Consider the following 230,686-nt stretch of genomic DNA (forward strand, 5'->3'; position numbering starts at 1 on the left):
TGGCAAGCATCAGATCGTTATCAGAGCTTACGAGTAGCAATTATCTGTGGCATTACAGTCTTTTTTCTCTGGTGTTTTGGAACAGTTATTTATAGCTTAAATTATCCTGAAACTAACATAGTCGAAGCATTTTATGCTACTGCGATGTTGCTTTTGGGAGGATATGGTGATTTATTTGGTGGTATTAATTTTAAAACACCACCAGAGCTAGCTGAACGTATGCCAGGGTGGTTACGATTGTTTAGCCTAGGATTAACGGTAATTGGTATAGGTTTTGTTGGGGTTTTATATGCATTGCTGACGAATGCTTTGTTAAGTTCAAGATTCCAGTTTTTCAATAATTATCAGCCATTGATGCCCAAAAATAACTATGTTGTACTTATTGGGTTAAATAGAGTTGGTCAGCGAGTTGCAGCTTTGTTACAAGAACTCAAGCAACCTTTGGTAGGTATTAGTAGCACAGCAATCAATGCAGATTTTATAAATAAAATACCACTGATTATCGGTAATATTTCTGATGCTTTAGACAAGATCAATTTCGCCAATACTAAAAGTATTGTTGTAGTTACGGACGATGATATGGAGAATCTAGAAATAGCTTTGATGGCTCATGTTCATAGTCCTACTACTCATGTGGTTATTCGTACTTACGACCGATACTTTAGTGATAACGTAGCACGATTGTTTCCCTATGCTCAAGTTCTTTGCACTTCTGCTATTTCAGCAGAAGTCTTTGCTGCTGCTGCTTTTGGGGAAAATATTCTCAGCGTTTTTCACTTTGATACTAAAACTATTTTGGTAGTGGAGTACATGATTGAAGCTGGAGATACACTGAATGAATTACTCTTAGCTGAAGTCGCGTATGGTTATGGTGTTGTGCCGATTTTATACCAAAAATTTAAGCGATCGCCTGTTAAGTTAATGCCTACTGATAATATACGACTTGCTGTTGGCGATCGCCTGATTGTTCTGGCTAATAGTAATAGTCTCCAGCGGATTGAGCGTGGCGAAATGTTTCCTCGAACTTGGCAAGTACAAGTGGAGAAAGTTTTAGCTCAAGATGCTATTTTTGACGGCGCAAATGAAATAAGTTTAATTTCAGGATGTAACATGAGTACAGCTAGAAAGTTGATGAATAATTTGCCTGGACAGTTACCAATAGCACTATATAAACAACAAGCTTTGTATCTAGTGCGAAGGCTCAGTAAATTAAGAGTTACAGCCTACTTGAAACCATTTGCTCAAGATACAGAATAAATTCGGTTCTGTTGCAACAATCATCTAAGAACAATCAATTGACTTTATATTTTTTGCGACACAACCGTCTGAGGCTATTTTTGCTAGCGTAGTGATATGAGGTTTAATCGCTCCCTAATAAGTGGCTGAAAACTAGAGGATTAATATGGCTCATTTAAATCTGCGTCATAGCCAAAATGTCAACGGCGATTTTTATGTAGATACTACTTGTATTGATTGTGATACCTGTCGCTGGATGGCTTCTGAAGTATTTTCTCGTGTTGATCAACAGTCAGTAGTTTATCACCAACCAAAAAATGAAGCAGAAAGATTAGCGGCGCTAGAAGCACTGTTATCTTGTCCCACCAGTTCCATTGGTACAGTTGAAAAGCCGCAAGATATCAAAGTTGCTCAGCAGAGTTTTCCAATTTTAGTAGAGGAAAATGTTTACCACTGCGGCTATCATTCCGAAAAATCCTACGGTGCTGCTAGCTATTTAATTCAACTACCAGAAGGTAATATTTTGGTAGATTCTCCCCGGTTTACGCCGCCTTTGGTCAAGCATCTAGAAGAGATGGGAGGAATTCGTTATCTGTATCTAACTCATAGAGATGATGTAGCAGATCATCAAAAGTTTGCTGAGCATTTTCAGTGCGATCGCATTCTCCACACTGATGAAATATCGGCGGGTACTCGCAATGTAGAAATTCAGTTAACTGGTTCAGAAACATTTAACTTGACTCCAGATTTATTGATTATCCCAGTTCCCGGTCACACCAAAGGACATACTGTTTTACTCTACAAAAACAAGTTTCTCTTCACTGGCGACCATCTCGCTTGGTCAGAAAGCTATCACCAGTTGGCTGCATTTTACGATGTTTGTTGGTATTCTTGGTCAGAACAGATTAAATCAATGCGTCAATTGGCTAATTACTCTTTTGAGTGGGTACTACCGGGCCATGGACGAAGATTTCATGCTGATGCTGATACCATGCGCCAGCAGATGCACAAGTGTATTGAGTTGATGGAATCTTTAGAGTAAATTACTGCTATTGGAAATTGCTGAACTTAAATAGACTGTCAAAATCTGGATGAAACTTTGCGATGGCGTACCCGCTGTAGGCGATCGCATTTCATTCTTTAAGCTCAGAACTCGGAACTCCGAGATCAGAACTCCATCGTTCAAGCTCAGAACTCGAAACTCCGAGATCAGAACTCCATCGTCCAAGCTCAGAACTTGAAACTCCGAGTTCAGAACTCCATCGTTCAAGCTCAGAACTCAAAACTCCGAGTTCAGAACTCCATCGTCCAAGCTCAGAATTAAAATTGAGGTGCTTTTAAGTTAAATTACTATGATTATTTAATTTAGGGAGTGCTAATTAAGGAATTTTTTTTAGCACTGACCAGACAAATTGTTTTGGTATTGGCGATGTCTAACGACAACCCGCTTTGCGTGTACGCCACAGTAGACATACAATCTCTAAAATTGTATAGTCCATCCTATTTTCTCATCCTCTTGGCTTACGACAACATCTGTCGCTATCTAGCAGTCGAGTATCCAGACGCGTTTGTAAATTGGCTACTTGATGGCGATATCACGGCAATTCAGCCATTACCCACTGAACTTAACCTTGAACCTATTCGCTCAGATGCCCTTTACTTGCTGCCAGACCGTAACCAAATTCTCCACTTAGAATTTCAGACTGTACCTGCTTCCAAACCAACTCTACCCTTGCGGATGTTGGATTATTGGGTCAGGCTTTACCGTAAGTATAGTTGTTCCATTGAACAGGTGGTTATTTTCTTGAAGGAAACCACCTCTGAGGCAGTTTACATTAACCAGTTTGCTGTAGATAAAACTTTCCACTCTTACCATGTTGTGCGTATCTGGGAACAAGACTCATCTTTGTTATTGACAAATCCCGGACTGCTACCTTTAGCAGTTCTAGCTCAAACAGACTCTCCCGCAGGCTTGTTAGAGCAAGTAGCTGCAAAGGTCGATATGATCAAAGAATCAGACAAACAACGAAACATTTCTGCGTGTGTGGAAGTTTTGGCAAGACTAAAATTTGAAGAGGATTTAGTTCGACAATTTCTCAGGGAGGAGCTTATGCGGGAATCACCTCTATATCAAGAAATTCTGCAAGAAGGTATTCAACAAGGTATTCAACAAGGTATTCAACAAGGAGAGGTGACACTAGCTCTGCGCCTACTCACGCGCCGGCTGGGTACAGTTTCTCCAATGTTGCAAGCACAGATTCAACAGCTTTCTAGTGTCCAGCTGGAAGCTCTCAGTGAAGCTCTATTAGATTTCTCCACGACAGAGGATTTAATAGCTTGGTTACAAGTGCATCAATAACGAGAGTGAGAGCAGGGGAGATGAGGGATCTGGGGAGCAGAGGGGAAAATAAAAGAATTTCTTCCCAATCCCCAGTCCCCAGTCCCTTGACTCCTGACTCCCGTGCAATCAGTTCACAAGGTAATAGCTTAGCAATGAGATAATCAACTGATCATGACTTGCGATCGCTCGTCACGCCACAACTGATATAAGCGATTTGCTGGCATGGTCATATATAAAATATCTCCAGCACTGAGGTTAGTTTCTAGTAAATCCCACCCGTGAAGGGTTTGGTAATTAGTTTCTAAGTACAAAGGAACAAAGTCAGCAGACATTGCTACATCTTTTACACGCTGACCATACAAAGGATGCAACGGGGTAATCACCGTAGCAAAAGCCACCCAAAGACTATCGGCTGTGATGCCATTACCAAGGATTTGCCCCCCAAGTGCAGCCGCCGCAAAAGCTGGAGCAGCTAGTTCAGCCGGACTTAGTACGGCCTCGAAATCAAATACTTGTTGTGCCATACCAGCAAAATCAGGATCAGCATAATGGACAATCACCGGAATGCTAGGTGTTAGTCCTTTAGCCTTGAGGGCAATCTCTAGATTAGTGGCATCATTGCTGGTAACGGCAAGCACTGCGGCGGCAGAGTCTACATTGCTAGCTTTGAGTGTTGCGCGAAAGCTGGCATCACCCTGAATTACTGGAATACCCAGCCCCCGCGCAGTGTTGACATATTTGTTATTGGGGTCAGTTTCAATCACTACCACCTCATTGCCGCTAGCATGGAGTTGCTGGACAATCCTTAAACCGATGCCACTCAAGCCACAGACGATATAGTGATGTCGCTGGGGAATGCGAGCAGCATCCCAAAATTGCTTAAAGCGGCTTCCTAGGACAAAATCGGTGAGCATTGCGTACCAAATACCAATCACCACTGCCCCAACTAGCATCATGACAACGGTAAATAATTTAATACTGTCGGGAGCTTTTTCTACAACTTTGTCATTACCACCTGCTCCTGTGATCATGCCTACAGAAAAATATAAAGCATCTACAACAGACAAGCTTAGTTCAGCAGACATGTAGGTGAGTGTGGCAACCATAATAACGGCGAGCAAAACAACAGCGCCAACTACTACCGATCGCCCGTGTTGTTGAAACTGCCTAAAATTGCTCATGACTTTCAGCAGTTTTCTAATCATTGATCTACGCTTGGAACGGACGTAAGGTTGAGTACCAATGATTAAGCGATCGCCCACTTTGATTTCTTGTCCCGATAGCACCGCAGATACCAAATTCATCTCACCTTCCACTGGTAAGTAATAAATTAGCATCCGCGATCGGTCTTCCCACAATTCACTTAATTGTCGCCCCTTCCACGGATGGTTTTCATCAATGTGTTCTTCATGGATCGGCCAAGTTTGCTTAAATAATTTGATTTGTCCGATCGCTTGGTTGCCTAATGCTGCAAAAGTAAATACGGGTGCTGCCAAACCGACAACACTCATACTCAAATGATCCGGTAAAGTATGATCTAGGCGCTCCCCTAAATTGGTATTGTAAAAGCGGTTGATAATCCGAATTTGGGGATTCAACACCCGCGCCTGCATCATAATTGACAAATTTACAGCATCATCCGGCCCAGCGATCACTAAAGTCTGTGCCTGCTCAATTTCCGCTGCTTTCAGCGTAGCAGCTGCTTGTAAATCACCAATAATCACGTCTCTTGTGTCTTCGCCAAGAATGGGTTTGTTGTGAATGCCAACGACAAACGCTCCTTGCTGTCTCAGCAAACGAAAGATTTTATATCCAGTACGTCCTAAGCCACAAACAATAATTCGAGGTTTCATGAAACAGCAGCATTGTTTACAGAAAGGGCTGCCTTTCTAGTTATTTATCAATATTGTTGCCTACTTGGCTTGAATATAACTGTAGCTGAAAACACGATAATCTAAATGAAATAGTACTTTAACAAAATTCTTAAACCTAATGTTATGATTTAACACTAAATCTATAGCATAGCAGTAGTATATATTCTCGAAAAATTGGGCTATGGTGATTTGCAATACCTTTAATTAGGATATTGTTAGGGAAAATTTTGTTGATTGATTAAATTATCAATTTCCTGTTGAGTAATGGAATTAAATTCTGAACTTTTTCTATTCCCTAATGTATCTAATCTTTGAAAAAGTTTCTTTACCGCGCTCCAAATAGGATCTCTACTATCTTCAAAAGCTAACATAATTAACTTATTTTCCCGATGGTAATGAAGAAGTACCTCATCATCATGCAAAGCGCAATCATCTACTCTAATATCCCGGCTCAGCCTAGTTAAATTGTAGAAATAATCATCGCTAATCCAGTAAGATGGAATGTCTCTACCTGTCTTATCCCAAAATGCTTTCATAATATTGGGATTTGTTAGCTCTTGTTGTTCATCTTTATTAAGAATAATTATTCTTTTTTTCTCAATATGAGAATCAGAATTTCTTAAGGAAGAAAAGTAAAATTCTCCCTCATTATCAATAGGGTTGAAACCTAACTTGCTAATCTGTCCCTGGTGAATTGCACACCAGCTTTTAGATGACGCCCTAATACCCAAAGTTAGTATTTCGTAGAAGTCATCTTCAGAAGCTCTTGGTATATAGCAAGGATGTCCTACCGCTTTTTCAATGAAGCTTTCTACTAAATATCTGTGAGTTTTACTCGCAATCAGCAATCCCCTGACAGTAGCATAATGATTTAAGCTAGATTTTGCTGCATCAACAAAATCATAAATTTGTTCAAGATGTTTTTCATTCTTATCAAGAATTTTAGTTAATTCCCTAACCTCTTGTTTATATTCTATTAGCGTTTCCTGGTAAGTTTGAATGAAAGCAAAAAGTAATCCAGCAATTAAACCTGGGGGGATTGAGATAATAGCAGGTAAGATAATTTTGTGGAGTTGTTCTGTAGGTGCTATGGATGCTGTACTACTTAACGTTAAAATAAAGGAAAACAATGCACCAATAAAAGCAAAAGCAATGTTTCTTTTTAAGGAACTATCCATTCTTGTATCCTTTAAGAGTCTTTAGTTCAATTCTGATTAAGGGAATTTTCTCATATATTAAATTAGTATGTGTATGTTTCACAAGCAGCAGACTTTAAAAACATAATTACCGCCTGTTTTACCCAATTTAGATTCATCTTGAGGCCAAACACGCTTTTGTGTAACAATCTGAAGTCTAGCTTTAGCTAAATCTTTTAGTAACAATGACAGAGAAACCTTATATTCATAGTCTCCATCATAACCATACTGAGCCACTCTTTTGATTAGATTCGCTACATAATCAGGAAGGTGAGGATTTTGTTGTTTTGCAGTATTCAGAACTTCAGTGTAAAACTGTTTCACAGCATGAGCATATTCTTCTGTGTTACCTTCTTCATATTCCGGCAAAACATTTTCTGCAATGATTGCATAGCCAGAATTGTCAAGAAGGTAGTGTACACGATTTAAGAATTCAACTTTTCTTTCATGTTCGATATGATGATAAGCTGATGCCAACATGATCACATCCCATTGCTCACGTGGAAGTTTAACTGATACGGCATCGCCAAGGATAAAAGTTGGTTTCAATCTACATTGTTCGTATTTTCTTTTGGCAAAGTCTAGGTATGGTTGGCAGATATCCACGCCTACAGCACATGAAATATTTGGGTGATTAATAATACGTTCCAAAGAAAGCCCTGTACCACAACACAAATCAAGTACAACGGCATTATGAGTATTTTTAAGTGACTCTACCGCCATTTCGCCAGCAACCTCAAGCATGAGCATTTCGTCTGGACGAGAGTGTTCTTCAATTTCGTAAGCTTCAGGATCATTTTTGTAGTCAGGAAGAGATGTCATACAATACCTCCTACTTGTTAGTATACTTAAAGACTATTTTGAAGGTAAGCAAAAATACTAGAATTATTACAAAATAACTAATTTAGCGTAAATACTTTTACAAAGATAGTTTGAATATTTATGAGATGATTTTTTATTTAGTAAACATAATTTGACTGATGAGCAATCAGAATTTGAGAAGAAATTGAAGTTAATAATTGGCGTTTTAGCGAAGATAGCGCCAATTACAAGCTACAAAGCATTTTCTATTTCATAGGGAAACTAAATTTCTGGATCGACTAAGCGAGTAGTGGGACGGCTTTGATACAAATCTTGAACGACTTGCACAGCAGCAACTAGGGCTACAAGGGCAATGACTGTAACGGGTAACAAACCTTTGCCAAAGATGGCGATCGCAACTAGCAAAACTGCCCCCCCAAGTCTATACTGAGAACGGATTTTGCAATAGCGGATCACCCCAAATCTATGGAGAATGCTGAGAGCTAGCAAGCATAATGCAACTGCACCGCAGATAAGCCATCGCTGGGGATCGGGTAGTACTAATCCTGATTTACTCAACAAGATTTGTTCTACGCCGACTCCAGCAGCAGCAATCCCAATCACTAGCGGTAAATGCGTGTATAGCCAGAGATTGACAACACCAACTTGTCCATTTTCTCGCGCCCTCTGAATGGGTGTGCCACCTAAGTTATCAAAATAAACCCACCATAAGCTAAAAGCAATAATTAGACCAAACACAGCAGAAATTACAGTTAAAACATCCCATTTCTGCTCAGATACACCTTTAACTACCGCAATAATTGCTTCGCCCAAGACAATCATGGTAAACAGCCCGAAACGTTCTGGTAAGTGTGAGGCGTGGGGAAGTAACCCTAGTTGTAACTTACGTGCTGTCAGGGGTGTGGCAAAGTCAATGATGATTCCTAATGTCCAGAGTGCGAATCGCCAAGGAATGGGTAAAAATGCCGATACTAGCCAAAGGAAGGCTGCGATCGCAAAACCGATGGCGTAGCGAGTAGTTAAAGGACGCGCTGACGGGATGTGCATTCCCGCACGAACGTATTCGACAATCAGTACAACACGACCGAGAGCATAGGAAAGAGCAAAACCAGCGGAACTCTCGCCTAAACCGTGGTGAATGTTGATAGCCATCGCCGCAGCCGTCAGCATGTGCAAACCAACAAGCAATCGGCGTATTACATCATCGCTATCAAAGCGGTTGGCGTAAAATGTCGTGCCAATCCATGACCACCAAACGGGTATAAATAGAGCTACAAACCCAAAGAGTCCTGATAGAGAGATATCTTCTGTTAAATTGTGGGCAAGTTGAGAGACTGCAACCACAAATACCAAATCATAAAAAAGCTCTAGCCAAGTGGCGCGTCGTTCTTCTTCGCTTTCTTCACCAATGCGTAGGCGTGGTGGTTGCAGAAAATTGGTCATAGTGCTAATTGCCAATCACTAATTGTTTTTTACCATTAGCCGTAAGCAATTGGCTACATAGCATAAAATGTTCGGATTTTCGACTTTTTAGAGAAGTCGGCAATCTTGTTGTTTATTTTGCAGCAAGCGCGATCGCATAGCTCTTATTTCCAAAATTGGAAATGTAGTTTCCGCTGATGACGATGCCGGACTAGCTGACTTGGACTTATTCTTTGTAGTTGAGAGATAAACAAGAAATATCGCAGCCACAGAAATATGTGAAAAAGAAGCTTACACCTAACACATATAATTATCTTTCTGTCAATGCGTAAATTCTAGTAAAGTCATAACAGCTTATTGTAGAACAAGTGCTTGGTCAGCCAATCCCATTGGTGTCAACTTCAGCTCAAACACTCAATTTCCAGTAGTTTCAGATCCCCCAACCCCCTTTTTAAGGGGGCATTCGATTCTAATTCCCCCCTTCAAAAGGGGAGCCAGCGCGGTCTTCTCCCAACGCGAAGTAGCGTCTCCAAGAGTTGGGGAGACGCAATCATGCGATGGGGTCTCCCCAAGTGGAGCGACTGGCGTGGGTTAGGGGGGATCTCAAGTCTCGGTGGTACATCGAAAAACTTTGAAATGCTTATCAGACTAAGCTTTCACGTTAAGTTGACACCAATGAGCCAATCCAAATGACTCAAGTTTAAAGCAGGTGTCTTAGTAGCGATCGCATCGTAGGAGTCGCCACCCTAGGAGATAAAATGTTTTTTACCTTCACCTATTTAGAGCCGGATATTTTACTAGCAGAGGCCCTACAAATTCAGTGCGTAATGAAGCATCTCACAATTTAACGGAAAATCGGGATTTTTCTCTACGAGACGCTACGCGAACACTCCACTTCTCTGCGAGAGGCTCTGCCAACGTTACGTACCCTACGGTAACCAAGGCGAACAGAATGACCAACTAGACCTTTCATAGACTTTTCAAACATCCTCTAAGAACAAGCAATTGATTTGACTTTTTTTAAATTAAAAATTAACAAGAAAAACAATTTTTAATTAATTTTGGGTACAAGCCCCCCTGATTACAATTCTTAATTCTTAATTTTTAATTCTCGAAGGGGTTGACTATTGACTATTAACTATGTCCGTTTCTTCTGGGGGTACTAGAACAGCTACCGCTTTAGGTATAACCCGGAAATGAGCAGGAGTGTAGGTAGTAATTTCGCCATCGGTATTTATCGGACGGGGTTTACGTGTATAAACCTCTATTTCTTGTCCCTGAATAGCGCGAACACCCCGCCAATGTATATGTCGCCCTTGTCGCATTGCAGGTAATAATAGTATGATCTGCCACCAATGCTTAATCTCCAAGCTATAAAGATCTAGCCTTTGGTCGTCTATTGTGGCATCATGAACTACTGCCATCCCACCACCGTAATAACGACCATTACCCACGGCAATTTGTACAGTTTTGACACGAAGCGATTTCCCATTGAGCACAATCTCCGCACTAAAAGGTCGTGCTTCCCAAATTACTTGTAATGCAGTGGCGGCGTAAGCGAATATTCCCCAACGGCGTTTGACTTCTTTGGTAAGTCGCTGAGTAATTTTCACACTTAGCCCTAAACTGGCAACGTTGAAAAAGTGCTTGCCGTTTACCCATCCTAAATCGATGCGTCGCAAATCTCCATAGGCAATAATCTTGCAAGCTTCAGTTAGAGAATTAGGGATTCCCAAAGTCCTCGCTAGGTCGTTTGCAGTTCCCAAAGGCAAGATTCCCAAGGGTAATTGGGTATCAACTAAAGCATCTACTGCGGCATTAAGAGTACCATCCCCACCACCAATAATTACCAAGTCAACTTGCTGCTGATATCGAACTATCACTTCAGAAAGATGTTTTGGGTCTTCTATAGACTCCTCGATTACACTAAAACCGAGTGTCTTAAGATAATTGATCGCTTCTGACAGACTCTTTTGTCCTTGACGAGCGTGACGATTTACTAACAGCAGTGCGCGGGAACTCATGGGTAGTGCCCTTTGTAGTTTAAATGTCCAATTATCTGCATCCATATACTCTGCTTGGAGTTTACTATAAATATGCGAGTTAACAATAATTCAGTTCGTCAAGGCTTGTTATTTTGTGGCTACTTATTAGACCTCTTGCATAAATGCATAAATTGTCATGTTGAGCGGAGCGAAACATCTCGGAGATTCCTTCTTGCGGAACGCTACGGGAACCCTCCACTACGTTCTGGTCAGAATGACACTAATAATTTTCTGACTTTTGCAAGAGGTCAATTTTTAAGTTTTGTTTTCTCTAGTTTAGCTTTATTAGCTATCGGTGTGTTAATACCTAGAAAATGGGGTAATTACTCACAAAAACACTGTGATTTAAATATTTGTATTTATAATACGCTTATTCATTCTCATATTATAGTGCCAATCACAAATCATGTTTTTGATTTGTATCAGAATATTTTTATAGATGGAATAGGTTTAGATAAGATTGATACTTACAATTATCTAAGTTTTTGTTGGGGGAGATAGTGATTTTTATGTATCAAAATATTCCACAGCAGAGCTAACATTATCTATGACTTTGAAGGCGCTATTATCAACTCTTTCTGTGATGGATGTTAAAGGTTATCAATCAATACCTAATTATTTAGAAATAGAATTTATTAAAGTTAATTAAACAGATTATTCGCGATTCATGGAATTTATGCAAGCTACTTTTCAAGTAGATGTAAAAGGTAGCAAAATTCGCCTGTATGATGGTCACACTACCAATACAGGGTTTTATGCAATATTGAAAACTTATAATTCTTGGACAGCAGAAGGTTTGAGAAAAGCTAATGCTAATACTCTCTTATACGATGGACTGTCTTTCGCTATGAGCCTAGAACTTAAGTTCTAGGCGGGATGAGGGTTCAGCGTGAAAATTTTTGACTTATGTGTACACTGTAGCCGACTCGGAGAGGGAAAGTTTTGTGTAGCAAAACCTTTTAGAGGCATTTTTTTAGGGCTAATTAGATGGACACTACATAGACTCATAGAACTCCTAGGAAACTAGATTGTTTCTTTTAAGGCACAACGAATGCCGTTCGTTGGAAGCTCACGTTAAGTCTGATAACCGTAGGTGTCAGTATCATTTACTTGAGAGGGGTATTCGGTAGCGTTAGTAGTATTTGCGCTGACTGCATAAGGATTAACTAGAGCAACAGCTTGTTTGAGTGCCTCTACACGATTCATAAAGAAATGATGTTGGGGTACGAATTTTGAAATTCCAAACTTTTCTAAGCGTTGTTTGACCTTGCCAGCTGCACCGACTATCAATACCTGACGACCTTGATCATAAGCATCCTTGATGGCATTTTCGATCGCTAGCGAAGCAGTCACGCCCAACATGGGTACATCGCTCAGATCCAAAATTAGCACGTCGGAATCTGCCATTGCTGAATGTTCACGAGCGATCGCTTTGGAAACTCCAAAGATCATCGGCCCACTCAAGTAAAATAGCAGGATGCGTCCATTAGCTTGATCTAGCAATTGTTTCTCTTCATTGTTCAAGATAATTGCATCATCAGCATCGGTAATCGTCTTCACGTCATGAGACTGTAACTGGGAAAGACGTTCGATAGTCAGGATGTTCGCAATGAAAACTCCCACACCGACGGCAACAATCAAGTCAACAAATACGGTGAGGAACAATACACCGTACATAATAATTGCGCCCTTCAAGGATACTTTATGAGCGCGTTTCAAAAAGCTCCAGTCCAGAATGTCAATCCCGACTTTCAGGGCAATACCAGCCAAAACTGCCATGGGAATGCTTCGAGTTAGACCCGCAGCCCACAAAACTACAATTAGTAAGATTAAGGCACGAGTTAGTCCAGATAAAGCCGTTTTAGCACCAGTCTGGATATTAACCACCGTTCCCATTGTTGCACCAGCACCAGGTAGTCCACCACACAAACCAGATACTAAGTTACCGATACCTTGACCAATTAATTCTTTATCAGATTTATGTTCGGTGCGAGTCAAACTATCGGCAATCACTGCTGTTAGCAATGTATCAATACAACCCAACAGCCCCAACATCGCGCCATCAACGATCATCATAGTGATTTGGGATGCACTGAAGGTGGGCATTTGCAATTTTGGCAGTCCCATCGGGATTTCGCCAATTCGTCTAATTTCAATATTTCCGAAGAAAACAAGAGAAACTACAGTTACTACTATTAATGCTACTAATTGCGGTGGAGCGAAGCGTTTAATTTTCGATGGCATTAAGAAAATAATGGCCAAGGTCAGCAGTCCCAAAACTGTTTCAGCAGGATTTATATTTGCTAACAGATTTGGCAGATTTTGTACCATTCCAAGTACGCCACCTTTAGGATTTGGTTGTCCGACAAAAGGCGCAATTTGTAGAATGATTAGAATTACGCCAATCCCAGACATAAAGCCGGAAATCATGCTGTAGGGCATGAGGGTAATGTATTTCCCCAGCTTAAATATTCCAAAGAAGATTTGAAATATCCCGGCGAGCATGACTACGGTAAATGCCATTGCTAAGCCATTCTCTGGGTTATTTGCAGTCATTGAACTGACAATTGCAGTCATGACTACAGTCATCGGCCCAGTTGGCTCAGAAATTAGGGTTGGTGTTCCACCAAATAGTGCGGCAAAAAAGCCAACACAAACAGCACCGTAAAGACCTGCTACAGGCCCAGCACCAGAAGCAACACCGAACGCCAACGCCAGCGGTAAGGAAACGATCGCGGCAGTTAAACCACCAAATAAATCGCCTCGTAAGTTTCTAAAATGGATAGTGTTGGTCAATGACATATTGAGGTATTTCAAAACAAAAACGCAAACATATTGACTTATAAAAAATGCGGTCTACTTTGAGTAAATTTCATTTTTTATCTTCGTTAAAATTTCTGCAAAGAAAACATAAGTTTCTTGCAGTGCCAAAGGCGATCGCGCCTTTGTACATGGTGTGTTATGGTATAAATCTCAAATAAAGAAAGCTAGGGCAAAATAAAAATTTGGTTATAAATACTTATTTAAATTGCAAGCGTTATTTATAACCATTGTTCATTGGGATGTTTAAAATAGCTTACAGCTTTTCAAGCCAATATTGTTAATTATGCTTTTATCGTTATTGAATTGCAATTATAGAGAAAAGTTTATATATTTTTAGAGTTTCATCGTTTTATGATTGATACATGACAATAAATTTACAATAACCATTAGTTTTAATCTATGGTTAGTTTTACACTATTGCGATCGCTAACGATGCATTTTTCATTGTGGTAGGACATGAGGTCATCCCTGTCAAGATGGTGAAAAATCTGCTTTATCGGTAGATTAATAAATGATTTTACTTTGTGTCTTTGTATCTTTGTGGTTTATGAAATGAATTTTTGTCACCACAAAGGCACAAAGAACATCAAATGTTGATGCTACATCTTGACAGGGTTAGACATGAGGCTATAACCAACGTTGTTGTTTAACGTATAGAATACTACCAATCACAATTAATGCCATCACGATCATCACAGTAGGATAAGCCCAAGGTTGATCTAATTCTGGCATATATTTAAAGTTCATTCCATAGACGCCAGCAATAAAAGTGATTGGTAAAAACACAGTCGAGAGCATAGTTAGGCGATTAATTCGTTCGCTGGTTTTGCTAGCAATATTATCGCGTTGAATTTCCATTAATTCTGACATCCAAACTCTTAGAGATTGATATTCTTGCCAGAGATTATCAACGTTCTGAACCAATTCTTGATTAAATAGTAATTTTACTGGCTGGCTGATCCATTGGAAATCTTCGTAATCCATCATAGCTAGCAGTGACTTGATGTTTTGAAAATTACGACGTCCGAAACGAGTAGATTGCCTCATTGTGGCAATTTTTTGGTAAGTTGATTCATCACCAGAATTATCTAAAACTTCATCTTCTAAATCATCAAGTTGTATAGAAATATAGTCAAATACAGTATGGTAATTATTCAAAGTATCTTTAAAAATCAGATAAAAAAGATAATCAATTCCCCACTTTTGTATATCTATGGTTCGTTTTTGCAGATTATTAGTTAGTGTAGTTAAGATTTTTACTTCAGTGATTTCAAATGTGATGAGAAAATTGCTACCAAGCACAATACTGCCACGTGCTACCTCAAACTCCCGATTTTTTATTTGATGAGTTAGGATTTCATAGCTGTCAAATAAACAATCTTCTGTATCTTCATCAATTCCAATAGAGGAATGGTTGAAAATCATGTCAACACGAGATGGATTGAGTCCAAAGTGCTTGATAATTTTAGCTGTTCCAGTGCGATCGCGAAAGTGAATACAGCGCAACCAGATATTATGAGAACCATCAATCCTTTTCAACACCGTATCAACATCCCAACTGGTGAATAAATCCAGGTGATTCTGAGAAAAGGTGAGGAGAGTTAGCATATAGCAGCCCTAATTGAGTCGTGAGACACGGTATAATACGTTGCTCAACAGTAGGATACGACGAAAACCGCTATAAGTAGCTATACTTTCAAGCGATGAGCAATTGCAACCCATTCGTTTAATCGTTCACAACCGACTAACTCAAATCCAGCCTCCATTAATGCCTGAGCAACATTGTCCTCATTATCCGTAGTAAAACCGGCTGTAATCAGTAGTCCTGTGTGTGCATCAGTTTGACGCAGCGCCCGCTGAAAATCATTAGCAAGGGCAACATGCATCCGCGCTAGGATGTTGGCAACAATGAGGTCAAATTTTTCTCTAGCCTCGATTTTTGGGACATTGTCGATGGTGTCTCCACCCATCCAATGTCCTAAGTCGCTTCCACATCCCAGACTTCCTTTGCTCACTGTTACCTGTTGCTCTACGCCGTTAAGATGCACAGCCTCTTGAGTTGCTTCCACAGCAATACTGTCGTTGTCTAATGCTAAGACATTTGCTCCTAGCTTGGCGATCGCAACACTTAAAATACCTGAACCTGATCCTAAATCAAGAACATTCATCGTCGGTAAGACGTACCGCTCAAGCATTTGCAGGCTAACAATAGTTGCTGGGTGTAAACCACTGCCAAAGGACAGGGTTGTCTTCAATCTCAAAGTTATTTCGTCTGCTGCTTGAGATTGATAAAGTGCATCAGGAGCTAGCACAACGAACCGTTTTCCAATCCGATGCACAAGGGGGTTTTGTATATCTGCGTTTGTGAGCTTTTGATCAACCACAGTCGTTTGTACCGTCGTCGCTAATCCCGTACGGTGCAAGGGCGATAGTAAATTAACGATTTTTTCTACACGTGCCCGTGAATGGACATCATAAGCTAGATATAAGTGAATTGTAAACGTCCACTGGGCTTGGTTTAATTCAGCATATTCTGTGATCTGAACATCATCAATATTGATAGTTTCAGCAACTAGTGTACAGACCCAATCAACCGCCTCGTTTGTTGTATCGAGACTTAATTCTATCCACTGCATATTTTTTTCCTCTGGCGTAGCTGCATCGCTGTACAACAAACACTGACCGCAAGAGTGAAAAGTTTACCGATGACAGACAGCTTTTCAATCCTATGTCAAAGTGAACCCTAAAGTTGAAGAGCGATGCCTAACGGCAAGCCGCTTCTCTACGAGACGCTCCGCGAACGCGTCTACACACAGGCTGATCATCCGGGTTAAAGTCGGTAAACGTTGGACTCCAGCACTGCCAGGCGTTGCTCAAGACTAGATAGCCTTTCACCCATCAGCTTCTCGATATACTTACCCATAATGTCTACCTCAACATTGACCAGGTAGCCGACCTGTTCTTTACCCATTACCGTCCATTGCTGAGTGTGGGGAATAAGTGTGACGCTGAACCCTTGTGAATCTGCGTCAACGACCGTTAGGCTGGCACCGTCCACTGTCACGAATCCCTTTGGCACGATATAACGCAGTAGTTCCGAAGGAGTCTCGAAGTAGTAGTTTAATGCCTCACCCTCAGACTCTAGCCGCTCAATTCGGGCGGTGCCATCGATGTGTCCTTGCACGTAATGACCACCCATCGAGCGATTTAGGGTCAGCGATCGCTCCAGATTGACTGGGCTTCCCTTTTTGAGATTACCGAGATTAGTTCGATGCAAGGTTTCAGGTACGGCTTCAGTCGTAAAGCTGTGTTCACTCAGGGCAACTACGGTTAAGCAAACACCATTGACTGCAATACTGTCGCCAAGATGCGTTCCATTCAATGCTGTTTTGCACTGAATTACCAAACTAGTCGCACCTCTACGCAAATCCATTGACGCGATCGCTCCAATCTCTTCCACTATTCCAGTAAACATAATTCTCCTTATGGGTTTAATTTAGGATAAAGGCTTTTCTATTCGCCAAACCGACTGACTCCGTGGCTGAATTGAGAGCGATCGCCCAATTGTTGACACGATGCCATGAGTTGCCTACCGTAGGCAAGTTGAAGCGGTTCCCAGCTTTTCAGCGCTTTGCTTACATTATGGTTGTGCTTAACTAGAGCCTCTGCCAGGGCGATCGCATTTGCTGCCGCTTTGGCGGTACTAGCCGCAGTGTGCGGGCGAGGAATAAAGGCAGCATCACCAGTCAGTGCCACCCGTCCAAACGTCATTTGCGGCACTCCCAGATCTAAAATTGCCTGAACAAACGGCTCTTGTGTTGCCCTAACGAGCTTTTGAAATGGAGGAGCCAGGACGGTATCAGCGTACAATCGCATCTCTTGTTCTACATCGGCAGCTAACAGCCCCGGTGGAATCGAGTAGTCGCGCTGCCTGCCATTTTTATCAGTCAGAATGCGGTGCAGTTCTGTCGCCTCATCATAATTGACATACCAAACCCAGTTGAAACGGCGTTTTCCAAGCTCCAGAGATTCACCCTCACCAGGAATCACATATTGGAGAATGTGAGAATTGGGAAATTGATAGAACACAAATCGCTCGGTGAACAGAGTGGCAGCCTCCGCCTCCAGATCAGCTTCGTTGACCAGTCCTCGATAAGCGACATACCCGGCATATTGATAGTGAACATCCGATAGAAACTGATGTCGCACTGTCGAGTTCGGGCCATCGGCACCAATGAGTAAATCTGCCGTTTCACGAGTTCCATCGGTAAAGGTCGCTGTTACCTTTTCACTCGCCTGGTGGATGTCGCTCAATTGTTTTCCAGCATGGTAATGCTGGGCGGGAAAATGTCGCCGCATAGAGCCATATAACAAATTCCAAGAAGTGAGCATTTGGCGCATCGGCATCGGTTGGGCAATGCTGCCATTTGGGTTCAAGTAATAGCGTTCATGCGCTACGACGCCGAGGGCTTGAGTATCAATACCTGCTCGTTGAAACGCTTCCACCACATCAGGTTGAAGCACAACACCACCGCCTCGGCTGTCGAGATCATGAGCAGAGCGTTCGTAGATATCGACCTGCCAACCGATTGATCGCAGCATCATTCCCGCAAACAAGCCGCCGAGTGAGCCGCCGATCACGATGGCACGGTTGCCTGTAGGTTCCAGAGTCATTAAATTCTCCTTGAAGTCCTTTGACTCGTGAGGTTACGCTGCTTGTAGCTCATTTACTGCGGTTAGCAAGGCGCTTAAAAAGACATCCACACTTTGAGCACCAACAATCGTTTCTTTGCCAATTTTGATATTCGGTACACCGCGAATATTGCGGCTTGCTGCCTGCTGCTCCAGTGCTTTTACTTCCTTCACCCCTTGCGTTGAAGTTAAGAATGCTTTCACCCGATCAGCCTCTAGCCCAACTTCAGCCGCGAGTTGGACTAGGATTTCGACTTGGGTAATATCCTGTCCTTCACTAAAGTAAGCCCTGAGAATCCGCTCAACCATCTCGGTTGCTTTACCTTCTTGATCAGCCAACCAGGTCAGACGATGCGCCTTGAGGGTGTTTGGCGTGATCTGCATCAAGTCATAGCGAAACTCAATGCCGTCACTTGCAGTTGCCTGTATGGTTTGAGTGTCTAAAGATTGGGAGTATTCCCAACTACCAAATTTGTTGGAGCGATAGGTTTTGCGATCCATGCCTGCTTCGGGCATGGTTGGATTCAGCTCGAATGGATACCAGATGCGCTTAATCTCAACGGGAGTCTTGAGTTGTTCAATCGCTTGATTGAGTCGGGTATCGACAACTAGACACCACGGGCAGATGAAGTCTGAGGTGATTTCGATTGTTAAAGTCACGATTGCCTCCTGGTTCGTCCTGTAGATTGATTTCCTACATCTCAACTCTAACCTCACTCATTAGAAATGATAATATGGCTGTTATGCCAAACACCTTTGCGTTTTGTGCAAAAGTAGGAGTCTAGCCGATGGATCAGTTTGCAGCTATGCGTGCCTTCGTGAAAGTGGTGGAAACTGACGGATTTTCCGAAGCTGCGCGGCAGTTGCAGATGGCAGTATCTTCAGTAACCCGTCAGGTGAATGCTCTCGAAGATATGCTTAATACCCAGCTACTCAATCGCTCAACCCGCAGTATTAGTCTCACACCGCAGGGACGCAAATACTACGATAAAGCAGTTCGTATCCTGCAAGATGTAGAAGAAGCGAACCAATGCGTTGCGGAGCAGGAGGAAGTTCCACGTGGGCTGTTGAAGGTCAGTATGCCAGTTGCATTTGGGCGACTTCATATTGCACCTATAGTTAATGATTTTCTCACTCAATACCCAGAAGTCAGGCTGGATCTGAGATTGAGTGATGGATTATCTAATCTGGTGGAAGAGGAGCTAGACATTGTTATCCGCATTGGGAATCTTGATCGCTCGGGTGCTAATCTCATTGTCCGCAAGATTGCCTCACGGATACGTCTTGTCTGCGGCAGTGCGACGTATTTCACACAGCATGGTAAACCTAAACATCCAGACGAGTTAGCACACCACAACTGCTTGTTGTTTACCTATTCTATGGGGTATGACGTCTGGCGATTCAAGCGAGATACTGAGGTTTGCGAGGTAAAAGTAAGCGGCTCCGTAATATCGAGCAATTCTGAGCTACTCCGCCAGGTGTGTTTGGGTGGCACAGGTCTTATCCTGATGCCAACTTGGTTGATTGGTGAAGACATCCAAGCTGGAAGGTTGGAAGCGGTGCTGACGGATTTTCAGGTACATCCCCAAACCAACATGGATATGGGTATTTACGCGCTTTATCTGCCAAATCGCAGGCATTCTGTGCGAGTTAAAACGTTCATCGATTTCTTGATGAAACGATTGGGTGATCCGCCCTACTGGGAAGTCTTCTCTACGTTCCCTGCGGGATGCTACGCAAACGCGCAGCGTGTCACAGACAGACACTCCGCGTAGCTTGCTTCTCCGTTCGCAGAGCGTTCCGTAGGAAAGGGGTACGCTAACACGCACAGACACAGCGAAAAGTATGTAGCAACCCGCAGGGTGCGTCGGCTCCCGGCGTTGACGCAGCCCAACCTAGGCATCATAACTTTTCAAGACAGAGGCGCAGAGAGTAAGAGTTTAAGATATTAAGTTTTTAAATTTCATATTTCAATTCAGCAATACCATCCATTTCGTCATATAAGTGTGCAACTACATCTGATGGCATAAAGCTAAAGCAAGCTTGGGTGGACGGTGCAGAAGTCACCTTTGAGGGGTAAAAATTGTAGTGCTTTCGTTTCCTAAAAGTTTGCATTGAAGGAATATTATCGCCTAACTCAGGTGATTACGATCACACTATTTTTGTTCATACTGTTGACGTAGTTCTAGTTACAAGTTAGAGTCTGAAGAAATGTAAATCAGTCTGCCTAATCCGCTCTCTTCCCCAGTAAACATTTGTTTACGAGAGTCAGTTGGAACGGAGGAACCAAGTTTGGGGCATATCTGCAAAAAAGATAAGGACTAAAGTATGAAGCATAAACTTCAAACTTCAGACCTCATTCTTTACAAGAAGGACATCTCTCAGTCCTAGCCCGTCAGTTAACTTCGTCGGCATTGAGAGGAGATTGAACGAGCAGCATTCTAACAAGTAATGCTTTGTTCTCGTTAGTGTCCTTGGCTGGTAACTTTACTCTTCGTTATATCTGCGCTCGGTCTTAAAGAAAGGCTGATAATTAGCTTGATTTATGGCGTCAGAGACAGGATTAGTTGCCTTGAGGTAAAACTTGACTATGTTCCAGAAAAAACACCGCATTGCCTTCATTTCTGTTGATGGTGATCCTGCTGTTGAAATCGGCCAGGAAGAAGCTGGTGGACAAAATGTGTATGTGCGTCAAGTCGGTTATGCACTAGCCCAGCAAGGTTGGCAAGTAGATATGTTCACACGTCGCAGTAATCCTGAGCAAGCTGCGATCGTTCAACACAACCCTAACTGTCGTACTATTCGGTTGAAAGCTGGCCCAGTTGAATTCATTGGGCGAGATAACCTGTTTGACCATCTACCTGAATTCATCGAAGAATTTCAACAATTCCAGCAGCGCGAAGGATTTTGTTACTCTTTAATTCATACCAACTACTGGTTATCATCTTGGGTAGGTATGGAATTGAAAAAGCTACAACCGCTGATTCAGGTACATACTTACCACTCTCTAGGAGCGGTCAAATATAGAAGTATTAGTGATGTTCCCCTAATTGCTACTCAGCGATTAGCTGTAGAACAAGCCTGTTTGGAGACTGTAGACCGGGTGGTTGCGACTAGTCCACAAGAGCAGAAGGACATGCAAATACTCGTTTCCGCCAAGGGACAAATAGAAATGATTCCTTGTGGTACCGATATTGATAAATTTGGAGGAATTCAGCGGTCTGCTGCACGGGAAAAACTAGGAATTGCACAGGATGCCAAAATGGTTCTTTACGTTGGTCGTTTTGATCGGCGTAAAGGGATTGAAACCTTAGTAAGAGCCATAGCCAAATCTAGTTTAAGGGGTGAGGCTAACCTCCAATTAGTAATTGGTGGTGGTAGCCGTCCAGGTCAGAGTGATGGAATTGAACGCGATCGCATTGCCAGTATTGTCGCAGAACTTGGGCTAGAAGATTGCACAACCTTCGCTGGTCGCCTAGATGATGATATTCTTCCCTTTTACTACGCTGCTGCTGATGTCTGTGTAGTACCTAGCCATTATGAACCCTTTGGTTTAGTCACTATTGAAGCAATGGCTAGTCAGACACCAGTTGTAGCTAGTAATGTTGGCGGGTTACAGTTTACAGTCGTACCTGAAATCACGGGGTTACTTGCGCCTCCCAAAGATGAAGTAGCTTTTGCCGCCGCCATAGATCGTATTCTCATCAACCCAGCTTGGCGAGATCAGCTAGGTCAAGCTGCTCGGCAACGCACAGAAATTGCCTTTAGTTGGTATAGTGTGGCATCTAGACTGACTCAGCTATACACTCATCTGCTGGTTCAGACTGCACCTACATCCAAGAGCCGACCACGTATTGCAGCTTAAATAACAAGATAAGATCCCCCAGATCCCCGACTTCTTTGAGAAGTCGGGGATCTTGCGATCGTTCATGTTATACCAATTTAAAAAAAGAATGTGACAGATAGACCATGTAGAGACGTTGCAATGCAACGTCTCTACTAATTGAATCAGTATTAGTTCATGTTAAAAAAAGCAAATATTGACAAACAAATTTTTCCAGCTTCGATAAACTAAATAAAGGGTGAATAAAAGGGCTTTAATTAATCAATTATCTTCTACTAACTAGTTGCAAACTTTGACAAAGAATTGCGGTTAGTTAACAGTAAGCTTAAACATTATTCTGGGCATCTAACATATTAGCTAATTTGTTGGCAAAAAATTGCCGTAGCTAAATTATTAAAAAATTCGGTTTTGGCGGAATTGCCTTGATACTGATGAAAATCTTTATACTTTTTCCTTCAGGTTGGTTTGCCTTATTTTCATTGATTAAAAATTTCAAAGCTAGGTGAAGATCCGCCGAAGGTTTTGGCATTTATACAAATAAAAAACGGTGATCAAAAACCATATCACCAAAATTAACATTGCTAGAGGAGGCTGAGATGGAAATCTTCGATTATGTGATTCTAGGAGCTGGACTAGGTGGACTTTCGGCCGCAGCCTGTTTAACTCGACAAGGCTACCGAGTAGCAGTTTTAGAGCAACATTATTTACCTGGTGGATGCTGTCATACTTTTGATTATGGTGAATATAGCTTTTGTGCTGACGTACATTACATTTCTCAATGTGGTGAGCGTCATACTATAGGTCAATTTCTCAACTATATTCAGCAGGATGTCCCTTTTAATAGTCTTGATCCAGACTGCATTGATCGAGTCATCACACCAGAGGCAGATTTTAAAATTCCCTTGGGATGGGAAAGTCTGCGATCGCGCTTACTTTCCACATTTCCAGAAGAGACTGATGCCATCAATCGATACTGTAACGAAATTCAGCAACTTCATCAAGAAATTCGTAACCTAGTGCGAGAAGTACGCTGGTTTGATCAGAAGTTGTCTGACTGGTTGAAGTTGCCAAAATATTTAAATTTATTTTGGAAGCGGAATTGGACTTTACAAGATTTATATAACTATGTGGGATTGTCGCCCAAACTGCAAGCAGTGCTGGCGGGACAAAGTGGCGACTATGCATTACCACCGCAGCAAATTGCGCTACTCACCCACACTTCTCTTGTTTGGGACTACTCAGAAGGTGCTTACTATCCAAAATATCACTTCAAACATTTTGTTGACAGTATTGTTGAGGCAATTACATCAGGTGGAGGTGTCGTTAAGTACTCAACAGCAGTTAACCATATCCAAGTTAGCAACCACACCGTTCACAGCGTACTTACTGACAACGGGACAATCTACCGCGCCAGCAAAGCTTATATCAGCGACCTCGACCCCAAATTAACAGTAGAGTTGATGCATGATCCAGAAGCTTTGAGTTACAGGGAGCGTCAACGTCTCACCAGATACGAATACTCAACCAGTGCTTTCAATATATACCTGGGTTTAGATAGCCGCTTCGATCCCCAACGCTATGGCATCGGTAACTGGAATATCTGGTACTACCCGACAGGCGACTTGAACAGAGAATATCAACAACAATTGCAAGGAGATCTCAGCCACCCGTGGATTTTCCTCTCTTGTCCGACGATGAAATCCAGCGAACCAGGGATGGGGCCAGAGGGACATCATGTCCTAGAAATTGCCACCGTCTGCCCTTATGAACCTTTTGAACAGCTGCACAAAACTAATCCGAAAGGGTATAAAGCCAAAAAGCGGGAAGTTTATCAGCAGATAATGACTAGCGTGCGGGATTTGATTCCAGACGTAGACAACTACGCCCGGATGAAAGTTTATGGTACACCCACTACCAGCGAATTTTATTTAGGTCAACCGCGGGGTAATATTTATGGTGCAAAATTAGTACCCAAACAGGTTGGTTTAAATCGCCTAGGATATACAATGGAGTTACCTAACCTCTTCTTTGTGGGAGCGAGTGCTGGTTATCCTAGCGTACCTGGTGTAATAGGCAATGGTATGGATGTAGCGGAACTCCTAACAGGACAATCAGTGTGGCAGAAATCTGAAACATCTCAGATGGCAGCAGTTAGTTAAAAATCTTTGCAATTCAATAAGCATTCAAGCATATTGGTTTCTCAAAATGCTTGAATGCTTTCTTATTTGAGTAATTTACGCATTCATGATAGCGATCGCTGTTTAGCAAAAGCCATTAGGCTCCTCTGCCCAGATGCTAGCAGTAATGCTGTGATGCTTATTGATACTTATCGCATATCCCTCATGGGGGGAATAACATCTCATCCCTTAAGCAATTAATTGCACAGATGGCACTCCAACAGTACTATCTGTACTATTTAAATAGGATAATTTATTGAGATAACAGCTCATCTATTGCTGATTTAACAATAGAATTAGTTTGACCACTACAAAATTCCGTACTCTTTCCATCTGAGATATTAACTTGAGCTATAACTCTTGCACACAGCTTTGTAATATTGACATGGCATATTTATCAATAAATTTAATCAATACTCTCTTACAGCGTGATCAACACTCTTATTCTTCAGTTTTCTCACGATAGCTTTCACCGTATCGTTTTCATGTCAATAACATAACTAGAATTGACGAATTAACTATGCGATTAAAAGATCAGCTTATTGATTTGCCTACTTTATATCATGTTATTGATCGTTCTCCATTGACGATTAGCCCTAATAGATCTGTAGTCGAAGCCATTGCGTTGATGAGTCAGGAACGAAGTAGCAATTATGATCTGACTGATTTAAGTTCGCCATGCGCTTCAAGCATTTTGAGTCAGCAAGTAAGTGGCTGCGTCTTGGTCGTGGAGCGATCGCGGTTATTGGGAATCTTAACTGAAGAAGATGTAGTAAAAATCACAAATTCTTATAAAGATTTATCCACAGTGAAAATAGCTGAGGTGATGAGGCAGCAAGTTATTACCCTCACACAATCAGATTCTCAGGATATCTTCACAGCCTGGTCGTTATTGCGTCAGCATCGAATTCGCTATCTACCCATTTTGGACTTAGAGAAGCAATTAGTAGGAATAGTCACAGAAACTACCTTGCTGCAAGCATTTGATCTTGTGAAAATGGTTGAGGTCGTTGAAGGGTTACAGCAATTTTTACAAAAACCCACAGATGAATTAGAGAACACTAATCAGCAAATAGAGGAAGTATGCTGCCAAACTCACAATTATTTAAAACGATTGATTGAGGGACAATTACCCCAAGTCATGCAAGTCAACGAGGAACTTCAGCAAACCCTCGAAGAACTCAAGGTAGTAGAAGAGGAACTGCGCCAACAAAACGAAGAACTGTCTGCTGCTCGTGAGAAACTAGAATCGCAGCGTCAACGTTACCAGGATTTGTTTGAATTTGCTTCAGATGGTTACTTGGTAACTGATGCAACCGGGATCATCATAGAGGCTAACCATGCAGCAGCAACCTTACTCTGTATGCAGCAAAGATATCTGGTAGGTAAACCATTGATTTTGTTTATTGCTCAGCCAGACCATCCGACTTTTATCGCCCAACTGAATAATTTTCAACAGACACAGGACTGGGAAATTTATCTACAGCCGCGCAGAGGTACACCTTTTCCGGCAAGTATCAGGTTAGCTGCCGTGTGTGACTCACGAGGCCAGCGAGTTGGCTGGCGCTGGTTGCTCTGCGATATCACCGTACGCAAACAGGCGGAAGAAGTACTGTGCCGAGCCACTGAGGAGTTAGAAAGACGCGTGGCTGAACTTGTTGTATCTAACACGCTGGTGCAAGAAGAAATCACCGAGCGCCAACGCGCCGAGGAAGCATTGCGGCAAAGCGAAAAACTCTATCGTCAGCTAGTTGAAAGCCAAACCGATATGATTATCCGTATAGATTTGCAAGGAAAGATTACCTTTGCTAATACAGCGGCGTGTCAAATATTATGCTGGCAATTGGATGAATTGCGTGGTCAGTCGTTATCTCAGTTTTTCCACCCAGATGAATTGCCTCAAGGGATGCAATATGTGACAGCCATCCTATCGCCACCCCATTGCTTGAATATTAGAGAGCAACGTACATTCACAGTTAATGGTCTTCGCTGGTTTGAATGGAACCTGTCCGCAATTAAGGATGAAACAGAAGAGGTGTTTGAAATTCAAGGAGTTGGAAGAGATATTACTGAGCGCAAGCAGATGGAGGAAGCACTGCGGGAGAGCGAGGAAAAATTTCGTCATTTTGCCGAAAACACCCATGCACTCATCTGGATTGCTAACCCAGAAACCGGGGAAAACCTGTATGTTAATCCTTCTTATGAGAGAATTTGGGGTCGCTCTTGTCAAAGTCTGCGTGACCAGCCTAATTCTTGGGTAGACGGAGTTCATCTAGGGGATCGTGATCGCTTAATGGCAAAATTAGAGCGGCAAAAGCGTGGTGAAGCCACTAGTGAAGAATATCGCATTTTGCAACCTGATGGATCGATGCGTTGGATCTGGGATCGCGGCTTTGCCATGCAAGATGAACAAGGAAACGTTTATTCCTATGGTGGCGTCGCCGACGATATCACAGAACGCAAGCAAGCAGAAGAGTCACTGCGCCAGAGTGAGGCGCGATTGAGTTTAGCCCTGGAAGCTGCCCACATGGGTATATGGGACTGGAACTTGCTCACCAACCACACTCTTTGGTCTGATAATATGGGGCCACTATATGGTTTGCCGAGCGGTACTTTGTGTCCAAACCATAAGGATTATCTCAACTTAATCTATCCAGAAGACCGCAAATCTAGGGAAGAGGCTTTAGCTCACGCCCTTGAACAAGGAAGCGGATCTGTGGATTACCGGGTAGTCTGGCCCGACGGCAGCTTACACTGGTTAAATTGCAAAGGTCAGGTTTACCATGACGAAATTGGTCAGCCGATACGGATGATCGGTACAACTAGGGATATCACAGATCGCAAGCAGGCTGAGAAAGCTCTCATCAAAAGCGAAGAACGCTATCGTTCAGTCGTGACAGCCATGCAAGAAGGTGTTGTGCTACAGGAGGCTGATGATTGCAGAATAATTGCTTGTAATACAAGTGCTGAACGCATTCTGGGGCTTGCCACTGACGAAATTATCGGACGAACTCCTAAAGATTCATGTTGGCAAATTATTTGTGAAGACGGCTCGCCCTTCCCTTGTGAAAACTACCCACCAGTAGTCAGCTTACGTACAGGCAAACCTTGTTCAAATGTGGTTATGGGAATCTACAAGCCCAATGGACAACTAGCCTGGATTTTGATTAATTCTCAACCTCTGTTTCAAGATAATAACCCAATCCCCTATGCAGTAGTCGCTTCATTTTCTGACATTAGCGATCGCAAGCAAGCAGAACAGAAAATTTACGAACAAGCAGCTCTGCTTGACATCGCCACCGATGCAATTTTAGTTCGAGATTTCAAAAGCCAAATTTTATTTTGGAATAAAGGTGCAGAGCGTCTGTACGGTTGGCAAGCAACGGAGGCTGTGGGAAAGAATCCCCAAGAGCTTTTATACAAAAAAACTTCGCCGGAATTGGAAATAGCTTTAAGAAATGTGGTTGAATTTGGTTCGTGGCATGGTGAGTTAAATAAAGTTACAAAATCCGGTCAGGAAATTATCGTAGAAAGTCGCTGGACATTAATGCGCGATGCTGCTGGAGAACCTAAATCCATCCTCAGCGTTGACACTGATATCACGCAAAGGAAACAACACCAAGCCCAATCTTTTCGCACTCAGCGGTTGGAAAGCCTTGGCACTCTTGCAGGTGGCATTGCTCACGACTTGAACAATATACTGACACCAATTTTGGCAGCGGCTCAATTAGTACAAGGAAGATTTGCCCAGGATGAGGAGCGTTCAGGGCAACTCCTGGCACTTGTAGAAAGCAACGCCAAACGCGGTGCAGCTTTAGTGAAGCAAGTCTTATCTTTTGCGCGAGGATTTAAAGGAGAACACACAATTCTCCAACCAAAACACCTGATTTCGGAAATTACTCAGATTGCTCAGCAGACATTTCCTAAATCGATTGAATTTTCCACAGACATACCAGAAGACCTTTGGACTATCTCTGGAGACATTACACAACTGCATCAAGTGCTGATGAATCTGGTAGTAAATGCCCGTGATGCGATGCCAGATGGCGGTAATATCAAAATTTCTGCTCAGAACAAGTTCATTGATGATGCTTATGCCAAAATGAATATTGAAGCCATAGTTGGGCCTTATATTGTAATTACTGTTGCGGATAATGGAATTGGGATGCCGCCAGAAATATTAGATAGAATTTTTGAGCCATTTTTTACCACAAAAGATGTCAGCACAGGTACGGGACTAGGCCTTTCAACTACGCTCGGCATTATTAAAAGTCACGGCGGTTTTGTCAAGGTATCTAGCCAAGGAATTGGGCAGGGTAGCCAATTTAGGCTGTTTTTGCCAGCGGTGCAAGCAACCCAAAACTTGAGTACAGACAACCTAGATATGCCTCAAGGGCAGGGAGAATTGATTTTAGTTGTAGATGATGAAGCCCAAATTCGTGAAATTGCCACAATCATTCTGGACAACCACAACTACAAGAGTCTCACTGCCAGTAATGGAATCGAGGCGATCGCCCTCTATGCCCAGCACAAGCATAAAATCAATACTGTACTAATGGATATGATGATGCCAGAGATGGATGGCATCACCGCCATCCGCACCTTGCAAAAAATGAACCCACAAGTTCAAATCATTGCCTGTAGCGGACTACACTCAACTGAGTTCTTCACTCAAGCTACTGGGCCTGATATCCAAGCATTTTTATCAAAGCCCTACACAGCTAGAGAGTTATTGACAAGCTTACACCAGATACTTCGAGGCTAGAGTTAGAGGACTGGGGACACTTCTCTACGAGAGACTGCGCCAACGACAAGCTCAGTGCATTCCTGGGGACTGGGGACTGAAGTGACAAGGGAAATAAATAACCACTGTCTCTTGACCCTTGACTCCTAACTTTTGACGATGCATAAGTTCTTAATTGGATGATTCCCTCACAAGTTCCTCAAATTGTTTTCCTAAATTTAGACTGTAATACCATTTCACAAAAATCCGAATACAACTCCCCCCAGCTACCCTAGCTTAGCTAGGTAAATTTCAGCCTTTACCCTTTAACCCTTTCCCCCTTAACCAAAAGGTATTGCAGTGAGTAAACAAAGCTTTTCCTTTTCATTACTGGGAATTTGAGTCTGATGAATGTTGTTAGGAAGATTGATGATTTAGCGATCGCTGGACAAATTACTCTAGAGCAGTTACAACAAATAGCTGATGAGCGTTTTAAATCTCAAAAATTTCTCTTTTATACTTTATCAGGAGAATATCAGACCTTGATTTTAAAAAATATAACTATTGAAAATGCAAAATAGGTATTGAAAAATGTCTAAAACTATTGTTAATTTAACAATGCCGTTTGTTGTTCAAGAAATTGAGGATATTTTAGAACAATATCCTCATCATCCTTATCAAGAAGCTTTTGCAAACCCTGATTTTAGGCAAAATTTGATTGCTTATACTTTAAATAGAATTCCTAATCATTATCTAACAGTTGATGAACAAGAAAAAGAGAATTTGATGAGTTCAGATTCCATACGTTACTGTCTCGAACAAACTGTACATATAGAAGCCATTATTCATCAAGGAATTGAACAAATTTTATCTGAGAAAGCAGAGGAGATAACTCGGCATATTCCAGACGCAGTTGATCCGTCTCATGTTCCATCTGATTGGTTTGGCTAGGATCGTAATTCGTAATTTGCTCTGGGGCTACGCCCTGCTGTGTAAGCGTATGGGGAAGCAAGCTAAGCAAAGAGAATGCCTGTAAAAACGTGAATTTTTGATAATTGTAATTAAAACTGCCAAGAAAAAGAAGTACAAAGGTTTTGTAACTAGGACATCATGGCGGCAACTAAAAACACATAGTTATTTGAAATTTTGAATTCAGCGTATTTCTGCAAAGAGGTAAGGCATGCGTACGCCTCGTATACAAGCGGAACTAGTTGTGCTTGTGCAGTTTATGAAGTCTGAACGAAGATAATTCTGTAATCTTTGTGTCTGAATAAAGTGGTATATTACTATCTTGACGATCGCGCTGTTTTTTGTCTAAAGTTTCTAAATAATCTAGGTTATTATTACCTAAAACTTTAGATGAATCTTGTCTACCAGGATTACTTAAGGTAGAATTCATGGTTGCTTGTACTTGATGGCTAGATCTGCTTGGAGGCTGAACTTGGCTATTTTCTTTTATTAAACGACTGTAAGTTCGTTGGGGAATAAAGTGGAGTGGATTGTAACCAACGAAACGCAAAATTAGTACACAAGCCCAGGAATATCGACCATCGACAATAGCTTCGATGACCTGATTCAATTGTTCTGGACTAATGGCTTTATGGTAATTAGTCTGAGAAGAAGGAATGTGGTAATTCATAACTAACCCTGATATAACTTACCTAAATTGAGGTTGCTAAATTGAACCCACCCTCTCATAGTCACTAAATTGAAGCGAGCAAAATGTCTGCAATGCGGTAGTGACTATCTGAACAGCCTCAAATTTAATAGTTTGATGATTAGACATCTTGCAAACAAACGCGATGAAAATTCATTGCAGTTTAGCTTCAACCGCCAACATTTTGGTGTAAATTTGCAAAAAAATAGTCACTTGATATACAGAATACTATTTTTCTATAGTCACTTCAGCCAAGTTGGCACATTTTTTTTGAACCCACTACAGAACACTTACAAGCCGCTGGCTGTTCTGAGGTTGGGATAGGTTTTGATAAAGGCGATCGCGAAACAAATCTCGATTGGGTAATCCAGTCAGGTTGTCGTAGTTGGTGATGCAATAATGAAGGAATTTTGATTTTTGATTACAATAAAGCAGTGCAATTTGCCAAAGAACATAACCTGTGATATTGCAATCCAGGTGTTCATCGGTCAGCGTGCTGTCTACTCACATAAATTCAAAAAATACTCTATGAGTAATCAACTTCAGGATTACAATCCCAGCGGTATAGGTGAAATCAATGGCAACCTCTTGGGTTTACCGTTTGACTACGAGTCTGCAAATCTGATTGTCTTTGGCGTTCCGTGGGAAGTCACCGTTTCTTATGGTGCTGGCACTGCTAACGGCCCACAGCAAATTTTGGACGCTTCGACTCAACTGGATTTGTTTGATTTCGATCATCCTGATGGCTGGAAACAGGGAATTTTTATGCCGGAAATTTCCCAAGATATTTTAGAGAAAAATAAATACTATCGCGCCGAGGCTGCAAAAATTATCGAACGATTAGCGCAAGGTAAACAACTAGCAGATTCACCAGATTTAACACCTGTGCTAACAGAAATTAACCAAGCTGGCCAACAGGTAAATCAATGGCTATTTGCACAGTGTAAAGAAGCAATTAATAATGGGAAGCGAGTTGCAGTAATTGGGGGTGATCATAGTTCACCTTTAGGTTATTACCAAGCATTAGCAGCTAAATATTCCAACTTTGGGATTTTGCACATTGACGCACACGCAGATTTACGCGATGCATACGAGGGATTTGAGTTCTCCCATGCATCTATTATGTTTAATGCGATGAAAATACCGCAAATTTCTAAGTTAGTACAGGTAGGCTTGCGCGATATTTGTCATGATGAAGTGCAAATAATTGACGAATCGAATAGTCGCATCGTTGCTTATTACGACCCAGCCATTAAACAAAAGCTTTACTCTGGAACGACTTGGATTGATTTATGCCGCGAAATTATCAGTCATTTACCGGAATACATTCACATTAGCTTTGACGTGGATGGACTTGATCCAAAACTCTGTCCAAATACAGGTACTCCTGTTCCTGGTGGACTGGAATTAGAGCAAACATTTTGTCTGTTCCGGGAATTAGTAAATAGCGATCGCAAAATTATTGGCTTTGATATCTGCGAAGTTGGCGATGCTGAATGGGATGGTAATGTAGGTGCGCGGATAGTTTATAAGCTAGCGAATTTGATGGATTTATCTCAGTAAGGATAACAGAGCAAACGATCTCAATTTTTCAAAAATACATTGGCAAAAAGCCAAGCTTACCCATAAAAGAAAAATAATTGTTTTTATAGGGTTCACTTATTTCAAGTAACAAGAAAAATTTAGTATTTCAGTCGATAAACTGTGATTAATGCAATTATTTAGAAGTTTATTGATAATAAACTATTTATATTGCAAAAATGTGTTTGCCCTGATATAATTAAAAGTTTGCCAAGAAAAAAATAATCAGGAGTTTTTCCATGTCCTCCGAATCCAAGAGCGTCCAACCCGCTGTCTTAGTCACCATCATTGGTCAAACAGTATTGCAAGAGCGTATTCTCCAGATGCTAACAAGCCTAGGCGCAACTGGCTATACCCTGACCCCAACTAGGGGTGTAGGTAGCCACGGCAGACAGATGGGAGATATAGCAGGTTATAACACCAACATTGAAGTTAAAACGATTGTGTTACCGGAAGTATCAGATGCGATCTTTTCCTCAATTGCAGACTATCAAACCCCTCATGCTTTGATTGCCTTCCGCCAAAATGTCGAAGCTTTGATGGATTAACCGGCATCTATTCCCTCAGACAAATGTATCTTAAACTTTACAAAAATATATTGACAAAAAGCTTGGCTTGTAAAGCAAACAAACTAATCGGATTGATCGCGTTTGCTTATTTCTCATCTCAATATATTAAGAACAGAAACTTGATATTGAGTTGATAAGCTGCGCTTAGTACGATTATTTAGGAGTTTATTGATAATAGACTAATTTTGTTGACAAGATACATTTGCTCTGGTGGAAATAATTCTTAATTTAATCTGAGTATGATCGCTCTTACAGCACTTCCATTTATGAACATGACTTTCTAAATTGCTGTGGCTTTCTAGTAGTGATGATAGGCGATCGCAAATAACCTCTACAAAACAAGTACACAAGTAGCGGTAAAATTATCATCCATCCGTCATCTGCTACCCCTTGACACCCATGTATTGCGACTACCTGGTACAAATCCTGACCGCCCGTGTGTACGATGTTGCCCAGGAAACACCACTGGAATATGCCCCGAATCTCTCTGCACGACTGAATAATAAACTCCTACTCAAGCGAGAGGATATGCAGTCAGTATTTTCCTTTAAGCTGCGGGGCGCATATAACAAAATGGTGAATCTGTCAAATGATTTACTGGCACAGGGTGTAATTGCTGCGTCTGCTGGTAATCATGCTCAAGGGGTTGCTCTTGGTGCTCGTCAGTTGGGTACACGAGCGATGATTGTTATGCCAGTGACAACGCCCCAGGTCAAGGTAGATGCGGTTAAAGCACGTGGGGGAGAGGTAGTATTGCATGGGGATACCTACGATGATGCATACACTTACGCCCGTCAACTGGAAGCGGAAAAGGGTTTAACCTTCATTCACCCCTTTGATGATCCGTATGTGATTGCCGGACAGGGAACAATTGGCATGGAAATTCTGCGGCAATGTCAGCAACCCATCCATGCAATTTTTGTAGCAATTGGCGGTGGCGGATTGATTTCTGGGATTGCGGCGTATGTGAAACGGTTGCGTCCCGAAATCAAAATTATTGGCGTTGAGCCAGTGGATGCTAATGCCATGTATCAATCGCTAAAAGCTGGGCATCGGGTACGATTGCCTCAAGTAGGCTTATTTGCCGACGGGGTAGCGGTGCGGGAAGTGGGTGAAGAAACTTTTCGTTTGTGTCAGCAGTATGTAGATGACATCATTTTGGTGGATACAGATGACACCTGTGCTGCGATTAAAGATGTGTTTGAGGATACACGCTCAATTTTAGAACCAGCGGGTGCATTGGCGATCGCAGCTGCCAAAGCCTACACAGAACGGGAGCAAATTCAGGGACAAACATTAATTGCAGTAGCTTGCGGCGCTAACATGAACTTTGATCGCTTGCGTTTTGTCGCAGAACGAGCAGAATTTGGCGAACGCCGCGAAGCCATCTTTGCAGTTACAATTCCCGAAGAACGAGGCAGTATTCGCCAGTTTTGTGAATGTATTGGTAGACGTAATCTGACTGAGTTTAACTATCGCATTGCCGATAAAACAGAAGCCCATATTTTTGTGGGTGTACAGATTCAAAATCGTGCTGACGCGGTAAAAATGGCAGAAACTTTTGAAGCCTGCGGGTTTAAAACCATTGACTTAACTGATGACGAACTGACAAAATTACACCTGCGCCACATGGTTGGTGGGCATTCTCCTCTCGCCCACAACGAATTGCTCTATCGTTTTGAGTTTCCCGAACGTCCCGGCGCGTTGATGAAATTCGTCACTTCCATGAGTCCCAACTGGAATATCAGCATGTTCCACTACCGCAACAATGGGGCAGATTACGGGCGAATTGTCGTCGGTATCCAGGTTCCCCCCCAAGAAATGAAGGAGTGGCAAGCTTTTCTGGATACCCTTGGCTATCGCTATTGGGATGAAAACCAGAATCCTGCATACAAGCTGTTTTTAGGCTAGAGGACTGGGGATTGGGGACAAGGATGATAAGGAGGAAAATAACTAACTTCTGCTTGTGCGTCCTAATAAATGACAAATGACTCCTCATCCTCTCCGCGCCTTTGTCTTGAAAAGTTTCCTAGGTCGGGAAACCCTCCTTCTCCTGACGGAGACGCTACGCGAACAGAACTTTTCGCTGCGCCTCTGCGTGAGACAAATCATCCCGCTTTCTCCATAACGCAAAAAAATAAATATTTAGACCCACACGAATTTGAAAGCAAAAACCGGAGTGCCAGGCACAAACACCGCTGTTAGATTTATAGTCATAACGCGAATCGTTGAAAGGAACGCTATGAACATCTCAGCGAAAAACGCCCAGCTTGCAGCGGCAACGGAGAACGATATTCGCTGGGCATCAGTTGTCGCCCGCGATCCTAAAGCAGATAACAAATTCTACTACTCAGTCAAAACTACTGGCGTGTACTGCCGTCCCTCGTGCGCCGCGCGTCTGGCGCGACCGGAAAATGTGCGTTTCCATGCGACTTGCAAGGATGCCGAAGAAGCTGGGTTCCGCCCGTGCAAGCGCTGCAAGCCTGATCAAACCTCACTTCTCGAACAGCATACCGCGAAAATTGCGATCGCTTGCCGGCTCATTGAAAATTCCCAAGAAATACCTAGTCTCGAACAACTGTCGAAGCATGTAGGATTGAGCACCTATCACTTCCACCGTGTGTTTAAAGCGATCGCTGGACTGACGCCGAAAGAATACGCTGCGGCTCATCGCAACAAGCGGGTGCGGAATACGCTCAACAAGAGTGACACGGTGACGCAAGCAATTTACAACGCCGGGTACAACTCCAACGGACGGTTCTACGAAACATCAGATCAGGTATTGGGTATGACACCTTCAAATTATCGTGCCGGTGGCGTTCATACAGATATACACTTTGCTGTCGGCGAATGCTCTTTGGGATCGATTCTCGTTGCCAAAAGCAATCGCGGGATTTGCGCCATTTTTCTAGGCGACGATCCAGATGCACTGACACGCGATTTGCAAAACCGATTCCCACAGGCCAATCTAATCGGCGGGGACGCCGAGTTTGAGCAGATTGTCTCGAAAGTGGTGGGCTTTGTCGAAGCGCCGACATTAGGGCTAGATTTACCTCTCGATATCCGCGGCACTGCCTTCCAGCAGCGCGTATGGCAAGCGTTGCTGAAGATTCCAGTCGGCTCGACGGCGAGCTATACTGACATCGCCAAGTGCATCGGTTTGCCGAAATCGGTGCGAGCAGTTGCCCAGGCCTGCGGTGCAAATGCCTTAGCAGTAGCGATTCCTTGCCATCGTGTTGTACGTCATGACGGGGCATTGTCGGGCTATCGATGGGGCGTCGAACGCAAACGCACGCTTCTTGAACGAGAAGCACGAACATGAACATTGCACTCATTGAGATGCTACCGTTAGCATCTTGTGTTCACAACGAAGGAATGAAAATATCTCTTTCCCAGTGCCTATTATCAAAGCAGGTTAAATAATTACGCTTTTTCCACCCGCAAACCAAAGTAAGTGAGAACAAGCTCAGTTGAGCCAGTATTAACTATTTCGTGAACTTCCCCCAGTTCTACCGCTACACAGGTTCCTGGAAGCAAGAGGTTTTCTTTACCGTCAATGTGAATTACGCCTGAACCAGCTTCCACAAAGAAAACCTCACACATATCCTGATGCGCGTGTCCTGGTGCGCTTTGTCCGGGCGCAAAACGTGCTTGAGAAAAGTTAGTTAGGTGAGGTAAATCGCCTAACCTCAACATTACTTTTTTCTTGATTTCAGGATTGTGGGAAACAGACTCTTCTGGTAAGTCTTTTAGGGAAGTACTAATCATTCCGGTCTTAAATCGTTGGATAGTTCCACAATACCCCTAGAGCCATCAATCCGTACTCGTTGACCATCTTGCAGAAGCCATGTAGCACCGCGAACATCCATAACAGCGGGAATTCCATACTCACGTGCCACGATCGCCCCGTGAGAAAGTCGTCCTCCAGCTTCAGCAATTAAACCTCCAGCCCTTACTAAGAAGGGGGCCCAGCCGGAATCTGTGTAAGGAACTACTAAAATCGTCTCTCGATCTATCTGCGGTATATCTTGTAAATTTCGCAACACTTTCACCCGTCCTTCAGCTTGACCGTGACTGGCGGGAATACCTTGTAAAATTTGGTCAGAGTAGATAGCAGAAGGAGCTAAGGGATGAGGTGGCGCATTGCCATAGACTAAAAGCGGTATTTGATTAAACTCGCTATCTTGTACGAATTGCGATCGCCTTAATTCCACCAATTTAACTAACTGAGCAATCAACTTGGAATCAGAACCCGCAATTAGACGGCGGACTTCATCAAATTCGAGAAAAAAGATATCCCCAGTTTCCTTGAGCAAACCTGATTTTAACCAAATTTTCTCTAACGCTACAAAACTCCAACGCAATTCAGCTAATAGCCGCGAATAAACTTCGGTAACTCGCCCTTTAAGATCCACACGTCGCTGTACAAAAGAGCGCTTTGGCTTTTTTGGTAAGACGAGATTGATCTGGTCAACAGCGTCAGTTTGTGGTTCATTTCCCTGCATCAACTGCACAAACATCTGCTTGACTGGTTGAGGATTCTCTCGCCAAGTCGGAACGGAAATATCAGTTCCCACTTCACTTAAATAGCCATAATCTTGAAGCAACTCGTCAAACTGTTGTAGAATCTTCTCTCCCTCTGGGGTTTGCGCCAACTCCTCAAATACTTTACCTGGCTCAAACTTAATTAATACCTGTTTAGCATCTGCGGCTAAAGCACTGAGCGATCGCAATGCTCCCACTTCTGGGGAAACGCTGTTGTCAATTTTCCCATCTTTGACGCGAAAAATTGCCTGTCTTAATGCTGCACTTAAAGGGGCTAAAATGCTGTAGTACGTCCCACGATGCAGTAACTCCAAGATTCGGTCAATTCGTTCCAACAACTTCGATGCATCCAGATCATCTATATCTTCTTGCGCCAGTTGTGACAATTCTGGAATAAATCGATTGTGATAATCCTGCTTAAAGTCCTGGTCTAAATTTAATTCCCGCCTTAGCAACCTCATCAGTCCTGGTAAATTCTCCCAGGTTGACTCTAAGGACGGCTTGCTCATTTTGGCTCCTCTAGTCAAAAACTCTAGACTTTCCGGCGGCAATCCCATGCGGCGAAAAATCTCCCCTAAGAAAGATGCATTAAAGTAAGCTCTAGAATAGTGCAGAGTTGCTGTTTGGTTGAAATCTAAGCCAAGAGCGCGATCGCCTAAAACTAAAGTAAAAATTTCTCCCCAAACTCCACAAGTTAAGGGACGATTAATCGACCAAGTTAAAGGGTGAATCACGCCAGGAATCACTTCAGCGGCGATTTTGCGCGTCCAGATGGGCAGTAAAGTGGTAATCGGTCGAGCTTGCAACACCCACAGTGTTTGCCCGTCATAACTCCACTCGATATCTTGAGGAATGCCGTGATAACGCTTTTCCAGGCGGCGGGTTAAGTATGCTACTTGTTTGATTAATGCTTGGGGGATTCGTCCTTGTCCCTCTAATTGCACAGAGGAAAAATTTTCTGTCTCAACGACAAAAGCGCGATATTGTTCTGGTGTAACTTTACCAGAAACAACTTGTGTCGGACTACCCGGAAGGGCTTCGATGACGATCGCATCACCTTGCTGAGTAATGGGATCGCGGCTGAAAGCGACTCCCGAATATACGCTTTGGACTTGTTGTTGAATCAGCACTGCCATTGCTGTATCATTTGAACCGCGATCGCGTCGATATTGCACAGCAGATGGATGATTGTAAGAAGCTTGAACTTGAGCGATCGCTTCTTGTAACTCCTGCTGGCTAGTAACATGCAAAACTGTTTCATACTGACCAGCGGCGGAAGCTTGTTCTGAATCTTCTCCAATGGCGGAGGAACGCACCACCAAGGGTGATAATTCTGATGGCTGGAGAAATTCTGTTGACGCGGGATCATCACCTGGGCCAAGTACCCACCCTTTAGGTACTGGGTAGCCCCAGCGCTTAATTTGAGATAGCGTGGCTGCCTTTTCTCCAACTATGGCAGCATCTAACTCTTCGTCTAAAGAGAGAATAGCGCGATCGCCGCGCAAAAATTCCAACATCGGTTGCGACTCTGTTTGTGCCTCTTGGGCTGAGAGGTTCATGTCATCGGGAATTTTTGTGTAAATCCAGCCCAGTAACCCAGCAAGGGCAGTAGCAGCCATCATTCTGGGGATATCACCAACGTGCAAAAATGTCACAAATAGGGGCAATAAAATCAAAACCCCGAATTTCACTATCTGTCTTGAGCGCAGGATTAAAAAGCTGATGGCTGCAAAAAAAAGTGTAAATCCTGACACAAGTGGATCGTGTACCAGAAAGCCCCAAACAACATTTGTCGTGCCTGCCCCTCTGCCCATCCAGTACCTACCGATTACCAGGGCGATGAGGGCAATCAATTCCCAAGGCGATCCCGCTGGGAAGAAAGCACGACTAAGTAATACTGCTGCAACTCCTTTTAAAGCTTCTGACAAAACTGCCAGAATACCTACGAATGTGCCACCGTGGTAAAACGCAGCGGAGACACTAACGTTTCCTGTACCAATTTGCGATAATTGCTTCTGCTTCAGGGCGGAGGTGATCCACCCAATCAGTGGTAATCCGCCCAAGAGGGGACAGGCAATTAAAATAACTAAAGCGCCCCAAAGGTCAAACATTGTGGATTTTGGATTTTGCGAAAAGTCGTAAAGAGGGTTTCCCGACCTAGCAAACTTTTCAAGACGGATTTCAATTTTCCATCTAAAATCTCAAATCTCATATCTAAAGTTTTTATGAAATTTTGATGGTTGTCAGGGGCTTTTATTTGTTAGTTAGACGTTGGACACTTGGCTACGACGGAAACCGTTTTCACCAATGTCCTTTTTCTAAGCTACTGATGATTTTAGTTTAGCGCATAGGCGGCTTGCAGGGCCCAAATGATCAGAGCGGCGATCGACCCCAAAAGCAACACAGTAGAAATAGTGACTACTTTTGGTGAATCTGCACCCTCAAATTTCATAATTCCGCGATTTAAGTCGGACATAGCTTGATAATTCCTCCTTCGTCACAGCGTGAAGCATTTGTCCGTTTTGATTGTAGTCCTTCTATTTGCGGACAACGTTAAATTACTAATTCTATTTTGTTTAAAGTTTGCAACTTTTCCATCACCAAAATTACTTACTCCTATAGAGGTAGTTCGTTTATTTATACATAGGTTTAACTGATACGTTGATAGTTTAACGTAATTTCACTTAATAGTATTAACTGTTTGCCAGTCAAGCAAAAAATAAATTGTAGTATAATTTATTACTTTAAGTCTTAGCGAGATTTTAAAAATTCTGAGGTGAAAGTGGTGCTGAGTATAATTTTGGCAGTGATTGTGGGATTTTTTGTGGCGATAGAGATCGGATTGCGATCGCTCTTTGGCTTTGGTAATCCGCTAATTTACATTGGTGACGCAGAGATTGGTTATTTGTTAGCTCCTAACCAGCGTACCCGGCGCTTTGGTAATCGCATTGAGATTAATCAATATTCTATGCGAGGTGCGCCAATCCCAAAGACACCTGCACCCTCTACACTGCGAGTGCTACTCTTAGGGGACTCGATCGCTAATGGTGGCTGGTGGACAGACCAAGCTAATACAATATCTAGCTTGATGATGCGTTCTTTAACATCAGCAATCAATCAGAATTACCAGGAAGTAGAAGTGCTGAATGCTTCAGCCAACTCTTGGGGGCCAAGAAACGAACTAGCCTATTTAGAGAAGTTTAGCAATTTTAACGCGCAGGCGGTGGTGTTATTAATTAATACTGATGATTTGTTTGCTACTGCTCCTACTTCTTTGCCAGTGGGACGCGATCGCAACTATCCAGATAGTACACCTGCTCTGGCATTGGTGGAAGTATTACGGCGTTATGTCTTCACACAAAAGCCAATTCCCGAAATGAAAGCAGTGAATAATGAACCAGGCGATCGCGTTGGTTTTAATTTAGAGGCGATCGGCAAAATTCAAGCGTTGACTAGTCAAAGCAACAGTAAATTTCTTTTAGTGATGACTCCCTTACTTCGAGAACTTGGCGAAACAGGTTCCCGCGATTACGAAATTCAAGCACGTCAGCGTCTCAGTGATTTTACTCAAGCGCAACAAATTACTTATATAGATTTTCTACCGATATTTAACTCAACTACCAACCCACAAAGCTTGTATCACGATCATATTCACCTCAACTTGCAAGGCAATCAGCTTGTGAGTAAAGTTATGGAGCGATCGCTTTTAGAATTATTAGGGGATGCGCCGCAAAATAAGTCTGTAGTCAATAGTTTATAAGGATGGTTGGCTGAAAACCCAGAGAATTAGCTCATACTACTTATATGACTCTGGGTAGGATATGGCTAAAATCTCTATTTCACTGCCAGATGAATTACTGACCAAATAATTACTAATTCGCTCTGGGGCTACGCCCCGCTGCGCGTGCTAACGTAATTCGTAATTAAAAGGGTACAAGCCCCCACTGATTGCAATTACGAATTACGAATTATCAATTACGAATTATGCTGAAAGCGTAATTGCTCAGTCGAAAGATAGGTGCGTTCTCGTCCAGCTACTAGTGCCTCTGGCAGGTTAGGAACAGCATGAAAGGCAAAGTGCCAAACCATCGGGCTGGTGATCACTTCTTCCCAGGGTTCAACGCCAGGAATCGGTGCATCAATGACTACTAAACGCTTCACGTCATCGGGATGAGCGGCGGCATAGGCGTAGGCAACCATCAGCCCAATGTCATGTCCCACCAAATAAACCTGTTGAAACCCAAGCTGTTTGACTAACTGATAGATATCGTTTGCCAGCGATCGCTTGTCATAGCCCGTCAGAGGCTTGTCTGAATCACCCGCGCCCCGCAAGTCAGGAGCAATCACGGTGTAATGCTCTGCCAAAGCGGGCATGATTTTGCGCCACTCATACCAGGTTTGAGCATAGCCATGCAGGAGCACTACAAGATCGCCCTTGCCACCGACCACATAGTGCAGCCGCACACCGTTCACCTGAATCGTATGGTGAGTAAAACTTTGATCGAACTTCTCGGATGTAGAAGTCATTTGTTTTTCTCTAATTGATCAATGAGTGGTTGATTGCAGTTGCTAAATCATCATCCATGTTCGGGCGGTGGAGACACCACCTCAATTCCCTGCTTCGCTGAGACGGCGACAATGCTATCGATGTCCAAGGTGCCTGCGGCAGTGAGCTTCGACAGATCCTCGAAGAAGTTTTCGATGCCTGCTGGGACGAAGAGGGTAAGCATTCTTGCAGGTGTGGTACCAATATTCTTGTAAGAATGCGGAACGCCTTTGGGAGCGGTCATAAAACAACCTGTAGTTGCCGTCAGCGCGCGATCGCCAATCTGAAAGGCAAAGGTTCCCTCCAGAATATAAAACGCTTCGTCTTCGCGTCGATGCAGATGAAAGGGTGGTCCCGCTTGCGGCTCGTCGATGACTTCAATCAAGGTGTAAGCACCATCCGTGTCCGCGCTGACCGCTTTGAAAATTACCGTTTCTCCTGGCAGCACCTTGATCGATCTGCCTTCGCCAGATGGAACTGCAATGTTCTTCAAAATAGTTTCCATGAATCATCCTCCTTGGATAAATTAGTTTTGTTGTAAAAACTTTTTCAGTCGTTCTATCGAAATCTGTTCAGCGTTGCTCGCAGCAACAAAAATTTGTTTACTGCCGCGTCAACGTCGTGTGCGTTGATGGCCTCAGACATTCGTTGAAGCACTGTTGGCATCTCATATTGGGCTGGCGCGCTCATGTTTCCTGTTGTGCTAGGCATATTTCAATCAAGCATTTCGGTACACCCGTTGCCAGTTCTAGTGCTGTCACTTCATCTGGACTTAATCGATCGAGCATCACGATCATCGATTCTCCTAAAAACTGAGCGATCGCTCTTTTCATTGTGCGATTCTTCTCTCATTCTTAGGCTACGCGATCGCTAAAGGTCTTTGCCGTGAAACGCCACCTGGGACTTTCATTAAATCGGCTGCTTTTTCAGCGATCGCAATTATCGGCCCATTCGTATTTCCTGTGGTCAAAGTTGGCATAATTGATGCATCGACAACACGCAATCCCTCAACTCCATGTACCCGTAATTCGGGGTCTACAACCGCCATTGAGTCAGTGCCCATTTTGCAAGTGCCGACAGGATGAAACACCGTACCGCACGTTTCTCGGATGTACGCTTCGAGGGCTTCATCGCTGTTAACATCTGCACCAGGAGCGACTGCTCTGCCTCGAAACTCATCAAAGGCACTTGTCTGAAACAATTCGCGCATTAATTTAATCGCGGCAATTAGCTTTTGCACATCGGATTTACTTTGGAGATAGTTCATCCGAATAAGCGGTGCATCTTTTGGATCGGGCGATCGTAAACTGACACTACCAATATTTTGGGGATGAGTCAAACTGACCATACCAGTGAATCCCAAACCAGAGTTGGTATACCCAGGAAGTGCCCACAGAATGGGAGCGAAGAAAAATTGTAAATCTGGCGCAGTGTCTAGATTACCCTCACTATGCAAAAACAATCCGGCTTCACCGATCGAACTGCTGATTGCAGCGTGTAAATCCTGAGTTGCCTGATAGGTTATGGGAACGAGAACATGATCTTGGAGGTTTTGACCAACACCAGGCAAATCAACAACTACAGAGATACCAAATGCTTGCAGGTGTTCTGCATCACCAATGCCGGAAAGCATCAGCAGCTTAGGCGAATCGAATGCGCCAGCACTTAAAATCACTTCCCGGTTAACTCGGACTTGGTGCAGCGTTCCCTCGTGTACATACTCTACCCCAACGCTGCGGGTTCCCTCAAACAACAATCGAGTCACCAACGCTCCTGTAGTTGTTGTCAAATTAGGACGATCAAGAATTGGTACCAGGAATGCAGCAGCGGTACTGTGCCGCTTACCATCTTTAATCGTCATCTGATAGAGTCCTGCACCTTCTTGCTGTATCGCGTTGAAATCAGGATTGTTGTGATGTCCCAGTGCCACCGCTGCATCAACAAAGCGTTGGGATATTATCGCAGGGGAAATCAGATCCGTAACGCTCAACTCGCCATCGACACCGTGGTATGCGTCAGCTCCGCGTTGCTGGTTCTCGGATTTCTTGAAATATGGCAATACATCTTGGTAACTCCAACCGGGATTACCTAATTCTTGCCAGTGGTCATAATCCTGAGGATTACCTCGAATATAAATCATGACATTAATCGAACTGCTGCCACCCAAAACTTTGCCACGAGGACAATAGATTTTGCGATTATTTAGGTACGGTTCTGGTTCAGAGAAGTATCCCCAGTCCACCTCTGAGCCTAGTAAGCTCAGGCATTTCGACGGGATTTGAATCTCCGGTTTCGTATCCGGGTTGCCCGCTTCAAGTAATAACACTCTTGTTTTACTGTCTTCTGTCAGACGGTTGGCAACTACGCAGCCTGCCGAACCAGCTCCAATCACGATGTAGTCATAGTGAGTCATACGATTCTCCTTTTGATGAATAAGTTGTTTAATACAGCTAAATCAGCATCAACGTGCGGGACTAGCTTGCAATATAGCCACCGTCTACAACGAAGTCGGCACCCGTCATGTAGCTCGACTCTTCGGATGCCAGAAACAGCACTTGGAGAGATCTACGTTCGCCGGATGGAACGGCGATGTTCTTCAAAATAGTTTCCATGCATCATCCTCCTGGGATGAATTCGTTTTGTTGTAAAAACTTTTTCAGTGTTCAACTTTGTCTCGTGTTTCTATATGCCCCAGGGATCGGGTGTCTAGCATTGCTGTACGCCTTTCCTGGTTAGCTTCAAGTGATCGCGATAGAAACTGCAAAACTCGTCGATTGAACTTGTCTGGATTCTCGATGAATATGAAATGTCCTCCGCCTTCAGCCGCTTCAAAGATTTCCAACTCAGATTCAGGAATGTTTTGGCTAATCCTGTGAATTGTCATGAGCGTTTCTCCTGAGTATTTGTTGGCTGCGATTGAAGGATAAAACAGAACAATTAATCAATGTGCAATAAACGGTAACTATTTTAACGATGACATACAGATGATTAAGTTCATGTCTGTATAAATGTTTGAAATGTATGAGCTGTATAATTCAAGTTAAAAATGCAATAAATCTTTACTCAATAGACTTCTTGCAAAATTATTTTATGGTAGAGTTTAGGGTTTTGTAGTTTAAATCAATCTACCTATACTAATACTCCGGACAATTTTGAGTTGAGGAAATCGACAAGAAAGCTATCGAACCATTAAGGTGCTAATTAGAACAAACAGGCACCGGATCGATAGCTGTATGGAAATTGTACAAAGTTTACTGACAAAAATGGGGATTTTCCGCAAACCTCAGATAAAAGCATTGACGACACTGTTTGCCACTATTGTGATTGCCTGTGGCAAGATAAACAATACCCAACTTGAGTCGTTATAGCGAACAAACATAGAGAACTTATCGCCGACAATTTAACAAACAGATTGTTAGAACAATGGCGAAAGCAACAAGAAGATGCAGCATTAGCGACAGCTTGTTCTCTAGTAGATGAACTGGAATTAGGTTGGGAAAGTGAATGGCAGAACGCAGCGATTACCGATTGGGGAGTATCTTCAAGTTTCTCGAATCCAGAGTGCTAACCCTCCCCCACGACCACGAGCTGCAATGAAATCTTCTGTCACTAAAAAGAAGGCAAAGAAAGGTAGTTTAGCTATGGGCTGGTTATAGAAATCCTCAGACTGAACTTTACCAGAGCGAATTTGCTTGTTGTACACCACACGACCAAACAGACTGATAAGCATCTGGGTAAAGTCAAACGCTAATAAATTTTTCTTACTTAAATATTGGACTGGCCCCGTGAGCTTCAACAAAATTGAGCCTAATTGGACTTGATTAGCAATTTCGCCTTTACCTAAATCTTGTTCTATGGCACTAAAGAAAATATGGATTGCTACCAATTTAGGCACATACAAACCTTTACCTAATACAATTCCCCCTCGCTTTCTGACTTTCTTAGTACCAGTAGCAAAGCAAAGTCGCCATTTACCCAAAAGAGACTCAAACGAATAAGTCAACCGTTGTTGCTTAGCTGCTTTTTCTGCTTGTAATAACGCATTTACTAATATTTCAGCACTAGGACGTGTGCCTCTCTGTTCTCGATACGCAGCCGCAGCCTGGGATAGGGTGCTTATAAAATCAGGTGTAGCGGTAGATTTCAAATCAGCGGTCATGAGGGCACTCTGGATTTAACTCTTTTTTTGACTGTTCCGTACTTTTAATAAATTTTAACGTTTATGTCTATCCAAAGTCTGCTAACTTAACCAGGCTAAAAAACTTGACGCTAGATAGCGCTTGGTGTAGCGACTTCAATAGTAAACTCTTGTGCATCTAATACTACTGTTCCCCAATAGCTATTAAACGATGCTTCACCCATTCCAGTTACTACATTCCGCCCACTAAAAAGCGGCCACTTAAGAGCCTCTAAATCCTGGTCGTTAATTGCCAGCCACTCTGTTGAGCCTGTATCAAGTAATGCCGTTACAGGTAATATCTCTCCAGTGGCAGCAATCAACTCAATTTCAAAAAACAACTGACCAATTTCATCAAACTCACCTTGGATCATATCCGACCACAGACCTCAGTTTCATTTAGCCGAAAAGTGAAAAATCTTGACTGTGGGTGTTTTTCATGCGCTTTCTGTGCTGCTGCTAGGCTATCTTGATCAATAAAGTAGTCACCACTCTCTGGTTCAATAACGATAAACCAGTTATGGTACTTCTCCATTAACTGTGGGCGAAGTTTCTCAAAAATCGGGCGACAACGCTGTTGAAACGCTTCTAGTTCGGCTTGGCGCTTGGCTTGTTCTTCGGGAGAGATAGTAAGTTCTGGAAATAATCTTTTTCTACGGGGTTTACGATCAGAATTCAGTTGTGTCATTGCTTTTATTTGAGAAGATTCTTAATCAAAGATACCATTAAAAATGGTGGTATTTATTGAATTTTTATGAATAGTGATCGCAAGCCTAGAATGCAATTATAAGTTTAAATGACTAATGCAAATTCATTCAGTTTATTCTCATTAAAATATTAGCTGAATCTCAATTTCTACTGATTAATTTAACTGACTCAAAACAGTAAATATGTAACGCATTAGCAATTTAAACAGCTGCTTGAGGATTTTTATCTAAATCTTATCTTAATACTATTAATTGATTTACTAAATCATTTTTTAAATTAATATGCTGGTAGTAATTAAGTAATTATTCTCATTCAAGCAGAAATACAAAAAAGATACCAATTACTTATTAGCAGCGTATCAAGTATATTTCCATTAAGCAAATTTCCAAATAGTCAAAACATATAGCAAAATAAGATTACAAGTTTTAGCTCAAATTCCGATTGCTGGCAACTCAACAAATCGTCTTTGGTGTGTGGGTAGTGTTAATTCACTAGACTTATTTACCTATAGACATTACGAGGTGACAATATGGACGCTAATAGGCTCCTGAATCTATATGCAGCAGGAGAACGGAATTTCAATAAAGCAAATTTGCATCAAGTAAACTTAACTGAAACTGACTTGAGTGGTGCAAATTTGACTGAAGCAGACTTGAGTGGTGCTGACCTCTCTCAAGCCAACTTGAGTAGATGTAACTTTAGTCGGGCAAATCTGACTGATGCCGAACTTAGCGGAGCCAACTTAAGTGGTGCAAACTTGAGTGAAGTAAACTTGATTGGCGCAGACTTAATTAGGGGAAATCTGCAAGAAACTAACCTGAGTCGCGCAGATTTGCGGAGTGCAAATTTAGCTTTGGCAAACTTGTTTGGTGCAAACCTTAGTGAAGTGGAAATGAGTGGAGCGGATTTAAGTCATGCCAATCTCAAAAAGGCAAATTTAATTGGCAGCAATATTAATGAAGCAGACCTTTATGGTGCAGATTTAACAGGGGCAATCATCACTGAACAAGAGACGATTGGGGAAGTTTTGCATATAGGTTTATCTCATAAATGGGTAACTTGGGCTGGCGGTTGCTAATCTTCCTAGATAGTGGTTTTCGTTTGAATAGACACGCGTTAAGGGCACAACAGATGTTGTGCCCTCACGAATGTTTGTAATGTTGCTTTGTGGTCGCTAGTGCAATACTAATAAACCAAGGGTGTTGCGCCACGCATCTGACGTAAAGAATTTATACAAGCAGGACAGTCGCAGTTAAATAAAACGACCGCCATCTCGCTCTCTTCAACGTTAAACTCTAGCATGGGAACATCATTTTGAGAAAACTCTACTTCAGGCTGATAGTTAGGGATTTCAGCCAATACGGAAGCCCTGGCACATACAAAACCAACTTTATGGTAATTGCGTACGCAAGATAGGCGGTCTGTAGTTTTGGCTTCTGGCTCTGTAGCTTGTGCTTGATTAAGCATTACTCCCATAGAAAGAATGGAGCTAATTAGCACTGGAGACGAAAGCAAACTCAGTATAAATTTGTTCATTGGTTTCCTTAGAAAATAATCTTGATTGCTCAGAATATCTGATTAAAACTTACAATTCAAGTAGATGTCCATCAGGAATACTAACGAGTTGTAGCATCGAGTTGGTCAACTAACGAGATACCGGGTATTTGCAGTTTATTGTGAATGCGATCGCTTTCAACAAAATATTTAGTTTGATGCACCTCTTGTTGCTTCAGATGAAGGTGGAATTGCTTTTAAAGGAACAGAATTAAAAAAATAACTTTTTTTGTTCGTAGTGAGCGATTTATCGCTACATACAAATATTTAAAATCATGTAGAGACAGGAATCCCATCTCTACACCTACAGCACTCGCTAAATATGCATTTAACTCAACCGAGGCTATTTAACGAAAATTAGAATTGTGCCTTACCAAATTCATAAATTCCTCGCGAGTCTTGCCATCTTCTGCAAAAACACCGCGCATCGCACTAGTTACAGTCCAAGAACCGGGTTTTTGAACACCACGCATCACCATACACATGTGGGTTGCTTCTACTACAACTGCTACTCCTTGAGGTTTGAGTAATCCTTGCAATGCATCAGCAATTTGCACCGTCAGACGTTCTTGCACTTGTAAACGTCGTGCATACATTTCGCAAATGCGGGCAATTTTAGATAATCCGATCACTTTGCCATTGGGAATGTAGGCAACATGAGCGCGACCAATTATCGGTAGAATATGATGCTCGCAGGAACTAAAAATATCGATGTCCCGAACCAACACCATTTCATTGGCATCTTCTGTGAATACTGCTTCATTTAGCAATTCATTCAAAGATTCATGATATCCCTTGGTGAGAAACTGCAATGCTTTCATCACCCTTTTGGGAGTATCCTTTAGTCCTTCGCGGTCTGGATCTTCTCCTAATCCAATCAATAGAGTACGCACAGCTTGCATCATTTCTGCTTCTGTTACAGTTTGCTGCTGCTGAGTTGCTAAAGATGACAGTATTTGATCAGCAGAAGTTAGATCGGGACGAATCGATAGAGTCATTTTTTGAGTCTTGTAGAAATGTTTGACAAATTAGTCTGTAGTCAGATATCGGTTGCGATTGACCGCTAACTAGTGACCGAGTGTAACATATCTTTACACTTCTTAATCATACCAAACATTTATGAAGCTGATAGTGAATTTCACTCGTCTCCAAGTTCCGTCCAATGAAAACTAGCTGATTTTTAGGTAAAGAATGCCAGTCATCAGCGTGTAAGTTGTAACGAGGCCCACTGAGTTGAAAGATATGACGTAAGTCGCTATCACTAAACCAAAGAATACCTTTAGCGCGGAACACACCTTGTGGCATTTGTCCAGTCAGAAATTCCTCAAACTTGTGGATATCAAAAGGGCGATCGCTTTGAAAAGAAACCGAAACAAATCCATCATTATCTAAATGATGTGAGTGATGTTCATGATCGTGATGGTGATGATGCTCATGTTCATGATCATGGTGATGCTCGTGGTTATCTTCTTGAGCAAGAGAAGTATATTCATCTGTAGGAGTTAACTCCACATCCAAAATTAATGGTAACAAAACCTGTCCATATTGGGTATGTAGAATTTTTGCTCCCCCCTTTATTTCGTAGATGTAAGTTTCTAATTCTTTGAGTTTGTCTGAACTAACAAGGTCAACTTTATTTAGGAGAATAATATCTGCATAAGTTATCTGCTTTAAAGCTGCTTCGCTCTGGAAATGTTCTGCATTAAAAACCTCAGCATCTACTAAGGTAAGGATAGAATCGAGGTTAGTAAAATCTCTCAATTCTGTGCCTAAGAACGTTAAGATAATTGGCAAAGGGTCAGCAACACCTGTAGTTTCAATAACTAAATAGTCAATGCGGTCTTCTCTTTCTAAAACGCGATAAACAGCATCAACTAAACCATCGTTTATCGTACAACAAATACAGCCATTGCTGAGTTCTACCATATCTTGGTCTACAGAAACTAGTAATTGGCTATCAATGTTGATATCGCCAAACTCATTAACTAGCACTGCCACTTTGAAATCTTGTTTATTCTTAAGAATTTGATTGAGCAGAGTGGTTTTACCACTACCTAAAAAGCCAGTGATGATGGTAACAGGCATTCCCTTTTTAGGAATATCAAGAATAGTATTAGTAGCTGATTCTTTGAAAGTGTTCATGTGCTATCCTCTTGTGGAATTATTAAAGATAAAAACTTGTCAGAAAAGAAAAATCTCTTCAATGAGCCAAAAACTGCTCTAATTGGTCGTTGCGATCGCTATTAGGTTGAGTTCCCGCAAAGGACTTTTGCACAGCGATCGCCAAGATGTGAACGCAGGTGTGGCGAATTTGTACAAGTCAATGTTTACTGGGACTGGGTTAGAGAACTGACCATAGCTTGCAAATAATGAGAATCGTTATCATGATAACGCAAAAAACTCTGTGCAACATCATCTATGCAAAGGACAAGCAGAAAACTGCACATTCTTGAGATACGAACGTTATTTAAGTATTTCTACAGATGGTAAGCTCGACTTTATCCATTTTTGATGGAATCAAGCAGCGTAAACAGCAATGTCTCTCAAACGCTCAAATAAAAGATGAGGGACTTTTATCATTTGACGAGCGTGATTTAGCGCCGTTTTTTGTGAAACAATATAAAGTATCCAAATTTAGTATTATGAGCAAAATATTGAGTGATTTACGCAAGTAATGGTAATAGTTAAACTCATTGCTTTTTTTTATTTTGATAGAGATAATAAAAGACTCATAAGCAACCGTTCATAATATATATGTCAATAAGTTGGGTTTACTTAATTGCAGCAATCATCTTTGAAGTTTCAGGCACAACTTGCATGAAATTATCGCAAGGATTTACTAGAACAGTCCCTTCAGTATTAATATTTGTCTTTTATGGACTTTGTTTTACTTTTTTGACGTTTTCCCTCAAAAGACTAGAAGTAAGCGTAGCTTATTCTGTCTGGGCTGGATTGGGAACTATTCTAGTTGCTACCATTGGTATTGTTTGGTTCCGTGAATCTGCCACACTCATAAAACTTGTATCAATCGCCTTAATAATTATGGGTGTAATTGGCATAAATTCAGGCAAATAGAAAATACCTCGCCTTCTTCAACATAGGCGAGGTAAATAAACCAAAACTGATCATTCTACTTATTGCTGCTGTAATAAATACACCAGCACTTTACGTTGTTCCGTTAGCCTAGCAAAATGAGCAGACTTTGCTAAATGCTTTTGAAAATATAGTAAACCTCGGTATATATAGCCCACAAGTAATTGACTTTTAATACTTTAACAGAGACAGTCAAAGACATGTAGCCAATTTGGCTAGTTTCTTTATACACTGAACGAGGAAAAATACTGGTAGGGGTTAAGGGATTGGGGACTGGGGAGAAATCCTTTTATTTTCCCCCTCTAAATTTGTAGCAACCCCTCTGGATTCACTGATAAAAGCGATCGCCTCTGCAAACCTTCACGGGATAAAATTTCATTGGCTGCTAATAAGCCACTGCTAACAGCCCGTTCCATCAAGCCGCAAGGGAAAGGCATTTTCACCCAATCTCCTGCAAACAATAAGTTAGAAACACTAGTACTAGTTTCTGGACGTTCTGCATAACTATTTGGCGGATAACCCGAAAAGTTATTTTGATTCACCAATTCCCGATGTAGTACATTTGCTTGCTGTAACTCTGGAACAATTTCATAGAGTTCCTGCTCAAATTTCGTTAACAAAGCTTCTTGGGTGGGGAATTCTTTTGCTTTGTAACAGTAAGCGTGTAACTCAACCACGCTACCGCCAGTACGTTTTGCCCAATCGATGAATTGTTCTTGAATGCGGTGATAAAGGGTGATACTGTCTGTGAGTTGATAACCAGATAAAGAAGTAAAATTACTCTGTTCCCACTCAAAATCGCGGTCAAACCAGAAACGACAAACAGCAAACGGATCAGCAATACTCAAATTTTCTACTTGCGATCGCACTTTTTGATCTATATCTCCACTCACACGCTTCCATAATTGTTGCACTCCAGGGACATCGGTAGCTAAGACATAATAATCTGCTTGAATTGTCTCTGGTGATGACGATTTAGGATTCGTTGCTACTAGTTGCAAGTTATCATCCTGCTGTTGTACTACTTTAAACTTAGCTAAATCTCGTTGTGCAGGGCCTTTTACAACTTTACCATCAGTAGTAAAAACTGCTCCATGACAAGGGCAATGAAACTTGCCATCTGCTGCTATTTGCACAGTACAACCTTGATGAGTACAGGTAAGAGAAATCGCTTCTTTACTTCCAGATTTCATAGCAAATACTTCATCAGCTGCGCCAAAATATTCTATCTGTTTGTCAGCAACAACTGAATTGCGTTTTACCCAAAAAGGTACATTATTTTGATTACTATCAAGGTAATATTTGATTGCATCAATCTTGCCTTGTACAGTAGGAATTTCGCTTACAGTTGCATCTGTGATAATTTTGCCACCATGATGCTGAATTGCCTGAGCGATGGGTTGTACTAAACTTGTTCCCATATCGTCTACAGTGCCATTAAAAGCTAGCCCTTCAGGATTACCAAAAAAATAAAAATGGAAGAACTGCATGAGTTCTCCGACACTCATCACATCTGGTGAATTCAAGCTAGATTTAGCAAAAGGTAGAAAATACAAGTCGTATAAACCTTGAGGAAATTCTGTTTTTACCCAATCAGCAACAGATATGTTATCGAACCGTTGATAGTTCTTTTCTCTCTGGAAACCAGTAATTGCTTGAAAGACTTGTAAATGTTTGAATTTGGTCAGATTAATCCCCCATCGGAAGCGGTTAGGAGAAGCGATCGCTAAATCTATAATATTCCAAGGAAATGCAGAACTACTGGGGCGAAATACCTCTGGTTTATATTTGGAATCGCGGTAAACAACAGAATAAAAGTTTAATGATTGAAAATTATCAACAATCTCCAACTCGCTCACTATACTATTCAGATTATAGTATTGCGGAAAAAAGCCATGAAAGCCATGTTCCATCTTGAAGGTTTCACCAGCTGCTTCTATTTGCCAACTTGCAATTTTCCCGCCGAGTTGAGGAGATTTTTCTAGAAGTGTTACAACAAATCCCCGTTGACTCAATTCATAAGCACAAGCTAAACCTGCTAAACCACCCCCAATTACTACAACACTTTTATCTTGATTTAACATCCGTGGTAAGTTGAGGATATCTTTTTGAAAAACTGTTGGCTTAGGCTTAGTAAACCGGGAGTATCCTGTTAATCCGGCAATCGCACCAATGCCGAATAATTTGAGTAATGTCCGACGAGAGATAGATGATTCCAGTGAATTAAATAGTTGGCTCATTGGTGATAAAATTAACTATTCACGATGAATTAATGGCTATTAGTTAGCAGATTATTTGCAGGTTTTTTTCTAACTTATGTCTTAATCCTAAACTGATTCATTTTGACCAAATGAGAGAAAGCATTGTAACTTTTGAGAATACTCCACTATCAACTTTAGTAGCTTACATTTTTAATCGACAGAACATAAAGCTGTAAATAGGTTAACAATTTGACAGTGTAATATAATATCTAATAATTGACTACTAAGCGTTAGGTAGGTTTGAGGATGTCAGGCGATCGCTCCTCTCCTAAACAAGAGTCCTCTAGTGGACACAATCGCGTTCTTGATGAGGCTGAACGACTTTTCCGCACACGAGGCTACAATGCAGTGACAATGAGGGATATAGCTTGTGGGGTAGGAATTCGTCAGGCATCATTGTACTATCACTTTGCCAGCAAAGAGCAACTTTTTGTCGCTGTCACCGAGCGGATGTTTGAGCGTCACCGCATTGGATTACAACAAGCAATAAGCGAAAATAGTCATGACTTGCGATCGCAACTTCACGCAGCAGCAGGGTGGTTTCTCTCTCAACCTCCCGTCCATTTTTTGAGCATGGTACACACAGATATGCCCTTGTTGGCTGAGGAGAATATCAAAAAGCTTTCGGCTTGTTCCTACCAATCTATGTTTGAGCCACTTCGACAGATATTTATCCAAGCGCAAGAACGAGGCGAGATTCGAGATATTCGTCCCAATCTGCTAGCTGGATTTTTTTTATCTGTGATGGAAAGTATACCTTATGCCACAACCTTTGCCGGTGCTGCACCCAAAGAAGTAATGGTAAATGAAATGATTAGCGTTTTGTTGGATGGGTTGAAACCGCAATAATTAAGAGGAGACAGGAGATAGAATGATGTCCCTGAAAAGCTTTCTTAATTACGAATTACGAATTAGTATAAGTTGGTGCTTACATATATCTATAGCGTAAACTTGGTAACACTAACGGATTACCGATATGCGTATTCAAGTAGTTGCAGTTTTGATAGTGGCGATGTTGGTGGGTGGGGAAAATCCAGAGGCGCTTGCAGACTCCCAATCTTCTACTCAGGATGGGGTTGGTGGCATTCTCACGGAACCTCAACGGGGATATGCTAAATACGGTGATTATGTAGGCTCAACTTCAGTAAAAAACCCAAAAGCGGAAACTGCTCAAAATATTGAGTTTTCTCAGAAAGTTGTCAAAGATATCCAGATACGTTTTGTTAATGACAAAGGCCAGTTGGTTGATGACAAGGGTCAACCTATTCAGGGGCGTACCCAAAGAGATTTTATCATTGGTCTCTTGAGGCTCAAACCTGGTCAGGTATTCCGCGAGGATGTACTTCAAGCAGACTTACAAAGACTCAGGAGATTAGAGTCATTTGCTCAAGTCGATGTTTTTCAACAAGAAGATAGCTCAGGCGTTAACATTATCTATAACATCAAAGAGCGTCGTTATCCTGCTCTAAAATTCGGAGGCGGCGAAAGCGATGATATTGGATTTTTCGGTCAGGTAGGTTATGAAGATGCAAACATCAGCGGTCTTAATGATGAACTAGATACAACTCTTCAGATAAGTAGTAAAGATGTCCAGTTTTATGGTCAGTTCACTAGCCCTTATCGTCCTGGAGAACCAAACCGCTTAGGCTATAGCATCAGAGGTTTTCGCACTAGAGATTTATCTTCAACCTTCAACGAAGATATCAGGCTATCTAACGGTGACAAAGTGCGCGAGGGACGATTTGGCGGTTCTGTAGCACTTTTAAAATCTTTCGATGATTGGGATACATCTGTAGCTCTTAACTACACCAGAATTAGCCTGCGCGATCGCGATTACAATGTGACACGAGTTGATAGATTAGGGAGTCCCCTTTCTTTAAGCGGTACTGGTATTGATGATCTGTTTACAGTATCATTCGCTGTATCCAGAGATCAACGCGATCGCCGTGAAAATCCAACTCAAGGATCAATCCTCACCCTCAGCACTGAACAAGCGATTCCCATTGGACTGGGCAATATTTTCAGCAACCGACTACGGGGAGACTATATCCAATACTTACCAGTCAGTTGGATAGGTAACAATCAGTCAACTGACAATCCAGAAATGTTGGCGATTAATCTACAAATTGGCACAATCATCGGAGATTTTCCACCAGCCAACGCCTTTGATATCGGCGGACTAGATTCTGTACGGGGTTACGGTTATGGTAAAGTTGCCAGTGGTCGAACTTATGGCTTGGCTTCTGTGGAGTATCGTTTCCCAATTATTCAGTCAATCGGAGGCGTTGTATTTACTGACTTTGGCTCAGATTTTGGGTCTGGTAAAACAGTGCTAGGAGAACCCGGCGTACTACGAGGTAAACCAGGGAGTGGCTTTGGTTACGGCTTAGGATTGCGAGTCAAGTCACCCTTTGGACTAATTCGAGGCGACTTAGGAATTAGCGACCAAGGAGAAGTTAGATTTGAAGTCACCACAGGTCAGCGATTTTAATAATTAGTTTTTACTCCGCGCCCCTCCGCGCTAACCTCAGCGTACCTCTGCGTTTAAATATTCTCTTCCAACCCCTTCCAAAATGAAATACTGGCGTGAAACTATAGCTGTAACTCAGCGCATCTTAATTGAACTATTGCGCCGCAGACGCAGCCTAATTTTCTGGAGTATTTTTCCCGTTTCATTGTTAATCCTCAGCGGATTTATTTTAGCAGAACGGGCAAAACTATCACTAGCTGTGGCTTTTGAATATGCTGCACCCTCAACTTTGGTAGGTGCTGCACTATTTTTTAGCTGTTTAGGCGGAAGCGTCACAACCGTGGTTGCAGAAAGAGAACAGCAAACCCTCAAACGCCTATTTATTTCTCCTTTGAGTGGTACATCTTATTTTTTAGGAATTTTTCTAGCTCATACCTGCATTGGAATTGGGCAAACAATCTTGGTTTATACTATCGCCGCCTTTTGGGGTGCTACCTTCAAGGGTTCGATTTTATTGGGACTCGTAATTATTTTATTAAGTATCGTTGCTTACGTTGGCTTAGGCTTTATTTTGGGTACACAATTGGCGCGTCGTATCGAAGATGTCAATGCATTGGTAGCAACTTTTGGAGTGCCTTTATTAATATTAGGTGGGGCATTTTTACCGAGTTCATTGTTTCCCAAAACACTAATTAATATTGCCAAATATGACCCTATTTATCACATGAATGAGGCTTTGGTAGGTGTTTCAGCTAGAGGTGATGAGATTGATAAAATTACATCACACTTTATATTTTTACTAGTATTTGCTGCGGTGATGGTTTTAGGTGGATGGTTATCTTATCGGCGGATGTTGATAGTTGAAAGGCGACTGTAGATAGGATAAAAAACTTATTTTACGAACCGCAAAGGATTTAAGGATTCGTGGAGGTATTCCAAAAATGACTACTTACAAAATTGCCTTTGAAGACGAGATGTTAAAAGTTGGATTTGCCGAACCTGCACAAAACGACCAAATTGTCAAAGATGCTGCGGCGCGTCTAGATGAAATGAGCAAAACAGGGGAACTAGCAGGGGGTGCATTGCTCAAAATTAATGGCCCGGTGTCTGTGCCTATAGCCTTTGTTTTGGCACATAAAGTAGGACATCTTTACGGTGCAATCGCATTTTTTGACCCCAAGCTAGGTAAGTACGTTGTCTGTATTACCCATAATCCAACATACAGCCTGGGTGACTTAATTGATTAAATTAAGGTCTTAATATGCAACACTCATCAATCAAATAAATTTACTTGAAAATTTGCTCAACAAAAAGTAATACAAATGCAAAATACGTGATTGCCTCCCAATATGATTGATTTAGGTGGCAAAGCTGATGAAAAAAAATAAATTAATTGCATCTTATACTACTCATGCGGTAATTTTATTTAGGGATATTACGCAGATTATTCCTTGACAGGAGTTTTGTTTGGAACTCAATTTACAAATCATTGCGTGTATCTACAGCGATTATCGCGGTGTTGCAGAGCAAATTGAATCAGAGTCACCCATCCTCACGGGTAGTGTTTATCGTTTGCACAGAGGGGAGGATGTTTTAGGGCGTGAGATGGTGCAAGCGTTGATGGAGTTGAGTAGTGAGTAGGAGTATCTACAAATGAAAACAAGTAATATTGAAAATCCAAGTTCTGTTATGATTGCGATCGCTTGGTGTCTGGCTTGGGGAGATGAGCGAAAACCTAAGCATAAGCCGGAAGTAATGCGGCTTATGCAACAGGCTTTAAATGAGGGAAAAGAAGTACCAGAAGAAGTTCAAAAGTTAGTTGAGCAAGTTCGCCAACTTCAAGGCATTGATAAAGATTACTTTCCAGCAACTTTAGATGAATTAAGAAGTAGGTATTCTGAATTATGGCATCAGACTACTCGCATTGGTTTAGTTTATGGCGGAGCAACTAAGATTAAACAGTATGTATTTGAATCGTCAAAAATTCAAAATATTCGTGGTGCATCTGCCTTATTAGATCGCATAAATCTGATTGATTTACCTGCCTTTTTTAATAAAAATCCTAAGTTAATTCAGTATACAATTCAGTGTAATGAAGTTAGGAAATGGCTGAACAAAACTATTTGCGGCCAAGACCAACTCTCGGAAGCTCTAATTCCAGAACTAATCATTTACTCGACAGGTGGTAATATCCTGGCATTTTGCCCAGCGGCATTTGTTGATGATTTAGCGAATGCGATTGAAAAACGCTATACCGAAGAAACTTTAACAGCTAATTCCTGTGCAGTAGGCGACACATTCAGACTTCTAGAAATTCGCTTTGGCTTGCTACGAGAGCCTATTGAAAACACATTATGGCTAGATTGGTATCGTCAAGAATATAAAAAACCGTTGGTGCAGGCTTATTTTGGCAATCTAGATAAGAATTTAGAAAAGTCTCAAACAGAAAGATGTACTAATTTAGCTGTATCTATTGAAGATGCTTTTGCAGACCGAAAGAGTTTTAATGAACTGACAACAAAATTAGCAATTTTATTTAATCAACGTCGCAGTGGTCATGACTTTTCTACTCGCGCCAGCCGTCGCTATCCTCCCATGTTTGAAACCCATCCTTACTTAATACGTGATGGAAGCGATCGCAGGTCGGCAGTGATGATTGTCCAGCCACCAAAACTACCTAGAGAATCTCATTTTTCGGAAGCTTTAGCTCGCAAACATCTGGTTGGTAACAGAGCCAAAAAAGGTTCGCCTCAAATTCCCGAATGGTATAAAGAATCTCAATTAGAATGGGAACGAGGCATAATTGAAAGCTGGGTAGATAGATACAATCACTTTCTCGGAAAAAACCCTAGTTTACAACAAAAATATTACGCTACTTTGAAAGCTGATGACATTGAAATCGCTCAAAACCTCAGCCATATTGCTAATGCTAGTAAAGGTTTTATTGCTTATATCTACGCCGATGGCAACAATATGGGTGGTTATATCCAAAAAATTAGGACTCCACAAAAGTATCAGGAGTTTAGTCGAGATGTAGAATTAGCGACGGAGTATGCAGTTTATTATGCATTAGCAGAGAATCTACATCCTCACAAATTGCAAAATTTGAATGATGAAGAAAGTTTTTTAGAGAATGGTGATTTAGTTCATCCCTTTGAGATTATTACCATTGGTGGTGATGACATTATTTTGATTGTACCAGCTAACAAAGCACTGGCGATCGCTAAAACTATCGGAGAGCGGTTTGAAGAAATTCTCCTCAAACAAGTGTCATTGGCAGAAAGCGCAGAGAGTGAAAATATCACCGGTTGCTATAAAATTAAGCAGGAAAATAAGCCGATAGATTTAAAAAAATGCCATCGCTATAAACCTACTGAGGCTGCACCTTCCCAATGTCAACTCAGTACCTCAATTGGTGTGCTAATTACGGCATATAATACCCCCATTTACTATGCCAAAGACTTAACTGAACAGTTGCTAAAATCAGCTAAAGAGCGTGCCAAAAAGTTGAAGAAAGCTGGATACTGCGGCGGGACGGTGGATTTTTTAACTATGAAATCCGTCACCATGATTTCATCGGATATTAAAGAATTCCGTCAACAGGCATTAATAAAAAATCTTAAACCAAAGTTAAAGCTTTATGCTGCTCCCTATACCTTACACGAATTAGGAGGTTTAATCGGAGTAGTAGAAGCTTTGCAAAATGCCAAATTTCCTAAATCTCAACTTTACCAAATTCGGAATTTATTAGAAAGAGGTAAGCAGACTGCTATTCTTAATTATCGTTATTTTCGAGTGCGGCTCAAGCAAAAAAAACAAGATTTGCAAGAACAGTTTGAAGAGGCTTGGTGTCAACCTAAAGATTCAAATAATAAGGGTAATTTAGCACCGTGGATATATGACGATGGGGCGCTTGAGCATGATAAATCAGACTATCCACTTTTTGAGACTATTTGGCGAGACGTTGTAGACCTGTATGATTTCATTGCTTCACCAGATGATGATAGTGATGCAATTGAAACACAAATGGCAACTACCGAGGCTGAATTATGATCTATCTTCAACAATTATCAAACCCTGTCACCTCATATCCAATTACAGCTGTAATTGACACCGCTTTGTGCGTTGGTGCAGGCGGTTCTTCTGGTTCACTTGCAGATAAACCAATTGTCCGTAACTCCGAAGGAAACTTGCTCATTCCTGCTTCTCAACTCAAAGGTCGCCTGCGCCACGAATGTGAAAAAATTGCTAGAGGGTTGCATTGGTCGGTCTGTGCTTCTCCCAACCCACAAACCATGTGTCCCCAAAGGGCTGGATTAACAGAAAATTTTGAGCGGAAAGAATATCAAGTATTAGGTTACGAAGGGCAGCACCATTGCCTAATTTGTCAAATTTTCGGGAATCCAGTTTTGCCATCCCGTGTAATATTTGATGACATAATCTGCACAGAAGACCCAGATAACTTACCAGAGGTACTGCGTCCCGGTGTCACAATTAATCGCCGCCGCCACACCGCTGAGGAACAAAAACTTTACTTTCTAGAAACCTCCCCAGCAAACGCCAAAATCAAGTTTACAGGACATATTCACCTATCTGGTGCGCCCATCTATGCAGAGGCATTAATTTTAGCTGGACTACGACACATTCATGCTTTGGGTGGTAGTAAATCAGCGGGTTTGGGCTGGCTGCATTGGGAATTACCAAACTTTCCGTTAGAACAAGCAGCATGGGATTTTCTGGCAAAAGGAGGTAAGCAATGAAACGGATTAATTTGGAAATTAAAGTGCTGTCTCCTTTAGCAATTGGGCGACAAAAGCCAGGTGGTTCTGTGAGTGAAGCCGAAAGCTACATTCCCGGTTCTGTAATTCGAGGTGCGATCGCTGCTGTAATTTTAAAATGGGCTAATACATCTATCAGTGATGGTGACAATTTTCACGAGCTATTTTTAGGTGAAAATCCGGCCATCTTCCAAAACGCCTATCCTGCAAATATTAAAGTTCAGTCAGAAGTAAGAGTTTTACCCGCTACTGCTTTAAGTTCCAAAAACAAACCAGGTTTTAAGTCCAAACCGACTGACCCTAAGCATAATGGCGTTTTTGATACTTTGATTGATCGTTTCTGTGCTGAAGGCTATGGACATCTTTATGATCCCAATTGCCCCGCTGACGGAGGTAGAGTGGATGCTTTCACTGGCTTTTACCAAATTCAGGGCAAATATTACAGCAATTCTACAACTACTCGTCTGTTAACGCGAGTAGGCATCAATCGACGCAGAGCAACTTCAGAAGAACGGGTTCTTTACAGCCTTGAAGTCTTAAATGAATCCCAAGATCACAAAGAAAAACCCGTCATATATACAGGGGGAATCTTTGTACCTGATGATTTGGCAGAATCTCTACAAAATTTTATTGATAATCATCAGGAAGACTTACGTTTAGGTGGTGCAACATCACGCGGATTAGGAAGAGTCAAGATTAAAGCAAAGCTACCTGTAGAAATCAAACCAAGAGTCACTAATCAAATAAAACAGTTCAATGAGAAATTGCATAAACGCTGGCATGAATGGAAGAATATCTTTGGTAATTCCATCAAAGATTTGCCAAAAAATCGGGTATATTTCACCCTTGATTTACAAGCCGATACTATTCTTTCTGAAAACTGGCGACGCACTACTGTAATTTCACCAGAAATGCTTCAAGAATTAACAGGCGTTACTGATTCTTCCCTAGAACTTCATGCCGCATATAGCAGCTATGACTATCGTTCTGGCTGGAATTCTGCTTGGGGATTAATGAAAGATGTAGAGTTAGTTACCAATAAAGGGTCTGTATATTTATTCAGTACATTTGACGAAGATTTATGGATAAAAACCTTGGAAGATTTAGAAGTCAAAGGAGTAGGCGATCGCACTTATGAAGGCTTTGGACAAGTAGAGGTTTGTAATGAGTTTCATGGTGTATTTCGGGAAAATGCTAAATGACTGAACAATTAGATCCACAAAAACAACTCCAAGTTAAAAAGGGTATTGATCAGGTTGAAGATGATATAGTCACCTGGATTCAGGATGCTTTAGATAAAACAAAATATGGGGATTTAGAAGAATCTCAATTTCGTAACTTAGTGCGTGTATCTGATACTACTGAAAGTGCAGAAGTGATTAAAAATTTTATCCGTTATCAAGTCGGACGAGATAAAAAGTGGGGAAGAGGTAAAGAATCTCTAGCTGAGAAAATTATTGAAGATATTGATGGCAGTATCAAGAAAAATGCTCAAATGATTGCCGAGTGTTGTCAAACAGACTTTAAACCTATTTGGCTAGAACTGATTCGTCGTTATTTAGGTTATGGCGCACGTCATTTGAAGTATAAGCGCGATGGTGCAGCATAATTTCCAAATAATACTTTTAGGGCAAGAGCAAAAATATTTGATTACTTTTCAGGTATAAAATTATGAGAAACACACTTATTTGCACTAAATTTTCTGAAAAATAATTAACTAAGTTATGTTTGACATTTTCAAAAATCGCCTAGAAATCACAGGTAAACTCACCACAATTACAGCATTACGCATCAGTGCAGGACGCTCTAGTGAACCGATAGGATCAGATTTACCTGTAATTAAGGATGCTTTGGGTAATCCATTAATACCAGGTTCGAGCTTCAAAGGAGCATTGCGATCGCGCCTAGAAAGTTTCCTCAGAGGTATTGTGGGAAATAATCGCAAACTGGTTGCAAATCCAGCAATTGAAAATGAATGGTCAATCACATCCCAGGAAATGAAGCTGTTAAAAGAAAATTATGATAATGACGAAGCTTTGACAAGAGAAATTATTAAGCAGACTGATCTAGTTTCTTTTCTCTTCGGTTCACCCTGGATTGCTAGCAAATTCCAAGTCAGGGATTTAACTGTAGTATCTGATACTTGGTTTGGACAATACCAAGAAAGAGACGGTGTAGCCATCGACCGAGATACCGAAACAGCAGCAGATAATAAACTATACGATTTTCAAGTAGTTCCGGCTAGTACACAATTTGACTTTAAGGCTGTAGTGGAAAATGCAGAACCTTGGGAATTGGGACTGTTGATGATTGGGTTACACCAGTTTGAAACCGAACAAATACCTCTGGGTGGGGGGCGATCGCGTGGCTTGGGTGTCGTTAAACTAGAAATTGAGAAAATGTATTGGCTGGATGTCAACAACGACCCAAACAAATTACTAACTTACCTACAAGAATTGGTAAATAGCAATCCAGGTGATAAACTCCCTAGCTATCAAGATGTTAAACAGTTAAGTTTGAAGCAAGATTGGACGAACTCGCTGATCAATCATTTAAGAGATAATATACCTACGAGTTCCACCACCAAAGCAACACAAAATTCTTGAAGAGGTCAACATGGCTTTCAGTAGTTTCAAAACCATTGGTGAAGTTCTCAAAGCATTTCAAGTCACCTATACAGAATCAAATTTCATCGGTGAAGTTAAGTTCAATATTCCTGATTACTTCCGCGAAGATTTAGAACTGATGATGCGGGATGCTGTCGTTGATAACTCGGAGTTTGCTATTTGTGAAAATCTGATTTATCCCGTACTCAAAGAAGTTTGGAAAACCTACCGTGCTTATTTTATTTTATGGAGTCACCAATCCTTAAATTATGATGAAAAACTATCTGGTTTTCCTGAATATATTTTAGCTAAACGTTCGCCATTAGGTAAAGTTGTCTTTGACAAGCCATACTTTATCTTAATTGAAGCAAAACAAGATAACTTTGAAACAGCTTGGGCGCAATGTTTAGCCGAAATGATTGCTTCTCAAAGACTAAACGGTGAATATAAAATCGTTATTTTTGGCATTGTTTCTAATGGTGCAACATGGCAATTTGGCAAATTAGAAGGAGAAATATTTACTAGAAATGTCACTCCTTGCACCATTTACGAACTAGATAAGCTATTTGCTGCTGTTAATTTTATCTTCCAACAGTGTGAAATACAGCTAAATACTTTAATAGTAGCTTAATATGTATATTTGCCCAAATAAATCCAGTCATGCATAAAAAATTTGTTAATCACTGCACCATTAATTTAACCATCATTCCCGATGGGCCAATTCTAATTAAATCAGGTAAAGAAGGAGCCGATCCAACTAAGCCTGATATGGAATTTGTAGAAACTTATCATGCTGGCGGACGTTCTATATATTTACCAGGAAGCAGTTTAAAGGGAGCAATCCGCGCCCATGCAGAACGGATTGTGAGAACGGTGGGTAGTGAAGAACGTCCTTCAGAAAATACTCAGGAGCTTTGGGCTAATAACCCTTTAAAGAATGATAGCTATCTAGAAAATTTGAAGAAACAAAATTCAAATAATCCTAGTATTGGAGCAAATTTATATAAACTCTCTAGTTTTACAGACCAAATGTTTGGCAATACTTCCATTGCTAGCCGAGTCAGAATTGAAGATGCATATCCTGATAAATCTCAGCCTCTCAAAATTGAAGAACGTAATGGTGTGGCAATTGATAGAGTGTTTGGTTCTGTAGCAGTTGGCCCATTCAATTATCAAGTTTGTACTGCTGGTGAATTCCACACTAAAATTCATTTGAAAAACTTCACATTGGCACAATTAGGTTTAATTGGTTTAGTGTTGCGAGATTTAGATGATGGCTGGTTTGGTTTAGGTTTTGCCAAATCTCGCGGATTAGGTACTGTGCAGGTGAAATTAAACTCAGCCATCGTGCAATATCCAGGTTGTGAATTGATAGATAAACAAATTCACGCCTTTGGTAGTCAAAAGCAATGGAATCATACTTTTCTCTTAGGTGCTGGAGAATTTTTAGAACCAGAAGAAGCAAAATTATATAGTTTCCCCAAACCAGATAGCCAAGATACCCCTGTTGCTGCACAAGAAATGGATTTGGGTTTTGGAGTGCAACTCACTTGGCGAGAAGGTACAGTTAATGATTTGTTTGAGCGAGGTGTTAGGTCTTGGAGTGGTCTACTTGTGGTGTCAAGATGAATCCTTTTGTTGGTGTTAGCACAGAACTTTTATCAGTACCTAGATTGCTAGATTTAATTGCAAAATTGGCCCCTGAACCTAGCTATTACTTCTTACGCTGGACTCATAAAGTTAGTAACGATTGGGAACTAAAACCCACAGAAAATAACTTTCCCATGATTGAGGGTCAGATGTTTAATCAAAAGTGTGAACTTAGGTGGAAGCAAAAACGCAAGGATAGTTATGAAGTGCTGCTTTTGAGTATAGTCGGTGAAGATTCTGATTTCACAAAGGTAGGTGAAGATTGGCAGACTCAAGACCGAGATGCTCATTTATATTCTTCTACTGAAACCCGTTTTCCTAAAGGTTTTCCCTCTAAAAAATTGGATATTGCCCAGCGGTATTTTATCGATAAAAAAACGGCAACGGTACACTTTGTTGCTCTCACAATTGAAAAATAAATATGACTGGTAATCGTCCTCAAAGACCTCAGCCACCTAGTAGACCTAACCGTTCTAGCGGTGGAGATTCATTGCCTGAACTTGCACCGAAACCTTACGAATTCGTCTCTTTTCCCAAAGAACGCCCTAACTTACAGCGTCCTCCTGGACATCACAAATATTTTAGCGATCGCCTGCATGGCGCTTTGTATCTTACCCTAAAAGTGCAGACATCCCTCCACGTCTCCACTGGAGTAGTTGTCATGGGTAGCGATATTGGCAACAACCGCATTCCCCTAATCAAAATAATGGTACAGGGTGTTGACCAAAAGCTCTCAATTCAAGGTAGTTCCCTCAAAGGCTGCATCAGGTCTGTATATGAAGCTATTACTAACAGCAGTTTAGCAGTAATTACTAATAAGTATAGAAATCAAATTCCTACTGAGCGGCTACCTTGTCGCAACAAAGAACAACTTTGTCCAGCGAGTCGCGTATTCGGTGCATTAGATTGGCAGGGATTGCTAGATTTCAACGATGCTAAATGTGAAAGTATGGGCTTTTCCACAGGATTTATGCCTTCGTTGTATCGTCCCCGTCCAGATGAAAGTAGTGCATATTTTATTCAAGGTATAGTTGCAGGACGTAAATTTTACTACCACACTATCAGAGCAATTGATAAAGGCCAAAACTCTGGTATTCCTGTGCAGCAAGCGGGAAGAGAATACATCTTCAAAACTAAATTAAATTTCAAGAATTTGCTACCAGAAGAGTTAGGAACTTTGTTGATTGTCTTAGGACAAGATTCTAAGTGTCCCATTGCTTTAAAAGTAGGTGGCGGTAAGCCGGTTGGGATGGGAACGATGACAGTAACTATAGACAAAATTGCCCGATCGCAAAGTCTGCAAGAACGATATTCTGCCTATCAACTCAATGAATCTGATGAATTAATTGGGGATGCTTTGCAACAGTTTATGCAAACACAAATCAAAGCAGCTTACTCGCGCCTGATTCAGCAACCCCAACTAGACGAACTTACGGCTGTGCTGCGCTACCCAAGCGATCGCGAACCTCCATCTGGAATGTACTAATCATGACTATGGTTGAAATTTCTTCGGAATCTTTGACAGATGCACAATGGAAAATTGCTCATGCGATCGCCCAAATTTTGGTCAAAGAAAATACAGATGTCAACGAGTTAGAAAAAGCAGTCGCTTATCTCCGTGCATCCATTCATCAACCAGATGCTACCTCTAAGTTTTTCAAATATCTAAAAGCTCTAGTGAATAGTGGTAGGCAAATTGGTCACAGTGGTAGAACCACAGATTATTACCGCAGCATTGATAAAGCTTGTAGTGATTATCTTAAAGGTATTCAAGATGCTTATACGATATTGCAAATATTAGGCTGGGTATCTCGCTTGATGCGTTACTACAAAGACGCAGGCCCAATTGGAGAAATTCAATTTCCGTCTGTGAAGTCAGTTCGACAAGTAGAGATTACAAAGGCTATTACCACTCATAACTTTGTTATTGGTCAAATCCTGGAAGCTAAAATTACTGCTATTAAAGGGAATAAAGTGACTTATGAAATTCTAAAAACTCTCCAAAAACTGACCGAAAGAGAGCCAAAAAAAGCACAGTTTTTCATTAAGGGACAAATAGTTAAGGTTGAAATTATAGACCTTAAAGAAGATAAAACTCTTAAAAAGGTTAAAAGTACTGACTGAAACCTCTAGAACAACCAATGCCAATTTCAGTTTTGTTTCCCTTACCAGCTTTCATCGCAAAGATCATCATTTGCCTCTTACTGTGCCCAGTTAATCTCTTTCATACCTACTTACACCACCGTGAAAACTTATGTAAAGTTAGCCCGTCAGATGCTCAAGCAGGATAATATGTATTAATTTTAATCCTAATTAATTTAAATATTAGGTTAATTGCAACTATGTTAAAAATCCAAAACTTAAATAAATCTTATAAGCTCAGAAAAGTTCTGCAAAATTTGTCTTTGCATATTAATTTAGGAGAGATTTACGGCTTAATTGGTGCAAATGGAGCCGGAAAAACAACGACAATTAATATTATTTGTAATTTGCTCAAGGCTGACAGTGGTAATATTACAATCAATAATCAGCCTATTTCCGAAGCAACAAAAAAAATAATTGGCATTGCACCTCAAGAAAACTTACTATATAAAACTCTAACTTGCGAGGAAAATCTCAAATTCTTTGCTAATATTTACGGTTTAGACCGGGAAACACGCCAGAAACAGATAAAAGAAACTCTAGCGGCTGTCAACTTATTAGATAGAGCAAAAAGTCCGGTAGAAACTCTCAGCGGTGGAATGCAGCGGCGATTGAATATTGCAGTAGCTTTGGTACATCAGCCGAAGTTAGTGATTCTTGATGAACCAACTACTGGGTTAGATATTGAGGCGCGATACGAAATTTGGGAGTTGATTCGGCAACTAAAAAATCAGGGAATTACGATTTTGCTGACGACTCATTTATTGGATGAAACGGAGCGTTTATGTGACAGAATCGGTATTTTGAAAAGTGGTCGAATTGTGGCTGAAGGTAGTTTAGCCCAGTTACGCACCTTGATTCCGGCAGCAGAAATTGTAGTGGTGCAAACTGCACAGGAAGAAGAAGCGATCGCCCGCGCCAAAGAGTATGGTTTCACACCGCGACGTTATGGTAATGAGTTAGCTTTTTGGTTATCAGAATCTCTGGAATTAAAAGAAATTATTTCCCGGTTTGATGGGATAGCAATTGATTCAATTGCACGTCAGCCTGTGCGATTAGAGCATATTTATGTGGAAGTAACACAACAAGATTAGAACAATTCCAACTTCTTGCTACAAGGGATGGCTCGTTATAGGCTTCGCCTACAACGGGTGGAGAATTGCCGCCGAGTAGAATTATACCGATTTAGTTGGTACTTTTTTGGTATTATTTGGTAGGATTCTACCAAGGGTCAATTTTATGAAAAAAATCTCTTTCAGCGCGGTTTTTCTATGAATAGAAGACAAATTTTTGCCTTTGTTGCTGTAACAGTTGCTAGCTTGCTGTTAGCAATTGGCTTACCATTGGTTACTCCTTCGCCTTTGTTAGCACAGTCAAATACCAGCTTACTCGTGTCTGCTGCCGCCAGCATGAAAGATGCTCTGGAAGAAATTAAGCCTATTTACCAACAAGGTAAAGCAAATGTCAATATTAGTTACAATTTTGGCGCTTCTGGAGCCTTGCAGCAACAGATTGAACAGGGTGCGCCAGCAGATATCTTTATCTCTGCTGGCAAAAAGCAAGTGGATGCTTTAGAGCAAAAAGGACTACTGGTTCCGGGTACTCGTGCCAACCTCGCAAATAACCGTCTGGTATTGATTGTACCGAAAGATGTTGTTGGCATTACTAGCTTTTACAATCTGACAGATACCAAAATTAACAAAATTGCGATCGGAGAACCTAGAAGTGTGCCCGCTGGGCAATATGCAGAGCAGGTGTTAAAGAAGTTGGGTATTTTTGATAAAGTCAAGTCCAAATTTGTCTTTGTTAACAATGTGCGTCAAGCCTTGGCAGCAGTAGAAAGTGGTAATGCCCAAGCGGGTCTAGTTTACGTTACTGATGCTAAAATTTCTAACAAAATAAAAGTCGTAGTCGCTGCTGACGACAAATTTCACTCCCCAATTGTCTATCCAATGGCAGTGCTCAAAAGCAGTAAAAATGTTGATGCTGCCAAGGAGTTTGTTCAGTTTTTATCTAACAGTCAAGCTAAGGTTGTACTCAAAAAATACGGATTTATTGTGAGTTAATAATCAGTAATAAGCTTTGTTTGAGATATTTCCCCCGCAGGGGGAAATATCAGGTGTATAATCTGCTTAAATTAACTTAATAATTACCCTTATTAAATCCAATACAGAATTTTACTGAATCTGGTAAATCGGACTGTTGGCTACTGAATATTAACTGCAAGCCAGCCAATTAATTGATAAGAAAATATTTTCTTAAAAGGAAAATACGAGAATAAATAGTCGTTCCTGATCTCTGACAGCGAATTGATTCAAGAAGGCGTAACCTTACTTAATATACTAATTTTCATCACCTGATTGATTCTGAAAATATTGCATCTCTTGAAGTAGGAATAAAAATCAGTATATTTTTGGAAAAAAGCACAAAAATCTAGCGAAAAAATGTGTGCAGTTATACAATAAATCCAAATTAACTGTTATATGCTAGCAAAGCCCTTTACTTTTACACTTTTGGCAATTTACCGCCAAAAAAGCACCAGAGCGATAGGGAATTACCCGTGAGCAAGTGCGATTGACGTCCATCAAACGCAATGCTTGTAAAACAGCATAGGTGACTTCCTACGCCCTGCTTATTTAATTATCATTTATTCAATAACGTTGGTACTACTGGGGCTTGAGTTGATAGCTTTGGAGCCTCTACATTTCAACCTGTCTCGGATGATTCTTAGCTAGTACACATCCTTGATCAATGGGGTTGTGCGTAGACATGTAAGCAGTAACTTACCGTTATTAAATAATATAAATAGATATTACAGTATTTTTCAGTTGAGTAGACTACAAAAACTAGACTTAAAATGTCCGATCGCTCCATCCACTATTAAAATCAATTTGCTGGGGTACTCAGCTAAATTAAAATCTTGGAGTTTTGCTACTCTGTGCTTACTACTTCTGTGTCACCGACTATCAACGCCCTGAAACAAGCTACCAGTCCTGCTTGGATCGAACAAGCGATCGCAAACTTAGATATCATCCTACTCGACCACTCCCACTGTGAACGCAAGGCAGCTGGCGTAGCTTTAAACTTCATGTTTCGTTACCCTTCCAATACTAAAATGGTACGGGAGTTAACAGCGATCGCTCGCGAAGAACTAGAACACTTTGAGCTAGTCAATCAATGGCTAGAACGTCGGAATATTCCCCTGGCTCCTCTACAACCACCTCCCTACGGTGCGGGTTTAAGAGCTACTGTGCGTCCCAAAGAACCCGATAGATTTTTGGATTCCTTACTAATAACTGGCTTAATAGAAGCTCGCAGCCACGAACGCTTGGGATTACTAGCTAATCACTGTCCTGAGCCAGAATTAGCAAAATTTTATCGTGGCTTAATGGCATCTGAGGCGCGACACTACGGTATATACTGGGTTTTAGCTGCTACTTACTTTAACCGTGAGATTGTCATGCAACGGCTTGATGAATTGGCAATTATCGAAAGTGAGTTGCTAGCAACTTTGCACCCAGAACCTAGAATTCATAGTTAGTAGACTAACGCAACAGATATGAAGCTTCAGTTATCACACCTGAGACTGCTTGTCGCCAACTACAAAGATTCTTTTCTGTTTTACCGCGATTTGCTGAGATTTGATGTCGATTGGGGCGATGAAAATAGTGAGTACGCTGAGTTTAATACCGGATATGTCAAGCTGGGTTTATTCAAAAAAGAATTAATGGCTCAAGTCGTCCCCAGTGTTGAACAGCCTTCGTATGTAGCCAATCGAGACAAAATTGCTTTGATTTTCGCAGTAGATAACGTCGATGAAGTTTATCAACAAGTAAAAGATCATCATGCGATCGTTGTGACTCCACCTCAAGATCGCCCAGATTGGGGAATCCGCACAGCTCATTTTCGCGATCCTGATGGCAATCTGATCGAAATTTACAACAATTTGGGCATCGTAAATTAGAAGTTTGCTACTAGCAATTATCTAATGTTTAAACTACACTTTGCTGACTAAGTGGTGTTTGTGTAAGGATAAAATTTTCTAAAGATGACTAAACTATTGGGTCATTGGGTTAGATTCCCGAATTCTTAAAGAATTCGGGAATCTTGCTGTTCGTACAAACTTAACCAAGTTAATAAAATTAAGATGATGATTACTGGGATTAATCACATTAATCTATCTGTCAAAGATCTGGAAGAATCTTTCCAGTTTTACAAAGAAGTTTTAGGATTTAAGCCTATAGCAAAGTGGAAAAAAGGCGCTTATCTTCTAGCAGGTGATTTGTGGTTTTGCATTTTTTAAGATGACAACACCAGAGAATCTCAGTTAAAAGAGTATACTCACATCGCTTTTAGCGTTTCTGAACAAGACTTTGAAAAATCAGTGAATGTATTAGAACATCAGCCAAAATTTGGCAAGAAAATACCAGTTAAGGTGCATCTCTCTACTTTACAGATCCAAACCATCACAAACTAGAGATTCATACCTCAGATTTAGCTACACGAATTAAGATAACAAAAGAACATCCTTATGAAGGGATGGTATTTTTTGTTTAGCGCTTCCGAAGCTATAGTAATTAAAATGAGAAATCATTATCGCGATTTTTTAATTCGTAATTGGGAAGAGAGCGATCGCACCAGAGCCGCCGAAGTCATCAGTTATGTACTATCAGAATATGGTCTGGGTTGGGAACCCAACGGCGCAGACCGAGATGTAGTGCAAGTGGAGGAATATTACTTAGCAACTGGCGGCGAATTTTGGGTAATTGAACACCAAAGCCAGTTAGTAGGTACTGGGGCATACTACCCTATACATCGTGGCGAAAAAGCTGTAGAAATCCGCAAAATGTATCTTTTGTCCAGCGTTAGGGGTTTGGGATTGGGGAAATATTTGTTACAACAGCTAGAAGCAGCGATCGCAGATCGTGGTTTTCAGCAAATTTGGATTGAAACTGCCAGTGTGATGGTAGAAGCAGTCAAACTGTATGAAAGCAATGGATACAACCTGACAACAGGTGTAGAAACAACACGGTGCGATCGCGTCTATGTTAAGTCACTACGCTAAGGTCATTAGTCATTAATTTTCGACAAATGACAAATGACAAAGCGCAAAGTCTGAGCGGTTCGCGGAGCGTCTCGTAGAGAGGCTTCCTCCGATCAGAACTTTGTAAGAGAGGACAAATGACAAATGCACACTTGGACTAAAAATCTTACAGGCTTACTCAATCTTTTCCTTCAATCCCATTGCCCTCTGTGCCAACGCGCAACTTCCCAGGAATTTTGTCAAAACTGTACCAGACAACTGCAAAACTTTCACCATAAAAACCCTAGTTCTTTGTGGCGAGAGCCATTACCAGTATTTGGCTGGGGAGCGTACGGCGGTTCTCTAAAAAGAGCGATCACCGTGATGAAATACGAAAACCAGCCCCAAATTGCTCGTCCTTTGGGTCAATGGTTAGCACAAGCATGGTTATTAAATTTACCAAAAGGTTATCAACGACCTGTGGTAGTTCCTATCCCACTGCACGCCACTAAGCAAAAGCAACGTAAATACAATCAGGCTGCATTAATAGCACAAAGTTTCTGCCAAACAACTGGGTTAAAATTGAAACTAAATTATTTAGTAAGGGTGCGAGAGACTGAAGCGCAGTTTGGCTTATCGGCGGGTGAGCGAGAAAAAAACTTGGTTGAAGCTTTTGCTGTTGGGCAAGAATTTCGTCACCTTTCAGATGTGCCAGTGCTGTTAGTGGATGACATTTACACAACTGGTGCTACTGCCAGATCTGCTGTGCAAACACTTCGTCAGCGTGGAATTGTAGTCTTAGGTTTGGCAGCTGTAGCCACTGCCGTAAAAGACAGATAAATCAAGAATTCCTAGGCAAACTAGGCCCAGTAACTCTATAATCGACCAAATTACTTGTTTGTGTGTCAATATTGCTTGAAATTTATGAATAAAGGTTTTGCGGCGGGTTTGAGAAAAGTCATCATCGTTCCTGCCACATTATTGGCAATAAGTATAAGTACAAGAGCAGCTGTTGCTCAAAATAAGTTGTATAGTCCAATCCCATTAATTAATACTACTGAACTTTCCGATACACTCTCTGACAAGGATATACCCACAGGTCAAGGTGGGTTTGCCCGTGATTACACTGTGAAGTTGGAAAAGGGCGATAATCTAGCGGTCGATCTTTCATCTGAGAGCTTTGACAGCATCATCACACTGTTAGCACCTGATGGCTCAACACTAGCAGAAAATGATGATGGCCCCGATGGTAGCAGCAATTCCCTACTGTTTACCCGCATCAACGAAACAGGGACGTATATCGTTCGCGTTCGGTCTTTTGGGGAAACTGGGGTTGGGATTTTTAAACTTAAAGTGACAAAGTTGCAACCGATTAAGTAGGGTCAAGGGTCAGGAGATAATATTTATTCTCCCCCATTCCCCATTGCTTAAAAAGTGGTCATTACGCAGAGAAATAAGGCTTCAGTCCACTCAACGACTGCGCCGTAGGTATCTCCAGTCTGTCCACCTAATTTGTGATTGAACCATGCACCAGTGAGAGTGGCGATCGCACTCCCTGCAATAATCATGCCTAGCGCCAAAAATAGGCGCTTTTTATCTGTCAGCAAAAGTAAACTACTCAAACCTATTAGTAACAACAGTCCTGGTAACACATCTTTGTAAGAACGAATGGCTTGTTTGTGAAACGCACCTTTACCCGTTGGTTTTAGATAAGGATAGCGGGCGATCGCCAATTGTTGTCCCCAACGCCCCCACCCGCAAGCAGCCATCAATACTAGCCAACGGTTTTCTGGCATATCCGTTAAAGCTGTTGTTTTTAGTAGTAGTATGGCGATCGCTGCCATTGCCCCAAACGCACCTGTGGCACTATCTGCCATCACCTCCAGTCGCCTGTTTGGATCGCCCACTGCTAACCCATCGGCAGTATCCATTGCCCCGTCTAAGTGCAGTCCTCCAGTAATGGCAACCCAAACACACACTACCAAGGCACTACGAGTTAATACTGGCATACCCAGATAATTCATCCCCGTATCCAATAACCCTAAAATTCCCCCAATCAGCAGCCCTACAAACGGAGCAAAACGCGCCACCCCTCGAAAGTCCAATTCATCCAAATTTGGTAGTGGAATAGAAGTATAAAATATAACGCTAGCTGCCAGCTTTAACAGTAGTTTTTTCCGCCACTGTTGCTGTTTAATCATAATTGGCATCCCTGTAATACTGAGTTGCACAGATGTTAAATAAGGGTTAAAAAAGAAATATAAAATAGAAAATTAGACCTCTTGCAAAAGTCCGAAAATTATTAGTGTCATTCTAACTAGAACGTAGTGGAGGGTAACCCTATGGGGAAGCAAGCTACGCATAGCGTTCCGCAGGAAAGAATCTCCGAGATGTTTCGCTCCGCTCAACATGACAATTTAAGCATTTATGCAAGAGGTATATTCTATACCTTTCCCCTTTCCCCCAAAGATATTGGGTAATTACCACACACTTCAGTTAAAGCTTTAAATAAGATTTACTTGTATTAGAGATTCTTTCTCAAAATTTTGTTATGCTGTTCTCAGTGATATCCAAAAAAATTTGGGTATAATTTTTTACAAAATGTAAATAACTCAAAAAACCACAATTCCATCAGTGATCTTTTTGTTTTATATTCTTTAACTAAGAACTTGCTCCAGGCTGTTAGACGATCGCCCTACAAAATTGATATTTTTTTAGATGTAGGGATTCAACAAGCTGTTCAATTGACTGTTTAGCTGTGTTGTCGCGCTCCTTTGCTCAATTGCTATTTCCTTATGAGTCACCATCTACCCGACACCAGGATACCAGCTCCGTGCATCGTTAACACGGGCATCATTGTGAATAAGCTCGACATGCGGCGGTTGCTAGCTGATTTAGGTCGAGTCCACTACATCTACACCCACGGAGATCAGCTATTGAGCGAGGGTGAAGGGGATGTGATGGAAGTTTTTGCTAATCCACAAAGGTCTACCCTAGTCGCTAACAAGGCACTTTATCTGAATGTTTTGAGTTTTGATTACCTGGAACTCAAACAATCCCCGCAACAAGAAACTTACCTTGATTTGATGCAAGAAGGCGTGTGTCTGCGGCTGGTTCCTCACTCTACCCCTTTGCAAGAGCGACGAGACAGGAGCTTGAATGTCAGCGCTATAGAGGCGATGATGGAGCAAGTACTCTCAGCCCGATGGGATGCAGAAATTGACGACGATAGTTCTGATTCTTTCTAAATAGCGACTGATAGAGCATATACTTTAAAAGTTGGTAATAGGTTAGTAGTGATCACTGTAATGGCGTGGCACAGCTAAAATAGTGCATTAGCTTTCCTCTTGTGGGATGGGCGTCTCGCCCGTCCGGTGCGGGCTAGAAGCCCACACTACAAGAAAATTTATTGCAACATTTTACCTCTCCCACGCCAGTAATGTGTACTAAAAGTCAATTACCAATTTTTATGTTTGTCCGTAATTTAGCGAAATAGCGTTAATTTTGCCTTGAGTGCCAATTTTTCTTTTCAACGTCTTGCTCAATGTAGCCAAACAAAAGCTAGAGCCGGGGTATTTTTCACTCCTCACGGTCTTGTAGAAACCCCCAGATTTATGCCAGTTGGGACGCTGGCAAATGTCAAAACTATCACCCCGTCTCAGCTACGGGAAACTGGGGCGCAGATGATATTGTCCAATACCTATCATCTCCACTTACAACCAGGAGAAGCAATTGTAGCTGGGGGTGGCGGACTGCACAAATTTATGGGTTGGAATGGGCCGATGCTCACCGATTCTGGTGGGTTTCAGGTCTTCAGTTTGAGCGAAATGCGAAAAATTTCTGAAGAAGGTGTAACGTTTCGCTCACCCCATGATGGACAAATTATTAACTTGACACCAGAGCGCTCCATCGAGATTCAGAATACTTTGGGGGCTGATGTCATTATGGCATTTGATGAGTGTCCGCCCTATCCAGCTAGTCGTCAAGAGGTAGAAACCGCAACTGAGCGCACTTACCGCTGGCTAGAACGCTGTATAGTGGCTCATCAAAGTAGTGAGCAGGCATTGTTTGGGATTGTGCAGGGAGGCGTTTATTTAGATTTGCGCTGCCGTGCGGCTGAGGCTTTAGCTAAGTTAGATCTGCCTGGATATGCCATTGGTGGCGTGAGCGTGGGAGAACCACCAGAATTGATGGCTCAGATTGTGCAAGTCACAGCGCCGCTTCTACCACCCGAAAAGCCGCGTTATTTGATGGGCGTGGGTACTTATCGGGAAATGGCGATCGCGATCGCATCTGGTATAGATTTATTTGATTGCGTCATTCCTACCCGGTGGGCCAGACATGGCACAGCAATAGTCCAAGGCGATCGCTGGAATTTAAAAAATGCTAAGTTTCGTGAAGATTTTACGCCTTTAGATGAAACTTGTCCCTGCTACACTTGTCAAAATTTCAGCCGCGCTTACATATCTCATTTAGTGCGATCGCAAGAAATCTTAGCTTACACATTGTTGAGCATTCACAACATCACCGAACTAATTTGTTTCACCCAAAAGATCCGAGAAGCAATCTTAAGCGATCGGTTTGTTGCAGAATTTGGACACTGGCTGAGTGAAGCAGACGGAGTAGAGGAGTGGGAGAGTGGGGGAATAAATATTGACTCTTGACCCTTGACTTTTGACTCTTGACAAATGCCCAATACCCAAACCGTGTTAAGATACATCTCAATTATGAAAGCTGTGTTGGATAGGTGGATTTAAACGAACATGGAAGCAGCACTTTTATTGGCAAAATTGCCTGAAGCTTACCAAATCTTCGACCCCTTGGTGGACGTTCTCCCAGTCATTCCCGTATTCTTTTTGTTGCTTGCATTCGTTTGGCAAGCAGCCGTAGGTTTTAGGTAAGTTAATCTCTTACCAACTTTTGGGACAGGTATATTACCTGTCCTATTTTTTTGTGGCATCATTTTTTTCGTAAGTTTATATTTCTTAATATTTTGCAATGAATTAACATAGTTAAGTAAGATGTGAATCAAATCATCTTAATACAAAGCTTTGAAAGTTAAGCTTACATAACAGTCAAGAGGAATCAGGTATGGGTAATATCAAATTTGTTAAAGAAAATAAAGAAGTAATAGCGGCGGATAGTGCTAATCTGCGGCTCAAAGCAATGCAAAATGACATTGATATTTATACCTTGATTGGCAAGATGACAAATTGCGGTGGCTACGGTCAGTGTGGCACTTGCATTGTTGAGATAGTCGAAGGATTAGAAAATCTTTCTCCCCGTACAGATGTAGAAAACCGGAAATTCAAGAAAAAGCCAGAAAATTACCGCCTTGCCTGTCAAACTTTAGTTAATGGTTCCGTCAGTGTAGTCACGAAGCCTTAAGTTTTGCAGAGCATCTGTAGTTAGTGTTTGAGGAAGTAGAAAATTTGGGCTAACTCTGTCATCGATGATGCTATCCTAAAGTTGTTGACTGGAAATCTAAGAGAGGCTTTCTTGCCATGCAAGTTAATGACCTAGGGTTCGTAGCGAGCATTTTGTTCGTACTAGTTCCCGCTGTGTTTTTACTAATTCTGTACATCCAAACTGCTAGCCGCGAAGGTGGAAAAGATAATTAATAGTTTGTGTATAAAATAAAAAACCTCTACACCATTGGTGCAGGGGTTTTTGTTTATTAAGGATGTTTAAAAAGCTAGATAATAGTAGATAGAGACTCAAAAAAGTTTTCATAGACAAGTGTCTGGCTTAACCAATATCCTGCTCGTCCTTAAATTTAATCATTGTTTGTATGATTTCACTGTCTCATAATCTAAAAAATAAACTATCCCAACCCTTAAAAATTGGCTCATTCGAGGTAAAAAGTCGAGTTCTCCAATCGCCTTTATCTGGGGTTACAGATATGGTATTCCGTCGCCTTGTGCGTCGCTATGCCCCAGATTCGATGATGTATACAGAAATGGTGAACGCTACAGGGTTGCACTATGTCAAGCAGTTACCCAAAATTATGGAGGTAGACCCCAACGAACGCCCAATTAGTATTCAGTTGTTTGATTGTCGTCCAGATTTCCTAGCTGAAGCAGCGATAAAAGCAGTTGCGGAAGGCGCTAATACTGTTGATATCAACATGGGATGTCCGGTAAATAAAATTACCAAAAATGGTGGTGGTTCTTCGTTATTGCGACAACCAGAAGTAGCTGAGGCTATTGTGCGGGAAGTGGTAAAAGCTGTTGATGTACCAGTGACAGTGAAAACCCGTATTGGCTGGAATGACAAGGAAATCACGATTCTCGATTTTGCCAAACGCATGGAGGATGCAGGAGCAAAAATGATTACGGTGCATGGACGCACCCGCGCCCAAGGGTACAATGGCAATGCCCGTTGGGAATGGATTACCCGCGTTAAGGAAGTGCTTTCTATCCCAGTGATTGGGAATGGGGATATTTTCACTGTTGAAGCGGCGGTAAAATGTTTAGAGCAAACTGGCGCTGATGGCGTAATGTGTTCCCGTGGGACTTTAGGTTATCCGTTTTTGGTGGGAGAAATTGATCATTTCCTCAAAACTGCGGAAATGTTACCACCGCCAACCCCAATTCAGCGCTTGGAATGTGCTAGAGAACATTTGCAAGCTTTATGGGAATATAAAGGCGATCGCGGTGTACGTCAAGCCCGCAAGCACATGACATGGTATGCTAAAGGCTTCGTCGGTGCTGCTGATTTACGCGGACAGTTAAGTTTGGTGGAAACGGTCGATCAGGGTTTGCAGTTGATTGATCGAGCTATTGAAAAACTGGCTAATGGTTATGAGCTAGAGGAAGAGATAGAATCTAACTTAGCGTTGGTATAACAAAGATTTTAGGGTTTTACGCCAAGACTTTGCATCTTGGCGCTAAATAATTCAATCTAAAAAAGACCGAGCAAACCTATATATAAATTGCCAATTCTGCGTCAAATCTTTTTTAGGGACGACGACGCAAATATCCTTCCGCTTCTAACTTTTGCAAAGCTCTTTTAGCCGCTGCTATTCCATACTTTTGACCAATTTCTGCTGATTCCTGCGAAATTTGAGGAAGAACACTAATTGTTTTTTTGCCTAAAGGTGTTTCATAAAACGCAATCATTTGTTTTATCTCTTCATTAGTGAAATATTTCGCATATACAGGAATTAATTCATTCATCAGCTCATTTGGCTTGAGTTCTGCCAGAAAAGTATCCCAAGCTTTTTGAGGCACTTGCGGATATTGAGGCTTTAAGGTATCTACTAATTGAAGCATTATTTGCCGAGAAAGATTTTCTGAACCAGTTATCTTGAGTAATTGTCTGATGTTATTAGTTTTTTCTATTTCTTGAGTATTAGTCGTAGGTGCGGTTGGATTCTTTGGAATCTGAGAAAAAGCAACTCCATTAAAAATAGTAACTATTGAAAGTACTACTGCTGAAACTAAAAGTTTTATCTTCATGTACTTTAAACCTATTAGTATTAAGTAGAAGGGCTTAATTAAAGCAAAGCTTGTAGTAAGCGGCTCTAGCCCTTAAGAACCTTGTATAGAGCGATAAATCGCTCACTACGAACAAAAGTTTTATCTTACATTTAATTACGTCTACCTACTTACTCATTATTTCACTACCTTTAATGTATTTAGGCTAGGGTCTGCACAACCGCTGATAAATCCTCCCATCACCTGGATTTGTTGCAGGTAGTCAAGAACCGATTTGGTAATCATTTCTCCTGGCATTAAAACAGGAATTCCTGGAGGATAGGGACAGACAGTTTCAGTACAGATGCGATCGCTTGTCTTTGCCAAAGGTAGTGTTTCACTAACAGCAAAAAAAGCTTCACGGGGAGAAAAATGCCAAGAATATCCCATCGTACTTACAAGATTTTGACAAATGGGAGTTCTTAAAGTCAAGTTGTGGCGATATTCTTGGGCAAGACTAGTGAAACCTTGCACTAATTGCTCAATATCGGCATGGGTGTTGCCCAAACTAATGATAAAAGTAAGATGTTGCATTGATGAGAATTCGGCAGTAACACCCAATTTTTCATCCAGAATTTCATCTGCCTCAAATCCAGTTAAACCCAAATTAGAAACTGTGACAGTTAGCCGCGTTTGATCTAAAGCTACAAAACCAGATAAACTTATCTCCTCTCTACAGACAAGAGGAGTAGATAATCCAGGAATTTGGTTAATTCTGGTTCTAGCTTCTTGTGCAAGTTGCAAAGTGCGAGACATCAGCATGTTTCCCTGCAATGCCATTTGCTGACGTGCTGCATCCAGAGAAGCTAAAAGTAAATAACTAGGACTAGTAGACTGTATGAGCTGCAAAGCTTTACTGATGCGATCGCTATCTATCCTATGACCTTGGATATGCAACATCGATGCTTGTGTTAAAGCACCAAGTACCTTGTGAATGGATTGTACAGTTAAATCAGCGCCACAGGCTAAAGCTGGGGTGGGTAATTCTGGATGAAAAGCGAAGTGTGCGCCGTGGGCCTCGTCTACGAGTAAAGGGATATTGTATTGGTGCGTAATGTGAGCGATCGCGCTCAAATCGCCACAAACACCGTAATATGTTGGGTAAACTACCAAGACAGCTTTGGCATCAGGATGTTGTTGGAGTGCAGATTGTACAGCACTAGGCGTAATGCTGTGGGCAATATCTAAAACTGGATCATATTCAGGATTAACAAAAATTGGGATAGCACCAGAGAGAATTAAACCCGCGATCGCAGAAGAATGCACATTTCGAGGCAGAATGATTTTATCGCCCGTGCCACAGGTAGCGAGAATTGCCGCCTCCACTCCACAGGTAGAACCATTGACTAAAAACCATGTTTGTGAAGCGCCAAAAGCCTCAGCCGCCAGTTGTTGTGATTCTTGGATAACGCCTTGGGGTGCAAACAGATTATCTAAATCAGCTAATTCGGTTAAATCAGCGCAAAACACAGCTTTACCTAGTAAATCAACTAATGATTGAGAAATGCCTTTACCTTGCTTATGTCCTGGGGTGTAAAAAGGAGCGTGGGGACGTGCTGCATTAGCTTTTAAGGCGTTTAATAAGGGTGTTTGGTTTTGATTTAGCATTAGTCTCTAGCAAAAGCCAACGTTTTAGAGATTAACCTGTTTTGCACTTTTATATCCTTATACCAATTTAAAAAAACAATGTAACAGATAGACCATGTAGAGACGTTGCAATGCAACGTCTCTACCAAAGGATTTGTTACAATCATTAATTGAATCGGTATTATTTAACAGTTTTAGCCCTTAAATTTTCACCCATTTCAAAACCTTTGGGTCTTTGTCGTATTGGTAGGTTCCGCCATCCTTAGTAGTGATGGATCTTCCTTGGCTTGCCCTACTTCTGATCGTAGTAAGAGAATAGTCTGTTAATGTTTTCATCTCTTGATGAGAAAGCCTGACAATTGTTGCTGTTGCTGCTGAGATTTCTGGTTCTATTTGAAGTTCATTGTTAGAGAAAATATCTATTGTTATTTGAGCTTTTTCAGGTGGATTAATGACAATTGCTTTTTGCAGTTGATAATCCTGTATAGAAATAAGTTGCCAATTAGAATCTTCTGAAAGCTCTAAAACCCATTGATGGTAATTAAACAAACTTTCCCTATGTCCAACGCTAATAAAAGTTGTTTGCGTTTCTTGTAATTGTTTGTATAAATTTCCTTCGTTATTCAAATCCAAAGCACTCGTTGCTTCATCTAATATGGTGAAGCTAGGACGTGTAATTAATAGTCGTGCGAAAGCGAGGCGTTGTTGTTCTCCTAACGATAATATATTTTCCCAAGGAACCTCTGTGTCAAAGCCATCCACGCGGGTAAGCAAGTTTTGCAGATTTACTTGTTGTAAAACTTCTTCGAGTTCGCGATCGCTTATTTTTCGGTCTGTATGCGAATAGAGTAACTGTTCGCGCAAAGTTCCCAAAATTATATAAGGACGTTGGGGTAAAAATAAGACTTCTTCTAGGGGAGGTCGCACCAGACGGCCAGTTCCCGCATTCCACAAACCAGCGATCGCTCGCAATAAAGAACTTTTACCTCGACCACTAGGCCCAACAATCAATAAACCTTTTCCTAGCTGAACAGACAATGATAAGTCTTCGACGATTACCTGTTCATAGTTGGGCGTTTGTAAAGTGACATCCTCAAAAGCCAGACGTTTTTCTTCTATTGTTTTAATAGTACTTACATTCTCTGGTTCTTTGGTAACAGCTTCTAACGCATCTGAAAACTCAGTTAAACGCTCAACGTAACTCGAAAATCGTCCTGAAGTTCCAAATTCATTGATTAATGTTGCCAGCGCACTAGCAAATAGATTGGCAGCCATATTAGCTTGGCTAACTTGGCCAAAATCAATTTCATCCTTCATATATAAAGGTGCAAGTACTAAAAAAGGAAATATTTGGATAAGGGCCTGATACCCTCGGTTAAAAATTTCCTCATTTCTTTCCCAATTAATCTTGCGTTGAACATTTTTAATAACCTGATCAAATCTCCGCCCAATTATATTTGATTCTTGATTTTCTCCTCGAAAAAAAGCTATTGATTCAGCATGATTACGAACATGAGTTAGAGAATAATTATAATCGGCTTCAACTTCAAGTTTTTCTTGATTAATCTTATTTAATTCTTGAGTTAAGTAAAGAGCAATTAAATTTCCTATGATTGTATAAACAAGTAAAACAGATGCAACGAATTGAGAAATTGACCAAAGAATTGTTAAAAAAATCATCATTTCCAACACTTTTTCTAAAAAAGTAGTTGAAAAACTAAAAAAAGTTCTGGTAACAGGTTCGATTTCTTGAGCTAGACGTTGGTCTGGGTTATCGATATCAGATTTAAAATTGATTTTATAATAGGCGCGATTACGCAAATATTTTTCTAAAATGTGATTATTTAACCATTGATACCAATCAAGAGCAATTTTCTTTCTAACAAATTTAGAAAATCCTACCAAGAGTGTTACGCAGAAAAGACCAACGGCGTAAAGTGATATCGTTTGAAGAAAGCTAGAATAATCTTTCTCTTCAATAATATCGATTAGATCGCGAGTAATGAAGGTATTAAAGGCGGTTACGCCCACAAGCGCCATTACTAATAATATCAGGAGAGCTAGCATCCCCCAAGCACGAATCACGTCTGAAAATGCTCTGCTCCCTGCCTTTGTTGGATACCAGTAAGGCCCTGCGATCGCTTTTACGTTTTCCCAAAATTGAGTAAAAGCCGAAATAAAAGAAGGATTTTTTGAAGGTTGATTAGGAAAAACTTGAATTTGCATATAGATTAAATTGTTTCACACAAAGCCGTTTTAGAGTTAATAGTCGATGAATTAAATTGCTGAGGTAATTTTATTTTTTCTGTGAGTAAAATAGAACTAGATGTAGCTGTTTCTAATAGCTGAGAAAAGTTTTGAGCAATAGTAGTTAAAGGATCAATCGCTTTTATAGAATCAATTTTATTGAGTTTGAGAGATTTTGTGAATAAATGAAATTCTGTACAACCAGAAATATAGGAACGAGTATTATATTTATGTAATAATGCTTGGATATCTACAAGAATTGTGAGTGGGTCTTGTCCGCGTTTAAGAACTCGATAAATCAGCTCATGAATTGAGTATTGGTCTTTTTCAGATAGAGAAATAATCCGATTTGTAGCAGCACAGCCTTCGTGAAACAATTTTTTATGGTAAGTGCCTGTGCTTGCCAGCAAAAGGGCAGGTTCATCATGTTCTTGAAGTTGTTGATCTGCGATTTTAATTAAGGAAATTACTTTATTAGTAAGATGTTCTGGGATATGAGGCAGAGCATAATGAGATGTACAACAGCCAATCACTATGCGGTCAACCAATTTATTGAGATTTTCTAGATGCAGTTGAATAAAATCAATAAATTCTCTTTCATTTCCATTATTAATTGAACTTGTGCGATCGGGTGCAGAAGGAAGTGAGAACACAATGACGTTGGGTGCTTCTTGTTCCTTGTCAATAAACTGGTTATATTCATAAATAGATTTGAGAAATTCGGCAGTAACTACAGGCCCCATACCACCTAAAACTCCAAGCATTGGTAGTTTTTTATTCATAAATATTCTTTAAATCAGTGATTGCAACGATTTAGCGGCGAATGGCTTATACCAATTCGTAATTACAAAACTTGGACAGAATCAGGCTTTATGGGTTTGAATTTATTGCCGAATTTTGGAGAAGCTTGTGCTTGCTGGATGAAGACTTTCAACCGTTCGGCTAACACCTGGACGTGGGGTTCAGCCATCATTGTCACATGATTGCCTGGCAGAAAATCGACATTCACTGGTTCGCCAGAAAATTCATTCCAGCCCAAGGTTGAATCTTGTAACATCTCATCAGGTAATTTTCTAACGTAATTTTCTCCAAGAGGTTCGCTGGCACGTAAAAGCGTAATTTGGTCAGGATAAATATGTTGTGGTACGTAATCAATGAGAGAAAGAGAGTTAGCTTTATAGGCTTGCATCATATTTTTTAGCTGCGTAGTTTCAGCGTTAGGAGGTAGCATATTAACCATTTTCAAAAGCTGTAAAACATATTTTAGTTGCTCGTCCACGGGCAGCGATCGCAGAGTATTGTAAGAAATGTCCATCTTCGTTGCCAGCGTCACTTCTACTATTTTGATCAAGTCAATCAGCCACCTAGCATGATCCCAATCAAGACAATCAAGACGTGTTTGCCTTTCATTAGAGGTTGGTGCGGTAGTATCAATAATCACAAGCAGTTCTACCTGATGTCCCTGAACCTGCAACTGTTGCGCCATTTCAAAAGCTACTTTGCCTCCAAAAGAATGCCCTCCCAAAAAGTATGGCCCTTGCGGCTGAACAGCTTGGATTGCTTGAATATAATTACAAGCCATATCCCGAATTTGGGTGGCTGGCGCTAATTCTCCATCTCGATTGTTTAGTTGAAAACTATACAACGGTTGATCTGCTCCTAAATAACGCCCTAAGTGATACAAGTAGAAAGGCTCGCCACCAGCGCCGGGCACGCAGAAGAAAGGTAAATTTGCACCGTTTGGCTGAATTGGTACTAAGCAAGACGAATTTGAGCAATCTGAGTCTATTTGCACAATTGTCGCCAACTGTTCAATAGTGGGATTTTGGAATAGGCTTGCCAAGGGTAACTCTTTGCCAAACTGTTGCTTAATTTGAGCCATTAAGAAGGGAACTAAAAGAGAATGACCGCCAAAGTCAAAAAAGTTATCTTGTACTCCCACTTTGTCAATTTTGAGAATCTTTGACCAAATTTGCACCAATTGCAGTTCTAATTGGTTACGGGGTTCGACAAATGTGCCTGAGTTATTAATGTGAGAAGGTGCGGGCAAAGCGCGGCGGTCTACCTTGCCGTTGGGTGTGAGTGGCAAGCTATCTAGGAAGACAAAACTAGAAGGAACCATATACTGTGGCAACTTCGTGGAGAGGAAGTTGCGGATTTCATTAATAGTGGGTGCTGAATGCTGATTTGGGATGATGTAAGCCACTAAGCTTTGCTCACCAAAAGCATCTTCACGGGCAGTCACTACAGTCTGATGTACAGATGGGTGTTGTGCTAATGCTGTCTCAATTTCCCCAAGCTCAATACGTATGCCGCGAATCTTGACTTGATGGTCTTGGCGACCAATAATTTCTAGGGAACCATCTGGAAGATAGCGTCCGCGATCGCCTGTATAGTACAGTAAATCCTGGTCGTCATTGCGAAAATGGTTTTTGACGAATCGAGAGCGCATTTCTGCTGGGGCATTAATGTAGCCCAAGCTGCGGAATGGTGTTCGCAAAATAATCTCTCCCAGTTCTCCAATGCCACACAATTGCTGATTTACACCCAAAACTAGTGCTTGAGTTTCAGGTATTGCCCATCCTGCTGGCTGTATTCCTGGTGTCGGTTCGCTAGGTACTTGGTAGTAACACTTAACTAAAGTTGTCTCTGTCGCCCCATAAAGATTGATGATTTCTCCTGCTTGGGGAAAAGCATCTCGCCACCGCCTTATCAGTGTTTCCTTAAGCGGTTCTCCAGAAAAGAATAACCAGCGTAAGTGACGCAGAGAAACTTCTTTTGGTACATTAGCTAACCATGATTGCGCTAAGCAAGGAACTGTATGTACAACAGAAATCTGCTCGCGTTCCAAGTAACGCAGGATTTTCGTCGGTTCTAAGTTATCTCCTTGGGCTGGCAGACATAAGGTTGCACCACTAGTTAAAGGTAAGAAGATATCTCTAAGGATGGCATCAAAGGAAAGTTTTGTTAATTGGGCAATGCGGTCTTGCTGACCAATTCCGAAGATCTGACGCTGCCAGCTGATAAAATGCGCTATCCCTTTGTGACACCCTAACACTCCTTTCGGAACGCCAGTACTACCAGAAGTAAAGAAAATATAGGCTGCATCATCACTAGATATTTCCGGCAGGGGTATTGTCTGACTGCTTTCCTGGCGATAATTTATCGGTTCTGCCGTGTCTTTATTTATACGTATGACAGTTAGAGACTGCCATATCTCCTCGCCTTGTGGGTACTGACCATCAATATCCAATATGTATTTAGCTTTAGCTTCTTTGAGTATCAGCTGTTGGCGAACGCTTGGAAGTTGGGGGTCGAGAATCAGTAGTACTCCTCCACTTAAAAGAACGGCAAGTATACTGGTAATCAATCCAAAACTAGATGTCCCATACAAGGCGACGACATCTCCCCGTTGGATTCCGTGACTCAGCATCACCCTGGCTAAGGTTTGGGAGCTTTTGCCTAATTCCCCATAGTTCCAAGTGCGAGAGCCTTGACGCACTGCTGAGAGTTCTGGGGTGCTATTTACCCAAGAGGTAAACGTGGTTGTGACTAATTCGTATTCTGGTTCTGGTATGGCTTTTGTGGGATCTGGCAGCAAAAATCGGGCTTGTGGTGTGACAAGAGAATAAGAGGCGATACCTTCTCTACGAGAGGCTCCGCCAACGGTAAGCTGCGCTAACGCACTATCAGGCTCGACAACAATTTGATTCAGCAAATGATGGAACTGTTGCAACATTTCCACCATTCGTTGTGAAGTAAATAGGTCAGAATTGTAGACTACTTGCAGAGTTATTCCTTGTTCGTGTTCTGCAACATACAAGCTTAAGTCAAACTTGGAAGCTGCTTCTGGTATCGATATCGGTTCTAAAGACAACCCAAAAAGTTCCGGTTGAGTGTCTGCCAAGTTCATTAAATTAAACCATACTTGAAACATTGGGTTATGGCTGAGATTTCGTTCTGGCTGCAATGCTTCCACCAACATTTCAAAAGGCAAATCTTGATGAGAGTATGCTCCCAAAGCCACTTCTCGCACCCGTGATAATAGCTGCCTAAAACTAGGATTACCATCCAAGCGGGTACGCAACACAAGGGTATTGACAAAAAAGCCAATTAATGGTTCTACTTCTGCACGATTACGGTTAGCGATCGGTGTTCCTATGCAGATATCATCCTGCCCACTATAGCGCCATAGCAATATTTGGAATGCTGCTAACAACGTCATAAATAAAGTCACACTTTCTGTTTGGCTCAACTGTTTGAGTGCAACAGTCAGTTCTTTTGAGAGTGCAAACTTTTGATATGCCCCGTGGTAAGTTTGCATAGCTCCTCTAGGTCGGTCTGTCGGTAGAGAAGATAAAGCTGGTGCGTTGGCTAATTGTTGTTGCCAGTAACTCAGTTGCCTTTGCAGTACATCCCCTTGCAACCAGTTTCGCTGCCAAATTGCAAAATCTGCGTACTGAATCGGCAATGGCGCTAAGGGTGACAGCTCACCTTGAGAATAAGCATTGTACAGCGATGCTAACTCTTGGATAAACACACCCATTGACCAGCCATCCGAGACAATGTGATGTATGTACACTAACAAAGCGTGTTCTGTTTGAGACAGCACGACTAAAGTTGCCTTGATTAACGGTTCATCTGCCAGGCTAAAAGGTTGAATGGCTTGTTTCTGCACTAATTGCTGTATGGCAATTTCTTTTTCACTTGTTGGTAGATCTTCGCAGTTAATAATTGATAGTGTCCAATTCGTTTTTGTTTGGATAACTTGAGTTGGTTGTCCATCAACTGTAAGGAAATTGGTGCGTAAAGCTTCATGGCGACCAATGATTGCTTGTAAACTTTGTTCTAAGGCAGGTTGATTGAGATTTCCTACTAGACGCACAGTTAAGGGCATATTGTAGGAACCACTGCCCGGTTGCAGTTGGTCTAAAAACCACAAACGCTGCTGAGCAAATGACAATGGTAATTGAGCATCCCTTGCCCGCCTTAAGATTGGTTGAGAAGTTAGTTCTAATTTCTGTTGCTGCAACTGCCCAATCAGATACCCTAATTCGGCAACTGTGGCTGCGGCAAACAGGCTACGCAAAGGTAATTCTACTTGGAAAATGTTGCCAATACGTGATAGCAATTGTGTTGCTAGTAACGAATGTCCCCCCAGTTCAAAGAAGTTATCATAAATACCCACTTGCTCCACTTTCAGCACTTGCGCCCAAATTTGTGCCAGCATTTCTTCAATCGGTGTGCTTGGGGCAATATATTTGTTTTTGGGTTCGCTGTGTAAATCTGGTGCAGGTAAAGCGCGGCGGTCTACTTTGCCGTTGGGAGTGAGTGGCAGATACTCCAGAATAACTATTGCATTTGGCACCATGTACTCTGGGAGTTTTGCCTTTAGGAAGTGCCGTAGTTGATTGATTGTGGGTGTACAGTGCTGATGCAACACCACGTAGGCGACTAAGCGTTTATCACCTGGGATATCTTCACGGGCAATGACACAAGATGCCTGTACATCTCCATGTTGACTCAGTGCTGTTTCGATTTCGCCCAACTCAATGCGGAAGCCGCGAATCTTAACTTGATTATCTATACGTCCTATATATTCAATGTTGCCATCGGGTAAATAGCGTGCTAAATCCCCGGTTTTATATAATTTTGAATTTTGAATTTTGAATTTTGAATTGTCAAAGGGGTTGGAAATGAACTTCTCTTGTTTTAATTTCGGGCGGTTGAGATAGCCTCGTGCTAATCCTGCGCCACCAATGTGCAGTTCTCCTGGTACACCTACGGGAACTGGTTGTAAGTTCGAGTCGAGAATGTAGATTTGTGTGTTGGGAAGGGGGCGACCAATGGGAACCGAGGACAAGGCATCACACATCTGGGCAGATAAGGGACAGCCACTAGCTTGAATTGTTGTTTCTGTAGGTCCGTAACCGTTAATTAGCTGGGGGGAAGTTGCAAACTTATATAAATCTGCATTTTGTTGTATGTATTCGTACCACAGTTTGATTTTTTCTGGTAATAATCTTTCTCCACCAATAGTTATTAGTCGTATCGGTGACAAACTCTTGTTTGTTCGAGCCAGTTCTGTAACTAACTCATGCCAGTAAGCTGCTGGTAGATTGAGTACGGTTATTTGCCAACGCTCAATTCCTTCCATCAAAGCGAGCCAGGAATTCAACATTTGTTCTGTCCGCAACACCAGTGTGCCGCCAACACTTAAGCAGGGATAAACATCTTTAGCGAAGACATCAAAACTAAAAGAACTAAACTGGAGGATGCAATCTTTTTGGTTAATCCCCCATTGTGTTACCTCAGCTTTTGTAAAGTTGACCAAAGACTGATGCTCAATCATCACTCCTTTTGGTGTTCCTGTAGAACCAGAGGTATAAATCACATAAGCCAGATTAGTTGCTTGTAAATTACTAATGAGATTATCTTGACTTGACTGAGTTATGCTCTCCCACTGTGTATCTAAACAGATGAGTTTCGCTTGATGCTCAGGTAGTCTGTCAACTAGATGCTGTTGAGTAAGCAACACTGAAACTTGAGCATCTTTAAGCATAAAGTGCAAACGTTCAGTTGGATACTCTGGGTCAAGTGGCACATAAGCACCACCCGCCTTGAGAACCCCCAACAGCCCCACGACCATTTCTATAGAACGCTCTATACAAATGCCCACTAACACATCAGCTTTTACACCCAAAGTTCTTAGATAGTGCGCCAACTGGTTAGCGCGGCAGTTCAATTCATGGTAGGTTAGTTGTCGATCGCTAAACACAACTGCCACTGCATCGGGTGTGCTATCAACCTGCTCCTCAAACAACTGATGGATACACTTATCACGGGGGTACTCAACTTGAGTATCATTCCACTCGACAAGTAACTTTCGTTGTTCTGCTTCTGTCAGCAGAGGCAATTGAGAAATCAATTGCTGTGGGTTAGTAACAATGGCTTCCAGCAACGTCACAAAATGCCCTGCCATCCGTTCGATAGTGCCTGCATCAAACAAGTCAGTGTTGTACTCCCACATACCCACTAGTCCAGTGGCAGTGTTCTGCATGACTAAGGTAAGGTCAAACTTTGCCGTTGCGCTTTCTGTTGGCAAAGAACTTACAGTTAAACCAGTAAGTTCTACTCCAGACGCAGGTACATTCTGGAAGCCAAACAACACTTGGAAAAGTGGTGTATGACTGAGGTCGCGTTGTGGCTGCAATGCTTTGACCAACTCCTCAAAGGGTAGGTCTGGATGAGCGTAAGCTTCCAGTGTCACTTGCCGCACTCGACTTAGTAACTGCTGAAAACTGGGGTTGCCTGACAAATCTGTGCGTAATACTAAAGTGTTGACAAAAAAGCCAATTAACCCTTCTATTTCTAGGCGATCGCGGTTAGCAATGGGTGTACCTACTACAATATCATCGGAGCCTGTATAGCGATAAAGCAAGGTCACAAATGCTGTGAACAGCGTCATGAACAGGGTGGCTCTCTCTTGCCTACTGAAATTGGCAAGTGCTTCACTCAATTCAATTGGCAGTTCTATATATTGACGCGCCCCCCGGAAACTTTGAACGGCTGGTCTGGGACGGTCTGTGGGTAATTCTAGTAAAGTGGGAGCGTTTTTAAGTTTTTGCTTCCAGTAATTAAGTTGTGTTTGCAGTATCTCTGTTTGCCACAATTGCCGTTGCCAAATCGCAAAGTCGGCATACTGAATTGGTAACTTAGGTAACTGTGGGGACGAATTATTGCACACAGCCGAGTAAATGCTGGCTAACTCCCGCATCAATACGCCTGTTGACCAACCATCAAAAACAATATGGTGTATTGTCAGTAGCAAGACGTGTTCTACTTCTGTGATTTTAACTACAGAAGCTCGAATTAAAGGAGAGCTAGCGAGGTCAAATGGTCGAGTAGCTTCTGCTGTGGCTAATTGCCCAAGAGTGATTTCTCTTTCAGGTAATTCTGTTAAGTCTACTACTGGCACAGTTAAGGTTAAGCTTTCAGTAATTACCTGGACTGGCTGCTCGTTGATGGTGCGGAAGTTGGTACGTAAGGTTTCGTGGCGAGCGATAATTTTGTTGAGGCTTTGCTCTAGTGCCACGATGTTCAAGTAACCATGAAGTCGTAGAGCTATTAGTTCATTGTAGAAGGGGTTATCTGGTTCTAACTGATTCAAGAGCCAGATTTGTTCTTGGGCAAAAGATAGAGGTAATTTCTGAGTGCGATCGCTTTTGATTATAGGTAAATTAGTGTTGGTGGCAATTACGTTTTTCTGTTCAAGCAACAAGATAAGTTCTGCTTTATTCTTAGCTAGTAAGTCACGAGTTTCTGCTGTCAATACTCCTTTTGGAGCATTAACACGCAACTGCTCACCGTCAACCCACAACTTTACACCTTGCTGAGAAAGTTCAGATACAAATTGCTTGATATTCACAGAAATTACCTCCATACCTGGTTAGTAGATGGGAGCATCCCAAATGTTTTGTTTTTAAACGCAGAGGAGCGCAGAGTTTTACGCAGAGGGGCGCGGAGGGTTTTTGAACTTATTCATATTGCGATTTCTTCTCTATCAATTTTTTGTTGCTCTAGCTTTAGTGAGATGTCAGCTATTGTGGGGGATTCAAATAAGCTTGTTACAGATAATTGAATAAAAAAAGTATTTCTTAATCGGGTTATAAATTGAACACCTATTAACGAATCTCCTCCTAATTCAAAAAAGTTGTCATGGATTCCTACTTGTTTAATTCCTAATAATTTTTGCCAGATATCGGCAATTTTTTCTTCAAGTTCATTGCGGGGAGCTATATATGAATTTGGCAAATTGGGTCTGGAGTGAGGTGCGGATAAGTTTTCTGGCTGAAGATTATCTAACTTTGGTGAAGGTGTAGTTTTGAGCAGCTCATCGCTATATTTTTTTGGTGGTTCAATCCAGTAACGTTGGCGTTCAAAGGGATAAGTTGGTAAGGGAAGACGATAATATCCATCCTGACTATAAAATCCCAACCAATCTACTTTGACACCCGCTAGCCAGAGTTGACCTAATGTGGCGAATAAAACATGATTATCGGATTTTTTTTCTTGAGGATGGCGTACCGAAGTCAACACCGTTTGTGTGGCTGTTTTGTTTGGATGTATTTTGATTAATGTAGTTAGTGTATGTCCTGGCCCTACTTCTAGTAAGACTTGCTCTGGTGTTGCTAATAATTTCTCTACACCAGAGGCAAACAGCACTGTAGAACGCAGATGTTGAGCGTAATAGTCAGGATTTGTGGCTTGGGTGACTGTAATCCAAGTACCAGTTAGGTTGGAGATATAAGGAAGTTTGGGGGGATTTAAAGTAACTTTTTTAACTCGCTCTGCAAATGCCTCTAAGATTGGTTCCATCATTTGGGAATGGAAGGCATGGGAAGTATGCAAACGACGAGATTCAATCCCTTGAGTCGCAAGTTGATTTTGTAGTGCATCTACGGCAGATGTTGAACCGGAAATTACACACTGCGAAGGTTGATTAATCGCGGCAACAAAAAGGTCTTGCCCCAGTAAGGATTTTACCTTGTCTACGGGTAGAGGAACTGAAAGCATTGCCCCAGTGGGAAGTTGCTGCATCATCTCCCCGCGTGCTGCTATCAAAAATAAGGCATCTTCTAGGGAAAAAACTCCTGCTAGAGTTGCTGCTACATATTCGCCAATACTATGACCGATCGCAGCTTGTGGTTCTACTCCATAAGACTGCCATAATTGAGCTAGGGCGTATTCAATGACAAAAATAGCGCTTTGGGCAATGGCTGTTTGTTGAAGTTGCTTTAATGCTTCATCAATCTGTTCGTCACTGGGGTAAAGGATATGACGTAAATCTAGCCCTAGTAGAGGTTTAAGGATTTCCGAGCAATAATCAACTTGTTCTTGAAATACTGTCTCGGTTTGATAAATTTCCCGCGCCATGTTGACGTATTGAGAACCCTGACCAGGAAACATAAACACAACAGGTCGTTCTGTAATCTCTGTATAATTGGTAAAAACTTGTTGGGCTGCTAAGTTACTGAGAGCTTTAACAGCATCTTCTAAGTCTTGACAAATCAGCATCCGTCTGTGATTAAAACCCCGACGACCACTATTGAGGGTATAAGCTACATCACCTAAGTTAAGTTCTGGATGCTCTTTTAAATGCGTGACTAAATTAGCTGTTGCTTTCTCAAGAGCCGTAGCAGTCTTAGCCGACAGACACAACAATTGATAATTTCTCTCCTGCTCCCTGCTCCCTGCTCCCTGCCCCCTGCCCCCTGCCCCCTGCTCAAAAACAGGTGCTTCTTCTAAAATTACATGAGCATTAGTACCCCCCATCCCAAAAGAACTAACCCCAGCACGGCGAGTGGTGTTATTTGTTTTCCATTCCGTCAGGGTTGTATTGACATAAAAAGGACTGTTAGCAAAATCAATTTTGGGATTAGGTGTATCGAAATGTAAACTAGGAGGTAGCATTTGATGTTGCAGTGCTAATACCGTTTTAATCAAACCTGCGACACCTGCTGCTGTATCCAAATGTCCTAAGTTGGTTTTTAGCGAACCAATAGCGCAGAAACCTTTTTTATCGGTAGTTTGATTAAAAGCTTGAGTTAAAGCGGCGATTTCAATCGGATCTCCTAAAGGTGTGGCTGTGCCGTGTGCTTCGATGTAGGAAATTGTTTCGGCATCTACACCAGCTATCGCTTGAGCTTCGCCAATGACTGCGGCTTGACCGCTAACACTGGGAGCAGTGTAGCCGACTTTCATTGCGCCATCGTTATTAATCGCCGAGCCTTTAATGATTGCATGGATGTGGTCGCGATTTGCGATCGCATCCTTTAATCTTTTCAATACCACAATCCCAGCACCGCTACCACCAACAGTTCCTTGTGCTTTTGCATCAAAACTACGGCAGTGTCCATCAGGAGAAAGGATCATTTCCGGTTGATACAAATAACCTGTTTTTTGTGGAACGCCCAGAGACACTCCACCAGCCAACGCCATGTCACATTCACCATTTAAAAGACTTTGACAAGCTTGGTGAACTGCCACCAAAGACGTAGAACAGGCAGTTTGCACATTTACTGCTGGCCCAGTCAAGTTGAGTTTATAGGCAACCCGTGTTGGTAAAAAATCTTTTTCGTTGGAAACTATTAATTGAAGAGGGTCAATTTTTTCTAATAATTGATGATTAGAATATATATTTTTTATCAAATAATGATTCATCCCCACACCAGCATAAACCCCTATCAAACCATTGTAAGTTTGTGGGTCATAACCAGCCTTTTCTATTGCCTCCCAAGCTAATTCTAAAAATAGGCGTTGTTGTGGATCTATTAACTCAGCTTCTTTAGCATTATAAGCAAAGAAATTTGCATCAAACAATTCAATGTCTGATATAACAGGACTAGCTTTTACATAATTAGAATTACTCAGCAAATCTGGAGAAACACCAGATTCTAATAACTCTTCATCGGTAAAACTGGAGATAGATTCTACGCCATCATGTATATTTTGCCAAAAAGACTCAATATCTTTTGCTCCAGGAAACCGACCAGCAACAGCAATTATTGCTATTTCTGAATTGTTATCGTTATAGACTAAAATCATTGTCATTTTTACCTTTTTCTCTGGGAGCGATATTGTTGTCTGGATTGTAATTGTTGGGTTCTTAAAGATTTAATTTCACTATGAGATTGAGTACGATAATTATTGTGCTTGTTTGGATCTTCTTTTTGAATAGAAGTACTCAAATATTGACTTAAAGTATGTATAGTTGGGTAATTAAACATATCAACTATTGAAATTTCCAAAGCAAATTGTTCTTGCAATTGCTGATTAATTATTACTAGTAGTAACGAATGACCTCCCAGTTCAAAGAAATTATTGTAAATTCCCACTTTTTCTACTTTTAAGGCTTTTTGCCAAATGTCAGCAATGATTTTTTCTGCTTGCGTATTTGGCATGACATAATCTGATAGTTCTTGATGTAAATCTGGGTCAGGTAGAGCGCGACGGTTTACTTTGCCGTTGGGTGTCAGAGGTAGGGACTCCAATATCACAAAAGCAGATGGCACCATATACCCAGGCAGTTTATCGACAAGGAACTGTCGTAGTTCGCTAGTTGTAAGTGTCTGCTGTTGATGTGGCACTACATAAGCGACTAAACACTTACTACCTGAACTGTCTTCCTTGGCAATGACGCAAGATATTTGTACATCACCGTGTTGGCTCAGTACGGCTTCGATTTCGCCTAATTCGATACGGAAGCCTCGAATTTTTACCTGATTGTCAATGCGTCTTATATATTCAATGTTGCCATCACTTAAATAGCGTACTAAATCCCCAGTTTTGTAGAGGCGCGAATGTGGGTCAGTGCAAAATGGATTAGGGATGAAGTTCTCTTGTGTTAATTCTGGGCGATTGAGGTAGCCGCGTGCTAATCCTACTCCACCAAGGTACAATTCTCCTGGTATACCAATCGCTACAGGTTGTAAGTTTTGGTCTAATAAATAGATTTGTGTATTGGAAATTGCCCGACCAATGGGGATAGTTACGGCTTTTGTTGGTAATTTCTCTACTAAATACCAAGTAGAAAAAGTAGTATTTTCTGTTGGGCCATAGACATGGAGTAATTGCTGTGGAGCGCCTTTGTCTAGGGCTTCTTCCACCCATCTGGGGTCAACCGCTTCACCACCAAATAGTAAATATCGTAGAGAACTAAATGCTTGCGGTACAAAACTGGCTAACTGATTGAATAAAGCTGTAGTTAAAAATAAGATGCTAATCTCATAGGAGCACATATTTACAGCAAACTCTTTCGGGATGAGCAGTACAGATTGATGGAAAATAACTAGTTTTGCTCCGTGAAGCAATGCTCCCCAAATTTCAAAGGTTGCAGCATCAAAAGCAATATTTGCAGCTTGAGCAACGCGGTCATCGGGTGTTAATTGTATGTAGTTGGTGTTGAAAACCAATCGATTTACAGCTTGATGTGTGACGATTACTCCCTTGGGTGTGCCTGTAGAACCGGAGGTGTAAATCACATAAGCTAGGTTTTGGGAACTGACTGTACTGTTGAGATTATCGTGATTTACTTCCTTAATGCTTTGCCAGTCTATGTCTAAGCAGACGACACGGGTCTGATCTAGAGACGTTGTATGCAACGTCTCTACAAATTTCTCTTGAGTCAACAGCACTTTTAAGCGAGTATCTGCCAGCATAAATTGTAAGCGTTCTTGGGGATACTCTGGATCAAGTGGCAGGTATGCACCACCAGCTTTGAGAATGCCTAGTAGTCCCACAACCATTTCTAAAGAACGCTCGACGCAAATACCTATTAGCATATCTGCTCCCACTCCCAAAGACTTGAGGTAGTGCGCCAACTGATTAGCCTGACAGTTCAATTCATGGTAGGTGAGTTGTTGATCGCCATACACTACCGCCACAGCATCAGGGGTACGTTCAACTTGTTCCTCAAACAACTGATGAATACACTTATCTTCGGGATAATCCGTCTGAGTATTGTTCCATTCAACTAATAATTGATGCTGCTCAACTTGTGTTAGCATTGGCAAATGCGAAATTTTTCCCTCTGGGTTAGCAACAATACTTTCAAGCAATGTTTGAAAATGCCCAGCCATGCGCTCAATTGTGCTGGCATTAAATAAGTCAGTGTTATACTCCCATACACTTACCAGCCCGGTACTTGTGTTTTCTATTAATAAAGTCAAATCAAATTTGGTAGTTGTAGTTTCTGTAGGTAATGAAGTGACAGTTAACCCAGTCAAGTTTACTGGAGACGTGGAAGCATTCTGGAGGGCAAACGTTACTTGGAATAGGGGTGTATGACTGAGGTCTCTTTGCGGTTGCAATGCCTCAACCAGCATTTCAAAGGGGAAATCTTGATGAGTGTATGCATCCATTGCGATTTCACGAACACGACTCAGTAATTCGTTAAAGCTGGGGTTGCCTGTCAAGTTGGTACGCAAAACTAAAGTATTGGCAAAAAAGCCGATGAGTGATTCAAGTTCTTGGCGATCGCGGTTAGCGAAAGGCGAACCGATACAAATATCATCTTGACCACTGTAACGATGTAGTAAGACGACATAAGCTGTCAGCAGGGTCATAAACAAAGTTACACCTGACTTTTGACTGAGGGTTACTAGTTGAGAAGTTAAATCCTTTTCGAGTTGAAATCTTTGAGTAGCACCAGAAAAAGTCTGGACTGGTGGACGCGGATAATCTGTTGGTAACTCCAATAATGGCGGTGCGTCAGCTAACTGTTGTTTCCAATACTCAAGTTGCTTTTGTTGAACTTCTTTAGTTAAACATTGGCGTTGCCAGAGGGCAAAATCAGCGTATTGTATCGTTAACTCTGGTAAGGAACTTAGTTGTCCTTTAGTAAAAGCATCATAAAAAACTTCTAACTCTTTAAAGAATATTTCCATTGACCAGCCATCAGTAATGATGTGGTGCATAGTCAATACTAATAGGTAAGATTCTACTTCTTGGCGCAGTAGAGTAACTCGCAATAAAGGAGCGATACTTAAATCAAAAGGTTGCTGAATTTCTTTAGTAACTAGTTGTTGGATTTCACCTTTTTCTAATCCTTCTACATCTACTACGGATATATTGATAGTCAAAGTAGGGATAATCTTCTGTACCGCTAATCCATCTACTGTTAGGAAAATAGTCCGTAAAGCTTCGTGGCGACGGATAATTTCGTTGAGGCTATGCTCTAATGCTGCTATGTTTAGCGCCTCAGTAATCCGAAGTTGTACACTGCCATTATAAAAGGAGTTTTGTTTATCTAACTGATTGAGAAACCACAACCTTTGTTGACTAAAAGATAAAGGTAAATCGCTATCTCGGTCAACAGATAAAATAGGTTCAAAAGCTAATTTATTATCTGTTTTTGCTTCTTTAAGACAGTTAAATATTTCTTCTTTTCGCTTTATCAACTCCTGCTTGAAGGCTGATGTCATTACTCCCTTGGGAGCGCGATAGCGAAGTTGGTCGTTTTCAACCCAAACTTTTATATCTAAACTGTTCAGTAAAGATAAAAATTCAAATACGGTTGTTTTATTAATATCATTATTCATATTTATTTTGCTTTATTACTAGTCAAACCAATCATTGGCAAAGTTGTATTTAAGTAGGTAATTGCAATTATTTAGAACTCAGTAGCCTGACTAGAAGAGGGTTGAGCGCAGTCGAAACCCGGCAATTCCAAGTTAGGTTTAATTTGGCTTTTCTACTTACTACCTTTTTGATGTTGTAACAGAACTATTTATATTAGAATTCAACACATAGTTAGAAAAAAGATTCTTATAAAATAATGTTTGTTTAAATGCCATTTTGTAATGATACGAATAGTATTTAAATTCAATTTTTTGTCCTGTTTTTTTAATCACATAACCTTCTATCTTATAGTCTGGGTTCAGATTGTTCTCACAAAGCGAGCCACTACAAATGGCTTCTATCTTGTCTCCTTGAGAAACTTGAATTCCTGGCGAGAAGACTGGGAAATATACAGGTAGCCAGCAATATTCATGCTCTAGTACATCGATAACTTCTCCCTCTATTGTGTGTAGGTTGAGCCAAACGATAAAGCCATCCAATCTCGAATCTTTTAGAATGCTGAGATTGACTTTGTGACTATATTCTGGCTCGATAGTAGCTGCGAAATTCAGGTCTTCAAAAATCGAGCTAGTGGAGATAATACTAGACTTGGAAAAATGTCTCAGACATAACCTTAAATCAAAGGGGTATCCAACTTGTTCAAATATTTTACGGGTATAATAAGCTGGGATTTCTGTAAACTCTGGATTTTGCAAAAACTCATCAAGTAGGCAAACACCAGCAATTTTAGTAACGCTTCTTGCCGGAATCATCACTCCATCTTCTTTCAAAAATCTGCGGGCGTTATTCAAAATTAATGCCGCGCCTTCAACTCCTCCAATGGAGCCAACTATTTCTGACACACAAACGTCAGCCAATTCAGGTAAACTAACTTTGGTTGCATCCCCTAAAATTAAGGTTATCTTGTCCGATAAACCAAGTTTGTTAATGCAAGCTTTGGCTGAGTTGTAATATTTTTCGCTCATTTCAATTGCATAGACTTTCCGCGCATTGGCTTCTACACAAAATCTAGCTAAAATTGCATCTTTGCCTGTTCCTATATCGACAACTACTTTATCTTTGACTAACTGATTAATAGCCACTTTATAGCTGTGATTTCTGCGGCGATCATTAGTTAAAAGGTAGTACAAAAAATCATCATACACGAAGAATTCTGCTAATGATGGCCATAGTTCAATTTGACTAGGCTTTTCATACTCTTCCTGAGATATTGACTTGACATTTTTTTGAGAAACTACATCAGTTACTAAGCGTTTGTCGCCCATCACATCTTTTGCTTGTTTGAGAGACGTAAGTATTTCTGTTTTTCGTTCCACCAATTCCTGTTTGATATCTAATGTCATTACTCCTTTGGGAGCGCGATAGCGTAGCTGATTATCTTCAATCCAGATTGTGATGCCTAAATCTTTGAGTGAAGCAAAAAATTCAACTGTTGTCATTTTATAAACACCCTTCTTCGTATTCTTCTTCTGTATTAGTCATCCAAGTATCTTCGTCTTTTGTTGCAATTCGTAGTATCTCAATGTTATTAGCTAACTCAGCTACAGTAGGAGATATAAATAAACGGTGTAAAGACAAATCAATAGAGAAAGCAACGCGCAATCGAGAAATTACTTGCGCCCCCAAGAGGGAATTTCCTCCCAGTTCAAAGAAGTTATCGTGAATACCTACTGGCTCTACTTTGAGGATGTCAGCCCAAATTTTTACCAATATTTCTTCTTGTGGGGTGCGCGGGGCTACAAAATTTACCTCTAGTCCCTCACGCGACTCTGGGGCAGGTAAGGCGCGGCGGTCTATTTTACCGTTAGATGTTAAGGGTAAAGATTCTAGCATGACAAAAGCACTGGGAACCATGTAGCTTGGCAGTTGGTCGTTGAGGAAGCGACGTAGTTCTGCGACGGTGAGAGATTGCTCTGTCTTCGGCACTACGTAAGCAACTAAACGCTTGTCGTTGAGTTCATCCTCTCGTACCACCACCACGTTTTCCCAAACGGCTAAGTGTTGCGCTAGTAATCCCTCAATTTCTCCCAACTCTATGCGGAAGCCGCGAATTTTGACTTGATTGTCAATTCGTCCTAAATACTCCAACTCGCCATTGGGCAAATACCGTGCTAAGTCCCCTGTTTTATATAGTCGCGCTTGAGGGTTGTTGCTAAAAGGATGACAAATAAAACGTTCTGCTGTCAGTTCGGGACGATTCAGATAACCATGCGTTACCCCTGCACCACCGACATACATTTCACCTGGAACACCGATTGGTACTGGTTGTTTATATTCATCCAGCACATACACTTGTAAGTCAGGTATCGGAAGACCAATGACACTGGCGCTATGATTTAAATCGGCTTTGCTCAAGGGACGATAGGTGACGTGTACAGTGGTTTCGGTAATCCCGTACATATTCACTAATTGGGGCATCTGATCGCCATGTCGCTTAAACCAAGGCTGTAAACTCTTGATTTCTAAGGCTTCTCCACCGAAAATTACTAGGCGTAAGTTCAACTCATCAGCAGTTGTCATTGACTGTTCGGCTTGAATTAATTGGCGAAAGGCGGAGGGTGTTTGATTGAGAACTGTGACTTGTTCTTGAGCTAATAACTGGTAGAATGATTCGGGCGATCGCGTCACTAAGTAAGGAACTATTACCAGTCGTCCACCATACAGCAAAGCTCCCCAAATTTCCCACACGGAAAAGTCAAAGGCGTAGGAGTGGAACATTGTCCACACATCTTGGGCATTGAAGCGATACCATGCTGCTGTAGCTGCAAACAGACGCACTATATGAGCGTGGTTGACTAAAACGCCTTTAGGTTTACCTGTGGAACCTGAAGTATAGATGACATAAGCTAGGTTATTGGGTGTTGCGGTGTTTTCCGGGTTTGACTCACTATTTTGAGCTATTTTTTCCCAATTGGTATCTAAGCAGAAAACTCTGGCAGCATGCTCAGGTAGCTGGTTGACTAATTGCTGTTGGGTGAGCAGTACTTGAACTTGAGCATCTTCCAGCATAAAGCTCAGACGCTCAATCGGATACTCAGGGTCAAGGGGTAAATAAGCACCACCCGCTTTGAGAATGCCTAGTATACCGACAATCATTTCTAGCGATCGTTCTACACACAACCCAACCAATGTATCTGGTTTGACACCCAAGGACTGCAAGTAACGAGCTAACTGATTAGCACGACAATTTAACTGCTCATAGGTTAATTGTTGATTGTCATACACCACCGCTACAGCATCAGGAGTATGCTCAACCTGCGACTCAAACAACTGATGGATGCACTGATCGGCAGGATATTTCGCCTGAGTATCGTTCCATTCAACTAATAACTGTTGTTGCTCAGGTTGTGTCAGCAGTGGTAATTGCGAAATTCTTTCCTCTGGGTTAGCAACAATACCTTCTAGCAAGGTGACAAAATGCCCTGCCATTTGGGTAATTGTAGATCGATCAAATAGGTCAGAGTTGTACTCTAAACTTCCACTCAGTCCTTGTTCAGTTTCCGTCATCAACAAGGTTAAATCAAACTTAGCTGTCGGGTTTTCTATTTCTAAGGCAGTTACAGATAAACCAGGCAATTCCAATTTTCCCGGTGGCGTATTCAACAAAACGAACATTACCTGGAACAATGGAGAGTAGTTGAGATTTCTTTGTGGCTGTAAGGCTTCTACTACTTGCTCAAACGGCACATCTTGATGAGCGTAAGCATCGAGCGCGACTTGGCGTACTCTTTGCAATAACTCCCAAAAACTGGGATTCCTGGAAACGTCAGTACGCAACACCAAAATGTTGACAAAAAAGCCGATAAGTGAATCTATTTCACTACGGTTACGGTTGGCTATTGGAGAACCGACGAGAATGTCTTGTTGATTGCTGTAGCGCGATAGTAGGATGACGAAGCCACTCAGCAAAGTCATAAATAAGGTTGCGCCTGAATGTTCGTTAAGGCTTTTGAGTTTTTGCGTCAGACGCTTGTCTAAGCTAAAGCGCTCGATACCGCCACGGTTTGTCTGGATTGGTGGGCGCACTCTATCGGTGGGAAGTTCTAGCAGGGGAGGCGAATTTGCTAGCTGTTGCTTCCAGTAGTTCAGTTGAATTTCGATGACTTGAGCTTCTTGCAACCATTGTTTTTGCCAAATTGCAAAGTCTGCGTACTGAATGGACAATTCAGGCAATGGAGAAGGCTTACCAACAGAAAAAGCCGTGTACAAGGCTGTCAGTTCTTGCCAAAAAATACCTTCCGACCAACTATCAAAAACAATGTGGTGGACACTTAAGAGTAGTACATATTCATTTTCATCTAGTTGCACTAGGGAAGACCGCAACAGCGAGTCTTGCTCTAAATTAAAGGGTTGTTGAGCTTCGTTTTTGACTATTTGTAAAAGTTGAGTTTCTCTTTCGCTTTGAGGAAGTTCTTGAAGATAGACTACAGGTAAAGTTAATTTTAGGCTCGGAGTAATTACTTGAACTGGCTTATTTTCTGAAGCGAAAAATGTAGTTCGTAATGCTTCGTGGCGTTGGATTATCTCATTGAGACTATACTCTAATGCACAAATGTTGAGTAAACCCTGGAGGCGAAAAGCAAAGGAGACGTTGTAGGTGGAGCTATTTTGCTGCAATTGGTAGAGGAACCATAACCTTTCTTGGGAGAAGGACAAAGGTAGGTGTTGATGGCGAGATACAGGTATCAAGGCTGGAGCTTGATTCTGTAAATCGAGAATACTTGCGATCGCCTGCCAGATATTCTCTCCTGTTTTTACTGTCTTGTTTGGTTCTAATGGATTTATTTCAGCAGAATAGCTCATTTTAGTCTTTTTGCTTCAGGTTTTTCAGGATTTACTGGAGTCTTTTGTTTTGCTGAAAAAGCTTGGTTATAAAAATTATCAGCCTTGCTTTTCATTAATTAGTTTCACAATAGTTTCTACGCTTTGAAAATTTCCTGCATTAATATCACTAACTGTAAACTTAATCCCAAAATTATTCTGTAGTTTCAAGACAAGGGTCATGGCATTAACAGAATCTAAACCCATACTAAAAAGATTGCTAGATTCTGAGAAATCTTCGATATTAATATTTGGTAAAACGTTTAAGACAATATTTTTAGTTTCTTGCTTAATTAAATCAAGACTTTTCATGAATTTACTGGTTTTGATAAATTATCAATTAAAATTTTTCTTAATACTTTGCCTAATGGACTTTTGGGTATCTCGCTACGAAATTCGATAATTTTTGGTATTTTAAAATCAGCTAACCTGTCTTTACAGTAAGATAAAATATCTTTTTCATCACAAATATCTCGGTTTTGAGGTACAATAACCGCTTTAATGATTTCTCCTGCATACAAGCCTTTGATACCAACAACAACTGCTTCTTTAACTTGATGGTGAGTTATCAGGATATTTTCTATTTCTAGTGGATCAACTTTGTGACCTCCTGTATCAATAAAAATTTGCTTTCTACCAGTAATATAAATACGCCCGGCTTCATCTTTCTTACCTAAATCACCAGTGAAAAACGACCCATCTTTAAATACTTGTTGATTTAGTTGTGGCTGATTACAATATCCTTTAGTCAATGCTTGACTTTTGATGACTAACTCTCCAATGCTTCCAGTTGGGAGTTCCTTTCCTGCATCATCAATAATTTTAATCTCAATATTTTTTAAAGGAAGACCTACAGAATCGAAGGTATTTTTTATGTCTTCGTCTAGATTAATTGCAATAGAACCTGCTTCTGTAGAACCATAAAGTTGTCTCACTGTAATGCCAAATCTCTGAAGAAATTTATCAAAAATCTCTTTTGATAAAAAGTTACCGGCGGAAAAGCATAATTTCAGTGTAGAAATATCAGATTCAGTTTCATCTGATGCTTCTGCTAGAGTATTAAATATATAAGGAACACCAGGTAAAATAGTAATTTTCTCTTTTTCTATAAGTTCTAACACTCTCGAACGTCTAAAAACAAATGGCACTTCAATAGCTTTTCCTTGATGTAAAACTGGTTCTAAAATCACCAGAGTCGCACCGTTGTGTATGGCAGCTAATAGGCAATTTCCTAATCCATGTGCGTGATACAGTGGCACTACACATAAAATATGATCTACTGAAGATATATGAGTGGTTTCAGAAAAGTTTGTAACTTCGTGATATAGATTATTTTGAGTTCTACATACTCTTTTAGGTCTACCTGTAGAACCAGAGGAATATTGATAAAGCACATCCCCTATAAAGGTAGAGGAGCTTTCTGTAATTATTGAGTTATTTAATTCTTTAGTAGGTGAATAAATATCATCAAGGATAATTAATTCTATTTTATTGTTTATTTTTGAGATAATTTTACGACTGATATCCGCGCCAGCACTACTGGTAATAATTGCCCTAGCATTGCTATCGATAATGTAGTAGTTGATTTCTTCTTCTTTAAGAAGGGGATTTATTGGCAAAGCTATAGCGTTCAGTTTGGCAGTAGCGTAAAAGGCGATCGCAAATTCTGGACTATTAGGTAAAATCAAAGCTATGCAGTCACCTTGGACTATACCAATTTTGCTTAAATTGTTACTTAATTCTTTGATATTAGTGTATAGTTGCTGATAGCTAATTCTTGAATTATTATAGGCGATCACAGTTTTTTTAGGATATTTTCTTACGATTTCAACAAGTCTTTTTTTTAACATTTTTCCTCAACGATTAAAAATATACAGGCTTAAGCAAATCTGTTCTTATTTAGATATTTAACTATTCAATTTCTTTAATGTTCTTTAATGAAGTAGCTTTTCGGGAATTTTTCAGTAATCATTATTATCGGCTTTCTGTTAGAAAAAACTCGATAAGTCCGAGAAAGCATTTTGTCTTCTCTTGCTATATTAAAATAATCAGATAAGTCTTCAGCTGTTTCTATAGCTGAATCAATTATTTCTTTAAATATCTCAAGTTTATGCTCTAACCAGAGCCTACCCATTGGTTCCTGGGATTCGATTAGTCTGGACTTCAATCTGTTATCTAGTCTTTCAGGTACAATTATAGATTCAGCGTAAATAAAGTTTTTTAGACTAATCTGGCCTTGTAACAATATTTTTCTCTTAATTACTTGAGTGCCAATATCTAAATCTAAAGCTGAAATAGATTTTGTAATTATGACTAATTCTTCTGATAACTTGACTAACTGAACTTTTTCCAATAAATAAGCTTCTAATATTTCCGTCAACGTGCCATCAGTTGTTAGTAAAATTCTTTGGAAAAGACTTAATTTAAACAAATCAATATGCTTAGTTGTCAATGATATTTGCATCTTTTATCTGATATTGTGTATGCTTTTTACTGTTTTTTGTTGTGAGGAATTTATATCCTATATTTGATTAAGTATTTTTTCAAAAAATAATGGTTAGTAAAATATCTTCGCCTCATACTCAAGAAATATTTGCAAGAGATATTCAACAGTGTGTAACAGTTTTTGTCCCAAAGATTACTGTTAGTTAATACACTAATTGTAGATAAAAACTTTATGAAATACTCAGTCATTTTTAAGCAAAAAACTTAATTAATATAGTCTAAAGCATAAATTATCAATTAAATGAATACGAACTTTTATTTTGATTTTCCTACTTAATATTAGTTACTTATGAAGGAAGCATTTTTTATTGTTTTAATTTATTATATAGAATTCCAATCTGATTTTTTCGTTTGTTTTTAACCTTATTTGCGATCAGGAGTAATTTAGATGTGATCGCACTGGGAGTTTGATCAATATGGTTTAGATAACTACTTTTCACTTTCTTTGTGGTCTGGAGAAAGAGGAAAATAATGTATTCAAAATACTTTTTCTTACCTTTTAACCAAACTGCATTGCGAGTCTGATAGACAATTTTGAGTAAATTAGAATGTATTTATTAAAGTCAAAGATTAATCTCATTACATAAACTATCTATTATTTCGTAGTATTTTTTAAAAATTAAATCTGATTCTTATCATCTCAGCTTTATCAAGAAAATGCAATAGCAGATTAAGACAGTTAAGTAAACAATTAATCGGACAGTTAAGACAGTTAAGACAGTTAAGATAGCTAAGTCAAAAATTAATTGGACAGTTAAGACAGTTAAGACAGTTAAGGAGATAATTAAAATATTTAAAACAGTTAATCAAGCAGAATTGCCAACTGTAACTTATTTGCAGCTAGAGAAACATGTACAATTAGGATAACGATTTTTTCGGAGGAGATGGATGACGATTAAGCAAGGGTTTTAAACATTAATTATCCCAAAAATCATCCCAAAGCCTCTGAAAGTTGGTAGATACAAGTTTGGCTCTGACTTCTGACTTCGTTAAAAAACAACTTCACGCACTTTAACCAGACAATTCAAAGCATTGACTAAAGCAGGAGTGCTGTGACGAGTTGGCGATGGCTACGTCCGCCGCAGGCATCGCCGTAACTGGTTGAGTGGGGTGTACCAAGTTTTCTCATCAGGATCTACCAGTTAAACTTAACATTACCTTAATCCTTACTTGATCCTAGGTTGGTAGGTTCCTTTTGTTTAGTTGAGCAAGCTGGAGACGAGTCAAAACAAGCTACTAAATTTCTTTGCGCTACTCGTAACTGACGCTCCTGAATGCCAACAGTATCGACATCAAAAGTAGGGGTGAATATGGAACTTAAAAATTGCGGCCTGTTATCCAATCAGTGCAGACGGCGGAGTTTTTTGCTGGGTGCAGCGTTCTTAACCGGGTTAGCGGTGACTAGCCAAGGGCTTCCAGTATTGGCAAAAACGAGGTTTTCTGACTATCCATTCAGTCTTGGTGTTGCCTCTGGTGATCCTTTGCCAGATGGTGTTGTATTATGGACACGACTGGCTCCCGCTCCACTCTTCGGCGGTGGAATGCCACTCAGAAACGTTGTAGTGCAGTGGCAAATTGCACTTGATGAGAATATGAAGAAAGTCGTACAACGTGGGAAAACGCTGGCGACTCCAGAATTAGCCCACTCGGTACACGTTGATGTGCGTGGGCTAGAGCCTGACCGATGGTATTGGTATCAGTTTAAAGTAGGTAATGAAGTTAGCCCCATCGGGCGAACTCGTACAGCTAGCGGATTCCATAGTTACATCAAACAACTCAACTTTGCCTTTGTTTCTTGCCAAGATTGGCAAAACGGCTACTACACAGCCTATCGGCATTTGGTTGATGAGGAACTTGATTTAGTTGTTCATCTTGGAGACTACATTTACGAGTATGGGCCGCAATCGGGTGGCCCACGCCAACATAACAGCCCAGAAATAGTCACTCTTGCCGATTATCGTAACCGTCACGCCTTGTACAAGACTGACCCGAATCTACAAGCGGCTCACGCAGCCTTTCCCTGGATAGTCACTTGGGACGATCACGAAGTTGACAACAACTATGCAAACTTAATATCTGAAGATGACCAAAGCCAGCAAGCATTTGTGGCGCGGCGAGCCAATGCTTACCAAGCTTACTACGAACACATGCCACTGCGTCAATCTTCGCTGCCTCAAGGAGCAAACATGCAGCTGTATCGACGGTTTACTTATGGTGATTTAGCTGAGTTCAGTGTGCTAGACACCCGCCAGTATCGCACTGATCAACCTTGTGATGACGGACTCAAGCCCCGTTGTGACCAAGCCTCTGATGTAAATGCCACTATGACAGGCTCAGAGCAAGAGCAGTGGCTATTTAAAGGGTTAGATAAGTCGCGATCGCGTTGGAATGTGATTGCTCAACAGACTATGTTAGCTGAATACGATTTTAACGCCAGCCCAGACGCAGAAGTGTTCAACGTGGATCAGTGGGACGGTTACGTAGCTGCACGTAATCGCCTTCTGAGTTTCCTAAACCAACGACAACCATCAAACCCTGTGGTTATTACTGGAGATATCCACTCTAGTTGGGTACACGACCTCAAGATTGATTTTAGTAAACCGACTTCCGCGACAGTCGGCACAGAGTTCGTGGGAACCTCAATTTCCTCTGACTTTCCGTCCCAGTTCATCCCCCTAGTTGAAGTTGCTCTGAGAGACAATCCCCACACCAAGTTTTTCGATGGTGCATTCCGGGGTTATGTCCGCTGTCACCTCACCTCAGAACGCTGGCAAAGCGACTACCGTGTTGTATCCAGCATTACTGACTCGAATGCTTCTATCAGTACTTTAGCTTCGTTTGCAGTCCAAAACGGACAACCGGGCGCACATCGGATGTAACCAAATCTCTAAAGGAATGAAAAAACCACGCTCACAAGGGGTATAGAGTAAGGGCATAGGGCATGAGGAAGAAGTAGGAGAGCAGGGGAGAAGAGTTTTCCTTCAGCTTCTTGTCAATACCCACTGCCCATTACCTACTGATTGAGAATGATAAAATTTTTCAGCGTCCGGCTATTATTGCCATATATGCATTGTGTAATTTTGCAAATGATTAGGTTCAATTAAGATTACTATTGGTGGCATTGCAGGGATGGCATCGCAACATCAATATGAATTAGCATGTTTAAGTATGCAGTCAATAATTGCATAATTGCTTGCAGGTTTGATCACTGATTGTATTGCTGGAGTATTGATGTAAAAAATAGCAAACAAGCTCAATACAAATAAAGGTAGAAACCAGCATAAATCAGGCTAATCACAAGCACTCCTTCTAGATGAAAGAGCGATTAGAATATTTCGCATGTCGTAACCTCAAAGAGTATATGCAAATCAATACCTTGGATAATAAATTTGTCCAAATTGAGTTGAAATACATTGATGTTGGTTTTATGCCATTCAGATTGAAAATGGCTTTAACGGCTGCTCTCTAAAGACTATAACCCTCACAAAACAAAGCTGTCTATCTTTTGATATGGCGGACTGCTGATTACTAGTTATCAATGTAAGCATTAATTTAAAAAATATGCAAGACCTCACCTGTACCTCAAACACTGCCTACATTTTAAGAAAAATCTGGAGCTGAATTAATCACAAAGGTTGCTTTGATGGTTCTGCTTCCTCGACAACATCTTCCTATTTCATTAATTTTTCTTATTTCATTGTTTCATCGTTATATGCAGAAGTATTGGCACTCACCATTATGGATATGTGTAATGGAATTTGGGACTGCTGACTTTTCCCGCTAAGTCTTGAAATATCAAAAAAACCATAATTTTAAAATGGTTTATTCTCAATTATTTTTATTTAATGACAATAAATCTACGGGATAGCAGTACTTTGAGGCTATGTTTAAGAAAGTGATCCCAGCCTTGAAAAAAATAACGGAAAAAGTCATGTATGATGATTAAGTTGATTTTGACTCTCCTAAATGAAAAATAGCTCAACTGACAATTAAGACTCAAATAGATGAGAAGCAAGTATTCAGAAGGGCAAAAAACTCACTGGCAAAGAACTTTCAAGCGTCTAACCAGACAAGTCTGATTTTCATGGGGACTCTAATTACCAGATTTCACCTCGAAATGGTTTGAATCTTTCTTCCCCTCCAGCACACAGGTAAGTTAATTCTGTGCGATGCCTGAGTAGCAAGAAATAGTTAACCAAGCATAATTTAGAGGAATTCTTGAATGCCTACTATCATCGTCCAAAACGCCAACGATAAGGGTGCAGGTTCGTTGAGAAATGCACTCGCCCAAGCTAAAGATGGGGATGTGATTGCATTTGCATCTGGGCTGGCGAATAAAACGATTAAGCTCACCAGTGGTGAATTGTCAGTTAAAAGTGATGTCACAATTAATGGTGCTGCGGCTAAGAACTTAACCATCAGTGGCAATGACAAAAGCCGAATTTTCTTCACCGCATACGGAACTGATGTCACTCTGAAAAATTTGACCATTACCGATGGATACGACAGAGGAAGAGGCGGTGCAGTTAGAGTTAGTTCCAACAGTGAACTAACGGTGGAAAATGTTCAGTTCAAAAATAATGTTGGTGGTCAAGGTGGGGCAATTCACGTTGGTTTTCGTAGTGATGCCACAGTGATTAACAGCACCTTCGACAACAACGATGGTACTATTACCAAAAATGGTTTTAGTGCAGGTGCGATCGCTAACGACAATAATGGCTCACTAACTGTCAAAGGTAGTCGATTTACTAATAACAGTGGTCAAACGGGTGGTGCGATTTACACCCAACTAGGCCCCCTGACTGTAGAAAATTCAGTTTTCCTCAACAACCGCTCAAAAGATGGAGCCGCGGGGATTTTCGCAGATGGCGCAAGTATTGGCGGCCCAAGGGCGAGCGCATCATCTCCGGGTGGCACAATTAAGGTTAGTGGCAGCCATTTTGAGGGAAATGAGGGTTTTGGTGCAGGCGGAGCACTTTTTCTGTATGGTTACGGCAAAGATAAGACAATTGTTGAAAACACCAAGATTATCAACAATAAGTCCAAGTCTAACTACAAAGGCATTGCCCAGGGAGGGGGGGCACGACTTAATGGTAATGTGACAGTTCGCAATGTTACCTTTGCAAACAACACTTCCGAAGGCCAAGGCGGTGGGTTGTGGTTAGATGGAGATACAACCTCAAAAAATGCGGTTATCAACCTCGAAAACGTTACCTTTTCTGGAAACAGAGCAACTACCGATAAAGGACTGGGTGGTGCAATAGCCATTAATCCCAGTGCAGATGCCAAACTCAACGTCAAAAACTCGACTTTTTTCAAAAACTACGCCCAAAAGAACGGCGGAGCGTTTTGGGTTGTTGGTGGGCAACCTGTAACACTCACCAATTCAATTGTTGCCAACAATACAGCAAATAATCTTAGTGGAACAGGTCAGCAGACCGCGTTCCGGTTACGTGATGGTGGTGGGAATATTGAGTTTCCAGCACCACCAAATAGCAGAAACTCCAGAGTAACTGCTAATTCCCGAATTGCCGACCCCAAACTGGGTTCTCTGCAAAACGTCAACGGTGATCTAGTTCATCCGCTGCTGGCTGGTAGTTCTGCCATTGGTGCGGCTGTTGCAGGCGCAACAGGAACCGACCAACGCGGTTTTAAACGTGATGGCGACGCTGACAGTGGGGCGTATGAATTTAGCGGTGCGAATAAAGCTACATCTGCACTGGCTGGTACTTCCGCTGAAAGTACATCTGCACTGACTGGTACTTCCGCTAATGATACCTTAACTGGCACTTCCAGTGGCGATCGCTTCCTCAGCTCGCAAGGTGCCGATAAACTCACGGGTGGTGGCGGCAATGACCAATTTGTCTACACTGATATTAATCATCGCGGTGATACAATCACTGACTTCCGAATCGGCGCAGACAAAATTGTTCTGACTGAGTTACTCGACGACCTATTGAATAAAAATTACACTGGCAACGCAATAAGCGATGGTTATGTGAAAGTTGTGCAAGGTAGTAGTAACAAAAATTTCACAGTGCAAATAGATCCTGATGGCCGCAATGGTGATAGCAGTTTCAGATCTTTCCTCACGGTGAACACAGCAAATACAGGCAGCTTAAATAGTGACAGCTTCGTGTTTTAGGGCTTGACCCCCTTTAACTAGTGATCAGTTTTTCGTCGGGAATTATAGCCTCCCGCGAACAAACTGATTTAACAGATTGTGGCGATTTCTCCTCGAACTACTGCGTTGAGTATGGGGAGGAATCGTTTTTCCCATGCATTGATCTGCAAAAATTAATGCATCCTTTGTTTAACTTTGCTTTATCTAAAAACCTCGCTCTAATGCCTTTTTCTACTTTGGAGGGCAGTTCCTACTTTAAAATATGGTATCGTTAGGCGATCGCTTTACATCTTGGTATTCGTTGTCATTACTATTAAGTGAGTGAAATAACGAGGAAAGGCAACTGAGCTTCGCACTATCGACCAACTTTGGGTAAGATACACCAAGGGGCGCTCTAGATTTAATGTGCAAAAACGTATCTAGGATGTTGTCAGTCCTCAACAAGTAATTTTGGCTCATCTGCATATATTCAGTTTTGCTTTGAGGAACTAAATTATGACTCAGGCTTTACATAAAATAGTTACATTTGAAGAATTTATTGCTTGGTATCCAGATATACAACGCCGATATGAACTACATGACGGAGTAATTGTTGAAATACCCCCACCTACAGGCGACCATGAAGAGGTAATTGGATTTTTAGCGACAAAGTTGACTTTAGAGTATAGTCGTTTAGATTTTCCTTATTTCATACCAAAAACAGCATTTGTCAAACCATTGGAGGGCGAGTCAGCTTACTCACCAGATGTGCTGTTGTTGAATCGTCACAATTTAGTAAATGAACCTCTGTGGAAAAAAGCATCTACAGTTAGCCAAGCAGCATCGATTGCCTTGGTTGTTGAGGTGGTAAGTACCAACTGGAGAGATGACTATTTAAAAAAAGCCGCTGACTATGAGGCAGTAGGCATTCCAGAATACTGGATTATAGATTATGCAGCTTTAGGTGGTAGACGATTCATTGGCAACCCCAAACAACCGACTATATCGATTTACAGTTTGGTAGAAGGTGAATATCAAGTCAGCCAGTTCCGAGGCGACGATTACATTAAATCACCCATTTTTGCAGAATTGAACTTAACCGCAGAACAGATTTTTCAAGCTGGTATCTCAACTTAGGACGATTGATTCTATAGTTGGTAGAAATAGCAAAGCTTTAATAGTGAAAGTTTACAGGATATTTCAGCAGCGATCGCCTCATGTTGCTAGATTATCATTGGAAATCAAAATTAAGGGCAGCTAGCTGCAATCGACAATGGTATCTACTTCTACTTCTTTCTCGGATATTCAAAACCATTGGACACGCCGATTCATTGAAGCCTTAGCAGGGCGTCGCATTGTTAATGGGTATCCTGATGGGACTTTTCGTCCGAATAACTCACTCACCCGCGCTGAGTTTGCTGCCATCATCACCAAAGCATTTACACAAGTTGCAAAACAGCGACAGTACATCCCCTTTGTCGATGTACCTACCAATCATTGGGCCGCAGCTGCAATTCAAACAGCTTACGAAAAAGGATTTATTAGTGGATTCCCTGATAAAAGCTTTCGTCCGAATAACCGAATTACAAGGGTAGAAGTTCTAGTTTCTCTAGTATCAGGATTAGAAATTGCCGCAAAGATAAAACCTGACCCCTTGTCAGCACTACCACAAATTTATCAAGATGCCGCTCAGATTCCAGAGTATGGCAGAAATCAGATAGCTATTGCAACTAGTGCTGGGCTAGTACCTAATTTCCCAAATATTAAATTACTTAATCCTAATCTTGCAGCCACTCGTAGCGATGTGGCAGTGATTATTTATCAAGCTTTAGTTTATCTGGGTCAGGCAGAAAAGATTGTCTCTGTTTACCTTGTAGTACCGCCAACATCTACAACACCGATACCAACACCTCCTGGTAGCCTGAAGCTAAATCACAGCCGGGAGTTTCGTGGGGCGTGGGTAGCAGCTGTGTGGAATGGTGATTGGCCTTCTAAAGCGGGACTAACTGCTGTTCAACAACAAGCTGAACTTACCGAGATTATCAATAAATTACAAGCACTAAACTTCAATGCCCTGATCTTCCAGGTACGACCGGAGGGAGATGCCTTATATGCTTCTCAATTAGAACCTTGGAGTGCTTGGATAACGGGGACTCAAGGTAAAGCACCAGAACCATTTTACGATCCATTGGAGTTTGCGATCGCCGAATGTCACAAGCGCAATATTGAACTTCATGCTTGGTTTAACCCCTACCGTGCCAAAACTAGCATTAAAGGCTCGCCCAATGTCCGCCCTCACCTAGCTGTAACTAATCCAGAAGTTGTCTACCAATGGGGTAATCAGTTGTGGATGGAACCAGGAGCAAAAATCGTTCAAGACAGAGCATACAACGTAATTCTAGACGTAGTGAAGCGCTACGATATTGATGGCATTCACTTAGATGACTATTTTTATCCATATCCCATCGAGGGACAATCTTTCCCCGATGATAAAACCTACGCTGCATATAAGGCAGCAGGTGGTACACTCAACATCGGCGACTGGCGACGAGACAATGTTAACAAAATGGTACAGCGTCTCTGGCAAGGAATTAAAGCAACCAAACCCCACGTTAAATTTGGTATTAGTCCCTTTGGTATTTATCGCCCTGGACAACCACCTGGAATTACTGGTTTAGATGCTTACAATGTGCTGTATGCCGACGCCAAAAAATGGCTAGAACAAGGCTGGATTGATTACATCGCCCCTCAACTTTACTGGCGTACTGACCAAACACAACAAAGTTACTCTGCGTTGCTTAAGTGGTGGACACAGGTAAATACAAAGCAAAGGCACGTTTATGCTGGTAACAACCTGACAGAACCAAGCAACAAGAGTCGGGAGAGTGATGAGATTGAAAAGCAAGTGAAAATCAGTCGTAGCCAGGCTGGACAGTTCTCACTGGGAAATATCTTCTTTAATCTCGGTGTTTTGACAGAAAATAGTCAGGGCATTGCTGATAAATTCCAAAGTTTGCTTTATAACAAACCTGCGCTACCTCCAACTTTGTCTTGGCAGAACACAACACCACCCCCCCCTCCCACAGAACTGCAAGTCAACAACCGCAAACTCAGTTGGCAATCTGGTGATACTCAGCCAGTTCGTTCTTGGACACTCTATCGGCAAAGTGGAGATACTTGGATACTTCAACGGATTTTATCTGCTGGCACAACCTTTGCCACTGTCCAACCGGGAACTTATGCTGTGTGTGCGGTGGATAGGTTGGCGAATGAAAGTGTGGGTGTGGTGATTTCAGTGAGTTGAGAGAATATATTTTGTACGTACTGCTATTTACTGGGTGATTTATAATCTTGACTGCAAAAACCCGAATAGTCAGCAAGGTTTTGAGTATTTATCACCTAAACAGTTAGTGGTTGATATCTTAGAGAAAGATAGACAAGTAGCTGAAATTATGGCAGAGATTAAAGCCTTTTTAGGAAGTTAAATCAGGAGAAAGTTAGATGAATATCGAGCAAGCAGTGTTAGCAAGATTACGCCATTTACCTATTGATAAACAGCAGCAACTATTAGATTTTGCAGAATTTTTGTATCAGAAAACGACTCCTAAGAATTCTTTGCGGACTGTTAGAGGATTATGTGCTGATTTAAAAGTAGATATTACTGAAGAAGATATTGCTCAAGCACGTCAAGAAATGTGGGGGAATTTTCCTAGGGATGTCGTTTGATGACATCAGTGATAGCAGATACACACACTTTAATTTGGTATGTTTTTGACTTGCAGAGATTGTCAGAAGCCGCATTAACAGCATTGGAACAAGCAATTAATACAAGTAATCCTATTTATGTATCAGCTATCACAGTCATAGAAATTGCTTATTTAGTTGAGAAGGGACGCTTTGCTAAAGAGGTATTAACACGAATTTTAAACGCTTTGGATGACCCCAATGTAGGCATTGTACTTGCACCTCTGGATCGGAATGTTTCAGGAGCGATTCGGCGAATTGACCGGGTAACTGTTCCTGATATGCCTGATCGGATTATTGCGGCTACAGCTTTTTGTTTGGGTATTCCTTTAGTTACTCGTGATTTGCGAATTCAAGCTTTAACGACTATAAAAACTATTTGGTGAAAAAAATTGCCAAACATAATTGCTTGATGGTTATGATTTGCCTGAAGGCTCAGCAGCATGAATAGCTTCTGGTTCCAGCATTGGTTTTACTGGCATAGCCTTCGTAAATGATCAAATTTCTAGTTTTGAGATGCGCTAGATTGGTTAGCGAACGCTTTAAACTCGATAGCATCGTGACTACAGAAGAGGCGCACGTCCTGACTGCGATCAAGCGATAACGCGCGTAGCCGATTTTGATTGAGCAACCGAGCCTTGCGGTCTACTTCCATCATCCATTGATAAGCACGTAAACCAGGTGTACGGTGGGGTTTGGCAGATCCCATCTCGTCTCGGTAAAAGTAAGCATCGCCTGCATGTAAAAGCCAGCCTGCTGGCGTCTCAATGGCAATACCTGCATGCCCCCGCGTGTGACCGGCAAGTGGGATGAGGAGAATCTCTGGCGGTAGTCCTTCGAGGTCACGTACTGCCTCAAAGCCGAACCAAGGTTCACCTCCTGGCGAATAGTGCTTCCAGTGCTTAACCTCGTCCCACTGTTCTGGACGATAGCGCCCTCTGGCGATGAAGCCGTGTCGGTCTTGTGCAGTTTCAATCTCAGTCTGCATTACATGCACAGTTGCTTCAGGAAAATCCTCTAAACCACCAGCATGATCAAAATCGAGATGAGTAAGCACAATATGACGCACGTCTTGCGCGGAAAATCCGAGCAGCTGAATTTGAGCGAGTGCCGTGTATTTCTGATCAAACTGGATGCGATTGAAATGAATGAAGAACGGGCTGAGCCGGGAGTAAGGCGAGTTGATATCGCGCAGTCCAAAACCAGTATCTATCAGAACAAGTCCCTGGTTTGTCTCAACGAGCAGACAGTGGCAGACAAGGTGAGCCGTTGGGCCGCGACTGAAGCCATCGAAGAGTGCCCCGCCAATCGGGCACATGCAACCACAATTGAGATGATGAATTTGCATAAATCCTCCGTTACGACTCTGAACCAAATAATTCCCGTAGACTGTGCGCTTCCAATCCTTAAAATCTTAGGGAAGCAAAAGTGTGATTGCGTCTTTCCAAGGAAATATGGCTGTTATGTCTTTAAAGTTACTTTTTTAGATTTACGTATATCTATCTCAAAATAAACGTGCAGGCTTGTTTTGTAACTGAGAAGCAATTAATTTTACTCGCTCAACCACAGTAATCATGTACCGATAATCTGGGACTTTACCATTAGGTATATATCCTATTTCTTCAGCCAGAACTGAGGGAAACTCGCTCATAACTTGGCGGATGTACTCTTGGCGGTTGCGTTCGATATTAGGCCCAATCAAAACCACACCAGATGGAACATAGTGAGGGTCTGTATGGAGTGTGCGTAAATCAGTCTGGCGGCCTGCTTGATTAAATTCTGCGATCGAAACAGCCCCAGCAGTTGCCTTTCCTTGAGTTACAAATTCTAAAACTGTTTTGGGTGTGGGTGCAAACAGTACTTCAGCTAATGTCAAACCATAAAGATTATAAAGAGGTAGATAATATCCTGTTGCTGAACCTGGTTGACCTAAAGCAACTATTTGACTCTGTAATTGTTTTAAATCTTGAATCGGATTGTCTTTACGAACAACCAAGATTGAGCGTAAATTACTCACACCTAGTAAAGGAAAAAGCGGAACATATTGATATCGAGCGATCGCAATAGCCGCTAACCCTGGTGGTGCAAATACCAATGACCAAGCACGAGCCTGAAGACGCTCAATCGCATTATTTTCGTTGAAAACAGGCTCTAACTGAATGTATGCTTTTGTTTTTTCGCCTAAATAACGATTAAACTTAGCATATTGGTTAATAATCTCTTCGCTCCCACTATAGTTGATAACACCAATTGTTAACGTGCCCTCAAAGGTTGGTGTTGATTGGCATCCAGCTAATGTCAAACCTAACAGTTGTAAAAGAAATAAACGACGTGAAAATCGCAAAGGCATCACTAAATTATAGTTAAGTAAATAATTGTACTCTTAGGAATAACCTAAATCAGCTTAGCTAGTGCCTATATTGGTTATATTGCAAAAAAAAATTAATATTTGTTTAACTGTTAATTAGCTGTTTTCCTACAGATATAAATGATATTGCACAAGCTTAGATACCAGCTTTATTTGTAAAGTGGCATTACACAACAATATGTTAAAAAACTTAAAAAATAAACATTAAGTTTAATTTGCCAAAATAGTACTCTCTATAAAGATGCCACTAAATTTGACCCTGCTGTAGTCCTTCTTGAAAAAATCGCTGGGAACTGGTTAAAGCATTGACCGTCTAAAGTGAAGGTAAAAGTTAAGAGCTAGAGTAATGGATTACTAATTTCAAACTCTCACGCTTCTAGTGAAAAGCTTTCCCTGCTCCCGTATGCTTACCCTTTTCATTCGGGGGTTACGTGGTTAACAATGGGTTGGATGTTTTTCAAATGATTCAACCTTATGCCTAGAACTCCTAATGAATATGCTGTACACCTCCTACTGGAAAGCGGTCACAGGGAAGAAGTACGTTTTTCGACTATTCAAGAATTTCAGAAGTGGTATAGTAGCGAACTTGTGCCAAAGTCTGCTTCTCATGATTTTATCAGCGTGCCGATCAAGAATATTCAAGGGGAGTATATGGTAGTACGCCCATCTCGGATTGTGGCAATCCGAGTAGAACCCGTTTTTAGTTCTAGTGTTGAAAGATTCAACTAAATGATGAGAAAAACCCTTGCTTTGCTTTCCCTGATGGGAATTGCCCTTGTAAATCCACTCTGGTCAGCTGTTGCTCAGGTTCCTAACTTACTACCTTTGCCAGTACCGACTACTCCTGAGATCCTGCTACCGCCAGTCCAAACAAATCCGCAAATACCGCCACTAGAACCAGTCGCTCTGGGAAGTTGTGCGCCCCGGTACGCTTGTTTGGGATGGGATGAGCAAATTTTGGGTCAAAGAGGTAAAGCAGGCGATCGCAAAGCGCTATTGGCTTCAATTGACAACAGTTTGCGTTATTTGGCAAAAAAAGAGGCGATCGCAGCGTATCAAAATTATCCCATTCATGAGATTACCCTTGATCGCGTTCGTCGGAGTTTGCTGCGTTTTCGCCAACTAGTTGTTAGTTCTAAGTCAACAGCGCAACTACAAGCCGCTGTCCGTCGAGAGTTTGTCTTTTACAAATCCGTGGGCAACGATGGCAAGGGTACTGTTAAATTCACTGCTTATTATGAGCCTGTTTATACTGCTAGTCGAGTCAAAACCTCAGTATACAAGTATCCTCTTTATCGACTACCATCAGACTTCAATCAATGGGCTAAACCCCATCCCAAACGCATTGATTTGGAAGGAAAGGATGGTTTGCTAGGAAATAAAAGCCAATTGCGTGGTTTAGAAATGCTTTGGTTTCGCGATCGCCTTGATGCATACATGGTACACATCCAAGGTTCTGCTCAAATTAAGTTAACTAATGGTACAAAAACATCAATTGGTTATGCAGGTGGAACAGATTACCCCTGGACTAGTATCGGCAAAGAACTGGCAAAAGATGGCAAACTTCCTCTGGAAGGAATGACGCTACCACGCATGATCAGTTACTTCCAAAGACAGCCGCAGGAGTTGAATAATTATCTGCCACGCTGGGAACGGTTTGTCTTTTTCCAAGAAACAGCCGGCAGACCAGCTACGGGCAGTATCCATGTACCAGTGACAGCAGAGCGTTCTATTGCTACAGATAAGTCTCTCATGCCTCCGGGAGCACTAGCGCTGATTTACAACTCATTTCCCTATCCTACCAGGGTTGGCAAACTAGAGCGTCGTGCTGTGAGCCGTTTTGTACTCGATCAAGATACAGGAAGCGCTATCAAAGGGCCAGGACGGGTAGATTACTTTATGGGATCTGGTAAACTAGCAGGCGATCGCGCTGGTGTTACAGGCGGTAATGGTTCACTATATTATTTGCTGTTGAGGGAATAGGGCATTGGGCATGGGAAAGGGGGAATGGGGAAACGGAAAAACCATCCCCTTACCCTTTAACCTTTAACCTTTTCCCCCTCTTAAAAGTTCCCAGTCCCCAGTCCCTAATACGGCGGATAAGCAAAATCATCTTCATCAGCATAAACGTAAGAATTGGAAACCCCAGCCATTGCCATCTTGGGTGTTTCTAGTTTTACAGTTTCCTTACCAAAATCTTTGTGTTCTTCAAAAGTCTTGCAAATCATTGCAGACTCAAGCGAATCTGAAGCAATCAGATATTGTGTTAACGTCCCAACTGTGGGATGTTTGTAATCTACAGTTGAAGCAACTAGAACCGTATTTGGTTCAATGCCTCTTTCTTCACACTCAATTATGGGGGAAAAAATCCCGTGAGCGTGGAATAGGGGGCCTTTTGGCGTTAAAGGTTGCTTGCGGTATACAGCATAAGCCTTTTCTAGTTCAGCGACGAACCCACTGACTACTTTGCCTTGTTGAAATTCGCAGTAGGTTTTGCTGAAACTCGCTCCAGCTGCGCCATTAAGAGTTAATTGTAGTGGTGATTCATGTAAAAACTTTTTATTTTCACCCACTAAAAAAATTAGATAGCGAGTAAAGGTTTTAAATTTAAGTTTATCTGCTAGAAAAGCATCATAATTCTCTTTGAGCGTACCTAGTTTTAAGCCAGTTTCGCGGTCTTTGACGGACAATGGCCCCCGACGCACTATGACTAATTGGGGAGTGCTAGTAATAAAGACAGTTTCGACTCCAGAGCTAAATTCATGCTCCACCTGCTGCCAATTGTCATCTGGTTGAAAGCCAACAGCCTGGGCATTATCTAGCTTAATTGCCAAACCGTGAGGCTGAATGCCATCTGTGCCATATCGAGGATTAATCATCTGACACCAGGGGATGACTTGAGAAGGCGGTGCATTAAATTTTTCGTCTTCAAAGTCGAAATTAGCAGATGCTTTCATCGTTTTAGGCTATACAAGGAGTGTTTTGTTGATACAAGTTTATCGGCAGAGCGCTGATGCTGGGGAGCCACCATCAAAACTTTGGCAGTTTCCTATTGTAGCAAGTGGCGTCAAACTGGTGTAGTAGTTTTTCCAGAGTAAGTCAGAATTAATCTTTGTTGCAATCCCTGTTTCGTTTTTTAACAACAGATGTATTTTCCTTGGTGTCTTAGTGGTGAAAAATTTGACTTTTGAAACCCAAAGGCACTAAGACACTAAGGTGAAAAGCCCGCAATTGGGCAAAATTTTTTAAGATTTTTTCCTACTTTGAAAGGGCTAGTCCTAATAGCAGACAAGTTTCTGGGTTATGAATTTACAGTACAGTCTGACTCTTGATGCCAAATCTGATAAAACTCTAGATAAGTCATGTTTTCTGCACAGTGCCAGAGAAGTTTGTAAGACTCGCGGAATTTTTCTAACTCTTGTTCGCAGACTTGTTCAGAAAAACAATTCTTTAAAGATGCAATCACTTCTGGCAATTGTTCATCTACAAGGATTTCTTTTAAGTTATCTGCGGTGCGTTTACGAATTAATTCACTTTGGGCTGATTTCATCAATTTTAATAAGGTAGTAAATGCCACTTGATTCCCTGGAACAAGCTTTGCCAATTTGTAAGCCCTGCGTCTTTGGGTATCATCATTTGCCGCTGAGGCGATACCTCGGAGTAAAGAGGAGAGCAGAAGAGGAGGGGAGGATTGGGAGAGGGGAGGAAGGGGAGAGGGGGATTTTATTGGTTGGGGAATATTGCGGAGTGCTGCTAGATTTTCTGTAGCTTGTCGTTGTTGGCATGCATCGGCTGCTGATGCGGCAATTTTTTGTAGTGTGGAAATAGCTAATGTATTGCCGGAATCAATTTTACCTAAACTATAAGCAGCTTTGCGACGAGTTGATTCATTATTGGTGGAGTCGATAATTTGAATTAAAGCCGCGATCGCAACTTGATTACCCGGATCAACTCTTCCTAGATTATATGCCGCCTGCCAACGAATAGATTCATGGCGGATTGTTGTGATCAGTTTAACTAATGCTGCGATTGCAATTTGATTACCCGGATCAAAAATTTTTCCTAAGCTATAAGCTGCATTCCAACTATCGAATTCATTATTGGTGGATGTGATAAATTGCTCTAAAGCTGCGATCGCTTTTAGGCGATCGGTTTTCAGTAATGCTACCCGCGCACCCTCAATAATTGGCGGTGGATATCTCCACCACTTTTGTTTTTTTGGATTGAAATATCCAAAACGCCACTCGATTAATTGCCTGACTATTGCATCAGCTTTTTGGCAATCTGTAAATTCGGCAATTCCTTGGGCTGCCAAAAAATAAGCTTGATAGCGATAGTACCCCCCGCATTTGTCGGGAAACTCGATTAATGAGCAGATAAATTCTTCCTTGTCTTCCTGTGGTATGTCTTCCCTACCTAACCACAGTAAAATTACCTCCCGCCACTGCGCCTCAAAGATGCGGTAACTGGAAATAGAGTCCCCAGTTTCTAATGTGTGATTTAAGAAAAAGTGCCAATCAGTAACAGCTTGTGCAGCAAAGTATTCTTGAAAGGTGGGATGGTAAAAGGCATAAACTTTTTCACCTGGAGTTTCTGAAATACCAACCTGATTCAACCAACCTAACTGTAGTGCTAATTGAAATAGACCATCATCAGGAGCGCCTAAAACTTGACAGACAAAGCGGTGTCTGAGGCGAAACTTAGTTTTTTCTTGAGCAATAGCTAACAGCGCCAGTTCGCCCAGCGCTTGATTTAACTGTTGTCGTTGGGCTGAAGTCGTAGGAAAACGATCCTGCTTCCATTCATAAATTGCTTCAACAAACTGCTCATACAACATTGCTTTAGTGTTGGGTAATCCTCCTTGCCACAATCCCCAAGTGCGACATAATAGCGCTAACCGCAAGGGATTTTTCACCGCATCCTTAATCCGTCGTCGTTCTGGTTGGTTTAACTCTACCCGCAGACTTTCTCCTAAAACGGGATTCTCTTGAAACCATCGCTGAATGAATTGCCCTACTTGGTCGGAGAGGAGGGTAGGGGGAGCAGGGGAAGCAGGGGAAGCAGGGGGAGCAGGGGGAGCAGGGGAAGCAGGGTGAGCAGGGGGGGTGATTGAGAAATTACTTTGGTCGCTCTTTGGGATGGACTGCAATAGGTGTTCGTTGCTGTAAGTAAAATTGAGGTTGCAATAGGTGTGAAAAGACTCCAAAGCATTTTTGCCTGCATCCCAAACGTTTAGCCGACAAGTTAGTACTACTGTGGCATCTGCTATCCAGCCTGTGAGGAAACTGGCAATTTTTGCTAGGGCATGACTAGATTCAATTGCCATTTCATCCACTGCATCTAGAAGTAGCCAAACCCGTCTTTGGTTGAACTGTTCACAAAACGCATTCTCTATTTCTGGCAGTACGCGCAGCTTGCGAGTAGCTGAGGGTAGCCAATCTTGAATGAGGTACTGCTCTAAAGTTTTACCCTGCAAATCTGCTAAAGAAATCCAGATGGGCAAATCTGCGGTGTTATTTAACACCCATGCGGCAATTTTCTGAAGCAAAGTAGTCTTTCCCGCTCCCGGTTCTCCAACAATAGCGATGCGCTGGATTTGTCTTTGCTGTAGCACCTGTTGGATAAATTCATTATGGTCAAAAACCTGGGTTACTTCAGTGTCTTCTGGTTCGTATAACCGCGAACCCTCTTGAGGAGTCACATCACCGCGATGGCGAAGACGCTGTTTTCGTTGTACTAATCCCAAGGGTACATAAACTTGATCCAGCTCAAAGGTGACACCATCAGCACTAGTAAGGGGATTGGTGGTTAGTCGTCCGTGATTTTGCGCTTCTAGATTGAGGCGACATAGTTCTTGCCAGTTGGGGAGAGTTGGAGATGAGGGGGACAAGGGAGAAAATTCTACGTTGTCTCCCCCTGCTCCGGTTGTTGAGCGTAGTCGAAACACTGCTCCCTGCTTCGACTTCTCCGGGCGACGGCGTTCCCACTCTAGGTCAAATTGCCGCAAGTTGGCTGCTATGTCTAGGCGTTTGTGCCATAGTTTTAGGGTGAAATGCCAAGTTTCCGAACCACCGCGAGATGGGCGATTGTCTTCGAGAATTTCGAGGAAATCTGCAAATCGCTTCAGGGCTTCTTTGATTTGCTCGGTGTTTAATTGACTCTCGCCTGGTGTCAAATCTATCAACGCCTGGATATATCTAACTTTCGTCCTGACAACTAGCTGATTTTCGCTTTGCCAACGCGTTTGAATTTGGGGACGCAGGATATCCAAAGCTGCTTCATCAGCACAGTCTATTTCGTCATTAGCATAAACTAACAGCGTCTCTAACAAGCGCCGCGATCGCTTTTTTGCTTCTGGGCCATAACTCGGTCTTGCCATCGCTGTGATTACAGGACTGAACAAAGTTCGGGGATTCCCCTAAGTTTAACAACTTCCCTTGGCTTCTAAGCCAGATTTTACAAGCTTTTCCGGTTGCAATTACTCTGCTAGCTGAGGGGAAATTCCCCAAGTTACTCTGTATTTATAGATAAGCAAACTAAAGCATACAAATTAGAATCTCAACCGATAGATAAGTACAGAACTTACGCACTCAGATCCCCCAACCCCCTTAGAAAGGGGGCTTTAGACGTTCCCCCCCTTTTTAAGGGGAGCCAGCGCGGTCTTCTGCCTTCGCGTAGCGTCTCCAAGAGTTGGGGAGACGCAATCATGCGATGGGGTCTCCCCAAGTGGAGCGACTGGCGTGGGTTAGGGGGGGATCAGGGTTTCAGGCTTCAGTGCGTAAGTCCTAAAGTAAACAACTAAAAATTTAGATATAAATTAGCCCAGATGTTGAAACTAACTTACACAGAGAATAGCTTTAGCCTAGAGATGCTCAACGAATCTTTAGAAGATTGGGTGAATACAAGAGTAATCCTGGCTCTGCGATCGCATACAAAGATTTATATTGAACCAAGCACAGCTGCTTTTCTACTTCCAGGGAACTTGCCCCATCTGGCTGATGTAGCTCAAGAAAATATCGTAGAACTCTGCTCTTGTGATGCCGATTTGGTAGAAGTTATTCTTAAAGGTACTTGGCTGACATCTGATACAGATAATGAAGTAGGTATTTTTGTGACTGCACTGAGCAAATCTGCTGAGTTATTGCTCAACCAACTCTCACAAAGCGAGCAATTCTGCCACGCTTAAGTAGAGACGTTACATATAGAGACCGTAGATGTAACGTCTCTACAGGATTTCGGGTTTTATTTATGTACTTCATTTACCTGAAATCTGCTGTAAGAAATTTTCAGTCTTGCTGTTCGCGGGACTATGGTACAACTTCCGAACCCGATCTGTTAAATCGTCCTAGCTGGTTGTGCCGCCTTTCCCCGAACAGCACCCTCTTCAAAGTGCTGAGTTATCGATATGGTTACTAACTATACCAACCGTGTAGAACAGGTAACGCGGGAAGATTTGGTGATGTTCATCAATGCCTGCCTCGCCTGCACAGGACAGCGTGAATTTTATGATGATGCTTATGGTCAGCGGGTATCAATTGACTTCTTACATGATTACATTCTGGGTAATTACCGCTTGCTGTATGCTCGTTCTTTAGCAGCGGGTATCAACCATTTCAACCAAGCACAAATTATTCTCAAGCTACTAGCGACGGGACGGGACACGCTCCCAGAAAATCGCCAAGAAGAAGGTGCATTGATTGCCCATGCACTCAACACTTTGCCACCGCAACGAGCTTGGGGAGTTTTGCAACAGTTGCGTCAACGAAAAATTAACAATCGTCGTAGCAGAGCGATCGCCCGCGATTATTTAAGTATGCGGAATGATATGAGTTTCCATGCTGTGAAGTATCGCGCTAAAGTGCGGGCGATCGCAACCCATGCCCACCTCAAACTTCACGGCGAATTAAGTACTTTTCTCTTCCGCAACTGGAAACAAAATATCTACTCAACTGAATTATTCGAGCAGTTTCGCCAAGCGCATTACAGCGCCGAAGCGATTTATCAGCTTCCTTTCACCATTGCAGAAGGATTTGCTGTTAAACACAAAGTTCCCCGTGATATCTTTTTGTCCCGCATTCAACAGCAAATGACTTTGGGCGAAAAGTTGCGTTTCCAAGGTGCAGCAGAACGTACCGAGATTGAAATTGACTTAAATTTAGGTCGTCTTCCCTTGACTAAATTGGCATTGTATATCTTGTCATTGCCATTGGAAACTAGACAACAGCAATGGGATACTTTAAACCAAGCCTTGGAGCGATCAGCGCGATCAACGTTAAAAAAAGCACCTTTAAAGTTAGGAAGAGTCGCGGCTGTCTTAGATTGCAGCTACTCCAGTTTTGGATCTGGTGAAAAGCGCCGTCGTCCTTTGGGTGTGGCTTTAGCTACTCACTATTTATTGCAAGCTGCATCAAAAGAATACCGAGCTTTTTGGACAGTACCCGTGGAAGATGCGCTGCAAGTGCGTCCCCGTGGACAAACTGACTTGGCGACACCACTGTTAGCCGCTTTAGGATCTGGTGCGGAGTTGGTAGTAATTGTATCTGACGGTTGCGATAATTCTCCACCCAACGGTGCAGCAGAAGTGTTGCGAATATACCGCACCAAGTTAGATCCGATGCGGCGAACTTCAATTGTTCACTGCAATCCTGTCTATAATTCTGAAGATTTTTCGCTGCGTAATCTTAGCTCTACTATCCCCACTGTAGGACTGAGAGACGCGGAAGATTTACCAACAATGCTAGGCTTTGCCCGTTTTGCTGAAGGTTCTGCTCCTTTGTCGGAATTAGAAGCATATTTGGCGGAACGAGTACAGCAGATGTTAGGGGGAGATGGTGAGCAGGGGGAGCAAGGGGGTTTCAAATATGACGGCTGAACCTCTGAGCATGACGGCTGAACCTCTGAGCATGGCGGCTGAACCTTTGAGCATGACGGTTGAACCTCTGAACATAACGGCTGAACCTCTGAGCATGACGGTTGAACCTTTGAGCATGACGGTTGAACCTTTGAGCATGACGGTTGAACCTCTGAGCATGACGGTTGAACCTCTGAGCATGACGGCTGAACCTCTGAACATGGCGGTTGAACCTCTGAGCCTAAAACTTATATTTTGACTATTAAATATGGCACTCAAAAGCAAATTATTAACAGACATATCCCTGAAAGGATTAGATATTGCACCTTCCCAAGTCCGGGGAGCAGTCCGTATTGTGCCACTACTGCGGCGTCAAGTGCATGGTGACTTGCGTTTGCTGCATCGTTCTTACAACGAAGATATTACAGTTGTTTCCCTAGAAGGTGAGATTACAAAGCCAGGTATGAAGTACTTTTCCTATGTACCTCACGGGCTGGTAATGTCTTGGAGTGATGATGGTAGCCCAGTTGCAAGTTTTGGCGGACAGATAGTTAAGCCTGATGGTAAGCGTTTGGACTGCGGTTGTGCAAGTGTGCGGTTGATGCATCGCATGGCTAAGCGAGAATCAGCTAATCAACTCAGGTTTTTGCCACTACACTTGGCAATGGAAGGTTTTTTGTCGCTGTTTTTCTCTGGCCCCGATATTGCTTGGAATGAGTATTCTCGGTACGCCCTATCTCACGGACTGGGTTCGCGCTATGAAACTGCTGTTAGTGGGCGTTATATTGCGGGATTAGAAGATGCTTTGCGGGTGTTTGAAATTCATAGTAGACAAGTTGGAGTATTAGTATTTGTTGCTGAAGCTTTAGCCTCTGCTTTTGTGGTTCCTACGCCAGAGGATTATCGGGCTTTGCACACCAGCTTGCTAGAGGATTTCTACAGTGACTTGATTTACCAGTACGGCTTGCTTTACGATACGACCTTGCCAATGGATGTATCTGTAGATGAGTCTAAGATTAATAGTTTGGCAGATTTGAGGGGAGCGATCGCCAAAATGCGATCGGATTGGGCATCATTTCAGGGGTTCATGGCTGAAGGACTACTGCAACGCCAACTGCATTCCCAGAGAGTTTATACAGCGGGGCCCTTTGTTCTGCAACGGTTTATGACTAACCTGCAACTCAAGCACGAAAATTATATCGGGGAAGCGATCGCGCGGGAAAATGGAGAAATAGAGTACCTCAAAATCTATCGTCTCTCAGAAGCCCAGACTCGCCGTGCTTATTTACTCAGCAAGCTAGCTCACTATAACTGGAATCTAGATGCGACTGCCAAAGCACTCTCCCATACCCGCGAAGAGTTTGTGTGTCGTATGGAAGCAGCCGGCTTTGGCTATTTGCTAAATCAACAAGTACGCGACGCCGCACGCAAAAAAGCTAAAAAGTCTTGACTCGAAATGAGGTCAATTTTATGAAAATTAAACCACAGATGAACACTGATAAACACAGCGAAAAGTATGAGCGTTGGCTTCCGGCAAACATAACTTTTCAAGACAGATAATTTATCGGTTTTCATCTGTGGTTATAGTAAAAAACTAGGATTTTTGCAAAATGTCTAAGAAGTTGTTTGAAAAGTGGTCGGCTGTGATACTAGGCACTTATTAATCCCCCCTAGCCCACGCCAATCGCTCCACTTGGGGAGACCCCATCGCATGATTGCGTCTCCCCAACTCTTGGAGACGCTACTTCGCGTTGGGAGAAGACCGCGCTGGCTCCCCTAAAAAAGGCTACGGTGTACACACAAGTCTTTGAGAGTTGCCCCACAGGCTTTTGATCCCCCCAACCCCCCTTCAAAAGGGGGGCAAAAACCTCTCAAAGTCCCCCTTAAAAAGGGAAATTTAGGAGGATTTACAACGATTTTGGTTTTGTACAGAGATGTGTGTACACCGTAGCCTAAAAAAGGGGGGAAACGGAATCAGGACTTACGCACTCAGATCCCCCAACCCCCTTAAAAAGGGTGCTTTAGAAGTTCCCCCCTTTTTAAGGGGGGCTAGGGGGGATCTAGGCTTCAGTGCGTAAGTCCTAGGAATCAAAGTCCCCCTTTTTAAGGGGGGAAACGGAATCAAAGTCCCCCTTAAAAAGGGGGATTTAGGGGGATCTAAAAGTATTTGATACATCACCAAGGACTTTTCAAACATCCTCTAATGACGAATGACAAATGACAAATTCTACCGATACAACCAAACCCGCAATAATGAAAGCAGTTGCTCGGTATCCACAGGTTTGGTAATGTAATCAGAGGCTCCAGCTTCGATGCACTTTTCGCGATCGCCTGGCATAGCTTTGGCTGTTAAAGCAATAATTGGCAGTGAGCGGAACTTTTGTTGCTGGCGGATGGCGCGAGTTGTTTCGTAACCATCCACTTCTGGCATCATCACATCCATTAAAACTATACTAATGTCGGGATTAGCTTGCAGCATCTCAATGCCATCTCTGCCATTTTCAGCAAATAGCACTTGCATTTGATAACTTTCTAAGAAACTAGTAAGAGCAAAAATATTACGCAGATCATCATCCACAATCAGAATTTTCCGATTAGCTAGAACTGGATCGGTCTGGCGCAGTTGCTCTAATATTTGACGTTTAGGCGGTGGTAAATTTGCTTGTACTCGATGCAAGAATAGGGCAGTTTCATCTAATAATCGTTCTGGCGATCGCACATTCTTAATGATAATTGTCTCTGCCAGTCCCCTGAGTTGACTTTCTTCTTGCCGATTTAGTTCTTTGCCAGTGTAAATAATAATTGGCAGTTTCAAAAGGCTCGATTCTTGCTTAATCTGCTCAATTAGTTCAAACCCGCTCATATCGGGCAAACCTAAATCTAGGACGATACAATCAAAGCGATTTGATCGCAAAATTGAGAGTGCTTCTGCTCCTGTACCCACTGCTGTACTGTGGACATCGCTATTACCGATGAGTTCGATAATACTTTGGGCTTGTACGGGGTCATCTTCGATTACTAAAAGATTTTTTACCTTACGCTCAATAAAGCCTTTAATTTCAGTTAAGATTTGAGTTAAATCTTCTGGAGAAACGGGTTTTTGCAGGTAGGTAATCGCTCCTAGCTGTAACCCCCGTTGCTGTCTATCATCGCCAGAAAGGATGTGTACTGGTATGTGCCTGGTATCTGGATCGCGTTTTAAACGATCTAGTAGTGACCAACCGTCCATCTCTGGCATGTGAATATCTAGCGTAATCGCATCGGGCTTAAATTGTTGAGCTAGCATTAAGCCTTGTTTACTATTTAAAGCAACAAGCACTTTAAAGCCCTGTTCACGTGCCATTTCTAGTAAGATGCGGGCAAATTTATCGTCATCCTCGATTACGAGTAAAATGCGATCGCCACTTTGAATTGTATCTCGATCATCTGCGACTTCATTAGGCAAATTGGGGAGTTGCTTCACTGATAGAGATGAGTCTGAGGATAGGCTTGCTGTATTTGAGATTTCGGAGATTGTAGGCTGATGTACAGAAGTCTGAGGCTTAGCTTCCTGTATTTTGGATTTCGGAGGTAGTAAGGACAGAACTTCCTCTCTTTTCCATTGTTCCTGAGTAGCTCTTTCTCCACTTTCTGAATAAGTCTGCGGTAGGTAAAGAGTAAATGTGCTTCCCTCTCCTGGCTGGCTAACTAGTTCAATTCTCCCCCCCAAGAGCTGAGCAAGCTCCCGGCTAATCGACAAACCTAAGCCAGTTCCCCCAAACTTGCGGCTAGTTGTGCCGTCTGCTTGCTGAAATGCCTCAAAAATGATCTTCTGCTTCTCGATTGGAATACCAATACCCGTATCGCTGACCGCAAAAGTAATCATCGGACTGCTGTGTCTGCTACCATCGAGTTGTGCAGCCTCCGCAGCCATGCTAATTTGTAACTTCACGCCTCCCTGTTCAGTGAATTTCAAAGCGTTAGACAGCAGGTTTTTCAGCACTTGTTGCAGGCGTTTAGGGTCGTTAGAGATTGCTTCTGGTAAATTATCGTCTAATTCAATAGCAAAACTAAGTCCTTTATGCTGAGCAACTTGACGGAAAGTCTGCTCTAAAGAACTCTGTAAATCTGTCAAGTGTATTCGTGAAATCTCTACCGATAGAGTGCCTGACTCGATTTTTGCCAAATCTAAAATATCATTAATCAATTCCAGCAGATCCGTGCCAGCGGAGTAGATTGTCCGACTATATTCCACCTGCTTATCTGATAAATTGCCCCCAGAGTTATCTGACAAAAGTCGTGCTAAAATCAGCAAGCTATTAAGCGGTGTCCGTAACTCGTGAGACATATTCGCTAGAAATTCTGATTTATATTTAGAAGACAATGCTAGTTGCTCGGCTTTATCTTCCAAAGACTTTCTTGACTGTTCAACTTCCTGATTCTTGCGAGCAACTTCTCGGTTTTGCACCTCTAACAATTCTGCCTTTTCTTCTAGCTCCTCATTCAACTGCTGTAATTCTTCGTTAGATTGCTTCAGAAGAAATCTTGATTCTTCTAAATCCTGTGCCTGTTCTTCTAAGCGTTGATTGCTTTGCTGTAGTTCTTCTTGCTGGGTTTGCAATTCTTGTGTTAAAGTCACTGACTCTTGAAGTAATTGCTGAGTTTGCTGGTTGGCAGCGATATTATTCAAAAATACACCCAGAATTTCAATCAATTGCTCCAAGAATATCAAATGTAACTCACTAAAAGGCTGAAAAGATGCAAGTTCAATAACAGCCTTAACTTGCGTCTCAAACAGTATAGGTAACACAATAACATTGAGCGGTAAAGCTTCTCCCAACCCAGAACTGATGCGAATATAATCACTAGGAACTTGAGTTAGGAGAATTCTTTGTTTTTCTAGGGCGCACTGTCCTACCAGTCCTTCACCCAAGCGAAACTCGTTTGCTAGGTGTTTGCGTTCTTTGTAAGCATAGCTACTCAATAACTTCAGCACAGGCTGATTATCTACCGAGTCCATTATGTAAAAAACGCCCTGTGGTGCTTCAACCAGTGGTGCAAGATTCGACAATATCAAGCGAGACACACTTTCTAAATTTCGCTGGCCCTGAAGCATTTGGGTAAATTCAGCCAAATTAGATTTGAGCCACCTTTGCTCCTCATTTTTTTTAGTTGTGTTTTGCAGATTAATAATCATCTGGTTGAAAATTCGCGTTAATACGCCAATTTCATCCTGGCGATCGCTGTTTGGTAAACTTACCGATAAATCCCCATCTGCAATATTTTCCGCCAAATCAGAAACTTGTTTCAGCGGTTTTGAGATATGCCGACTTAGTAAGAAACCTATCAAAGCTAAGATTAAAAAAGATAAGGGAATACCATAGACAATGCTGGCGAGAGTTTGCTGGATAGCTGCTTGTGCTTTTTCAGAACGCTGCTTCAGCAGTACATTTTCCTCATTTTCCATCGCCTGCAACAGTTTCCGAATCTCATCCATCAACTGCTTGCCACTATCTGTCAGAATAGCTTTCTGAGCAGGTTCCAAGCCTTGGATTTGCCGTAACTCAATCACATTTTTCATTACAGCCATCCTCTGGTTTATCAATGGCTGTAATCTATAAAGCCGATTTTGTTGATTAGGATTATCTTCTGTTAATTTCTGAAGCTCTTTAATTTGTTGATTCAATCTTTCCATAGCAGCGCTGTAAGGTTGCAGATAGCGCTGTTCGCCAGTAATGATGTAACCGCGTTGTCCAGTTTCAGCATTTATTAGCTGAGAACTGAGCTGATTTAATTGATTTAAAACCTGGTAGGTATGTTTTTCCCGGCGCGAAGATTCAATTAGTTCACTAGTGCTTTGGTAAGAGATTAGACCAATTGTGGTCAGAATTGCCAGACTCAAGGCAAAACCTACTCCAATTTTGGTTCCAATCTTCAAACTGTTTAACATTATCTAAGGTAATTATTTACGCCATCTCTTTATAGTATTTCTTAGATTGCCAACTTCTTAGAGAAGTCGGCAATCTAAGAAGTCGGAAAGTATAAGCCAGCGGAAACTCCGCAAATCTACTATCAACCTACCCGAAGAATAAAAAAATAATTATAACAAACTACTAGGATTAAAAAGGTTTTAAGTCTGAATAAATTATTATAAGTACTAGTTACCAATAGTTATTAGTTGAAGATAAAAGATAAACGGTAGAGGGAAAAGAAAAAACCTTTAACCCTGTTACCTTAAAATTTTATGAGTAAGTTTTGTTATTAAGAACCTGATAATCGCTTCTATTTGCATTAACTACGGGTTGGCTATAGATGCGAAAATGTTGAACTCTATGACTCTCTAAAATGGTTTTTGCAGCTGCTATGTGAATATCAGTACCATTGAGCAACACTAGATAATCACCCTTGGTTACTTGATTTTTATAGTATTTGACTGAATCATCAGGAATTTGTAATCCAACAAAGTTATCTTTGGCACTGCTGATATATACTTCAGCAAGTCCAACTAGAGTGCTGGTATCTTTAGCAATCACTGTTATGTGACTCATCGGAAAGCCGACTGTCCTCAGTTCAGTAAGTGCTTTTTCGACGTCTTGTCTCGTAGAAAAAGCACCAATTCCGTACTTGTATCGACTACTTGGGGGTAAAACCATATTATAAACGTCCCATTTTTGAATGCCACGATAATGGAACATATTTCTGGCGATACGAATCTCTGTTTCTGTAGCTGTTACTATCACTAAATAGTAACCTTTGGACACTAGGTCGCTGTAAGCCTGGGCTTGGGCTTCAGGAATCCCTAAACCTAGTAGCGCACCAGTTAAACTACCTGCGGTTGCACCGATCGCACCACCAGCTAAAGCCGTAGCGATCGCTGTTGCTTCGGCTCCAGCTAGCATGATTGGCCCTATTCCTGGAATTGCCAAAAGGCCTAAACCAAGTAATAAACCAGTCAGACCACCTAATGCACCCCCCGTAATTGCTCCAGCAGCAGCACCCTCATCTGCTATATTGCCAGTATTTTCTTTTACTTCAATACCAGCAATATCACTCTGCTTTTGTGCGTTTCGCGCAATTACAGAAACCTTATGCATTGGAAAATTAGCAGCTTTTAGTTCCCGAAGTGCTAGTTCTGTATCTGAACGTTTAGCAAAAACGCCAACAGATCTTCGCTCTTTTTCTAATGTCATTTTATCTGTTTCTGGCGACTAGCAATGTTTTACAATGATATTAGCTGAAGCTGATAGAATTACACAGCTCTACGAGTCACTAAACCCCAAAGGAAGATCAATAGCATTGCACCAAGAACAGCAAATAAAATACTTCCGAGTGATAAAGCGCCTACGGATGCTGCTGCTGCTGAACCACTTCCTAACAATAGTTGTCCTAGATAACCCCCAACTACCGCTCCGAGAATTCCCAATACAATAGTGGACAAAATACCGCCACCTTGTTGTCCTGGATAAAAGAATTTAGCTAACGCGCCTGCAATTAACCCTAAAACCAACCAAGCGATTATGTTACCCATAACAAATGTCTCCTATTTTTTACGAAAATGCGGTTTTGCTCGCTTTTGACTATTTCATCTTAAAATTAAGTTACAAAATTCATGATCTATCTAGCGAACTAATATCAAAAATCTTTAGATATTATTTGAATCCCTATCAGGTCATCTCTAAGATCGACTTTATGCAAATCCCAGAACGTAACCCTTGAAATCTGGCAGAAACTCTGGTTTTGTAGCAAAAACTTTCCACTACGAGATTAATTTGGATCAAATCTGAAGAGACACAACTTAACTTCCAGAAAGGTCTTAGAGGATGCGATCGCCTACGCCTAGCTAAAGATGGCAACACCTAATTAATGATATTGCGATCGCATATTTAATATTTATCTGTATAGCATCTAAATTTATTACTTAGATAAAAAATTAGTTAGTAAATGAGTTTATTTACACTATCAAGCTGATAGCTCATTACTCTAATTTCACAGAAATAGTCTTTTACAAAGTTAATTTACTATATTCTCACCAATTATAAACTTAGATTTTATTTATTATCAACGTTAATAATTAAAGCCTATACTATGTAATTTTTTCTTTAGATATACACTAAAAGATTCAACTAATCTGTATATTATTTAACGACTTCTGGCAATAGTAGGTAATTTATCAGTATATTATTTTTACAGAGTCTACCTGTGGGCATAAAGGTATTCATCAAAAGATATAGCTATGGAACCATTGGCTTATATCTTTTGGCTACTTTGTTAGATTCTCCAAGATGAATTAATATTTGAAAAAGCTATGTACAACGGACAAAAAACTTGTTAATAAAAATAACTCCAGATAGAAGATTTAAAAATTGCACAAATACTAATATATAAACATTGCATAGCTTACTAAGCAATACTAACCAAATAAATCAATAAACCTAGGAGTTAGAGATGAGTATTGAAGATAGAGCAAAAGCTGTTGCTAAAAATATTGAAGGCAAGGTACAAGAGATAGTAGGCGAAGTTACTGGCAACCCTAATGACAAAGCTGAAGGTCAAGCTAAGCAAGCTGAATCCCAAGTTCGCCATACTGTTGAAAATATCAAAGATGAAGTTAAAAAGTCTTTAGAATAGGCTAGATGGCTAGAGTTCAGATTCCCGACTTCTAATAAAAGTCGGGAATCTAAAAGACGCGAGTTAATTAGCGCAATGTACTAGCCGGCATACCCAAAATATCCTCAAGCCTTGGCATGTCTTCCAACGGAATCACGCGCCCTTCATCCTCAAAACCAACGATTTGATCAAAGTTCAAATACCGATACAAATCATCGGCAAAAGGATGAATTCTATTTGCCACAATATCCATATATTCCTGTACTGTGGGAATGCGTCCCAACAGCGCACAAACAGCGGCTAATTCTGCTGAACCAAGATACACTCGGGCATCTTTACCCATGCGATTATTGAAGTTGCGGGTAGAGGTAGAAAATACCGTTGTCCCATCAGCAACTCGCGCCTGATTACCCATACATAAACTGCATCCTGGCATTTCTGTCCGCGCATTTGCGGCATTAAAAATACCATATACACCTTCTTCTTTAAGTTGGTGTTCATCCATGCGGGTTGGTGGACAAATCCACAAGCGAGTTTTTACTTCACCTGCACCTTCCAAAACTTTAGCTGTTGCCCGATAATGACCAATATTCGTCATACAAGAACCAACAAATACTTCTTGTACAGGATCATTAGCAACTTCCGATAATAATTTCACATTATCAGGGTCATTAGGGGCAGCTACAATTGGTTCTTTGATTTCGTTCAAATCAATTTCAATAATTTCGGCATACTCCGCGTCTGCATCAGCTTCCATCAGCACGGGATTGGCTAACCATTCTTCCATTTTGGCGACGCGGCGCAAAATAGTACGCGCATCGTTGTAACCCCTCGCTGCCATGTTTTTTAGCAGCACTATATTAGAACGCAGATATTCGGCAACTGTCTCTACACTCAGTTTAATTGTACAACCTGCACAGGAACGTTCGGCGCTAGCATCGGTAAGTTCAAATGCTTGTTCAACTTTCAAATTTGGCAAGCCTTCCATCTCTAGAATCTTTCCAGAGAAGATGTTTTTCTTATTTTGCTTTTCTACCGTCAGCAAACCTTTTTGAATTGCTACGTAAGGAATTGCATTTACAACATCTCGTAAGGTGATACCGGGTTGCAATTCACCTTTAAATCTTACCAATACCGATTCTGGCATATCCAAAGGCATCACACCCAAAGCACCTGCAAAGGCTACTAACCCGGAACCTGCGGGAAAGGAAATACCCAAGGGGAAGCGAGTGTGAGAGTCTCCGCCTGTTCCGACAGTATCGGGTAGCAGCATTCGGTTGAGCCAAGAGTGAATTATCCCATCGCCGGGACGTAAGGCGACACCGCCACGGGAGGCGAAGAAGTCGGGTAGTTCTTGTTGAGTTTGGATGTCTACTGGTTTGGGATAAGCAGCTGTGTGACAGAAACTCTGCATCACCAAATCTGCACTGAAGCCAAGACAGGCGAGTTCTTTTAATTCGTCGCGGGTCATGGGGCCTGTGGTATCTTGAGAACCAACTGTAGTCATCATGGATTCGCAGGATGTGCCTGGATGCACGCCGGGTAATCCGCAAGCTTTACCAACCATTTTCTGTGCTTGGGTATAACCTTTACCTGTATCGGAAGGCTGCTGAGGACGGATGAAAACGGTGCTGGGTTCTAAACCAAGTGCTTGGCGGGTTTTATCGGTGAGGGTACGTCCGATAAGTAGGGGGATGCGTCCACCTGCACGGACTTCATCAAAAATGGTATCGGGTTTGAGAGTGAAGGTAGAAATGACTTCGCAAGACGTTCCATGCAACGTCTCTACATTAGTGGTGATTTCGCCTTTGTAAGGATGAATGGTAATCACCATACCAGTTTCTAGTTTGGTGACATCGCATTGGATAGGCAAAGCACCGGCATCTTCAGCAGTGTTAAAGAAGATAGGCGCGATCGCACCACCTAAAATATACCCCCCAGCGCGTTTGTTCGGCACAAAAGGTATATCATTTCCCATGTGCCACAACACAGAGTTAATAGCAGATTTGCGCGAGGAACCTGTACCAACTACATCTCCCACGTAAGCAACAGGATGACCTTTTTTCTTCAACTCGGCAATTGTTGCTAAGCTTCCCGGTTGCCGTGACTCTAGCATCACTAAGGCGTGTAAGGGAATATCCGGGCGCGTGGTGGCACTTTGGGCGGGGGATAAGTCGTCGGTATTAGTTTCGCCAGGAACTTTGAAGACGGTGACAGTGATAGCTTCTGGTAGTGTGGGACGCAGGGTAAACCACTCGGCTTCTGCCCAAGAGTCAATTACCCGCTTGGCGAAGGGATTAGTTTTGGATAATTCTAAAACATCGTGGTAAGCGTCGTACACCAGCAAAATTTTGCTTAAAGCGTTGGCGGCATAAGCGGCGATGGGTTCTTTTCCTTGTCCCCCCATCACCAGCGGTGTTTCCGAAGAGTCGGAAACGGATACAGTGGGGAATTGCAGCAAATCGATTAAAGATTGCACATTATAGCCACCCACCATTGTCCCTAACAATTCCACCGCTTCTATGCGCGAAATCAGGGGGCTGGTGATTTCTTTTTTAGCAATGGCGCTGAGAAACCCAGCTTTGACGTAAGCTGCTGCATCAACACCAGGGGGAATGCGATCGCGCAATAGATGTAATAATATCTCTTCTTGACCCTTTGGCGGATTTTTCAGTAATTCACATAATTCTGAGGTTTGTTTAGCATCCAAAGGTAAGGGGGGAATTCCCAGTGCTGCTCTTTCGGCAACGTGTTTACAGTATGATTCCAGCATTCTGAACTCCAAATATTCAGCCAAACATTTTTTAAGTGTTTCTAATCACTTCCTAAGTTTCAGGAGCATTCAACCTTACAAATCTTTACAGGTAGAATTCACAGGAAGTGAGCCTCCTTACTTTAAGTTTTTTGTCTAGCGAGGACTTATAATTATAACTGTATAGCTATTTTTGTCGATAAAGCTATTTAAAAATAATTCTTTTTTCGTCTTTTTTAACTTGGTTGTGTGCTTATTTATCAGATAATATAATTCGTTTGTCCACCGAACTTATAATCTAAGGAAGCCTTAGCTGAAAGTTCCCGTTGCATCATACTTCTATTATATATGCCCCAAACTTACACCGTGGAAATCCGCCATCAAGGCAAAATTCATACCTTGCAAGTTCCTGAAGATGAAACCATCTTATCAGTTGCCGATGCCGCTGGTTTAGATTTGCCAAGTTCATGCCATGCAGGTGTTTGCACAACTTGCGCTGGTCAAATAACCGAGGGAACTGTAGATCAAACTGATGGTATGGGCGTTAGTTCAGATTTGCAAAAACAAGGTTATGTACTGCTTTGTATTGCCAAACCTCTTTCTGATTTGAAAATTGAGACAGAAAAAGAAGAAATAGTTTATCAGTTGCAATTTGGTAAAGACCAATAATCAGTCAAGAGTTATCAGTACACGGTTAGATGGATAACTTACTATTACTAAGACTGATAAACAACATAAGTATTTCTTAGCACTTGATATCAGTTATTGTAGAAACTACAAATCAACAGGATTTAAGGCGATGACGACTCATTTTATTACCGCAGAAATTGACCTTCAAGAAACTCCGACAGAATTACAAAAAGTAATTGAAGCAGAGTTACAAAAACAAGGTGAACCCCTACGCTGGGCAATCACCTCTGTGAATGTTGCACGGCAAAAGGCTACTGTTGAAGCCGTTATCACCAGAGTCAGCGCTGAGTAGTGAGTCTATCCCTGTCAAGGTGGATTAAAAAGCTACTTTCATCCCTATGATTGGTAGAACACCTTACTTAGTGTCTTCTCTGCAAGACGCTTTGCGAATGTGCCTCTGTGGTTAATAAATTAATTGTCACCACAAAGGCACAGAGAGTCCGAAGTTCTGAGTAGTTAGAAGTGTCACGGAATTCAAGCACTTGGTGAAAAATACCTGGTTGTAACCACTTAACACTCATAACTTAAATATGCAACGTCCATACACTGCTATCTTAATTGTACCAACCGGCGTTGGGGCTGCGATTGGTGGTTATGCTGGTGATGCTTTGCCTGTTGCCAGAGTTATAGCACAGGTTTGCGATCGCCTGATCACTCACCCCAATGTCCTCAACGGTGCAAGTTTGTACTGGAATCTCCCCAACGCTTTCTATGTTGAAGGTTATGGACTTGACAAATTTGCTGCTGGATGCTGGGGATTAAGACCTGTACATACCAATAAAGTAGGTTTGCTTTTAGACCAAGGTATTGAGCCAGAATTGCGGCTACGACACCTGCAAGCAGCCGATGCAACTAGAGCAACTCTGGGATTGTCAGTAACAGATTATGTAATCACCGATGCCCCGCTCAATGTAGAATTACGGACAGCACCATCGGGAGCTAGTTGGGGGACAATTGGCAACCCAGATAGCTTGTTAAGGGCAGCTGAAATTTTAATTAAGAAAGTGGGGGCAGAAGCGATCGCAGTTGTTGCCCGTTTCCCCGATGATATAGATGAAGAGGCAGTACAAAACTACCGCCACGGTAAAGGTGTTGATCCCCTAGCGGGTGCAGAAGCCGTAATTAGTCATTTATTAGTGCGAAACTTTCAAATTCCTTGCGCCCATTCTCCTGCTCTTGCAAGCGTACCCCCAGATCCAGATTTATCTCCCCGTTCTGCCGCCGAAGAATTGGGCTATACTTTCTTACCGAGTGTCCTTGTAGGCTTGAGTCGCGCCCCACAATTTATAGTAGAAAAGGGGTTAGTCGCACCACTACAAGAAGATATTTGGGCAGATCAAGTCGATGCTGCGATCGCACCTGCAACTGCTTGTGGTGGTAGTGCCTTACTAAGTTTAAGCCAGAGGCGATGCCAAATAATTACAGTGGAAGAAAATAAAACTCATATACAAGTTCCTCCCCAGCCGTTGGGGATCAAATCCATACAGGTAAACTCATATTTAGAGGCAGTGGGTGTATTGGTTGCACACAAAGCAGGCATTAATCCATCTGCTCTCAGTTCAAGTGGCTTCGTCTAATTCGTAATTCAAGAGTTAAAAGTCAAAAGTTATTTTCTCGCCTCTGCCCCATTTCCTAAAAAACCGTGGTTGAACAACAAAAGCAAGAGCCAGAAATTCCATACCTGACGCGCTTCCAAGTACTTGGGGCGATGGGAGCGACTGCAATCATTTTGTTGATAGTCGCCAAGCTATCGTTATACTTTGGTAACTTTTCTTTATTTTCCTGGAAATGGGATGAAAGAGAATTGCTGCTAGGTGTGGGGTTAGGAATCATCATCACCGCGTTAAGTGGCTTAGCTTACCGCTTTTCCCCACCGTATCGTAAAAGTGCAGATTATTATTTAGAACTAGTACTTAAACCCTTAGCTTTACCAGACTTAATTTGGTTAGGGTTACTACCTGGTTTGAGTGAAGAATTGTTATTTCGGGGTGTGATACTGCCAGCTTTAGGTTCAGATAATACGGCTGTTATTGTATCGAGTCTTTGCTTTGGCGTCTTACACCTTAGTGGTTCCCAACAATGGCCTTATGTGATTTGGGCATCCATTGTTGGGATACTACTAGGATATAGTGCCTTGATTACTGGTAACTTATTAGTGCCGATTGTTGCTCATATTGTGACAAATTTGATTTCCAGCTATCTGTGGAAAATGTGGCAATTGTCAAAAATTAAAAGTTAAATGTTTGAGTCTGTAAGAATTAATGCGTAGGCGTAGCCCAACCCAGACATCGCACACTATCAACCATAAAAGAATTATGTGGTTTGAGCGCTTTGACTAGATGCTTTCTGTGCAATAGTTTTTAAGCGAGTCGCCCTGCTTTTACGGATACGTTCACTTTTGCGAACTCCACCAGCCATCTCATACTCGCGGCTGTCTTTGCCATATTTAAAGCCAATTCCCATGAGCATCTTTTCAGAGAAAGTACTCAAGGTTTTTTATGAAAGCAATCCAAGCCACAGGGAAGATTTATCGTCAGCTGCATGATTTAGTTGAGATGCTTGGGGATGACAATCTCAATCTTAAGATGCCCTCAACTGCTATACAAAGCAAAATAGCGATCACCTGTTGCAATCAAGCTCTATTTGCAAAGCATATTTGTGCGATCGCATTTCAGTTGCCATAGCAACAACCACGCCCATTTTGATATAAATAGCTTAAAGCAGTGGGGAATCTGAAACTATAACGGGCAAGAGGAAAAACTATGTATTTTTACCTTATGCTAAGTGTTACTTCTGACAAGTAAGCTGCTAATGCGATCGCCTGTGGTAAAATTCGATGTTCTTGAACTTGAATCCTGGCGTGGAGTGTTTCTGATGTGTCATCTGGTAATACTGGCACTGCTGCTTGCATTAATATTGGGCCACTATCCACCTCTAAACAAGCTATATGCGCTGTACAGCCAGTAATTTTTACCTCAGATGCCAAAGCTTGTTCAACAGCATGGACTCCCTTAAAACTGGGCAACAAACTAGGGTGGATATTAATAATCTTATTGGGAAAGGCATCAATTAATACTTCTGTCACCAGTCGCATCCAGCCTGCCATAATCACCCATTCAACATCATATTTCTGCAACGTCTGGACAATTTGCGCGTCAAACTCTTCCCGGCTTTTGTAGTTGCGGTGATTCAATAAAATAGCCTCTACACCTCTATTTGCTGCCCTGAGCGCTGCCTTAGCTGAAGGATTATTATAAATCAAAACTTGAATTTTAGCGTTTAACTGTCCGTCTTGGATAGCTTGAGCAACTACCTCAAAATTGCTGCCGTTTCCAGAAGCCATAATCCCCAATTTTAAGGGAGCGCTTTGTGTAAATTGGTTACTAGAGATGTTGGGAGAAATTAGACAAGCTGCATCAGCATTTATTCTGGAATTATTACTCATAAAACTTCTATCTTACTAATAAATGCGAGCCTACTGGACATTTAACTTGCTGAAAATTGTTGGAAGGAAGCGTTGGCGGAAGTGGCGGTTTAGTTGAAGGTTTATCAGTTTCACAAATAGCCGTACTTGTGAGAGTTTCACCTTTTGTTTTTCTGACAAATGTAATGCCCGTATAGCTTCTTAATTCAGGTTTTTTGGCAACGGCTGTGCTGATTACGCTTTGGGTTTGTTTGTCTTGGGATACTATTCGATAACGATAATTCTCCGTTTCTGGCTTAATATTAAGACCTAGTTGCTCAATAGTTGTACTAAACTTTTGGTATTCCAGATAGTAAGCCTGTTGTCCGCGGTTAATGGTACCAATAATTTGTTTACCTTCAACTTCTGACTGATTGGTTGCTTGATTTCCTGCTTTTGGGTCGATAAGTTGAATATTATCAGGCAATGTGGTGGCATTGGAAACTTTTTTGAATAGCGATGCCTTTGGAGAAAAAGCTGTGGGTCTAGGTTTTCCCGGATTGGTTTCATCTAATTGCAGTCGCATCTGACCATCAGCAGTAAATTCAAAAATTGTCAATACTGGTTGCTGATTACTAGGAATTGTGACATCTAGATGCATGGGTTGTGGCGTCGGGTTGATGCGATATTTAACTTCTGCGGCAACAGGAGTATTAGAATTGGGCAATAAAATAAATAATTTACCTTCTGGTGTGAAAATGAAGGTTAGTCTTTGAAGCGATGAAGACTCTTGAGTTTGCCATTGCCCCGACAATTTTTGGATAATCGGGTTTGTCTGCTTAGCGGGTTGAGATGGCGTTGGCGTTGGTGCTGTGGAAGGCTGAGCCAGCACAGTTGGTTCGAGTTTCATCAGTAGTATCATAAATACGCTAAAGCTAAGCAATTTGCTAGCGATTTGGAGTTTGCCAAAGTGGGCGAATTTAAGCATTTGCGTAAGAGTAATTAGATTGACAGGATCTTAACAGTACTTTTACGAATAACAACCCTACACTAGCCACCATTGCCATGAAAACAACCCGATCGCCTATGCAACTGCTGGATAATGATACTGTGGCTGCCTGGATTTTTCTCACACCAGCACTAATTTTACTAGGCGTCTTTATTATTTGGCCGATCGCTTATTTGTTTTACCTTAGTTTCACAGCTGGTAGTTTCACCTCATCAGGTACTCATTGGATAGGCATAAAGAACTACTGGCGCTTGCTACTCAACCCTGATTTCTGGCAAGTTCTTGGTAACACCTTTTATTTTACCGTTGCCACCGTCATTCCCAGCTTAGTTATTCCCTTGGGACTAGCAGTACTACTAAATCGCTCCCTAGCCTTGCGGGGAATATTGCGAAGTGCTTATTTTTTACCTTCAATTATCTCGCTTGTGGCGGCTGGTTTAGGATTTCGCTGGCTGTTTCAAACATCGGGGCCGGTTAATGGACTTTTAGGTTTTTTTGGCATTCCGGCAATACCCTGGCTTGGAGACACATTTTGGGCTATGCCAGTACTGATATTGTTAAGCATTTGGAAACAACTGGGTTTCAATATGGTGGTGTTTTTAGCGGGGTTGCAAGCAATTCCCCCTAGTCGTTACGAAGCAGCAGATTTAGATGGAGCAAACGCTTGGCAACAATTCTGGTATATTACCCTGCCCGGATTGCGATCAACTATCATATTTGCAATTGTCACCACTGCGATTTTTACATTGCGGAGTTTTGAGCAAGTTTATGTGATTACTGGCGGCGGCCCGCTGAATTCGACTAATTTACTGGTTTACTACATTTATCAAGAAGCTTTTGGTCAATTTGATTTTGGCTATGCAGCCGCAGGGGCGACAGTGCTGTTAGCAGTGACGACGGTACTAGTGTATTTGCAGTTGCGAACTTGGAGTGAGGAGTAGGGGTTTGGTGTTGCTGAATCTGGGTATGAATTTATCGGGCTACGCCCCGCTACGCTAACACGCAGAGACGCAGCGGAAAGTCTGAGCGCCGGCTTCCGGCGAACAGACGCCACTTGCTTCAAGCCGGGGAACCCGTCCAACGCAGTGGCTCAACTTTTCAAGACAGAGGCGCGGAGAGTAGGAGTTTGAGATATTAGACTTCTTGCAAAAGTCGATTTTGTGAAAATTAAACCACAGATGAACACAGCGAAAAGTTCTGTAGGCAGTGAAACAGACCATCGCCGGAAGCCGCCGTTCAGACTTCTCTCTGCGTCTTTGCGCCTCTGCGTGAAATAAATCATCCCGCAATTATGCAACGCCCAATTAAGCAACGTCAGAGGTTTTATCTGAGCAAATGACAATTTCCCGTATCTAACTCAACTGTGCTACAAGTTGATTTTCTAATAGTGTGTTATTTGTCAATAAGTCCTCAACGGTAATTCGCAAAAAGCGTTGTTCATCAACTTGAAAGAGGATTTTAATCCGATCGCTTCCTGGATGTCCAGTTGGTGTAAGTTGGGCTATTGTTCTAGCACCTTCTTGATCGTTGAGGGGTCTGACGGTGGTTTCGCCATTGTCAGAACGGCGAGTAATTAGGCGATCGCCATCAAAATAAACTTCGGTGTTACCTGTATCTGCTCCCAATTCTCCCATAATTAGCTCAATACTGGGTTGATTCTCTAAAGACGCGCCTAAAACTAACTCCATTGGCTGACTCATTGGGTACGCTTGTCCAGCTTTAATAATTGGATGCCATTTGTGGTGTCCTTTGCGACGATCCCAGTAGCGGACACCGTAACTATGGTAGAGAAAGTCTTTAATTTCTATGCCTTGAGCTAACTGTAATGCACCTTGAGCGATCGCTTCAAAAGGACGTTCGCAACGAATTTTCTCTGGCTGAAAATACTGTTTTACCCATGTCTGCACTGCTGGTAATTGCACAGTACCACCAACTAACAACACTGCATTAATATCTGCAAGTTCTATTCCCTGGCGTCTTGCTTGCTGCAATAGTGTCGTCATCGACTCATCAAGTAAATCAAAAAATGCATGTTCTTTGAGGATATTTTCTAGGGTGTCGCGGTTTAGTTCCAGTTCATAGCTTTCAAATGTTTCATCGTCAAAATAAACTTCACTGGCTTGGTTTTGAGTTGATAATTGAATTTTTACTTTTTCTGCGAGTCGCATTGTCAGGGGACTTACCGCCAGTCCTTGAGTTTTGGCAAAGTAATCTACTAACCAATTATCAATATCAGTACCGCCTAAATTTTGTCCGGCTTTTGCTAACACGCGAGCAGTTTTTACCTTTTGCTTGGAGTCGAAAGCCTTGGATTTATTACCCCACTTGAGAATAAAGCCTAGGGGTTTTGTGTTTGCTTGCATACCTTGAGCCAACTGTACAAGGGACAAATCCAAAGTACCGCCACCAAAGTCAATTACCAAAAGAATTTCTTGATCTGCTAAGCCATAACCCAAAGCTGCGGCTGTGGGTTCATCTAGCATTCGCACTTGTTCGACGGGGAGAGATTGACAAACTTTTCCCAACCAATGACGATAAGCTTCAAAGCTGTCTACGGGGACTGTTAAAACTATAGAATCTAACCCACCTTGCAGGGGTACTAGTTGCTCAATTATCTTGGTGAGAAACCATTGTCCTACTTGTTCAAAGGTGATGATTTGTCCATCCAGTTCGGGTAAGAATCCTTGGATATCTGCACCAATACCCCGCTTGAAGCTGCGAAAAAATCGTGTTTCGCCTTTGAGGTCAAAACCGCGATCGCGTACTTGTTGCCCTACTAAGACTTTACCCTGTGTTGCTTCTTCAACATAAACTAGGCTGGGAATCAATGGCGGATTTAAACTTTGTTGAATTGATAACCCAGGTAGATTTAGGGTTTCTGGCTGCTGGGTTACGGGATTCCAGCGAGTAATGACTGTGTTGCTAGTACCAAAATCGATTGCGATCGCCATATTTTATTGATGATTTCGCGCCAAAATACAAACACTAGGGTAGAGAGTGCCAATTGTGATTATTCTATATAAGCCACCAAGAACGCAAATGGGCGATCGCTTCTTCTTTGTGTTTGGCTTCGACTTCTATCCACGGTGCTTCATGGTAGACATTGGGCATAGCAGTAATCAAATCACTATGTTTTCTGTCATTGAAAGCGACTTCGCCATTAGAAATATGTACTAACTGCCAATCTGGATTCGTCCAAGTTTCTCGCGCTGCGTAAAACATTTCTGCTACACTCGGATGATCGTAGCTATCTAGGTTTTCGTGGCAAATATGGTGATGGGCATCGAATACCATCGGTATGCCAGCTTGCTGACAGACTGCTAAAATTTCACTGGCACTGTAAGCGTATTCATCATTTTCTAAAGTCAAGCGGCTTTTAATTGCTTCTGGTAGTTCTGAAATTATCCGTACCAGTTGTTCGGTGCGTTGAGATTTGCCACCATGAATATTCATCAATGACCAAGGCGATCGCGGTAAACTCAATAAGTCAAATGTACGCGCATGTCGTTCGAGAATTTTGATACTTGCTTGCACCACTTCGGCAGAATCAGAACTCAACACTACATATTGGTCTGGGTGCAGCACCATTCTAATGCCCAATGCTTGAGCTTGCTGACCAATTTCGCCTAAGTTAGCGCTCATTTCCTCTAAGATATTTGCGCCGATTTCGTCTTCCATGTCACTCAGAGGAAACAAACCAGAGGACATGCGATACAGCCGAATTCCGTTCTCCTGACAAAAAAAGAGAGCATCATACAAACGCTGTAAGTTATGGCTATATAGTTCTCTTAAAGCACTTTCACGATCACTGAGGGAGAGTTTTAAGTAGCGCGTACGCGTCATTGTCCGAAAGCGCACCTGCTTGTCGAAGGTGATGCAAACTAGCCCTAAGTGAGGCGAACTGCTTTCTTCGCTTTCTTCGCACTGCTGTGCATTAAGTAGATTTTGGAGATGGATTGCGGTCATTAACTAAGTTTATCAACTGTTGCCCTAGTTTAAATTTAAGTAAATTGTGCAACTGAGTCATGAGTATCTAAAGAATGAAGTCCGAAATTTGCAGGATATAAATACCTAATACGCATCTTTTTTATCCAATAGCCATAGGCGCGTTCTTTTTACTCTTGGGCTGCCATTGAAATACATCTGCCTTATGGAGTATTTTTTGTAATTTATCTATCAATGTTTATATAGTTTTTTAATGATTTAGTAATTAAATTATTCAACTTCCAGTCTAAGAGATAAAGAAATCAAGCCATTGCAGTGCATCCAAGGTGACTTAACCAAAGGAGGAATGTCAAGATTAGGAGATGTGCCTCTAGGCAGTGAAGTCAAGTACCTGAAATATTTATTAATATAAAGTAAATTCAGCGTCAGGAGTCAGAAAAAGTTTTTACCAGTCAATCACCAGATTCTTCACAAACGGAGCAGAAGATTATGAACAATCAAGAACCATCAGACTCTAAAGAATTTGTCGGAAATCTCAAGAATGGGATTTGGCTGTTTGGCCTCTCATCTTGGGTGTTTGGCATTACCGATCGCAGTATTGCTTCATTTGCCGATGGCTATCTATCTGCTTTGGATCTGACGCAACTATTTACTGCGGCGACATTCTTTATGGCGTGGCTATTTTTGAAACCGACATCCAAGGCTTAAGCAATTCAAAATTCTGGCTAATGTAGAACAGGGTTACATCAGTCTTGTAGAAAATTCGGAAAGATATCTATAAGGAGAACACTTTTTATTGTAATGAGGGGTGTGCCAAAAAGTGCATCTTTATTTTTTGTATACCAAAAAATCGGAGTTATTTTGAAGGTTCCTAGAATGACGCCGATTTTTGATTTGTGATTAATCAATAATAACTCAGAATAGCGATCGCATTTTACAAAAAATATAGTCAAGAGCCAAAATGGCAAGTGTACGACTGGCTTCTGGCGCTGTTTATGGTGATAATCCTGCTGTGCGATCGTGCGCTTTACTACCACAGTCAAGATAATAATTTAAAACCAACAACAAGCAAGCTTCACTTAACTATTTTAAACTCAGCCGCTCACAATTAATTAAATGTAGTCTATTTTACTTAACAAAGCTTTTTTGAGCCAAATTAATCACTCTTTAGACAGACGAGTTCAAAATTTCAACAAGTTAAATTCTTGAGCTAAGTGATATCTTTTCAACCTTTTAAAATTTCTACTGAAGTTAGAATGTTAGATGTTTTGGTACAACCAATAATTGATCATCAACACACTCCAGCTACTATTACACTGCAAAATATTATCTTACCGAATTCAGATATTTATAGTAGTATCGAAAAACTATTTTTAAGATTAAACTACAATTCTGTGCTGAATTATGAACAAAATATTGTTGAATTAAAAAAAGGTGGAAGCATTAGATTCGATACTTATTTTAATGCTTTCTCAATCCAGAAGTGGAAGAATTACATTGACATAAAACATATAAATATAAGGTTATATTTAAAAGGAGCATTTCAAATTAGACTTTTGACGATAGATGAACTATCAAAATTTGCACATTTAGTCAGCCAAAAGTTTATCAACGTGAATACTTTAAGTGAAATAACTGTATTTGACAATATAAATATAAATCTATGTAAACGGTTATTGTATCTTGAAATTATAGCTATCGGAAATAATTGTTTATTCAAAGATGGTTACTTTTACATAATAAATATTCGTCAAAATTTAGATAAAAAATTGCAGTGATAATATAATGCTTTTTTCTCTTCCTTGGCTTGTTTTAAGTAGAAGGGCTTAATTAAATCAGAGCTAGAGTAAGAGATTTATCCCTTAGAAACCTTATATAGAGCGATAAATCGCTCACTACGAACAAAAGCTTTATCTTATATTTAATTACGTCTAGCTACTTACTGTAAGACACTCCACGTCTACGTTAAAAAAAGTAGTTTTGAGTTTTTGATATGCATCTGGGTTTGATTTTGCCCGGAAATATACAGGATTTTGGCATATCGCACAACAGAATTAAGTTTTAAATTTTAATTTAAATTCTTTATTCAACCTAAAAGGCTTCCTTATACATATCTGATTTTAGTCCTATCGGACTAACTAAACAAACAATACGTAGTCTCATAGATAATTTAAATTACTCCGCTCGCATGAGGACAGGATTCTGAGATTTGTAGAGAATAGGTACTGTAGAAGTTAGTGATTCAACAACTTCTAGAAGTTTCTAGAAGTGATGGAGGTACATAAAATGAAAGCGATATTTCTCACAGCAGCAGCTTTACTCAGCACAGTAGCTCTAACTGCTCCCATTCCCGTAAAAGCTGAAAACACCACCCCCCTCCGGCGCTTACTAGAAACTAGAGAATGTTTAGGATGTGATTTAACAGGTGTGAACCTCAAAGGCGCTCACCTAATAGGCGTTGATTTGAGAAGGGCAAATTTACAAGGTGCTAATCTTGAAGGCGCTAACTTAGAAGGCGCAGATTTAACTGGTGCAAATTTGAAGTCTGCTAATCTCACAGAAACTTTTGCCAGTGGTACTACCTTTGAAAATGCTAACCTGACTAACGCTAACTTAAGTGATGCTAATCTGCATAACGCTCAAGTAGATGGCGCTGTGATGATTGGTACTAATCTAGATGGTGCTGATGGCTTTGACATTAATCTTGGTATCGGAGGAGAAGAATGAGAGTTAAGAGTTATCAGTTTAAAAATGAAAACTCCTAACTCCGAGGTTTTACTCTCCAGTAATGGATAGTTCATCCACCCAGATTTTTGGACAAACGCCTCCTGGAGTTAACTCCGCCTCTTTCTCGATAAAAATAATTGACTTCAAGAGTTCCAAGAAATCGCCCGCAACTGTTGCTGACTCAATACTTGTCCTAACACCCTTGTTGACTAGCCAACCATCAAACGGCAAAGAAAATGAGCCTTGTAAAGACTTAACTCCAGCATGGAGCGCTTGTAAATCATCGATAAAAATCACATTCTCAGAAGTTTCTAGACTAAATTCCTGCTCAGGAGTTGCTGCTGAAAAAACGTGATAAAAATTCGGACTAACATTGACTTTTGCGCCAATACTTGCATTACCCGTTGGCTTAGCATTCATCCTTTTAGCAGTTCCAGCACTGTGAAGAAAACCTGTTAAAACGCCATTTTCAATTAGTGAAATCTGACGAGTGGGAGTTCCTTCACCATCAAAAGTTTCTGCGCCTACATTTGCTGGATGTAGTGCATCATCATAAACCGAAAGCAGAGGGGAAGCAATCTGCTTACCTAAATCATCAGGAGTAGATAGGCTCTGATTGTCCAGGATACTTTGAGCATTGAACAAGTTAGAAAAACCACCCAACAGACTTAAGAAAGCTTCAGCTGAGAAGACGACTCTATATTTACCAGTCTTGATTTTTTCATAGTTCAAGTGACTGATAGTTTTATCAGCAGTTTCTTTTATACAACCATTGATATCTAAATTATTTAAACTCCGGTTGATTCTAAAAGCGCCTGCACTACGCGGTTTTTTTCCTTCTTCTTCAGTTTTGCTATAAAGATAAACCGATGCTAGGGAATGAGATTCAATTCTGGCTGCGCCGTCGCTGTTGAGATAGAATCTATCAATATCTCTTTGCGCCAAACCATTATAAGGTACGCCTTTAATTGCCGGATGAACTGACAGTAATTCTTTTTCAGCAACCAGTAGTTTTTCAATCAGTTCAGCAACAGGTGCTTGAGGTGCTTTATCTTCAGCTTTATTTGCAATAGGGATAGTAGCTTCTGGACTAAAATCAGGGACATTTTCCTTAACCCCAAAGAAACTGGCTTCGTAAGCAGTTTTTAAGGCTAATTCCAGTCCATTGGGATCTACATCTGTGGTACTGGTGACACCCATTGTATTGTCTTCATTCCAGACACGGACAGTAACACCAGAGCGATTTGAGGCTTTGACTTGTTTTGGCTCACCTTGATCTACTTGTACACTAGTTTCGTCTACTGTTGAGCCATAAATGTCGAATTTTTTGATGCCAAGCTTATTAGCATTGTCTTTTGCATAACTGGCAATATCATTGATATTTGGCATAGTCAATCTTAGATTTTGGATTTTGCAGCACAAAAAGTTTTATTTACTTTGTGCCTTTGTGTTTTTATGAACCACGAAGACACTAAGACACAAAGAAGTTTACCGTTAAGTAGAATTTTTGGCATTGCTGAATTGAAGTATGAAATTTAAAAACTTAACATCTTAAACTCTTACTCTCTGCGCCTCTGTCTTGAAAAGTTCTGTTCGCCGGAAGCCGGCGCTCAGACTTTCCGCTGCGTCTCTGCGTGTTAGCGTAGCGGGGCGTAGCCCGATAAATTCATACCTGGATTCAGCAACGCCGAATTTTTTATCGTCCACCTACGGTAATCGAATCAACTTTGATGTGGGGTTGTCCTACTGTGGTGTAAATACTGCCGCTAATAGAGCCACAAAAACCTGGTGCGATTTCCAAATCTTGAGAACACATGGAAATTTTGTTCATAATTTCCTTGGCTTCACCGATAAGGATGGCTCCCTTTAGTGGTTTGGTGATTTTGCCATTTTCAATTAAATAAGCTTCATCGACACTAAAGTTAAATTGGCCTGTTGCACCAACACTACCGCCGCCCATCTTTTTGCAGTAAATGCCTTTATCAATAGAGGCAAATAAATCTTCAATGCTATATTCACCAGAATCAATATAGGTATTACGCATTCGGCTAGCAGCGGCATAGGTGTAATTCTGGCGGCGTCCACTTCCAGTCCTGGGGTGTCCGGTGCGTGAGGAACCGGCTCTATCTGCTAAAAAGTTTTTGAGAACGCCTTTTTCAATTAATAGGGTTCTTTGAGCAGGCATACCTTCGTCATCCATGTCAATTGTCCCAAAGGCATTTTCAGCACGCCCTTCATCCCAGGCTGTCAAACTTTCGTGGGCAATTTTTTCGCCTTTTTTGTCGGCAAAGGGGGTAGTATTGCGTTCAATTTGAGTGGTTTCCAGTAAGTGTCCACAGGCTTCGTGGAAGATGACGCCACCAAAGTGATTCGCCATAATGATGGGGTAAGTGCCTGATTCTACGTAATCTGCATAGAGCATTTTCCCAGCGGATTCGGCTATTTGCTCGGCGGCTTTTTGATAATCCCAAGTTCTCAAGAAGTTAGCATCGCTAGTGTTACCAGCACGTTCACCGATTGAGGAGCGATTAGCACCATCAGCAGACAGGAGGTTAAATCCTACTGACTGGGTAAGGCGAATATCACGAGCAAAGGTACCATCGCTGGCGGCGACTAAAACTTCTTGCCAATCCCGGAAATAGGTAGCGCGGCGTGATTGGACGTGGCTAGCTTTTCGCTTTAGCTGGGCGGTACCATCAAGGAGAACTTCTCCCATTTCCCGGATGGAACTACACAACGTCAGCCATCCATCTTTGCCTCTTTTTGTGGCGTAGTCTCTCAATAATTCCAGGTTGATTTCTGGGATGAAAGCGTTAGGAGCGGGTAGTTGTAATCCCAGGATAGAAAGACCTTTTTCTAAGGCTGCTTTCAAACCGGAAAATGAAAGGTCATTGGTGCTAACGTAGCAGTCGGCTTTGCCACGAAACACTCTGACGCCTGCACCTGTAGCTAGACTTGGTGAAATACTGGTGATGGCGTCGTCTTCTGCAAGACAACTGATGTAGTTGCGACGTTCTAAGAATAATTCGATGAAGTCAGCGCCAGCGGCGCGTCCTAGTCCCAGGAGGGTAGCCAGAGGGGCTTCCCAGGTTTCATCGAAACGCTCTGGGGTGGAGGAATATTGTAGGGTGGGAAGTTGATTTGAGAGAATTAGCGTACTTGTAAGCATGGGTAGCCTCGTCTGCTGGCGTAATCAGAGATTTGACTGAAAAATCCTGGTGTGTTCACTCTAGCAAATTTACCCAGATGACATCTGGCGTGGCTTTTTGAAAAGCAACTTGGTTTTAGCTACTTTGCTTGATTTCCTTTGTTCATCTCACGCCTACGCAGTTTTACCAAAATTCGGACTCGCCGTTTAAATGCTTCAAAGTCTTCAGCGCTCAATTTGGTTTTCTGCCACACTGGGCGTTGCATCAAGCGCTCAGACCATTGATTCAGCTTGGGGTAATTACTGAGATGGAAACCTAAAGGAGGTAATGAATGGATGGCTATTCCAGCAACGATATCAGCCAAGGTTAACTGCTGACTGCCAAAAAAAGAGCGATCGCCTAGCAATTGTGTAAAAAACTGCAATACTTTATCTATATTCTGCTTTGCCTGTGCAAATTGTGGTGAATCTTCACTTTCATAAATTAGTGCAATCACTTGCGGAAATAATTCATTTGCAGTTACCATTTGCACCATCCGCACTATTGCTAATGCTTGAGGTTCGGTAGGTAGCATTGCAGGTATGGGATATTTACTTTCTAAATAGTCCATAATTGCCAGAGATTCTACAATTTGAAAACCGTCATCCACCACAACCGGAATGTGATGAAAAGGGTTGATTGTCAAAAACTCTGGTTGTAGCTGATCACCATCTAAGTTAAGTATGATTGATTCAAAGGGAATTTCCTTTTCTAGTAAGGTAATCCACACACGGCGAGCATTAGGCGAGAGAGGATTGTAGTAGAATTTGAGCATATAAAATTCCTGAAAAAGTTGATATTTTAATTTGTGCCATAGATTTAAAGATGGCTTTCTATATATTGATTTAGATGATTCACTGCTCTTTGCATGTGAATCGCATTTCCGTATAGTTTGCTCATCATAATTGCTCCTTCTAAAGTTGCAGTTATGATGGTTGCGATTTCATCAGCATTCACTTCCGGGCGAATTTCACCCTTTTCAATGCCTGTTTGAATAATTCGACAAATTAGATTCAGCCAAGAGTTCATCACTTGTTGAGTGCGATCGCGCAATGCAGGATGAGCATCATCACTCTCAACAGCAGTGTTTAGCAGTGGACAGCCTCCTTGAACTGGTGGGTTGTCTACAAAACCACTAAATACGCTAACAATTGCTTGAAGACGCTCAATCGCATGATGCTTGCTTCGCAGTACAGATCTATAGTGTCTACTAACACAAGCGATCGCAAAATCAAAAGCCTGTAATGCTAGCTCATCTTTGCTTTGGAAGTGATTGTAAATTCCTCCTTTCTGCAATCCGGTGACACGCATAATATCTGACATAGACGAGCCTGCATAACCTTGTTGGTTAAACAATTCCGCTGCTTGTTGGAGAATTCTGGTTTTTGTTTCTTCGCCTTTAGACATGAAAGTTTTTCCGACCGATTGGTCTGATTGAGGTTAGCATGACATTTACTTGAGAGTCAAGTATTGGGTATTGAGAATTAGAGGTTGAGAATTAGGGATCAGGTATAAGAACCACCACAATATTTTGCGGTTAAGCACTAGCAGCTATCAAATTTAGGGCTGAACATCACAAAATAGTCGTAATAGCCTAAACATATATTTTTTTGTCAAAATCAATACATTTTCCTTATTGATTTTAAGATTGAAGTATATAAGCTTAGCTAAAAGCTTCTCCAGTGGATTTGGTAAAACCACAGGAGTCAAATTACGACATTCAAATCTATTGTTTAAAACAGGAGATGGACTGTCATGACACAGCAAAATGCTGCCCAACTTTTTAAAGCTGTAAAACAAGACCAAGCATTAAAGGAAAGACTTAAAGCTACAGATGACCCGGAAGCTTTCGTCAAAATTGCTAAAGACCGTGGCTATGATTTTACTGTCGAAGAACTGCACACTGAGATTAGTAAATTGTCTGAGGAGGATTTAGCAGCTATTGTCAATCCAGGCTTAGCACCTAGACGGCACATTCATCCCAGGTAGTTCTTGAAGAGAGATACTAAAGTGTAGAAAAAACTAAGCAACTTAAATACACTTTTTACTTTTACTAAGAAGTATTGACAAGAATCCACCGTTATAGTCGAAAGCTTGGCGGTGGGTATTTTATTTTATCTAAACAAACAATCTTCCCACTAAACAAACAAAACCAGGTAACAAAGGTAAGTTAAGTTGATCACTAGCAAATACAGTTGGGTGGGCAGTACCCACCCAAAGTTAGATTTAAAACCTACCTAGCCGCAAAGTAGGCTTCTAACGCCTCAGAACCCCCAATTAATTTTCCATCGATAAATACTTGAGGAACTGTTGTTGCACCTGTAACTGCTCGTAAAGAGCGTGTGGTAATATCCTTACCCAAGGTGATTTCTTCGTAGTCTATGCCATTTTCTTTGAGCATTCCCTTGGCACGCGCACAGAAGGGACAACCCACTTTTGCAAACAAAGAAACGACTTCGGGCTTCACTGCTTTGGGGTTGATATATCTGAGCATCGTCTCGGCATCGGACACTTTAAAGGGATCTCCTGGCTCGTCTGGCTCAATAAACATGTTGTCAATTACACCATCTTTCACCAGCATAGAATAACGCCACGATCGCTTACCAAAGCCCAAGTCTGATTTATCTACTAGCATTCCCATGCCTTCGGTAAATTCACCATTGCCATCGGGTATTAGTTTGATGTTTTCTGCCTCTTGATCTTTTGCCCACTCGTTCATTACAAAGGCATCATTGACAGAAATACAAACAATGTCATCTACACCGTTTTCTTTGAAAACCCTAGCCAACTCGTTGTAACCAGGGAGATGAGTTGATGAACAAGTCGGAGTAAAAGCACCTGGTAAGGAGAAAACCGCGACTGTCTTACCCGCAAACAGGTCATCAGTTGTTACATCTACCCATTGGTTATTTTGACGAGTACGAAAGGTAACTTTGGGAATTCTTTGTCCTCGGCGATTGGAAAACATAATTTTGCCTCTTGAAGTAATCAATCCACTAATAACCCATGATGGGGGGATTGGTCTAATCTAACTGTCAATCAGTTAGCATTCATTGATAAATGGGGCGATCGCTGCGACAAATTCAGCTGTAGATTCGTATGGTAGGACATTGCGCCCGTTCATTTTAATCCCACGACCTTGAGGCAAACAGGCGAGGTAATCAGCTAAACGTTCATCTGGTGTTTCTTTTTTACCTTCTTGGCTGATACTCGATGCTGTTTCTCCGACAACTACCAGTGTTGGTTGCCCAATTGAGGCGATCGCGCTACTATAATTCTGCCGCCAAAATCCTGCTAAAAAAGAAAATACTGCATGGCGATTCTCAGGATTTTCTGCACCTGCGACTAAAGCATTCAACCACTCTGCATCGACAGCATCCTCTGAAGCGAAGAGTTGGCGAGTCGAGAAAGAAGTTAAAAACTTTGGCGTGCGTGCATAGCGATAAAAAGCATTCCCAAAAGGTGAATCTAAAAGATTCCAAAGCAGTTTTTGCTGCCATTCTGCTGATTGTTTGGTAATCACAGCCCAAGCTGGCGGCCCAGCAAGTATAAGTCCAGAGATTAAATTTGGTTCTTTTTTGACTAATTCGATTGCAACTGGTAATAAAGCACCTTGCACTACCATAATTACAGGTTTTTGCACTACTGTCTGTAAAAAGTATTGCAGTTGTCTTGCCCAATCACTAGGAGTGTAAGCCACATGAGGCATCTCACTTTCACCGCATCCCAATAAATCAGGATTGTAAATTGGATTTTGATGACCTGTGTTATACCATTCGTGGCAAAATCGCCGCCAAAATTGCCGAGATAATCCAACGCCAATCGGATGAATTAACAGCAAAGGAATACCTTCAGGCGTTGAATTAGTTGGTTGATGAACTTCGTAAGTACAGCGATAATTCTGCCAAGTGTAAAACTGCGTGGGAGATGCTGTCATCAATGTGTTAGTTACAGCAGATGGTTGCATAATTCTAAGCTCTTGATATCTGCTAAAAAATTATTTGTGGATGGATAAATTGGTATCCGGCATCTTTAATCTTTTGATTAGATACCCAGACATTATATGGACGATCGCTTTTAACAGAAGCATCCCATATAACTTTAGGTAAATTGTGTTTATCAAACAGAGTATCTAGGAATTCTCTGCTAGTGAGATGTGCATCATCCACTAAATTATAAACTCCTTGCAAGCGGTTGCGACGAGCAAATTCTATTGCACCAACAATATCATCTAGATGAATCCAATTCGTGACATCCTCGCCGTTACCAGGACGGGTTGCACCAGGATATCTACTAAATATTTTTACCAATTCTCTACCAGGTCCATAAATTCCTCCTAAGCGCAAGATACAAACGCGAAGATTTTCATTAGATGCTGATAGCAAAACTTCTTCGGTTTTTCGCAGAATTTGGGCATTAATATTAGCAGGTGCAAGCGGTGTTTCTTCATCTACCCACACACCATTTCTATCACCGTAAACTGCATAACTACCTGTATATATTAACTGTCTAACACTGGGAGCCTGCTGCAATACTGAAACTAAAGTTTTGGCAGTTTGCAAATAAGTTTCTTCATACGCATCTGCACCTTTTGCACCAATACTCAAAAGGACAACATCTTGATTCTGCAATAATGATTTTAGACCATCTCGACCATTACCTTGGGTAACTATAACTCGTTGGGCAATTGGTTGTAGTGCTGGGACACGCTCAGGGGAAGTTGTTGTGGCACTAACCACAAAATCCATAGTTTGCTGCCAATATTGAGCAACCACATAACCAACATAACCACAACCAATAATTGCAATGTTCATGACAATTTAGACACAAATAAATTAAACTGCTTTCTGGAATCAATATTTTCACCCAATCAGTTAACAGTCTTTCAGTTGAGAGTTAGATTACCCACTTCTAAAAGCAGGAAATTTCAGATGGGGATTTAGATTCTAACTCAAACTTTGATAACTGTTTTAATTAAGTAGCTGAGTAGAGTTAAACTTAATAATCCAACAACTAATAGTCAATATTATAAAACTTTTTAAATATTGACTATTGACTATTATCTATTTTGCTAATTCTTGCTCAATTATGGCAATTACTTCTGGTGAATATGGCTGAACACTACTTTTAAATCGAGCTACTACTTCACCTTGCTTATTGACTAAAAACTTTTCAAAATTCCAAGCAACAGGTTCCGTGGGTTCAACTGCGTTGGTAAGTCGAGCATAAAGTGGATGTAGCTGTGAGCCTTTAGCATGAACTTTATCAAACAGTTCAAAAGTAACGCTATAGTTACTCGTGCAGAATTTTACAATCTCTTGATTGCTTCCTGGTTCCTGCGCTCCAAAATCGTTGCAAGGAAACCCTAAAATACGTAACCCTGCTTCTTTATACTCTTGGTTCAACTTTTCTAGCCCATGATATTGGGAAGTATAACCGCAGTAGGAAGCCACATTCACAATTAAGAGAACTTTTCCGGTGTACTCGTTTAGTTGTTTATCCCCGCCGTTGATGGTTTTGACTGCAATGTCAGAAATTGTGCTAATCATCTTGAATCTGATTTCTAGGGAATATTGCCAAGTTTCGCATATTGCAGGTACTACAAACTTGGTTTTTTTGAGGAAATCAGGTTAGTTAATCTTGTTTTCAACTACTGATGAATCGAGCCATCAGGCATGATAGCTCCAGTTAAATTAGCACCAATCAGTTTAACTAGCAAGCGATCGCCTGAGCGAATCCGCGCACCTGTAAAGTCAGCTCCTCGCAAGTCGGCCCCACTTAGATCTGCTCCAATTAAATTAGCAGCACGCAAATTTGCTTCCCTGAGATCGGCTAAAAGTAGGTTTGCTCGAAACAAATTTGCTTCAGACAAGTCCGCTCCTCTGAGATTGACTTTGTGCATAAAAGTATCACTGAGATTAGCACCACTCAAGTTGGCATAACTCAGATTTCTGCCAGATAAATCTTTGTTGCTCAAATTTGCTCGACTGTAGTCTTTGCCACTCAAGTCTGGGTTTCGCTTCGCTGGTTGCTCAGTTTTTGGCTCGGTTTTTGGCTCTGCTTTTTTCTGCTTTTGCGGTGGCGGTGAGCTAGGCGCGATGTGATGTTTGACTTTTTGCGATCGCAATTTATCACGAGCTTCATTAATTGCTTTGAGCTTATCTTGTGCTTTCTGATGTAAGCGCAGATTTTCTCTGGGAATGCGATCGGGATGCCAAACAAAAACCAAATCCTTATAAGCCTGGTTCACTTCTTCAAGTGTTGCCCCAGGCTCCAATTCCAAGACTCTATAGTACCGCTCCAGCTCGCTCATACAACGTTTTGGTGGACAATCAACTTAATTATGAGTGATACAAACGTATATCGGCTGCATCTTTTCTCAAATCTCTTTGATGAACCAGCTTTTTGGCGGTAGCTAATCCAATTTTGCTCTCATCTCCAAGTACAACAATTATTGAGCCACTGCATAGCAACTAATCTATGGAGAAGTTGTATGGAGGAGAACGCCCAAAAAAATATTGTACAAGCTTATGGCGGCAAATGACAAATAATCAGGATTTATGCAATTGGAGGGTCAAGGGGAGCCAGCGCCGTGGTGAGACAGTCCGGTCTTCTCCCAAGGGGAGACGCCCGCCGTAGGATGCCCAAAGGGCTGTAGGGCGATAGCGTTCGCGCAGCGTCTCGTAGAGAAGCGGTAGCGAGTCATCGAGCGTCTGGGGGTTCTCCCCCAATCCCCACTCCGTGGGGGCCCCGAGTCCCCCAGGAGGAACTGCCGTTAGCGCAGTGGTAGCGACGTAGGAGCGTCAAGGGTTTCCCGCGCCACTTGCCACAACGGGGGGAACCCCCGCAAGGCAGTGGCTTGACTTGAGGCGACTGGCGTTCAAGGGTCAAGGTTTTTTCTGGATTGTTGACTTTTGAATGCCTATTTTGTGTGCAATACCACAGTTCTGGCTCATTTAGACAACTTTTGCAAAAAATATAGCCGATTACGAATTACGAATTACACTAGAATCCAGTTTTCACTAGGGTTAGAATTATCCCCACTAAAGAACCTATAAGCAGTATTATGATCATCAGCGCACTAATCGCAAAACCAACAGTCCGTTTTTCAGGAGCTTGATAGTAACCAAAAGCGTATACAATGCGACTTATGATCCAAACTATGCCAAGTACGTTTGCCCAGACTGGGGATACAAATGAAGAGAATAACCAGAGGCTAGGCAAAAATAGGATTAGTTGCTCTACAGTATTTTGCTGGATACGCAGCGATCGCTCGAAGTAAGGGTTGCCTGATATCTGAGGAGCCAGAATCTTAAATTTTACTCTAGTTCTAGATACATTGACTGTAATACCAAAGTAAACAATTAAAGCTAATACAGTTATCAAACTAGTCCCAGGTGACATGCCGTAAACTCCTAATTGAAAAAACGTCAGATGCTTTAATAGTCGTTTTTAGACGACTTGAGCTATTAGCCATAGGTTATAAACCTATGGCGGTTATTATGAGGAGTGCAAAATCCCAGATTCATTAAACAATAAGTTTTTGCAACACAACACATAATATTACAACTATGGTGTAGTCAAAAAACCACTACATTTAAAGTAGGAAAGATAGGTATTCAGCAAATTACTCTCTACGGGAGGACATACAATGTCAGTGTTTGCAAGTGCAGCCAGTGTTTCTTGGCAGCTAATCTGCATTCTTCTAGATTGCTGATATATTTCAGTAATGGTGAGTTGTTTTTCAGTCCATCTTTTAACAAAGAAAGGCAAGAGAGGATATAAAGGATTTTCAGCAAAGCGACCTTGTAAGTATGCTGATAGAAGTGTGGTGGTGAGGGCTACTTTTGCTTGACTATCGGTAACGATCGCCTGAAGTCTAGAAAGCGATTGATTAGGCCGGGGTGGATAAGCCGGAATCGCGATCGCCACAACCACATAAAACTACCAAAAACTACCAAGCCTGGGATCATTGTCGGCTCAGGAACCGGTTTGATAGATTTGTAGTTTTTGATTGAGAAGGATTTTTCTGGCTCAAGCTTAAAATCCCACTGGAAAGCATAACTATTTTCACCAATCAATGGCCCAGGAAAATTATTTAAGGTAGTGGGAACATCGTCTTCCAATGCCTCTAGGATTTGAGAAAAAGGAGACACCTGATAATAACTTGCTACGGGGTCAATAACTTCGGTTGCCCAGGTAAATGTATCAGACTGTAGAGCTTTATTACTACCTATTTTGATTGTGTCCTGCTGACCGCTTTCATTCAGATCAAAGTCAGTGTAGTTAAAGAGGTGGAAATCTAACTGCTCAGAACCAGTATTTTTAATCCTGATATTTTCAAATAAGTTAGAGCTACCACTACCCATAGCACCACCATCCAACGTCAAATCAAGCGCCACTTCAAAGCCAGTACCAGCGTATGCCACAGAGAGTTGCTTATCAGCTGGTTGAGATTGTTCGAGGCGAATCAAATTGAGCGTATTGAGCGAATTTTCTCTACTTTGAGAGCCAATACGATACCAGAATTGGTTCTGGAACAATTGATTTACATCATCAACAGTCCACAAAATTAGACCATTATTTGCTGGATTATCTGATTTATCGGGGTCAAATGCAACTATCGAATTGTCATCACTGAGAGCTACAACAGCAGACTTAGCTGGTCTGGCTGTAATTGCTATGGTTAAAGAGATGGCGACTGTCGTCACCAGCATATATTGTCTTTTGAAAAACTGATTGCAGCGTTTTCTTAACATTTTTGTAGCTTCTTGCTAAATAAGTTTAGTTAAAGGCAATCCCAAAAGCAGAATATTTCAAACTAGGTTTGTAGTGAGCGCTTCAGCGCTCAGACCAAGAAATAAAGTCCTCACTACGAACTTATTCATCCATCAAAGTTGATGTGGTGGACTACTAGTTATTTAAGAATATCTTCTGCCAAAATCCGTTCTAAGCAGCGCTCTGCTAAGGCTGCAATGGTAAAAGAGGGGTTTGTGCAACCTGTTGAGCCGGGGATGAGTGCGCTATCAACTACATACAGTCTTTGATAGCCAGAAACTCGACCGTATAAATCGCAGGCTTTTCCTAAAACGGCTCCACCTAGAGGATGAGCAGTCAGAGTGAAAATAGCTCCACTTTTAACTGGATTTTTTTGATAACTGTGACTACCCAGTGCTACATCTGTTTGTGGCTGGAAACTCGAAATTGCATTTTTTCGATCTAATAATTTGAATGCAAATTTCGTTAGTTGTAGGACTTTCGGATCTCCTGTGCCATTACCACTATCTGGCCAGTTAAGTTTGACTGAACCTGTTGTGTAATCGTAGTTAAATTTGCCTTTAACAGAAGGGATTGCAAAGCTAACGGTTCGCAAGAATCCATCAGGAGCGTTCCATGTGGGGGCTAATTGGATAGCGATGGGGCCGAAGGGGTTGTCGAAGTACTCAATAACTGAAGTTCCCGGCCCTCCTTGTCCTGGGTTGGTCGGTTTTGGTAGACCTGAACGACCAGCTAAAGCATCTCCGTTAGTTCCCCACTCTAGACCAATGTAGTTATTTAAACGGGGTAGGGTTCCTGTAGCCTTGGCTTTAACTAGAAGCGCGGAGGTTCCCATAGAACCAGCTGCTAAAAATAGATATCGACAAGTGATAGTTTTACTAGCAATAATTTCTCCATACTCATTAATTTGGTTGCAAGAGACTCGATAACCATGTCCAGGAACTTCCGAGATTGTTGTTGCTAGATGTAAAGGCAGAATCTCTACATTTCCAGTTTGCTCAGCCTGAGCTAGATAATTACGATCTAGACTATTTTTTGCTCCACTATTGATGCCGTACCAGTGTTCGCCAATAATAGCGCCAGGAACTTTAGTTCCTTGGATTTCTTGCCGAATCACATCCCAATCTATAGCTACATCTAACAAACGACTGGGTAATCCGGCATCTGCTCCTTGTTTAAGAAACAATCGCGTTGACAAGTAGTAGCTACTAGCCAAAATATCTTGAGGAACTATTGCTGGCTTGAGAACAGAACGGACACGAGGATAATAAACTCGATCCATCTGGTCGTAGTCAATCTCTTTAGGAAAGACACGGTAGAAGAGTTCGCGGGGAGGTTGGTAAGTATAGCCGTTATAGACTAAGGAGCCACCGCCAACGCCAGCCCCACACAGTACAGCAATGCCGTTTTCGATTTTAGTCTCTAGAACGCCTGTGTAGATAGGTACGCGATCGCCAAAAAAAGTTACCGGACTCAGCCACGCAGCCCGACCATCAGGTTGACGAAATGTCGCAAAGGTGTTTTGTTGAGGTGTAATCGGCCAACGACGACCACGTTCTATAAGTAGTGTTTTGATACCAGCTTGCCCTAAACGCAAAGCTGCAACAGCACCACCAAAACCACTCCCAATCACTAAAGCATCCACAGACTCATCACTAGCTCTAGCTAAATTAGCTGTGCCTAATGAAGTCATTAACCCAGCAGAAAACAGGGCGGCATTTTGCAAAAAATTGCGCCGTCCGTATGGCTTTTTATCAAGCATGAATTTCACACACACCTGGTAATTATTCTCTTGTTTATACCAGATAAAATTGTTATTAATTAGAACTTAATGACAATTTTATCTGTTCGTAAATATTTTGGTATCAAAAGATTGCAGACTTAGCGAGACAACTCAGTAGCACTATCAGTTGCTTCAATCCAACAACGCTGGCGCTGGAATGGATAAGTCGGCAATTGGAGACGGCGATATGGATAGTCTCGGTCAAAGTTCGACCAGTCTACCGATGCACCAAGTAAGTATAATTCCCGTAAACTTTCGAGCGTTTGTTGCCAATCTGACTGTCCTTGACACAGACCGGGAAGTTGCAGTTCTAAGTCATCTGACGAGCCGTATTGACCATTTTCTTCAATCTCTGGCTCAGAGCCGATTTCCAATCCAGATGCAAATCTCTCTGACTGTTGCAAATGATTTAACCAATAATCGGGGGTAGCAATCTCATCTGTAACCAACTTGCCAGTAAGACTGGAAACTAAGTCTATGCTGGGGGTTGAGTAAGTTACTGCTTGGGCAATTTGCTCAAATGTATATCGCGTTTCGCTTGTTAAAGTTGGCAAAGTGGCAGTTGCACTTTTGCAACCATTAACGGCAGATTCAATTGTTGCTGCTACCTGCGCCAAAGGTATGTGCATCAAACCAGCTCTTGCGGTAATTAACTTTAGTCCATCTTCCAAGCTGAAAACCCCAGCAATGCAAGCAGCGACATATTCCCCAACAGCGTAACCCATGACAGATGAAGGTTTTATACCCCACGACTGCCATAATTTCGCTAATGCATACTCTAAGGCAAATAAAGCTGGTTGGTTATAAATATTTTCACTTAGAGAAGAAGTTTGACCAGATACAGGATAAAGAACTTCCAGGAGAGACTTTTCTAAATAAGGACGCAGAATTTCATCGCAACGATCTAGGGTTCGACGGAAGACAAGCTGAGTCCTGTATAACTGTCGTCCTATATTGACATACTCTGAATTCTGACCGCTGAATAAAAATGCTATCTTTCGACTCTTGGGGGTTTGTCCCTGACTGCTGGCTAATCCTACAGCCTCCCTTCCTGCAATAAAAGCACTTAGTTGCTCACGCAGTTGCGTGGTAGACTGTGTTACCACAGCGAGACGATAGGGAAAATGCGATCGCCCTGCATTAGCAGTAAAACAAACATCTTCTAAAGCTGCTTCAGTGTGAGACTGCAAATAGGTTTCATAACGGGTTGCGAGTTCCCGCAGTGCCTTTTCACTTTTTGCAGACAGAGTTAACAAGTGTACGGGGCGTTTGTTATCACTAATTGCCGTAGGCAAAACGGGCGCTTCTTCCAGAATCAAATGGCTATTAGTACCACCAAAACCAAAAGCGCTAATTCCGGCTCGACGGGGTGCTGTATCAACAGGCCAGGGTTGACACTCGGTGGGGATAGAAATCGGAGTCCCTGTCAAAGAAATGCGGGGATTTAGATTTTTCAGGTGTAGGTGCGCTGGAATCTCTTGATGTTTGAGTGAGAGAACCACTTTAATCAAGCTAGCCATTGCGGAAGCCGATTCCAGATAGCCGATATTCGTCTTAACTGAGCCAATCCAACAAGGCTGATCTGGTGAACGATCTCGCATCAGCACTGTTTTTAAAGCATTAGCCTCGATGGGATCTCCTAAAGGAGTGCCAGTACCGTGAACCTCAACATAGCTGATTTCGGCAGGTGCGACTTCAGCATTTTCCAAAGCTTGAGAAATTACTGCTTGCTGAGCCGGGCCATTGAATGCTGTCAGTCCATTACCAAGACCATTTTGGTTAACTGCTGAGCCTTTAATCACAGCCAGAACATTATCTTTGTCCCTAACAGCATCAGCAAGGCGCTTGAGAACAACTACACCACAACCCTCACCCCTAACATAACCGTTAGTACTAGCGTCAAAAGTCTTGCAGCGACCATCTGGAGCCATAACACGCGCATGAGAGGAAGCGATCGTTTCCTCCGGGGATAGAATCAAACTCACGCCACCAACTAGCGCCATCTGAGACTCTCCAGTCCGTAAGCTCTGGCAGGCCAAATGTACTGCGACCAGTGACGAAGAACAAGCAGTATCTACAGCCATACTTGGGCCTCGTAGGTCTAACACATGAGACAGGCGATTGGCAGCAATGCAATGATAAGTGCTGGGGCCGTGGTGAGCGTTAACGCGGGAGATATCCTTGCATATAATCCTGTCGTAATCATTATGGCTGATAGCGATAAATACTCCTGTCTTGCTACCAGCCAGCTTTGCTGGTACTACTCCAGCATCTTCTAGAGCTTCCCAAGCAACTTCTAATACCAATCTATGCTGGGGGTCTATTAACTTGGCTCTGCGTGGCAAAATTCCAAAGAAACCTGGATCGAATTGATCTACTTGATTTAGAAAACCACCCCAGCGGGTGCTCATTTTGCCTGGTATACCTGGATTTGGATCATAGAAAGCATCGATATCCCATCTGTCTGAAGGCACCTCAGTGATGGCGTCCCCACCAGACCGCAGAAGATTCCAGAATGACTCTGGGTTCTCAGCACCGGGAAACCGACAGCCAATACCAATAATAGCTATGGGTTCCATTTCAATATCTCTACTTATTTAATTGCTCGTATTTCTAGTAGTAGTGCGTCAAGTTTAAATTGATGGATAAACAAGTTCGTAGTGAGTTAGCGCGGTGAGTCCAGTGCTGCGGGAGGGTTTCCCTCCGCAGGCAACTGGCGAACCCGAAGGGTCTTGGGGGTTTCCCCCATGAGCGACTAACGAACCCGAAGGGTAAGGACTTTAGTCCTTCTTGAACGCTGAAGCGCTCACTATGAACCTATCAAATCAAATTTGACAAATTGACTAATTAATCACGAGGGTTATCTATGCGTCGCAGTGTAACTCGTAATAGTCCCATTGTCCCCACATGGAAACCGATGATCGAAAATTTCAGGTATTTTTCATAGCGGCTGACTACTTCTTCACCAACCAGATTGACCGCTGCTACGCGGTTTGCTTTCAGTCCCTTTTGCCAAGCTCTCAGTGTACGTGCGTAGTGTTCGCGGTCATTTCTCAGCGCCACAACCTCAAAAAGTCTCTCACTTGCTGTGGCAATGTCTGCTAAACGAGGTAAGTCTGATTCTGGGAAAATCTCAGTAGCATAAAACTGACTGAAGTCTTCACGGCGGGAATTTTCATAAGAAATGCTTTGGAGCGATATACAACCCCCTGGTTGCAGCCACTCATGACATCGCTGGAAGAATGCCCGATAACCTGCTATTTTCTCATCTTGAGAAAGATTCAACTGGGCAAAGTGTTCAAATGCACCAATGGAAATAATTGCATCGTAAGGTGCTGTGGGAACATGGTCTGACCAGCTTTCAACTCTGGCATCAATTTGTGGCTGATTGAATGACGAAATCCACTCTGCTTGGCTATTGCTTAAAGTTAAACCTACAGCTTGCTGAACACCATGTACTTCCACTAAGCGCTTGAGTGTAGAACCCCAGCCGCAGCCCACATCTAAAACTCGTTTAGCATTGCTAGCTCTAGCTTGATTGATATGATAGTCAAGTTTTCTAATTTGCGCTAACTCTAATGTGTCATTATCTTCCCAAAGCGCAGCTGAATAAGTGTTGGTAGAATCGAGCCAAAGTCTGTAAAACTCATTACTTACGTCGTAGTGATGCTGAATTGCCTCTGCTGATGCACCGGGATTCTGAGTTGTTAAAGTGGTCACAGTGTTACCTCAATTGATGACAAAATATTGCGAATTAATCTGATTGTGGGAAAAGCGGGATGATTTATCGGGCTACGCCCCGCTACGCTAACACGCAGAGGCGCGGAGGCGCAGAGAGTATGATTTATGAGTTAGTTCGATCTGCCACTAACTGCTCAGATAAAACTTCAATAGTTGGGTAATCGTACAAGATGGTTGGTTCTAATTCGTATCCCAGTAAGTTTTCTAAGTCACCGGTCAAACCAATGGCGGCTGAGGAGTCCAAACCGTAGCGCTCAAAGGGAACGTTGACATCAATTTCAGATTGGTCGATTTCTAGTAGTTCAGATAGATAAGAAATCAACCATGTTTGAATCTCTGCGTTGGTTAGGGGTTGTTTACCTGCATCTGGTGTAGCGTTGTCAGGTAGTGAAGTTGTAGAGGGGGTGGTTAGAGTGGTCATAGTGTTACCTTAATTGATGACAAAATAATTACTAATGAATCTGATTGTTGGGATTGATTTATAAGTTAGTTCAGGCTGCCACTAACTGCTTAGATAAAACTTCAATAGTTGGGTAATCGTACAAGATGGTTGGTTCTAATTCGTATCCCAGTAAGTTTTCTAAGTCACCGGTCAAACCAATGGCGGCTGAGGAGTCCAAACCGTAGCGCTCAAAGGGAACGTTGACATCAATTTCAGATTGGTCGATTTCTAGTAGTTCAGATAGATAAGAAATCAACCATGTTTGAATCTCTGCGTTGGTTAGGGGTTGTTTACCTGCATCTGGTGTAGCGTTGTCAGGTAGTGAAGTTGTAGATACGTGTTGGATAGCCATTATGAAAATCTCCTTTGGGGTGTTATTGCACTAAATCTGCATTCAGGATTTGAATTGCTTTCTTTAGTTATTAATCAGTTAATCTTGTAACTTTTATGCATTTAGAGATATGCATTTAGAGAGATTTGTTAAGCGATCGCGCATTTAATTTCTATGCTTTCTACTTGGGATAGATATGCGATCGCTTAGCTGTTGAGTTAGGCAGTTCTGGTTTTTGCTTCCATCATGCGTGCTGTCGGCGTCTTGACATCCCAGACTAAGCCCAGTTTTTCCAGTGCGCGAATTACCCAGCCACTTGGATCAATTTGCCACCACTTCAACCCTGCCATTGCTGAGTTGGGGAAAGCGTGGTGATTGTTGTGCCAGGATTCGCCTAATGTGGGGATAGCTAACAGAAAGTTGTTTGTACTCATGTCATGGCTTTCGAGGGGACGACTACCAAAGACGTGTGCAACTGAGGTAATACACCAAACCATGTTGTGCCAGAAGAAAAGTCTTACCAGTCCACCCCAAAGAAAACCGTAGAAAGCACCTGTCCAAGAACCTCTAAGGAAACCCCCCGCAACTGTGGGAATCAAAAAACCCAGGAATACCCAGAGAAAGTACATCTGGCTGACTTTTGAGAGGACTTTATCTCGTAATAAATCGTTGGCGTAGTAAGTTGCATTGGGGGCATCATAATCGATTGTCCAGGCGAAATGTGCGTGCCATAGTCCTCGCAGCATCCCAAAAAAACCTTTTCCATGAAAATGGGGTGAATGAGGGTCGCCAGGGCGATCGCTATGTTCATGATGCAATCGATGCAATGCTACCCAAAAAATTAACGGCCCCTGTGCAGCCATCGATCCCAAGACGGCAAGGACAACCCGCACGGGCATTGCTGCTTGAAAGCTTTTATGGGTAAAGTGTCGATGAAATCCGGCTGTAGTACCGATGCCAATGACAACTGTCAGCGCCAAATAAGTTCCAATCTCGATGGGGCTGAGGGTATTTCCTGCCAGCAATAGCGCTACTGCAATCACAAATCCTAGACAAGATACCAAGCCAACTGTCAGAGCATGAATCTGCTGTAAAGTTTTTAGGTAGCTACTCGTTACAGTTTTTTTCTGTCTCTTAACCTTGGTTGGAGCTTGTGTATCCGTTTCTGCATAAGAATTGTCAGCACTTGCAACCATAGACATTTCAGGTATTTGCGAATTCAAAACTTCCATTTTTCACCTTTTTGGTTTTTACTTGTTGTATTTGTGGAAAGGGCGGGCGAGACGCCCTTTAAATTGCTGCAAGCTGTGAGGTTACAAGTCTACTGAAGATTCAGACGGGTTCTTCTTTCTGGCATTAATCAAACGTTGTGTAGGTCTTTTGACATCCCAGGCTAAGCCCAGCTTTTCTAGCGCCTGAATTGTCCAGCCAGTTGGATCAATTTGCCACCATTCCAAACCAGCGATCGCAGAGTTAGGAAAGGCATGATGGTTGTTGTGCCATCCTCCGCCCAAGGTAGGTATGGTCAGTAAGAAGTTGTTTCTGCTATGTTCGCGGGTATCAAAGGCACGGTTACCCCAAATGTGGGCGATTGAGCCAATACTCCAAGTGGCGTGCTGTCCTACAAACATCCGCACGAAGCCCCCCCACAATAACCCTTTCAAGGCTCCTAACCATGTCCAGGTGATAATTCCTCCTAAAACAGCGGGGATAGCAAGACCGATGATGATCCACACTAAATACAACTGACTAATCTTGACAATTAGAGGATCTTGAATTAAGTCTTTGGCAAAGAACACGGCATTTGTCATCTTGCTGCTGAAGAACCAGCCAATGTGAGAATGCCATAAACCATGCCACCAACCTAATTGCTTACCTTCGTGAATATAAGGTGAATGAGGATCTTCAGGCAGGTCGCTGTGCTGGTGATGGTGGCGATGGGTAGCTGCCCAATAAATGACTGGCCCTTGACCCGCCATCGACCCCAGGATTGCCAGGATTGCTCGGACTGCTGATTTAGCCTCAAAGGATCTATGGGCAAAGTGTCGATGAAAACCCACTTCAGTCGCACCAACAGTTATGATGTACATGCCCAAAAACAAACCGATTTCTACTGAACTAATACCTGTAAACCAAAGTAGGGCAATAGCAGCGACAAATCCGATGGTGGGGACTAAGACAGTACCTAGAGCAAAACGTCTTTGGAGATTTTGTAGGCTTTGATTCTCTATAGTTTTGCTTTTCTTGCGCCAGACTTTTACTGTTTGAGTGGTCATGATTTGTTGTTAACTCCATTCAGAAAGATGAGAACGATCTAGTTACTAATTGTTTTTAGCCTTGAGTTTAGACTCAATCATCTGAGCTGTAGGCTTCTTGACATCCCAAACCAAGCCAACTTTTTCTAATACCCAAATCACGTAGAAACCAAAATCTATTTGCCACCATTTCAATCCAAAAAGTGCTGAGTTAGAAAAAGCGTGGTGGTTGTTGTGCCAGGCTTCTCCACCTGTGGGGATAGCTAGCCAAATGTTGTTTCTACTATGTTCTTTGGTATCAAAAGGACGGCTACCGCATAGATGAGTGATGGAGTTAATACTGCTGGTAAAGTGAAATATGAGGAATAGCCGAACACAACCACCCCAGAGAAATCCCAATATTGCACCCATAATCGTCCCTGTGAGAATTCCTCCCAAAATGGTGGGTATAGCCAGACCCAGCAAGGCCCAAACGTAGTAAAGCTGGTTGACCTTAGAAATAACAGGGTCACGAAGCAAGTCTTTAGTAAATAGGAAAGTATTGGTGATTTCGTGCTTAAACATCCAACCAATATGTGAATGCCATAGCCCTCGCAACCCGCCTAGAGATTCACTTTCTTGGAAAAATGGGGAATGAGGATCTCCAGGGCGATCGCTATATTGGTGGTGTCGTCTATGGTTGCTCACCCAATAAGTTATTGGCCCCTCACAAGCCATAGATCCCAAAATAGCTAAGATAACTCGGACAGCAGTACTAGTCTGAAAAGCAGTGTGTGCAAAGTGTCGATGAAAACCTACGGTAATTCCTACCAAGGTCAAGATATACATGCTCACTAACAATCCTATTTCCACTGCACCTATCCCTGAGTAAAAGGCGATCGCTAATGCGGCTACTGAACCCACTAAAGGAATCCACAAAAGAGCTAAAGCATGAAGCCGTTGCGGTGTTCTTAGGTAATCACTCTTAATGGTGATACTCTTTTTGGCACTAGGATTTACCAGCAGTTCGGCTGGTATGGCACGATCAAGCTGCATTGACATTTTGTCTTTCCTGATTATTTTTGACTTATAAATCTCTTGAGGGACTGAAGATACTCTGGGTAAAGCTGTTGTGAAGTACCATGCGAGAATTCAAACTCTCATTCTCTGCGTTTCTGTCTTGAAAAGTTTCCTAGGTCGGGCTAACCCTCCTTCTCCTGACGGAGACGCTACGCGAACAGAACTTTTCGCTGCGTCTGTGCGTGAGACAAATTCATATTTTCACTCAACAATGCCCTTTATCAGTCTACTTTGATAGACTTTGTGTCACCTTGAACCTTAGAAGTCTGCAATTGCTGCAACAGAGAATCAACTTCAGCATTCAAATGCACAAACTTTGTTTTGCTCTGAGGATTCTCGCTCCAATCTTCCACTACATCCAAGCTTCCAGTTAAGAAAGCAGCTCGACAAGCGTGGCGCTGAATCTTACCACTCGAAGTTTTGGGAATACTTCCAGTCTTCACTAATACCGCAGCATAGACTTGCTGTTCATGTTCTGTCGCCACCGCTTGACGAATATCTCCAACTACTTTGTTCACATCCAGTTTTCGGAGATAATTTCGCTCTACTTCCTGAACAATAACTAATCGCTCTTTACCTTCTACTTCCACAGTAAACACCGCACCAGAACTTGGTTTTAGTACTGGGTTACTTTGTTCTACTGTTAGTTCAATATCGTGAGGATAATGGTTGCGACCCCGGATAATAATCACATCTTTGATTCGTCCGGTAACAAATAACTCACCATTCCGTAAAAACCCTAAGTCTCCTGTACGCAGAAACGGGCCCTCTCCAGTGTCAGCGAGGAAAGTGTTGAAAGCTTTTTGTGTTTCCACTGGTCGATTCCAATAGCCTTGAGCAACACTCAAACCTGATACCCAAATTTCCCCAACTTGATCAGACGCACAGCGAGTTAAGGATTCAGGGTCAACAATCAAAACTTGGTTAGACAATTCTTGTCCGCAGCCGACAATTTGTCTGACCTCTTCTTTTTCAGGAGTCGCTACTACCACTTGGTTTTGCTCAATATCTTCCTTTTTAACAGAGCAGATAACAGGAGCGGCTTTTTTTAAACCCCCGGTAACAATGAGTGTTGTCTCAGCCATCCCATAGCAGGGGTAAAATGCTTCTCGGCGGAAACCACAAGGCTCAAAAGTTGCTGTAAACCGATCTAGTGTATCTGGACGAATCGGCTCAGCACCATTGAAAGCTACTTGCCAACTGCTCAAATCAAGATTTTCTCGTTGTTCTGGCGTAATCTTTTGAACACATAATTCGTAAGCAAAGTTGGGGCCGCCGCTGGTAGTCGCTTTATAGCGGGTAATCGCATTTAGCCAACGAATCGGTTTTTGAAGAAAGGCTGCGGGTGACATAAATGTTACTGGGAAACCCCCGTAGAGTGGCTGTAACACTCCGCCAATCAATCCCATGTCGTGGTAAGGTGGCAACCAAATTAATCCCCAACTCTTGGATGTATGCTCAAAAGAGTTATAGATTAATTCTGAATTATGCAGCAGGTTGCCATGAGTAACCATTACACCCTTGGGTATTCCTGTTGAACCTGAAGTGTATTGCAGAAATGCCAGCGTATCGCTGCTAACTTTTGGTTCTTGCCAGTCTAACGTTTGTTCGCTGGGATTATCGGTTGACAACCAACGCAGTGAAGCCAATTCTGGAGTTTCAGAAAATCTGTCTTTTAAGTTGGTCAACACAGGTGTGGTAGTCAGTGCTACTGTAGCCTGAGCATCTCTAACGATCGCCATCAGCCTAGACATTTTCTGATTGCGCCGGGGTGGATAAGCCGGAACAGCCACTACATTGGCATACAAACATCCGAAAAAGGCGGCTATGTAATCCAGTCCTGGTGGATACAGCAGTAAGGCGCGTTCACCACTTGCTTTAATTGATTGTAATTGGACAGCGATCGCCTGAGCCTGTTGATCTAACTCTCGATAAGTTAGGCGAGCTGATTCTGTCTCTTCGTCTTGCAAAAAAATAAAAGCAATTTGATCTGGCTGGTGTAGTGCTCTGTGACGTAAAAGAGCAGTTAACGTAGGAAATCTATGCAGATGTTGCCGGGAGATACTTGGTATAAGGTTCTCTAGCATTAACTCAAATAGAAAAACTGTGTGTTACTTACACTTCAATTTGAAAAGCAAAAGTTATGCAGTCAATAACAAAACTTCACAAAAGGATGAGTTAGGCAATTTACAAACCAACCCTAGTGAAACTACGTAATTTGGTCATCTTGTGGTTAGTAGAACCTTAATTTACTGCGTAAGGTACTATCATTTGTGATCCTCACGAAATATTTATTATTTTGTCAATAGAAATAATGCTGAATATGTATATTAATTATGTATAGAAAACGTATAATTTTGGTAAACTTGTAACGTAATCTTAAGTGAATTCTCTCTCGTACCCTAAAAAGTTACAGCAGTTGGCATTTTCATAGATCATACGTAGAGACCGTAGATGTAACGTCTCTACAGGGTTTCGCGTTTTATTTATGTACTTCATGTACCTGACTGAAATCTGCTGTATTTTCATAGCTGTCGCCAGGTAGTTTAGGACAGAAACTACTCATAAAAACCTGACAAAAAGAGACTTTCAAGCCTGTTAATAGTTACCTGCCATAGGTTATCGTTGCTTCGCAAAAGCCAATTCACTTTCAAAAAACTTAGCACCTGTCAGATTAGCGCCAGTCAAGTCACAAAAGTGAAAATTTACCCCTCTTAAATCTGCTAGCGCTAAATTGGCTCCTCTCAGGTCTGCATCAGTTAGGTTAACTCCACTTAAGTTAGCCATACTGAGGTTAGCCCCCTTCAGGTCTGCTAGTTGTAGGTTTGCCTTAGTTAGGTTTGCTCTTACTAAAAATGCCTTACTTAGGTCGGCTCCACTTAAATTAGCTTCATTGAGGTCTGCTGCGGTTAAATCAGCTTGAGTCAGGTTGACTTGATTTAGGTTAGCCGAACTCAACTTGGTATAACTTAGGTTAATCTTACTCAGGTTCATTGATGCAAGCACTGTACATCTCAAATTAGCATTAATAAAATTTCTTTCTCCCATTGCATAGCGGCGCAAAAGTTCATCGTTTGTCAATCTCTCTAAAACTGCTTTTGAATCACCTTGGTAACACCATGCTGCTTCTAATAGTTGGGCAGCAGTATTAATAGCTACCTCATCACACTTGGTCATGATTACACCATTGCAGCCATCCCACTGACCGTTAAGCATCAAGGCAATTTCATCCGCAGCAGTAATTGAATCAAATAACAATACTGATTGTTTCTGCTCTTTGAACCAGCTATTTAAAGCAATCGATATAAAATTTTTCATTTCTATAGTTTCTAGGGTGTTCAGGGACTATTGAGGCTCTAAGTCTAAGGTATTAATAAACTCTGTTTACTTGCCTCTATCTTATGGGGAATGGAGAATTGGAATATTACCTAATAGCTCTAATAGCTCGCAGTGTTAATATAAAGTGATTCTCCGAACTTGATATAACTGGTAAAAAAAGCAAGGCATAGCCTATTACAAATGACAAATGACCAATACTTCTCTACGAGACGCTACGCGTAGCTTGCTTAAGCGTAGGGGTACGCTCAGTACAAATGACAAATAACCAATCCCTTTTACGCTATCTGCCCAGAACTTCATTTCTCCATCGACTTATAGCTCTCAAATAAGCTGCAACTGGAACTTGATAGACCTCAATAAAAATCCAAACAATAATTGATAAATGCGACAAGAAAGTTAATACCGTCCAAATATATGGCATCCAGCTAATGGGCGCTTGTGGAGTAGGCGGAAAATAGTAAGCAACTGTGCCAATTATAGTTGTAGGAAGAATTACAAAAGCAGCAGAGGCTAATCCATAGCCCCAGCCTAACTCCACACCTTCCAACTGCGCTTCTGTCCAACCGAAACCATTCCAACGCCAAATTAAGGGAGGTTGCCGAGAAGGCATCTTGATTTGCTCTAGTTCTAGGTTGACAGTAAAAATTTCTTGGCAAAAGTCACAAGCCATAGCCTCCATCAACGGCATATGAGAAATCTTACCTATCCGACAGACTGGGCAGGGGTAAACTCCGTGATAGTCGAAAGACGTGGCTAAGATTTTGGAACTGGGCATAATCAACTGGTGATCCTAAAAACTTGATCGGGTCAATGAGGACTTGAGTAAGAATGATGAATTTTTAGCATTCATTTTGGATCATTCAATTACGCATTAGCCATGACCTAACAATTTTGGTAAAGTTATGTAACTTTAGCAAGATCTAATGACAAGCGGCCTTCTTAGTCTATACAAACAAGCAACTAGTCTTGATTTCCACAGTCAGTTGTACTGAGTCTATCGCTTTTTTTGAGCGTTGTGGGGGTCTTGACACCGCCGACTCTTTCTGCTAATTTTCTGGATAAAGGTGTAAATTAGATTTTTGTCAGCAAACGTCCCGCAAATGTTCAGCAATAATTCTTACTTTTATTTTTGGTTTAGGGTGGTTCACTGGGAGTGAATTGAGTTTCCTAATGGGAACCGCCCAGTGAACCGCAGAGCAAACTCTGCGGTTTTTGTTTTTTAAGGAGCATAATCTCATCGTGATTACCTATCTAAGTAACTATTTTTATAGCTTTTACTTTTGGCCCAGAATAAGTTCCGGGTAGATAGCGTCATGTCGATGAATCAGAACGCGCCCGGAACTTCTCAAAGGTTTCGGGCTTTTTTACTGTCTTTTTTACTGTAAGGAGAATGGAACCATGATTAACGCTAAACTTGCTGCACAATCTCATACTAACCACCAAACAATCGTTAAACTTTCAGAAAAAGTTGTTTTCGGTGGTAATGAACTGGTAATTATCGGTGGTCCCTGCACTGTTGAAAGCTTGGAGCAAATGGAGACAGTCGCCCAAAAGCTAACTACTGCATCTGTGCAGGCGTTGCGTGGCGGTGTCTACAAACCCCGTACATCTCCTTACGCCTTCCAAGGTATGGGAGAGGAAGGACTGAAAATTTTGGCTAGAGTGCGATCGCATCACCAAATCCCAGTCGTCACCGAGGTGATGTCAATTTCTCAAATTGAAGTAGTTGCTGCCCATGCTGATATGCTTCAGGTTGGTAGTCGTAATATGCAAAACTTCGACTTGCTCAAAGCTTTAGGGCAAGCTGGTAAGCCGATACTGCTCAAGCGTGGTTTAGCAGCAACAATTGAAGAATTCGTGATGGCCGCTGAATACATCCTCAGTCATGGAAATCCTGATGTGGTTTTGTGTGAAAGGGGTATCCGTAGCTTCGATGATTACACACGCAATGTGCTGGATTTAGGAGCAGTAGCAGCACTCAAGCAAATAACTCACCTGCCTGTAATTGTAGATCCTTCCCACGCCGTAGGTAAACGGGAACTGGTAGCACCGATGGCTAAAGCTGCGGTGGCTTGCGGAGCAGACGGATTAATTATTGAGTGTCATCCAGAGCCAGAAAAATCTGTTTCTGATGCACGTCAAGCACTTTCCTTAGAAGATATGGTGCATCTAGTTGATAGTTTAAAGCCAATAGCGGTAGCTGTTGGGCGGAGTGTATCACAAGCGATCGGGGCAGGTTCCAAACCCACCCCGATTTTTTGTGCTGCTTAAATATCGGTGGCGATCGCTTCTTTGATAATATTTGAGTCACTCAACTACGAAAGAGCGATCGCTTTTATTTATGAAGCCTGCTTGTTAAAGTTCTGCCTGATCATGAATCGCAAATCTAAAATCTGTTGACCTTTTTTGAATTAAAAATTAAAAATTATGTTTAATGAGGCAATTATTCAATCTGAATTATTGGAACACAAAGCTGATAACAAGCAAAACCTCTGTCAGATTCTCACTGTACAGGAATTAAGTCTTCTAAACGATCGCTCCAATACCAAAGGGCTGGTTCAACTAGCTTTGCATCTTACAGTTATGAGTTGCAGTGGCTATCTGTGGGCAACGAATTTTGGCAATTGGTCGGTGGCTATACCAGCACTGGTAATCTACGGCTTCAGTCTGGCTTCGATGTTTGCACCAATGCATGAATCTGTTCATAGAACGGCTTTCGCTAACAATCGTTTGAATGAAGCTGTGGCTTGGTTTTCCGGCTTGCTCTCATTTTACAACAGCACGTTTTTTCGCCGTTATCATAAGTGGCATCACCGTTACACTCGCGTTCCTAACAAAGATCCAGAACTGACCGATCCCAAGCCGAGCAACCTGGGCAAATACTTGTTGATAATTAGCGGTTTACCGTGGTGGTGGGGTAAAGTACATGGGCATTTTCAGGTTGCAACTAGTCAATTTGACGATTTTCCATTTGTACCAGAAGCAGCACGAGCCGAAGTTATTCGCTCCACACGTTGGCAATTAAGTATTTATGCTGCTGCGATCGCCATTTCAATTGCAGTTAGTCAGCCTTGGTTTTTCCTCTATTGGCTGCTACCACTCCTTGTAGGTCAACCGATTCTCCGTTTTATTCTGCTGGCAGAACATACAGGTTGTACTCTTGATGCTAATCTGCTCACGAATACGCGCACAACTCTAACCCTTTGGCCTGTGCGATTTTTTATGTGGAATATGCCATTTCATGCAGAGCATCATTTGTATGCATCAATTCCGTTCCACACCCTACCAAAAGCACATCAGCTGTTGAGTCAACGCTTTAGCCATATAGAACCTGGCTATATAAAAGTAAACTGGGATATCATAACTAATTCGTAATTCGTAACACTCGCCAAGGCGCGAGAAGCAAGCTACGTAATTCGTAATTAGGATACACATAAAATTGCTGGCGTTGGTAATAAAGAAACTTTACTATCCTTCTCTACTCCCCGTTCGTCTATCCCCTGTCATCTGTTTACTATTTTCTTTGATTTTTGTTTGCCATAGACTCGACCTTAATGCACCTTTATAAGATTATGAAGAATGATTAAGAAAAATCGGTTTAGACAAACGTCATGAAGATACTAGCTGAATTGATTGAGATTGAAGCAAAATTACAGATTGATTGGGTTTTAGTAAATACCTGCTTGCAGTTTGCTAGTTGGGGATTATTTTCACTTTTGCTCGCTGAAGTCTTAAGAGACAGTTATCATGCTTTGTGTCATCAAGTCAGTTGGCTGGCTAAATGGCATAATAAGCACCACATGGCGTATCGCCGGGATTTATCGATAGTTTCCCTAAAAGCGTACCAAGATTCTCAGCTCTATCACGACATTTTAGAGTCAAGTCTATTGGTAGTGGTATTGATAGTAATTGCCTTAGTTGTGCAGCAAATGGGGTTATGGTTGGGAGTAGCTTATGCTTGCACTTTCTTGTTTGGTGCATCCCAACGATATATCCTAGGAACAATTGATACAGATTACAACCATTTACCTGGCCCTTTAGAAACAACTCCATCCGTTTGGTGGGTGAATCGTTCTTACCATTGGCGACATCATTTTGATGATGTCAACGCTTATTACAGTGGAGTCTTTCCCCTAGTGGATAAAATTCTGGGAACTGGATTATCACTTAAGGGTAAAACAATCGCTTTAACCGGAGCATCAGGTGCTTTAGGGCAAGCTTTGGCTACTGAACTTTTAAAGAATAATGCTAAAGTCGTCGCTTTAACCACTAATCCAGAAAAATTGGTAGAGCAAGTTGGGGTGAAGGTGATTCCTTGGCAGTTAGGTAATGAAGCCGAACTGAGGGATAGTTTAGAGAAAATTGATATTTTGATTATCAATCACGGAGTAAATGTCTACGCTAGTCGCACACCGCAAGCAATTAACTCTTCTTATGAGGTGAATACTTTTTCAGCATTGCGGTTGATGGATTTATTTTTGACAACTGTAACAGGGCCACAGGCAAAGGCAACTAAGGAAATCTGGGTTAACACTTCTGAGGCTGAGGTGTCCCCAGCACTTAGTCCGCTTTATGAACTCAGCAAACGAGCGCTTGGGGAGATTGTCACCTTAAAACGGTTGGATGGAAATTGTGTAATTCGTAAGTTAATCCTCGGCCCGTTTAAGAGCCAACTCAATCCTTATGGAGTAATGTCAGCACAGCAAGTAGCTCGTGCCATCCTGTTTTTAGCACGACGAGACTACCGCAATATTATTGTGACAATTAATCCTCTTACCTATATACTTTTTCCTTTAAAGGAAACTAGTACGTGGTTATATTATCGAATTTTTAGCAAGACAGCGAAGAGTCAATAAACTTCTTGCAAAAATGCGAATATGCGAAAAAGGAACCATAGATAAACACAGATAATTAATCGGTGTTCATCAGTGTTTATTTGTGGTTTAATTTCCCAAAAATTGACTTTTGCAAGAGACTCCATGAGTAGCATTCACAAAAAATAATGTAAATAGGCTTTCAAGGCGAGTCTACTCAATGAGTAGGGGATAAAATACTTGTATCAAGTCTAATTCAATAAGCATTTAGGCATTTGACTTTCTCAATTTGCCTGTAGAGTATTTACAACCGCATAACGCCAAGTTGCCTTAGAATTTAAGCAGTTATTGTATTGTTAACTTTTAATCTCACAATGTCTGAAAATTTCTCTGCTGAAATTAGTTCGCGCATCTGCAACCACATGAATGAAGATCATGCTGATGCCATAGTTCTTTATGCTAAAGCTTTTGGTGGTGCAACGGATGCGTAGGCGTAACCCGTCGAAGACATCGCAGCACAAATGCTGGCAATTGATTCTGAAGGCATGGATTTAACAGCAGATGTAAATGGGGAAGCTGTGCCAATTCGTATTCAGTTTGATCACGTCTTAGCAGACGCGGAAGATGCTCATCAAACGCTAATTGCGATGGTAAAGCAGGCGCGGGTTAAGGCTAAGTAAAAATCGCTTTAGCTTAGTTTTAACTTTGTTTTGTGTATTGATACTTTAAAAACCCTAATTGATGGGAGTATTAAAAGTTACCTATTTATGGCATGATTGGGTAACTATGCTGAATTACGCTCAGCTGCAATAATATGGAAAGTGAATGTGTTTTAAGCAGCGAAATTAATACAGACGCTCAATTAGTTTACGAAAAAACTTTGATCATTTATTTTGGTGATACCTGTAAGCGATCGCTCAATTTGTGGGATACCATACAAACTGTCCCACTTTGTTGATGTAGCCAGCTTTGCCACCAACATAGACTAATGCCAACCCAGAAGTGAAATTAAGAGCTAAATCAAATTGAGGCGGAATGACTATTTTACCATTGGTATTAATATAACCATACTTATCGCCAACTTTGACAGCAGCTATCCCTTGAGAGAAACTTGTTGTTCTATCAAAGCGTGGCTTAATTGCTATCTGCCCGTTGTTGGCGATATAACCCCATTTATCGCCAATTTGCACTACTGCTAATCCTTCGGTAAATTCCCAAGCTTGTTCAAATTGCGGTTCAATTGCCATTGCGCCTGTTTTGTCAATATAGCCCCATTTATTGCCAATTTGAACTGCTGCTAACCCTTCAGAAAATCTCAAAGTTTCATCAAACTGTGGTTTAATAACTAACTTACCATTGAAGTTAATATAGCCCCATTTGTTGCCAATTTGAACTGCTGATAGTCCTTCATAAAAATGCCTTGCACTATCAAATTGTGGTTTAATAACTATCTTTCCAGATGGATTTATATAACCGTATTTTTCATCAATTTGAACTGCTGCTAGTCCTTGATTAAAAGCTAAAGCTTGATCATACTGCGGTTTAATAACTATCTTCCCTTTGGTGTCGATGTAACCATGTTTATAATCAATTAATACCAATGCTAATCCATTGGAGAAGGCATAAGCTAAACGAAATTGCGGCGGAATCACTTTTTTTCCCATTTCGTCGATATAGCCGTATTTGTCATCAAGCTTGATCTGCGATCGTCCATCGATAAAATTCCAAGCCAAATCAAACTGCGGTTCAATAACTATCTTTCCAGTTTGGTCGATAAAACCATATTTGCCATTCTTGATAATCCGAAAAAGTGGATTTGACATAGGCTTATTCTCCGATGAAGGATTTGATATTTGCTTATGTTTTTCAGGGATATTTATTGCCTGCATTTGCTGCTGATAAATTCCAGTTATTCCACTTAAAATAGCCAAAAAAATCAAAGATAAAATAGTTCGGTTCATCTTTAGCGCTTTAGAGTCTTGCGAATTCACATTTTTATAAAAATCAAACGGTTTGCGAATCAAATAACAAAGCTGAAAAAGCAGCAGTTGCAAATTCAGCTTCCATTTGTAAGACTTGTGTGTGATACTCAGGGTCTTTAAGCATTTCTGCTAATTCTGCATCAATTTCTGGGCGTTTCATCGCTGCTAATTCTCGACGTAAAGCCCTGGCAATTAACTCACTGCGACTAATAACTTTTCCTTCTTTTACAGCTTTGTCAGCTGCTTCTAAAAGCTCAGATGGTAATACCAAATCTTTGACAAAAACCATGTTTTCCATAATATATAATTTCCTTAATTGTTAATTGAGATGAGTGCATCCCATTTTGAAAAAGGTTAGGCAGGCTTTTTAGTGTTTTAGCGTAGCGGCACGTTAGCGAAGCTCAACAAAGACAACTTACTTAGTTTAAGCATACCCCAACCATTGCAAAAACTTATTCACTGTACACTTGCTTAATCTTCTGCTCGTAGCAACCAAAAGCCACTGTATGTCATGCCCGAATCATCAGGTTGCACTAACAAAAAGTGTAATCCTCGACTTAATTGTTTTCGCTGTTCATACATTTTGGCTGCGGCTGTAACTTCTGGATCTTCAAACGTGGCAACTATCCATCTATCCACTAAACCAGCTTCTAATACTAAGCCATCTGGGGCACCAGAAATGTAATTTAACGCCACGGGACGAGCTTGATGCAACCATCGTGCTAAAGGCATCGATTGCCGTCCACCATAAATGACGACGCCGGGGATGGGTACTGTTGACGCCAAACCCATATTCATGGGTTTAAGAAATTCTGGCATGTGTAAATGAGGAATGGGGCGATCGCTAAATCTTGTTTCTACATCACTAGCCGCTAAAGTTGCAAACCGCCATTGTTCTCCCCAGAGATTTTCTGGTAATGGTGCTGGTGGTGGTTTCTCTAGCGCGAAAGGATATTGCTTTTCCTGCAACCACTGCTTCAATGCGAAAGTACGGCGGGTTGGTTCGATATTAATACCCAAATTGCGCCCAGCCCATTCAATTAAACTCAAAGACTGAGGACGAAACACCTGAATTATATCTGGGAGTGTTTCACCAGCTGCTAGCTCAAGTTGAGCTGCAACCCAACTCGAATTTGCTGCTGATTGCGGACAAGTCGCTGCATACTCAAAGCTGCGAGTCGGATCACAAATCAACAACTCCCATAATGTCTGCCCTGCTGCATCCTGCAACGGACTACGATAAAAATCAGCTTGCCAAATTTTCATGAGTTAAAACCACAGATAAACACAGCGAAAAGTTTGCGCGTCCGGGTAACAGGAGCGCAAAACTTTTTAAGACAGCGAAGCGAAAAGTTCTGTAGGAGGGTTTCCCAACCTAGGAAACTTTTCAAGACACATAGGCTGATTTTATCTATCTGTGTACATCAACGGAAAGTCTGAGCGCCAGTTTTCAGTACTCAGACTTTTTAAGACAGTATTGATCTGTGTTCTATCTTCTCATCATCTGCCAGTACAAGTAAGCGACGAGAGCTTCCAATTTGGGCAAAAATGTAGAGAAATAAGCTGTTGTTTAATCTTGAATCGGTATTTTAAGGATGCAAGAGGTATACAAACTTGATGTTACCAGTTACCCCGGCCCCAGCCTTTGTAATTTCTCCTCCAAGGCCCCCAGATTGCGAAAGTAGTACCAGGACTTTGAACATTTACGAACAAAGTCTGACCATCAGGCGAGAAGCAGGCCCCTGCAAATTCGCTTGTATTAAAGGCGTTACGCGCGAATTGATAGAGTTCACCTTTGGGAGTCACACCAACTAAGAATTGTTGGTCATCTCCATCTTCACAGAGGATGAGATCGCCGTAGGGTGAGATAACTATGTTATCAGGGCTATCGAGTTCGTTTACATCTGTAGACTCTACAAATAGTTCGATTGTCTCTTTTTTGGGAATGTAGCGCCAGACTTGACCTAGCTCTTTAGCACCACCACTTGTACAGCAAAAGTAAATTTCGCCATCGCCGTACCAAATACCTTCTCCACGCACAAACTGAGCAGCACCTAACTCAAAACCTTGAAATCTAACATTATCTTCGTCAAGTGGGTTTGGCTGAGGAATTTTTACCCAGTCTACTTTCATTGGCTTCCGCAATTCAAAACCTGTAGCGGTGTTTGCTTGAGGTTTACCAACAATTCTTAGAGCTTCAAGGACGCCTCCTTCTTTCAATCTACCAGGTACTTTTGGGATGAAACGGTAGAATAGGCTATCTCCCCGGTCTTCCGTCTCATAAACAATTCCGGTTTTGGGGTCTACGGCAACAGCTTCATGATTAAATCGTCCCATAGCGACTAAAGGCTCAGGCTTTACAGGACTAGTAGCGCTAGCTGGAACTTCAAAGTTATAGCCGTGGAACTGCGAGACATAGTTTGGATCACCCAGCGGTGCTGAAGTTGGAGTAGAGGTATTCTCTTCACAGCTAATCCATGAACCCCAAGGAGTTGGCCCACCTGCACAGTTGCGATAAGTTCCACTTAGGGAAGTGTAATGTTTAATTAGCTGGCGATCGCGTCCAACAACCAGAGTTGTTGTGCCACCTTTGCAAAAAGGGTCGTAGGGATTTGGCCCTTTAAGTTGTGTACTTGAATTAGGACTAAGTTCGTGATTGCGAACTAAGATAACTGTATTTCCGCGGCCCCGGAAAGCTGCCATCCCATCATGACCACCCGGCACTAGAGTACCATCGTTCATCAGGTCGTTTCTTTGAGAGAAAACACGATACTGAAATCCGGGTGGTAAATCCAACAAGCCATTGGGATCTTTTACAAGTTCTCCGTAACCTTTACCAAATACACGTTTGCCTTTAGCATTGCTGGCATAAAGACCTTCTAAAGGAGACATTAGCACAGTGCCAGCAGCACTCGTACCTGCTAATACAAAAAATTTACGTCGTGATAATTTCATTAGGGTGTTTTGGCTACATAAAATGCTTAGAAGAAATTATTTGATTTCGATTAAGTTTGGGTAATGCTTGATTTAACTTAGGATTATTAAATAAAAGATTAATTTTTTAAAATTTTTCGCTAAACAAGGCAGATTTATACTATGACGATTCAGATTATCCTACAAAATAAAGCTTGGTGATAGATAAAAAAGGCTTGCAAAGGTAGGTTTAGATAGTTATTTAGTAACTAGAAAAACAATATTTATTTAATACAAGTTAAAAATCAATTTAACTAAAGAAGAACTATATTTATTTGCTAAAGAAATATAGTTCTTTGGTTTTTTACATTTAGAATATAGGTTTTTTGTTTTTTACATCACCCTTGGCTCTCATCGAATTTGCAGTTCTGAGCACGAAGTTCCGAGTTCCGAGCACGAAGTTCCGAGTTCTGAGCACGAAGTTCCGAGTTCCGAACACGAAGTTCCGAGTTCCGAACACGAAGTTCCGAGTTCCGAGCACGAAGTTCCGAGTTCCGAACACGAAGTTCCGAGTTCTGAGCACGAAGTTCCGAGTTCCGAACACGAAGTTCCGAGTTCTGAGCACGAAGTTCCGAGATTTTGTAGGTTGGGTTTTATGCTTCGACTCAACACCCCAATTAATGTTGGGTTTCGTTCTTCAACGCAACCTACATTTAATGCACTAATTTAGCTGTGCCACGCCAGTAGGATGCGTTATACCAATTTAAAGAAAGAATGTGACAGATAGACCATGTAGAGACGTTGCATTGCAACGTCTCTACTAAAGGATTTGTTGCAATCATTAATTGAATCGGTATTACGCGATCGCTAACATACTAGACTTCTTGTAAATATTTTTAAGAGCAAAGCCGGAGTCTCCAGCTTTGCTCTTGAGAGGCATAAAGCAAATTATGCAAATTAAATGAGTAAGATGCTCTAGAGCAGAACTTTGGCTAAAATCGGTTCTACACTCTTAGAAATCTCCGGGACATACACCTGTGAAACATAGTCAGCAATCATCCTGTCTGTGTTGAACAACGGTGCATTTGTCTTAATCGACGCCTTCATCATTTGCACCCAGCGGTGGGGAACGCCTTGAGCATCTTGGTCATAGTATAGGGGAACAATTTCTTCTTCCAACAGCTGATATAGCGATCGCGAATCAATCCGATCCTGCAATTCTTGGTCACTGGTGTGAGCATCTTCGCCAATAGCCCAGCCGTTAATTCCTTTACCATCTTGTCCAGCTTGGTAGCCTTCACACCACCAGCCATCTAAAACGCTGCAATTAATCCCACCGTTGAAGCAGACTTTTTGCCCACTTGTACCAGACGCTTCCAAAGGACGACGAGGATTATTCAGCCAAACATCTACACCTTGCACCAGTTTTTGACCAGTGTAAATATCATAGTCTTCAATAAACGCGACTCGGTTGATAATCCCGGAGTTGTGACACCACTCCATCAAGCGCTGGATAATCCGCTTACCTTCTTCATCGGCTGGGTGGGCTTTACCTGCAAAGATAATCTGTACTGGACGTTGACCATTACCAAAAATCTTCAGCGCCCGTTGTGCATCACGCAAAATTAAATCCCCACGTTTGTAAGGGCTAAAGCGTCTGGCAAATCCAATAGTCAATACATTGGGATTGAGTAGGGTTTCAGTTGCTTTAATTAGTTCGTAACTTTCGCCACGCAACTCCCGTGATTTCTTGATTTTATAGCGGGTGTAGGCAATGAGTCGTTCTTTGAGGATGAGATGGCGCGACCACAGTTCCTCATCGGGAATCTCGTCAATTTTCGCCCACATCTTGGGATCAACGGCGCGAGTTTTCCAGTCTTCTCCCAAATACTGGTTATATAAGTCACCGAGCAGGGGTGCAGTCCAAGTGGGAGCATGAACGCCATTGGTGATGTAACCAATTGGTACTTTATCTTCCGATCGCTGCGGATAGAGAATTGTCCACATTTTACGGGAAACCTGACCGTGCAATTCACTCACGCCGTTACAAGCACGAGACATCCGCAATGCTAAAACAGTCATCCCAAAGGGTTCCCAAGGATCGCCTAGTCGCCTTGCACCCAATGCCAAAAATTGCTCGCGGGAAAGTCGCAATTGTGGCCAGTAACTAGCAAAGAAGGAGTCGATTAAATCGGGAGAGAAGACATCATGACCGGCGGGAACGGGGGTATGGGTAGTGAATACACAACTGTTCCGTACTTTGGCTTCAATGTCGTAGAAAGATTTGCCAGTCCGCTCAATTTCTAAACGGGCAATTTCTAAAGTGCAGAAAGCGGCGTGTCCTTCGTTGAGGTGATAGACAGAGGGTTGAATTCCCAAAGCATCCAAAGCACGCACACCACCAATTCCTAAGACGACTTCTTGGGCGATGCGGGTTTCTAAGTTACCACCGTATAGGTGTCCAGTTAGCCAACGGTCGATGGGATCATTGTCGTGGCGATCGCTATCTAATAAATATAGACTGACTCGCCCAACTTGCACGCGCCAGATTTGCACTTTCACCGACCGCTGACGAACTTGTAGCTGGATTGTCAGCGGTTCCCCTTGCTCATTTTTAATTAACTCCAGGGGCATCTGCTGGAAGGGGTTGTCAATGTAGTAATCTTCTTGCCAGCCTTGACGGTTCAAGCGTTGGCGAAAGTAACCTTGACGATACAATAAACCGACACCAACCATCGGTACACCCAAATCTGAAGATGATTTGAGATGATCCCCAGCCAGAATACCTAAGCCACCAGAGTAAACGGGTAGGGATTCATGAATGCCAAATTCAGCGCAAAAGTAAGCAATGGGACGGGATGCAGATACTTGCGGTGCAACTCGACTTACCCAAGTATCTTTCTGGGTAATGTATTGATCAAACTCACGCGCTAACGCAGAAATCTGCTTTAGGTAATATGGATCTTCCGCTAATTGGGTGAGGCGCTCATAGCTTGCAGACTCTAATATTGCTACTGGGTTGTGTCCACAGCGTTGCCATTCTTGGGGATCAATCGTTTGGAATAAGGAGATGCGATCGCCACTCCAACTCCACCAATAGTTATAAGCCAAATCTGCTAAGCGCTTGAGCGGCAAAGGTAACTTTTCACTCAAGCGCTGTGCTGGGGTGATTGCACTGGTATTAGCCATACTAAATCTACGTCCTCTCTCTTAACTTGCTCTCTATTCTGCTCCCAATCAATTTCTTTTCAGGTTTACAACGCCGGAGTTTTCATTTATGAATTCTCCCCTGAAGTCGAGCAGTTTAGCGACATCAAACCTTATTCAAGATAATGGCTCTTATCGTTTTTGTCTTCTAATTATCCCTGCTTTCTAGACAAGTTTGAGATTGTTTTATATCAAATTCGTTGACATTAATTTAAATTATTTATTTTGTTGTTAATATTTATTTAATAGTTAGCACCAAGCAAACAAAATTATGCATAGGTCTTGCTAGAGGTCAGTTCTGACTTGGTAAAAGATTACCCTCTCCTCTCTTCCTCTGTGTCCTCTGTCTTGAAAAGTTCAGTTCGCCGGCGCTCCGACTTTTTGCTGGGCCTCTGCGGTATGCCTCCGGCACGCTAAGCGAACGTTAAAGAAATTAGGTATTCTTATGCCGGGATAGGAGTATACGTCAATGACAACAATTTTCGACGTTGCTGAATTGCGTTATGAATCCAGATGTAGAGACGTTGCAATGCAACGTCTCTACAAGGATTTTGATGTCATGCACAATCGTTTTTATACATGAAATCAGCAACGCCAATTTTTCTATTATTTTTACAAACCCCATATTTATTAACAAAGAATTACAGTAACTCCTAAAGCGATCGCATGATGGCGGATATGATCTTCAATAAAACTAGCGATGAAATAATAACTGTGGTCGTAGCCTTCTTGGTAACGCAAGTTAAGCGGTTGATTAACATCTGCACAAGCTTGTTCAAATACCTCTGGCATTAATTGCTCAGTTAAAAATTTATCAGCAGTTCCTTGATCAATGAGAATTAGACTGTGATAACCTAGTTGCTTAACCAATTCACTAGCATCATAAGCTCTCCAACTTTCTTGATCACTGCCAAGATAACCACTGAATGCTTTTTGTCCCCAAGGACAACGCATAGGTGCAGTGATAGGAGAAAAGGCTGATACTGATTTGTATAACTTGGGGTTTCTCATTGCACAAACTAACGCCCCATGTCCCCCCATTGAGTGACCGAAAATACCTTGTTTGTCCGGTTGCACTGGGAAGTTTGCAGCAATTAAAGCAGGTAATTCGTGGACAATATAACTATACATTTGGTAGTGCGATCGCCACGGTTCTTCTGTAGCATCAACATAAAAGCCCGCACCTGTACCAAAGTCCCAATCATCATCTTCACCAGTAATCCCCCTGTTACGAGGACTAGTATCTGGCGCAACCAGCATTAAGCCGTACTCAGCCGCAAAGCGTTGCGCCCCCGCCTTTGCCATAAAATTCTCTTCAGTGCAAGTTAAACCAGAAAGAAAATATAGAACTGGTACTGGCTGTTGAATTGCTTGCGGTGGTTGATAGACAGCAAAGCGCATTTCACAGTTACAAATTGAGGAGAGATGACTGTAAAAGCCAACTTTGCCACCAAAGCTTTTATATTCAGAGATGAGGCTAAGATTAGTCATTTATTTAGCGATTAGTAAAATTCAGTAGCGTGGCTATTTTAACTTGATCAGCAAAAGTCTCACGCTTACCTGAAAAAAAGCGTTGATGATCTTAAAGCTCAGTCAATGTCTTCATTGAAGAGTCACTGAGAAACCTACACTTACTCCCTAAAGAAGTAGTAGGTATTAGGTATATCACTGCAATCAATTTTTAGCTAGTAGGTTGGGAAGCCAGCGCTGTGGACATAGAGAAGTAGCAGCAAGTCTGAAACACTGAACACGGTGCTATGCGCTTGTTTTTCGGACTTTTTAGCTAACTTTCCTTAATTTGTTTAAACTTTACTTACTTTTATTAAGTAAAGCTAGTATAACTTTCAACATCGACTAAAATAAGATTTTGTTCTTATTTAAACCTATCATCTTCAAAATCTCATGGTAAATACTGTTAGGGAAAACACGGAAATTAATGGTCAAGCTAGCGAAAACAAAGAGTATAATGGTCAAGCTAGCAAAGCAAGTTTGAAATTTAAAGAGAAAATCAATGATAAAAAAGGATTTAATGTTGAGGATGCTATTGATGCTATCAAAATAGCCATAGTTGATGTTATTGAGTTAGAAATTACTACTTGGGTTCCAGAGCCATCTAATCAGTTAGACAACGAACCACAAAATGAGCAAGAAATAGCCAAACCAGGTAATCGTATGTATACCGTAATTAATCTAATTGATGGCACCATAACAAATGAAGTTGGTAATCAATTTATTGGTACTGGCCCCTATGCAGAACTTCGTGAATTTCATTTAAGTCAAGTTAAAGAAAGTCGAGAGATCATTAAAAAGAATATAGAAAGTGTGCAGAAGTTGTATGAAATTCTTATAGAAGTTCTTAAATCTCGTAAAAATTCACAACAATCTACAATTAATAAACCTTAAGCCTTAGTTAATTAGATTCCAACTAAACCACCTACAGCAAAAGTAGCCTAGCTAGAGGTTACTTGGGATATGTTTTGAAATCGAACACGATACTACAACCAGATTAGTCAGAACTTAAAGGCGTATCACTATGGTTAATAAGGTTAATAAAGTTAATAAGACTCAAGCTCAAGCTCAAGAATTATTAGATAACTTAGTAAAATCTGTAAAGACACTACTCGATGACATCACAGCCTTAGAAGTAAATACAATGGTTGTAGATCAGATTACAGGTGCAAAGTTTAATGCTTGGAAAGCATATCAAGAAATTTATTCCATAAATGATAAAGACTACTTTGATATAAAAAATATTCCCGAAGAAGGCCTTCAAGGTCAAAACTTACGTAAACGTTATAAAAGTCTTTTTGAACAACTTGAAAGAGAATATTTTTACATTCTCCTCGATAACTATCTCGATCAAGATTCAGAGTTTTATAATCCACAGGATGATAGAGTAAGAAGATATCAGGAACGCCTTGAATATTTGAAGGCAACGAAAGGAAAGATAGTTGAAAGTGATGAAAAATACGTGCAGTTAGCTGAGCCGATACTTCCGCCTCCATCTCCTGTTTTGGATAAAAAAGATAAGAACAATCAATTTTCAGATGGAACCGATAAAAATCATCAAGAAAATTGGTTCAAAAATTGTAAAGAGATTCGCAAACTATTTAGTCATGATGAATTTCTCCGCAGCCTTCGGAAAATTTCGGAACTGAAAGCTGCACTTGATAGTGGTGATATTCAAAGTACCAAAATTGATATTATTTATGCCCAAACAGTTATGCAATTAGATGGAGATATTATTAGTCGTTATCATAAACAACTATTTGAGGAAGATGAAGAAACAAAAGATTTGATCATTCAAATACATAAAGAAGGAGTAATTGCTGGAGAAAAACAGTGGCGTGGAACATTGGATTTTCTGATTAATTTGGTAAAGGGTATTGCTAATATAGCTCGATGATAAACGCCAACAGTACACAGCTAGATAATCAAGCTGATGTTATAGTTTCTTCTTTTTTAGAAATCGCTCAAGGTACTTCTTTTGAGCTAAAAATTGAGCAAGCACAGTATAGTTTTTACTTAAATGAGACAGTTATACAACAGATTCAGCTAGCACAAAAAACGGGTTCTTCTCTGTATATTCCGCCAAGCTTGCTAGTTCCTCTTTGGTATTGCGCTAGCTTCAGCAATTATCTTGATATGCAAGGTAGAGAACCAGAAATTGTCATAAAAAAGATTATAACTTTTGATGTTATTTTTATAGTCAATCTTCTAAGATTATTTCTGAGGAAATCATTACAAGATAAAACAACCTTACAGTGTGGACTTACCTTTAACTCTTACTATAGACAGGATACATCAGCTTCAGTCGATTATGAAGACCAAGACATTGTTCTGCAAAGCACGATTATTCTTAATGGTGATATCTTTCACAAAGTGAAGAGGGACTTTCTCCAAAATTCAAACTGTTCGACAATTGTTTCTGCACATTATTGGCTAACTGATCAATTATTAAGTTATCTTAGAACTAACTTAAACGTGCTAGCTTGGGAATTAGCTTCGCTGTTTCCTGCTGGGTTTTTAGCCTGGAAATTATATTTAGTAAAGTCAGTTGGAGTTTTTTTATCAATACTCGCCTGGTTAGGAATATTTATAGTATTTGCTACTATCCGTTACTTACTTGTTAATCAACTTCAAAGACGGACTTCTATTAACTCTGAATATCTAAATTGGCTTGTATGGGTAGTAACTTGTCTCACTCCTAGTATTTTTCTTAATTCTACTAATTTTGATTTATTCTTGTTGCTGTTTTTGTCACTTCTTGGGCCGCTATTAGAACATGCTTTCAGTTTTATACTGTCGCAAGTTGCTAAACGTCTTATGCGTTGGTTACTGTCTTCATAAGTATTTAAATTTTATCTTGTAGATAATTGAAAATCGCTTGCTCATTCCATATTTGAGCTTCGATAAATATATCGTATTTTCTCGTTTCTTCAAACTTCCATTTTTCCATCGGCATCCCAAACTTTTTTATAATCTGAAGAATTTCATCTAACCGAAATACTTGACCATGATAGTCAGGTTGGTAAAAAGATTCTTGTTTTTTGTCTCTGAGCCAATAACTTACCATGCTGTCTGGATAGGTGAAGCTAATTTCTTTTGAATCAAATTCAGATACAGAAATCTGTACTTTCTTACTCTGACCGTTGTATCCTTCTTCTATCCAAGTTGAATTTTCAATCACCATGTAGAGAGGAAAAGAAGTTTTTGGCTCTCCACCCTTATTGATGAATTCTTCTTTTAGCCATTTCTCAGTTGCAATTCTTGCTTCAAGATATTTTATCGGCTCTTTAAATCTGCGATATACTTTTCCTTCTTTGGCTTGCAATTGTGTTGCTATTGTCAGAGCTTTTTCTATATTCAAAACTGATAAACTTCTAAATGGTGGCTCCTCTTTATGATAAGAGTGGGTTAAAATCATAGCGGCAAAACTTTTAGCATTTGCTCCCTTTAAAAAAGTTTGTGAACTACTGATTTTTACTTTTTCAATAGTTGCCAACATTGTTGAGCAATTGCCCAATCTTCTTGAGTATGAATCACTAATACCCTTACTGCTGAGTCAGAGGTAGCAATATCCTCATCTACAGGCTGCTGCTGGTTTTTCTCAGGGTCAAGTTTTAGTCCCAAAAATCCGAAGGCTTCACAGGCGGCTTGGCGAATTCCCGCAGAGTGTTCACCCACACCAGCAGTGAATACCAACGCATCTAATCCCCCTAAGCTAGCGAGCATTGCACCGATCCCAGCCCGCAGACGATGTACGTAGATATCCCAAGCCAGTTGGGCGCGGTAGTTACCTTGAGCGATCGCTTCAATCACTTGAGGTAAATCACTGGATACACCCGAAATTCCTCGTAGTCCTGAAGCTTTATTTAGCACATAGTCTAGTCTTTCGGCTGAGTAATTGGATTGCCGCAATAGGTAAATTAGAATCCCCGGATCAAGAGAACCAGAACGACTACCCATCATTAATCCATCCAGGGGTGTGAACCCCATAGTAGTATCTATACTGCGACCGTTTTTAATCGCTGCCAAAGAGCAGCCGTTACCCAGATGACAGGTGATTATCCGCAGAGATGCTAAATCTCGACCGAGAATATGGGCAGCACGTTGAGAACAGTATTGGTGGCTAATACCGTGAAACCCGTAGCGACGGATACCTTGCTCGATCCACTCATAAGGACCGGGATAGATTGCTGCTGCCTCTGGTAAAGTAGCATGAAATCCGGTATCAAATACTGCAACTTGTGTGACATTCACCAAGCTTTTCTCAATTGCTTCTATGCCTTCTAAAGCGGCTGGATTATGTGCTGGAGCTAGATTAGACAGACGAGCGATCGCCTTTTTAACATCCTCAGTAATTACCACACTATTTCGGTAATCTTGTCCGCCATGCACTACACGATGCCCGACTACATCGATTTCTGACAACTGACCGATAACTTTGGTAGCGCCGCGACTGAGGGTATAAAGCATATAGGCAACGTGTGCCTGTCGGGAATCGCCATAGATTGATTCTTGCAGCGTTTCACCCGTCGCTGTTTTTACTTCAATTTCTGCCACACCCCGGTCTTGAGTCCAGTTGACTTTTCCTTGCCAAAGAGGCTGGAGTGCTTGGTTGGGGAGAGCCTCATCTGTGATTTCATACAGACAGCTTTTTTGACTGCTTGATCCGGCATTCAATATGAGTACTTTCATACTTTTGCATCACTTACGTTTGTGAACTCTGAACTACATAATTACTAATTTCAAGTAATTAATAAACTTATTACCAATAGTCTAGGAAAAGCAAAAACGTGAAAGGTTTCAAAAAGCTATCCTCAATCGTGTTGCTATTATTAGCCTTTATCTATCCGCCTGCTTTAGCTCAAGCCAAGGATAGTAGTCTGAATGATGTTCCTAATGAGCATCATGAGTCAGGAACAAATTTAGTTGAGGGTACAAGTGGCGAGCTTTTACTAACTCAACGACGGAATCGACGACATTACAATAGACGGCGGAATCGACAACATTACTATGGAAGGCAGCGGAATCGACGACATTATTATCGAAGATATCGTTCTGGACGTTATTCTGGACAATACTACCGTCGTGGACAATGGGAAATTGTGCGCGATCGTCATGGAAGATTAATGTATGAGTGGCAGCGGTTTTAATGATTGATGCTTCAAGATAGACCATGTAGAGACGTTGCAATGCAACGTTTCTACCCAAGAATTTGTTGCAATCATTAATTGCATCGGTATTATTTCATAAAGTCAATGTATGTGGAGTTTGTTTGTGTAGTAGCAATTTATTATCGCCCAGTTATTTCTAAAGATAGTGCCACTATGCATTAAAACTATGCTTTATGGCAGTTGTCAATTGTCTGCAATATACTCTGGCTATTTTGATCATCATTTACCTTTTATGTGTCAATTGATATAAGAATTTTTAATTTTTTTAGTCAATCAAGTTACTGTGCTACCGATCAAAAAATACAAACTATAATATTGAAGCTAATGCACTAAACATAAACGATCTGTGAAAATTGCTTAGTTTCACAATGCAGAAATTATGCAAGTTTTTATACAAAATTTTATTAACACTAACTGATAATTACACAGAGATTTGGATGATTCATAACACCTCAATTAATGTAAAAAAAAAGTGTCTACTCTGTAATTCTTTGATTTAAAGGTGTTTAATAAACTTATTACCTAAATTTAGTAGAAGCAAAAACATGAAAGGTTTCAGAAAGCTGTCCTCAATTGTGATCTTGCTATTTGCTTTCGTGTATCCGGCTTCATTTGCTGAAGCGAAAGATACTTCTCTAAGTAATGATCTCAATGAACAGAGTAATGTGGCAGAAACTAACTTAGTTGGAGGTAACACTGAAGAACTTTTAATTGCTCAAAGGCGTTATGGACGACGAGGCTATAGACGCTCAGAGTATAGACGCCGAGTTTATAGACGACCAGTTTATAGACGTTCACGGTATAGACGATCGCAATATAGACGATCACAATATAGACGCCCACAGTATAGGCGATCGCAGTACAGGCGATCGCAATATAGACGACCAATTTACATCAGGCTAAATTGATGACATTTAAGGCAAGCACAAATAGCTAGTAGTTAGTGGTCGTTCCACTAACCACTAACAGCAATACGCCATCCAGTCTTAATGGCTGACTACTACCTCTCCTTCAAGGCGGGCCAATCTCTCTGCAAGAAGTTTTTCTAGGTCTTCCAGCGCCTTGGTAAACCCTTTAATACCCTCATCTAGTTTGTCATATGCCATGCGATCGGCAGTGTGCATCTTATCAAAAGTAGCCTTGTCAATGGATATTTTTTCAATTGACAAATTTGCTACTTTGGCAGGGTCGAGTTTGCGTGGTAGTTCGCCAATCGTTGCCTGCAATTCAGCTAAAAGGGATGGAGAAATGGTTAGCAAGTCACAACCTGCCAGTTCGGTAATTTCGCCAACGTTACGGAAACTAGCTCCCATAACTTCGGTTTTATAACCGAATTTCTTGTAGTAGTTGTAGATTTTGGTGACAGACAACACACCTGGATCTTCGGCTGCTGGGTAGCTATCGCGTCCGGTGTCTTTCTTGTACCAGTCGAGAATCCGTCCGACAAAAGGAGAAATCAGCGTGATACCAGCTTCGGCGCAGGCGATCGCTTGGTGCAAGCCAAACAACAAAGTCAGGTTACAGTGAATACCTTCTTTCTCCAGAACTTCCGCAGCGCGAATACCTTCCCAGGTGGAGGCGATTTTAATGAGTACGCGATCGCGGGAAACTCCAGCCGCTTTGTATTGAGCAATTAAATCCCTTGCCTTAGCGATGGTAGCTTCTGTATCGTAAGACAAGCGTGCATCCACTTCTGTAGACACCCGACCAGGGATAATTTGCAAAATCTTCAGTCCAAAGGCAACAGCTAGACGGTCAAAAGCCAGAGAAACCACCTGTGCTTGGCAGGCGCCGGCTCCTGCATCTTTCTTTGCTTGGAGTAAAGTTTGATCAACAATTTCCTGATATTCCGGCATCTGTGCCGCAGCAGTAATCAGAGAGGGATTGGTGGTAGCATCTTGGGGTTTGAATTTCTCAATAGCCTGAATATCTCCCGTATCTGCGACCACAACAGTCATTGTCCGCAATTGTTCTAGTAAACTCTTAGACATAAAATCCTCCGTGATGTTTGTTTAGGACTTACTAACTTCCCTCATGTTCACACTCTCTGCTGTTCCTTCAATTCTGATTCTGGCAATTTTTCTTAAACATTGCCCAAGTTTTCTGGCTATCTTGAGCCACAGCCTTATTTTAGGTGTGTTATGCCGAAATTGGCTGTCCAATGGAATGCACTTTGATTAAGCTAGTTGTTCCTGCTTTACCAATTGGGACGCCGGAGGTAATCACCACCTTATCGCCCTTATTCGCTAAACCCATGTCTACAACGGTGTTCACCACATTTGTAAACATTTCTTCTGCATTGTGGACTGGTGGGATCAGCAAAGGTTCCACACCCCAAGAAAGTGCTAGCTGGCGGTAAGCAGTAGCGTCCGGGGTCAGGGCAATGATGGGTGTACTTGGACGATATTTGGATACGAGTCTCGCTGTACTTCCTGATGAAGTATTACAAAGAATTGCTCGTGAGCCTGTTTCGTAAGCGATGCGACATACTGCTTCTGCCACAGATTCGGTGACGCTAAGACTACCTGCTTCATGACACCAGGAATGTTTACCACCTTCATCTAAGGCCTGTTCTGTCCGCATGGCGATATTATGCATTGTCTGGACAGCGGCGATGGGATATTCTCCCACAGCAGTTTCACCAGAGAGCATTACTGCATCAGTACCATCCAAGATAGAGTTAGCAACATCCGTTGCTTCGGCACGAGTTGGATCAGGGGCGCTAATCATCGACTCTAGCATTTGCGTGGCTGTAATCACCGGCTTGCCAGCCCGATTGCAACGGTGAATTATGTCTTTTTGAATCAGGGGTACTTCATGAATTGGCATTTCTACCCCTAAATCGCCACGAGCAATCATAATCCCGTCGGCAACATCTATGATCGCATCTAGCTGTTCTACTGCCTCTGCTCTTTCAATTTTGGCGATGACGCGAATATTTGCACCAGCTGCTTCAATCATTCGCTGGGCAGGTTCTAAGTCTTGTGGCGATCGCACAAAGGATACTGCCACCCAGTCTACGCCCAACTGAATCCCAAAGCGCAAATCTAGTAAGTCTTTTTCGGTGATCGAACTAACAGGTAAACGAGTTTCTGGCAGGTTTACCCCCTTGCGCGTGGAAATTAACCCACCAATTTTTACCTGTGCGCGAATTCGATCAGCATCGCGATCGGTGACAATCAACTTGACACGACCATCATTAATCAAAATTTGTTCACCTGGTCGCACCATTGCAAACAAAGTTGGCAACGGTAGGGGTAGTTCGTCAATACTCTCGCCTTTCTCTTGCAAAACAAAAGTAACTTCACTGCCAGCTTCCACAGTTAGCCCATCTGGTGGCAAGGTTCCCAAACGAATTTTGGGGCCACACAGGTCTTGCATGATGGCGATCGGTTTTTGTTGCTCATTACTAATCTTTCTGAGGTGCTGAGCAGTTTGAGCGTGGAATTCATAGGCTCCGTGAGAAAAGTTCAGCCGTGCCATATTCATGCCAGCTTCTACTAATGCTTGTAGCCTTTCAGGTGCAGATGTAGCAGGCCCAACAGTACAAATAATTTTGGTTCGACGCATAAGGATTTAGGAATTTTAGGAATAACTTACGACGTGGACGCTTGAAGCGATCGCTTAGGGTGTCCAAAAGCGTATGTGCTTGATATTGCTTATTGACTAAGTAAACGTGAGTTTGACAAACCTCTCCTTGCCTTGAACTAAAGTTTAAGCTTGTCCCTCTCCAGCTCAAGGAAGGACAGATTTTACCGCGTAAAACCTCTTAAAGGTCTTTGTCTTAAGTTGTTTGAGGATGACGCAATCAGCAATTGTCTAGGCGTAGCCAGCCGTAGGCATCGCCGAAATAACAAATGCGGCCACCGAAATAACAATGGCAGTCTTAATTGCCTATACCTATTTGCCTACAAAACCCTCACTTGATATATACCTCAAACACTTACCTGCTGTTTTTTAGCTTGTCGAACTCACTTTAAGTAAAGTTACTTTATTCTGTTTTCAGGGTATCTACCATTTGATTCAAATCAGGACTTACGCACTCAGATCCCCCAACCCCCTTAAAAAGGGGGCTTTAGAAGTTCCCCCCTTTTTAAGCTACGGTGTACACACAAGTCTTTTAGAGTTGCCCCACAGGCTTTTGATCCCCCCAACCCCCCTTCAAAAGGGGGGCAAAAACCTCTCAAAGTCCCCCTTTTTAAGGGGGATTTAGGAGGATCTACAACGATTTTGGTTTTGTACAGAGATGTGTGTACACCGTAGCCTTTTTAAGGGGAGCCAGCGCGGTCTTGGGGTCTCCCCAAGTGGAGCGACTGGCGTGGGCTAGGGGGGATCTAGGTTTCAGGCTTCAGTGCGTAAGTCCTACAAATCCCAAACCGGGGACTGCGGATTAAAGACTGGGAAAAAGGTAAGGGGTAAGGGGAAGAACATCTCTTTGCCCTTTACCCTTTAACCTTTTCCCCTATTTCCTAATACCCAATCTCTAATCTCTAATTTCTATTCCCCAATTCTCAATCAAACCACAGCAACCGCGTCGGCGAGTCGTTCTTTCTGTGACATTGACAACATTAGGTCAACTACGCGATTTGAGTAGCCCCATTCGTTATCGTACCAAGCAACCACCTTAAAGAAGTTGGAGTTGAGTTCAATACCAGCACCCGCATCAAAGATACTGGAGTGGGTATCACCTTGAAAATCTGTGGATACCACTTTTTCATCTGTATATCCCAGGATACCTGCCAGTGAACCTGTGGCAGCCTCTTGCATAGCCGCGCAGATTTCCTGATAACTAGTAGCTTTGGCAGTCTTAAAAGTTAAATCAACTACAGAAACATCAGGAGTCGGGACTCGAAATGCCATACCTGTCAACTTACCCTTCAATTCTGGTAAAACCAATGCTACGGCTTTAGCTGCACCTGTAGAAGAGGGGATAATATTCTGAGCTGCACCTCGACCACCCCGCCAGTCCTTTTTGCTAGGGCCGTCAACGGTTGGCTGAGTAGCAGTCATGGCGTGAACTGTAGTCATTAAACCTTCAGTCAATCCGAAGTTATCATTAATGACTTTAGCTATGGGAGCCAAACAGTTTGTAGTACAGCTAGCATTGGAAACAATGATATCTTTACTAGGGTCAAATAGGTGATGATTGACACCCATCAGTAAAGTAGGAACTTTGTCGGGATCTTTGGTAGGAGCAGAAATCACAACTCGCTTTGCACCAGCTTTGAGGTGATTTGTTGCTCCTTCCTGACCAGTGAAAAGACCCGTAGATTCCACAACATAATCTACACCCAATTGTCCCCAAGGCAATTCTGCCGGATTCCTTACCGACATACAAGGGATAAAGTGTCCATCAATAACAATACCGTCATCCTTTGCCTCAACCTTGCTTTTCAACTTACCGTGAGTTGAATCATATTTAAATAAATAAGCCAGGTTATCTGGTGGTACTAGGTCGTTAATCCCCACAAACTCAATGTTGGGGTTATCGATGCCAGCCCGAAGCACAAGTCGCCCAATACGACCAAATCCATTGATACCAACTTTCAATTTAGTCAAGATAAAACCTCCTATTGTGGGAAGTTGGACAAAAGGAGAAAGGTAAAAATCAAATTACTTTCTACTTTCTGATCGTGACAGTCTCAGTCGGCTAAAGCATATTTGCTTGGCATCTTTTAAGGTTTGAGTCGTAACTTATGGTTGACTGGCTTTTCCAATGTTCATCTGTGACAAAAACCCGAATACTTTACTTTTCAGGCTTCTCGGATTTGGTTGATTACAAGTACTCACACTACATTAAGTACTTAACAGTAAGTAGCTTTAGGTTTCCAGTAAATTTTCGCAACTACTGGCACTCTTACTATTAAGCTATACCTGTTTAGACTTCAATTTAAACATTAGTAACAGATGTGTAACTAATTCTGTAGCGAAATTATCAATTGGTAAAAAAATATAACGATTTTCATACTAAATTGCCTTGAGGATGAAGACGGCATTGGATTTAATGAATTTCTAATTGTTTTTTAGCACTTTTCAACTGTTTCCAGAGAACATGAATTTGTTTGTAAGCCTGTTCTGGGGAAAGTTTACTACCAGTTTGTAGGCTACAAATGTAATTCACGCGCTGAGAAAAATCTTGGAGATGAGCATTAAACACCAAGTACTCTGTTTTAAACTGTCCATAGTATGGACTACGAGGATATAGAAAATCACATATTTCGGATAGCAAATCAGAATGCTGGTACATAAATATTTATACTTATTTGTTGCCAGTAACGAATTGTTTAATTACAGAAGTTTAACAAGGCTTCCGCCGACCTTTTTGGCAGGCATTACATGCAGCAGTTTTAAGCTCAAAGTCAATACAACCAATCGCCTGTTCTGAGCAAGCTTTTTTTGGATGTACTGTACATTTGAGACGGTAATCATTAGTGAAATATTCGCAAGCATGGCAGGGAATTTCATGCAGCTCTTTTAAGAAAATTATCCCTTTTTTTAAAGTTGACCAAATATTCCAAATAAATAGAATCATCATTACCCAAGCACAGAAGGCAGCAAAAATTATAGCCATTATTATTTATCCTCACCAAACTTAAAAAAATGCCCGCAGTCCAATGCTGTTAACCGCAGGCATAGGACATTATTTAGCTAGATTGAGCGAAACTAAATTATCTAGATTTGGTGTCACGTAAACTCGCTTTTTGGTGTTTCACAGTACAGGGTACGATTTCGTGACAGTTTTAAGAAAGGGATGGTGTGAAGAAAGGTGATCGCAGAGATAATTGGAATAGTGCGATCGCCTAATCATCCAACTTTTGGAGCAGTACTAATGACTAAATCGAGTTAATAGCGATCGCAGTAAATATAGCAACACTATTCAACAACAGATAAGCAAAGATTACTCCACCAATTCCACCAATTAGAAAGCCATCAGTAAACTGACTCCATCTTTCTGTAGAGTTGAGAGTTTGTGAAACACGGGGAACTGTTGCAACCGCTGCTACTCGTGGATAGATTTCTTGCTGTCTTTCAAAGCTAGTAGTGCCATAAATTGAAAAAGCAATTGTCAGGATAAGAATCAAACTGCCTGCGGCTAGTAAACCAAATAAGTTAGCCGCATTAGAATTGCGTAATAAACCTAATGAACCTAATGTGGCAAAGGGGCCAACTAGCCAATAACCATGAGCCATACCAATTTCCAATCCCCGCGCCAGAGGAGATATACCAGGGCGGTAAATTGGCAAGTATCTGAGAAACTTCAACGTCAAATCAGAAGAGTTGAACGCGTTTGCTTGATTATTCGTCTGGCGTTCTACCCGTGGCGGCTGAACCATGTCACCATTTTTAAAATCAAATCCGGCTGCAATGTAAATATCTTCTTGTTTACGATATGCAGGTCGGTATTGCTCAACAATTGCCCAATGGTGCTGCTTTCATTCAGCAAGTGAAAACAGTTTAGCTTTGCGTGATGCCCGCATTGGAGTAGTTGCGATCACTGGGGTAGTTCTAGAGTTCGGCACCGAACCGACTGTGCGTCATGCAGCCGATTTAAGTTACGTTCTAGTATTGATTCAATATGCGTGCTATTCTTTTTCTAAGCAAAATCGAGAGCGATCGCTAAAAAATCAAAAATCTTCGCTCGGTTGATTTAACTACAAAAATTAATCCGTTTAGTAAAATGCTGAACAGAGGGCGTTAAGTCGTTTTTCTTAACCTCATAAAATTTAGGATTTTAGGAACTGCTGGAAGTCAGTGCAGATACTTCCAGTGATCGCAGATGGTGGCGTTGCCAAAAACTCACAATTTGTTCGCCAACCTGTTGAGGATAGAAGTAGTGAAAAAAGTGATAACCTTTTGGGTATTCCCAAATATTATCTTCTGGCTTAAACCAATTTAGCCAGTCATTTAATGCATTTGGGTCAACTACCGGATCATTCTGGCTACCACATACCATCATTGGCATGGAAACCCCACCTTTGGGTAAATGAACCAACTTAAAGAGAGAGTGCTGCGAGGGAGATTGCTCTAAATCTTTATCTAAGGCAGCCACTAACTTCTTAGTAGTATGAGGCGGTTGATTGCCAAACAGATTACGAACGCTGTTTGTTAAAACTTGCTCACGGCTGATGCTAAACAATTGTCGTTGAAAGTAGTAGTGAGCATGCCATGTGTTTGCAGGTTGCGCTGCTACAGCCAGCAGAGTTAGCGATCGCACTTTTTTGGGAAATCGACGGGCAAAAGTTAAAGCGATCGCACCACTCATCCCATGACCTGCTAAATGCACCGAGTCAGGATAAGATTCTAAAAATTCATCTAGCAGCGCCACAGCTTTATCTATGGAACTAGCTTCATCTTTAGTTTGATGATATTCCCATTGAGCAACTCTCGTATACTCAGATAAGTATTGAAGCAATGGTTTATCAAAGCGCTTCAAAATCGGACTAGCATTTAACCAAAGAACATCAAATGAGTCACACATAAACACCTACCATACCCATAAGTTATGAATTATTAATAGGACTTACGCACTCAAAACCTGAAACCTCGATTCCCTCTAGCCACCTTACAAAGGGGAAAATTTGAGAAGCCACCTTTTTAAGGAATGTTGGAGAATCTCTTCTGCGTAAATCCTAATAAATTTTGAGTCAATTTAGTAGGAGCAATGCGTTACTCCTACAAACTCTTTACAACCTAAATTCCAAATTCTTTCTTCAACTGAGCAACCCACGCCTTAACTCGCCCATCCGTTAAGTCAGATTGATTATCATCATCAATTGCCAGTCCACAAAACTTACCATTTCTAACGGCTTTAGACTCATTAAAGTCATAACCTTCTGTTGACCAATAGCCAACAGTTTTTCCACCCTGCTGGGAAATTTTTTCTTCCAGAATACCAATTGCATCTTGGAAGTTGTCAGTATAGCCAGCCTGATCTCCAGCACCAAAATAAGCTACTGCTTTACCATTAAAATTAATTTCATCAAGGTCAGGAAAAAAGCCTTCCCAATCACTTTGAAGTTCACCGATATTCCAAGTGGGACAACCAATAATGATACATTCATAGTCATCAAAATCAGTAGTTTCCGCTTGAGAAATGTCGTGCAATGTCACGACGTTATCACCAAACTCATCCCGAATCATTTCGGCTACAGATTCGGTTCTGCCAGTTTGAGTACCATAGAACAAACCAATGTTTTTCGGCATTTTGACACCTGCTAAATAGTTTTAAGATTGAGCAACGTGAGCGCTCAAAAGTCGCCCTGAAAAGTTAATTAATCGGGTGTTCCCTGACCACTAGGGAATCGACTACGGAGTTTGAACAGCCATGCTTGTCATGGCGTTACCTCCTGAGAAAGTTTAGAAATAGCTGAGATATATAGCTAGCTTAATGAATATATATCTCAATAAGTCTTGCAATATCCTATCAGACTTCTTGAAATTATTTAGCACTTATTTTATATAAACTTTTATAAAGCTGTAAATGCTGTAAGCTGGAAAATGCTCTGAAAAACTAGCGCATGGTCGTGTTAGCTCTGGACAAAGCTTGTATTAATGGAGAACTTTCAGGCTAAAAGTTGCTATTTAATTGCAATAAGCTTGTGCTAGACTTAAAGCTACTTACAGAATGGTATAAACCTTTCCACGCCAATGAGGCTGAATCCTGGTTTTGGATTCTAAGATCACAAAGTCAGAAATTTAGCCTTTTTTTCTGAGAATAGTAATAGGAATAGCTCGTAGAAGACTTGATATAGAAGGTGTTTGGTACTAAATTACTACGTTTCAGGATGATGGCTGATGGAAAGCGATCGCCCATCAAATCAGTTTGAAAAGCAAAATCTCCAATCGTATTGATAAGACTTATTATTAAGTCTAAGCAATCTATTTAACACTAGTTATAAATATTACTATCGTTTCTCAAGTAAGCATATTTTATACTGGTTTGGCAAAAGAAGCGATCGCAGGATGCAAAGCAACACCATAGCATCAGCAGCAATTTTAGCTCTAATATTTTTCGGACTTTTGCAAGAGGTCTAGTTCTGAAAGTTGATAATAATAGAAATTGAGGAGATGCGGGGAAAATGTTTCTTCAAATCTCTCCGCATCCCTCTATTTTAGTGTCTTCTTTAGTACGGCCACTTCCAGTTACGAATTTCCGGCATATCTTCCCCGTACTTCTCAATGTAGTGCTGATGTTCGATCAACTTATCTTGTAATTGCTGCTTGATATAAGCTGCCTTATATCCTAGTTTGGGCACGCGATCAATTACGTCCATCACCAGGTGAAAGCGATCAAGATCGTTAAGGACAACCATATCAAAGGGGGTAGTGGTGGTTCCTTCCTCCTTATAGCCGCGCACATGCAAGTTGTTGTGGTTGGTATGGCGATAGGTCAAGCGATGAATCAACCAGGGATAGCCATGAAAGGCGAAAATGATGGGTTTGTCGGTGGTAAAAATCGTGTCGAAGTCTTTCGGGCTTAAACCGTGGGGATGCTCACTTTTTGGCTGTAGTGTCATCAAATCGACAACGTTTACCACCCGTACTTTTAAGTCAAGAAAGTGCTGACGCAGGATGTCTACAGCAGCTAAAGTTTCTAAAGTGGGAATATCCCCAGCGCAAGCCAGCACAACATCTGGTTCACTGCCTTGGTCGTTGCTTGCCCATTCCCAGATACCAATGCCTTTGGTACAGTGCTTAATGGCAGCATCCATGTTGAGATATTGCAATGCTGGTTGCTTGCCAGCGACGATGACGTTGACATAGTTGCGACTTCTGAGGCAGTGGTTAGTTACCGATAGCAGAGTGTTGGCATCGGGGGGGAGATATACACGAACTATCTCTGCTTTCTTATTAACCACATGATCGATAAATCCAGGATCTTGGTGAGAGAAACCGTTGTGGTCTTGTCGCCAAACGTGGGATGTGAGTAGGTAGTTGAGGGACGCAATTGGTCTACGCCAAGGAATATCAAGGGTAGTTTTCAGCCACTTAGCATGTTGGTTAAACATGGAGTCAATGATGTGGATGAACGCCTCATAGCAGGAGAAAAACCCGTGGCGTCCTGTGAGGAGATAACCCTCTAACCAACCTTGACAGCTAGTTTCGCTGAGGATTTCCATCACCCGACCATTGGGAGACAAGTGTTCGTCTTCCGGGAGGATTTGGCTCACCCAAGTCCGGTCTGTGACTTCAAACACAGCATCTAGACGATTTGATTGGGTTTCATCGGGGCCGAAGATACGGAAATTACGGCTTTCTTGGTTAAGTCGCATGACATCCCGCAAGAATTTTGCTGTCACCTTGGTAGCTTCAGCTTCAACTTTGCCCGGTTGGGGAACATCGACGGCATAGTCTTGAAAGTCAGGCATCTTCAGGTCGCGTAGTAAGATACCACCATTAGCATGAGGATTGTCACCCATGCGTCGATGTCCTTGGGGAGCTAGTTCTGCCACTTCGGAAATCAGTTTGCCGTTATTGTCAAAGAGTTCTTCTGGTTTGTAACTCTTCATCCACTCTTCTAAGAGTTTTAGATGTTCTGGCTTTTTAGCTATTTCACCAAAAGGAACTTGGTGCGATCGCCAATAATCTTCGGTTTTTTTGCCATCAACTTCCTTCGGGCCTGTCCAACCTTTAGGGGTTCTGAGAACAATCATCGGCCACTGAGGACGTTCTGTAAAGCCATGCACACGGGCTTCTCTTTGGATGCTTTGAATTTGAGCGATCGCTATGTCTAAAGTCGTCGCCATCTGCTGATGCACATCTGCGGGATCGGAGCCTTCTACAAAGTACGGTTTGTAACCATAGCCGACAAATAGACTCTCTAATTCTTCATGGCTCAACCGTGCTAATAACGTTGGGTTAGCAATCTTATAACCATTCAGGTGTAGGATGGGCAATACAGCGCCATCACGCACAGGATTGAGAAACTTGTTGGAATGCCAGCTAGTGGCTAAAGCGCCTGTTTCAGCTTCGCCGTCACCAACAACAGTAGCAACAATCAAGTCCGGGTTATCGAAAGCAGCACCGTAGGCGTGGACGAGTGCGTAACCTAATTCACCACCTTCGTGGATGGAACCGGGAGTTTCTGGTGCAGCGTGGCTGGGAATACCACCTGGGAAAGAAAACTGTTTGAAGAGTTTCTTGATTCCTTCAGCATCCTGGGAAATATTGGGGTAGTACTCGCTATAGGTTCCCTCTAGATAGGTGTTGGCTACCAATCCAGGGCCTCCATGACCTGGCCCAGCAATGTAGATTGTATTCAGGTCGTATTTTTTGATTACCCGATTCAGGTGAACATAAATGAAGTTTAACCCTGGTGTTGTTCCCCAGTGGCCAAGGAGTCTGGGTTTGACGTGTTCTAGCTTGAGTGGTTCTCTTAGCAGTGGGTTGTCGAGTAGATATATTTGCCCAACTGAAAGATAGTTTGCTGCACGCCAGTAGGCGTTTATTTTACGCAATTCCTCATCTGTTAAAAGCTTTGTCTGTGGAGGACTGGCTAAAGTCATATCAATTCTCCATTACAAAAGAAATTTGACGAGTTCATCCGTATGCAAGTTTAGTAAGCTTTGGGATGAAAGTCATCTTACCTATGACAAATTTTTCCAGTATTCACCTGGAAAATTTGGAATTCGTAGTTGTTTAAGAAAATTCCTGATCTCTTAGTTTACTCAGAGCTAAAATAAATCTGAAAAAATATCGATTGTAAGTCTCACATCAACTCCTCTGGATTAACCCCCATCACCCGTAACCGTTCTGCTAAAAGCTGCGATCGCTTTCTTTGTGCTTCTAAAGCTGCTTCTGCCTGTTCGGCGCGTTGTCGTTCCTGTTCTAGAAGTTGACAAATCTCAACGTAAGAGGAAAACCTCGTTCCATCTGGACGATAAATCTGCAACTCATCTCCAGACAAAAGGAAGCAATATCTAGCGCTGCCTGGATTCTAGCACTAAGGTAGGTGAAGAAACTTTTCATGTCTTAGTAAGTGTTATCTAACCATTTATCTCCAATAATCCAGGCGGTGGCGTGATTTCAATGCGACCAGCTTGCAAATCTACCACAGGTGCGATCGCTTTCACAAATGGAATTAGAATAGTCTTTTGTTTTTTGTCCTTCGTCGTTTGTCCATTGTTATCAGCAAATGATGGGTGCAACTCCACTTCTAATAAATCATTGCCTGCGGGGATGATATCTACTACCGTGCCTACGAGTTCGCCAGATGTTTGCATGAAGACTTCCAAGCCAATCAAATCGATAACATGATATTCATCTTCACCTAATTGTGGGCGATCGCTGGCTGGTACCATTAACTTACAACCGCGCAACGCCTCTGCCTGGTCACAATTTTGCACACCAGCTAACTTGAGAACATACAAGTTTTTACCATTGATGTAACGTCCTGCCAATAATCCGATAGGTTGTGGTTTTGTCTCACCAGGACGCAACAACCAACGTTTCCCCGGCACTTCAAACCGTTCGGGAAAGTCGGATTCAGGATAAACTCGCACCTCCCCAGACAATCCTTGAGGTGCAACAATCTTCCCAATTTCTAACCATTCATCAGATTTTTCATTTGTCATTTGTCATTTGTCATTTGTTATTTGTTAAGAGTCAAGAGTCTTAATTATTTTCTCCCCCTGCTCCCCAAATCAAGCACTCACAGCCGCACGCTGATAGGTTTCCTCTGCTACTTTTGCCAAGCGTTGCATACCAGTGACGAGTTCTTCATCGCTGCCGGTAAGGCTGATGCGGAAACATTGGTGTTTGTGTTGCCACTCTTCTTCTAAACCGGGGAAGAAGGAACTACCAGGTACAATAATTACACCCACTTGCTTGAGTCGCTGGTAAAATTCCCAGTCAGTGATGGGTAAATCCTCTAGCCACAACCAAGCAAAAATTGCCCCTTCTCCGCGATGGAGAAACCAAGGTAAATTTTTGGGCATTGCTTGTTCTAAACTGGTTTCTAAAACGGTAAACTTATTTTGGTAGAAGGGACGGATGACTGTTTGAGATATTTCTATTAAAGCACCGGAGTTGATTGCAAGGGCTGCGATCGCTTGTCCATAACGCGAAGAATGCAGACTTGCATTAGCCTGGAAACACTCCAGTGCCTCAATCCACTTTTGCTCACCGATGGCAATCCCAATCCTTTCTCCTGGTAATCCTGCTTTGGATAAACTCATGCAGTGCAGGATATTATGACCAAACACTGGTGTCATTTCGGTAAAGTTTAACGCCGGGAAGGGAGGCGCATAAGCCGAGTCAATCAACACTGGCAAATTGTAAGGTGCAGCAAAGGCGGCAATTTTTTTTACCTCATCATCGGTGAGGACGTTACCAGTGGGGTTACAAGGACGAGAGAACAGGACACAACCCGTGTTTTCTGTAATCGATAGTTGGCTGAAGTCGGGACGATATTTAAATCGGTGTGCAGCTGCATCAATATCTAGAGTCGGTTTGTAGGCAATTAAAGCTTCGGGAACTAAGCAAATACCGCCATAACCTGTATAGTCAGGACTGAGGGGCAAAACAATTTTTTTTAACTCGCCGCTGCTGGTGTAGCCACCAAATACATTGGCAGCGTAGAAGTAGAGGGTTTGACTACCGGGGGTGATTAGAATATTGCGATCGCTTAAATTTAAACCATAGCGTTTGTTAAAATCGTTAGCGATCGCCTCAATTAAAGGTGCATAGCCTTGACTTGAACCGTAGCGACAAACCACCTCACCATAATCTGGGCTAGCCAGAAGTTGAGCAGTACAATCTCGCCATAACTGCTCAACCTCTGGCAAAATCAATGGATTGCCAGCACTCAAATTAATAAACTGCTGCCCTGTACCAGCTCGCAATGTTTCAATAATGTCCTTCATAATCGCTCTTACACCAGTCAGGTTGGACATTTGAGCGCCAATTTGAGTTAGGGCAGGATTCATAAGCTGTAACAATAATGTATTAATCGAGAGGTGGACATATCTGGGGGTTGCTGCTGACATCATGTCTACGTCGTTGCCAAAACAGCTATTGCCGCCTTTAATCAATCTAACTAGAGAATGTTATTTTAACAAAGCAAGACTATCGTTATAGCGGTTATTGTGCAGACAAAATACCATCAAGTGTTGCAAAAGTTTATCATACACCTAATATCTATCAAGGCATTAATATAAGGAGCAGAGTTGATAGGAATTGAAATACGAAAGATTCCTTCAATCACTCCTCTATCTCAACTCACATCAGCTCATTGACAAAACTTCTAAAATAGGAGGGCTAACGTTGGAAGTTAAAGCAGCAGTAGCTTACGGCGCGGGTAAACCGTTGACTATCGAAACCGTTCAACTATCAGAACCACAAGCTGGGGAAGTGTTAGTTGAAATTAAAGCTACCGGGGTTTGCCATACCGACGCTTATACCCTTTCTGGTAAAGATCCCGAAGGTTTATTTCCGGCAATTTTGGGACACGAAGGTGCTGGTATTGTGGTAGAAGTGGGTGCTGGTGTCACCAGTGTCAAACCAGGGGATCACGTAATTCCTCTATACACTCCAGAATGTCGCCAGTGCGAATATTGTCTAAGTTTTAAAACTAATCTCTGTCAAGCCATTCGCCAAACTCAAGGACGCGGTGTTATGCCCGATGGTACTAGTCGCTTTAGTTTGGATGGGCAGATGATTCATCACTACATGGGCACATCTACCTTTGCTAACTATACAGTGCTGCCAGAAATCGCTGTGGCAAAAATTCGGGAAGATGCCCCGTTTGATAAAGTTTGTTACATTGGCTGTGGCGTCACAACGGGTGTTGGTGCAGTTATCAATACAGCCAAAGTAGAACCGGGAGCGAATGTAGTAGTTTTCGGCTTAGGCGGTATTGGTTTAAATGTCATCCAGGCGGCGCGGATGGTGGGAGCCAATATGATTGTTGGCGTGGATATTAATCCCAGCAAACGCGCTTTGGCAGAAAAGTTTGGCATGACGCACTTTGTTAATCCCCAGGAAATAGAAGGCGATTTAGTTGCTTATCTGGTGGAGTTGACTAAAGGCGGTGCTGATTACAGCTTTGAATGTATCGGCAATGTTAAAATCATGCGTCAAGCATTAGAATGCTGCCATAAAGGTTGGGGTATAAGTGTCATTATTGGTGTGGCTGCTGCTGGACAAGAAATCAGTACTCGTCCGTTTCAACTAGTAACTGGACGTGTTTGGAAAGGTTCAGCATTTGGTGGTTCTAGAGGACGGACAGATGTACCGAAAATTGTTGATTGGTATATGGAGGGTAAGATCAACATCGATGATTTGATTACCCATGTAATGCCGCTAGAGCAAATTAATGATGCTTTTGATTTAATGCATAAAGGTGAATCAATTCGTAGTGTAGTAACGTTTTAGTTGTGAAATTCTTCTATGGTGGGTAAACAACCGATCATAGAAGGAAAGTTTACAAGTTTTTTTTCACAAAACTTTATAGCGTGTACCTGAATAGCACTTATCTCAATATATTCCTAACAAAGCCAGTCACAGTAATATTGTATACAATGATGTGGCTATACTGGGAAAGACAAAAAAATATGTTGTTATATAGTAAAGCTCTTGCCACACCTTTTGTAATCTGTTTGTGTTTCATAGGAGTTGGTTTGATTCAATTCCCTCGATTGCAAGAATTGCTAGTTAACAAACAAGCGGCATCTTTAGAGACTTTAGAAAAAGATATTCAATCAGAAAATCTGCGACTCAATTTACTCAAGAAAATGCCCAGCTTTGGTTATGATAATTTAATCAGCGGTTGGGTATATCTTAATTTTTTGCAATATTTCGGTGATGATGAAGTTCGTGTTCAAACAGGTTACAGTCTAAGTCCAGAATATTTTGAAGTAATTTTAGAGCGAGATCCACGATTTTTAAAATCTTATCTAAGTCTTTCGATGAGTACTTCGATGTATGCTGGTATGCCAGAAAGAGCGATCGCATTGACGGAGAAAGGTTTAAAATCACTATCTCCTTGGGTTCCCAAAAGGTCTTATTATGTGTGGCGTTATAAAGCAGTTGATGAATTATTATTTTTAGGAAATGCTCAAGCTGCTCAGCAATCTTTTGCAACAGCGGCAAACTGGGCTAGTAACTTCTCTGATGCCGAGAGTCAATTAATAGCTACTAATTCCCAGAGAACTGCTGAATTTTTGAAGCTAAATCCTAACAGTAAATACGCTCAAATTTCTAGCTGGGCAATGGTTTTTAATAATCAGGTTGATGAGAGAACCCGTAAACGCGCAATTAGCGAAATCGAGGCGTTGGGAGGAAAGGTAATTACAACTTCTGAAGGTACTCAAAAAATTATATTTCCTTCTAAAGATTGATAAATTAGTTAGGAGTCAAGAGTCAAAAGTCAAGGGTCAAAAGACAGTGATTATTTATTCTCTTTGTCCCCCTTGCCCCTCTGCCCTCCTGCTCCCACTCCCCCATCGAGGTTAGTGTTATTTTTTGGTATAACGGCAAATTAATCCAATCCCAAACTCTGGAATTAGATATTAACGATCCAGGGTTACTCTATGGAGCAACGGTTTTTACAACGCTGCGGGTTTATGGTAATTCGTTAGATGATAATTTAACTAATTGGCAGGCACATTGCGATCGCCTACTTTTCTCACTACAATCTTTCGGTTGGCAGCATCCAGACTGGAAACGTGTGCGTCAAGGCGCAGAAAGTATTTTGGCACACTTTCCTGTTCTCAGAATTACCATCTTTCCTGATGGGCGGGAGTGGATAATTGGCAGATTTCTACCACAGGATTTAACAGAAAAGCAAAAAAACGGTATCTACTGCTCCCCTGCTCAGCCAGAATTTTATCGTAGTCTCCCCTCTCATAAAACCGGAAATTATTTGAGTGCTTGGTTAGCAAAAACTAGCGTCCAATCTTCAAATATCCAAGAAGCGATTTTAGTTGACACAGCAGGAAATTGGCTAGAAACAAGCACTGGTAATCTCTGGGGGTGGCGGGATGGTAGTTGGTGGACACCGCCTTTAGCTGCGGGAATTTTACCAGGAGTTGTGCGATCGCAACTTATAAACTGGTTGCAAAAGCACCAGCAAATAGCGCAAGAGGAACCGTGGACAGCAGAGTTGGTCAAGGGATTTGAAGCGATCGCCTACACTAATAGTGTGGTGCAAATTATCCCCATTCATACCGTTCACCAGCCCGCAGGCTCGTTACAATATAATCCTCACCATCCTAATTTTCAACAGTTCAGGAGGCTATTTGTAGCATGATAGGAATGCCATTATGTTATAGGTTAAGATAAGTTAACATAATTTTAATAATGCCCTCTCCTATTCAGAGACACTACGCGATGGCGCGTAGCCCCCGCTGAAAGCGAAACGCACAAAAAATACAGGAGGATAGACCTCGGTGAATAAACGATGGAGAAATGCAGGGCTGTACGCGCTGCTATTTATAGTTGTCATTGCGCTAGGAACAGCATTTTTTGACAAGCAGCCTCAAAGCAGAGAGACATGGCGTTACAGTGAATTTATTCAAGCAGTTGAAAAAAGCAAAATCAAACCAGATGGCGAAAACGACACATTTGCAGAAGTTCGGCTGAGTGCAGATCGGTCTATGGCTGATGTAAAGTTGCAAGACTCAAGGCGAATTGTAGTGACCTTGGTCAACGACCCAGACCTGATCAATACTCTCACCGCAAAAAGCGTTGATATTAATGTTTTGCCTCAAACCGATGAAGGATTTTGGTTTAAGGCACTCAGCAGCTTATTTTTCCCAGTATTGCTTTTGGTTGGCTTATTCTTCTTGCTACGCCGCGCCCAAAACGGCCCAGGTAGCCAAGCCATGAACTTTGGTAAGTCTAAAGCCAGAGTGCAAATGGAACCACAAACACAGGTGACATTTGGCGATGTTGCTGGTATTGACCAAGCCAAACTAGAACTAAATGAAGTCGTAGACTTTCTGAAAAACGCTGATCGCTTTACCGCAGTTGGTGCAAAAATTCCTAAAGGTGTGTTGCTAGTTGGCCCTCCCGGTACAGGTAAAACCCTCCTAGCTCGTGCTGTAGCAGGCGAAGCAGGTGTACCCTTCTTCTCCATCTCTGGCTCCGAATTTGTGGAAATGTTCGTAGGTGTGGGTGCATCCCGCGTCCGCGATTTATTTGAACAAGCTAAAACCAACGCCCCCTGTATCGTCTTCATCGATGAAATTGACGCTGTAGGTCGTCAGCGGGGTGCAGGTTTAGGCGGTGGTAACGATGAGCGGGAACAAACCCTCAACCAGTTACTCACTGAAATGGACGGATTTGAAGGCAACACCGGCATCATTATTATTGCCGCCACCAACCGTCCTGATGTCCTAGATGCAGCACTGTTGCGTCCAGGTCGCTTTGACCGCCAAGTTGTAGTAGACCGTCCCGACTACGCAGGACGCAGCGAAATCCTCAAAGTCCACGCCCGTGGTAAAACCTTGGCGAAAGACGTAGATTTGGATAAAATTGCCCGTCGTACTCCTGGATTTACCGGCGCAGATTTATCCAACTTGCTGAATGAAGCCGCAATTTTGGCAGCACGTCGGAATTTGACCGAAATTTCGATGGACGAAATCAACGACGCCATTGACCGCGTATTAGCTGGCCCCGAGAAGAAAGACCGGGTAATGAGCGAAAAGCGCAAAACCTTGGTAGCATATCACGAAGCCGGTCATGCCTTAGTTGGTGCTTTAATGCCCGACTATGACCCAGTACAAAAAATTAGTATCATTCCTCGCGGTCGCGCAGGTGGTTTAACTTGGTTTACCCCCAGTGAAGACCGGATGGATACTGGTTTGTACAGCCGCGCTTATCTGGAAAATCAGATGGCGGTGGCTTTAGGTGGTCGCATCGCCGAAGAATTAATCTTTGGTGAAGAAGAAGTGACTACTGGCGCTTCTAACGACTTACAACAAGTAGCCCGCGTTGCTCGTCAGATGATTACCCGATTTGGGATGAGCGATCGCTTAGGCCCAGTTGCCCTTGGTCGTCAGCAAGGTAACATGTTCTTAGGTCGAGATATCATGTCAGAGCGCGATTTCTCTGAAGAAACCGCTGCTGCAATCGATGAAGAAGTCCGCAAACTTGTTGATGTAGCCTATACACGCGCTAAAGAAGTGTTAATGGGCAACCGCCACATTCTAGATCAGCTAGCGCAAATGCTAGTTGATAAAGAAACGGTAGATGCCGAGGAATTGCAAGAAATTCTGGCAAATAATGACGTAACAACCGCCGCTTTTGCCTAATCAATATTTGGTTGAAATTTAAAATCTAGATTCGGGGTAATTCTGGGATTTTCCAGAGTTACCCTAATTTTTTGAAACCCCATAGACTATCTCGAAAATAGCGTATTGAGCATGAAAAAAACAGATTTTCATTCTGCGTTGTGAGTTATGGCGAACAGCAATAGCAAAGTATATCAGCTTCATCATTGATATCCAGTGCGATCACAGTTTATATTACTAGAGAACGCATAGATGTTTGAGTGTCGATCTACCTTAATTTCGTGAGAATTTTGTTCTTCTATAAACACCAAGCCTGCCTAAATCTGGAACATATGACATTATCCTAAGTTAAAGCTTTTCGCAGTCGTTGTTCAAAATAAATCAGGTCTACTCCAAGATTTTGCAAAACCCTGATTGCGGCCCCTCCTCCCACACCTTCTGTACCTTCCTTAAGAATGCCTAACAGCAAATGCTCTGTGCCAACGTAGTTGTGATTGAGTTTCCGGGACTCTTCTACCGATAGTTCTAACACCTGCTTAGCCCTAGGTGTAAAGGGAATATCCACAAGCGTAGATCCCCTACCTCTGCCAATAATTTTTTCTACCTCAATCTGAGCATTTTCCAAGTTTACACCCACAGTGGTGAGAAACTGCCATCCAATGCCACTCCCTTCACCAAGTAACCCCAGCAGAATCCCCTCAGTACCAATAAAGTCATGTCCCAAGCGGCGAGATTCACCTTGGGCAATGTTGATGGCTGTAACAGCTTTTTGAGTAAATCTTTCAAATCCCTTGAGGTGGAATCTGCCAGACATAAACCCAAAAAGTCTTTCAAAGATAGACTCAAAAAATCTTTCAAACGTAAACCCTTCCTGCGTGGATGTATTATTGATTGACTCAAGGGTGCGATCGCCCCTAATATTTCCTGTCGTTAAAAAAGACAGTAAATTCTCCATCGTCTCTGCATTCGCTGAGTACCACAGAAATTGCTTCTCTTTTCGGCAATTAACTAACTCCTCGATCCGCAGCTTCTCTAAATGGTGCGATAGGGTTGAGTTTGGAATCTTTAGCTTTTCCTGAATATCTCCCACGGTCATCCCATCTAGATAAGCTGCAAACAGCAGTCGCATAATTTCCAGCCGAGGCTCCGACCCCAGGGCAGCAAAAATATCTGCATACCGAGCCGTGTCTTCGTTGTTATTCATATTTCTAGAATAATCGAAATAATTAATTTGTTAATAGAAACCCTTGTAGAGACGTAGCAGTGCTACGTCTCTACAATCATTTTCGGAGATATATGAGGATGCCAATTAAGCCTTACCACTACCTAACAAATACAGCAGTGCCATGCGAACAGCAACACCGCTAGTAACTTGCGATTGAATAAGACTAAATTCCGGGTCATCCATCAAATCAGAGCTAATTTCCACACCACGGTTGACTGGGCCTGGATGCAAAACTTTAACGTTAGGTTTGCACAATTGCAACTTTGCGCGAGTAATCCCAAATAGCTGATGATATTCTCGCAAACTTGGCAGTAGATGAGCGGTCATACGTTCCTTTTGCAGACGCAAAGTCATGACAAAATCAGCATCCTGCAAAGCTGGTTCTAGTTGCCAATGTAGAAATAGTTGGGGACTGGGAGATGAGGGAGCAGGGGAAGCAGGGGAAGCAGGGGAAGATGAGGGAGAAATAACCAATGACTCTTGACTTCTGTCTCCTGTATCCTCAGAGAAATACTCAGCAAATAACTTGGGTAAGAGGGTAGGTGGCGCGGCGAGATGTACTTGAGCACCACTGGCAATTAAACTCCAGATATTTGACCGCGCAACGCGAGAATGCAAAATATCCCCAACAATGGCAATTTTTTTACCTTTTAAAAGTTCCAATCGCGGATTAGCTGGGTCAATTAAAGTACAAATCGTAAATAAATCTAGCAGTGCTTGAGAAGGATGCTCATGTTGACCATCACCAGCATTGAGAACACTAACTCGTACACCTAAACGATCCATTTCAGCTGCGATCGCATTTGGTACTCCTGCCTCTCGATGGCGAATCACCATAATATCAGTTCCCATTGCCAAATAAGTCTTCGCTGTGTCGAGAATTGTCTCTCCTTTTGTCATCGAAGAAGTTGCTGCGGCAAAGTTCAGTGTATCCGCACTTAAGCGTTTTGCCGCAATTTCAAAACTGCTGCGAGTCCGGGTAGACGATTCAAAAAACAAATTCGCCACCACCTGTCCTTGTAAAGTTGGCACTTTCTTTGTCCGCCGTGATAATACCTCTTGAAAAGAAGCAGCAGTTTGCAAGACAGTATCGTATTCAGCGGTAGTGAAGTCAGCCAGGGAAAGAACGTGATGGCGATTCCATGTGGTAGTAGGCATAAATAGCTATCATCCTGCTATGGAAATACGACTACTCGCGTTTCTATAGCTTTTTAATTTACATACGCAGAGGAAATGATAGCATCTGTCTTCTATCAAATTGTTTTGTCATTGGTCATTGGTCATTTGTATTTTTAAAGCACAAAGGACTAGTGACTAATGACAGTTTTAACAAAATATGCGATTTTGAAGCACTTAGTTGATTAAATTGGTAAATGTAATACCTTTAAAGCAAACGAAATCAGAGTCAGGAACGTTAAAAACCCAATTGTATCCAGCATTGTTGTCACTAATGGCCCGCTAACTAAAGCAGGGTCGAGCTTTAGCCGTTTCAAACCCATTGGTAGTAAAGTACCAAGTGTAACAGCCACAATTGTATTAGTTGCCATTACCATTCCGGCAATTAAAGCCACCCATCGCTCTTGGGGTCGCGCCCAAATCAAGGAAAGTAGGAACATTGTGGTGGCTAAAACTACGGCTGTGCCTAAACCAGCACAAAGTTCTTTGCGGAGAATTTTCAGCGTATCTTTGGGTGTCACCTCACCCACACCCAAGCCTCGGATGGTTACTGTCAATGCTTGAATCCCAACAGTACCACCAGTGTTAGAGAAAATTGGCATGATGACTGCTAGAACTGGCACGGCAGAAATTATAGCTTGGAAAGGCGCGATCGCACTAGCTGCACCAATATAGAGTGCCATGATACCCAACAGCCAGGGCAAGCGGTTGCGTATGGTGAGTAGAGGAGAAGACAAAGCTGCTTCATCACCACTTACACCCGCCAATTTTTGAATATCTTCTGTAGCTTCCTCCTCCAAAATATCCATCACATCATCAATGGTGATAATGCCGACTAATCGGTCTTCCCTGTCAACCACGGGAATAGCAATTAAGTCATAGCGCTTCATGATTTGGGCGACTTCTTCTTGGGGGGTTTCGGTTCTCACTTTGATAACGCGATCGCTTGCAATATCTCGGATTAAAACATCAGGAAAAGTAAACAATAACTGACGCAGTGAAACCACTCTCACTAACGTGCGGTTGTCGTCTGTGACGTAGGCGTAGTAAATTGTTTCCTTGTCTTCGTCCTGACGGCGGATTTTGCTTAAGGCTTCACCTACAGTTAATCCCTCCCGCAATCGGACATATTCCGTCGTCATCACCCGCCCAGCAGTACCTTCTGGATAACCGAGAATCGTTGCTGTGGCTTGCCTTTGTTCTGGACTCAGTTCTTGCAACAGCCGTTTAATTACCCCAGCAGGCAGTTCGTCAAATAATTCTGCTCGTTCATCGGGACTCATCGCCTCTACAAGTTGCACTACTTCGACATCATGCAACGAATTAATTAACTCTTCCTGCACCTCTGTTGGCAGATATTCAAATACATCAATTGCTTGAGTTTTGTTGAGTAAACGAAATGCGATCGCTCGTTGTTTTTTAGGCAATTGTGTAATGTATTCACCTACATCCACTGGTTGTAAGCGATTTAAATCCCATTTCAACTGGTTCAAATCGGCAACATCAAGAGCCGTGCGGACATCCTGTGTGAGCATCATACATAATACCTCCTAATGTCTCCCCCGCGCTGAGAGACTGCCTCACCAGCTTAGAGGAGGTTGATACTGCCATCCTGTGGACTTTGGTCCATAAAATCTCAAAAATTCAATATCGATATCCAATCGGGGTATCGCTAAGCCATATACTAACCCGGAATGGTGTTGTGCGGTAACTAATTACTAGTGTTGAGAATATATGGCATTTTGCACAAGTCAGCAACTTATTGCCCTGATTTTTATGTAATGTTCCTGTGACTTAAAGTAAATTTTACTACTGTTATAATTTGTGTCAACCTAATCAAAGAATTTACGGACAAACTTTATATAGTTAAAATCTTTACAAAGAGATGCGTAAATTAAAAGCGATCGCCACAGCAAAATTACGAGATGCGATCGCGTAGCGTCTCCGTAGGAGAATCGCCTCCGGCGGGGCGTAGCCCATCGCTTTTCGCCCAAATCTCAGTTTGTTTAGCAATAACTGGTGGTAACATTTGTGCAATGGCGATCGCTATTGCCGGAAACTGCAAGCATGAAACCCAAATAACATATTTATAGTTATTCTAAATCGGGCAATGTTTACTGGCAATAAACAGTTACTAACTCTTCATTCCTAACTTTCAGTTACCAAACAGATTTCTTGAGCGAACCATCAGCGTATAGTTCTAGTGGTACTAGCTCGATTTTCCCATTAACTTTAACTTGGGAGTAAACCAATCTTACTAGAGGAGCATGATTTTCGTTGTAACGCAGAGACATAATTTATCTCCTTTTCTACTGACTTTTATTGTGTTCAAAAACTTTGATGTTTATCATTTACTCAACGGATTTTTGGTTAATCTTGTCTCTTTTGAATGGTTATTTATCCTTATTTAAAATTATCAATATCTCTTGTTGAATAAGTATAAATTCGCACACGTGGCGATCAAGATTTGAAAAAATATTGGATTTTGGTTATGGTTCACTGAAATTCAGCACCGAGACGCCTAGTAACGCGAGATAATAAGAAACTCACGCTAACCTTGTCTGTGTGCAACTAATTCTTCACAGCCATAGGGTCGAATTCCGCAAGCTGCTCTGAACCAAACCATGAAAACATCTACCAAATTGCTAGCTCGCCTGGAGTATTACTACCAGCAAATTCAAACTATCATCCTTGCTCGTCAAAATCCGATAACTGGTTTGCTACCTGCAAGTACAGCTATCACTGCTCACGGTGATTATACTGATGCCTGGGTGCGAGACAATGTTTACAGCATTTTGGGAGTTTGGGGTTTAGCGCTCGCATACCGCAAGGTTGACGACCACGAAGGACACAGGTATGAACTAGAACATAGTGTCATCAAGCTGATGCGTGGGCTGCTTTTCGCGATGATGCGACAGGCTCATAAAGTGGAGACATTTAAACACACTCAGTCGCTACTGGATGGTCTACACGCCAAATACAATACTGCGACTGGCGACATTGTTGTTGGTGATGACGAATGGGGACATTTGCAACTTGATGCCACATCTATATTTTTACTGATGTTGGCGCAAATGACCGCTACGGGATTACAAATAATCTATACGATTGATGAAGTGAATTTCGTCCAAAACTTGGTTTACTACATTGGACGAGCTTATCGCACACCAGATTATGGCATTTGGGAACGCGGAAACAAAATTAATCATGGCAATGCCGAGTTAAACACCAGTTCCGTGGGTATGGCAAAAGCGGCTTTGGAAGCCATCAACGGGCTGAATTTATTTGGCGTACATGGTAGTCAAACATCAGTAATTCATGTGCTACCAGATGAAATCGCCCGCGCCCGGATTACCCTAGAATCCCTATTACCTAGAGAATCTGGCTCTAAAGAAATTGATGCGGCGCTGTTGAGTATTATTAGTTTTCCTGCTTTTGCGGTCGAAGATTTGCAGTTACGCGATCGCACCTTTAACGAGATTATCACCAAACTTGCAGGCAAATACGGCTGCAAACGCTTCTTGCGCGATGGACACCAAACCGTATTAGAAGACAGCCACCGCTTGCACTATGAACCGTGGGAACTCAAGCAATTTGAGCATATTGAATGCGAATGGCCATTATTTTTCACTTATTTAATTCTAGATGGGTTATTTCGTGGAAATCCAGAGCAAGTTCAAAATTACCAAGAGCGCTTAGAATCATTACTCATTGAACAAAATGGTTTGCGTTTATTGCCAGAACTTTATTATGTTCCAGCCGAAAAAATAGAAGCTGAAAAGTTAGCACCCCAAACTCAACCACGTTTACCCAACGAAAATATTCCTCTAGTGTGGGCGCAGAGTTTATATCTTCTTGGTCAAATGTTAAGTGAAGATTTACTAGCAGTTGGTGATATCGATCCCTTGGGAAGACATTTATGCGTAGGAAAGCAGCGCGAGGCATTAGTACAAATTGCTTTGTTAGCGGAAGATGAAGATTTACAAGCCAAATTACAAGTCCACGGTATTGAAACCCAAACACCCTCCCAATTAGAACCAATTCAGGTGAGAAAAGCAGGGGAACTTTCAGATATTTATACTCAAATTGGACACAACAAAAAGCTCAGTTTAACTGGGCGTCCAGTGCGGCGGCTACGGAGTTTGACAACATCTAGAATCTTTCGCATTCAGGGTGAAACAATTGTATTTTTGCCCTCATTTTTAGACTCAGAGCAATTTTATTTAACCCTCGATTACCATTTTCTGCTGGATCAAATTAGAAGCGAACTAGCCTACATTCAAAAGTATTGGAGTGATTTAGGACGTCCTACTTTAACTTTAATGTTGACACACACAATATTAGATATCGGTTCTGAGGCATTACTAGAACTGATGCAAGAACTAAAAGACGGTATTTGTAATGGTGTGCGGGTAAAATTGGGACGACTAAATCAGCTAATGCTAACAGCCGGGATGCAAAGAATTGATTTTCTTCAAGATACGAAATTGTCCCTGTCGCCAGTTAAAAATGCTGGGCCACGTTGCTATTACCTACCTTATCATCCGGGAAAAAATTGGCGCTTAAGACATACCCAAGAATTTCAGATGGAGTGTGAAACTAACTTGGGGTTATTACTTTCTTATTTGCGCTCATCAGAAAATATCTATGAGCAAATTGAGTTATTGCAGACTTTGACGCGATTGCAGGGATTGAAATTTGATACGGGATATGGGGGGCCAGGATATCCTGTCACCGTAGCCGATTTACTTGATGAAGTTTACACCAAAGCTGGAGATTTAGGCATCTGGGCGGTAGTACGTCGTGCTGCTGGGTTACGGCGGATGGTTGATATCGGCTTATCAGATGCAGTGACGAGTATTTTGGTGCAAGGTAAGCAAATTGCTGTAGGTAAAGCTTATAGTGAAGCGTCGCTGATTACCGTACCCATGTCTCACCATGAGATTGCTGAGAAAATTAATCACTTTTGTCGTGAAGATATCCGCGATCGCGTCCTCACACAAGAGATCTTAATCTATCTTGGCATCCTCATCCGTTCAGAAACCGAACTATTTCGAGGACTGTTGACGTTAAGAGTCGGCTATCTAATTCTGTTAATAACCAGCGAACTAGCGCGGGAATTGCAGGTTACTCAAGATGAAGCATACGATCATTTAATGCAACTTTCACCCTTTGAGGTGAAAATGCGTCTGTATCAGGTATTAGCTGGATATAGTGGCATGAGTAACTTGCTTCGCCAGATGGAATCTCTGCACGTCAAACAAAAAGAAAGTGATATTGCTTGGGTGGTGCTACCAGCAATCACAGAAGAAATAGAAGTACCCCCTGGCGGTTGGCGGCGGTTTCGCCAAGCAGAAGGTGCAACAGGCCGCGTACCCAAAGAATTTTTTAAGCAGATTTGGCTATTGATGCAACATTGTAAGGGCTTAGTGATTGGCGATAAACTAGAGCGCCGCAATCGTTTAGATAGTGAGTTAATGCTATCAGAAATGACAGCAGGAGAAAGGAATTTTGCTTTGTTAGTTGAGCATTTGCTAAATAAAATTGAGGCTCCAGAATACCGACAAGTTAATATCGAAGCATTAATAGAATTAGCTGCGATCGCTGCCAATAACACCAACCTACAAATCGAAGAATATATAGTGTTGGATGTGTTAATTGGTCATGCAGTGAGACTAGCATGGTTAGAACGCCATCCTGAAAAAGGCGATCGCTATGACGAAGATAAAGCTAGTGCGTGGCGATCATTTTACAATACTTCTCCTAGAGATTGCGCTAGTTATATCCTCAAAGCATTCAGGTTCTTGACTGAGTTTGTGAGGGAGTTTTAAACGCAAAGGAGCGCAAAGAAAGATGGAGAATGAGTTGAGTGGAGTGATTATTGGTTGTGGGATGAGGGTACATACGGCTTTGGGGCCGGGTTTGTTGGAGTCAGCTTATGAGGCGTGTTACGCGTAGCCAACAACCTCTAATTCTCACTTTGCGCCCCTTTGCGTTCCTCTGCGTTTAAAAAATATCCCCTACTTCAGATACCAAAAGCAGGAGATTTATTAGATTTTATTTGATTGAAAAAACTACTTAACCGAAACAGCATCAACATCAATCGTGCTTGCGGTGGAGGTAGAACCATCTGGAGTATTGACAGCTTCGGTGTTTACATCACCCTTACGGGCTTTCCAGCCTTCAATTACTAGTCCAGATACTTCACCAACTAGTAGGGTTAAAAGGAAAACATCATCAATCTGTCCCACAATAGGTATAAAATCTGGGGCGATATCAATTGGGCTGACCAAATAAACTAGTGTTCCTAAAATTATCCACCAACGGTACTTTGGGTTACGAAGCGAATTACGATACCAAGTGTAAAGTGATTGGATTGAGAAATTCATGTTTTTAACCTCCAGTTATTTTTTATTTTGACAAACTATGCTAATAATTTCCGGTAGGAATAACCGCCCCAATTTGTCTGGAAGACTCTACTACCAAATACTTACCTTGTAATTCTGTATATAAGTCTAGTAATTTCTTGAGAACAAATAAGTTATCCAGCAGATATCTAGCATAAATGTTGATTATTTATGTTCTCTGGGAATCCTAGGCATATAAAGTTTTGTCTTTCTAGTATAAAGTGACCCGCTTTTAGAAAGGCAAAGCACTGATGCAAGATAAAAATTGAACTACCGATGAAGAGGCGTTACTCCGGTATATTTAAAATCCCACTACAAATGGTTCTCATTGTTCCATTTGTCTTGCAAATATTTGGCGCAGTGGGTTTGGTCGGCTACTTGTCATTTAAGAATGGACAGAAAGCCGTAAATGACTTAGCAGACCAGTTGATGGCTCGAACCAGCAATATGGTAGACCTGCATCTAAATTCCTATTTATCTATTCCCCACAAGGTGAACCAGATTAATGCTGATGCCATTCAGATGGGATTATTGAATGTACGCGATCGCAAAACCATCGGCAAGTATTTCTGGAAACAAATGCAGACCTATGACCTGACCTACATCGGCATCGGACTAACCACAGGCGAAGGAATAGGAGCTGCTCGTTACGATGGTAAAACCGTCACGATTGATGATTGGGTTGCCAAGCCTCCGAAAAATTTCTACAACTACGCCACAAATGACCAAGGCGATCGCACTCGTGTGCTTGATATTTTGGATTGGGACAACTTCAAGGAAACCTGGTATACGGAACCTATAAAAGCAGGTAAACCCATTTGGTCACGAATCTACACCTATTATTTACCAAATCATCCATACATTTCTGCCTCTGCGGGTCGCCCCATATATGACGCGCAAAATCGTCTGCTAGGAATGGTTGGCGTAGATATCCATCTCTTGAAACTGAGCGAGTTTTTACGGCGTTTGGATGTCAGCCGCTCTGGACAGGTTTTCATTCTAGAGCGGAATGGGATGTTGATAGCATCTAGTACGCAGCAACCCTTTACTCTAGTCAAGGAAGATATTCTGCGAGTCAAAGCCGCCGACAGCCCTGATCCTTCAGTTCAGTCCATTGCCAAACAGATTCAGCAAACTTTCAACGGCTTTGAGTCCATTGCTGAACCTCAAAAATTGCATCTCAATTGGCAAGGAGAAACGATTTTTGTCAATGTTACCCCCTGGCGTGATCAATATGGACTGGATTGGCTAGTAGTGGTTAGTGTGCCGGAACACGCCTTCATGGCACAAATCAACGCCAACAGCCGCACTACCATTCTGCTTTGCCTAGGAGCATTGGCTGTAGCAACCCTCATGGGCTATTTTACCTCCCACTTGATTACACAGCCGATTCTGCAAATGAACCGGGCAAGTAAGGCAATGGCTTCCGGTAATTTAGATCAGACTTTAGATATCAGAAATATCCAGGAACTAAATATACTTGCCCAATCTTTTAATCACATGGCACGGCAACTACGCGAATTCTTTACCGCCTTAGAAAACAGTAAGGCAGAGTTAGAAGATAGGGTAGAAGAACGCACAGCAGAACTCAAAACCGCTCTAAGTGAATTGCAGCGCACTCAAGCACAAGTGGTTCAAAGTGAAAAAATGTCTAGTTTGGGTCAATTGGTAGCAGGTGTAGCACATGAAATCAACAACCCGGTCAACTTTATCCACGGCAATATTACTCACCTAGCTGAATACACTCACGATTTGCTACGGATGATCCAGCTTTATCAACAACGCCATCCTAGCAATGACCCAGAAGTGCAAGCACTAGCTAACGAAATCGATCTGGAGTTCCTAATCGAAGATTTACAGAAGATGTTATCTTCCATGAAAATGGGAACTGACCGAATTCGTAACATTGTGCTATCACTGCGGAACTTTTCTCGCATAGATGAGGCGGAATTCAAAGCAGTTGACATTCATGAAGGAATTGAAAGTACGCTGTTGATTTTGCAACATCGTCTCAAAGACAAACCAGAATGTCCAGCAATTAAAGTGATTCGTGACTATGGCAACTTGCCCGAAGTAGAATGCTATCCTGGACAACTCAATCAAGTTTTGATGAATATTTTGGTAAATGCGATCGATGCTCTAGAAGAAGTAGATGCCAATCGCAGCTATCAGGAGATAGAGGAAAATTCCAGTCAGATTACCATCCGTACCTCAGTTAGCGATTCGCAGTGGGTAGAAATTGCGATCGCTGATAATGCAGGGGGAATGCCACAACAGATAAAAAACCGTATTTTCGATCCGTTTTTCACCACCAAACCTGTAGGCAAAGGCACAGGCATGGGTATGGCGATTAGCTATCAAATCATCACCGAAAAACATGGCGGCAAGTTGGAGTGTTTTTCTACCATAGGTCAAGGAACTGAGTTTATAATTCAAGTGCCTATTCGGCAACAAGTTGGCACAGCAATTTAAGTGGAATCTATAACGGTTGCAATAAGGGACTTACAGCGTTTTAATTAAGGTTCTTTATTTACACTGACACAGCTAAACTAACTTTCGGTTCTTGGGATTATGGCGTCTAGTTTGCTAAGCATCAACATACAGTTCACATGATATTTTGAATTTTTCAGAAAATTTATTTTTTGGAAGTCCCTCATTTTGCATTAATCTCTAGAATTAAAATGCCTTTGCACATTTGTTCTAATCATGGAGGGAGGAGACTTACAACAGTGGATATTTTAGATTTGTTTTATAAGGGTGGGCCAGCGATGTGGCCTCTGTTGGTTCTGTCAATTCTGTCTTTAAGTGTGATTTTTGAGCGTCTATGGTTCTGGTTGCGAATTTTAACTCAAGAAAAGGAAATAGTTGATCGCGTCCTAGATGCAGCTCGTGATAATTGGGAAGTAGCTGGAGAAATTGCTAAGCGAGCAACAGATCAGCCTGTCGGGCGGTTTTTATATGCACCCCTAAGTTTACCAAAAAGCAATGCAGAAACCTTTCGACTAGCTTTGGAGTCTTCGGCAGAAGACGAATTGGCAGGTATGCGGCGAGGGGAAAAACTTTTAGAAGCTGTGATTGCTCTTGCACCGCTGTTAGGATTGTTGGGTACAGTGTTGGGTTTGATCCAGTCTTTGCGCTCAATTCGGATTGGTGATTTAGGAACTGAATCTACTGCTGGCGTAACTACTGGTATTGGTGAATCTTTAATTAGTACGGCAACAGGGCTAATAGTTGCCATCATTAGTTTGGTATTTTACCGCCTGTTTCAAAGTTTTGTAGTCAACCAAGTTAAAGTTTTTCGCAGAGCGGGAAATGAAATGGAGTTGCTCTATCGCCAATCTCCGCCTGACTTTAGTAATACATCAGCAATTGTGCGGGAATCTCCACGAGAAAATTTTACTCCACCTCGTAAGCAAGGAAAAAATAGATTTTCTGAACCTCCTGAACCCCCAAATTTACCTGAATAATTAGATGCTGAGCAATAGTCGATAATTCAACCTCGAACCAGATTTTAGAGTTAGAAGATGAAAGTTAATCTACATACTCCAATTGAAGAAGCCCAAATTCAAATCATTCCCTTAATTGATGTAGTTTTTTGTATCCTGACGTTTTTTTTGTTGGCAGCTTTGCAATTTACCCGACAACAGGCAATTAATGTTGATTTGCCCAAAGCCAGCACAAGTACGGTGTCTGGTGTAACTTCGCAGGGTGGAAGTCAAATTGTGACTATTGATGCCCTTGGCAATACTTACATAGAAAAACAACCTGTAAGAAGAGAAGAATTGGCACAGAGATTAAAGCAGTATCTCCAAGAGAATCCTAATGGCGTTGTCGTGCTGAATGCTTCCCGAACTTCAACTTATAACGATGTCATTGAAACATTAGATTTGCTGCGGCAGGTAGGGGGCGATCGCGTGTCTTTGGGAATCATTCCCGCTCCGTCTGCCAATAATTTCCTAAACCAGCCTCCTATTCCCTCTTTCCCCATCGATCCTGGTGCTACACCAGCGCCCAACAGTGTGCCAGTTCCAGGCATCAACCCTCAAGGCAATTTTAACCCTAACTTGCCCTTAACGCCTAATCAAGTACCTTTCCCAACGATAACTGGACAACCTTCACCCAGGCAAAATCTCAATCCTGGCGTTTCTCCCCTTATTCCCAATTCACCAGCGCCTCAAGCGCCTGTAGCACCCAAAGAAACCCAGCCTACTCCTAAAAGATGAGCGGGGGAAAATGAGCAAGAGGGGCAAGATATGGAGAAAAAATTGTACCTTGTCCCTCTCATTTCCCTACTTTCAGCTTTTTATAATCCTAAAGATATACAAAATAAATTCCGATTAGCAAAAGATTTGCTGCTAATTTACTAATAATTGGTCGAGACTTTCAAGATTTTTCCACCGATAGACCGAGTAATTTTTAGCTATTCACCATTCACGTTTCAGGAATTGTGGCATGAATATTGTAACGCTTTTAATTGTTTGGGTAGTAACAGCTATCAGCTTGTTGGTCATTAGTAAGTTGCCTTTGGGAGTTGAAATTGACACTCCGGCTAAAGCTTTCTTTTCCGCAGCAATTCTCGGTATCGTGACGGCAGTAGTTAGACCTATTTTACGCCTCGTATTTGCAGTACCAACTTTTCTAACGTTTGACTTACTATCCGGCTTTTTCACATTTATCATTGCCGTTGTTTGTTTTAGTATTGCCGCTTGGTTAGTGGATGGCTTTCGCTTACGTTTTGGTATTTGGAGCGCTGTGCTTGGGGCATTTGCACTGACTCTAATTAACAGCCTAATCTACAGATTATTGGGTGTCTAAACATTAAAGTCAAAAGTCCATAGTCTAAAGTCAAGAGTGTTAAGTATTCTTGACTATCGACTATTGACCACTTTTAACTATTCGTTAGAAGTTGGAGGAGCAACCGGCGTAGTTGATTGCTGTTTGCGTTGCTCACGTTTTTTACGCTCAGCGGACATCATATCTGCCATCACTATTAATGCCTGTGCCATCTTATCAAGGTTAGAGCGGTATAGTTCCAAATCCTTGTTGAGTTTGTCATCAGACAAGTTTAAGCCAGTCGCGATCGCTTTGAGTGCTTCAGTACGTTGCTTCTCGTCTTTGACTAATTCGGGATCTGAGTTTTCCAATAACGAGAATAAGCCAATCGCAAACAAGCGGCTGTATTTAAAGTTAGGATTGTTAGCGATCGCTTGCAGGTGTCCTTGCAAGTCAGCATCTCGATCCAAATGAGCCGTTTGGCTCAGCCACGCAATTAAATCTTTAACTGGCATTTTCCCTATAGCTTGCAATCTTTCCGCATCTTGTCGATAGCGTTGCGGATCTTGTTCTACAGCCTGACATAGGGCGTTAAAAATTGATTCTTGATCCCGTTCTGGTTGATAGCCTTGCATGAAGCGGTCAAAAGTCGTGACGACGCCCAAGGCATAAATTGGATTGTAGCTAAAATCGACATTTACTGACAGCAGATGCATTTCCACCATCAACTCTTCTACTACCCGACGATAAATAGTGTTAATCGGACGGGTGTGAAGATTGTAGAAAGTTCGCTTTGTATCAGAGACAGTACGGACGTTATTCACAAAGAAAATGTTAAGGGCGACGTATCTTTATTTTCTCGCTTAAAGGCTACTTTGCCAAGTTTAGGTTTCTGCTGGTTACGCGTTCATCACTTTACTTTTGGAAAGAAACCCCGTTTTTTGTGGGTGTAGCAGTCAGTTGACTTACAATATAGACAAACTGAAAGTGGTTTAAAAGTGGGCAGCCACAAGGGGTGACAACCCTGTTTCTTGAAAAACTCGCAAAAAAATATAATACTTAACAATTAATGCATGATATCTATGAGCTTCTCGCCACAGTTAATTGCCCTCGGTGAGTACCTAGCTGGTGAATTTGATAATCGGGAACAAGCCATAGCAGAACCTATTTGGTACGTCCACTTACGTCTGTGGCAAAGACCAGTTAATCTGTTCTCAGAAGATAGTATTACCTTGTTTGCTGAACAAGCGAACATTGTCAACTTAGAGCAACCTTACCGCCAGCGAATCATCCGGTTGCAGCATGGAAGCGACTTAGATGCACCTCTACAAGTGCAGTACTATATGCTTCAAGATCCAGGTGCGTTCAAAGGCGCAGGTCATAACCCCGATTTACTCAATACACTGACACCCGATCAATTAGACTTATTACCAGGCTGCATTCTCACAGTCAACCAAGAAACAACAGCCCCCAACAGCTATAAGTTTGCAGCTACCCAGCTACCAGACACTTGTTGCAGTTTTACTTATCTTGGCAATAGCGTGCAAGTTTCTTTAGGGTTTGAAGCCACTGCGGTAGAATTTTATAGCTACGATAAAGGAATTGATCCAGCAAGTGGAAAAGCAACTTGGGGAGCGATTTTAGGCCCTTATCGCTACACCAAACGAGGGCAGTACTGAGTGCTGAGATGGATTTAGTTAAGTTAGAGAATTTTCTCTGCCTTTTTGATTCTGTCCCTTTCTTCAACTCACAACTCAGGGAGAACTCTGAGCAGAGGCTTCTTCCTATCAGAAGTTCGGTAGTCGGCCAGAAACTCGGTGACTCAGCACTTTCTTAACTAGCAATGC

Annotated in this window: 200 protein-coding genes, 3 pseudogenes and 1 riboswitch (2 of these 204 only partly in view); of the genes and pseudogenes, 93 read left to right on the forward strand and 110 right to left on the reverse strand. The window is 41.8% G+C overall.

Annotated elements, in window-relative coordinates; genetic code table 11:
• A protein-coding gene (locus HCR01_RS14140; protein WP_226889338.1) for a potassium channel family protein crosses the window boundary here: on the forward strand, nucleotides 1–1,257 show its 3' portion. It extends 843 nt beyond the left edge of the window; 1,257 of the gene's 2,100 nt are visible here — the last part of the coding sequence; its start codon lies off the left edge, out of view; the stop codon is at nucleotides 1,255–1,257.
• A 145-nt stretch (nucleotides 1,258–1,402) separates the two neighbouring features.
• Complete coding sequence (locus HCR01_RS14145) at nucleotides 1,403–2,278, forward strand: MBL fold metallo-hydrolase (protein ID WP_193196802.1); 876 nt, start codon at nucleotides 1,403–1,405, stop codon at nucleotides 2,276–2,278.
• Here the strand turns inward: HCR01_RS14145 and HCR01_RS14150 are convergent.
• Nucleotides 2,270–2,506: a hypothetical protein gene (locus tag HCR01_RS14150; RefSeq protein ID WP_193196803.1), complete on the reverse strand. Its 237-nt coding sequence runs from the start codon at nucleotides 2,504–2,506 to the stop codon at nucleotides 2,270–2,272. The two genes, HCR01_RS14145 and HCR01_RS14150, sit on opposite strands and share 9 nt — an antisense overlap.
• 246 nt (nucleotides 2,507–2,752) lie before the next feature.
• On the opposite strand from HCR01_RS14150, the gene HCR01_RS14155 reads away from it, so the two are divergent.
• Nucleotides 2,753–3,595, forward strand: coding sequence for an Rpn family recombination-promoting nuclease/putative transposase (locus HCR01_RS14155; RefSeq protein ID WP_193196987.1), 843 nt, complete (start codon nucleotides 2,753–2,755; stop codon nucleotides 3,593–3,595).
• A 143-nt stretch (nucleotides 3,596–3,738) separates the two neighbouring features.
• On the opposite strand, the gene HCR01_RS14160 is transcribed toward HCR01_RS14155, so the two are convergent.
• From HCR01_RS14160 to HCR01_RS14180, 5 genes are all read right to left on the reverse strand, one after another.
• On the reverse strand, nucleotides 3,739–5,430 hold the full coding sequence (locus tag HCR01_RS14160) for a potassium channel family protein (protein WP_193196804.1): 1,692 nt from the start codon (nucleotides 5,428–5,430) through the stop codon (nucleotides 3,739–3,741).
• A gap of 236 nt (nucleotides 5,431–5,666) precedes the next feature.
• On the reverse strand, nucleotides 5,667–6,629 hold the full coding sequence (locus HCR01_RS14165; RefSeq protein WP_193196805.1) for a hypothetical protein: 963 nt from the start codon (nucleotides 6,627–6,629) through the stop codon (nucleotides 5,667–5,669).
• Between the two features lie 78 nt (nucleotides 6,630–6,707).
• Nucleotides 6,708–7,469 carry a class I SAM-dependent methyltransferase gene (locus HCR01_RS14170; protein ID WP_193196806.1) on the reverse strand — a complete coding sequence of 254 codons (762 nt, stop codon included), beginning with the start codon at nucleotides 7,467–7,469 and terminating at the stop codon, nucleotides 6,708–6,710.
• Between the two features lie 261 nt (nucleotides 7,470–7,730).
• Nucleotides 7,731–8,912, reverse strand: a complete 1,182-nt coding sequence (locus HCR01_RS14175; protein ID WP_193196807.1) for a low temperature requirement protein A — start codon at nucleotides 8,910–8,912, stop codon at nucleotides 7,731–7,733.
• Between the two features lie 1,103 nt (nucleotides 8,913–10,015).
• Complete coding sequence (locus HCR01_RS14180; protein ID WP_193196988.1) at nucleotides 10,016–10,915, reverse strand: lipid kinase; 900 nt, start codon at nucleotides 10,913–10,915, stop codon at nucleotides 10,016–10,018.
• Between the two features lie 697 nt (nucleotides 10,916–11,612).
• Here HCR01_RS14180 and HCR01_RS40430 point away from each other — a divergent pair.
• The gene (locus HCR01_RS40430) at nucleotides 11,613–11,807 is read left to right on the forward strand and encodes a hypothetical protein (RefSeq protein WP_320073116.1); all 195 of its coding nucleotides are present in this window, start codon (nucleotides 11,613–11,615) and stop codon (nucleotides 11,805–11,807) included.
• A 203-nt stretch (nucleotides 11,808–12,010) separates the two neighbouring features.
• Here HCR01_RS40430 and HCR01_RS14200 read toward each other — a convergent pair whose 3' ends face one another.
• The 6 genes from HCR01_RS14200 to HCR01_RS14225 form a co-directional block, all read right to left on the reverse strand.
• Nucleotides 12,011–13,738 (reverse strand): SulP family inorganic anion transporter, encoded by a 1,728-nt coding sequence (locus HCR01_RS14200; protein WP_193196810.1) that lies wholly within the window; start codon nucleotides 13,736–13,738, stop codon nucleotides 12,011–12,013.
• Between the two features lie 648 nt (nucleotides 13,739–14,386).
• Entirely contained in the window at nucleotides 14,387–15,367 is a 981-nt protein-coding gene (locus HCR01_RS14205) for a magnesium transporter CorA family protein (RefSeq protein ID WP_193196811.1), read from the reverse strand.
• Nucleotides 15,368–15,447: 80 nt separating this feature from the next.
• Nucleotides 15,448–16,395, reverse strand: a complete 948-nt coding sequence (locus HCR01_RS14210) for a 50S ribosomal protein L11 methyltransferase (protein WP_193196812.1) — start codon at nucleotides 16,393–16,395, stop codon at nucleotides 15,448–15,450.
• A 194-nt stretch (nucleotides 16,396–16,589) separates the two neighbouring features.
• Entirely contained in the window at nucleotides 16,590–17,234 is a 645-nt protein-coding gene (gene ribE, locus HCR01_RS14215; protein ID WP_193196813.1) for a riboflavin synthase, read from the reverse strand.
• 38 nt (nucleotides 17,235–17,272) lie between these two features.
• The gene (locus tag HCR01_RS14220) at nucleotides 17,273–18,433 is read right to left on the reverse strand and encodes an FAD binding domain-containing protein (RefSeq protein WP_193196814.1); all 1,161 of its coding nucleotides are present in this window, start codon (nucleotides 18,431–18,433) and stop codon (nucleotides 17,273–17,275) included.
• Nucleotides 18,434–18,466: 33 nt separating this feature from the next.
• Nucleotides 18,467–19,111: a DsbA family oxidoreductase gene (locus HCR01_RS14225; RefSeq protein ID WP_193196815.1), complete on the reverse strand. Its 645-nt coding sequence runs from the start codon at nucleotides 19,109–19,111 to the stop codon at nucleotides 18,467–18,469.
• Nucleotides 19,112–19,239: 128 nt separating this feature from the next.
• Here HCR01_RS14225 and HCR01_RS14230 point away from each other — a divergent pair, with 128 nt between their 5' ends.
• The 7 genes from HCR01_RS14230 (at nucleotide 19,240) to HCR01_RS14255 (ending at nucleotide 30,146) form a co-directional block, all read left to right on the forward strand.
• Nucleotides 19,240–20,226, forward strand: a complete 987-nt coding sequence (locus HCR01_RS14230; protein ID WP_193196816.1) for a LysR family transcriptional regulator — start codon at nucleotides 19,240–19,242, stop codon at nucleotides 20,224–20,226.
• A 439-nt stretch (nucleotides 20,227–20,665) separates the two neighbouring features.
• Nucleotides 20,666–20,880, forward strand: a riboswitch (cyclic di-AMP (ydaO/yuaA leader).
• A gap of 161 nt (nucleotides 20,881–21,041) precedes the next feature.
• Entirely contained in the window at nucleotides 21,042–22,316 is a 1,275-nt protein-coding gene (locus tag HCR01_RS14235; protein WP_193196817.1) for a glycosyltransferase, read from the forward strand.
• A 575-nt stretch (nucleotides 22,317–22,891) separates the two neighbouring features.
• On the forward strand, nucleotides 22,892–24,454 hold the full coding sequence (locus HCR01_RS14240; protein ID WP_193196818.1) for a phytoene desaturase family protein: 1,563 nt from the start codon (nucleotides 22,892–22,894) through the stop codon (nucleotides 24,452–24,454).
• Nucleotides 24,455–24,508: 54 nt separating this feature from the next.
• Nucleotides 24,509–24,673, forward strand: a complete 165-nt coding sequence (locus tag HCR01_RS38655) for a hypothetical protein (RefSeq protein ID WP_226889340.1) — start codon at nucleotides 24,509–24,511, stop codon at nucleotides 24,671–24,673.
• A 319-nt stretch (nucleotides 24,674–24,992) separates the two neighbouring features.
• Complete coding sequence (locus tag HCR01_RS14245; RefSeq protein WP_193196819.1) at nucleotides 24,993–29,237, forward strand: PAS domain S-box protein; 4,245 nt, start codon at nucleotides 24,993–24,995, stop codon at nucleotides 29,235–29,237.
• Between the two features lie 365 nt (nucleotides 29,238–29,602).
• Nucleotides 29,603–29,776: a hypothetical protein gene (locus HCR01_RS14250; protein ID WP_193196998.1), complete on the forward strand. Its 174-nt coding sequence runs from the start codon at nucleotides 29,603–29,605 to the stop codon at nucleotides 29,774–29,776.
• A 10-nt stretch (nucleotides 29,777–29,786) separates the two neighbouring features.
• Nucleotides 29,787–30,146 carry a late competence development ComFB family protein gene (locus HCR01_RS14255; RefSeq protein WP_193196820.1) on the forward strand — a complete coding sequence of 120 codons (360 nt, stop codon included), beginning with the start codon at nucleotides 29,787–29,789 and terminating at the stop codon, nucleotides 30,144–30,146.
• 256 nt (nucleotides 30,147–30,402) lie between these two features.
• On the opposite strand, the gene HCR01_RS14260 is transcribed toward HCR01_RS14255, so the two are convergent.
• Both HCR01_RS14260 and HCR01_RS40785 read right to left on the reverse strand, forming a co-directional pair.
• The gene (locus tag HCR01_RS14260) at nucleotides 30,403–30,834 is read right to left on the reverse strand and encodes a HetP family heterocyst commitment protein (protein ID WP_193196821.1); all 432 of its coding nucleotides are present in this window, start codon (nucleotides 30,832–30,834) and stop codon (nucleotides 30,403–30,405) included.
• A gap of 300 nt (nucleotides 30,835–31,134) precedes the next feature.
• Nucleotides 31,135–31,245: pseudogene (locus tag HCR01_RS40785) on the reverse strand (diguanylate cyclase domain-containing protein); the annotation flags it as partial.
• A gap of 135 nt (nucleotides 31,246–31,380) precedes the next feature.
• On the opposite strand from HCR01_RS40785, the gene speB reads away from it, so the two are divergent.
• From speB to ada, 4 genes are all read left to right on the forward strand, one after another.
• A complete protein-coding gene (gene speB / locus HCR01_RS14270; RefSeq protein WP_193196822.1) occupies nucleotides 31,381–32,415 on the forward strand; it encodes an agmatinase SpeB in 1,035 nt (344 codons plus the stop codon).
• 257 nt (nucleotides 32,416–32,672) lie between these two features.
• Nucleotides 32,673–32,981 (forward strand): P-II family nitrogen regulator, encoded by a 309-nt coding sequence (locus HCR01_RS14275; RefSeq protein ID WP_193196823.1) that lies wholly within the window; start codon nucleotides 32,673–32,675, stop codon nucleotides 32,979–32,981.
• A gap of 420 nt (nucleotides 32,982–33,401) precedes the next feature.
• Nucleotides 33,402–34,913: a threonine ammonia-lyase, biosynthetic gene (gene ilvA, locus HCR01_RS14280; RefSeq protein WP_193196824.1), complete on the forward strand. Its 1,512-nt coding sequence runs from the start codon at nucleotides 33,402–33,404 to the stop codon at nucleotides 34,911–34,913.
• 331 nt (nucleotides 34,914–35,244) lie between these two features.
• A complete protein-coding gene (gene ada / locus HCR01_RS14285; RefSeq protein ID WP_193196825.1) occupies nucleotides 35,245–36,324 on the forward strand; it encodes a bifunctional DNA-binding transcriptional regulator/O6-methylguanine-DNA methyltransferase Ada in 1,080 nt (359 codons plus the stop codon).
• A 101-nt stretch (nucleotides 36,325–36,425) separates the two neighbouring features.
• Here the strand turns inward: ada and HCR01_RS14290 are convergent, their stop codons facing one another.
• The 3 genes from HCR01_RS14290 to HCR01_RS14300 all read right to left on the reverse strand — a co-directional run bounded on the left by HCR01_RS14290 (nucleotide 36,426) and on the right by HCR01_RS14300 (nucleotide 40,023).
• Entirely contained in the window at nucleotides 36,426–36,770 is a 345-nt protein-coding gene (locus HCR01_RS14290; protein WP_193196826.1) for a cupin domain-containing protein, read from the reverse strand.
• Nucleotides 36,767–39,658, reverse strand: coding sequence for a glycerol-3-phosphate acyltransferase (locus HCR01_RS14295; RefSeq protein WP_193196827.1), 2,892 nt, complete (start codon nucleotides 39,656–39,658; stop codon nucleotides 36,767–36,769). Before HCR01_RS14295 ends, HCR01_RS14290 begins: the two co-directional genes overlap by 4 nt.
• Nucleotides 39,659–39,882: 224 nt before the next feature.
• Nucleotides 39,883–40,023, reverse strand: a complete 141-nt coding sequence (locus tag HCR01_RS14300) for a hypothetical protein (RefSeq protein WP_041565237.1) — start codon at nucleotides 40,021–40,023, stop codon at nucleotides 39,883–39,885.
• A gap of 300 nt (nucleotides 40,024–40,323) precedes the next feature.
• On the opposite strand from HCR01_RS14300, the gene HCR01_RS14305 reads away from it, so the two are divergent.
• Nucleotides 40,324–41,307 (forward strand): SGNH/GDSL hydrolase family protein, encoded by a 984-nt coding sequence (locus tag HCR01_RS14305; protein WP_193196828.1) that lies wholly within the window; start codon nucleotides 40,324–40,326, stop codon nucleotides 41,305–41,307.
• Nucleotides 41,308–41,522: 215 nt separating this feature from the next.
• Here HCR01_RS14305 and HCR01_RS14310 read toward each other — a convergent pair whose 3' ends face one another.
• The 6 genes from HCR01_RS14310 to HCR01_RS14335 all read right to left on the reverse strand — a co-directional run bounded on the left by HCR01_RS14310 (nucleotide 41,523) and on the right by HCR01_RS14335 (nucleotide 44,977).
• On the reverse strand, nucleotides 41,523–42,074 hold the full coding sequence (locus HCR01_RS14310; protein ID WP_193196829.1) for an alpha/beta fold hydrolase: 552 nt from the start codon (nucleotides 42,072–42,074) through the stop codon (nucleotides 41,523–41,525).
• A gap of 50 nt (nucleotides 42,075–42,124) precedes the next feature.
• Complete coding sequence (locus HCR01_RS14315; protein WP_193196830.1) at nucleotides 42,125–42,598, reverse strand: cupin domain-containing protein; 474 nt, start codon at nucleotides 42,596–42,598, stop codon at nucleotides 42,125–42,127.
• 181 nt (nucleotides 42,599–42,779) lie between these two features.
• On the reverse strand, nucleotides 42,780–42,926 hold the full coding sequence (locus tag HCR01_RS14320; RefSeq protein ID WP_193196831.1) for a hypothetical protein: 147 nt from the start codon (nucleotides 42,924–42,926) through the stop codon (nucleotides 42,780–42,782).
• A gap of 26 nt (nucleotides 42,927–42,952) precedes the next feature.
• Entirely contained in the window at nucleotides 42,953–44,506 is a 1,554-nt protein-coding gene (locus tag HCR01_RS14325; RefSeq protein ID WP_193196832.1) for a GMC family oxidoreductase, read from the reverse strand.
• Between the two features lie 61 nt (nucleotides 44,507–44,567).
• Nucleotides 44,568–44,705: an SDR family oxidoreductase gene (locus HCR01_RS38665; protein ID WP_226889341.1), complete on the reverse strand. Its 138-nt coding sequence runs from the start codon at nucleotides 44,703–44,705 to the stop codon at nucleotides 44,568–44,570.
• 44 nt (nucleotides 44,706–44,749) lie between these two features.
• On the reverse strand, nucleotides 44,750–44,977 hold the full coding sequence (locus HCR01_RS14335) for an alpha/beta fold hydrolase (RefSeq protein WP_193196833.1): 228 nt from the start codon (nucleotides 44,975–44,977) through the stop codon (nucleotides 44,750–44,752).
• A gap of 349 nt (nucleotides 44,978–45,326) precedes the next feature.
• Between HCR01_RS14335 and HCR01_RS39970 the strand changes: the two genes are divergently transcribed.
• The gene (locus tag HCR01_RS39970; RefSeq protein WP_264299906.1) at nucleotides 45,327–45,461 is read left to right on the forward strand and encodes a hypothetical protein; all 135 of its coding nucleotides are present in this window, start codon (nucleotides 45,327–45,329) and stop codon (nucleotides 45,459–45,461) included.
• A gap of 44 nt (nucleotides 45,462–45,505) precedes the next feature.
• On the forward strand, nucleotides 45,506–45,661 hold the full coding sequence (locus tag HCR01_RS14340) for a hypothetical protein (protein WP_226889342.1): 156 nt from the start codon (nucleotides 45,506–45,508) through the stop codon (nucleotides 45,659–45,661).
• On the opposite strand, the gene HCR01_RS14345 is transcribed toward HCR01_RS14340, so the two are convergent.
• From HCR01_RS14345 to HCR01_RS14355, 3 genes are all read right to left on the reverse strand, one after another.
• Entirely contained in the window at nucleotides 45,635–46,252 is a 618-nt protein-coding gene (locus HCR01_RS14345; protein ID WP_193196834.1) for a hypothetical protein, read from the reverse strand. The genes HCR01_RS14340 and HCR01_RS14345 overlap by 27 nt on opposite strands.
• A gap of 110 nt (nucleotides 46,253–46,362) precedes the next feature.
• Nucleotides 46,363–46,644, reverse strand: coding sequence for an aspartyl protease (locus HCR01_RS14350; RefSeq protein ID WP_193196835.1), 282 nt, complete (start codon nucleotides 46,642–46,644; stop codon nucleotides 46,363–46,365).
• The gene (locus HCR01_RS14355) at nucleotides 46,641–46,958 is read right to left on the reverse strand and encodes a hypothetical protein (protein ID WP_193196836.1); all 318 of its coding nucleotides are present in this window, start codon (nucleotides 46,956–46,958) and stop codon (nucleotides 46,641–46,643) included. The genes HCR01_RS14350 and HCR01_RS14355 overlap by 4 nt, the downstream gene beginning before the upstream one ends.
• A gap of 549 nt (nucleotides 46,959–47,507) precedes the next feature.
• Between HCR01_RS14355 and HCR01_RS14360 the strand changes: the two genes are divergently transcribed.
• Nucleotides 47,508–48,056, forward strand: coding sequence for a pentapeptide repeat-containing protein (locus HCR01_RS14360; protein ID WP_193196837.1), 549 nt, complete (start codon nucleotides 47,508–47,510; stop codon nucleotides 48,054–48,056).
• A gap of 107 nt (nucleotides 48,057–48,163) precedes the next feature.
• Here HCR01_RS14360 and HCR01_RS14365 read toward each other — a convergent pair whose 3' ends face one another.
• From HCR01_RS14365 to HCR01_RS14375, 3 genes are all read right to left on the reverse strand, one after another.
• Nucleotides 48,164–48,514 (reverse strand): hypothetical protein, encoded by a 351-nt coding sequence (locus tag HCR01_RS14365; RefSeq protein WP_193196838.1) that lies wholly within the window; start codon nucleotides 48,512–48,514, stop codon nucleotides 48,164–48,166.
• Between the two features lie 365 nt (nucleotides 48,515–48,879).
• The gene (gene folE, locus HCR01_RS14370) at nucleotides 48,880–49,530 is read right to left on the reverse strand and encodes a GTP cyclohydrolase I FolE (RefSeq protein ID WP_193196839.1); all 651 of its coding nucleotides are present in this window, start codon (nucleotides 49,528–49,530) and stop codon (nucleotides 48,880–48,882) included.
• Between the two features lie 106 nt (nucleotides 49,531–49,636).
• Nucleotides 49,637–50,674, reverse strand: coding sequence for a CobW family GTP-binding protein (locus tag HCR01_RS14375; RefSeq protein WP_193196840.1), 1,038 nt, complete (start codon nucleotides 50,672–50,674; stop codon nucleotides 49,637–49,639).
• 612 nt (nucleotides 50,675–51,286) lie between these two features.
• On the opposite strand from HCR01_RS14375, the gene HCR01_RS14380 reads away from it, so the two are divergent.
• Nucleotides 51,287–51,607 (forward strand): DMT family transporter, encoded by a 321-nt coding sequence (locus HCR01_RS14380; RefSeq protein ID WP_193196841.1) that lies wholly within the window; start codon nucleotides 51,287–51,289, stop codon nucleotides 51,605–51,607.
• Between the two features lie 320 nt (nucleotides 51,608–51,927).
• On the opposite strand, the gene HCR01_RS14385 is transcribed toward HCR01_RS14380, so the two are convergent.
• Nucleotides 51,928–53,865 carry an FAD-dependent oxidoreductase gene (locus HCR01_RS14385; RefSeq protein ID WP_193196842.1) on the reverse strand — a complete coding sequence of 646 codons (1,938 nt, stop codon included), beginning with the start codon at nucleotides 53,863–53,865 and terminating at the stop codon, nucleotides 51,928–51,930.
• Between the two features lie 267 nt (nucleotides 53,866–54,132).
• Here HCR01_RS14385 and HCR01_RS14390 point away from each other — a divergent pair, with 267 nt between their 5' ends.
• The 23 genes from HCR01_RS14390 (at nucleotide 54,133) to HCR01_RS14500 (ending at nucleotide 73,935) form a co-directional block, all read left to right on the forward strand.
• Complete coding sequence (locus HCR01_RS14390) at nucleotides 54,133–54,735, forward strand: TetR/AcrR family transcriptional regulator (RefSeq protein WP_193196843.1); 603 nt, start codon at nucleotides 54,133–54,135, stop codon at nucleotides 54,733–54,735.
• Between the two features lie 127 nt (nucleotides 54,736–54,862).
• On the forward strand, nucleotides 54,863–56,377 hold the full coding sequence (locus HCR01_RS14395; protein WP_193196844.1) for a BamA/TamA family outer membrane protein: 1,515 nt from the start codon (nucleotides 54,863–54,865) through the stop codon (nucleotides 56,375–56,377).
• Nucleotides 56,378–56,459: 82 nt separating this feature from the next.
• Entirely contained in the window at nucleotides 56,460–57,233 is a 774-nt protein-coding gene (locus HCR01_RS14400; RefSeq protein WP_193196845.1) for an ABC transporter permease, read from the forward strand.
• A gap of 64 nt (nucleotides 57,234–57,297) precedes the next feature.
• The gene (locus HCR01_RS14405; protein ID WP_193196846.1) at nucleotides 57,298–57,603 is read left to right on the forward strand and encodes a CRISPR-associated protein Csx3; all 306 of its coding nucleotides are present in this window, start codon (nucleotides 57,298–57,300) and stop codon (nucleotides 57,601–57,603) included.
• A gap of 220 nt (nucleotides 57,604–57,823) precedes the next feature.
• Nucleotides 57,824–57,997, forward strand: coding sequence for a hypothetical protein (locus HCR01_RS14410; RefSeq protein ID WP_193196847.1), 174 nt, complete (start codon nucleotides 57,824–57,826; stop codon nucleotides 57,995–57,997).
• A 12-nt stretch (nucleotides 57,998–58,009) separates the two neighbouring features.
• Complete coding sequence (cas10, locus tag HCR01_RS14415; RefSeq protein ID WP_193196848.1) at nucleotides 58,010–60,409, forward strand: type III-B CRISPR-associated protein Cas10/Cmr2; 2,400 nt, start codon at nucleotides 58,010–58,012, stop codon at nucleotides 60,407–60,409.
• Nucleotides 60,406–61,116, forward strand: a complete 711-nt coding sequence (locus HCR01_RS14420; RefSeq protein WP_193196849.1) for an RAMP superfamily CRISPR-associated protein — start codon at nucleotides 60,406–60,408, stop codon at nucleotides 61,114–61,116. The genes cas10 and HCR01_RS14420 overlap by 4 nt, the downstream gene beginning before the upstream one ends.
• Nucleotides 61,113–62,336: a CRISPR-associated RAMP protein Csx10 gene (gene csx10 / locus HCR01_RS14425; protein WP_193196850.1), complete on the forward strand. Its 1,224-nt coding sequence runs from the start codon at nucleotides 61,113–61,115 to the stop codon at nucleotides 62,334–62,336. The genes HCR01_RS14420 and csx10 overlap by 4 nt, the downstream gene beginning before the upstream one ends.
• Nucleotides 62,333–62,743 (forward strand): hypothetical protein, encoded by a 411-nt coding sequence (locus HCR01_RS14430; protein ID WP_193196851.1) that lies wholly within the window; start codon nucleotides 62,333–62,335, stop codon nucleotides 62,741–62,743. The genes csx10 and HCR01_RS14430 overlap by 4 nt, the downstream gene beginning before the upstream one ends.
• A gap of 115 nt (nucleotides 62,744–62,858) precedes the next feature.
• On the forward strand, nucleotides 62,859–63,740 hold the full coding sequence (gene csx7, locus HCR01_RS14435; RefSeq protein WP_193196852.1) for a CRISPR-associated RAMP protein Csx7: 882 nt from the start codon (nucleotides 62,859–62,861) through the stop codon (nucleotides 63,738–63,740).
• 10 nt (nucleotides 63,741–63,750) lie between these two features.
• Nucleotides 63,751–64,371: a hypothetical protein gene (locus HCR01_RS14440; RefSeq protein ID WP_193196853.1), complete on the forward strand. Its 621-nt coding sequence runs from the start codon at nucleotides 63,751–63,753 to the stop codon at nucleotides 64,369–64,371.
• Nucleotides 64,372–64,400: 29 nt separating this feature from the next.
• Complete coding sequence (locus HCR01_RS14445) at nucleotides 64,401–65,369, forward strand: RAMP superfamily CRISPR-associated protein (RefSeq protein ID WP_193196854.1); 969 nt, start codon at nucleotides 64,401–64,403, stop codon at nucleotides 65,367–65,369.
• Nucleotides 65,366–65,809 (forward strand): hypothetical protein, encoded by a 444-nt coding sequence (locus HCR01_RS14450; protein ID WP_193196855.1) that lies wholly within the window; start codon nucleotides 65,366–65,368, stop codon nucleotides 65,807–65,809. Before HCR01_RS14445 ends, HCR01_RS14450 begins: the two co-directional genes overlap by 4 nt.
• Nucleotides 65,810–65,811: 2 nt before the next feature.
• The gene (locus tag HCR01_RS14455) at nucleotides 65,812–66,876 is read left to right on the forward strand and encodes an RAMP superfamily CRISPR-associated protein (RefSeq protein WP_193196856.1); all 1,065 of its coding nucleotides are present in this window, start codon (nucleotides 65,812–65,814) and stop codon (nucleotides 66,874–66,876) included.
• Between the two features lie 2 nt (nucleotides 66,877–66,878).
• On the forward strand, nucleotides 66,879–67,514 hold the full coding sequence (locus HCR01_RS14460) for a hypothetical protein (RefSeq protein WP_193196857.1): 636 nt from the start codon (nucleotides 66,879–66,881) through the stop codon (nucleotides 67,512–67,514).
• Between the two features lie 218 nt (nucleotides 67,515–67,732).
• The gene (locus HCR01_RS14465) at nucleotides 67,733–68,626 is read left to right on the forward strand and encodes an ABC transporter ATP-binding protein (protein ID WP_193196858.1); all 894 of its coding nucleotides are present in this window, start codon (nucleotides 67,733–67,735) and stop codon (nucleotides 68,624–68,626) included.
• Nucleotides 68,627–68,803: 177 nt separating this feature from the next.
• On the forward strand, nucleotides 68,804–69,598 hold the full coding sequence (modA, locus tag HCR01_RS14470) for a molybdate ABC transporter substrate-binding protein (protein ID WP_193196859.1): 795 nt from the start codon (nucleotides 68,804–68,806) through the stop codon (nucleotides 69,596–69,598).
• Between the two features lie 872 nt (nucleotides 69,599–70,470).
• Nucleotides 70,471–71,073: a tRNA-(ms[2]io[6]A)-hydroxylase gene (locus HCR01_RS14475; protein ID WP_193196860.1), complete on the forward strand. Its 603-nt coding sequence runs from the start codon at nucleotides 70,471–70,473 to the stop codon at nucleotides 71,071–71,073.
• Between the two features lie 18 nt (nucleotides 71,074–71,091).
• Nucleotides 71,092–71,496, forward strand: coding sequence for a VOC family protein (locus HCR01_RS14480; protein ID WP_193196861.1), 405 nt, complete (start codon nucleotides 71,092–71,094; stop codon nucleotides 71,494–71,496).
• A 186-nt stretch (nucleotides 71,497–71,682) separates the two neighbouring features.
• A complete protein-coding gene (locus HCR01_RS40790; RefSeq protein ID WP_226889354.1) occupies nucleotides 71,683–71,835 on the forward strand; it encodes a VOC family protein in 153 nt (50 codons plus the stop codon).
• Between the two features lie 279 nt (nucleotides 71,836–72,114).
• Nucleotides 72,115–72,597: a GNAT family N-acetyltransferase gene (locus HCR01_RS14490; protein ID WP_193196862.1), complete on the forward strand. Its 483-nt coding sequence runs from the start codon at nucleotides 72,115–72,117 to the stop codon at nucleotides 72,595–72,597.
• Between the two features lie 123 nt (nucleotides 72,598–72,720).
• The gene (locus HCR01_RS14495) at nucleotides 72,721–73,395 is read left to right on the forward strand and encodes a ComF family protein (protein ID WP_193196863.1); all 675 of its coding nucleotides are present in this window, start codon (nucleotides 72,721–72,723) and stop codon (nucleotides 73,393–73,395) included.
• 84 nt (nucleotides 73,396–73,479) lie between these two features.
• On the forward strand, nucleotides 73,480–73,935 hold the full coding sequence (locus tag HCR01_RS14500; RefSeq protein WP_193196864.1) for a PPC domain-containing protein: 456 nt from the start codon (nucleotides 73,480–73,482) through the stop codon (nucleotides 73,933–73,935).
• 47 nt (nucleotides 73,936–73,982) lie between these two features.
• Here the strand turns inward: HCR01_RS14500 and cobS are convergent, their stop codons facing one another.
• The gene (gene cobS, locus HCR01_RS14505) at nucleotides 73,983–74,756 is read right to left on the reverse strand and encodes an adenosylcobinamide-GDP ribazoletransferase (RefSeq protein ID WP_193196865.1); all 774 of its coding nucleotides are present in this window, start codon (nucleotides 74,754–74,756) and stop codon (nucleotides 73,983–73,985) included.
• A gap of 594 nt (nucleotides 74,757–75,350) precedes the next feature.
• Here cobS and HCR01_RS14510 point away from each other — a divergent pair.
• From HCR01_RS14510 to dusB, 6 genes are all read left to right on the forward strand, one after another.
• Nucleotides 75,351–75,803 (forward strand): hypothetical protein, encoded by a 453-nt coding sequence (locus tag HCR01_RS14510; protein ID WP_193196866.1) that lies wholly within the window; start codon nucleotides 75,351–75,353, stop codon nucleotides 75,801–75,803.
• Between the two features lie 261 nt (nucleotides 75,804–76,064).
• Nucleotides 76,065–77,219 (forward strand): tRNA guanosine(34) transglycosylase Tgt, encoded by a 1,155-nt coding sequence (gene tgt / locus HCR01_RS14515; RefSeq protein WP_193196867.1) that lies wholly within the window; start codon nucleotides 76,065–76,067, stop codon nucleotides 77,217–77,219.
• A gap of 99 nt (nucleotides 77,220–77,318) precedes the next feature.
• Nucleotides 77,319–77,456 (forward strand): photosystem II reaction center protein K, encoded by a 138-nt coding sequence (locus HCR01_RS14520; RefSeq protein ID WP_006195022.1) that lies wholly within the window; start codon nucleotides 77,319–77,321, stop codon nucleotides 77,454–77,456.
• 190 nt (nucleotides 77,457–77,646) lie between these two features.
• The gene (locus tag HCR01_RS14525) at nucleotides 77,647–77,943 is read left to right on the forward strand and encodes a 2Fe-2S iron-sulfur cluster-binding protein (protein ID WP_193196868.1); all 297 of its coding nucleotides are present in this window, start codon (nucleotides 77,647–77,649) and stop codon (nucleotides 77,941–77,943) included.
• 116 nt (nucleotides 77,944–78,059) lie between these two features.
• The gene (gene psbM / locus HCR01_RS14530) at nucleotides 78,060–78,176 is read left to right on the forward strand and encodes a photosystem II reaction center protein PsbM (RefSeq protein ID WP_193196869.1); all 117 of its coding nucleotides are present in this window, start codon (nucleotides 78,060–78,062) and stop codon (nucleotides 78,174–78,176) included.
• Between the two features lie 170 nt (nucleotides 78,177–78,346).
• Nucleotides 78,347–79,402, forward strand: coding sequence for a tRNA dihydrouridine synthase DusB (gene dusB, locus HCR01_RS14535; protein ID WP_193196870.1), 1,056 nt, complete (start codon nucleotides 78,347–78,349; stop codon nucleotides 79,400–79,402).
• A gap of 112 nt (nucleotides 79,403–79,514) precedes the next feature.
• Here dusB and HCR01_RS14540 read toward each other — a convergent pair whose 3' ends face one another.
• The 12 genes from HCR01_RS14540 to HCR01_RS14595 all read right to left on the reverse strand — a co-directional run bounded on the left by HCR01_RS14540 (nucleotide 79,515) and on the right by HCR01_RS14595 (nucleotide 106,293).
• Nucleotides 79,515–80,015, reverse strand: a complete 501-nt coding sequence (locus tag HCR01_RS14540) for a DUF2059 domain-containing protein (protein WP_193196871.1) — start codon at nucleotides 80,013–80,015, stop codon at nucleotides 79,515–79,517.
• Between the two features lie 156 nt (nucleotides 80,016–80,171).
• Nucleotides 80,172–81,641, reverse strand: coding sequence for an aminotransferase class I/II-fold pyridoxal phosphate-dependent enzyme (locus tag HCR01_RS14545; RefSeq protein WP_193196872.1), 1,470 nt, complete (start codon nucleotides 81,639–81,641; stop codon nucleotides 80,172–80,174).
• A 180-nt stretch (nucleotides 81,642–81,821) separates the two neighbouring features.
• On the reverse strand, nucleotides 81,822–83,846 hold the full coding sequence (locus HCR01_RS14550) for an ABC transporter ATP-binding protein/permease (RefSeq protein WP_193196873.1): 2,025 nt from the start codon (nucleotides 83,844–83,846) through the stop codon (nucleotides 81,822–81,824).
• A gap of 5 nt (nucleotides 83,847–83,851) precedes the next feature.
• Nucleotides 83,852–84,649 (reverse strand): aspartate/glutamate racemase family protein, encoded by a 798-nt coding sequence (locus tag HCR01_RS14555; protein WP_193196874.1) that lies wholly within the window; start codon nucleotides 84,647–84,649, stop codon nucleotides 83,852–83,854.
• A 62-nt stretch (nucleotides 84,650–84,711) separates the two neighbouring features.
• Nucleotides 84,712–92,295, reverse strand: coding sequence for a non-ribosomal peptide synthetase (locus HCR01_RS14560; RefSeq protein WP_193196875.1), 7,584 nt, complete (start codon nucleotides 92,293–92,295; stop codon nucleotides 84,712–84,714).
• Between the two features lie 113 nt (nucleotides 92,296–92,408).
• On the reverse strand, nucleotides 92,409–95,480 hold the full coding sequence (locus tag HCR01_RS14565; protein ID WP_226889345.1) for a type I polyketide synthase: 3,072 nt from the start codon (nucleotides 95,478–95,480) through the stop codon (nucleotides 92,409–92,411).
• A 2-nt stretch (nucleotides 95,481–95,482) separates the two neighbouring features.
• Nucleotides 95,483–98,968 carry a non-ribosomal peptide synthetase gene (locus HCR01_RS14570; protein ID WP_193196876.1) on the reverse strand — a complete coding sequence of 1,162 codons (3,486 nt, stop codon included), beginning with the start codon at nucleotides 98,966–98,968 and terminating at the stop codon, nucleotides 95,483–95,485.
• Between the two features lie 159 nt (nucleotides 98,969–99,127).
• Nucleotides 99,128–100,447 carry an SAM-dependent methyltransferase gene (locus HCR01_RS14575; protein WP_193196877.1) on the reverse strand — a complete coding sequence of 440 codons (1,320 nt, stop codon included), beginning with the start codon at nucleotides 100,445–100,447 and terminating at the stop codon, nucleotides 99,128–99,130.
• A 1-nt stretch (nucleotide 100,448) separates the two neighbouring features.
• On the reverse strand, nucleotides 100,449–103,811 hold the full coding sequence (locus HCR01_RS14580; protein WP_193196878.1) for a non-ribosomal peptide synthetase: 3,363 nt from the start codon (nucleotides 103,809–103,811) through the stop codon (nucleotides 100,449–100,451).
• 78 nt (nucleotides 103,812–103,889) lie between these two features.
• The gene (locus HCR01_RS14585) at nucleotides 103,890–104,141 is read right to left on the reverse strand and encodes an acyl carrier protein (protein WP_193196879.1); all 252 of its coding nucleotides are present in this window, start codon (nucleotides 104,139–104,141) and stop codon (nucleotides 103,890–103,892) included.
• A complete protein-coding gene (locus HCR01_RS14590; protein ID WP_193196880.1) occupies nucleotides 104,138–105,679 on the reverse strand; it encodes a class I adenylate-forming enzyme family protein in 1,542 nt (513 codons plus the stop codon). The genes HCR01_RS14585 and HCR01_RS14590 overlap by 4 nt, the downstream gene beginning before the upstream one ends.
• Nucleotides 105,680–105,753: 74 nt before the next feature.
• The gene (locus tag HCR01_RS14595; protein ID WP_193196881.1) at nucleotides 105,754–106,293 is read right to left on the reverse strand and encodes a chorismate--pyruvate lyase family protein; all 540 of its coding nucleotides are present in this window, start codon (nucleotides 106,291–106,293) and stop codon (nucleotides 105,754–105,756) included.
• A gap of 1,351 nt (nucleotides 106,294–107,644) precedes the next feature.
• On the opposite strand from HCR01_RS14595, the gene HCR01_RS14600 reads away from it, so the two are divergent.
• The 6 genes from HCR01_RS14600 to HCR01_RS14625 all read left to right on the forward strand — a co-directional run bounded on the left by HCR01_RS14600 (nucleotide 107,645) and on the right by HCR01_RS14625 (nucleotide 116,567).
• Nucleotides 107,645–109,213 carry an alkaline phosphatase D family protein gene (locus HCR01_RS14600; protein ID WP_193196882.1) on the forward strand — a complete coding sequence of 523 codons (1,569 nt, stop codon included), beginning with the start codon at nucleotides 107,645–107,647 and terminating at the stop codon, nucleotides 109,211–109,213.
• 1,343 nt (nucleotides 109,214–110,556) lie between these two features.
• Nucleotides 110,557–112,479, forward strand: a complete 1,923-nt coding sequence (locus tag HCR01_RS14605; protein WP_193196883.1) for a choice-of-anchor Q domain-containing protein — start codon at nucleotides 110,557–110,559, stop codon at nucleotides 112,477–112,479.
• 474 nt (nucleotides 112,480–112,953) lie between these two features.
• On the forward strand, nucleotides 112,954–113,574 hold the full coding sequence (locus tag HCR01_RS14610; protein ID WP_193196884.1) for a Uma2 family endonuclease: 621 nt from the start codon (nucleotides 112,954–112,956) through the stop codon (nucleotides 113,572–113,574).
• Nucleotides 113,575–113,710: 136 nt separating this feature from the next.
• Nucleotides 113,711–115,741 (forward strand): glycoside hydrolase family 10 protein, encoded by a 2,031-nt coding sequence (locus HCR01_RS14615; protein ID WP_193196885.1) that lies wholly within the window; start codon nucleotides 113,711–113,713, stop codon nucleotides 115,739–115,741.
• Nucleotides 115,742–115,938: 197 nt separating this feature from the next.
• Nucleotides 115,939–116,163, forward strand: coding sequence for a DUF2281 domain-containing protein (locus tag HCR01_RS14620; RefSeq protein WP_193196886.1), 225 nt, complete (start codon nucleotides 115,939–115,941; stop codon nucleotides 116,161–116,163).
• A complete protein-coding gene (locus HCR01_RS14625) occupies nucleotides 116,163–116,567 on the forward strand; it encodes a type II toxin-antitoxin system VapC family toxin (protein WP_193196887.1) in 405 nt (134 codons plus the stop codon). The genes HCR01_RS14620 and HCR01_RS14625 overlap by 1 nt, the downstream gene beginning before the upstream one ends.
• Nucleotides 116,568–116,686: 119 nt before the next feature.
• Here the strand turns inward: HCR01_RS14625 and HCR01_RS14630 are convergent, their stop codons facing one another.
• Entirely contained in the window at nucleotides 116,687–117,529 is an 843-nt protein-coding gene (locus tag HCR01_RS14630; protein WP_193196888.1) for an MBL fold metallo-hydrolase, read from the reverse strand.
• Nucleotides 117,530–117,685: 156 nt separating this feature from the next.
• Nucleotides 117,686–118,531 (reverse strand): phosphate/phosphite/phosphonate ABC transporter substrate-binding protein, encoded by an 846-nt coding sequence (locus HCR01_RS14635; RefSeq protein WP_193196889.1) that lies wholly within the window; start codon nucleotides 118,529–118,531, stop codon nucleotides 117,686–117,688.
• A 492-nt stretch (nucleotides 118,532–119,023) separates the two neighbouring features.
• Here HCR01_RS14635 and HCR01_RS14640 point away from each other — a divergent pair, with 492 nt between their 5' ends.
• Nucleotides 119,024–119,278, forward strand: coding sequence for a hypothetical protein (locus HCR01_RS14640; RefSeq protein WP_191756918.1), 255 nt, complete (start codon nucleotides 119,024–119,026; stop codon nucleotides 119,276–119,278).
• A gap of 3 nt (nucleotides 119,279–119,281) precedes the next feature.
• Nucleotides 119,282–120,532, forward strand: coding sequence for a murein transglycosylase A (locus HCR01_RS14645; RefSeq protein WP_193196991.1), 1,251 nt, complete (start codon nucleotides 119,282–119,284; stop codon nucleotides 120,530–120,532).
• 104 nt (nucleotides 120,533–120,636) lie between these two features.
• Here HCR01_RS14645 and HCR01_RS14650 read toward each other — a convergent pair whose 3' ends face one another.
• Both HCR01_RS14650 and HCR01_RS14655 read right to left on the reverse strand, forming a co-directional pair.
• Nucleotides 120,637–121,506 (reverse strand): DUF5895 domain-containing protein, encoded by an 870-nt coding sequence (locus HCR01_RS14650; RefSeq protein WP_193196890.1) that lies wholly within the window; start codon nucleotides 121,504–121,506, stop codon nucleotides 120,637–120,639.
• Between the two features lie 344 nt (nucleotides 121,507–121,850).
• Complete coding sequence (locus tag HCR01_RS14655; protein WP_193196891.1) at nucleotides 121,851–124,928, reverse strand: HEAT repeat domain-containing protein; 3,078 nt, start codon at nucleotides 124,926–124,928, stop codon at nucleotides 121,851–121,853.
• Between the two features lie 447 nt (nucleotides 124,929–125,375).
• Here HCR01_RS14655 and HCR01_RS14660 point away from each other — a divergent pair, with 447 nt between their 5' ends.
• From HCR01_RS14660 to HCR01_RS14675, 4 genes are all read left to right on the forward strand, one after another.
• On the forward strand, nucleotides 125,376–125,735 hold the full coding sequence (locus tag HCR01_RS14660; protein ID WP_193196892.1) for an alr0857 family protein: 360 nt from the start codon (nucleotides 125,376–125,378) through the stop codon (nucleotides 125,733–125,735).
• A gap of 219 nt (nucleotides 125,736–125,954) precedes the next feature.
• Nucleotides 125,955–127,421, forward strand: coding sequence for a hypothetical protein (locus HCR01_RS14665; protein WP_193196893.1), 1,467 nt, complete (start codon nucleotides 125,955–125,957; stop codon nucleotides 127,419–127,421).
• The gene (locus HCR01_RS14670) at nucleotides 127,411–127,659 is read left to right on the forward strand and encodes a hypothetical protein (RefSeq protein ID WP_193196894.1); all 249 of its coding nucleotides are present in this window, start codon (nucleotides 127,411–127,413) and stop codon (nucleotides 127,657–127,659) included. Before HCR01_RS14665 ends, HCR01_RS14670 begins: the two co-directional genes overlap by 11 nt.
• Nucleotides 127,660–127,668: 9 nt before the next feature.
• On the forward strand, nucleotides 127,669–128,850 hold the full coding sequence (locus HCR01_RS14675; RefSeq protein WP_193196895.1) for an ARPP-2 domain-containing protein: 1,182 nt from the start codon (nucleotides 127,669–127,671) through the stop codon (nucleotides 128,848–128,850).
• A gap of 777 nt (nucleotides 128,851–129,627) precedes the next feature.
• Here the strand turns inward: HCR01_RS14675 and HCR01_RS14680 are convergent.
• From HCR01_RS14680 to HCR01_RS14690, 3 genes are all read right to left on the reverse strand, one after another.
• Nucleotides 129,628–133,329, reverse strand: a complete 3,702-nt coding sequence (locus tag HCR01_RS14680; protein WP_193196896.1) for a response regulator — start codon at nucleotides 133,327–133,329, stop codon at nucleotides 129,628–129,630.
• A 292-nt stretch (nucleotides 133,330–133,621) separates the two neighbouring features.
• Nucleotides 133,622–134,569 carry a histidine kinase gene (locus HCR01_RS14685; protein ID WP_193196897.1) on the reverse strand — a complete coding sequence of 316 codons (948 nt, stop codon included), beginning with the start codon at nucleotides 134,567–134,569 and terminating at the stop codon, nucleotides 133,622–133,624.
• Between the two features lie 59 nt (nucleotides 134,570–134,628).
• The gene (locus HCR01_RS14690) at nucleotides 134,629–134,907 is read right to left on the reverse strand and encodes a GlsB/YeaQ/YmgE family stress response membrane protein (protein WP_193196898.1); all 279 of its coding nucleotides are present in this window, start codon (nucleotides 134,905–134,907) and stop codon (nucleotides 134,629–134,631) included.
• Between the two features lie 917 nt (nucleotides 134,908–135,824).
• Between HCR01_RS14690 and HCR01_RS14695 the strand changes: the two genes are divergently transcribed.
• Nucleotides 135,825–136,007: a CsbD family protein gene (locus HCR01_RS14695; protein WP_193196899.1), complete on the forward strand. Its 183-nt coding sequence runs from the start codon at nucleotides 135,825–135,827 to the stop codon at nucleotides 136,005–136,007.
• Nucleotides 136,008–136,074: 67 nt separating this feature from the next.
• Here the strand turns inward: HCR01_RS14695 and acnB are convergent, their stop codons facing one another.
• A complete protein-coding gene (acnB, locus tag HCR01_RS14700) occupies nucleotides 136,075–138,759 on the reverse strand; it encodes a bifunctional aconitate hydratase 2/2-methylisocitrate dehydratase (RefSeq protein ID WP_193196900.1) in 2,685 nt (894 codons plus the stop codon).
• A gap of 327 nt (nucleotides 138,760–139,086) precedes the next feature.
• Between acnB and HCR01_RS14705 the strand changes: the two genes are divergently transcribed.
• Nucleotides 139,087–139,407, forward strand: a complete 321-nt coding sequence (locus HCR01_RS14705; RefSeq protein WP_193196901.1) for a 2Fe-2S iron-sulfur cluster-binding protein — start codon at nucleotides 139,087–139,089, stop codon at nucleotides 139,405–139,407.
• 130 nt (nucleotides 139,408–139,537) lie between these two features.
• The gene (locus HCR01_RS14710) at nucleotides 139,538–139,720 is read left to right on the forward strand and encodes a hypothetical protein (protein ID WP_193196902.1); all 183 of its coding nucleotides are present in this window, start codon (nucleotides 139,538–139,540) and stop codon (nucleotides 139,718–139,720) included.
• A 67-nt stretch (nucleotides 139,721–139,787) separates the two neighbouring features.
• Here HCR01_RS14710 and HCR01_RS14715 read toward each other — a convergent pair whose 3' ends face one another.
• Nucleotides 139,788–139,949, reverse strand: coding sequence for a hypothetical protein (locus HCR01_RS14715; protein ID WP_193196903.1), 162 nt, complete (start codon nucleotides 139,947–139,949; stop codon nucleotides 139,788–139,790).
• Between the two features lie 9 nt (nucleotides 139,950–139,958).
• Here HCR01_RS14715 and HCR01_RS14720 point away from each other — a divergent pair, with 9 nt between their 5' ends.
• Nucleotides 139,959–141,005 carry a DUF3326 domain-containing protein gene (locus HCR01_RS14720; protein ID WP_193196904.1) on the forward strand — a complete coding sequence of 349 codons (1,047 nt, stop codon included), beginning with the start codon at nucleotides 139,959–139,961 and terminating at the stop codon, nucleotides 141,003–141,005.
• A 65-nt stretch (nucleotides 141,006–141,070) separates the two neighbouring features.
• Nucleotides 141,071–141,667, forward strand: a complete 597-nt coding sequence (locus HCR01_RS14725; RefSeq protein ID WP_193196905.1) for a CPBP family intramembrane glutamic endopeptidase — start codon at nucleotides 141,071–141,073, stop codon at nucleotides 141,665–141,667.
• Nucleotides 141,668–141,741: 74 nt separating this feature from the next.
• On the opposite strand, the gene HCR01_RS14730 is transcribed toward HCR01_RS14725, so the two are convergent.
• Nucleotides 141,742–141,918, reverse strand: a complete 177-nt coding sequence (locus tag HCR01_RS14730; protein ID WP_413773948.1) for a hypothetical protein — start codon at nucleotides 141,916–141,918, stop codon at nucleotides 141,742–141,744.
• Between the two features lie 8 nt (nucleotides 141,919–141,926).
• Here HCR01_RS14730 and HCR01_RS14735 point away from each other — a divergent pair, with 8 nt between their 5' ends.
• Nucleotides 141,927–142,112, forward strand: a complete 186-nt coding sequence (locus HCR01_RS14735; protein WP_193196906.1) for a hypothetical protein — start codon at nucleotides 141,927–141,929, stop codon at nucleotides 142,110–142,112.
• A gap of 86 nt (nucleotides 142,113–142,198) precedes the next feature.
• Here the strand turns inward: HCR01_RS14735 and purN are convergent, their stop codons facing one another.
• Both purN and HCR01_RS14745 read right to left on the reverse strand, forming a co-directional pair.
• The gene (gene purN / locus HCR01_RS14740; protein WP_193196907.1) at nucleotides 142,199–142,873 is read right to left on the reverse strand and encodes a phosphoribosylglycinamide formyltransferase; all 675 of its coding nucleotides are present in this window, start codon (nucleotides 142,871–142,873) and stop codon (nucleotides 142,199–142,201) included.
• Nucleotides 142,874–142,880: 7 nt separating this feature from the next.
• The gene (locus HCR01_RS14745; protein ID WP_193196908.1) at nucleotides 142,881–143,741 is read right to left on the reverse strand and encodes a type IV pilin-like G/H family protein; all 861 of its coding nucleotides are present in this window, start codon (nucleotides 143,739–143,741) and stop codon (nucleotides 142,881–142,883) included.
• Between the two features lie 155 nt (nucleotides 143,742–143,896).
• Here HCR01_RS14745 and HCR01_RS14750 point away from each other — a divergent pair, with 155 nt between their 5' ends.
• Nucleotides 143,897–144,781 carry a carbohydrate ABC transporter permease gene (locus HCR01_RS14750; protein WP_193196909.1) on the forward strand — a complete coding sequence of 295 codons (885 nt, stop codon included), beginning with the start codon at nucleotides 143,897–143,899 and terminating at the stop codon, nucleotides 144,779–144,781.
• 411 nt (nucleotides 144,782–145,192) lie between these two features.
• On the opposite strand, the gene HCR01_RS14755 is transcribed toward HCR01_RS14750, so the two are convergent.
• Both HCR01_RS14755 and uvsE read right to left on the reverse strand, forming a co-directional pair.
• Nucleotides 145,193–146,791 (reverse strand): Hsp70 family protein, encoded by a 1,599-nt coding sequence (locus HCR01_RS14755; RefSeq protein ID WP_193196910.1) that lies wholly within the window; start codon nucleotides 146,789–146,791, stop codon nucleotides 145,193–145,195.
• A 64-nt stretch (nucleotides 146,792–146,855) separates the two neighbouring features.
• Nucleotides 146,856–147,806: a UV DNA damage repair endonuclease UvsE gene (gene uvsE / locus HCR01_RS14760; RefSeq protein WP_193196911.1), complete on the reverse strand. Its 951-nt coding sequence runs from the start codon at nucleotides 147,804–147,806 to the stop codon at nucleotides 146,856–146,858.
• Between the two features lie 468 nt (nucleotides 147,807–148,274).
• Here uvsE and HCR01_RS14765 point away from each other — a divergent pair, with 468 nt between their 5' ends.
• The 3 genes from HCR01_RS14765 to HCR01_RS14775 all read left to right on the forward strand — a co-directional run bounded on the left by HCR01_RS14765 (nucleotide 148,275) and on the right by HCR01_RS14775 (nucleotide 150,512).
• Nucleotides 148,275–148,493, forward strand: coding sequence for a hypothetical protein (locus HCR01_RS14765; protein ID WP_193196912.1), 219 nt, complete (start codon nucleotides 148,275–148,277; stop codon nucleotides 148,491–148,493).
• Between the two features lie 506 nt (nucleotides 148,494–148,999).
• Entirely contained in the window at nucleotides 149,000–149,563 is a 564-nt protein-coding gene (locus tag HCR01_RS14770; RefSeq protein ID WP_193196913.1) for a hypothetical protein, read from the forward strand.
• Between the two features lie 508 nt (nucleotides 149,564–150,071).
• A complete protein-coding gene (locus tag HCR01_RS14775) occupies nucleotides 150,072–150,512 on the forward strand; it encodes a pentapeptide repeat-containing protein (protein ID WP_193196914.1) in 441 nt (146 codons plus the stop codon).
• Between the two features lie 48 nt (nucleotides 150,513–150,560).
• On the opposite strand, the gene HCR01_RS14780 is transcribed toward HCR01_RS14775, so the two are convergent.
• From HCR01_RS14780 to HCR01_RS14795, 4 genes are all read right to left on the reverse strand, one after another.
• Entirely contained in the window at nucleotides 150,561–151,901 is a 1,341-nt protein-coding gene (locus HCR01_RS14780; RefSeq protein WP_193196915.1) for a TldD/PmbA family protein, read from the reverse strand.
• Between the two features lie 307 nt (nucleotides 151,902–152,208).
• Nucleotides 152,209–153,681, reverse strand: a complete 1,473-nt coding sequence (locus tag HCR01_RS14785) for a TldD/PmbA family protein (RefSeq protein WP_193196916.1) — start codon at nucleotides 153,679–153,681, stop codon at nucleotides 152,209–152,211.
• A gap of 119 nt (nucleotides 153,682–153,800) precedes the next feature.
• On the reverse strand, nucleotides 153,801–154,475 hold the full coding sequence (locus HCR01_RS14790; protein ID WP_193196917.1) for a glutathione S-transferase family protein: 675 nt from the start codon (nucleotides 154,473–154,475) through the stop codon (nucleotides 153,801–153,803).
• Between the two features lie 44 nt (nucleotides 154,476–154,519).
• Nucleotides 154,520–155,107 (reverse strand): TetR/AcrR family transcriptional regulator, encoded by a 588-nt coding sequence (locus HCR01_RS14795; RefSeq protein ID WP_193196918.1) that lies wholly within the window; start codon nucleotides 155,105–155,107, stop codon nucleotides 154,520–154,522.
• Between the two features lie 348 nt (nucleotides 155,108–155,455).
• Between HCR01_RS14795 and HCR01_RS14800 the strand changes: the two genes are divergently transcribed.
• Nucleotides 155,456–155,689 carry a Nif11-like leader peptide family natural product precursor gene (locus HCR01_RS14800; protein ID WP_193196919.1) on the forward strand — a complete coding sequence of 78 codons (234 nt, stop codon included), beginning with the start codon at nucleotides 155,456–155,458 and terminating at the stop codon, nucleotides 155,687–155,689.
• Between the two features lie 244 nt (nucleotides 155,690–155,933).
• Here HCR01_RS14800 and HCR01_RS14805 read toward each other — a convergent pair whose 3' ends face one another.
• The 20 genes from HCR01_RS14805 to HCR01_RS14900 form a co-directional block, all read right to left on the reverse strand.
• Nucleotides 155,934–156,668, reverse strand: coding sequence for a glutathione peroxidase (locus HCR01_RS14805; RefSeq protein WP_193196920.1), 735 nt, complete (start codon nucleotides 156,666–156,668; stop codon nucleotides 155,934–155,936).
• Nucleotides 156,669–156,743: 75 nt separating this feature from the next.
• Nucleotides 156,744–157,667, reverse strand: coding sequence for an alpha/beta fold hydrolase (locus HCR01_RS14810; RefSeq protein ID WP_193196921.1), 924 nt, complete (start codon nucleotides 157,665–157,667; stop codon nucleotides 156,744–156,746).
• Between the two features lie 22 nt (nucleotides 157,668–157,689).
• Nucleotides 157,690–158,514: an SDR family oxidoreductase gene (locus tag HCR01_RS14815; RefSeq protein ID WP_193196922.1), complete on the reverse strand. Its 825-nt coding sequence runs from the start codon at nucleotides 158,512–158,514 to the stop codon at nucleotides 157,690–157,692.
• A gap of 249 nt (nucleotides 158,515–158,763) precedes the next feature.
• The gene (locus tag HCR01_RS14820; RefSeq protein ID WP_193196923.1) at nucleotides 158,764–159,249 is read right to left on the reverse strand and encodes a glutathione peroxidase; all 486 of its coding nucleotides are present in this window, start codon (nucleotides 159,247–159,249) and stop codon (nucleotides 158,764–158,766) included.
• A gap of 101 nt (nucleotides 159,250–159,350) precedes the next feature.
• Complete coding sequence (locus HCR01_RS14825; protein WP_193196924.1) at nucleotides 159,351–160,013, reverse strand: pentapeptide repeat-containing protein; 663 nt, start codon at nucleotides 160,011–160,013, stop codon at nucleotides 159,351–159,353.
• Nucleotides 160,014–160,402: 389 nt separating this feature from the next.
• Nucleotides 160,403–160,591 (reverse strand): hypothetical protein, encoded by a 189-nt coding sequence (locus HCR01_RS14830; RefSeq protein ID WP_193196925.1) that lies wholly within the window; start codon nucleotides 160,589–160,591, stop codon nucleotides 160,403–160,405.
• 114 nt (nucleotides 160,592–160,705) lie between these two features.
• A complete protein-coding gene (locus tag HCR01_RS14835) occupies nucleotides 160,706–161,104 on the reverse strand; it encodes an MAPEG family protein (protein ID WP_193196926.1) in 399 nt (132 codons plus the stop codon).
• Between the two features lie 165 nt (nucleotides 161,105–161,269).
• Nucleotides 161,270–161,632 (reverse strand): hypothetical protein, encoded by a 363-nt coding sequence (locus HCR01_RS14840; RefSeq protein ID WP_193196927.1) that lies wholly within the window; start codon nucleotides 161,630–161,632, stop codon nucleotides 161,270–161,272.
• Entirely contained in the window at nucleotides 161,542–162,417 is an 876-nt protein-coding gene (locus tag HCR01_RS14845; protein ID WP_226889346.1) for a hypothetical protein, read from the reverse strand. Before HCR01_RS14845 ends, HCR01_RS14840 begins: the two co-directional genes overlap by 91 nt.
• A 200-nt stretch (nucleotides 162,418–162,617) precedes the next feature.
• On the reverse strand, nucleotides 162,618–164,240 hold the full coding sequence (locus HCR01_RS14850) for a GMC oxidoreductase (RefSeq protein ID WP_193196929.1): 1,623 nt from the start codon (nucleotides 164,238–164,240) through the stop codon (nucleotides 162,618–162,620).
• 119 nt (nucleotides 164,241–164,359) lie between these two features.
• Nucleotides 164,360–166,840 (reverse strand): type I polyketide synthase, encoded by a 2,481-nt coding sequence (locus tag HCR01_RS14855; RefSeq protein WP_193196930.1) that lies wholly within the window; start codon nucleotides 166,838–166,840, stop codon nucleotides 164,360–164,362.
• Nucleotides 166,841–167,108: 268 nt separating this feature from the next.
• Complete coding sequence (locus HCR01_RS14860) at nucleotides 167,109–167,981, reverse strand: class I SAM-dependent methyltransferase (RefSeq protein ID WP_193196931.1); 873 nt, start codon at nucleotides 167,979–167,981, stop codon at nucleotides 167,109–167,111.
• A 124-nt stretch (nucleotides 167,982–168,105) separates the two neighbouring features.
• A complete protein-coding gene (locus HCR01_RS14865) occupies nucleotides 168,106–168,423 on the reverse strand; it encodes an acyl carrier protein (protein ID WP_193196932.1) in 318 nt (105 codons plus the stop codon).
• A 70-nt stretch (nucleotides 168,424–168,493) separates the two neighbouring features.
• On the reverse strand, nucleotides 168,494–168,796 hold the full coding sequence (locus HCR01_RS14870) for an acyl carrier protein (RefSeq protein ID WP_193196933.1): 303 nt from the start codon (nucleotides 168,794–168,796) through the stop codon (nucleotides 168,494–168,496).
• Between the two features lie 197 nt (nucleotides 168,797–168,993).
• Nucleotides 168,994–170,007, reverse strand: a complete 1,014-nt coding sequence (locus tag HCR01_RS14875; protein ID WP_226889347.1) for an acyl-CoA desaturase — start codon at nucleotides 170,005–170,007, stop codon at nucleotides 168,994–168,996.
• 81 nt (nucleotides 170,008–170,088) lie between these two features.
• Entirely contained in the window at nucleotides 170,089–171,051 is a 963-nt protein-coding gene (locus HCR01_RS14880; protein ID WP_193196934.1) for an acyl-CoA desaturase, read from the reverse strand.
• A gap of 45 nt (nucleotides 171,052–171,096) precedes the next feature.
• Nucleotides 171,097–172,071 (reverse strand): acyl-CoA desaturase, encoded by a 975-nt coding sequence (locus HCR01_RS14885; protein WP_193196935.1) that lies wholly within the window; start codon nucleotides 172,069–172,071, stop codon nucleotides 171,097–171,099.
• A 239-nt stretch (nucleotides 172,072–172,310) separates the two neighbouring features.
• Nucleotides 172,311–174,176, reverse strand: coding sequence for a fatty acyl-AMP ligase (locus HCR01_RS14890; RefSeq protein ID WP_193196936.1), 1,866 nt, complete (start codon nucleotides 174,174–174,176; stop codon nucleotides 172,311–172,313).
• A gap of 532 nt (nucleotides 174,177–174,708) precedes the next feature.
• Nucleotides 174,709–175,407, reverse strand: coding sequence for a pentapeptide repeat-containing protein (locus HCR01_RS14895; RefSeq protein WP_193196937.1), 699 nt, complete (start codon nucleotides 175,405–175,407; stop codon nucleotides 174,709–174,711).
• Nucleotides 175,408–175,708: 301 nt separating this feature from the next.
• The gene (locus HCR01_RS14900; protein ID WP_193196938.1) at nucleotides 175,709–176,203 is read right to left on the reverse strand and encodes a hypothetical protein; all 495 of its coding nucleotides are present in this window, start codon (nucleotides 176,201–176,203) and stop codon (nucleotides 175,709–175,711) included.
• A 623-nt stretch (nucleotides 176,204–176,826) separates the two neighbouring features.
• Between HCR01_RS14900 and aroF the strand changes: the two genes are divergently transcribed.
• The 4 genes and pseudogenes from aroF to HCR01_RS14920 all read left to right on the forward strand — a co-directional run bounded on the left by aroF (nucleotide 176,827) and on the right by HCR01_RS14920 (nucleotide 180,922).
• Nucleotides 176,827–177,699 carry a 3-deoxy-7-phosphoheptulonate synthase gene (gene aroF / locus HCR01_RS14905; protein ID WP_193196939.1) on the forward strand — a complete coding sequence of 291 codons (873 nt, stop codon included), beginning with the start codon at nucleotides 176,827–176,829 and terminating at the stop codon, nucleotides 177,697–177,699.
• A gap of 156 nt (nucleotides 177,700–177,855) precedes the next feature.
• A complete protein-coding gene (locus HCR01_RS14910; RefSeq protein WP_193196940.1) occupies nucleotides 177,856–178,803 on the forward strand; it encodes a fatty acid desaturase in 948 nt (315 codons plus the stop codon).
• Nucleotides 178,804–179,039: 236 nt separating this feature from the next.
• Nucleotides 179,040–180,284, forward strand: a complete 1,245-nt coding sequence (locus tag HCR01_RS14915; protein ID WP_193196941.1) for a bifunctional sterol desaturase/short chain dehydrogenase — start codon at nucleotides 179,040–179,042, stop codon at nucleotides 180,282–180,284.
• A 332-nt stretch (nucleotides 180,285–180,616) separates the two neighbouring features.
• Nucleotides 180,617–180,922: pseudogene (locus HCR01_RS14920) on the forward strand (DUF2470 domain-containing protein).
• Between the two features lie 237 nt (nucleotides 180,923–181,159).
• On the opposite strand, the gene HCR01_RS14925 reads toward HCR01_RS14920, so the two are convergent.
• From HCR01_RS14925 to fghA, 6 genes are all read right to left on the reverse strand, one after another.
• Nucleotides 181,160–182,203, reverse strand: coding sequence for a WG repeat-containing protein (locus tag HCR01_RS14925; RefSeq protein WP_193196942.1), 1,044 nt, complete (start codon nucleotides 182,201–182,203; stop codon nucleotides 181,160–181,162).
• A 43-nt stretch (nucleotides 182,204–182,246) separates the two neighbouring features.
• Nucleotides 182,247–182,522 carry a ribbon-helix-helix domain-containing protein gene (locus HCR01_RS14930; RefSeq protein WP_193196943.1) on the reverse strand — a complete coding sequence of 92 codons (276 nt, stop codon included), beginning with the start codon at nucleotides 182,520–182,522 and terminating at the stop codon, nucleotides 182,247–182,249.
• 173 nt (nucleotides 182,523–182,695) lie between these two features.
• Nucleotides 182,696–183,490, reverse strand: coding sequence for a Tab2/Atab2 family RNA-binding protein (locus HCR01_RS14935; protein WP_193196944.1), 795 nt, complete (start codon nucleotides 183,488–183,490; stop codon nucleotides 182,696–182,698).
• Between the two features lie 354 nt (nucleotides 183,491–183,844).
• Nucleotides 183,845–185,179, reverse strand: a complete 1,335-nt coding sequence (locus HCR01_RS14940) for an alkaline phosphatase PhoX (protein ID WP_193196945.1) — start codon at nucleotides 185,177–185,179, stop codon at nucleotides 183,845–183,847.
• 933 nt (nucleotides 185,180–186,112) lie between these two features.
• Nucleotides 186,113–188,326 carry an alpha-glucan family phosphorylase gene (glgP, locus tag HCR01_RS14945; protein WP_193196946.1) on the reverse strand — a complete coding sequence of 738 codons (2,214 nt, stop codon included), beginning with the start codon at nucleotides 188,324–188,326 and terminating at the stop codon, nucleotides 186,113–186,115.
• A 648-nt stretch (nucleotides 188,327–188,974) separates the two neighbouring features.
• Complete coding sequence (fghA, locus tag HCR01_RS14950) at nucleotides 188,975–189,835, reverse strand: S-formylglutathione hydrolase (RefSeq protein WP_193196947.1); 861 nt, start codon at nucleotides 189,833–189,835, stop codon at nucleotides 188,975–188,977.
• Nucleotides 189,836–190,246: 411 nt separating this feature from the next.
• Here fghA and HCR01_RS14955 point away from each other — a divergent pair, with 411 nt between their 5' ends.
• The 3 genes from HCR01_RS14955 (at nucleotide 190,247) to HCR01_RS14965 (ending at nucleotide 192,694) form a co-directional block, all read left to right on the forward strand.
• Nucleotides 190,247–190,747, forward strand: a complete 501-nt coding sequence (locus HCR01_RS14955; RefSeq protein WP_226889348.1) for a hypothetical protein — start codon at nucleotides 190,247–190,249, stop codon at nucleotides 190,745–190,747.
• A gap of 130 nt (nucleotides 190,748–190,877) precedes the next feature.
• Complete coding sequence (locus HCR01_RS14960; protein WP_193196948.1) at nucleotides 190,878–191,750, forward strand: hypothetical protein; 873 nt, start codon at nucleotides 190,878–190,880, stop codon at nucleotides 191,748–191,750.
• Nucleotides 191,747–192,694 (forward strand): hypothetical protein, encoded by a 948-nt coding sequence (locus HCR01_RS14965; protein ID WP_193196949.1) that lies wholly within the window; start codon nucleotides 191,747–191,749, stop codon nucleotides 192,692–192,694. The genes HCR01_RS14960 and HCR01_RS14965 overlap by 4 nt, the downstream gene beginning before the upstream one ends.
• 4 nt (nucleotides 192,695–192,698) lie before the next feature.
• On the opposite strand, the gene HCR01_RS14970 is transcribed toward HCR01_RS14965, so the two are convergent.
• Complete coding sequence (locus tag HCR01_RS14970; RefSeq protein ID WP_193196950.1) at nucleotides 192,699–193,352, reverse strand: hypothetical protein; 654 nt, start codon at nucleotides 193,350–193,352, stop codon at nucleotides 192,699–192,701.
• The gene (locus tag HCR01_RS14975) at nucleotides 193,328–194,545 is read right to left on the reverse strand and encodes an acetate kinase (RefSeq protein ID WP_193196951.1); all 1,218 of its coding nucleotides are present in this window, start codon (nucleotides 194,543–194,545) and stop codon (nucleotides 193,328–193,330) included. The genes HCR01_RS14970 and HCR01_RS14975 overlap by 25 nt, the downstream gene beginning before the upstream one ends.
• Nucleotides 194,546–194,643: 98 nt before the next feature.
• On the opposite strand from HCR01_RS14975, the gene HCR01_RS14980 reads away from it, so the two are divergent.
• On the forward strand, nucleotides 194,644–195,003 hold the full coding sequence (locus HCR01_RS14980) for a hypothetical protein (protein ID WP_193196952.1): 360 nt from the start codon (nucleotides 194,644–194,646) through the stop codon (nucleotides 195,001–195,003).
• 732 nt (nucleotides 195,004–195,735) lie between these two features.
• Nucleotides 195,736–195,927 carry a hypothetical protein gene (locus HCR01_RS14985; protein ID WP_193196953.1) on the forward strand — a complete coding sequence of 64 codons (192 nt, stop codon included), beginning with the start codon at nucleotides 195,736–195,738 and terminating at the stop codon, nucleotides 195,925–195,927.
• Nucleotides 195,928–196,010: 83 nt separating this feature from the next.
• On the opposite strand, the gene HCR01_RS14990 is transcribed toward HCR01_RS14985, so the two are convergent.
• From HCR01_RS14990 to HCR01_RS15015, 6 genes are all read right to left on the reverse strand, one after another.
• The gene (locus HCR01_RS14990) at nucleotides 196,011–197,015 is read right to left on the reverse strand and encodes a transaldolase (RefSeq protein WP_193196954.1); all 1,005 of its coding nucleotides are present in this window, start codon (nucleotides 197,013–197,015) and stop codon (nucleotides 196,011–196,013) included.
• Nucleotides 197,016–197,163: 148 nt separating this feature from the next.
• Entirely contained in the window at nucleotides 197,164–198,594 is a 1,431-nt protein-coding gene (gene pyk, locus HCR01_RS14995) for a pyruvate kinase (RefSeq protein ID WP_193196955.1), read from the reverse strand.
• Nucleotides 198,595–199,539: 945 nt separating this feature from the next.
• Entirely contained in the window at nucleotides 199,540–200,583 is a 1,044-nt protein-coding gene (gap, locus tag HCR01_RS15000) for a type I glyceraldehyde-3-phosphate dehydrogenase (protein ID WP_193196956.1), read from the reverse strand.
• Nucleotides 200,584–201,025: 442 nt separating this feature from the next.
• Entirely contained in the window at nucleotides 201,026–201,271 is a 246-nt protein-coding gene (locus HCR01_RS15005; RefSeq protein WP_193196957.1) for a hypothetical protein, read from the reverse strand.
• A gap of 51 nt (nucleotides 201,272–201,322) precedes the next feature.
• Entirely contained in the window at nucleotides 201,323–201,595 is a 273-nt protein-coding gene (locus HCR01_RS15010; protein WP_193196958.1) for a hypothetical protein, read from the reverse strand.
• Between the two features lie 262 nt (nucleotides 201,596–201,857).
• Nucleotides 201,858–202,358: a photosystem I reaction center subunit XI gene (locus HCR01_RS15015; protein WP_226889349.1), complete on the reverse strand. Its 501-nt coding sequence runs from the start codon at nucleotides 202,356–202,358 to the stop codon at nucleotides 201,858–201,860.
• A 127-nt stretch (nucleotides 202,359–202,485) separates the two neighbouring features.
• Here HCR01_RS15015 and HCR01_RS38675 point away from each other — a divergent pair, with 127 nt between their 5' ends.
• Complete coding sequence (locus tag HCR01_RS38675) at nucleotides 202,486–202,671, forward strand: isochorismatase family protein (RefSeq protein WP_226889350.1); 186 nt, start codon at nucleotides 202,486–202,488, stop codon at nucleotides 202,669–202,671.
• 85 nt (nucleotides 202,672–202,756) lie between these two features.
• Here the strand turns inward: HCR01_RS38675 and HCR01_RS15025 are convergent, their stop codons facing one another.
• From HCR01_RS15025 to HCR01_RS15050, 6 genes are all read right to left on the reverse strand, one after another.
• Entirely contained in the window at nucleotides 202,757–203,503 is a 747-nt protein-coding gene (locus HCR01_RS15025; RefSeq protein WP_193196959.1) for an alpha/beta fold hydrolase, read from the reverse strand.
• A gap of 212 nt (nucleotides 203,504–203,715) precedes the next feature.
• Nucleotides 203,716–204,228, reverse strand: coding sequence for a flavodoxin FldA (fldA, locus tag HCR01_RS15030; protein WP_193196960.1), 513 nt, complete (start codon nucleotides 204,226–204,228; stop codon nucleotides 203,716–203,718).
• A 920-nt stretch (nucleotides 204,229–205,148) separates the two neighbouring features.
• Nucleotides 205,149–207,530, reverse strand: a complete 2,382-nt coding sequence (locus tag HCR01_RS15035; RefSeq protein WP_193196961.1) for a phosphoketolase — start codon at nucleotides 207,528–207,530, stop codon at nucleotides 205,149–205,151.
• Nucleotides 207,531–207,733: 203 nt separating this feature from the next.
• A complete protein-coding gene (locus HCR01_RS15040; protein ID WP_193196962.1) occupies nucleotides 207,734–207,916 on the reverse strand; it encodes a hypothetical protein in 183 nt (60 codons plus the stop codon).
• Between the two features lie 94 nt (nucleotides 207,917–208,010).
• Nucleotides 208,011–208,598, reverse strand: coding sequence for a ribosome maturation factor RimM (gene rimM / locus HCR01_RS15045; RefSeq protein ID WP_193196963.1), 588 nt, complete (start codon nucleotides 208,596–208,598; stop codon nucleotides 208,011–208,013).
• A 69-nt stretch (nucleotides 208,599–208,667) separates the two neighbouring features.
• Nucleotides 208,668–209,951 (reverse strand): valine--pyruvate transaminase, encoded by a 1,284-nt coding sequence (locus HCR01_RS15050; protein ID WP_193196964.1) that lies wholly within the window; start codon nucleotides 209,949–209,951, stop codon nucleotides 208,668–208,670.
• A gap of 337 nt (nucleotides 209,952–210,288) precedes the next feature.
• On the opposite strand from HCR01_RS15050, the gene HCR01_RS15055 reads away from it, so the two are divergent.
• The 4 genes from HCR01_RS15055 (at nucleotide 210,289) to ftsH3 (ending at nucleotide 215,279) form a co-directional block, all read left to right on the forward strand.
• On the forward strand, nucleotides 210,289–211,398 hold the full coding sequence (locus HCR01_RS15055; RefSeq protein ID WP_193196965.1) for an S-(hydroxymethyl)glutathione dehydrogenase/class III alcohol dehydrogenase: 1,110 nt from the start codon (nucleotides 210,289–210,291) through the stop codon (nucleotides 211,396–211,398).
• Between the two features lie 179 nt (nucleotides 211,399–211,577).
• Complete coding sequence (locus HCR01_RS15060) at nucleotides 211,578–212,363, forward strand: hypothetical protein (RefSeq protein ID WP_193196966.1); 786 nt, start codon at nucleotides 211,578–211,580, stop codon at nucleotides 212,361–212,363.
• Nucleotides 212,364–212,482: 119 nt separating this feature from the next.
• The gene (locus HCR01_RS15065; protein WP_193196994.1) at nucleotides 212,483–213,274 is read left to right on the forward strand and encodes an aminotransferase class IV; all 792 of its coding nucleotides are present in this window, start codon (nucleotides 212,483–212,485) and stop codon (nucleotides 213,272–213,274) included.
• Between the two features lie 139 nt (nucleotides 213,275–213,413).
• Nucleotides 213,414–215,279, forward strand: a complete 1,866-nt coding sequence (gene ftsH3, locus HCR01_RS15070; RefSeq protein ID WP_193196967.1) for an ATP-dependent zinc metalloprotease FtsH3 — start codon at nucleotides 213,414–213,416, stop codon at nucleotides 215,277–215,279.
• A 322-nt stretch (nucleotides 215,280–215,601) separates the two neighbouring features.
• On the opposite strand, the gene HCR01_RS38680 is transcribed toward ftsH3, so the two are convergent.
• The 6 genes and pseudogenes from HCR01_RS38680 to HCR01_RS39975 form a co-directional block, all read right to left on the reverse strand.
• Entirely contained in the window at nucleotides 215,602–216,072 is a 471-nt protein-coding gene (locus HCR01_RS38680; RefSeq protein WP_264299908.1) for a Clp protease N-terminal domain-containing protein, read from the reverse strand.
• A 141-nt stretch (nucleotides 216,073–216,213) separates the two neighbouring features.
• A pseudogene (locus HCR01_RS38685) lies at nucleotides 216,214–216,462 on the reverse strand (ArsR/SmtB family transcription factor); the annotation flags it as partial.
• 105 nt (nucleotides 216,463–216,567) lie between these two features.
• Nucleotides 216,568–217,641 (reverse strand): aspartate carbamoyltransferase catalytic subunit, encoded by a 1,074-nt coding sequence (locus HCR01_RS15080; protein WP_193196969.1) that lies wholly within the window; start codon nucleotides 217,639–217,641, stop codon nucleotides 216,568–216,570.
• A 203-nt stretch (nucleotides 217,642–217,844) separates the two neighbouring features.
• Nucleotides 217,845–219,194 (reverse strand): magnesium transporter, encoded by a 1,350-nt coding sequence (gene mgtE, locus HCR01_RS15085; RefSeq protein WP_193196995.1) that lies wholly within the window; start codon nucleotides 219,192–219,194, stop codon nucleotides 217,845–217,847.
• 383 nt (nucleotides 219,195–219,577) lie between these two features.
• Nucleotides 219,578–219,724: a hypothetical protein gene (locus HCR01_RS15090; RefSeq protein WP_193196970.1), complete on the reverse strand. Its 147-nt coding sequence runs from the start codon at nucleotides 219,722–219,724 to the stop codon at nucleotides 219,578–219,580.
• A gap of 94 nt (nucleotides 219,725–219,818) precedes the next feature.
• Nucleotides 219,819–219,953 (reverse strand): hypothetical protein, encoded by a 135-nt coding sequence (locus HCR01_RS39975; RefSeq protein ID WP_264299907.1) that lies wholly within the window; start codon nucleotides 219,951–219,953, stop codon nucleotides 219,819–219,821.
• Between the two features lie 330 nt (nucleotides 219,954–220,283).
• Here HCR01_RS39975 and HCR01_RS15095 point away from each other — a divergent pair, with 330 nt between their 5' ends.
• Both HCR01_RS15095 and HCR01_RS15100 read left to right on the forward strand, forming a co-directional pair.
• Nucleotides 220,284–223,490, forward strand: a complete 3,207-nt coding sequence (locus HCR01_RS15095) for a glycoside hydrolase family 15 protein (protein WP_193196971.1) — start codon at nucleotides 220,284–220,286, stop codon at nucleotides 223,488–223,490.
• Nucleotides 223,491–223,512: 22 nt separating this feature from the next.
• Nucleotides 223,513–223,617, forward strand: coding sequence for a GxxExxY protein (locus HCR01_RS15100; protein WP_413773949.1), 105 nt, complete (start codon nucleotides 223,513–223,515; stop codon nucleotides 223,615–223,617).
• Between the two features lie 116 nt (nucleotides 223,618–223,733).
• On the opposite strand, the gene HCR01_RS15105 is transcribed toward HCR01_RS15100, so the two are convergent.
• Nucleotides 223,734–224,048, reverse strand: a complete 315-nt coding sequence (locus HCR01_RS15105; RefSeq protein WP_193196972.1) for a YkvA family protein — start codon at nucleotides 224,046–224,048, stop codon at nucleotides 223,734–223,736.
• A gap of 336 nt (nucleotides 224,049–224,384) precedes the next feature.
• Here HCR01_RS15105 and HCR01_RS15110 point away from each other — a divergent pair, with 336 nt between their 5' ends.
• The 4 genes from HCR01_RS15110 (at nucleotide 224,385) to HCR01_RS15125 (ending at nucleotide 228,881) form a co-directional block, all read left to right on the forward strand.
• Nucleotides 224,385–226,538, forward strand: a complete 2,154-nt coding sequence (locus HCR01_RS15110) for an ATP-binding protein (protein WP_413773950.1) — start codon at nucleotides 224,385–224,387, stop codon at nucleotides 226,536–226,538.
• 257 nt (nucleotides 226,539–226,795) lie between these two features.
• Nucleotides 226,796–227,533, forward strand: coding sequence for a MotA/TolQ/ExbB proton channel family protein (locus tag HCR01_RS15115; protein ID WP_193196974.1), 738 nt, complete (start codon nucleotides 226,796–226,798; stop codon nucleotides 227,531–227,533).
• A 57-nt stretch (nucleotides 227,534–227,590) separates the two neighbouring features.
• Nucleotides 227,591–228,289: a biopolymer transporter ExbD gene (locus tag HCR01_RS15120; protein ID WP_193196975.1), complete on the forward strand. Its 699-nt coding sequence runs from the start codon at nucleotides 227,591–227,593 to the stop codon at nucleotides 228,287–228,289.
• 229 nt (nucleotides 228,290–228,518) lie between these two features.
• The gene (locus HCR01_RS15125; protein WP_162398914.1) at nucleotides 228,519–228,881 is read left to right on the forward strand and encodes a phage holin family protein; all 363 of its coding nucleotides are present in this window, start codon (nucleotides 228,519–228,521) and stop codon (nucleotides 228,879–228,881) included.
• A 77-nt stretch (nucleotides 228,882–228,958) separates the two neighbouring features.
• Here HCR01_RS15125 and psb29 read toward each other — a convergent pair whose 3' ends face one another.
• On the reverse strand, nucleotides 228,959–229,663 hold the full coding sequence (psb29, locus tag HCR01_RS15130) for a photosystem II biogenesis protein Psp29 (protein ID WP_193196976.1): 705 nt from the start codon (nucleotides 229,661–229,663) through the stop codon (nucleotides 228,959–228,961).
• A gap of 258 nt (nucleotides 229,664–229,921) precedes the next feature.
• On the opposite strand from psb29, the gene HCR01_RS15135 reads away from it, so the two are divergent.
• On the forward strand, nucleotides 229,922–230,518 hold the full coding sequence (locus tag HCR01_RS15135) for a chromophore lyase CpcT/CpeT (protein WP_193196977.1): 597 nt from the start codon (nucleotides 229,922–229,924) through the stop codon (nucleotides 230,516–230,518).
• 154 nt (nucleotides 230,519–230,672) lie between these two features.
• Here HCR01_RS15135 and HCR01_RS15140 read toward each other — a convergent pair whose 3' ends face one another.
• A protein-coding gene (locus tag HCR01_RS15140) for an STAS domain-containing protein (protein ID WP_162398911.1) crosses the window boundary here: on the reverse strand, nucleotides 230,673–230,686 show its end. The gene runs 355 nt beyond the window's last position; only the last 14 of its 369 coding nucleotides appear in the window; its start codon lies beyond the right edge, outside the window; it ends in the stop codon at nucleotides 230,673–230,675.

This window comes from Nostoc sp. MG11 (genome assembly GCF_014904695.1).
Classification (GTDB): Bacteria; Cyanobacteriota; Cyanobacteriia; order Cyanobacteriales; family Nostocaceae; genus Komarekiella.

What these genes read in the sequence shown, in the direction of transcription:
- HCR01_RS14145 (WP_193196802.1), top strand. Translation starts at nt 1,403, where the DNA reads ATGGCTCATTTAAATCTGCGTCATAGCCAAAATGTCAACGGCGATTTT.
- HCR01_RS14160 (WP_193196804.1), bottom strand. Translation starts at nt 5,430, where the DNA reads ATGAAACCTCGAATTATTGTTTGTGGCTTAGGACGTACTGGATATAAA.
- HCR01_RS14165 (WP_193196805.1), bottom strand. Translation starts at nt 6,629, where the DNA reads ATGGATAGTTCCTTAAAAAGAAACATTGCTTTTGCTTTTATTGGTGCA.
- HCR01_RS14170 (WP_193196806.1), bottom strand. Translation starts at nt 7,469, where the DNA reads ATGACATCTCTTCCTGACTACAAAAATGATCCTGAAGCTTACGAAATT.
- HCR01_RS14175 (WP_193196807.1), bottom strand. Translation starts at nt 8,912, where the DNA reads ATGACCAATTTTCTGCAACCACCACGCCTACGCATTGGTGAAGAAAGC.
- HCR01_RS14180 (WP_193196988.1), bottom strand. Translation starts at nt 10,915, where the DNA reads ATGAGTTCCCGCGCACTGCTGTTAGTAAATCGTCACGCTCGTCAAGGA.
- HCR01_RS40430 (WP_320073116.1), top strand. Translation starts at nt 11,613, where the DNA reads ATGCAAGCTACTTTTCAAGTAGATGTAAAAGGTAGCAAAATTCGCCTG.
- HCR01_RS14200 (WP_193196810.1), bottom strand. Translation starts at nt 13,738, where the DNA reads ATGTCATTGACCAACACTATCCATTTTAGAAACTTACGAGGCGATTTA.
- HCR01_RS14205 (WP_193196811.1), bottom strand. Translation starts at nt 15,367, where the DNA reads ATGCTAACTCTCCTCACCTTTTCTCAGAATCACCTGGATTTATTCACC.
- HCR01_RS14210 (WP_193196812.1), bottom strand. Translation starts at nt 16,395, where the DNA reads ATGCAGTGGATAGAATTAAGTCTCGATACAACAAACGAGGCGGTTGAT.
- ribE (WP_193196813.1), bottom strand. Translation starts at nt 17,234, where the DNA reads ATGTTTACTGGAATAGTGGAAGAGATTGGAGCGATCGCGTCAATGGAT.
- HCR01_RS14220 (WP_193196814.1), bottom strand. Translation starts at nt 18,433, where the DNA reads ATGACTCTGGAACCTACAGGCAACCGTGCCATCGTGATCGGCGGCTCA.
- HCR01_RS14230 (WP_193196816.1), top strand. Translation starts at nt 19,240, where the DNA reads ATGGATCAGTTTGCAGCTATGCGTGCCTTCGTGAAAGTGGTGGAAACT.
- HCR01_RS14235 (WP_193196817.1), top strand. Translation starts at nt 21,042, where the DNA reads ATGTTCCAGAAAAAACACCGCATTGCCTTCATTTCTGTTGATGGTGAT.
- HCR01_RS14240 (WP_193196818.1), top strand. Translation starts at nt 22,892, where the DNA reads ATGGAAATCTTCGATTATGTGATTCTAGGAGCTGGACTAGGTGGACTT.
- HCR01_RS38655 (WP_226889340.1), top strand. Translation starts at nt 24,509, where the DNA reads ATGCTTTCTTATTTGAGTAATTTACGCATTCATGATAGCGATCGCTGT.
- HCR01_RS14245 (WP_193196819.1), top strand. Translation starts at nt 24,993, where the DNA reads ATGCGATTAAAAGATCAGCTTATTGATTTGCCTACTTTATATCATGTT.
- HCR01_RS14250 (WP_193196998.1), top strand. Translation starts at nt 29,603, where the DNA reads ATGAATGTTGTTAGGAAGATTGATGATTTAGCGATCGCTGGACAAATT.
- HCR01_RS14255 (WP_193196820.1), top strand. Translation starts at nt 29,787, where the DNA reads ATGTCTAAAACTATTGTTAATTTAACAATGCCGTTTGTTGTTCAAGAA.
- HCR01_RS14260 (WP_193196821.1), bottom strand. Translation starts at nt 30,834, where the DNA reads ATGAATTACCACATTCCTTCTTCTCAGACTAATTACCATAAAGCCATT.
- speB (WP_193196822.1), top strand. Translation starts at nt 31,381, where the DNA reads ATGAGTAATCAACTTCAGGATTACAATCCCAGCGGTATAGGTGAAATC.
- HCR01_RS14275 (WP_193196823.1), top strand. Translation starts at nt 32,673, where the DNA reads ATGTCCTCCGAATCCAAGAGCGTCCAACCCGCTGTCTTAGTCACCATC.
- ilvA (WP_193196824.1), top strand. Translation starts at nt 33,402, where the DNA reads ATGTATTGCGACTACCTGGTACAAATCCTGACCGCCCGTGTGTACGAT.
- ada (WP_193196825.1), top strand. Translation starts at nt 35,245, where the DNA reads ATGAACATCTCAGCGAAAAACGCCCAGCTTGCAGCGGCAACGGAGAAC.
- HCR01_RS14290 (WP_193196826.1), bottom strand. Translation starts at nt 36,770, where the DNA reads ATGATTAGTACTTCCCTAAAAGACTTACCAGAAGAGTCTGTTTCCCAC.
- HCR01_RS14295 (WP_193196827.1), bottom strand. Translation starts at nt 39,658, where the DNA reads ATGTTTGACCTTTGGGGCGCTTTAGTTATTTTAATTGCCTGTCCCCTC.
- HCR01_RS14300 (WP_041565237.1), bottom strand. Translation starts at nt 40,023, where the DNA reads ATGTCCGACTTAAATCGCGGAATTATGAAATTTGAGGGTGCAGATTCA.
- HCR01_RS14310 (WP_193196829.1), bottom strand. Translation starts at nt 42,074, where the DNA reads ATGACTTCTACATCCGAGAAGTTCGATCAAAGTTTTACTCACCATACG.
- HCR01_RS14315 (WP_193196830.1), bottom strand. Translation starts at nt 42,598, where the DNA reads ATGGAAACTATTTTGAAGAACATTGCAGTTCCATCTGGCGAAGGCAGA.
- HCR01_RS14320 (WP_193196831.1), bottom strand. Translation starts at nt 42,926, where the DNA reads ATGAAAAGAGCGATCGCTCAGTTTTTAGGAGAATCGATGATCGTGATG.
- HCR01_RS14325 (WP_193196832.1), bottom strand. Translation starts at nt 44,506, where the DNA reads ATGACTCACTATGACTACATCGTGATTGGAGCTGGTTCGGCAGGCTGC.
- HCR01_RS38665 (WP_226889341.1), bottom strand. Translation starts at nt 44,705, where the DNA reads ATGGAAACTATTTTGAAGAACATCGCCGTTCCATCCGGCGAACGTAGA.
- HCR01_RS14335 (WP_193196833.1), bottom strand. Translation starts at nt 44,977, where the DNA reads ATGACAATTCACAGGATTAGCCAAAACATTCCTGAATCTGAGTTGGAA.
- HCR01_RS39970 (WP_264299906.1), top strand. Translation starts at nt 45,327, where the DNA reads ATGGAAATTGTACAAAGTTTACTGACAAAAATGGGGATTTTCCGCAAA.
- HCR01_RS14345 (WP_193196834.1), bottom strand. Translation starts at nt 46,252, where the DNA reads ATGACCGCTGATTTGAAATCTACCGCTACACCTGATTTTATAAGCACC.
- HCR01_RS14350 (WP_193196835.1), bottom strand. Translation starts at nt 46,644, where the DNA reads ATGATCCAAGGTGAGTTTGATGAAATTGGTCAGTTGTTTTTTGAAATT.
- HCR01_RS14355 (WP_193196836.1), bottom strand. Translation starts at nt 46,958, where the DNA reads ATGACACAACTGAATTCTGATCGTAAACCCCGTAGAAAAAGATTATTT.
- HCR01_RS14360 (WP_193196837.1), top strand. Translation starts at nt 47,508, where the DNA reads ATGGACGCTAATAGGCTCCTGAATCTATATGCAGCAGGAGAACGGAAT.
- HCR01_RS14365 (WP_193196838.1), bottom strand. Translation starts at nt 48,514, where the DNA reads ATGAACAAATTTATACTGAGTTTGCTTTCGTCTCCAGTGCTAATTAGC.
- folE (WP_193196839.1), bottom strand. Translation starts at nt 49,530, where the DNA reads ATGACTCTATCGATTCGTCCCGATCTAACTTCTGCTGATCAAATACTG.
- HCR01_RS14375 (WP_193196840.1), bottom strand. Translation starts at nt 50,674, where the DNA reads ATGAACACTTTCAAAGAATCAGCTACTAATACTATTCTTGATATTCCT.
- HCR01_RS14380 (WP_193196841.1), top strand. Translation starts at nt 51,287, where the DNA reads ATGTCAATAAGTTGGGTTTACTTAATTGCAGCAATCATCTTTGAAGTT.
- HCR01_RS14385 (WP_193196842.1), bottom strand. Translation starts at nt 53,865, where the DNA reads ATGAGCCAACTATTTAATTCACTGGAATCATCTATCTCTCGTCGGACA.
- HCR01_RS14390 (WP_193196843.1), top strand. Translation starts at nt 54,133, where the DNA reads ATGTCAGGCGATCGCTCCTCTCCTAAACAAGAGTCCTCTAGTGGACAC.
- HCR01_RS14395 (WP_193196844.1), top strand. Translation starts at nt 54,863, where the DNA reads ATGCGTATTCAAGTAGTTGCAGTTTTGATAGTGGCGATGTTGGTGGGT.
- HCR01_RS14400 (WP_193196845.1), top strand. Translation starts at nt 56,460, where the DNA reads ATGAAATACTGGCGTGAAACTATAGCTGTAACTCAGCGCATCTTAATT.
- HCR01_RS14405 (WP_193196846.1), top strand. Translation starts at nt 57,298, where the DNA reads ATGACTACTTACAAAATTGCCTTTGAAGACGAGATGTTAAAAGTTGGA.
- cas10 (WP_193196848.1), top strand. Translation starts at nt 58,010, where the DNA reads ATGAAAACAAGTAATATTGAAAATCCAAGTTCTGTTATGATTGCGATC.
- HCR01_RS14420 (WP_193196849.1), top strand. Translation starts at nt 60,406, where the DNA reads ATGATCTATCTTCAACAATTATCAAACCCTGTCACCTCATATCCAATT.
- csx10 (WP_193196850.1), top strand. Translation starts at nt 61,113, where the DNA reads ATGAAACGGATTAATTTGGAAATTAAAGTGCTGTCTCCTTTAGCAATT.
- HCR01_RS14430 (WP_193196851.1), top strand. Translation starts at nt 62,333, where the DNA reads ATGACTGAACAATTAGATCCACAAAAACAACTCCAAGTTAAAAAGGGT.
- csx7 (WP_193196852.1), top strand. Translation starts at nt 62,859, where the DNA reads ATGTTTGACATTTTCAAAAATCGCCTAGAAATCACAGGTAAACTCACC.
- HCR01_RS14440 (WP_193196853.1), top strand. Translation starts at nt 63,751, where the DNA reads ATGGCTTTCAGTAGTTTCAAAACCATTGGTGAAGTTCTCAAAGCATTT.
- HCR01_RS14445 (WP_193196854.1), top strand. Translation starts at nt 64,401, where the DNA reads ATGCATAAAAAATTTGTTAATCACTGCACCATTAATTTAACCATCATT.
- HCR01_RS14450 (WP_193196855.1), top strand. Translation starts at nt 65,366, where the DNA reads ATGAATCCTTTTGTTGGTGTTAGCACAGAACTTTTATCAGTACCTAGA.
- HCR01_RS14455 (WP_193196856.1), top strand. Translation starts at nt 65,812, where the DNA reads ATGACTGGTAATCGTCCTCAAAGACCTCAGCCACCTAGTAGACCTAAC.
- HCR01_RS14460 (WP_193196857.1), top strand. Translation starts at nt 66,879, where the DNA reads ATGACTATGGTTGAAATTTCTTCGGAATCTTTGACAGATGCACAATGG.
- HCR01_RS14465 (WP_193196858.1), top strand. Translation starts at nt 67,733, where the DNA reads ATGTTAAAAATCCAAAACTTAAATAAATCTTATAAGCTCAGAAAAGTT.
- modA (WP_193196859.1), top strand. Translation starts at nt 68,804, where the DNA reads ATGAATAGAAGACAAATTTTTGCCTTTGTTGCTGTAACAGTTGCTAGC.
- HCR01_RS14480 (WP_193196861.1), top strand. Translation starts at nt 71,092, where the DNA reads ATGAAGCTTCAGTTATCACACCTGAGACTGCTTGTCGCCAACTACAAA.
- HCR01_RS40790 (WP_226889354.1), top strand. Translation starts at nt 71,683, where the DNA reads ATGATTACTGGGATTAATCACATTAATCTATCTGTCAAAGATCTGGAA.
- HCR01_RS14490 (WP_193196862.1), top strand. Translation starts at nt 72,115, where the DNA reads ATGAGAAATCATTATCGCGATTTTTTAATTCGTAATTGGGAAGAGAGC.
- HCR01_RS14495 (WP_193196863.1), top strand. Translation starts at nt 72,721, where the DNA reads ATGCACACTTGGACTAAAAATCTTACAGGCTTACTCAATCTTTTCCTT.
- HCR01_RS14500 (WP_193196864.1), top strand. Translation starts at nt 73,480, where the DNA reads ATGAATAAAGGTTTTGCGGCGGGTTTGAGAAAAGTCATCATCGTTCCT.
- cobS (WP_193196865.1), bottom strand. Translation starts at nt 74,756, where the DNA reads ATGATTAAACAGCAACAGTGGCGGAAAAAACTACTGTTAAAGCTGGCA.
- HCR01_RS14510 (WP_193196866.1), top strand. Translation starts at nt 75,351, where the DNA reads ATGAGTCACCATCTACCCGACACCAGGATACCAGCTCCGTGCATCGTT.
- HCR01_RS14520 (WP_006195022.1), top strand. Translation starts at nt 77,319, where the DNA reads ATGGAAGCAGCACTTTTATTGGCAAAATTGCCTGAAGCTTACCAAATC.
- HCR01_RS14525 (WP_193196868.1), top strand. Translation starts at nt 77,647, where the DNA reads ATGGGTAATATCAAATTTGTTAAAGAAAATAAAGAAGTAATAGCGGCG.
- psbM (WP_193196869.1), top strand. Translation starts at nt 78,060, where the DNA reads ATGCAAGTTAATGACCTAGGGTTCGTAGCGAGCATTTTGTTCGTACTA.
- dusB (WP_193196870.1), top strand. Translation starts at nt 78,347, where the DNA reads ATGATTTCACTGTCTCATAATCTAAAAAATAAACTATCCCAACCCTTA.
- HCR01_RS14540 (WP_193196871.1), bottom strand. Translation starts at nt 80,015, where the DNA reads ATGAAGATAAAACTTTTAGTTTCAGCAGTAGTACTTTCAATAGTTACT.
- HCR01_RS14545 (WP_193196872.1), bottom strand. Translation starts at nt 81,641, where the DNA reads ATGCTAAATCAAAACCAAACACCCTTATTAAACGCCTTAAAAGCTAAT.
- HCR01_RS14550 (WP_193196873.1), bottom strand. Translation starts at nt 83,846, where the DNA reads ATGCAAATTCAAGTTTTTCCTAATCAACCTTCAAAAAATCCTTCTTTT.
- HCR01_RS14555 (WP_193196874.1), bottom strand. Translation starts at nt 84,649, where the DNA reads ATGAATAAAAAACTACCAATGCTTGGAGTTTTAGGTGGTATGGGGCCT.
- HCR01_RS14565 (WP_226889345.1), bottom strand. Translation starts at nt 95,480, where the DNA reads ATGACAATGATTTTAGTCTATAACGATAACAATTCAGAAATAGCAATA.
- HCR01_RS14570 (WP_193196876.1), bottom strand. Translation starts at nt 98,968, where the DNA reads ATGAATAATGATATTAATAAAACAACCGTATTTGAATTTTTATCTTTA.
- HCR01_RS14575 (WP_193196877.1), bottom strand. Translation starts at nt 100,447, where the DNA reads ATGACAACAGTTGAATTTTTTGCTTCACTCAAAGATTTAGGCATCACA.
- HCR01_RS14580 (WP_193196878.1), bottom strand. Translation starts at nt 103,811, where the DNA reads ATGAGCTATTCTGCTGAAATAAATCCATTAGAACCAAACAAGACAGTA.
- HCR01_RS14585 (WP_193196879.1), bottom strand. Translation starts at nt 104,141, where the DNA reads ATGAAAAGTCTTGATTTAATTAAGCAAGAAACTAAAAATATTGTCTTA.
- HCR01_RS14590 (WP_193196880.1), bottom strand. Translation starts at nt 105,679, where the DNA reads ATGTTAAAAAAAAGACTTGTTGAAATCGTAAGAAAATATCCTAAAAAA.
- HCR01_RS14595 (WP_193196881.1), bottom strand. Translation starts at nt 106,293, where the DNA reads ATGCAAATATCATTGACAACTAAGCATATTGATTTGTTTAAATTAAGT.
- HCR01_RS14600 (WP_193196882.1), top strand. Translation starts at nt 107,645, where the DNA reads ATGGAACTTAAAAATTGCGGCCTGTTATCCAATCAGTGCAGACGGCGG.
- HCR01_RS14605 (WP_193196883.1), top strand. Translation starts at nt 110,557, where the DNA reads ATGCCTACTATCATCGTCCAAAACGCCAACGATAAGGGTGCAGGTTCG.
- HCR01_RS14610 (WP_193196884.1), top strand. Translation starts at nt 112,954, where the DNA reads ATGACTCAGGCTTTACATAAAATAGTTACATTTGAAGAATTTATTGCT.
- HCR01_RS14615 (WP_193196885.1), top strand. Translation starts at nt 113,711, where the DNA reads ATGGTATCTACTTCTACTTCTTTCTCGGATATTCAAAACCATTGGACA.
- HCR01_RS14620 (WP_193196886.1), top strand. Translation starts at nt 115,939, where the DNA reads ATGAATATCGAGCAAGCAGTGTTAGCAAGATTACGCCATTTACCTATT.
- HCR01_RS14625 (WP_193196887.1), top strand. Translation starts at nt 116,163, where the DNA reads ATGACATCAGTGATAGCAGATACACACACTTTAATTTGGTATGTTTTT.
- HCR01_RS14630 (WP_193196888.1), bottom strand. Translation starts at nt 117,529, where the DNA reads ATGCAAATTCATCATCTCAATTGTGGTTGCATGTGCCCGATTGGCGGG.
- HCR01_RS14635 (WP_193196889.1), bottom strand. Translation starts at nt 118,531, where the DNA reads ATGCCTTTGCGATTTTCACGTCGTTTATTTCTTTTACAACTGTTAGGT.
- HCR01_RS14640 (WP_191756918.1), top strand. Translation starts at nt 119,024, where the DNA reads ATGCCTAGAACTCCTAATGAATATGCTGTACACCTCCTACTGGAAAGC.
- HCR01_RS14645 (WP_193196991.1), top strand. Translation starts at nt 119,282, where the DNA reads ATGAGAAAAACCCTTGCTTTGCTTTCCCTGATGGGAATTGCCCTTGTA.
- HCR01_RS14650 (WP_193196890.1), bottom strand. Translation starts at nt 121,506, where the DNA reads ATGAAAGCATCTGCTAATTTCGACTTTGAAGACGAAAAATTTAATGCA.
- HCR01_RS14655 (WP_193196891.1), bottom strand. Translation starts at nt 124,928, where the DNA reads ATGGCAAGACCGAGTTATGGCCCAGAAGCAAAAAAGCGATCGCGGCGC.
- HCR01_RS14660 (WP_193196892.1), top strand. Translation starts at nt 125,376, where the DNA reads ATGTTGAAACTAACTTACACAGAGAATAGCTTTAGCCTAGAGATGCTC.
- HCR01_RS14665 (WP_193196893.1), top strand. Translation starts at nt 125,955, where the DNA reads ATGGTTACTAACTATACCAACCGTGTAGAACAGGTAACGCGGGAAGAT.
- HCR01_RS14670 (WP_193196894.1), top strand. Translation starts at nt 127,411, where the DNA reads ATGACGGCTGAACCTCTGAGCATGACGGCTGAACCTCTGAGCATGGCG.
- HCR01_RS14675 (WP_193196895.1), top strand. Translation starts at nt 127,669, where the DNA reads ATGGCACTCAAAAGCAAATTATTAACAGACATATCCCTGAAAGGATTA.
- HCR01_RS14680 (WP_193196896.1), bottom strand. Translation starts at nt 133,329, where the DNA reads ATGTTAAACAGTTTGAAGATTGGAACCAAAATTGGAGTAGGTTTTGCC.
- HCR01_RS14685 (WP_193196897.1), bottom strand. Translation starts at nt 134,569, where the DNA reads ATGACATTAGAAAAAGAGCGAAGATCTGTTGGCGTTTTTGCTAAACGT.
- HCR01_RS14690 (WP_193196898.1), bottom strand. Translation starts at nt 134,907, where the DNA reads ATGGGTAACATAATCGCTTGGTTGGTTTTAGGGTTAATTGCAGGCGCG.
- HCR01_RS14695 (WP_193196899.1), top strand. Translation starts at nt 135,825, where the DNA reads ATGAGTATTGAAGATAGAGCAAAAGCTGTTGCTAAAAATATTGAAGGC.
- acnB (WP_193196900.1), bottom strand. Translation starts at nt 138,759, where the DNA reads ATGCTGGAATCATACTGTAAACACGTTGCCGAAAGAGCAGCACTGGGA.
- HCR01_RS14705 (WP_193196901.1), top strand. Translation starts at nt 139,087, where the DNA reads ATGCCCCAAACTTACACCGTGGAAATCCGCCATCAAGGCAAAATTCAT.
- HCR01_RS14710 (WP_193196902.1), top strand. Translation starts at nt 139,538, where the DNA reads ATGACGACTCATTTTATTACCGCAGAAATTGACCTTCAAGAAACTCCG.
- HCR01_RS14715 (WP_193196903.1), bottom strand. Translation starts at nt 139,949, where the DNA reads ATGAGTGTTAAGTGGTTACAACCAGGTATTTTTCACCAAGTGCTTGAA.
- HCR01_RS14720 (WP_193196904.1), top strand. Translation starts at nt 139,959, where the DNA reads ATGCAACGTCCATACACTGCTATCTTAATTGTACCAACCGGCGTTGGG.
- HCR01_RS14735 (WP_193196906.1), top strand. Translation starts at nt 141,927, where the DNA reads ATGAAAGCAATCCAAGCCACAGGGAAGATTTATCGTCAGCTGCATGAT.
- purN (WP_193196907.1), bottom strand. Translation starts at nt 142,873, where the DNA reads ATGAGTAATAATTCCAGAATAAATGCTGATGCAGCTTGTCTAATTTCT.
- HCR01_RS14745 (WP_193196908.1), bottom strand. Translation starts at nt 143,741, where the DNA reads ATGAAACTCGAACCAACTGTGCTGGCTCAGCCTTCCACAGCACCAACG.
- HCR01_RS14750 (WP_193196909.1), top strand. Translation starts at nt 143,897, where the DNA reads ATGAAAACAACCCGATCGCCTATGCAACTGCTGGATAATGATACTGTG.
- HCR01_RS14755 (WP_193196910.1), bottom strand. Translation starts at nt 146,791, where the DNA reads ATGGCGATCGCAATCGATTTTGGTACTAGCAACACAGTCATTACTCGC.
- uvsE (WP_193196911.1), bottom strand. Translation starts at nt 147,806, where the DNA reads ATGACCGCAATCCATCTCCAAAATCTACTTAATGCACAGCAGTGCGAA.
- HCR01_RS14765 (WP_193196912.1), top strand. Translation starts at nt 148,275, where the DNA reads ATGAACAATCAAGAACCATCAGACTCTAAAGAATTTGTCGGAAATCTC.
- HCR01_RS14775 (WP_193196914.1), top strand. Translation starts at nt 150,072, where the DNA reads ATGAAAGCGATATTTCTCACAGCAGCAGCTTTACTCAGCACAGTAGCT.
- HCR01_RS14780 (WP_193196915.1), bottom strand. Translation starts at nt 151,901, where the DNA reads ATGCCAAATATCAATGATATTGCCAGTTATGCAAAAGACAATGCTAAT.
- HCR01_RS14785 (WP_193196916.1), bottom strand. Translation starts at nt 153,681, where the DNA reads ATGCTTACAAGTACGCTAATTCTCTCAAATCAACTTCCCACCCTACAA.
- HCR01_RS14790 (WP_193196917.1), bottom strand. Translation starts at nt 154,475, where the DNA reads ATGCTCAAATTCTACTACAATCCTCTCTCGCCTAATGCTCGCCGTGTG.
- HCR01_RS14795 (WP_193196918.1), bottom strand. Translation starts at nt 155,107, where the DNA reads ATGTCTAAAGGCGAAGAAACAAAAACCAGAATTCTCCAACAAGCAGCG.
- HCR01_RS14800 (WP_193196919.1), top strand. Translation starts at nt 155,456, where the DNA reads ATGACACAGCAAAATGCTGCCCAACTTTTTAAAGCTGTAAAACAAGAC.
- HCR01_RS14805 (WP_193196920.1), bottom strand. Translation starts at nt 156,668, where the DNA reads ATGTTTTCCAATCGCCGAGGACAAAGAATTCCCAAAGTTACCTTTCGT.
- HCR01_RS14810 (WP_193196921.1), bottom strand. Translation starts at nt 157,667, where the DNA reads ATGCAACCATCTGCTGTAACTAACACATTGATGACAGCATCTCCCACG.
- HCR01_RS14815 (WP_193196922.1), bottom strand. Translation starts at nt 158,514, where the DNA reads ATGAACATTGCAATTATTGGTTGTGGTTATGTTGGTTATGTGGTTGCT.
- HCR01_RS14820 (WP_193196923.1), bottom strand. Translation starts at nt 159,249, where the DNA reads ATGATTAGCACAATTTCTGACATTGCAGTCAAAACCATCAACGGCGGG.
- HCR01_RS14825 (WP_193196924.1), bottom strand. Translation starts at nt 160,013, where the DNA reads ATGAGCGAGCTGGAGCGGTACTATAGAGTCTTGGAATTGGAGCCTGGG.
- HCR01_RS14835 (WP_193196926.1), bottom strand. Translation starts at nt 161,104, where the DNA reads ATGTCACCTGGGACTAGTTTGATAACTGTATTAGCTTTAATTGTTTAC.
- HCR01_RS14845 (WP_226889346.1), bottom strand. Translation starts at nt 162,417, where the DNA reads ATGCTGGTGACGACAGTCGCCATCTCTTTAACCATAGCAATTACAGCC.
- HCR01_RS14850 (WP_193196929.1), bottom strand. Translation starts at nt 164,240, where the DNA reads ATGCTTGATAAAAAGCCATACGGACGGCGCAATTTTTTGCAAAATGCC.
- HCR01_RS14855 (WP_193196930.1), bottom strand. Translation starts at nt 166,840, where the DNA reads ATGGAACCCATAGCTATTATTGGTATTGGCTGTCGGTTTCCCGGTGCT.
- HCR01_RS14865 (WP_193196932.1), bottom strand. Translation starts at nt 168,423, where the DNA reads ATGACCACTCTAACCACCCCCTCTACAACTTCACTACCTGACAACGCT.
- HCR01_RS14870 (WP_193196933.1), bottom strand. Translation starts at nt 168,796, where the DNA reads ATGGCTATCCAACACGTATCTACAACTTCACTACCTGACAACGCTACA.
- HCR01_RS14875 (WP_226889347.1), bottom strand. Translation starts at nt 170,007, where the DNA reads ATGGAAGTTTTGAATTCGCAAATACCTGAAATGTCTATGGTTGCAAGT.
- HCR01_RS14880 (WP_193196934.1), bottom strand. Translation starts at nt 171,051, where the DNA reads ATGACCACTCAAACAGTAAAAGTCTGGCGCAAGAAAAGCAAAACTATA.
- HCR01_RS14885 (WP_193196935.1), bottom strand. Translation starts at nt 172,071, where the DNA reads ATGTCAATGCAGCTTGATCGTGCCATACCAGCCGAACTGCTGGTAAAT.
- HCR01_RS14890 (WP_193196936.1), bottom strand. Translation starts at nt 174,176, where the DNA reads ATGCTAGAGAACCTTATACCAAGTATCTCCCGGCAACATCTGCATAGA.
- HCR01_RS14895 (WP_193196937.1), bottom strand. Translation starts at nt 175,407, where the DNA reads ATGAAAAATTTTATATCGATTGCTTTAAATAGCTGGTTCAAAGAGCAG.
- HCR01_RS14900 (WP_193196938.1), bottom strand. Translation starts at nt 176,203, where the DNA reads ATGCCCAGTTCCAAAATCTTAGCCACGTCTTTCGACTATCACGGAGTT.
- aroF (WP_193196939.1), top strand. Translation starts at nt 176,827, where the DNA reads ATGATTAACGCTAAACTTGCTGCACAATCTCATACTAACCACCAAACA.
- HCR01_RS14910 (WP_193196940.1), top strand. Translation starts at nt 177,856, where the DNA reads ATGTTTAATGAGGCAATTATTCAATCTGAATTATTGGAACACAAAGCT.
- HCR01_RS14915 (WP_193196941.1), top strand. Translation starts at nt 179,040, where the DNA reads ATGAAGATACTAGCTGAATTGATTGAGATTGAAGCAAAATTACAGATT.
- HCR01_RS14925 (WP_193196942.1), bottom strand. Translation starts at nt 182,203, where the DNA reads ATGAACCGAACTATTTTATCTTTGATTTTTTTGGCTATTTTAAGTGGA.
- HCR01_RS14930 (WP_193196943.1), bottom strand. Translation starts at nt 182,522, where the DNA reads ATGGAAAACATGGTTTTTGTCAAAGATTTGGTATTACCATCTGAGCTT.
- HCR01_RS14935 (WP_193196944.1), bottom strand. Translation starts at nt 183,490, where the DNA reads ATGAAAATTTGGCAAGCTGATTTTTATCGTAGTCCGTTGCAGGATGCA.
- HCR01_RS14940 (WP_193196945.1), bottom strand. Translation starts at nt 185,179, where the DNA reads ATGAAATTATCACGACGTAAATTTTTTGTATTAGCAGGTACGAGTGCT.
- glgP (WP_193196946.1), bottom strand. Translation starts at nt 188,326, where the DNA reads ATGGCTAATACCAGTGCAATCACCCCAGCACAGCGCTTGAGTGAAAAG.
- fghA (WP_193196947.1), bottom strand. Translation starts at nt 189,835, where the DNA reads ATGACTAATCTTAGCCTCATCTCTGAATATAAAAGCTTTGGTGGCAAA.
- HCR01_RS14955 (WP_226889348.1), top strand. Translation starts at nt 190,247, where the DNA reads ATGGTAAATACTGTTAGGGAAAACACGGAAATTAATGGTCAAGCTAGC.
- HCR01_RS14960 (WP_193196948.1), top strand. Translation starts at nt 190,878, where the DNA reads ATGGTTAATAAGGTTAATAAAGTTAATAAGACTCAAGCTCAAGCTCAA.
- HCR01_RS14965 (WP_193196949.1), top strand. Translation starts at nt 191,747, where the DNA reads ATGATAAACGCCAACAGTACACAGCTAGATAATCAAGCTGATGTTATA.
- HCR01_RS14970 (WP_193196950.1), bottom strand. Translation starts at nt 193,352, where the DNA reads ATGTTGGCAACTATTGAAAAAGTAAAAATCAGTAGTTCACAAACTTTT.
- HCR01_RS14975 (WP_193196951.1), bottom strand. Translation starts at nt 194,545, where the DNA reads ATGAAAGTACTCATATTGAATGCCGGATCAAGCAGTCAAAAAAGCTGT.
- HCR01_RS14990 (WP_193196954.1), bottom strand. Translation starts at nt 197,015, where the DNA reads ATGTCTAAGAGTTTACTAGAACAATTGCGGACAATGACTGTTGTGGTC.
- pyk (WP_193196955.1), bottom strand. Translation starts at nt 198,594, where the DNA reads ATGCGTCGAACCAAAATTATTTGTACTGTTGGGCCTGCTACATCTGCA.
- HCR01_RS15005 (WP_193196957.1), bottom strand. Translation starts at nt 201,271, where the DNA reads ATGTACCAGCATTCTGATTTGCTATCCGAAATATGTGATTTTCTATAT.
- HCR01_RS15010 (WP_193196958.1), bottom strand. Translation starts at nt 201,595, where the DNA reads ATGGCTATAATTTTTGCTGCCTTCTGTGCTTGGGTAATGATGATTCTA.
- HCR01_RS15015 (WP_226889349.1), bottom strand. Translation starts at nt 202,358, where the DNA reads ATGGTTCAGCCGCCACGGGTAGAACGCCAGACGAATAATCAAGCAAAC.
- HCR01_RS15025 (WP_193196959.1), bottom strand. Translation starts at nt 203,503, where the DNA reads ATGTGTGACTCATTTGATGTTCTTTGGTTAAATGCTAGTCCGATTTTG.
- fldA (WP_193196960.1), bottom strand. Translation starts at nt 204,228, where the DNA reads ATGCCGAAAAACATTGGTTTGTTCTATGGTACTCAAACTGGCAGAACC.
- HCR01_RS15035 (WP_193196961.1), bottom strand. Translation starts at nt 207,530, where the DNA reads ATGACTTTAGCCAGTCCTCCACAGACAAAGCTTTTAACAGATGAGGAA.
- rimM (WP_193196963.1), bottom strand. Translation starts at nt 208,598, where the DNA reads ATGACAAATGAAAAATCTGATGAATGGTTAGAAATTGGGAAGATTGTT.
- HCR01_RS15050 (WP_193196964.1), bottom strand. Translation starts at nt 209,951, where the DNA reads ATGAATCCTGCCCTAACTCAAATTGGCGCTCAAATGTCCAACCTGACT.
- HCR01_RS15060 (WP_193196966.1), top strand. Translation starts at nt 211,578, where the DNA reads ATGTTGTTATATAGTAAAGCTCTTGCCACACCTTTTGTAATCTGTTTG.
- HCR01_RS38680 (WP_264299908.1), bottom strand. Translation starts at nt 216,072, where the DNA reads ATGTCTGGCAGATTCCACCTCAAGGGATTTGAAAGATTTACTCAAAAA.
- HCR01_RS15080 (WP_193196969.1), bottom strand. Translation starts at nt 217,641, where the DNA reads ATGCCTACTACCACATGGAATCGCCATCACGTTCTTTCCCTGGCTGAC.
- mgtE (WP_193196995.1), bottom strand. Translation starts at nt 219,194, where the DNA reads ATGCTCACACAGGATGTCCGCACGGCTCTTGATGTTGCCGATTTGAAC.
- HCR01_RS39975 (WP_264299907.1), bottom strand. Translation starts at nt 219,953, where the DNA reads ATGTCTCTGCGTTACAACGAAAATCATGCTCCTCTAGTAAGATTGGTT.
- HCR01_RS15095 (WP_193196971.1), top strand. Translation starts at nt 220,284, where the DNA reads ATGAAAACATCTACCAAATTGCTAGCTCGCCTGGAGTATTACTACCAG.
- HCR01_RS15100 (WP_413773949.1), top strand. Translation starts at nt 223,513, where the DNA reads ATGGAGAATGAGTTGAGTGGAGTGATTATTGGTTGTGGGATGAGGGTA.
- HCR01_RS15105 (WP_193196972.1), bottom strand. Translation starts at nt 224,048, where the DNA reads ATGAATTTCTCAATCCAATCACTTTACACTTGGTATCGTAATTCGCTT.
- HCR01_RS15110 (WP_413773950.1), top strand. Translation starts at nt 224,385, where the DNA reads ATGGTTCTCATTGTTCCATTTGTCTTGCAAATATTTGGCGCAGTGGGT.
- HCR01_RS15120 (WP_193196975.1), top strand. Translation starts at nt 227,591, where the DNA reads ATGAAAGTTAATCTACATACTCCAATTGAAGAAGCCCAAATTCAAATC.
- HCR01_RS15125 (WP_162398914.1), top strand. Translation starts at nt 228,519, where the DNA reads ATGAATATTGTAACGCTTTTAATTGTTTGGGTAGTAACAGCTATCAGC.
- HCR01_RS15135 (WP_193196977.1), top strand. Translation starts at nt 229,922, where the DNA reads ATGAGCTTCTCGCCACAGTTAATTGCCCTCGGTGAGTACCTAGCTGGT.